The sequence below is a fragment of the Streptococcus porcinus genome, from assembly GCF_901542335.1.
GTDB lineage: Bacteria > Bacillota > Bacilli > Lactobacillales > Streptococcaceae > Streptococcus > Streptococcus porcinus_A.
In genome coordinates, this window is sequence record NZ_LR594036.1 from 230,687 (window position 1) to 461,372 (window position 230,686).

A 230,686-nucleotide genomic window follows, 5' to 3' on the forward strand; every position below is an offset into this window, starting at 1 on the left:
TAATCATCCACGAATGAAACAGTTTGGAGGTGTTACTAATGCCTTTATCCATCCAATGCCTTAGTTTTTGCTTTTTGCTGGTAACCTGTTGTCCTTTAATTCCTATGCAAGCTATTTTTGGAAAAGGAATGGGGAAATATCATTTTAATTTAGTCCCATTTCTAAGAGCAACGCTTATTTACTATATTTTCGCTTTAGGAGGTATCTTCCTTCTTTCACCTCAACTAAAGTTACCTTTGGAAGATATTAAGGGGAAGACTCTTCTTATAGGGTTGATTTTAAGTATGTTAGTATTGCTGATTGAAGTGGCTTTCTTGCATGGGTTACATTGTTGGCAAAAACGGCAGTGGATTCCTCTGAATCTATCATTTGTGGGAACAACCCAAAAGTGGTCAGAAATTTTTTATCCACTACTTATAGCTTTTTGTGAAGAAATGACCTATCGATTTTTATGGTTTCAGATCCTGTTGTTCCAATGGCACATGCCTATACTGGTAGTTTTGTTGATATCAAGTTTTTGCTACGCTTTAAATCATTTATTAATGGGTAAGTCCATCTTTTATGCGAAATTACTAACAGGTCTCATTTATGGTAGTATTTACTATATCACTGGACAGTTATGGCTTGTCGTAATGGCACATGTTGGAGGTAATCTCTTAGTTGAATGCCTTAGCCGTCTTCAAACAAAAGTTAAGAAGGTGGTAGAATGATTATAAACATAGCTTTGCTGTTATTTTTAAGTCTCGTCACTCTTTGGCTAACCAGTTATCGAAGACGCTCTTTGCGTAGATGGCATCTTCAGTGGTTAGGTAATATACCTTATCAGAATTTATTAGATATCTTTTTGAGTCTGATTCAGTTAGGTATGATATTAGTTCTACCGCTGTGTTGCCCTACAGTTCCTAGTCCGGCAAAGATACTAACCTTTTTAGGACAAGCTGATTGGCAATGGCAAATTGCTTGTTATTTACTGTTATACCTTATGGTAGTGATAGAAATGACACTCATAATCTTAATTCTTGTTGTTGACTTGGGTTTTCAAAGGGATAGTCGTTTACTCTTTAAAAAAATGACTTGGTTACCCTTTCGGAAAGATAGACCAATGGCAAGCATGTTCTTACTAGGTTTCGTTACTTTGGCTGACAGTCTCTTTTACTTAGGCTTACTTCTCTTGTTAGGAAAAAATGAAATGCTAAGTTTAGCGGTGCTTATTTTAGGTTATGGAGCGGTCAAAGCTTGTCGTTATTCAGATGGCTTAAATCAACTAGTGGCCTTCGGTCTCTTTACAGTGATTGGATTATGGGCGGTGACTGCAACCTTATTATACGGTTGGTTGGTAGGTCTTTTGTTAATGACTTTGACTTATCTAATGATTAGTTTTAAAGAGCAAGAGTAATGGAGGAGAAGGAGTAAGATATGAGTTTTATTGAGTTAACAGATGTTGTCAAAGTCTATAAAGGTGGTAAAAAAGCTGTTGATAATGTTTCACTGACTATTGAAGAAGGACGTATTTACGGTTTGCTAGGTCCAAATGGTGCTGGTAAGTCGACTTTAATTAACTTGATTTTGGGATTAATTCCTTTAAATACTGGTGAAATTACTATTTTACAACAATCTCAAAAAGCAATTCGAAAAATTAGTTCACAGATTGGATATGTTCCTCAAGATATTGCTGTTTATCCTGATTTGACTGCCTACGAAAATGTGGAACTTTTCGGTGCTCTGTACGGCTTGAAAGGAGAGCAGTTAAAGGAACGAGTTCTAAAGAGCTTGGACTTTGTAGGGTTACAAGCACAAGCTAAGCAATTCCCTAGTCAATTCTCAGGAGGAATGAAAAGACGTTTGAATATTGCTTGTGCCTTGGTGCATTCACCTAAATTAATTATTTTTGATGAACCTACCGTAGGTATTGATCCTCAATCGCGTAACCATATTTTAGAATCGATACGTTTGCTAAATGAAGAAGGTGCCACTGTTATCTATACGACTCATTATATGGAAGAAGTAGAAGCTCTTTGTGATTATATTTTTATCATGGATCATGGTCAAATCATTGAAGCAGGCAATAAAGTTGAGCTAGAAAAACGCTATGCTGCTGATCTTACAAATCAAATTATGGTAACTTTGATAGATTCTAAACAATTGGATTTGTTGGATTGGGAACAAAAACCTGGTTGGTCCTTGCTAACTAATGACGACCAATCAATCTTAATGATTGAAAACGGAGATATCGCAACTGTTGTTCAGCAATTAAGGGAGTCTAATATCAGTTTTAGTGAGATTAAACATAACCACTTGAATTTAGAAGAAATCTTCTTACATTTAACAGGTAAGAAGCTAAGAGATTAGAGGTCATTATGGTTTTATTTCATTTAATCAAAAAAGAAAGTCTACAGATTTTTCGAAATCGAACAGCCTTTTTAATGATGGTAATCTTTCCAATTCTGATGATTATGATTTTAAGTTTTGCCTTTAAATCAAGCTTTAATACGACAACAACAGTTCCTAAGTTAACCGTTCGTTATCAATTAGAGGGGAAGAAAACAGCCTATCAGGAAAATTTTCTTGCCTTTTTAAAGACTTTAAATCAAGAATTGAGGTTGGAAGCTAAACCGAGCAAAGATATCGCGGCAGATAAAAAGAAGGTTAGCGAGGGTGCCTTGACAGCTACTTTGGAAGTGAAGGATAACCAAACAATTAAGGTGACAACCAATAATATTAACCAGCAGAATGCTGACTTGATCAATATGTTGGTAACAAACTATGTTGACAATGCCAAAACTTTTGATTCTATAAGTGAACTCTATCCTCAAGGGCTAGCTCAAATTAAGAAACGAAAAGTGGATTTTGTCCAAGTCAGTTCTGTTCAGACCGGTAAAGGAATGACGTCAGCTGATTATTACGCCATCTCCATGTTTACCATGATTACCTTTTATAGCATTATGTCCGCAATGAACCTTGTCTTGTCCGATCGCCAACAAGGGATAACCAGTCGCCTCCACTTAACAGGAGTTTCTTCTGGTCTCTTGGTTTTTGGTAAACTAATTGGAGCCATGTTGGCAACCACCGTTCAATTGGGGATTCTTTATGTTTTCACAAGATTTGTTTTACGAGTTAGTTGGGGAAGCAATGATTGGCAAATTATTGGAGTCACGGCTTCAATGATTTACCTCTCTGTGGCAATCGGGATTGGAATGGCCATTAGCATTAAAAATGAAGCTTTCTTGACAGTTGCTTCTAATGTTGTTATCCCTATTTTTGCCTTTTTGGGAGGGAGCTATATTCCTTTGTCAACACTAAATAGTCCTTTTATTAACCAGCTATCCAATATTTCACCAATCAAATGGGTTAATGATAGTTTGTTTTACCTCATTTTTGGTGGTCAACACAATCCAATTCCTGTGGCTTTGATGGTTAATATTGGGATCGGGACAGCCTTTATAATCCTAGCTTTGATAGGAATGAGAAAGCAGGTGACCACATGATTTATTTTATAAAAACTTTATTTGTCAAAATACGACGAAAAAAGACTAGCTATGTGACCTTCCTTTTATTGCCTATCTTAACGACCCTCCTAGCCCTATCTTTAAGTTTTTCTGGGAATAGCCAAGCTAAAATTGGTATTTTAGATAAGGACCATAGCCAGATTTCTAAACAATTTATTGCGCAACTGAAACAAAATAAAAAGTATGACATCTTTACCAAAATAGAAGAAAATCACATAGATGACTACTTTCAATCCAAAACCCTAGAGGCTGTGCTTACCATTGATAAAGGTTTTTCAGAGAAGGTATTAAAAGGAGAAGCTCAACAACTGAAACTCCGTTCGATTGCTAATAGTGAGATTACAGAATGGTTTAAAGCACAAGTTAATTACCTTTTGGAAAATTATAATATCATGGGAGATGTAGCTGCTGGTCATCAAAAAACCTTTGATAAGATTTTGCAGAAAAATAAAGAGTTAGATTATCACGTCAAACAGGTGACTCTAGCAGACCGCTCACGTAGCAAGTCGGTATCATCAACCACAACAGGTTTTTTGCTTATCTTGATGCTGGGGAGTACAAGTGTCATTTATGGAGGCATTTTGACTGATAAGTCGAGTCAGATTTATAATCGCTTAATCCTATCAAAACTGTCTCGTTTCCAATATATGTTTAGCTATGTTTGTGTAGGGCTTGTCGCCTTTGCTATCCAAATTGTGATTATGCTTAGTCTACTAAGGGTGTTTAATATTAGTTTTTATATCCCGACGCCAATGCTTTTGCTTATTTTCTTCCTCTTTAGTCTACTGGCGATAGGATTTGGTTTGTTAATTGGAGCTGTAACACAGAATTCTCAGCAAAGTAGTCAGTTAGCTAATCTCATTGTTATGCCAACTTCAATGTTAGCAGGCTGTTTGTGGCCTTTGTCAATTACACCTTCTTATATGCAGGCCATCGGGAAATTATTGCCACAAAACTGGGTCTTGTCAGCTGTAGCCACGTTTCAAAGTGGCGGAGGTTTATCACAAGCCTGGCCATATCTGTTAACCTTATTCGTAACAGCAACAGCTTTCATTACCCTTTCAAGTTTATTACTAAAACCTTCTCACTTATAGTTGAGGGAAGCTAGTAAAGAAAAATATTAAAAAGTCCAAAGTCTTATATGTACTGACCCCCAAATGTTAGATTTTTTGTCTAACTTTTGGGGTGCAGTACAATATTACTCTGAGACTTTTTTTATTCACAGTTTTTTAGTACTATGCTAGTTTTTTACGGGAACCTTAACCTTTAGGTATAAAATTAAGGCATGACTTTATAGCTCTCCGTAAACAGGTGTGGGCGATTGATAGTTTAAGATGAACTTTTCAATTTTTGAAATATCCTGGGAGAAAAGGATGTTATCGCGGTCGCTTTGACTTAAAAAGCCCTCGGTAACCATGTGGTCAAACATCTTTTTTAGTTGGTTAAAATAACCATTGATATTAAAGAGAATACAGGGCTTATCATTTTGTCCTATTCGTGACCAAGAAATAACTTCGGAGATTTCTTCTAAAGTTCCAGGCCCACCTGGTAAAGCAATAAATGCTTCACCCAGAGCCATCATTTTAGCTTTACGCTTTGGCATATCATCAACAACAATGAATTCTGATAAGTTAGCATGAGCGATTTCTTTATTCTTTAGAAAAGTCGGCATAACACCAATTGCATGTCCCTTATTTTCAATAATGGTATTTGCCATTATCCCCATTAGGCCAATTTTTCCACCGCCGTAGACTAGACCGTGATTATTTTGAGCCATCCATAAAGCTAGTTCTCTTGTCTTTTCGCTATAAATGGGATTAGAGCCAGTACTTGCACCACAAAAAATTGTTATTTTCACTTTATTAATCTCCTTTTTAGTTTATTGTTATGCGTAAGGAAACTATCTTTTAAGGCAATGTTATCGTCCTTACAATGAAAAATAGCGTTCTATTGCTGATGAGGAGGTTACCTATCTAAGTCATCAACATGACTTCTTTAAAAATTGTAACAAATAATCAGAGGAAATAGCAATATTAAGTGATATCATTTTTAGCTTGGAGATAAAAGTAGGATAGGGCCTATCTGGAAGTGCACCACTGAAATTATTCTAAAAGATATCGAAAATTCTAATTAACCAGTTAAGTAATTGATATCCAATTTGTTTATTGTTATAATGAAATCGAGTCGTTAAATTTATGATATATCAATTATCAATTAGAAATAAGGAGATTTGACAGTGTCAAAACATCTGAAATACTTATCTATTATCACTCTGTTTTTAGCTAGTCTCTTTTTAGTAGCGTGTCAAAATCAAAAATCGCAGACAAAGGAACGTAACCGAAAGCAGCGTCCAAAAGATGAATTAGTTGTGTCTATGGGAGCAAAGCTTCCTCATGAATTTGATCCTAAGGATCGTTATGGTATTCATAATGAAGCTAATATTACTCATAGTACATTACTAAAGCGGATGCCTAACTTAGACATTAAGGGTGAACTTGCTAAAAAATATACCATTGCAAAAGATGGTCTGACTTGGTCTTTTGACTTAAACGATGATTTTAAATTCTCTAATGGTAAGCCTGTTACTGCTGAGGATGTCAAATTTACTTATGACATGTTGAAAGAGGATGGTAAAGCTTGGGATTTATCTTTCTTGAAGGATATAGAGGTTGAAGGCAAAGACAAAGTCAGCTTCCACCTTACCAAGGCTCATTCAACTTTTACAGCCCAGTTAACGGAAATTCCGATTGTCCCTAAAAATGATTATAAAGAAAATTATAAGTCTAATCCTATAGGATCTGGTCCGTACATGGTAAAAGAATATAAGCCTGGTGAGCAAGCCATCTTTGTTCGTAACCCATATTGGCATGGAAAAAAGCCTTATTTCAAAAAATGGACATGGGTCTTACTAGATGAAAATACGGCCTTAGCAGCTTTAGAATCTGGTGATGTTGATATGATTTATGCGACACCAGAACTTGCTGATAAAAAAGTCAAAGGAACGCGTCTTCTGGATATTCCCTCAAATGACGTCCGAGGTTTATCTTTACCTTACGTGAAAAAAGGGGTGGTCAAAGACTCACCAGATGGATATCCTGTTGGGAATGATGTGACGAGTGACCCAGCTATCCGAAAAGCCTTAACTATTGGTTTAAATCGAAAAAAAGTTCTCGAAACTGTTTTAAACGGTTATGGTAAGCCTGCTTATTCGATTATTGACCAGACACCATTTTGGGAGGCGAAAACGGTAATTAAGGATAATAAGGTAGCAAAAGCCAAAGAGATTTTAAGCAAAGCCGGCTGGAAAGAACAAGCAGATGGCAGTCGCAAAAAGGATAATCTTAACGCAGAGTTTGATCTTTATTATCCTACTAATGATCAATTGCGAGCTAATCTAGCTGTTGAAATAGCAGATCAAGCAAAAGCCTTAGGAATTACTATCAAACTGAAGGCCAGCAACTGGGACGAAATGGCAACTAAATCACATGATTCAGCATTGCTTTATGCTGGTGGACGCCACCATGCTCAACAGTTCTATGAATCACATCATCCAAGCCTAGCAGGCAAAGGTTGGACTAATATTACTTTCTACAATAATCCGACCGTAACACAGTACCTTGACAAAGCCATGGCCTCTTCTGATCTCGAAAAAGCTAACCACTACTGGAAATTAGCACAATGGGATGGAAAAACTGGCGCTTCAACACTTGGAGATTTGCCAAATGTTTGGTTGGTAAGCCTCAATCATACCTATATTGGTGATAAGCGCATCAATGTGGGGGAACAAGGGATTCATAGCCATGGACATGACTGGTCATTATTGACCAATATTGCCGAGTGGACCTGGGATGAATCACCTAAGTAACTATTCTAGTTAATACAGCGACTTTAAGTTTGGAGTCAGAGAAAACAGGACACACAGGATTGTGCTGATTGTTTCCTCGGCTCCTTTTCTTATCGATTAAGGAGATTTCTCTGTGAAACATATTACTACTGTTGTCATCTGGAAAAATATCAGATACTTCACACTAATTTTGGGGGTATCTGTTTTTACTTTTATTTTGTTAAAACAATCTCCAGTTGACCCTGTCATGGCAAGTGTTAATTATGACACGTCATTGACCCCTCTTCAATACAAAGCGATTGCTCACCATTATGGCTTAGACAAGCCAGCTCCGGTTCAGTATTTGCTCTGGCTAAAAAACTTTTTGCAAGGTCATTTAGGTCACTCACTTGTTTATCGTCAACCAGTCATTGATATTATCAAATCACGCGCAGGAGCTTCTTTTGTACTTATGGGACTATCTTGGCTTCTATCAGGACTTATTGGTTTTACTTTAGGAGCTTTATCAGCTTTTCGCCAAGGCAGGTTACTTGACCGAATCATTAGAGGGTTTTCCTACCTTCAGATTTCTGTGCCAACTTTTTGGATTGGACTCCTTTTCTTATTAATCTTCTCTGTACAATTAGGTTGGTTTCCAATAGGCATTTCGTCGCCAATTGGGACTTTAAGCCAAGATATTACAGTGATTGATCGCATTAGGCATCTCATTTTGCCTGTTTTCACACTTAGTATTTTAGGAATAGCCAATGTTACTCTTCATACTAGGGGGAAGATGCTAGCTGTGCTTTCCAGTGAGTATGTTTTATTTGCGAAAGCGCGTGGAGAAACTGATTGGCAAATTTTTAAATACCATTGCTTAAGGAACGCTATTGTACCAGCAATTACCCTTCATTTTTCATATTTTGGAGAGCTATTTGGTGGCTCTGTACTTGCTGAGCAAGTTTTTTCATACCCTGGCTTGGGAACAACCCTTACTGAAGCAGGACTTAAGAGTGATACGCCACTTCTTCTTGCTATTGTAATGGTAGGGACAATTTTTGTTTTTACGGGTAATCTCATTGCTGATATTTTAACCAGTTTAATCAATCCACAGTTGAGGAGAAAAGTATGACAATAGAACGTCGGACTCTTGTTTTATGGCAGCTATGTCTAGCCATTTCCCTTATTCTTAGTATCTTGGCCTTAAATCTTTATTTTTCTCGGACCCCCTTACAAACTAATGCAACGTTACGAAATCTTGCTCCTTCTTTAGATTACCTTTTCGGGACAGACGGCTTAGGACGAGACATGTTTGTTAGAACAATAAAAGGACTCTATTTTTCTTTGCAAGTTGGTTTGTTAGGTGCTTTAATGGGGGTTTTTCTAGCAACGGTTTTTGGCATACTTGCTGGTCTAGGAAGTAAGTTAGTTGATAAAGGTATTGCCTGGCTAATTGACTTATTTATCGGGATGCCTCATTTAATTTTTATGATTCTCATTTCTTTTGTTGTTGGGAAAGGCGCACAAGGTGTTGTCATTGCAACGGCTGTTACCCATTGGCCTTCACTAGCAAGGCTTATTCGAAATGAAGTATATCACTTTAAGAATAAGGAATTTGTGCAACTCTCTAAAGGAATGGGAAAAACACCTTATTATATTGTTTGGAACCATATCTTACCCTTAATTGCTTCCCAAATATTTATTGGTTTTATCCTTTTGTTTCCCCATGTAATCCTTCATGAAGCATCAATGACTTTCTTAGGGTTTGGTCTTTCTGCGGAACAACCTTCGGTAGGTATTATTCTTTCAGAAGCAGCTAAACACATTTCGTTGGGAAACTGGTGGCTAGTTATTTTTCCGGGACTGTATTTGATTCTCCTTGTCAATGCTTTTGATACTATTGGAGAGTCATTGAAGAAGCTCTTTTACCCTCAAACGGATTACTTTTAGGAGAAAAGGATATGACAGATATATTACTACGTATTAAGAACTTATCCATCACTTTTACTCAGTATGGAGCCTATTTAAAGCCATTTCGCTCAACACCGATAGAATCCTTAAATTTGGATATCAAAAAGGGAGAACTTTTAGCTATTATTGGAGCTAGTGGTTCAGGAAAAAGTTTATTGGCACACGCTATCATGGATATTCTTCCTAAAAATGCAGAAGTTACAGGCGACATTATCTACCGTGACCAACCATTGACTGCTCGACGTATCAGGCAGTTACGTGGAAAAGATATTACCTTGATTCCGCAGTCGGTGAATTATTTAGATCCATCAATGAAAGTCAAGCACCAGGTGCGATTGGGTATTTCAGAAAGATCTAAGGAAAAGCAAATCGAATTATTTCAACAATTTGGCTTGAAAAAAAGCGATGGTGACCTATATCCTTTCCAACTCTCTGGTGGTATGTTGCGACGTGTTTTGTTTACAACATGTGTGAGTGACTCAGTTTCTTTGATTATAGCAGATGAGCCAACGCCCGGCCTTCATCCAGATGCTCTACAAATGGTTTTAAAACAATTACGCGCTTTTGCAGACCAAGGTATTAGTGTCATATTTATTACTCATGATATTGTAGCGGCTACACAAATTGCTGATCGTGTCACTGTTTTTAAAGAGGGGAAGGCTATTGAAACAGCTCCAGCTAATTTTTTTAGTGGCAATGGGGACCAGCTCCAAACAGAATTTGCCAGAAGTCTGTGGCGATCACTTCCTCAGCAAGATTTTTTGAAAGGAGTATAGCATGAGCTTAGAAGCTAGAGACCTTGGCTTTTATCATGACAATGAGCCGTGGCTTTTTAAGGACATCGATTTGATAGTAGAGCCTGGTCAAATATTAGGGATTTTTGGCCAAAGTGGTTGTGGTAAAACAAGTTTATCAAGGGTGTTAGCAGGTTTTTTGCAATCTAAAGCAGGTTATATTTTAGTTGATGGCCAACCTTTACCGCAAAAAGGATTTAGGCCAGTTCAACTTATTCAACAACATCCAGAAAAAACGCTAAATCCATTATGGACAATGAAAAAGAGTTTAGAGGAAGCATATAAGCCTCAACGACCCTTACTAGAGGCTTTTGGAATCCAAGAGCAATGGCTTAATCGTCGACCTAGTGAACTTTCAGGAGGAGAACTTCAGCGTTTTTCTATTGTGCGTTCCCTACATCCCGATACAAAATACCTGATTGCCGATGAAATGACTACTATGCTAGATAGTATTACACAAGCTAGCGTATGGAAAAACTTGCTAGACATTGTTAAAGAGCGAAACATGGGGCTCATCATTATTAGTCATGATTTTGCCATGCTAGAAAAGCTTTGTGATCAGTGCTATTTGATTGAAGAAGATCGGTTTATATACGATATGGCCAATCAAGACGTAGCGCAAAGATAAATAATAAAGGCTAGACAGAGTTCGTCTAGCTTTTATTTAGAATTTATTTTTTACTTTAAAATATAACCTCGACTCAAAATAAAATCCACAAAACTTATTATCTGAATATGTTATACTAAACTAAATAGCTAATATTTGGTGGGTACTAACCTCACTACTCGTTACATTCATGTATATAACAAATGGGGAAAAAGATGACATTTAAGATTTGTATCGTTGAAGATGACCTAGATTTAGCCAATTTAATAAAAGAACATTTACTAAAATATAACTTTGAAGTTGTAACCTGTAAAGACTTTAAAGATATCGAAAAATTTATCGAGGAAAATTGTCCGTCACTCATCCTATTAGATATCAATATACCTTATTATGATGGATTTTACTGGTGTAATGAGATTAGAAAAAGTACGTTATCACCGATTATCTTTATGTCAGCAAGGATAGAAGATTATGATCAGATCAGAGCCATAGTGAGTGGCGGTGATGATTATTTAACGAAACCCTTCTCTTTCGATTTATTAGTGGCCAAGATAAATTCACAATTAAGACGAGCTTATGGAGAATATTCAAATAACGAGAAAGTATTTCAGTGTGGAGATTGTCATTTTAATAAATTAAGATTTACACTGACTAGTAAAGGGAAACAAATAGAACTTTCAAAGAATGAATCTATTTTAATAGGAATACTATTTGAGAATTTTCCTAACATCGTTAACCGTGAGTTGATTTTATCAGAAATTTGGGATAATGATCTTTTTGTAGAAGAAAATACTTTAAATGTTACTGTCAGTAGAGTGAGAAAGAAGTTAAAAGATTTGGACTCAAAGCTAAGAGTTGTAACTGTCAGAGGTACAGGGTATAAGGTGGCGTATGAAGAATAAAGAAGCTTTAACATTATATATTTGGGATAATATAACCTTATTTATCACAGTTATTTCAACACAATTATTTTTCTTTGGAGTTCTTTTTTATATCAAGGGAATCCAGTTTAAAGAAACCTTATATTTTTCGTGCTTGGTGTTTATAACTCTAATTGTGTATTTAACCATCAGGTATTATAAAATGGGACGACTATATCATAAGTTATTGCTTAGAGGTCAAATCCTTAACGATTATTTTATAGAAGAACCAAGAAGTCGGGTTGAAGAGCAATATAATTCTATGATAGAGAGTCTTATAGCCCAACAGAATAAGACACAATTAAACTATAATAGGGATAAAAAGTTACAAAAAATGCTGGTATATAGATTTATCCATCAGATGAAAACTCCTGTCTCCGTTTTAAATCTGATTTGTGAAAATCATAGAAGTAATCAAGATTTTGAAAAAATTAGTAGAAATCTGATGTCGATTCAGTATAACTTGAATCAGATGCTAGATGCTTATAAGATAGAAGAATTTAAAAATGATTTTGTTACGGAAAAGGTTCTACTAAATGACATTTGTAAAGAAAGCATTAATAACTTAAAAGATTATTTTATTAATTTTGGTGTCTACCCTAAATTATCTATCAAGGAAGGAACATATGTCTATTCAGATTCTAAATGGATAAAATTAGTTCTCAATCAATTACTAACAAATGCAATTAAATATAGTCATAGAGGGCAAACGGTTTTAATAGAAGTTACAAGGGTAGATGGAAATATTCAACTATCTATAAAAGATAGGGGAATAGGGATTAAAAGTGCAGAACTTAAGAAGATATTTGACCTTTTCTACGTAGGAGAAAATGGAAGAAACAATGCGGATTCAAGTGGTATCGGGCTCTATATAGTAAAAAAAGTTATCAACTATCTAGGACATGATTTGCAGGTTGAGTCAAAACTTAATGAAGGGTCATCTTTCACAATTAAATTCTAGTGATAAAATCTGAGAAGGTTACAAAACTGTAAGTTTGCGTAATATTCTTAGATTTTTCTTGTATCTAGCTTTTGCTAAACTGTTAATAATGGTAAGAAGAGGAGTGTTTTAATAAAAGGCATTCTTCTATGAACAAAGTTCTCTAAAAGGTTACTTGTTTACTTGTAGTTGCTACAATAAGGCAAATTCTGAAGGTAATGTTGTTCTAAAAGTCGATTTTATAAAAAAGGAAGTGTATAGAAATGCTATTAAAAGTTTCACATTTAGAAAAAACATATAAAGGAAAGGTTCCATTTAAAGCACTTGATGATATCACTATGGAAGTGGAAAAAGGAGAATTTGTATCCATTATGGGGCCAAGCGGTAGTGGGAAAAGCACATTTTTAAATGTTATTTCGACTATTGATAAGCCTACAGCAGGAAGAGTATTCATCTCTGGCATAAACCCTCATGAAATGAAGGATGATGAATTATCAAAATTTAGAAGGCAGCAGCTCGGATTTGTTTTTCAACAGTTTAATTTAATAAACACACTAACGGTTAAAGAAAATATTATTTTACCACTTACGCTTGATAATGTTGCTGTTGATGAAATGAACGTCAGCTTAGCTAAGGTAACAGGATTACTGGGGATAGATCAATTATTAGATAAAAGAATATACGAAATCTCTGGAGGACAAGCGCAAAGAGTAGCAATAGCAAGAGCAGTTATTAACAATCCCTCTGTGTTGCTAGCTGATGAGCCGACTGGCAATTTAGATTCAAAGGCGGCAAAAGATGTGATGAAGTTATTTAAAAAATTAAATGATACTCTGAAGGTCACAATTATAATGGTAACACACGATCCTAATATAGCCTCATATTCTGATAAAACATATATCATAAAAGATGGGAATATTTACCAAGAAATCATAAATAAAGATAATAAAGAAGAGTATCGAAAAAGAATATTAAATACGATGACTTTGCTTGGAGGTGAGGACGTTGACTTTATTTGATTTTGCATATAAAAACATAAGCAGAGATTTTAAAACTTACATTTATCATTTTTTAAGTTGCTCATTTTCAGTTTTTGTATTTTTTATATTCACAAATTTAGCTTTTCATCCAGCCTTAAAAACTGTAGATGAAAATAGTAGTTTAGGTCTGGTTTTATCCTTGGGACTTACTGTATCAATTATATTTTCTTTTGTTTTCATATTATATTCAATAAGTAATTTTTTAAAGCAGAGAAGTAAGCAATTTGCAATATTGAATATTATTGGTGCCAGTAATAAGCAGTTTAAGAGAATTGTTTTTTATGAAAATGTCATAATTTCTGTATTAGCGTTGTTAGCAGGGAGCTTTCTAGGTCTAGTTTTTTCAAAGTTCTTCTTGATGATTGCAGAAAGCGTTATTGGAGATTTAAACTTATATTTTTATATTCCAATAAAATCATTTATGGTAACACTCGTTTTAATGGGGGGACTGTTCACCCTTGTTTCTTTAGTTGCACCAATAATTTTAAGAAAGAAGAAGATTATAGAGCTTTTAAACAAGGAAGATGAGGCAGAAAAAAGCTATATCCTAATAGTTTCAATGGTATTAGTGATAGTATTGCCTATCACAGTATATCTTCATATAAAATTAGATAGTTATGTTTACCCTATGTATCTTGTTACAGCAATATTGCTCATTTACTTTCTGTTTAATACTATTTTTGTCCTTTATAGTTTCATTATGAATGTAACAAACAAAAGATTCAGAGGTAATGGACTAGTAAAGGTTACAAATTTTAAATACAATATTCATACCAATTTAAAGACAATGACAATAAATATGATCTTATTTAGTATTGTATTGTCATCTTTAGTCATAATTGTTGGAGCTCCTAATAATGTTAGCGAAGTTACCGAGAAGATTATGCCTTATTCTTATATGTATACCGCTTGGGATAAAAAGGTAGAGGAAAGTAAACAAGTACAAGCTATTAGTGGCGTCTTAAAAACTAAGAAGGACTATCAGAGTTTAAAAATAGAATTCAGTAATTTAAATGCTATTACTAGGGATGTTATCTTATCTCATTCGACTTACAATGAAATTGCCAAATTTTTGGGAAGAAAGAGTGTTAAATTAAACAATAACCAATATTTTTTAGTAGGTGTAGACGGAAAACATACCCCAAAATTGGGTAAATTACTCAGAAAAGAGTTACGAAAAGAAGGACTAGTCAAAAATAAAGGAACAGATAAAAGAGTAATAGCTTTATCAGGTTATTTTACGAGTGTCACTGTTGTATCCGATGTCACCTATAAAAAGATGTCTCAGAACTTAAAAAAAGAAACCATTTATGCTTTTAATATAGATGACTGGAAAAATGCTAAAAAAGAAGAAAAAGAATTAAAAAAACTGGTCAAACTTGATGGAAAAACTGAATCACTTAGTTCAGCATATGCTTATTATCAAACAGAAAAACTTCAGAGGAGTATTCTTTCCTATGTGGGCAGTATATTGTGCATTTCTTTCTTGATAGGGGTTGCCAGTATAACCTATTCAAGGCTATATTTATCATCTGATATTGATATAAAAAAATATAAAATGATGTCTAAGTTAGGAATCGAGACAAAATTTATTAAAAAATCACTTTCAGCTACATTAATATGGGTATTTGTTTTACCATTTGTCTTATCTTTGTTCGTCGCATGGTATTTTATTTATTCATTAGATCAGTTTACTTTAGTTTCCTACATTGGTGTATTGAAAAAGTGTAGCATAATCTATTGTATCGTAGAACTTTTGCTTTACTTTTTAATTAATAGAAAATATCAAAAGATGATCTTGGATGGGGTTTTTGAATAGCTCTATATGAAATCTTAAATAGTGATTAGTATTGGTAGAATCAACAATTTAATTTATTGAAACTATCGGTGTCCTATTATGTGAGTGGAAAGTATAACGTATAATATCAGAATCGCATACTTTTAAATGGTGTGAGTAATTAAAGAAAACTTTAAAATAGGAGAGATTATGAAGAAAATGACAGCTCTGCACATAAAAATAGTAGCCCTTATTTTTATGTTAATTGATCATATTAATACATTCTTTGGGCATCAATTGGGATTTCCACAATGGTTTCATTGGTTAGGAAGGTTTGTAGCTCCAGTATTTTTATATTTACTGATGGAAGGATTTAAGTATACCAAAAGTAGAAAACAATATTTAAAGAGGTTATTTATAGCTTCCATGATTATGCATATGATAAATATTGTTAGAAGTGTCTTAACTAAAGGTTATATTAATTCTTATACCAAGGAATTTGATGCCTTTGGGCTCATAGCTGGAAACAATATATTTTGGACCCTTTTTTTAATGCTAAGTCTATTTATCCTGTTGGATAAGGTAAAAAATGGAGAAGGTCTAAGAGGAAAAAAATGGATAGTGGCAATAATATTAATGCTACCGTTAATCTTATTTGCAGAAGGTGGTTTTTATTTGCTACCAATAGCATTTGCTTGTTTTTTCTTTAACAATAACGCAAAAAAAGTAAGTGTATCAGTATTTATATGGTCGATGATATTACTTAGCAAAACCCTCTTTAACTATGTAGATGGAGGAAATCAAGTCATGTCATTATATCAACAATTAACTTATTCAAGTGAATTTTTGATGATGACATCAATTCCATTTATCCTAGCTTATAACGGGAAAAGGGGAGGAAGTGGGAAAAAATGGGAAAAGAATCTATTTTATGTATTTTATCCTCTTCATCTAGTAATAATCTATTCACTATCCATTATTTTTAACCTTTTTTAAAAAAATAGTATACTCATGTTATATGCTTTATAGGAGGAACTCTATGCAGATATATGATAATGACGGAAATGAAGCAAATTATAAAAGGATATTGGTTTTCGATTTAGACGGAACAATTGTCTATGATGGAACAACTATTGAACCAATGATATTAGAATTTTTATTAAGTATTCAAGATAGCTATGAGATCATCTTTGCTTCAGCAAGGCCTATCCGAGATATGCTTCCTCTATTAATTGATTTTCAAAAGAATCAATTAATTGGTGGAAATGGAAGTATGATACGTAAGGATAATAAGATAAGTCTAGTTGCTAGAATACCAGAAGAAGCCATGATAACTATTCTAACTTTAATCCATAAGTTAGACCTTGATTACATTGTGGATTATAGTTGGGATTATTCTGCTAGAATAAGAGATATTAATAATACGATTTTAGAAAAATTGGATAGTGGTAGGTTAGCAGAGAATGTCAATTTGACACCATCAAATGTTAGCAAAGTTATCTTGTTTAATATTTCAAGAGACATGGCAGCGAATTTTGAAGAAATGGATGGTATTAACGCTTTATATCATGAAGATGTTCATGAACTCGTAATAATAAGTAAAGGTATAGATAAGTACTCAGCGTTAACTTTGCTAATTAACAACAAGCCATATTATGCTTTTGGAAATGATAAAAATGATATTGCGCTATTGAATAACTCTGAGAAAGGATACGCTATTGAATACTCTTTTAGCCATTTAGGAAATGTTCAAGATATAACAAAGAATCAGATGATAGACTCTCTCTCTAAACTTGACATATTTAAATAACTGTAGACACTATTACTGACATCAAAAAGTATCAACTTTTTGATATTGCTAGTGTCAAATCAATTCCTATCCTATGCTTAGAAAAAGAATCTTATATCTATGACTATAGATTTAACTAACTGTAAAGTTAATAAGTTTACATGTATATCATCAGCGTTTAAATATGAGTTAGTTTGAATTTTTTAGAAATTTTTATGCTATACTAGTTGTATTAGTGAAACGATACTAATTCTAGGAGTGTTAAGGTTTATAAAGAAAGACTTAATCTTTACCGAGTTATTAGTGTTTATTTGAGTTGTGGTATTTTTATAGTTCAGATGTAAAAATGGCAGTGGCATGATAAGTTATGGAGTTGAAGGCAATGATTTGTTTTGTAATAGATGATGTCTCGTAGGCAGATCAAAGAAAAATACAAAAAGTTATGACAATAATTTATGGAGATAGGGAGAAAATAAATTGAGGGCCATAATTAATAAATCGGATTTTAGTTGGGCTTTAATAGGTTTTATGGCGTTATTTTTAGGAGCGTTTTTTTGGGGAATAGTCATAGGTCTAATTTTTAGAACTTCAGAGGCGATTACCCTATCTGTAATGATTGGCGGAGGTTTGACTAGTTTTTTAACTCTATGGTATGGGTATTGCTATAAAAACAAATGGACTTTAGCAGATCTAGGCTTTCACAAAGGTGAGCATTCTTTATGGAACTTGATTTGGTGGGTTCCGATAACTTTTATTTTTTCAATTAGTGGCTCAGTCTTATTGTCATTTCTTTTAGGCGTTTCTCATGACACTGTCGAAGGTGGGGTAAATAGCGGAACAATGCATCTAGGGTGGGGAGCAGTTGTGGCGATGGAGCTAACTGTAGGAATTTTAATCCCCTTTGTTGAAGAAATCATTTTTAGACGATTTTTATTTGATTGGTTCAAATTATATTTTCCCACATGGCTTGCTGCTAGTGCCGTAGTTATACTATTTGCAGGGATGCATGTTATTTCGGCAGTAGTAATTTACGTTTTGTTTTTAGGGATTTCACTAATGCTTTCTCGTATTTGGTTTCAAAATCTGACTGCGCCGTGGATTATTCACATGATAAATAATTCAATAGTAGTTTTATTCGCAACGCTTAGATAAACGAATTATATTTTAATTACAATCAAAGCTTTTTATAAAATAGATTCGGAATAAAATGTATTGCGGTGACTCCCTTTCTTTATAAGTTACCAAGTGAATAAAACTTAAAAGAAGTCAAAAAAGAAAGATTGAAGCTTTAAGGAGTATCTTATGAAAATTTTGAAGGAAGACAATTGTTATTGGGAAATATGGGAGAGTGCTATCAGCAATAATAAATTATTATCAATACTATTTTGAATCTGGTTTTGAGAAAAAAGAGGTGTATGAATGTCAATTAAACTAAAAGAAGTGAACCTTAAATCTAGTCAATATTGTATTAATCAGGCTTGTGAACTTATTAAAAAATTTTGGAAAGAGCATAGTGATAGTGTTCAAACGGATGAAGAATCTATGGATGACTTCAAAGAATGGCAAAGTAAAGGAAACTTTTTTAACTTAGTTCAATTTCAAAATCAGTACATTGGTTTTGCGAGATTAGGAAATAGAGGTGCTAAAATTGATTGGCTAGAAGATTTGTTTATAGATGAAAAATTTCAAAATAGAGGCCTAGGTACACAAGTCATCACTATATTAGAAAATAAGGTAAAACAATACTCGGAATCTTTGTATCTAGAAGTGGCTTCAAGAAATTTGAAAGCAATGAAATTATATAGAGAGTTAGGCTTTGATTGTCTAAACTCGATTACTATTCGTAAAGATTTTCAAAAAGAAAATTTTGAAGTAATTGAACGTCAGAAAATTTCAGATTTTCAATTTGACATCAAAAAGTATAACAAGTAATTCAAAGACAAATTTTCTATAGATAAGCAAAAAAGCCTTTGATCAAAGGCTTTTCTATGTATAGTATGATGCCCCCTACAACGATTTCCTACAAATTTTTGTGATAAAAATAGTCAAGAATACTGATTTTAAAGGCTTTTTATTTTGCTAGATTCTTGAAAAATTATTGTTTGAAAAATAATGTGGGACAAAAAGGGGACAAGACTATAGTGGCGATTAATATTAGAATTCTTAATTATGCAAATGGATTACCATATTTTTGAAGATAGTTATAAAAACCGTTTCTTTGTAGAAAAATTGTTTTTTCTATATCAGTTGTATCTGCATAGTTGATGCTTTCAAGAATTAACTGTTCGAATTCAATTGGTGCAGTACCATTTGCAGTGATAAGGTTCTTGTCTTTTACTGCTTGTTCAAATTTAAAGTCATTTTTATTTGAATATAATTCAAAATTATTCCATAAATTCAAATCATTTCCTGTATGTTTAAAATTAGTTAAAAAACCATTTCTAGCCATAAAATCAACAGCACCACAAATTGCACCGATGATTGTATTATGCTTCAATGCAAAATTAAGTAATTTTATAATATCAGGGTAATCATTATCCCAAGAGTTACCACCAATTAATATTAATAGATCACTTTGGGAAGGTATTTCGTCTAATAGATAATCTATTCTTGTAGTCATCCCTCCTAAGGATTTAACTTCTTTCTGAGTTGAAATTGTTTTAATAGTCCATTCTTCACTCATGTTAATTGTAGAAGAAATGTATGCAGCTTCCCAGTCAGCATAATTGTCGAGTAATAATATATGAGCAGTTTTCATTTTCTTTACCTCTTTCTAAAAAGATTATATAATTAAAATACGTCATAATATGTCAGTATTTAGGAGAGAAATGGGAAAATCATCAAGATTGATTGATATTTGGTTATATATCAATAATCATAAAAAATTTACAACTACTGAGCTTGCGACAAAGTTTAATGTCTCAACTAGAACTATTCAACGAGATATAGATGAATTAAGTCTTTTGGGTGTTCCTTTTTATTCCGAGGTAGGAAGAAATGGTGGGTATACTATGTTACATCAAGAAGTATTACCTCCAATTTCATTCTCTGAAGATGAAATAATATCAATAATAATCACTTACAAAAGTATGATACAATATAAGGATTTTCCGTATCAATTTGAAATTGAAAGTGTGATTGCAAAGTTACTTTCAAATTCTTCAACTTCTTCAACTTCTTTACTAGAAAGACTAAGTCAAGTTGAAAAATGTTTCTATTTGAAAATTCCTGTAAGAAATGAAAAAACACCATATTTAAAAGAGGTATTCAATGCTTCAATAAAGAATAAGTGTGTCGAAGTAATGTATGATTCTTTAGAAAATAAAAATAAAAAGCTATTATTTCCTATAGGAATTTATTCTGATAATGGCTATTGGTATTTCTGTGCCATAGATAATCATTTAAAAGAAGTCAGAACATATCGAGTAGACAGAATTAAATCTTTGGTGACGAATGATACTATTCAATGTGATAAGAATCGGTTAACTATTGAAGATGCTTTCGCTAATCAAGTTCAAAGTAATGAAGGAAATAAACAGTTGGTTAGGATGAGAATTAATAAAAAAGCACTAAGGATTTTAAATACACCAATATTAGATTTTGCAAAAGTCAAATGGGATAAGGATGATTTCTGGGGTGTATATGAAGATTTCTTTAGTTTAGATGAAATGGAATATCTATCATCATTACTAACTATCTATGGAGATAATATTAAAGTAACTGAACCTAAAAGTATGATTGAGAAAATACAAAGACATTTAGCAAAAATAACTAATTTATATGAATGATACTTCAATAATACTTCAGCAGAAAATATAATATTGGATCGATAGTTGCATAAAAAGTGAGAAGACTTTGAAACTAGAGTAGTTTTTATTTATCCAATTTAAATTAATGTTTACGTGTAAAAAACTTTATCTTTTGTAGATGGAATTTTATCATTATAAATTTTATTGAATTTTTCATAAATTATAATAACACTAACTAAATTGTGATATACTAAAATCAAAAATAGAACTTGGAAATCTGAGGCTGAATATGATTAAGAACTTGATTTTATATCACTTTACTAAAAATAATGTTGGAGAAAATGATTCATTGGTTGAAAAAGGTAGTGTATATTCTGGATCGTTATCAAATGCTCCTACACAAAATTTCAATGAAATTGAACTATTTTTTTTATAGTCATGCCAAATCAATAATTATTGATTCTAAAGTAAAAAATTTCATTTAGTTATCTGATAATCTATAAAAAAACACATTTAACAAGTAATAAAGTAATAAAAAATATTTTATACAATATGTATTTAAATATAATACTTATTTAAGGATTATATTGTGCCAAGAGCCTTTACACAAAGGCTTTTTTGTATAGTATGGGTGTTCTCTACAAGTTGAAACCAAAGTTCTTCAAAGTATGGAAAATTATGATTTTAGTCTTTTAAAAAATTTTTGAATCGTAATCTGATGTTCAGAAATATAAAAATTTGATTCTTTGGTGGGCATAAAGGTATTTCCATGCTAATTTAAGTTTGTGACTACATACTTGTAGAAAAATACAAGGGTAGTATAAAGATATTAGAAAAAATATGGTAATATAAAGTGAAGTAGGAGGTAGTCATTATGAGAGATGAGCAAGAAATATATAATTTGGTTTTAAACATAGCAAATCGAGATAAGAGAATCGAAGCTGTACTATTGAATGGATCTCGGGCTAACCCAAATGTACCGAAAGATGATTTTCAAGATTATGATATTGTATTTGTCACTAGTTTTATAGAAGACATTGTTTCTGACACTGATTATCATAAAAAATTCGGTGATATTCTTATAATGCAAAAACCAGATGAGGTTAGAAATAAGACGGAATACAATTGTTTTGCGTACTTAATGCAGTTTCAAGATATGACGAGGATTGATTTAAGGCTTATTAAACCAGAATTTTTGGAGGATCATTTAGATGATGCTTTTTCAAAAGTACTTTTAGATAAAAAGAATAAATATCTTGATTATAATTTTGAAAGAAGTTCACTATACGAAACAAAGCAATTGTCAGAAGATGAAATCAACAAAATTCTTAATGAAATATATTGGGTTAGTACTTATGTAGTCAAGGGGATAGCAAGAAATGATATTATTTATTCAGAGTTTATGATATCTAATCCTATTAAAAATGCTTTTATCAAACTTCTAAAACAAAAAATATTAATAGAAAAAGAACTAGATTCATTATCTTTTGGAAAGCTCGACACGGATATCTTGCAATATATTACAGATAAAGATCAACTATTGAAAATTTTTTCAAATAAATCTTTAAAAGACATTGAGGCTAACTTGCGATTTTTGTTAGATGAAACAAATCAAATGGCGAAATATATTTCTATTAATAGAAAACTTAATCTGAATCGAGGAGAATACCAATCAGCAATGAAATTCATGAATAACATTTTGTCAAGTTCTTATCAAGATTTCAACTAATATTATTGTGTAAAGGAATAATATGAAAACTACACTTTATTTTATACGTCACGCTGAACCTAATTACAATAATCATGATGATGTTTTAAGGGAATTAACTGAAAAAGGGATAGATTCAAGCAAAAAATTAGTTAATTCGTTTTCATCCATAGCTATAGACAAGTTTTATTCCAGTCCTTACAAACGTTCGATAGACACTATCAAACCGTTAGCAGATAGCAAGAATAAACATATCACAATTATTGATGAATTAAGAGAGCGAAAACTTTCTGAAGGATGGATTGATAATTTTAATGAAGTGGCACGAAAACAATGGGAAGACTTTAATTATAAGTTGCCAAATGGTGAAAGTCTAAAAGAAGTTCAAGAAAGAAATATTGAAGCATTAAATTCTATTTTAGCAACTTCAAGAAATGAAACAGTTGTAATAGGAACACATGGAACAGCTTTATCAACAATAATTAATTATTATCAAGAAGACTTTAAGTATGAAATGTTTGATAAATACAAACATGAATTTCCGTGGATCGTTAAAATTGAGTTTAATGAAAGTGGAAAGAAAAATATAGAAATCATCATATAAGACAGAGAGGTGCTCACATGTCACTTGAACTAATTGAAGTAAATCTTCAATCTAATCAAGGTTTTATTGATCATGCCTGTGAACTGATAAAAAGTTTTTGGAAGATTCATAGTAACTATATTCAAACGGACGAAGAGAGTAAGGAAGACTTCAAGGATTGGCAAAGTGAAGGAAATCTTTTCTATCTAGTTAAATTTCAAAATCAGTACATTGGTTTTGCGAGATTAGGAAATAGAGGTGCTAAGATTGATTGGCTAGAAGATTTGTTTATAGATGAGCAGTTTCAAAATAGAGGACTAGGAACACAAGTCATTAGTATATTAGAAAATAAAGTAAAACAATACTCAGAATCTTTGTATCTAGAAGTGGCTTCAAGAAATTTGAAAGCAATGAAATTATATAGAGAGTTAGGCTTTGATTGTCTAAACTCGATTACTATTCGTAAAGATTTTCAAAAAGAAAATTTTGAAGTAATAGAAAGTCAAAAAATTTCAGATTTTCAATTTGACATCAAAAAGTATAACAAGTAATTCAAAGACAAATTTTCTATAGACAAGCAAAAAAAGCCTTTGATCAAAGGCTTTTCTATGTATAGTATGATGCCCCCTACAGGGCTCGAACCTGTGACCCATAGATTAAGAGTCTACTGCTCTACCAACTGAGCTAAGGAGGCTGAAAAAGAATGCTGTATTGGCACCGGTGGTTCACGTTTTGTATTGAACCCGCGCAATTAAGCAGGTGGGTAACCTATTTTCCCTTTGCAGTTGCTTCCGCGTGAAACGGCTTGCATACTAGAGAAAAACTTGGTTTCCCGATAATACAAAGAAATAGTCGGTCAACACATAGATGTGAACTCGTATGCCACAGCAATTCAATCTTTTTCTATGTCATTATAATACCACTTTTTTAAAAAAATTCAAGCTAAAAAGCAATTTTTTTGTAAACGGTTGCCTGCTTACAGATTTTTTCATAGTGATTAGAGCTTGTCAATCCGCTCTTTGTTGGCTGCCAGGGCACGCTCATACTTTCCAGTTTCATTGGCTATAAAATAGTTCTTATGGATTAGTTTGTCTGGTAAGTATTGTTGTTTGACCCATTTTTCAGGGTAGGCATGGGGATAGAGATAATCTTGGGCATTGCCCAGTTCTTTGCTTCCAGAATAGTGACCGTCGCGAAGATGCCTAGGAATAGGGAGATTGCCTGACTTTTTCAGGTCATTTATAGCAGCATCCATAGCAAGGTAAGCTGAGTTTGATTTGGGTGATAAGGCAAGATCGATAACGACGTTGGCGATTAGAATCCTAGCTTCCGGGAAACCAATTTTTTGGGCAGCTTCTAGTGCTGTAACGGTATGAATCTGTGCGTCTGGATTGGCAAGGCCGATATCTTCATAAGCAATGACAGTTAAACGTCGGGCTAGGCTGGGTAAGTCACCAGCTTCAATTAATCTAGCGGCGTAGTGTAAACTAGCATTGACATCTGATCCCCGAATGGATTTTTGTAAGGCTGACAACACATCATAGTGTCCATCCCCATTTTTATCCATAGTGATATAACTCCGTTGTAAACTATTTTCTACTGTTTCCAGAGAGATATGACGTTTACCATTGGCATCTTCCTTGGTTGACATGACGGCTAACTCTAGTGAATTATAGGCAGACCTTAAATCACCATTGGTTGCCGTTGCTATAAAGTCAAGAGCATCTTCATCTAGCGCAATATCAAAGGAGAAGCCCCGCTCTTTGTCGGAGATAGCTATCGCGATCGCTTGTTTAATAGCTTCGTTACTTAAAGATTCTAACTCAAAGATTTGAACGCGACTGCGAATAGCGGGTGTAACAGAAAAGAACGGATTTTCGGTGGTTGCACCAATCATGATGATATTGCCGTTTTCGAGCAGGGGAAGCAGAAAGTCTTGCTTGGTCTTATCAAGGCGATGAATTTCATCAAGAAGGAGAACTAAGCCTCCTGAAAACTTAGCTTCGTCGGCGATTTCTTGGAGTCTTTTTTTGGTGTCGGTTGTGGCATTGAAGGTCCGAAAAGCATACTTGGTTGTACCTGCAATCGCACTAGCAATGGAGGTTTTACCAATTCCGGGAGGACCGTAGAGAATCATAGATGATAGCATATTGGCTTCAACCATACGACGGATGATTTTACCCTCACCGACAAGGTGTTCTTGTCCGATGACCTCTGAAATAGTTTTGGGACGCATGCGTAGCGCCAAATTATCACGCATAGATTGTTCTCCTTTCCTTGTGATGATTGATTAATGACGAATGCTTGCAATGAAGTTAGCAATCATGGTCATCCCATCAGGGGTTCCGATACTTTCAGGGTGGAACTGTAGTCCAAAAAGAGGTAGACTGCAATGTTCAAAAGCCATAATTTCCTGATCCTCGCAATCTCTAGCAGTAATGATAAAGTCTTGGGGTAATGTCTCCACGACGATAGAATGATAACGCATGACAGTTAGCTCCTGTGGAAGAGAGTGAAATAGCTTATTAGAGTCTTGAATATGAATCTTGCTTTGTCTCCCATGCATGACTTGTCTGGCTAAGCGTAGCTTACCTCCGAGTGTTTCGGCGATAGCCTGGTGTCCTAGACAAATACCTAAAATGGGTTTTATTTGGTAAAACTCTTTGATAAGTTTTGGCATTTGGTTAGCTTCTTTGGGCCAGCCAGGACCAGGGGAGAAGACTAAAGCATCTGATTTTTTTGCCATTTCATATAAATTTGGGTCTTGATTGTACAAAACAATAGTCTCATCGAATTCACTTAAATATTGGGCAAGATTGTAGGTGAATGAATCGTAATTATCAATTAAGAGTATCATAGCTTCCTTAATAACTGAATGGTTGGAGTGGGGTTAGTCTTTACTGGTAGTTAGTTGATATGGTATTAGATAAAAGATTGAGGTCTAGACGATACAGGCCGCGAACAGCATTGCCTCCGAAAACAGCAGTTGCATTTTGTAAGTCAGCTAGCGTCAGCCATTTTTCTTGAACCTGGCCAGTAACTAGTAACTCTTGGCGGAAAAGACCTGGTAAAATACCAGCCGCTACTGGCGGTGTGTAGAGGTTTTGACCCAACTGAACAAAGAGATTTCCAATAGAGGTTTCCAACAATTGCCCCTCTTTATTGTAGAAAACCTGTTCGTAAGGTTTTTGATTAATATGGGGACGATAGCTCGTTTTAAAGTAAGTAAAGACCGAATTACTTACGTCTTTATCTTGTAAGGTGAGCTTTGCCTTTAGAAAACTTGAAGGTAAAGGTTTTAGGTGTTGGTCAGACAGCTCGACTTTACCATTTTTAGATAGGCTAATTGTTAAGCGGTAGCTGGTATCATCTTTTTTTTCTAAGTAGATTTTTAGTGCTTTTAGCAAAGTCGGTTCATCATAAGGATAGGCAAAATAAGTAGCTGCTTCTTTGAGACGATTGAGATGGTGCTCAAGAAAGACAATTTCTTTTTGCTCAACCTTTGCTGTTGTCTTTAGGGTGAAGTGTTGTTTTTTCCGGTAGAGAACAGCTGTTTTTTGATGAACTTCTTCATATTCTTCTTCCCACTTGCTTTGCCAAGTGATACCGCCACCAACACCATAAGTGGCATAATTGTCAGTAAGTTGGAGAGTTCTAATGGGGACATTAAAAATACGGCATCCGTCGGGTAGGCAAATACCGATGGTTCCACAGTAAACCCCTCTTGGTTTTGGTTCTAAGTCTTTAATAATGGCCATGGTGGAGACTTTAGGAGCGCCTGTAATCGAACCACAAGGGAAGAGTGCTGTAAGAATAGTCAAAAGATCACAAGTTGGTCTGAGTTTACCTAGGACGGTTGAGGTCATTTGCCAGACTGTGGAATATTGCTCCAGCTCACAAAGCTTAGCAACATGGACACTGCCTGTTTGGCAGATTTTCCCCATGTCATTGCGGAGTAAATCAACAATCATCATATTTTCAGAACGATTTTTAGCATCAGCCTGAAGCCAATCATGTTCTTTTTTGTCGCACCAGCTGTTAACGCCACGTTTGGTGGTCCCTTTCATAGGCTTGGTGGTTAAGGTATTACCCTCTTGTTTAAAAAATAATTCAGGACTAGCTGAGATGACTGCAAAATCATCATGGGCAATGTAAGCATTGTAGCCAGCAGCTTGTTCGACAACGAGTTTGTTGTAAATTGCTAAGCTCTTGGTTAAATCAAGTTCTTGAGTCAATTGGATAGTATAGTTTACTTGGTACGTGTTGCCTTGTCGCATGTTGGAATGAATAATTTCAATAGCTTTTTGATAAGCTTTCTTCTGAGTAGCGCTGGTCCAGCGATTAGGAAGGTCAAGGTTATCGTAATCAAGTAGGAACTCTTCCTTTTGGCATTTTTTGTGCACTGTAAAATAGGCAAAATACTCCTTGCCTAACTTAACATTATGGGTTTGTAAGGCTTTGTCAAAGAAGCTAGCAGCTTCATAACTGAGATAGCCCACCACATAATAACCCAGTTGTTGGTAATACTGAACTTGTTCAATAACTGAGCCTACCTGGTCTAATTCTTTGGCTACCAACTCTAGTAGTGGGTTTTTAAAAATATAGCGTTGACCAAGCTCTTTGAAATCAATAATTGTTTTTCTATGCATACTCAAATTATATCATAAAAGCGTTTGCTCAGCTTAATGTGATCAAATAGTAAAAGACCTTTAAATAAGCAAAAGGACTGAAGATTTCCCAGAGGAGGTTCAGCCCTAATTATTCTAAATAAAATACTAAGTATATGGGATCATTCCCTAAGAGTGAAGATTATAGTTTATATGGAATCAAATGGAAGGAATATTAGTGTGTCTCTTTTTGTTTTGATCTGCTACCTGCTAAGAAAAGTGTCCCAAGAAAGAGGCTGACATAAGCAGCTACTGTGAGCCCTTCTGAATTGTGTCCATTGGTTTGAGGAAGGTTTCTAGGGTTGGCTTGGAGTGAAGCATGATTTGTAAAAGTCGTGGTTTGGTAGGTCACTGGGATAGCTTCTTGCTGCGTCTGAGTTTTTTTAGTTTCAGTTCGTGTCTCTTCGGCTAGATTTGTTGGGAGCCCTTTTTGAGCAGCAGTTAAGAGGTGGAAACGATTAGCCTTCTCAAATAGTTCACCTATTTGCAAAAGCAGTCCATCGTTGTGGGCGCTACTATTCACCAAAAGGCCAAGAGGTAGTCCACTTTTAGTCACATAAGTTGGTAAAGACAAGGAAGGAGTTCCAGTCAAGTTAGCAAGCTGTGTGAAAGGTGTTAGAGTCCAGGCAGGAAGCCATTGGCGGTAGATTAAATCTAGTTTTTCTTGTTTACTTAACTGAGACATGTCACTGAGCTGTGCTACTAATTCTTGAGGAATATGGTGGTAGTCAGCAGGAGGTGCTGGATAAGCTGTGGTAGGAGTTAGGAAAATAGGGTATTTTTGGTAGAACTGGTCTAATTGTTTAGTTAGCCCAGCAATACCTGCCCAGGCTTTATCAATATCTTCTTTACTCAAATCTTTCCCAGTTTGATAAAGTGCCCAGGAAAGGAGTTCTACATCATCTTTTTGAAGTGGGCGTTTCAAGGTTTGTTGTGCCATGAAATTGATCGATGATGCAGCAGAAGCGGCAATCGTGTAATAATATTGCATCATGGTTTTGCCATCGACAGGATAAGGCACCTCAACTGTTTGATAGCCTTGTTCTTTTAAGAAGGCTACAGCATCTTTGACAGCCTCAATGGCCTCTTGGCTAATAGGAGTCCCAGCTGGAGTTTTTGTAGTGTAGGCGATAGGGATACTTGGATCTAAGTGTTGAGAATTTTGTTGTGCTTTGGCTTTATCTTTTAAGAGAAATTGGAAGAGTTTTTTGGTGTCTTCCATACCCTTGGTTAGAGCGAAATGGCTAACATTACTACGTTCAGAAGTGGGGTTTCCTTCTAGAATGTCCCGTGTTGGGTGCAAACCGATTAAGCCACTCCAAGCAGCTGGGATACGAGTAGAGCCACCGCCATCAGAAGCACTGGCCAAACTCACTTGCCCTGATGCGACAGCAGCTGCGGAACCACCAGAAGAGCCTCCAGGGTTTTTGTCTAATTGCCAAGGATTGTGTGTATCTCCATAGAGGTTAGAGTTGGTAACATTTATCCATCCCATTTCTGGAAAAGATGATTGCCCTATAACAATAAAGCCTGCTTTTTGAAGTTGTTTGACAAAAGCACTGGTGGATGAACTTGTTTTGTCCTTTAAAAAGGCTAAGCCGTTAGTGTTACTACTACCAGCAATGGTATGCCCCAAGCCTTTCACGAGAATCGGGACTTTGTAAAAGGGTTGGCCTTGATCCACCATTTGGTCACTTTCTTGGCGTGCTAAAGATTCACGTAAGGAAATCACGTTGTTAAGCTCGGGGTTGGTGGTTTTGATAGTCTCTAAGGCAAAGTCTAACAATTGTTGCCCTGTGACACGTTTTTGTCGTGTCCATTCGGCTAATTGACTGGCGCTGGCTGTTTTATAGTCGTCTAGAGTAATAGGAGGTTGTGGGGCTGGGGCTGGACTTGTAATTTCTGTTGCTAAGGGAGGTGACTGAGTGGTAGTCTCTTTAGCTGGGGCTAGAGGGGCTGTAGGGCTGTGTTCGGCCTTTGAAATGACTGATTCTGACGGCGTCTGTTTACTAACTTCGACTTGGCTCGCTGGGGGCTGAGTATCAATTTTGCTAGCATTAGCATGGCTGATCATTACACCTGCTTGGAGGCTGGTAGTCATTAACAACAAGGCTAAGAGGGTCTGCCTTGTTTTAGAGGGGTAGTGCTTAGAATGTCTCATTCTTTTTCTCCTAACATTATAATCACTTATTAGTTTAACATAATGAGAGGAAAATAAACTTTAAAGCGCTTGCTAAAATCCTAGAAGTTTATCTCTCTGGTATTAGTCAGTGAAAGTTAGCTAAATTTATGCTACAATGGGAGTAATTAACTGTTAGGAAAAAGGACAATTATATGGCTAAATTTGGTTTTTTATCAATTATTGAAGAAGAAATGGATAAGCATTTTAACTATGATTATGCCATAGATTGGGATAAGAAAAACCATGCAGTGGAGGTAACTTTTGTTTTGGAAGCGCAAAATAAAGCTGCGGTGGAAACTATTGATGATACGGGAGAAGTCTCGCAAGAGGATATTGTTTTTGAGGATTATGTGCTTTTTTATAATCCTGAGAAAAGTAAGTTTGATAAGGAAGACTACTTGGTAACCATTCCTTATGAGCCTAAGAAGGGCTTGTCTCGTGAATTCTTACAGTACTTTGTACAATTTCTTAACGATGTTGCGACTGAAGGGCAAAGCGATCTCATGGATTTCTTGGACGATGATACTAAGGTTGATTTCGGATTAAGTTGGGATGCACAAGCTTTTGTTCAAGGTCAAGAAGGACTTGAAGAAACTGAATTCTTTGCTTATCCAAGATATTAAAGGGAGATTTTTATGAACACATGGCAAGAATTAACAGTCACGATTCATCGCGATGCTGAGGAGGCCGTTTCTAATATTTTGATAGAGGCTGGTAGCCAAGGGGTAGCCATTAGTGATAGTGCGGATTATTTAGGTCAGATAGGTCGGTATGGCGAAATTTTTCCAGAGGTAGAACAGTCTGACCGTGTGGCTGTTACGGGTTATTTCCCAGATAGTATGGATTTAGTAGTCTTGCGAAACCAGCTTGAGAGTGATTTAGAAGAGTTACGGACCTCTGGGTTGGAAACTGGCGAAATTTTGCTTTCTGCTCAGGAATTAGCAGAGGAAGACTGGGCTGATAATTGGAAAAAATACTATGAGCCAGCTCGCATTACGCATGATCTGACCATCGTTCCTTCCTGGACTGATTATAAGGCAGAGCCTGAGGAAAAAGTCATTCGTCTAGATCCTGGGATGGCTTTTGGAACAGGCACTCATCCGACCACCAAGATGAGTCTTTTTGCTCTGGAACAAGTCCTCCGTGGCGGTGAGACGGTCATCGATGTGGGAACTGGGTCTGGTGTCCTATCTATTGCGAGTTCTTTATTAGGAGCTAAGGAAATTTTTGCTTTTGACTTGGATGATATAGCGGTGCGTGTGGCCGAAGAAAACATTGCTTTAAATCAGGAGACATCCAATATCCAAGTGGCTACAGGGGACCTTCTAAAAGGTGTTGAGCAGAAAGCACAGGTAATTGTTGCTAATATCTTAGCAGATATTTTAATTCACTTAACAGAAGATGCCTATCGTTTGCTTGATGATGAGGGGTACTTGATTATGTCAGGTATTATTTCAGAAAAATGGGAGCTGGTTCGCAAGTCAGCTTCTGATGCCGGTTTCTTCTTGGAAACTCATATGATCCAAGGAGAATGGAATGCATGCGTCTTCAGGAAAACAGATAATAAATCAGGAGTGATTGGTGGCTGATGCAACAATATTTTATTAAGGGGCCTTATCAAAATCCAGTTCTTATTGAGGATAAGGAAACTGTTAAACACATGTTTCAGGTTATGCGCTTGACTGATGGAGATCAGGTTTGTCTGGTTTTTGACGATGGAATCAAGCGCTTAGCTGCTGTTTCTGATAGCGCAGCACATACATTTACTATTTTGCAAGATTTGGATCAATCTGTCGAACTACCCGTAGCTGTCACTATTGCCTCTGGCTTTCCAAAAGGGGATAAGTTAGAATGGGTGACGCAAAAAGTGACAGAATTAGGTGCTTCTGCTATTTGGGCTTTTCCGGCGGATTGGTCAGTGGCTAAATGGGATGGTAAAAAATTAGCTAAGAAGCGAGAAAAATTGCTAAAGATAGCACAGGGTGCAGCTGAACAGAGTAAACGAAACATTATCCCAGAAGTGGAATTGTTTGAACAAAAGGTAGCTTTTTTGAGACAATTGTCCGGATTTGATTATGTGTTTGTCGCTTATGAGGAATCAGCAAAAATGGGTGAACAAGCTGCTTTTGCGACTGGCTTAAAAGCTTGTCAACCGGGTGATAGCTTACTCTTTATTTTCGGTCCAGAAGGTGGTTTATCACCACAGGAGATTCAAGCCTTTGAGGCAATTGGTGCACAGATGATAGGCCTAGGTCCCCGGATTATGCGCACTGAAACAGCACCTTTGTATGTTCTGAGTGCGGTAAGCTACGCTTTGGAGTTAGATGTGAAATAGCAAGTTGCTTTTAAAAGCACTGATAAATGCTTACAAAGCATTGATTACGGTACAAGCAATCAACAACTACTAGTCTAGTTAATCTTCTCATGTTTGAGAAGATTTTTTATTTTTTCTCGACAGCCTCTTTACAAAGAGATAAATGAAGCATATAATAAAGAGGTAACGCAAGCGATTGCGTAAAACGTTTGCAATCAGACCTGTTTATAAGTCTAACGCATCTTTAGGATTATGCTTTGCGGGTCAAAGAAAAAGGAGAAAATAATGAAATCATCTATCAAACGCATTTTCAGCTTTGAGTTTTGGCAAAAGTTTGGAAAATGTTTAATGGTTGTTATTGCTGTAATGCCAGCTGCTGGTTTGATGATTAGTATTGGAAATTCTATTCCGATGATTAATCATGATTCAGCTTTCTTAAGTTCGTTAGGAAATATTATTGCTCAAATTGGTTGGGCTGTGATTGTAAACCTTCACTTACTTTTTGCTTTAGCTATCGGTGGAAGCTGGGCTAAAGAGCGTGCTGGTGGGGCTTTTGCTGCAGGACTTGCATTTATATTAATCAATCGTATCACGGGAGCTTTTTATGGGGTTAATGCAGCCATGTTAGCTGAGCCAGCTGCTAAAGTCTCAAGCCTTTTTGGCACACAAATGATTGTTAAAGACTATTTTACCAGTGTTTTGGAATCGCCTGCCTTGAATACTGGTGTCTTTCTTGGTATTATTGCCGGTTTTGTTGGGGCTACAGCGTATAATAAATACTATAACTATCGTCGATTGCCAGAGGTACTGACCTTTTTTAATGGGAAACGTTTTGTTCCCTTTGTGGTTATCTTACGTTCAGTCTTAGTAGCACTTGTTTTAGTAGTTGTTTGGCCTTTAATTCAAACTGGAATTAATGGTTTTGGCAAGTGGATTGCTTCGTCACAAGACACAGCACCGTTTTTAGCACCCTTTTTATATGGTACTTTAGAGCGTCTGCTCCTTCCGTTTGGTTTACACCACATGTTGACGATTCCAATGAATTATACTGCGCTTGGTGGAACTTATGAGGTGCTGACAGGTGCTAGCCAAGGTTCAAAAGTATTTGGTCAAGATCCGCTTTGGTTAGCTTGGGTAACAGACCTGGTTAATTTGAAGGGCTCAAATGCTTCAGCTTATCATGATTTGCTAACTAGTGTGACACCTGCTCGCTTTAAGGTTGGTCAAATGATTGGTGCAACGGGAACCCTTATGGGTGTTGCTTTAGCGATGTATCGGAATGTTGATAAAGATAAAAAATCTAAATATAAAATGATGTTTATCTCAGCCGCAGCAGCCGTTTTTCTAACGGGTGTGACAGAGCCACTTGAATATATGTTCATGTTTGCGGCTATGCCACTTTATATTGTTTACGCTGTGGTTCAGGGAGCTTCATTTGCAATGGCTGACCTTGTTAACCTTCGGGTACACTCATTTGGAAATATCGAATTATTAACTCGGACCCCCATGGCTATTAAAGCTGGACTTGCTATGGACTTGATTAACTTCGTTTGGGTTTCTGTATTATTTGGTCTTATCATGTACTTTATTGCTGACTTTATGATTAAAAAGTTGCATCTAGCAACAGCAGGTCGACTTGGCAACTATGATGCTGATATGTTAGAAAATAATAACGATAAGGCTAGTTCAGTTCAATTAACAAATGCTAGTCCACAGGTGCTACAAATAATCCAGTTATTAGGCGGTGCTGATAATATTTCTGATGTTGATGCTTGTATGACACGATTACGAGTAACTGTTAAAAATTCTGACCGAGTTGGGACTCCAGAAGCTTGGAAAAAAGCTGGAGCAATGGGACTGATTATGAAGGGCACAGGTGTTCAAGCAGTTTATGGACCGAAGGCAGATATTTTAAAATCAGATATTCAAGATTTATTAGATTCAGGTGGTGAAATTCCCCAGACTGCCTTTCCTGAGTCTTCAACAGAACCTATCATTACAACAAATTCCAAAGGAATTTCAGAAGCTATTTATTCAGTTGCACAAGGAACGGTTCTGCCCATTACGGAAGTGAAGGATCAGGTTTTTGCTAGTAAGATGATGGGCGATGGCTTTGCGCTAGAGCCAACCTCAGGAGAGATTTATGCTCCAGTTTCGGGAACAATTACTAGTGTTTTTCCAAGTAAACACGCTCTTGGTTTAATAACAGACTCTGGTTTAGAGGTTTTAATTCATGTTGGTTTAGACACAGTGGATTTGAATGGGGAACCCTTTGATATTCAAGTCAGTCAAGGCCAAAAAGTGAAAGCTGGTGACCTTCTCATCAAGGCAGATTTAGAAGTGATAGTAGCTGCAGGAAAAGAAAAAACGATTGTTCTTGTCTTCACCAATCAAACAGAAGTCATTGAGGTGAGCCTTCTTAAAACAGGAGAAGTGGCCGCTAAAACAGACGTTGCTAGCGTTAAGTTATAAGTAATAGGAGACAGCTGTTCTTTATTCTTTGGAGAAAGGAAATATATGGCAAAGTGGTTAACCTTAAATACTCATTCTTGGATGGAAGTAAATGCCTTAAAAAAACTGTTTGATTTGGCAGAACATATACTTGCTGAGAAGTATGATGTCATTTGCTTACAGGAAGTCAATCAATTAATTGAGAGTGATTTAGCTACCGAGGATTCTTTTTACCAAAAAATTTCAGGCACGCCGCCCTTGCATAAGGATAATTTTACCCTCTTGCTCACTAATTATTTAGCAAAGCGGGGGCAACCTTACTATTGGTCATGGGCTTATAATCATATTGGTTACGATATTTATAAGGAAGGCGTAGCTATTCTTTCAAAAAAACCAATGTGGGTTAAGGGTATTCTAGTGACAGCAATTGATGATGAGTATGACTATCACACGAGACGTGTACTATTGGCTAAAACAGAAGTTGATGGAAGAGAAGTGGCCCTCGCATCTGTTCACTTGTCTTGGTTTGGAAAGGGTTTTGAAGAAGAATGGTCTATGCTGGAGCAGAGCTTGCAGAATTTGGCTTTACCCTTAGTTGTTATGGGTGACTTTAATAATCCGACAGACAGTAAAGGGTATGATATGATTCTGAGCAGTTCCTTGGGGCTACGGGATAGTCACAAGGAAGCAAAAGTCGTTTTTGGAGATCATAGTATTGTATCTGATATAGATGGCTGGGAAGGTAATAGAGACTCCTTTAAGGTGGATCATGCATTTATGAGCCAAGAGTTTAATATTAGTCGCTCAGAAATAACTTTTGAAGGAGGAGATGCCCCAGTCGTCAGTGATCATTATGGTCTATCAGTAGAAGCGAGCTGGATCAATTCGGATTAATCTGGATAGAAAAAAAGTCAGGATGGAGTGTCCTGACTTTCTTCTATATCTTTTAAAATATGGCTGAGAGCTTGTTCTATAGAGACTTCTGTACTGAAAAGGTGTTCAGGAATAACCTTAATGTAATCTTTGTCATTCCACCATTTCTCTAGAGATTCTTTTCCAAAATCCTTTGCTTTAGCTCTTTGGGAGTGCCGCTTGACGGTTTCTTCAAATGTAAGATCATAGTAATAAGCCAAGGTTTTGATATGTGATTTCTCAATGATGTAGTGCCAGATGGGTTGATACCAGTCCGCTTTTAGAATACCTTCTAAAATAATGTAGTCACAGTTATTAAAGCCGTAGTGTAATAAGGTTTTTAACAGTGGGATAGTTGGCGTATTAAAGCCATCACGTGCTAAGAGCATCTCCCGTCGCAACTCATCTTGTGAAAGTCGCAAGGTGTTTTCTCCTAACTGTTTTTGAAGTGCTTTAGCTAGGCTACTTTTACCACTTGCGGCATTTCCTCTGATAATAATTAAATTAGGCATATGAAATGAGCTCCCGTAGTTATGTCAAAGTCTTTTGATGATTACGTTAGATTTTATGGAAGATTGCTAGTCCAAAAGTAGCTATCCTAGTGCTTTTAGTCTAGTGGTAACAAGAAATCTAGGAGAACACTTAATCAATCATTTGACTTCTAAGGTAGGCATCTACTAGCTTTTCTGTAGCTTCAACTGAGTCTCGGTGCGTTCTTTCGTATGAATGGCTTGATTCTATTCCTGCCCCGAGGAGAGCATGTTTAACTTCGGCACCAGATCTCAGGGCAGCTGAAGCATCTGAGCCATAGTAAGGATAAATATCTAATTGATACGGAATGTCATTTTGGAGGCATAGGGCAACCATATGTTGACGAAGATCGTAGTGGTAGGGGCCAGAGGCATCTTTAACGCAGATAGAAACAGTGTATTCATCTGTTGCTTGGTCATCTCCCATTGCTCCCATATCAACTGCTAGGTATTCAACGGTTTCTTTTGGTAAGCTTGAGTTGGCACCGTGACCAACTTCTTCAAAGGCGGAGAAGTAAAAATGAGTTGTGTAAGGCAAAGTAATATTGTGGATATGATATTCTTTTAACAATTCCATCAGAATAGCTGCGGAAACCTTGTCGTCCAAATGTCGAGATTTAATAAAGCCAGAATCTGTGAGTACGACTCTAGGATCAAAGGAAATAAAATCACCAACTTCGATCCCAAGCGCACGGGTTTCATCAGCGGTGCGGACTTTTTCATCAAGTCTAACTTCCATATTAGCTTGGCTGCGCTCGGCAGTGCCAGCATCTTTATAAACATGGACGGACGTTTGGTGAATGAGAATAGTTCCTGAAATTTCCTTCCCATTTTTAGCAAGGTGAACAGTACAGTTTTCACCTTCAATAGCGTTGTAAACAAAGCCCCCAACTAAGTCCATTTTTAGCCGGCCGTCAGGTTTAATGGCACGGACCATTGCTCCTAAAGTATCTAAATGGGCAGTTACAAGACGGTGCTTGCTATCATCTTGACCTTTAACAGAGACCATAAGACCGCCCTTGTTAGTTTTTATGGGTTGATAACCAAAGTTACTTAGTTCATCAGCAACATATTCCATAATTTTCTTGGTAAAGCCTGTTGGTGAGGGGATTTGAGTGAGCTTTGTAATATAATCAACAGTTGTTTTCATGTCAACTTCCTTTATCCTTTTTTCAATATTTCTATTATAGCATGCTAAAGGTATTTATATAAGAAAAACCCAGAAAAGACTGGGGTTTCTATGGATGTTCTTGAAAAAGTTTTTTCTTTTCGATAATTATTTCAGCTAAGCGTTCAATGTCAGCACTAGTTCCCCGTAATTCAAAATCACCGAGCATAGGAAAGCCAAAACGTTTTTCATACTGTTTCGCTGTCAAACAATATTGGTTATTAAAATTACGGTTGCCAGAACCAATAATTCCAAAGCAACGTCTAAAATTATCGTGAGCCTCTAGAAAATCACCTAAAGGATTGGTGAGGATTTCCACGTCTCCGGAGTCTAGGCCGTTTCCTCCTTCTAAATAGGTAGGTAAAATAGTGACAAAATCATCATCAACAGGAAAAGTGTTATGTTTTAATTCTTTAATGTTAATTGGCTTGGTGTGGATATTATATTTTTCTTCTAAATAGAGGCTCAAGCGTTTGACGAAGCTAAGTGTGTTTCCACTTAAGCTAATAAAGACAATGGTTAAATCAGACATCTATGTCTCCTTGTACTATATCTTGTAATATAACTAACAGTTTAGCACAAGATATAGTATTGCACAAGCTTAAAAGAAGCTACCTGAAACTTAAGGTTCTGATAGCTTCTTGTAGATTTCTTTAATAGGTTTGAGTTAGTATGACATGTACATGGCCATCTCTTCATTACCTTTTTTTCTGATTATTTTTCCTAAAGAGTCCAGCAAACCCCAGGAAACTTAGTCCTAGCAAGAAACTATTTTGGGATTCTTTGACACCTGTGTGCGGTAGTTCTTTGTTAGCAATAGTTTCACTTTTGCGAGTTTGTGCTCTGTTTGTTTGCAGATAGAGGTTAGTTGCTAGTTGGTAGATGTACTGGCGTTGTGAATCGGTAAGTTTATAATCTGTCTGACGAGGATTGGTTGGATTAGTAGTATCAGCTGTTCCTACTGGATTTGTCGGAGCCTCAGGCATGACATAGGTAAAGATAAAATCGCCAAAACCTTCAATAGATGAAGGTGCATGATAGCTAATATCTTTGACGTCATTAAGTAGTTTTTTCGCTCCGTCAGCGGTCAGAAAATGTAAATTCAGGCCTTCGATAGTATTAGCGAAGTACCAGTTGTTGTCAGCGCTTGGATTAATGGTTTTTTCAGAAACAATATAGTTAATAATGGCTTGGCGATTTTCCAAGTTTAAGAGACGATTGAGGCTTGCGTTTTTCACGCCGGGAAAAGTTCCGCTCGAACGATAGTTGTTGGTTACAACCATGAATTCTTGATTAGGATCAATATCTTTTCCTTGGTATTTCAAGTTGCGAACTCGACTAGAATTAGGATTTACTAAGTTGCCTTTTGCATCGTACTTATTAGCTTGGGTAATATCAAATTCATAAGTCACACCATCGATGACATCAAAATTATAGGTACGGTAATCAGTGTTAATGAGGTTTTGAGGGGCAGTATTAGTTGGATCAATTGTATTGAATTGCCCAGCAGCCATTTCTAACCATTCTTTGAGATCTGCACCTGTTACTTTAACGATGGCGGTAACGTTATCATAAAGATAGAGGTCTGCAACATTTTTGATTGCAATTGGACCGGCAGGGATATCAGTATAAGCTGTTGGGTCATTTCGTGTACCAGCTTTAAATGGTGCAGCTGCAGAAAGGAGCGGAAGGTTGGCTTCAGGAGTACCTGCTAATTGTTGTTTAGCATACCATAACTGAGCTTTGTTCACAATCTGAACAGAAGGGTCATCTTTTACTAAGGCAAAATAGCTATTGATTGGTGCCGTTGTCTCTCCAACGGTTTGACGAACATAATCAATTGTTCCTTGATGAGCTTTAGCGGCTATTTCAAGAATTTTAGGATCAGCTTCAGTTGATTTAGTGTTGATTTTCCGTATTTCGGCATGGTTTTTATCCTTATTAACAAGCCATTTACCACCAGTATAAGTAAGATCTAAATCAATTACTCCGATATGGTCGCCATATTTTCCAGCCATGGTAACGGGGGTACCATTGATGAGACCTGAAACACCATCAACACCTGCGTAGGTTTCGTAAGTTCCAGTGCCTGTTCCAGAAGGAAATTCAGCGTGTGAATGTCCTGTCACAACAGCATCAACGCACGCTAAACTGGCAATTTGATAGCCGACATTTTCCTCGCCAGCTTCGTAAACGTTGTCACCAATACCAGTGTGTGCAAGAACTAAGATGATATCAGCGCCAGCCTTTTTAATGGTAGGGATAATTTCTGTCACCGCTTGAACAGCATCTTTGACCCTAACTTTACCTTCGAGGTTTGCCTTATCCCAGGCCATAATTTGGGGAGGCACAATTCCTGTAATTCCAACTTTGAGGTTGACTGCCTGGCCATTAGCATCTATAAAGGTTTTGGTAATAATATCGTAAGGCTTAAAAACGAATTGGTCATTATTTGCATCTAAAACGTTAGCGTTGACAATTGGAAGTCCTGCTGAGGCGATGACCTGTTTTAGAAAAGGAAGTCCATAGTTGAATTCGTGGTTACCAAGAGTTGAGGCGTCATAACCAAGAGCATTTAGTGCCGCATACATCGGATGGACCTCTTCTGTTGCTACTGGCTTAATCAAGGCAGTGTAAGTGCCAAGGGGAGTGCCTTGTAGAATGTCGCCGTTGTCTACGAGGATAGTGTTAGGATTTTCAGCGCGTGCTTGGTCGATAAGAATGGCAGTTTTTGCTAAGCCGATGGTTTGTGAATCCTTATCTTGATAGTAGTCATAATTAACAAGATTAGAATGAAGGTCTGTTGTCGAAACAATACGCACGTCAATATTTTGACCTTCAACAGGAGCTGAGGCTTGTTGCTTAGCTACGGGGGCTAACTGGGTATTGGTCTTGGGGTCGAGATTAGTAGCTACGCTTGGTGTTTCTTGATTACTAGTATTGTTGCTAACAGTTGTCGAATCAGTTATTGTTGGGGCTGTTGGGGTGCTGCTAGTGGTTGTTGTGGCTAAAGCCTCACTACTTGGAACCCTAGTATTGCTACTTATTGGGGTAGTTGTGTCAGGGCTACTTTCCGCTTTTACTATCTGAGTTGCTCCTGCAGAAAGCAACATAGCAAGCCAAATAGCACTTTTTGAAACATAGTATTTTCTCATTCCTAAAATCTCCTAATAATTTTATAAAAAATGAACTTAGACTACTATTATAACCTGAAAAAGGGTTTTCATCAACATAATTCACGAACATTTTGATAGCTTTCAAGGGATATAATACAATAAATGAGGTGGTTTTTCTCAGTTTTAAAATAAAGCTGAACCTCTTGCTTTGGAATAGATGGCTGAAAGGATAGATCCTTTTGCTTTTTCAGTGAAAGTGTTAAAATAGGTAAAAGAAATTGACTGAGGAAAAGAATGGCAAAAGAAATAAATTTATCTGGAGAAGAGGTCGTTGCTCTAGCAGCGGCTTATATGAATAAAAAAGATGTCGCCTTTGTAAAAAAAGCACTCGATTATGCAACAGCTGCTCATTACCATCAAGCTCGTAAATCTGGTGAACCTTATATTATCCATCCTATTCAAGTGGCAGGGATTTTGGCGGACCTACAATTAGATGCTGTGACGGTTGCTTGTGGTTTTCTACACGATGTCGTTGAAGATACCGATATTACCTTAGATAATATTGAATTGGACTTTGGGATAGATGTTCGCGATATTGTTGATGGTGTAACGAAATTGGGAAAAGTAGAATATAAATCCCATGAAGAGCAATTAGCTGAAAATCACCGGAAAATGTTGATGGCCATGTCGAAAGACATCCGTGTTATCTTAGTTAAGCTTGCTGACCGACTTCATAACATGCGAACCCTAAAGCATCTGCGCAAGGATAAGCAAGAACGTATCTCCCGTGAAACGATGGAAATTTATGCCCCACTTGCTCATCGTTTAGGGATTAGCCGTATTAAATGGGAACTAGAAGACTTGGCTTTTCGTTATCTTAATGAGTCGGAATTTTATAAAATTTCCCATATGATGCGTGAAAAACGCAGAGAGCGTGAAGCACTAGTAGATGAGATTGTTGATAAAATTATCACCTATACCAGAGAGCAAGGCTTATATGGTGACGTCTATGGTCGACCTAAGCATATTTATTCTATCTACCGTAAAATGCGTGATAAAAAGAAACGTTTTGATCAGATTTTTGATTTGATTGCTATTCGTTGTGTCATGGAAACTCAAAGTGATGTTTATGCTATGGTTGGCTACATTCACGAATTATGGCGGCCAATGCCTGGTCGCTTTAAGGATTATATTGCTGCACCTAAGGCTAATGGTTACCAATCCATTCACACAACTGTTTATGGGCCAAAAGGACCGATTGAAATTCAGATTAGAACCAAAGATATGCACCAAGTTGCTGAGTATGGTGTGGCTGCACATTGGGCCTACAAAAAAGGTGTCAAAGGAAAAGTTAGTCAGTCTGATCAGAAAGTTGGTATGAACTGGATTAACGAGTTGGTGGAATTACAGGATGCATCTAACGGCGATGCCAAAGATTTTGTTGATTCCGTCAAAGAAGATATATTTTCTGAACGCATTTATGTTTTTACCCCAAATGGTGCTGTCCAAGAACTACCAAAAGAGTCTGGGCCGATTGATTTTGCTTATGCTATCCACACCCAAGTTGGTGAAAAGGCAACAGGTGCTAGGGTTAACGGTAAAATGGTTCCCCTTACGGCCAAGTTGAAAACTGGAGATGTTGTTGAAATTGTGACTAATCCGAATTCATTTGGGCCAAGCCGAGACTGGATTAAGATTGTTAAAACCAATAAAGCGCGGAATAAAATTCGCCAATTCTTTAAAAACCAAGATAAGGAATTATCGGTTAATAAAGGACGTGAACTTTTGGTCAACTATTTCCAAGAACAAGGTTATGTTGCAAATAAGTATTTGGAAAAGCGACGGATGGAAGAAATTCTTCCTCGTCTCAGTGTAAAAAGCGTAGAATCTCTCTATGCTGCAGTCGGCTTTGGTGATTTAAGTCCAGTCTCTATTTTTAACAAGTTGACAGAAAAAGAACGACGTGAAGAAGAAAGAGCCAAAGCAAAAGCTGAAGCAGAAGAGTTGGTCAAGGGCGGGGAGGTCAAACACGAAAATAAAGAGGTTCTTAAGGTTCGCAGTGAGAATGGCGTCATCATTCAAGGAGCAAGTGGACTCTTGATGAGAATTGCTAAATGTTGTAATCCAGTTCCTGGTGACCCTATTGAAGGGTACATTACCAAAGGTCGAGGTATTGCTATTCACAGAGCTGATTGCAATAATATTAAGAGCCAAGAAGGTTATGAGCAACGCTTGATTGAAGTTGAGTGGGATATGGAGAATTTCAGTAAAGATTACCAAGCTGAAATTGATATCTATGGCTTAAATCGTAGTGGTCTATTAAATGATGTCTTGCAAATATTGTCGAATTCAACCAAAAGTATTTCGGCTGTCAATGCACAACCAACTAAAGATATGAAATTTGCCAATATTCATGTTAGTTTTGGTATTCCAAATCTCACCCAATTAACGACAGTAGTTGAAAAAATTAAGACTGTTCCTGATATATATAATGTTAAACGAACAAATGGTTAGAGGAGTATTGCGATGCGTGTTATTATTCAACGAGTGACCCAAGCTTCAGTCTCTATTGATGGGGAAGTAGCTGGCGCTATTAAGAAAGGATTACTGTTGTTAGTAGGTTTTGGCCCAGATGATACCCAAGATGATTTAGACTACGCTGTGCGTAAAATTACACAAATGCGTATTTTCTCAGATAGAGAAGATAAAATGAACTTATCACTCCGTGATGTTAAGGGATCTATTCTATCTATCTCACAGTTTACCTTGTTTGCCAATACCAAAAAGGGAAATCGACCTGCATTTACCGACGCTGCTAATCCTGATTTAGCTAAAAATTTATATAAGCGCTTCAATCAGATGCTGGCGGATTATTGTCCAGTGGAAAAAGGGGTTTTCGGTGCAGATATGCAAGTGTCCTTGAACAACGATGGACCTGTGACCATTATCTTGGATACCAAACAGAGATAAAAGGAAAACGAGAAGGAAACAATGGAATTAAAAGAGTATTTCCCAAAGAGTCAAGTAAATCATTTGCCCTTTATGGGTGAAGACTGGGTAACAATTGCTGAAGACGACCACTATATCCATTTACCCAAAGAAACCTTAACAGCTAGGGAATTGTTTTTGTTGGGAAAGTTTGACCTCCTTGACTACGTAGCTAAGTCTTCCGCATCGCCATGGCAAGATTATTTGCTTCTCAAAAAAGGGCCATTACCAGAGCCTTTGAGTCATTTTCAGTTTATCTTCCTAGAACATAAAGTAGCCTTGGCGGAGGATTTACTGGATCTCTTTAAGTCACTCATTCCTTCTTTAGTAGCTATAGTACATATCAATAAATCAAGGACGACTTTATTGGTTGACCAGTCTCAAGAGAGTGACTTTTTAAGCCTGTTTGCTGATATATTACCGACTATTGAAAGTGACTTTGGCATTGCCTTATCAGTATTTATAGGGAATAATTGGTTAGATAATAAGGGTCAAGGGTTGAGTGGTTATTTTGACGAAGAAAATCTTTTATTAACAGCTTACCAAACACAAAAAGGCGAGAAGCAACTCTTTTCATTTTCTGAATTACTTCTGTGGGGAATGCTGACACAATTAGACCTTCCAATGCTGGAAAAGCATTTTCACCATCATTTAGTTCAAAATAAAGAGGTCTCAGATTTAGTGCTTAGCCTTTGGCAATGCCAAGGAAATCTTGTGCAGACAGCTCAAAAACTTTATATTCATCGGAATTCACTCCAATATAAACTGGAAAAAACCAAACGGCAAACAGGGCTCAATCTCAAAAACCTTGATGATTTGACCTTTGCTTATCTTTTCATCCAGAAACAATAGTATTGTGCAAAGTGCCCAAAGAAATTTGGGTGCTTTGTCTCTTTTGTGAAAGCCTTTTCTTTGTTAGAATAGAAACATCAAAAAGACAGTGCTTCCCTATTTTTAAAAAGAAAGCTAAGTCTAAACAAGGAGTAAGATATGGTAGAATTAAACTTAAATCACATTTACAAGAAGTACCCTAATACAACACATTACGCAGTTGAAGATTTTGACTTAGATATCAAGGATAAAGAATTTATCGTTTTTGTAGGCCCATCAGGTTGTGGAAAATCAACAACTCTTCGCATGATTGCAGGACTTGAAGATATTTCTGAAGGGGAATTGAAAATTGATGGGGAAGTGGTTAATGACAAGTCACCAAAAGATCGTGATATCGCTATGGTTTTCCAAAACTATGCCCTTTACCCACACATGACTGTTTATGATAATATGGCTTTTGGCCTAAAGTTGCGTAAATATAAGAAAGCTGACATCGACCAACGTGTTAAAGAAGCTGCACAAATCCTAGGATTAACAGAATTCTTAGATCGTAAACCTGCTGATTTGTCTGGTGGACAACGTCAACGTGTCGCTATGGGGCGTGCTATTGTCCGTGATGCCAAGGTTTTTCTTATGGATGAGCCTTTATCAAACTTAGATGCTAAATTACGTGTATCAATGCGTGCTGAAATTGCTAAAATTCATCGCCGTATCGGCTCTACAACAATTTATGTTACTCATGATCAGACAGAAGCTATGACCTTGGCCGATCGGATTGTCATTATGAGTGCAACGAAAAACCCTGAAGGTAATGGAACAATTGGTAAAATTGAACAGGTAGGTTCACCGCAAGAACTCTATAACTTACCAGCAAATAAATTTGTTGCTGGCTTTATCGGTAGCCCAGCCATGAATTTCTTTGATGTAACCTTTGATGGAGAGCGCATCATCAGCTTAGATGGTCTTAATATCGCTATTGCTGAAGGACAAGCAAAAATGCTCAAAGAAGCAGGCTATGAAGGTAAACAAGTTACATTTGGTATCCGCCCAGAAGATATCTCAGCTAACTTACTTGTCGAAGAAACATTCCCAAATGCTAATGTTGAAGCAGAGGTTTTAGTCTCTGAGTTATTGGGCTCTGAAACGATGCTTTACGTCAAACTTGGAAATACAGAATTTGCATCTCGTGTTGATGCACGTGATTTCCATAACCCAGGTGAAAAAGCAAGCTTAACATTTAATGTTTCTAAAGGACATTTCTTTGACATCGATACTGAAAAAGCTATTCGTTAATTTGGTACCTCCTAGAATATGACAAAGTCCTCGAAATCTCTATTTTGAGGACTTTGTGTCACTAAGTTAAAATATAGAAAAGAGAGAAAAATGGAAAAACACTGGTGGCATAAGGCTACAATCTATCAAATTTACCCCAAATCCTTTATGGACGCTAACGGCGATGGGATAGGGGATCTTGAAGGCATTATTCAAAAATTAGATTATCTGGAAAATCTTGGTATTACAGCTATCTGGCTTTCTCCAGTCTATCAATCTCCAATGGATGATAATGGCTATGATATTTCGGATTATGAAGCTATAGCTGACATTTTTGGTGATATGGCCCAGATGGATCTCCTCTTAGAAGAAGCAAAGAAACGCGGCATTAGAATCATCATGGATCTAGTTGTCAATCATACATCGGATGAACACGCCTGGTTTGTTGAAGCAAGAGAAAACCCAGAAAGTCCAGAAAGAGACTTTTATATCTGGCGTGACCAGCCTAACGGGCTCATGTCAACTTTTTCTGGCTCTGCTTGGCAATTGGATGAAAAATCAGGTCAATATTACCTCCATCTTTTTAGTAAGAAACAACCAGATCTGAATTGGGAAAATGCAGATCTCCGTCAAAAAATTTATGATATGATGAATTTTTGGATTGCTAAAGGAATTGGTGGCTTCCGAATGGATGTTATTGATTTGATTGGTAAAATTCCAGATGCGGAGATTACTGGTAATGGTCCTAAGCTCCATGATTATTTAAAAGAAATGAATCAAGCGACATTTGGGAAACATGATTTATTGACCGTTGGTGAGACTTGGGGAGCAACTCCGGAAATTGCCAAACAGTATTCCCGTCCAGAAAATAAAGAATTGTCCATGGTTTTCCAATTTGAACATGTTGGCTTGCAACATAAACCTAATCGACCCAAATGGGATTTTGCTGAAGAATTGGATGTGCCAGCACTAAAAGCTATTTTTGCGAAGTGGCAAACGGAACTAAAGCTGGGTGAAGGCTGGAATTCCTTGTTCTGGAATAACCATGACCTACCCCGGGTTCTTTCAATTTGGGGAAATGACCAAGAATACCGTCAGAAATCTGGGAAAGCTTTAGCTATTTTACTTCATTTGATGCGCGGAACACCATATATTTACCAAGGCGAAGAAATCGGGATGACTAATTACCCCTTTGAGAGTTTGGAGCAGGTAGATGATATCGAATCAGTCAATTATGCTAAAGAAGCAGTAATTAATGGTGTTGCGATAGAAGAGGTCCTGGCAAGTATTCGGCAGGTCGGACGTGATAATGCAAGAACGCCAATGCAGTGGGATACCTCAAAAAATGCAGGTTTTTCTAAAGCCGATAAGACTTGGTTGGCGCTTAATCCTAATTATGAAACAATTAATGTTCAAGCTGCTTTGGCTGATAAAAATTCCCTCTTTTATACTTATCAGGCCCTTGTTGCTTTGCGCAAAAGTGAAGCCTGGTTAGTAGAGGCAGATTTCCGGTTATTAGAGTCGGCTGATAAAGTATTTGCTTATGAAAGATGCCTAGGCGCAGATACTTATCTAATTGTGGTTAATCTGTCAGATCAAAACCAAACTTTCAGCTTGTCATGTAAAACTTATCAAACCATCATTGCTAATACAGACCCACAAAAAGTTATTGACCAAGGTCACTTAGAAGCTTGGGATGCTTTTTGTATTAAAAAATAAGTAGTTAAAAAGTCCTCTGTGCACTGCACCCCAAAAGTTAGATAAAAAAAGTCTAACGATTGGGGTGTTTTTGTATGAAATTAAATTATGAAGATAAATTAGAAATTTAAAAACTAGTCAGTAAGTACCTTGTCATATGTGTTTGCCTTATTCAGAATTAGAGCCTGAAAAAAACAAACGATTGCGCTGTTTTTTTAACTACTAACATAACTTTTTGATAACATAAATAATAAATATAAGAAAACGATTGCATAAATAAAATTTCCTCGGTATACTAGTTATGAAAAGGATAAAAAGGAGAACTAGATGTTGCAGTCGATGATTAAACACAATAAGTCAATCAACCTTGAAAAACGACAAAAATTTGGCATTCGTTGTTTAAAAGTAGGGGTTGCTTCGACAACAATTGCTACTGCCCTATTTTTTACAGGTGTAAATATTGTTCAAGCTCAGGGTATTGATACTACAACAAGTGAATTGCTTGAAACAGCTACTTCTGATTCTAGTCAAAGTACCAGCATAGTGACTAGCTTAGCAGAAACAGATCAGACTTTAACAACCGAGACTGAAAGTCATCAAGACAAGTCTTTACCAAGGATTGCTGAACAGCCAAATTATCCTTCGTCTGAGCAAAAGGACTTAATTAGTGGAGGTTCTGCAAGTATCTCGGACGCCAGCATAGGTCTTTCCAAAACGGTATCTGATTTGGAAATAACAACTCCAAGTGAAACTGTCGCATCGCCAGTAGCAGAGGTACCTATTGCTGCTACTGATATTAGGATGCATTTCAAAACCCTTCCGTCTAAGGATCTGGCTAGTTTGGGGCTTTGGACTTGGGAAGACGTAGCTAAACCTTCTGAGCAAAATGGTGCTTGGCCGACAGGAGCCATTAGTTTCTCAACAGCGAAGCAAGATGACTATGGCTACTATATTGATATAAAGATGTCCGAAGGCCCTCGGGATTTAATAAAGTGGCTCATTAATGATACCAGTGGACAGAATATTACTGGTGATCAGGGCTTTGACGTCTTGAGTCAAAACATGAATGAAGTTTGGTTTGATGATAAGTATAAAGTTAGCTATTACGCGCCTCAAGCCGCAGGAACTCTCCGCATTAATTACTTGCGGACAGATGGTAACTATAAGGATAAATCACTTTGGTTATGGGGAAGTGTCTATCCCGCTCAATTAAGTCAACAAGGAGCTTGGCCAGATGGTATTAATTTTACACATTTTGGTAAATATGGCGCTTATATTGATATTAAGTTGTCAGAATTACCAAGCGATATAGGTTTCTTACTCCTTGATGAAAGTAAATCAGGCGAGTCTGTCAAAATTAATCCGTCTGACTATAAATTTACCGATTTTAAAAATAATACCCAAATTTTTGTGAAAGATGAGGATCCAACCATTTATACAAACCCTTACTATGTCAATAATGTCCGCATTCTAGGTGCCCAACAAACGAGTCCTACAACAATTGAAGTGAGTATGACTAGTTTAGAAGGTACAGATCAATCTACGATACTTAAAAACCTTACGGTGACCAACGCAGCTAACGAGGGTATGGCTATCGCAGGTCTTGTTTTAAACACAACTCAAAAATCAGTTCTCATTAAGGGAGACTTTCCTGCAAATAATGGACCTTATACTGTGACCTATGCCTCTGATCATTTTTTAGCGAGAGGTAACTGGCAATATAAAGATGCTCTCTACGCCTATGATGGTTTTCTTGGCTCCCAAGTAACGAAAAATGGTCAGTCTGTTGATATGGCTATTTGGTCACCGAGTGCTGACCAGGTTTCAGTTGTCCTTTATGATAAAGAGGATCAAAACCTTGTTATAGGTAAGGTTGATATGGTAAGGGGCGACAAAGGCCAGTGGACAGTTAAGTTAGATAAGACTACGGGTCTTGGAATTAGCGATTACAGAGGTTATTATTACCATTATGAAATTAAACGTGCTGATAAATCAGTTCTAGTTTTAGACCCCTATGCGAAATCTCTGGCAGAATGGAATTCTGACTTAGCTACCAAAGGTCCAGTCTATGCAGTTGCTAAAGCGGCCCTCGTTGATCCAGGTCAATATGGTCCGAAAGAATTGACATATGCTAACATTCCTGGCTTCAATAAGCGTGAAGATGCAATTATCTATGAGGCACATGTGCGTGATTTTACATCTGATAAAGCTATCTCAGCTGACTTACAACACCAAATTGGCACTTTTGCAGCCTTTGCTGAACGCTTGCAATACTTAAAAGAGCTAGGAGTAACCCATATTCAGCTACTACCAGTCATGTCTTATTATTTCATTAATGAAATGAATAAGGAAAGAATGGATAACTATGCCTCAAGTGCTACCAATTATAATTGGGGCTATGACCCTCAGAGCTATTTTGCACTGACTGGTAATTATTCTTCAGATCCGAAAGATCCTACTAAGCGTATTGAAGAATTTAAAAATCTTGTTAATGAAATTCATAAATTGGGAATGGGTGTGCTGTTGGATGTGGTATATAATCATACAGCTAAAACCGCTATTTTGGAGGATTTGGAACCTCATTACTACCACTTTATGGATGTTGATGGAACACCACGAACTGCTTTTGGTGGCGGCAGGGTCGGAACAACTCATTATATGACGCGTCGATTACTACTTGATTCTATTAAGTACATGGTATCAGAGTATAAAGTCGATGGCTTTAGATTTGACATGATGGGAGAACATGACGCAGAAACAATTCAAGCTGCTTATGACGCTGCAAAAGCTCTTAATCCAAAGATTTTGATGTTAGGAGAAGGTTGGATTACCTATGCAGGCGATGAGAATAAACCTGTTCAGCCTGCAGATCAAACTTGGATGAATCAAACCGATTCAGTTGCTTCCTTCTCAGATGATATCCGTAATCTTTTGAAATCGGGCTACCCAAATGAAGGACAACCCGCATTCTTGACAAATGGTAGTCGAAGCATTCATGGCATCTTTAGCAATATTAAGGGACAACCAACTAATTTCAAAGCTGATGATCCAGGTGATGTGATTCAATACATTGAAGCACATGACAATCTTACTCTTTTTGATATTATTGCTCAGTCTATCAAAAAAGATCCAAGCATTGCTAAAAATAATAGTGAGATTCATCGTCGGCTACGTTTAGGAAATCTTATCGTTATGACGTCTCAAGGAACTGCCTTTATCCATGCTGGACAAGAATATGGACGCACAAAGCAGTTCCGAGATGAGGCTTACAAATATCCAGTTTCGAGTGACTTAGTGCCTAATAAATCCCATTTATTGGTTAATGAGGACGGAAGTCCATTTGCCTATCCTTATTTTATCCATGATTCATACGACTCGACGGATGCTATTAACCATTTTGATTGGACTAAAGCTACAAATAGTAGTCTATATCCAGAAAATACTAAGAGTCATGATTATATGCAAGGGTTGATTGCTATTAGGAAGTCAACAGACGCTTTCAGACTAGGTGACAAAGCTTTGATTGACCAAATGGTATCTTTAATTACTATTCCAGGTCAAGATGGGGTTTCTGAATCAGACCTTATCATTGGTTATATGGTCACAGCAACTAATGGAGATCGCTATGCAGTCTTAGTGAATGCTGACAGTAAGACACGTCACTTCACTCTTCCTGTAGAATGGCAGAGCGCTAGCGTACTTGTAGATGCTGATCGTGCGGGCTTGGCCAATATAAGTCATCCAAAAGGGTTGCACTTTGACCAGAATGGTCTTTCTCTAGATGCTTTGACAGCAACTATCTTGAAATTAGCAAAGGCGGTAGAAGGTGAGTCTAGTTCTGAAATGAATGAAGAATCTGACAATTTCCAGACTCTAATGACACCGCAGCCAACTAGTAGGAAGGGTACTTCAGCAACCACTACATCAGAAGTTCTGCCAGAATCCTTGGTTACGGCTGCCTCTTCATCTCAGTTAGTAAGAGATAGTAATACAGATAACCTTGAAAAAGGGTCAGAAGAGACAGCGAATCCTAGCACAAATAAGAAAGATCGGGTAAGAACTGAGACTTCAGGTACTACCGATAAAATCGTAGACAAAGCTGCTGTTAAAATAAAAAATAACCAAGGACAAAAGACTATTTTTACATTGGTTGCTAGTGTTTTCGTCATAACTTGTGCCTATTTCATTAAAAAGTACAAAGGTCGTCCATAAATAGTTTGTTAGCATGAGTGAAAATGACTTTAAGAGTCTAGGAAAATTTTTCTAGACTTTTACTTATCTTCTTTTAAGCTTTTAACAACTCTAGCTGGGCTACCTAAAGCTAGGCTGTTAGCAGGGATATCTTTTGTGACTAAACTATTAGCACCAATAACAGAATTATCGCCGATACTGATACCTGGTAAAACGGTTGTATTTGCACCAATCCAACAATTTTTCCCAATCTGAACGGGTAGATTGTATTGAAGTCCTTGTTCCCGTAATGATGGTTGGAGAGGGTGAGTTCCCGAAATTATGGTGACATTTGGTGCTATCATAGTGTTGTCACCAATTGTGATAAAGGTATCATCTACTAGAGTCAAATTAAAATTGATATAGACATTTTTTCCAATGGTAGTAAAGTGTCCTCCCCAATTAGCTCTAAGTGGTGGCTCGATAAAGACGTCTGAACCAACTGACTTAAACATTTCTTTCATTAATTGATTTCGCTTCTCAATTTCTGAAGGTATTGTTTGATTAAAGCAATAGAGGAGTTCTTGACAAGCTAATTGTTTTTTGATGAGTTGAGGGTCGTTAGGAAAATAGAGTTGTCCAGAGTGCATTGATGTCATCGTTGTCATATTTAACTCCTTTTCATAAGGTAGATTCTCGGATAGTTAACTGAGTGGCAATTTTGGTCAAAGTGAGGCCACGCGACGGTTGGACTAATTGTTTATTGAGGATATCTACAGCAATAGTTCCCATTTCTTCTGTATAGACGGTGATGCTAGAAAGGGCGGGGAAAACTTGTCTTGTAATAGGGGTGTCATTGAATGAGATTAAACTAACACGATTTGGAACTGGGATATTAGCTTCTTGTAAGGCTTTAAGGGCTCCAACTGCAAGCGTGTCATTAGCGATAAAGAAAGCCTTTGGTAAGTTTTCCTTTAAAGAACTGATGGCTTCTTTCATCAACAAATAGCCTGATTGTGTGGAAAAATCTCCGACAAACATGTATTCTGGATGGTAAATCCCGAGTTCACTAGTGTAGTTTTTAAAAGTTCTAAAACGTTGATCGATTAGTAGTTGGCTATGATCACTAGTGCTTTCTTCCCCAGCGATCATTCCAATATGTTGAAAACCTTTATCAATAAAATAATCCACTGCCATCATGACAGAGTGCTCAAAATCAGTCGTTATGCAATGATGCCCAGTTGTTAACGTGTCAGAATCAACAAAAACTAGAGGAAGCTGATGCTTTTCGAGGTCTGTAATTTGTTGGTTGCTAAATTTACCAATAGCGATGATACCGACAGCATTTTCATCTAGAATAATTTTATCTGTGTTAAAAAAGCGTACAAGGTCATACCCTAGCAAACGTGCTCTATTTTCGATGCCAATCCTAATTGAGTAGTAATACAAATCATTAAGTTCTTCTTGTTGGCTGTACCACTGGTAAACTGCTATTTTTTGTTTTAGTTTAGGGAGATTTGTTTTAGATTTGTGCTTGGAATAACCAAGCTGATCTGTAATTGTGAGGATACGATGCCTTGTCTCCTCGCCCACAGATAAGCTGGGATCTTCATTTAAAACTCGGGATACGGTAGCTTGTGAAACGTGAGCAAGAGTAGCTATGTCTTTTAAAGTTGCCATCTTTTCTCCTTAGGTCTTTAATATCTGTATTAATTAGTATAGCGAAAGTATCATAAATTTTCTATATTTTAGTAAAATTTTAGTAAACTAATTGACGCCGCTACAGAGATTTTCTAAAATAAGAGAAAAAGTACAAATAAGGAGAATAATAATGACTAAAGCGGACTTAAAAGAGCATTTTCAACACATTTTTGGATTAGAAGCAGAGGCGGTATTTTTCTCGCCAGGTCGGATCAATTTGATTGGAGAACATACGGATTATAATGGAGGTCATGTTTTTCCGGCAGCGATTACTCTAGGTACCTACGGAGTAGCAAGAAAGCGGACAGATCAGACTTGCCGATTTTACTCTGAAAATTTTGCTGAATTAGGCGTGATTGCAGTTAATTTAAATAATTTAGCCTTTGAGAAAGAGGATAATTGGACAAATTATGCCAAAGGTGTTATAAAATACCTAAAAGCAGCTGGTCATCGTATAGACACAGGCTTTGATCTCTATGTTAAGGGAACAATACCTAATGGATCTGGTTTATCATCTTCGGCTTCTTTAGAGTTGCTTGTTGGTATTGTATGTGAAAAGCTCTATGATTTAGATTTAGAGAGAATCGATTTAGTAAAAATTGGTAAAAAAACTGAAAATGATTTTATCGGTGTCAATTCTGGTATAATGGATCAATTTGCTATTGGTATGGGGGCTGATCAAAAAGCAATCTATCTGGACACCAATACTTTGGATTATGAGTTGGTTCCTCTTGAATTAGGCGATTACCAAATTGTTATTATGAATACGAATAAGCGACGTGAGTTAGCTGATTCCAAATATAACCAAAGACGTTCAGAATGCGAGAAAGCCTTGGAGGAATTACAAGAAGCTTTGTCAATCACTTCACTTGGAGACTTAGACGATACTCTCTTTGATCAATATGCTTACTTAATTAAAGATGGTATGAGAATAAAACGCGCAAGACACGCTGTTTCAGAGAATCAAAGAACACTTAGGGCCTTAGAAGCATTGCAAGCTGGGGAGCTTGAAGTTTTTGGACGTCTGATGAATGCATCTCATGTTTCCTTAGAGCATGATTATGATGTAACTGGTATTGAACTCGACACTTTAGTGCATACAGCTTGGGAGCAAGAGGGCGTTTTAGGGGCAAGAATGACGGGTGCTGGTTTTGGTGGCTGTGCTATTGCAATTGTTGACAAAAATCAAGTTGAATCCTTTAAAAAGGTAGTTGAAGATAGATATCAGGATGTCATTGGCTACAAACCGGAGTTTTATATTGCTGAAGTAGCTCAAGGTGCTCATACATTATAAGGTGAGACTATTATGAAACTTATTGACCAATTTGTTAAAACAATCATTGCACAATCAGATTTTACGGAGGAAGATAGCTATTATCTGAGAAATAGAATTCTTGCACTTGTTGGTGAAGAAAATATTGAGACAGAAACCAAAGAGAAGAATATTGTCTTTTTGAAAGAAGAGCTTTTGGATTTAGCACAAAAAAACGGGAAAATTGGAGGATTTGTTGAAGAGAGAGATTGCCTTGGGGCTGAATTGATGAATTTCATAACTCCGAGACCGAGTCATCTAAATCAAATGTTTTGGACTACCTATCATAGTTCTCCAGAAAAAGCTATTTCTGATTTCTATCAACTAAGCCAGTTGAACGATTATATTAAAGTGTCAGCTATCGCTAAGAATATTGCATTTAAAACACCATCACCCTATGGGGATTTGGAAATTACTATTAACTTGTCAAAACCAGAAAAAGATTCCAAGGCAATAGCTGCCGCAAAATTGGTGAAATCATCAAGCTATCCTTTATGCCAGTTATGCATGGAAAATGAAGGTTATCAGGGCCGACTTGATTATCCTGCACGAGCAAACCACCGTATTATTAGAGTGAAACTTGGAAAGGATCCTTGGGGCTTCCAGTATTCGCCATATGCTTATTTTAATGAACATTGTATTTTTTTAGATCAAAAGCATGTGCCAATGATTATTTCACAAAAGACATTTGAGCAGCTATTAGAAATTGTTGATATTTTTCCTGGCTATTTTGCAGGTTCTAACTCTGATTTACCAATTGTAGGCGGGTCTATTTTAAGTCATAATCATTATCAGGGTGGGCGTCATGATTTTCCCATGGCTCTAGCGAATGCGGAGGTGCGTTTTCGTTTTAAAGATTTTTTGGAAATAGAAGCAGAGCTTTTGAAGTGGCCAATGTCTGTCATTCGGTTGAGGGGGGAAAACCGAGAAAAAATGAGTCAACTGGCAGAATTAATTCGGAAAAGTTGGAGAAATTATAGTGATGAATCTGTTGATATTGTTGCTTATACCGGAGAGATACCACATCATACGGTAACACCTATAGCAAGAAAGTGTCATGGAAAATTTGAACTGGATATTGTTTTGAGAGACAACCACACAACGTCTGAGTTTCCAGATGGAGTTTATCATCCTCATAAAGAGTTACATCATATCAAAAAGGAAAACATTGGTCTAATAGAGGTCATGGGATTAGCTATCCTTCCACCGAGATTAAAAAAGGAGCTTTTAGAAGTTGAAAAATATCTTTTGGGTGAGTATAATAGCATAGCAGACTCTCATAAGGTTTGGGCAGATCAGATTAAAAGACATCACGTTATTAAAAGGAATACTGTCCATCGAATTGTCCAAGAAGAAGTTGGTAAGGTATTTGTTCGTGTTCTTGAAGATGCGGGAGTTTACAAACAAAATCGTGAGGGGAAATTGGCTTTTAAACGGTTTGTTGAAAGTATTGGAATAGAAGGAGATTTATAATGGCAATTCTTGTGCTCGGAGGGGCTGGCTATATTGGTTCTCACATGGTTGACTGGCTGGTTGAATATAGTGAAGAAAAAGTTGTTGTTGTTGATAATTTGGCAACTGGTCACCGCCAAGCTGTTCATCCTAAAGCCTCCTTTTATCAAGGGGATTTAGCAGATCAAACCTTTATGCGTCAGGTTTTTCAAGAAAATACAGATATTGATGCAGTTATCCATTTTGCAGCCTTTTCTTTAGTGGGAGAGTCTATGACCGACCCTTTGAAATATTTTGACAACAATACAGTTGGTATGGTCAAGCTTTTAGAAGTAATGGGTGAATGTGGTGTTAAGAAAATTGTTTTCTCATCTACGGCTGCAACTTATGGCATTCCAGAAGAAATCCCAATTAAAGAAACTAGCCTTCAAAACCCCATTAACCCTTATGGCGAAAGTAAATTGATGATGGAAAAAATTATGGGCTGGTGTGACAAAGCTTATGGGATTCGTTTTGTAGCTTTACGTTACTTTAATGTTGCTGGAGATAAACCAGATGGTTCTATAGGTGAGGATCATTATCCAGAAACGCATTTAATTCCACTTGTTTTACAGGTTGCTAATGGAAAACGTGAAAAAATGATGATTTTCGGCGATGATTATGCAACAGAAGATGGGACAAATATTCGGGATTATGTCCACCCTTTGGATTTAGTTCAGGCTCACGGTTTAGCAGTTGATTATTTACGGGCTGGTAACCCATCTACAGCATTTAATCTAGGATCATCAACAGGTTTTTCAAACTTACAGATCTTAGAAGTAGCTCGAAAAGTAACAGGCAAAGATATTCCTGCTGAAATCGGAGCACGTCGACAAGGTGATCCAGATGTGTTAGTTGCAGATTCAGCAAGAGCACGTGAAATTCTCGGTTGGAAACCAGCCTATGATGATATTGAAAAAATTATTGAAACCGCATGGGCATGGCATTCTAGTCATCCAAATGGTTATGAAGATAAGTAAGGAGACTGACTGTTGAGACAGTCTCTTTAATAATTAGAAATAAAAAGTATATATGAGGAGAGTGAATGAATTATCAAGAAGCTGTCAGGCACTTTACCGAGGTCACTATTGATCAAGTCACTGATAGAATTAATCAAAAAGAAAAAATAATTCTCTACATTGGACGAGAGACTTGTCCCTACTGTCGTCTTTTTGTGCCTAAATTAGCACAGGTTAGTCAAGATGGTGGATACGAGGTATCTTACTTGCCTAGTGATAACCTAGTTGACTTTGCTGCTATTCAAGATTTTCGTGCCAGAAACCACATTACTACTGTCCCTGCGCTCCTAGTAGCTAGCGCTGAAAGAATTGAAGTAGTGTGTGATTCTAGCTTATCACTAGATGCTATTCAGTCTTTTATTGAAAAAGGTAGTAGTAAATAATAGTTCATTCCTTGCTATATAGGCCTATTTTTGATATAGTTAATCATGACTTTATATATAAAGAAGGAGTAACTATGGGATTTTCAACGATAATCATGTTTGTAGTCTTTATTGGTTTGATTTTTTTCATGCAACGCCAACAAAAGAAACAAGCCCAGGAACGCCAAAATCAAATGAATGCCTTACAAAAAGGGGATGAAGTGGTTACAATTGGAGGCATGTATGCCGTAGTTGACGAGGTCGACCAAGCAGCCAATAAAATCACTTTAGACGTAGACGGTGTTTATCTACCATTTGAGTTGACAGCAGTTAAACGTGTTGTCACAAAAGCGGATGCAGAAGTGGAAACAGCTATCACTACTGAAGAAGTTGTCACACCAGAAGTGCCAGAAACTGACTTACCAGTTACTGAAGAGACAACTATCCAAAAGCAAGATGAGCCGACTATTAAAGAGTAAGATAAAATCACACGTTTTATCGTGAAGTCGCTAATTTTTGTTTTACTTATTGTAAAAGAGCATCTAAACTTAGCTAATTTTTAGCTGTTAGAGCTCTTTTTTTGTGGAATTAGTCGTTAAATGCTAAGTCAATTACGTTTATTTATGGTAGAATAAAGTAAGTACGCTTAAATAAGGAAATGACATGTTACGCTTAAAATTAAAATCAAAAGAAGTTAAACTCGAAAAAATTCCTAAGCATATTGGGATTATCATGGATGGCAATGGTCGCTGGGCAAAAAAACGCTTAAAGCCACGTGTGTTTGGTCATAAGGCTGGTATGGATGCTCTGCAAGAAGTAACTCTTACAGCATCAAATTATGGCGTGAAAGTCCTAACAGTTTATGCATTTTCGACTGAGAATTGGACACGCCCGCAAGACGAAGTCAAATTTATTATGAATTTACCCGTTGAATTCTTTGACAAATATGTACCAGAACTCAATAAAAACAATGTGCGTATCCAAATGATTGGGGAAACACATCGTTTGCCAGCAGAGACTTTAAATGCTCTTAAGAGAGCTATCGAGACAACTCGAAAGAACTCAGGTTTGGTTCTTAATTTTGCCTTGAATTATGGAGGTCGTGCAGAAATTACAAGTGCTGTTCGAATGATTGCTCAAGATGTCCTCGATGCCAACTTAAACCCAGGTGATATCACTGAAGAATTGATAGCCAACTACCTTATGACAGATCACCTTCCTTACCTATACAGAAACCCTGATTTGATTATTAGAACAAGTGGTGAGTTGAGATTAAGTAATTTTTTACCTTGGCAATCTGCTTATAGTGAGTTTTATTTTACACCTGTTTTGTGGCCTGATTTTAAGAGCGCTGAGTTTATCAAAGCTTTAGAAGAGTACAATCGCCGTCACCGCCGTTTTGGTGGGGTTTAGAGGAGAAGGAATTTATGAAACAACGTATTATCTGGGGCGGGATTGCTGCAGTCGTTTTTTTACCATTTTTAATTGTTGGAAGGCTACCTTTTCAGCTGTTTGTTGCTACTTTAGCAATGATTGCAGTATCAGAAATGCTTCGTATGAAACAATTGGAAATTTTTTCATTTGAAGGAATTTTAGCGATGTTAGCGGCGTTTGTTTTGACTGTTCCAATGGATCATTATTTAACCTTTTTACCAATTGATGCTAGTTTTGCTTGTTTTGGGTTAATTGTTTTCTTCTTTTTAGCAGGAACGGTTATCAATAGCAACCACTATTCATTTGAAGATGCAGCTTTTCCCATTGCAACTAGTTTGTATATTGGAATAGGCTTTCAAAATTTAGTGAATGCAAGGATATCGGGTATTGATAAGGTGCTACTTGCCCTGTTTATTGTCTGGGCAACAGACATGGGTGCTTACTTTATCGGTCGTAAATTTGGTCGTCGCAAATTATTAGCTAAAGTATCACCAAATAAAACAATTGAAGGAAGTCTAGGTGGGATTGTCTCAGCTCTTGCCGTTTCTTTTATCTTTATGCTAATTGATCGTGCTGTCTATTCACCATTTCATTTCTTAACGATGTTAGTTTTTGTCATTTTCTTTTCTATTTTTGCGCAATTTGGCGACCTTGTCGAAAGCTCGATTAAAAGACATTTTGGTGTCAAAGATTCTGGAAAATTAATCCCAGGTCATGGTGGTATTTTGGATCGTTTTGATTCAATAATCTTTGTCTTCCCAATCATGCACCTTTTTGGCCTCTTTTAAAAAAGCAAAACTTTTAAAGTGAAAGGAAAACTATGCTAGGCTTATTAACCTTCGTTATCATTTTTGGCATAATTGTAGTTGTCCATGAATTTGGGCATTTCTATTTTGCAAAGAAATCTGGTATTCTCGTGAGAGAATTCGCTATAGGGATGGGACCAAAAGTTTTTTATCATACAGATAAAGAAGGTACCCTATATACCGTTAGATTATTACCTCTAGGAGGCTATGTTCGTATGGCTGGTTGGGGTGATGATAAGACTGAGATCAAAACGGGGACACCCGCAAGTTTGACATTAGATTCATCTGGTCAGGTTATCCGTATTAATTTATCGCAGGTTAAACTGGATCCCACTAGTTTACCGATGAATGTAACTGGCTATGATTTAGAAAAAGAATTAACAATTACAGGTTTAGTAATTGATGAAACGAAAACCTATTCTGTCCACCATGATGCAACAATTGTTGAAGAAGACGGTACAGAAATTAGAATTGCTCCGCTTGACGTTCAATATCAAAACGCAAGTGTTTGGGGGCGATTGATTACTAATTTTGCTGGTCCTATGAATAACTTTATCTTAGGAACGCTGGTTTTTATCCTTCTAACATTTGTTCAGGGGGGAGCTTATGATTACAGCAGCAACCATATTAGGGTGGCTAAGGATGGCCCAGCAGCGCAAGCAGGTATTAAAAACAATGATCAAATCCTGAAAGTTGGCTCTTACCAGATATCAAATTGGCAAGATTTGACAACTGCTATTCATAAAACGACTGAGAACATGAAAAAAGGTCAGTCAATACCGGTGACAGTTAAATCAAAAGGTGCTGAAAAAGTCATTAATATTAAACCTAAAAAGATAAAGAACACCTATGTTATTGGAACTCAAGTGGGTTTGAAAACGAGTTTGAAAGATAAAATAGTGGGCGGTTTTCAGATGGCTCTAAGAGGGGCAACGATTATTATTATTGCTCTAAAAAATCTTATTTTGAGTTTTAGTTTAGATAAACTTGGTGGCCCAGTTGCTATGTACCAAATGTCTAATGAAGCAGCTCAGAATGGATTGGAATCAGTACTGTCCTTAATGGGTATGCTATCTATAAACTTGGGAATTTTTAATCTTATTCCGATTCCAGCATTAGATGGTGGTAAAATTCTCATGAATATCATTGAAGCTATTCGTCGTAAACCACTGAAACAAGAAACAGAGACCTATATTACAATTGCAGGAGTGGCTGTTATGCTGGTATTAATGATAGCTGTAACCTGGAATGATATTATGCGCGCTTTTTTCTAAGTTAAGAGGAGAAAAAAAAGAACAATGAAACAATCTAAAATGTTAATTCCAACCTTGCGTGAAATGCCAAGCGATGCTCAGGTCATTAGTCATGCCTTGATGTTACGTGCTGGATATGTTCGTCAAGTATCTGCTGGAATATATGCTTACTTACCCCTTGCTAACCGAACGATTGAGAAATTAAAAGGGATTATGCGTCAAGAGTTTGATAAGATTGGTGCCGTAGAAATGTTAGCGCCAGCCTTGTTGACAGCAGATCTATGGCGTGAATCAGGTCGATATGAGACCTACGGCGAGGACCTCTATAAGTTAAAAAATCGAGAGTCATCCGATTTTATTCTAGGGCCAACTCACGAAGAAACATTCACAACCTTGATTCGTGATGCCGTTAAATCTTACAAGCAACTTCCTCTTAATCTCTATCAAATTCAAGCCAAATACCGTGATGAAAAACGTCCTCGCAATGGCTTGTTAAGAACCCGTGAATTCATCATGAAAGATGGCTATAGTTTCCATCAAAATGATGAAGATTTGGATATTACTTACGAAGATTACCGCAAAGCCTATGAAGCAATTTTCACGAGGTCTGGTCTTGAATTTAAGGGTATTATTGGTGATGGTGGTGCTATGGGTGGCAAAGATTCCCAAGAATTTATGGCCATCACACCTGATAGAACTGATTTAAATCGTTGGTTGGTTCTTGATAAATCCATTCCTAACTTAGAGTCTATTCCTGAAAATGTGCTAGAAGAAATAAAGGCAGAACTAAGCGCTTGGATGGTCTCTGGAGAAGACACAATAGCTTACTCTAGTGAATCAAGCTATGCGGCTAATTTAGAAATGGCTAGCAATGCTTATAATCCTAGCAAAAAAGTTGAAGCACAAGATGCTCTAGAAGAAATAGCTACCCCAGATTGTAAAACAATTGATCAAGTTGCAGCCTTTTTAAATCGCGGACCGGAATCGACAATCAAAACCTTGCTCTTTATGGCAGATGGTAAACCATTGGTTGCTTTATTAGTTGGTAATGACCAAGTTAATGATGTTAAATTGAAAAATTACCTAGGCGTTGACTTTTTAGAAGTGGCTACTGAAGAAGAAGCGCAATCGGTCTTTGGTGCTTCTTTTGGGTCACTGGGGCCTGTTAACTTAGCAAGTGACATTCGTATAGTTGCTGATCGTAAGGTTCAAGATTTAGCTAATGCAGTAGTAGGAGCTAATAAGGATGGCTATCATTTAATAGGTGTTAACCCTGAACGTGACTTCCATGCTGAGTATGTTGATATTCGAGAAGTTAAAGAAGGAGAAATATCACCAGACGGTCATGGGGTACTCCGCTTTGCCCGTGGTATTGAGATTGGCCATATCTTTAAACTTGGAACTCGTTATTCTAAGAGTCTAGGTGCTACAATTCTTGATGAGAATGGCCGAGCGGTTCCAATTGTTATGGGCTGTTATGGTATCGGAGTTAGTCGAATCTTATCAGCAGTTATTGAACAACATGCAAGATTATTTGTGAACAAGACTCCAAAAGGGGACTATCGTTTTGCATGGGGAGTTAATTTCCCAGAAGAATTAGCACCTTTTGATGTTCATCTTATTACTGTTAATACTAAAGACCAAGAGGCTCAAGACCTAACAAGCAAGGTTGAACATGACTTAATGGCTAAAGGTTATGAGGTTCTGACAGATGATCGTAATGAGCGGGTCGGCTCAAAATTCTCTGACAGTGATCTGATTGGCTTGCCAATTCGTATTACGGTTGGTAAAAAGGCTTCTGAAGGAATTGTTGAAATTAAAATCAAAGCAAGTGGAGATAGCATTGAAGTACATGCTGATAATATTATTGAAACACTTGATATTTTAACTAAAAAATAAAACCAAAAAAGGATAATCACTATAAGATTATCCTTTTTTAGTGGATTAATTGGAGGTCACCCAATACTTAGGAATGTGAATTTCCTTTAGGTTCTAGCATCCTTTGCAGTGCACCGAGGATAATATCAGAAAAAATCGCCATGAGGGCTGTCGGTAGAGAACCAGCAAGAATGATTGCCCCACCATTTGTTGCATTTGTACCTCGGACGATGATATCACCTAATCCACCTCCACCAACAAAAGCTCCAATGGCTGTAATACCAATAGCAACGACCAGGGCATTTCGGATTCCTGCCATGATGACAGAAAGTGATAATGGTAGCTCTACCATGAAAAGGCGCTGACTTTTAGTCATACCCATTCCTTTTGCAACATCTACTAGGTCATTGCTGACATTCTTGATACCAGTATATGTGTTGCTAATAATGGGCAAAAGTGAGTAAAGAAAAACGGTAGCAATAACGGTCTTGGTGCCTAAGCCTAAACCAAGCATTAATATTGAAATCATAGCTAGTGAAGGAATGGTTTGTAAGACATTGGCAATGCCCATGACAAATTGCCGTAAGTGCGTTTTACGAGCGATAATAATTCCGAGAGGAACACCTAGTAAAGCAGCTAAGAAGACACCGTAGGCAGAAATCAAAAAATGTCTGAGAAATTGTGTCAGAATGTAGGAGCCATTATGATTAAAATAATAGACAAGTTGATCCCAAGTATTCATGTCACTCATTCTTATTACCTCCTTTGAAATAATGATGGCTTCTTAGAAAATCTTTTGCGACAACTGCGGGTTCTAGAAGTCGGTCATCAACTTTATAGTTCAGGGTTTGCATAGTTTCCAAGCTAATTTGTCCGTCAAGTCGATGGAGCACTTTCTTTAATTTAGGATATTTTTTTAAGAGAGAATTGCTGACTACCATTGAACATTCATAAGGAGGGAAAAATTGTTTATCATCCTTAAGAATTTTCAAACCATAACTTTGAATCCGACCATCAGTTGAATAACCTAAAACTGCCTGCATTTTATCGCTTGAAACAGCGTCGTATACTAGTCCAATTTGCATAGGGTACAAGTTATCGAAAGTAAAACCATAAGTTTTTGAAAAGTCGGGATAACCATCACCTTTACGGTTCATCCAAGTACTATCGATACCTACTTTGGCACTTGCTTTGATGGCTTTCATGTCAGAAATGGTTTCGAGATGATTTTGTTTGGCGTAATCATCGGTGACCATAAAGGCGTAGGTATCTGAAAAGCCATAGGATGGGAACCAAGTTTGATTAAAGCGTTTTGTGAATTCTTTTTTGACAATTTTAGCAGCCTTTTGAGGATCTTTGACTGCAGCCATCCTTAACGAACCTGTAATATCTGTTCCGGTATAGCGAGTTGCAGATATATCAGCATCACCACGTAATTGTGCTTGGTGGGTGACGTTTGAAGAGCCTAAATTGGGGACAATTACTGTTTGGTAGCCTAGTTCATGATTGACTAATTCAGCGATGATATTGGCCATGATGCTAGATTCAGTTGTACTCTGTGCAGCGATTCTAATAGTTTCGCCCTGCTTTTTAAAGAAATGATGATAAGCAAAAAAACAAGCAATAAATGTAAGAAAAATAGAAAGGCTAATGTAGAGTTTCTTTTTCATGCTTTTACCTCTCTTCTTTGTTTGGGGATTAATTTCCTTTCAAGGAGACCTAGGAGAAAATCTGCTAATAAAGATAAAAGGATAACTGGAATGGTCCCACCGATTATTAATTCTGGCTGAAAGAGATTTAAACCACTGAAAATCAGGTCTCCAAGGCCACCTGCCCCAATATAAGAAGCTAAGGTCGCCCAAGCAATTACATAAATAGCAGATAGCCTTACACCCGCCATTATAACAGGCATGGCTAGAGGCAACTCAACCAAGAAAATGGATTGAATTGGGAACATCCCCATTCCTTCAGCACTATCTTTTAAGTTAGGGTCGACATTGTTTAAACCGACGTAGGTATTTCTGAGAATCGGTAAGAGTGAGTAAATGAAGAGTGCGATGATGGCAGGAGTTTTTCCGACACCAAAAAGCGGAATCATCATAGCTAAGAGGGCCAAACTGGGGATTGTTTGGAGCATGCTGGTTAGGGCAATAATGATCTTAGCCAACCTTGGAAAGCGCGTAAGTGCAGTTCCTAGAGGGACTGCTAAAAGGATGCCAAAGAGTAGAGCAAGGGCAGAAATATAGGTTTGTTCCCAAGTCTTAAACAGTAAGCGTCCACCGTACTGTGTCAAAAAATCAACCATTTGCTTCCTCCTCTTCCTCTGAACCCCAAATAAAGTTATAGAGGATATCGACTAAGGAGGAGCGAGTAATAACTCCTTTTAGTTTGTTGTCTTTATCAACAACTGGCGCGTACTTAAGCCCACGTTTAAAAATACGTTGAGCGGTGTCTCTAAGGAGTGCATCTTCTTGGACGGAAAAAGTAATTGGTGTCATTAAATCGGAGACCAGGAGGTATTTTTGGTACCGATTGCTGAGAGATTCTAAGTCAATAACCCCAATCAGGCTTTCATTTTCTGTCACTAGGAGCGAGTCAACCCTTTTCTGACGCATTAAAGAAATTGCTTCAGATAGGTTTTTTTCTGCCGTGATAGAAACAGGATTAGGCAACATAATAGATTTAACTGGTGTAATATTGGACTGAGCACGCATCAACCGTTCTTCACCAATCATTTTTTCAACAAATTCAGTAGCTGGTTTTTGAAGTAGTGCGGTTGGCGAGGCTTCTTGAACCATTTTGCCATTATCCATAACAATGATTTTTGTTGCTAATTTGAGGGCTTCGTCCATATCATGAGTGACAAGGATAATGGTTTTCCCCATTTTCTCTTGCAGAGATTTGACTAGGTCTTGAATGCCTTCTCGTGTAATTGGGTCTAGAGCTCCAAAAGGTTCATCCATTAAAATAATATCTTGATCAGCAGCTAAAGCACGGATTACCCCAATCCGTTGTTGTTGCCCACCAGATAATTCAGAAGGATAGCGATCTAAAAAGTCTTCTGGAAGCTCAACAATTTTAAGTAACTCTTTGGCCTTAGCTATTTTGTCTTCCTCTGACCATTTGAGAAGTTTTGGTACAAGAGTGATATTTTCGTAAATAGTCATATGTGGCATAAGTCCGATACTTTGGATAACATAGCCAATTTTCCGTCGTAACTGGACTGGGTTGAATTCTGAGATATCTTTCCCTTTGAAAAGAATTTTACCATTACTAGGTTTTAACATGCGATTGATCATTCGCATTAGAGTTGTTTTACCAGAACCACTAGTTCCGATAAAGCAGATAAAATCTCCTGGCATAATTTTTAAATTAATCTTATCAACAGCTATTTTATCGCCATATATCTTATTAACATTTTGGTATTCAATGATTGGTGTTTCCATTCTTATCTCCATCTTTATATTATAAATTTATGAAATAGCATGAACAATTATATTATACTATTATTTTTAGATAAAATCAGAGTTTAAGCAATGAGGGAGGTTACTATCCATTAATTATTAAAGGAATTTCCATTTTATTTTTTATGTAAATAGAGAAAATAAATCAACAAACTAATTCTGCAAGGAAACAAATTCAAACTTTTTGACAGCCAATTGGGAGTCGAAATTTTCTCTGATTTGTGTTAGAATAGAGCCTAGGAAATTCAGGAGAAAACTATGTCAGATTTATTCGTTAAATTAATGGAACAAATAGAAATGCCACTTGAAATGCGTAGTTCAAGTGTTTTTTCGACTGCTGACATTATTGAAGTTAATGTTCATTCAGTTTCTAGACTTTGGGAGTTTCACTTTGCATTTGAAACCATTTTGCCCATTGACATTTATCGAGAATTGGACTATCGCTTAACCAACACCTTCAAAAAAGCTGATATTAAAGTTAGGTTTGATATTCAGGTAAAGCAGATTGATTATTCAGAGCAAGTCTTGCAAGCTTACTATCAGGAGGCTTTTGAGCATGCACCCTGTAATGGAGCCTCCTTCAAATCTAGCTTTGCAAAACTGCAAGTCTCCTATCAGGAGGATAAGTTAGTTATTCACGCTCCCCGCTTTGTTAATAATGATCATTTTAGACAAAATCATATCCCAAATCTGGCTAAACAGCTAGCTGCCTTTGGCTTTGGCCAATTGACTATTGAAATGGCCACTAACCAAGAGATGACCCAAGAGATGACACATTCTTTTGTGTCCAATCGCCAAGCATTGCTAGAAAAAGCTGTCCAGGAAAATCTAGAAGCGCAAAAATCATTAGAAGCTATGCAGCCACCTGCTGATGAAGTTAATAGTAGTAAACCAAGTTTTGACTACAAAGAAAGAGTGGCTCAAAGACAAGCAGGCTTTGAAAAAGCTGAGATCACACCAATGATTGAAATTGAAACAGAAGAAAATCGTATTGTCTTTGAAGGTATGGTTTTTGATGTGGATCGCAAAACAACCCGTACTGGACGTCACATCATCAATTTTAAAATGACGGACTATACTTCTAGTTTTGCTATGCAAAAATGGGCTAAAGATGATGATGAGCTTCGTAAATTTGATATGATTGCTAAGGGTGCTTGGTTACGAGTTCAGGGAAATATTGAAAATAATCAATTTACCAAAAGCCTGACTATGAACGTACAACAAATTAAAGAAATTGTGCATCATAGCCGGAAGGATCTGATGCCAGATGATCAAAAACGTGTGGAATTACATGCTCACACTAACATGTCTACAATGGATGCCCTACCCACTGTTGAAAGTCTCATCGATACGGCTGCTAAATGGGGTCACAAAGCCGTTGCCATCACAGATCATGCCAATGTGCAGTCTTTTCCTCATGGTTACCATCGTGCTCGGAAAGCGGGCATCAAGGCAATTTTTGGACTAGAAGCCAATATTGTTGAAGATAAAGTTCCTATTTCTTATGATCCTGTTGATATGGATTTGCACGAAGCAACCTATGTTGTTTTTGACGTTGAGACGACAGGCCTATCGGCAATAAATAATGACTTGATTCAGATTGCGGCTTCAAAAATGTATAAAGGTAATATTATTGAACAATTTGATGAGTTCATTAATCCTGGTCATCCTTTATCTAGTTTTACAACGGAGTTAACAGGAATTACAGACAATCATCTGATTGGAGCAAAGCCTCTCCTACAAGTCCTAGAAGCTTTTCAAGCTTTTTGCCAGGATACCATTTTGGTTGCTCATAATGCTAGTTTCGATGTCGGTTTTATGAATGCTAATTATGAACGTCATCATCTTCCCTTAATTAAGCAACCTGTGATTGACACTTTAGAATTTGCTCGTAATTTATATCCTGAATATAAACGACATGGTTTGGGGCCGCTGACCAAGAGATTCCAAGTTTCCTTGGATCATCACCATATGGCTAATTATGATGCGGAAGCCACTGGACGTTTGTTGTTTATTTTCTTAAAAGAAGCTCGCGAAAAACATGGGCTCACCAACTTATTGGATCTCAATACTAAGCTTGTAGCTGAAGATTCTTATAAAAAAGCTCGGGTCAAACATGCGACCATCTATGTTCAAAATCAAACCGGTTTGAAAAATATTTTCAAATTAGTTAGCCTATCAAATGTTAAATACTTTGAAGGAGTTCCGAGAATTCCTCGGACTGTTTTAGATCAGCATCGAGAAGGTCTCCTCCTAGGTACAGCTTGTTCTGAAGGGGAAGTTTTTGATGCGGTCCTCACCAAAGGTGTGGAAGCCGCTACCGAGTTAGCAAACTATTATGACTTCATCGAAATTATGCCCCCAGCTCTCTACCAACCTTTAATTGCGCGTGAATTAATTAATGATCAAGAGGGTGTTCAGAAGGCAATATTAGATTTAATTGAAGTCGGAAAAAGGCTAAACAAGCCAGTCCTTGCAACAGGGAATGTTCATTACATTGAACCGGAAGAAGCTATTTATCGGGAAATCATTGTTCGCTCACTTGGCCAAGGTGCTATGATTAACAGACCAATTGGTCGTGGAGAAGGAGCGCAACCCGCACCACTGCCTGAGGCTCATTTTAGGACAACCAATGAAATGCTCGATGACTTTGCCTTTCTAGGAAAAGAACTAGCTTATCAGGTTGTTGTTCAAAATACTCAAGATTTTGCTGATCGTATTGAAGAAGTTGAAGTTGTTAAAGGAGACCTTTACACGCCTTTTATTGATAAAGCCGAAGAAACAGTTGCTGAGTTGACTTATCAAAAAGCTTTTGAAATTTATGGTAATCCTTTACCGGATATTATTGATTTACGAATTGAAAAAGAGTTGACTTCCATACTAGGTAATGGTTTTGCAGTGATATATTTGGCCTCACAAATGCTGGTAAACCGTTCTAATGAACGAGGATATTTAGTAGGTTCACGTGGCTCTGTCGGGTCAAGTTTTGTTGCTACTATGATTGGGATAACAGAAGTTAATCCAATGCCTCCTCATTATGTTTGTCCTAGTTGCCAACATTCAGAGTTTATTACAGATGGCTCTGTGGGATCTGGTTATGATTTACCTAATAAGAATTGTCCAAAATGTGGAGCAAGTTATCAAAAAGACGGACAAGATATTCCCTTTGAAACTTTCCTTGGCTTCGATGGGGACAAAGTACCAGATATTGACTTGAATTTTTCTGGAGATGATCAACCCAATGCCCATCTAGATGTTCGTGATATTTTTGGAGCTGAGTATGCTTTTAGGGCGGGAACCGTTGGTACCGTTGCAGAGAAAACAGCATATGGTTTTGTTAAAGGCTATGAACGGGATTTTGGAAAAATATATAGAGATGCTGAAGTTGATCGTCTTGCAGCCGGTGCAGCTGGTGTGAAACGAACAACTGGGCAACACCCAGGCGGTATTGTTGTTATTCCTAACTACATGGATGTCTATGATTTTACTCCGGTTCAATTTCCAGCAGAAGATGTCACTGCTTCATGGCAGACTACCCACTTTAACTTCCATGATATCGATGAAAATGTTTTAAAACTTGATATTTTAGGGCATGATGATCCAACAATGATTCGGAAGTTACAAGATTTGTCAGGGATTGATCCTAAGTCAATTCCGGCTGACGACCCTGGCGTTATGGCCCTCTTCTCAGGTACAGAAATTTTAGGAGTAACACCTGAACAAATTGGTACTCCTACGGGAATGCTTGGTATACCTGAATTTGGAACCAATTTTGTTCGGGGAATGGTCAATGAAACTCACCCAACTACTTTTGCTGAACTTTTACAACTATCTGGTCTATCACATGGAACAGACGTTTGGCTAGGTAATGCGCAAGATCTCATTAAAGAAGGTATTGCAACCCTAAAAACAGTTATCGGATGTCGAGATGATATCATGGTTTACCTCATGCATGCTGGTTTGGAGCCTAAAATGGCCTTTACCATTATGGAACGGGTTCGAAAAGGGCTTTGGTTAAAAATCTCAGAAGATGAGCGTAATTCATATATTGAAGCTATGCGTAAGAATCATGTTCCGGATTGGTATATTGAATCTTGTGGAAAGATTAAATATATGTTCCCTAAAGCGCATGCTGCCGCCTATGTTTTGATGGCTTTAAGGGTTGCTTATTTTAAGGTACATCACCCAATCATGTATTATTGTGCTTATTTCTCCATTCGTGCAAAAGCTTTTGAATTAAAAACGATGAGTGGTGGTTTAGAGGCTGTTAAAGCAAGGATGGAAGATATAGCCCTTAAAAAGAAAAATAACGAAGCTTCCAATGTTGAGAATGATTTATATACAACACTTGAGATTGTTAATGAGATGTTAGAGCGTGGTTTTAAATTTGGGAAATTAGACCTCTACAAGAGTGATGCGATAGAGTTTCAAATTGAAGGTGATACTTTAATACCTCCTTTTGTAGCCTTAGAAGGCCTAGGTGAGAATGTTGCTAGACAAATAGTTCGTGCCAGAAAAGAAGGTGAATTTCTTTCAAAAATGGAGCTTAGAAAACGTGGCGGAGCGTCACAAACTTTGGTTGAAAAAATGGACGACATGGGAATATTAGGAAATCTTCCTGAAGATAACCAATTAAGTCTCTTTGATGATTTTTTCTAAAGCTAGAGCTACTAGCTAGTTGAACAATCTAAAACGACTTGATTGCTTTTATTACTAACTAGTTATAAAATAAAACTAATAAGGAAAGGAGGCAAAATGGGAACATTTAAAAATTCAGCAGTTAAATCAATGGTAGTTATGCGTAAGGCTTTTCGAACGATTGATGCTAAGGTATCTGAAAGCTATAAAGATCATGAATTGACCCCAACTCAATTTGCTGTTCTTGATGTTTTGTATGCTAAAGGTGACTTGAAAATTGGGGAACTAATCAACAGTATGTTAGCAACTTCCGGTAATATGACTGTTGTTATTAATAATATGGAAAAAAAAGGCTGGGTTCAACGAATCATGTGTCCTCATGATAAACGGTCTTTCATTGTTAGTTTAACGGATGACGGCAAAGCAGTAATTGAAAAAGCACTACCAGAGCATATTGGTAAAGTTGAAGATATTTTTTCTGTTTTGACAGAGGCAGAGCAAAAAGAATTAATTAAGCTTCTGAAAAAATTTAAAAATGCATAGTAACTATTATTGAATGAAAGTTGTTCTAGAGAAATCATTGAAAAGCAGTGATTTCTTTTTTAAAATTTTTGAGTTAAGTCTCTTGACTTTACTAATTAGTAATAATATAATTACTACATAGTATCAATAAATCACTATTTAGTGAAAACAAGGAGACGATATGTCTGTTATTGCTAAACTTAAAAGTATATTCAAAGGAGAAAAGGAAATGAAAAATATTCTATTTATCGACGGCTCACTACGCAAAGGTTCATTTAATCATCAGTTAGCTCTTGAAGCAGAAAAAACTTTAGCTGGAAAAGCTAATGTTTCTTATTTGGATTGGGCTCAAGTTCCCGTTTTTAGTCAAGATCTTGAAGCTAATGCTCCAGAAGCAGTGGTTAAAGTTCGTGAAGCTATTCAAGCAGCAGATGCTCTTTGGATTTTCTCTCCAGTTTATAATTTCTCAATTCCAGGATCAGTGAAAAATTTACTAGACTGGGCATCACGTGCACTTGACTTGTCAGATCCAACTGGCCCATCAGCAATTGGTGGTAAAGTTATTACCGTCTCATCAGTAGCTAACGGTGGACATGATCAATTATTTGCTATCTACAATGATTTGATTCCTTTTATTCGTACAACAGTAGCAGGTGAATTCACTAAAACAACTGTAAATCCAGAAGCTTGGGGAACTGGAGTCCTTGAGATTTCAGAGGAAACAAAAGCTAGTCTTGCAAGTCAAGCAGAAGCTTTGTTAGCAGCAGTCTCTAACGATTAACCTGCAACATTATTAAATAAAAAAGAAATCACAGCTTTATACTGTGATTTCTTTTTTATTTAATAATTAGCATACCCTCATTGACAGCGAAGGGATCAGCCTGATTGATACGGTCATAGAACATGATACCGTTAATATGATCAATTTCATGTTGAACAACGATAGCATTATAACCTTTCAATTTGATACGTTGTTTTTCACCATCTTTGTTATAGTAATCAACAGTAACACGGGAATGGCGAACAACATAGCCCTCAATTGGACGATCAACGGATAGGCAACCTTCACCTTCTGCTAGAGCAGCATCTTGAACTGAATGTGCTACAACCTTAGGATTATACATCACTTCTTGAAGACTGTAGGATTCTTTTGGAGGATTACCTTCGCTATCTTCCATGTTAGGAACTAGAACAGCGATGATTCGTTTTGAAATATCTAACTGTGGTGCGGCTAAGCCAACGCCACCACGTAAATCTAATTTTTCCGCCATCACAGGATCTTGAGAATGTTTTAAAAATTGCATCATTTTCTCGCCTAAAATGATATCTTCATCACTTAAGGGGAGAGCAACCTCTTGAGCCTTTTGCCTTAGGGTTGGGTTACCTTCACGGATGATATCGTCCATGGTAATCATGTGACTAGCTTTTATTATTTTATCTTGTGCAGACATTATTACTCCTTTAATTATTCATGGAATAACTATATCACAAAATAAGTTATTTATAAAGCTGAGCTGATGACTCCTTCTGTGAAAGGGAAGTTTGTTCGTAATTGCTATCAATTTCGTTGGCATCATTGCTAAAAGCAAAAGTTTTAGTCAAAAAATAGGAGGTCATGGCCAAGCTTAGTGAGGCGAGGATATCGGTTGGATAGTGATCTCTGAGGTAAATGCGAGAAAGCAATAGCAAGAGAGTCCAGATGGTGGCTATATATTTGACCAAGGTTGAGAAGCTATCTTTGCGATGAGTTAGAAAACTAAATAGAATTAAAAGTAGAAGAATCATACAAATACTATGACCACTAGGAAAGCTCAGGCCTGTATCAGAAAAGAGTTGAAAGCTTGGCCGCTGTCGGTGGATAATAAACTTTAGTAAGAGTGCTAAGCCACTTGTGGCAAAGTAAAAAAAGAATAGAATAAGTGTCTTTTTACCTTGATGTCGATTTAAAATAAAAAGAACCATAGCAAGAATGGTAACAATCAGTGGACTACCGATGCTAGTAATGTAGATCATGACAGTTGTTAGCCAGGGACTATATGTTAATGCCACAAGATTAAAGAGAGCATTATCTAAATAATGAATAACTGAGGCATTGGTCATAACTCCAATAGCTAGTAGTAAAAAGCTTGTCAAAAATAGGTTGGTAGCAAAAAATGAGCGTTTTTTGAACATACAAGTCTCCTTTAATAAGGCTAAGCATACGCTAGAAAACTTAAATAATTCAAAAACATATTAATACGAGTACTAATATGTGTGTAAAGAGAGATTATTAGGGATAAGTGCAATTCTTCAGTTGTTGACAAGGCTTTCAAAGAAGGTTATAATGTGCTTGTTATTTTGAGACCCTATCAAGATTGAGTATCTTTCTATAGAAAGTGTGAATCGTATGAAAACTATTTTAATAATATTATTCTGGTCTTGTTTGGCCTATGCTCTTTACTCTGCTATTGATGCCAAGCTGTGGGTTACAAAGACACTTGGCTATAACTACCTTATTAGGTTTGTTGGTACAAGTAAGGGAATTGATTTAGAAGAAAGTCCTAAAGTCATGAAAAAAATTAGTATTGTCAGTGTTTCAAAGAATCAGATGACTTATTCTGTGCAATCTAGAATTAATGATCACGCTTTGAAGGAACTGATTATGGCCGAATTTAATTTAAGAAAAGATCAAGTCATTATCCAATCTGAGCAACTTTCAGGTGTATTAGGAGTAGCTTAGGACCCGCTTAGATACTTGTCTGCTTTTTAACAAACAAGTTAATGAAACAATCAGACTAATCTTTGTTTTTTACAAAAAGGTATTGTTTCTAGAAAAGAGATTAGCTATAATAAACTAACTCCAAACAATATCATCCTTGACTGAGAGAGAGGATAATAAGACAACGTAAAAGAGCCCCATTGTGAGCTCTTTTTTGCGTTGTCAATAATATATTTTGAGTTGATTAGTGAAAAGGTCTAAGATCTATTCCAAATGCTTAATCCAAATCTGCTAGATCCTCTAAGGTTTCTTTGGAAAGGATATGATAGTATTTAAAGGAAACTTTTTCTATAATTTTGACCTCTAAAAGCTGAGCAATGACACGATGTAGGTGACGATAGCTAGTGCCAAAAGAATCAGCTAATAGGGTCAAGTCAAGCTGGAAGTAGCCATTTTCCTCGTTTTCTAAAATATGTTTGGCAAGCCTTTCTTTTACGGTATAGCTTAGGTTTTGAGTACTCTTAATATTTTGCTTGTAAAAGTTTTTAGCTAGTTCCTGACTGATTTGATATAAGAATTCAGGATTGGCTAATAACTTTTTTTTGTTAATATGCTTTAGTTGAATCAGGTAGGTTTCTTCCAGAGCGATGACAGAAGTAACAGCATTTTGGTTGGTCAATAATTCTATGTCACCTATTAAACAGGGTTTAGCATGGGTTTCTAGGATATGCTCTTTACCATTAGATAGACGTCTAACAATCTTAATGTTGCCAGCCAAAGCATAGCCAATGAAAGTTAAAGCCTGATCTTGTTGACAGATCATATCATTTTTATGAAAAAGGACTAATTGTAGTTCAGGCCAAAAAACCTTAGGAAAAAACTTTTCTAAGTGATATTTTTTAAGTAGTTCTTTTAATAATTTTTCGTTTGTAATCGTCTTCATTTCGGATTTGTGACCTAGGTCCTATTTTTATTTCTTGCTATTGATTATACTGAAGATAAGATAAATTAACAAGAAAAAGGACGGTTTTCCTATTTGAAATCTTTTTTAGAAAAAATGAGTTTATTAAGTCTCTCTTTAATGATGATCTCGCCATTTTCTGTTGCACTAGCCTTGCCCCAAATGCTCTCATTCTATGAAAGGCAAGGCTATACAGAATCAAATGTGAGTATCCTATTTTCGCTTTCTTCGTTTTCGGTTTTGGCTGTCTTGTTAGCTAATCCACTTTTGAGGAAAGTGTTAAATGAAAGACAGACAGTTATTTTAGGACTTTTGCTGATTGCTTTAGGTGGAGGAAGTCCAATGTTGACACAATCATATGCTATTGTTTTTCTCTCACGTCTGTTGCTTGGTCTTGGGATAGGCTTAATCAATGCTAAGGCTATTAATATTATTAGTGAACGTTATACAGGTAAAGAGAAAATTAAACTATTGGGCTTTAGAAGCTCGGTAGAAGTTTTAGGAGCAGCTCTATTTACCTTTTTAGCTGGTTTTTTAATCAGTTTTGGCTGGTCTAAGGCTTTTGCTATTTACTTTTTTGCCCTCATTACCTTGGGTTTATATCTCTTGTTTGTCCCTAAAATTCCAGAGGTTAGCAAGGTAGAAAAACATACAGATAATCAAAGATTAAGTTCTAAACAATTATTGATGATTATAGGGATGGCTATCTATGCTGGCTTTGTTATTGTTGTTAATACTTCTATAACCCTACGGATACCACTTGTCATTGCCCAAAATAACCTGGGTTCGGCAGGCTTAGCTAGTTTAATACTTAGTTTGATGATGCTCATGGGTATCTTTTCAGGTCTTAGTTTCAGTGGTCTACTTGCTCGATTCAAGGAATCTTTGATGGTAATTGTAGCCATCGCATTAGGTGTTGGAATGTTGATTCTGTGGATAGCTAATAGTATATTCTTAGTTGCCCTTGGAGCTTTACTGACTGGCTTTGTTTATAGTGTCGGTGTGACCTACGTTTTCCATCATATTTCAGAAAAGATGCCTTCACATCAGCTTACAAATGCGACTACCTTGGTATTATTGGGCTGTAATGTAGGTGGCGGTGGCGCAGCTATAGTATTACAAGTATTTTCTTACTTATCCAGCTCACTTGTTTTTCCTTATTTAGTGTATGCTTTGTTGAGTTTAACATTAGGTCTTTTGTTACTTTTAAAAGGTAAAAGAAAAGCAGGCAACCTTGACCTAAAAAAGTGAATCTGTTAGAATAGAGAGGTCGAAAGACGAAACCAACTTTTTCTTGGTTTTAGGAGTGCCAATCCTAAGACTCGGATTAAGCAAAAAAAGGAGAAAATATTATGGCAATCTCAAAAGAGAAAAAAAATGAAATCATCGCTCAATATGCACGTCATGAGGGTGACACTGGTTCAGTTGAAGTTCAAGTAGCAGTTCTTACTTGGGAAATCAACCACCTTAACGGACACATCAAAGAACACAAAAAAGACCATGCTACATACCGTGGTTTGATGAAAAAAATTGGACACCGTCGTAACTTATTAGCTTATTTACGTCGTACAGACGTTAACCGTTACCGCGAGCTTGTCCAATCTCTTGGACTTCGTCGTTAATTCAAGTTTAAAATCTCTCCAGATGACCTTAGTTGGTCTAAAGATGATTTTACTTGTGAAAAAACATCTCAGAAATGGGATGTTTTTTTATATTCTTGCTAACTTTTTAATTTTTTTGTTTCTAGTGTAGCTTTGATACGATTCAAAATTAAGCTGGTGGATTTAATTGTAAAGTGCCCTCGTTTCTTATTCTTCTTGATACTTTAAAGAGGGAAGTTGGTCAGTCAAAGGGTTTTTAGAGAGACTAATTTTGTTATTATAATTTTAATACCCCTTTGATAAGATAATAAATAATAGAAGATGGCATTTGCTTTTATTTTAATCTCGGTGGAGAGGATTGGTCATTTTTTAGGCCTATTAAACCCTTTGGTAAGTTATATAGAGTTGAGTACAATTGCTATCCGATTTTGTTTACTGATTTTGGACTCAATTATGCTTGAATATGAAAGCGCTTTAAAATATAATTCAAAATAGGAGGAGATGACATGTTATCTCAGGAGCTCGTCAGAAAATTTCAAATCTTTTTGAAATATCCCAACCGTAGTCTAGAGGATTTTGAATCTCTTTTAGGAATGCAGAAAAGAAATATTCTTACTGATATAGACAAAATTAATGATAGTCTCGTCCTTAATAACTTTCCTCCGATCACTTTTAAAGAGGGTAAGTTGAGTCCTTTGACAACAAGTGAAGATGAACTTTTGCAAGCTTCCTTGCCTCGCTTAGAAGATTATTATTTTCAAGATGAGCGACCAGATCTTATTATACTTTATATCCTGTTGTCTTCTGATTATGTTTCAATCAGTCATTTAGAGAGTTTTCTTCATATTAGTAGGAATTCAGTTTTAAGTGATTTAAAGGAAGTTCGTACAAAACTCCTTCCCTTTAGTGTTGAGTTGCTCTATACGCGGCAAAACGGTTATTTTTTAGTTGGGGAGACCTTGGCACTAAAGCGGTTGTTAGAAAGAACGATTAATCAGACATTAGCCTTTTCGTCTGGAAAATGGCTTTTAACCTATGTTTTGAAAGAGTTGACATTTGATGATGCGAGCCAGAAAATCACAAATATCCTTCATACTTTAGCGAGTCAATATCGTTTATCATTTATTTCGGAAAAAAGTCGTGAACTAACCTATTTGTTAACATTTTTAAATGCCAAACCCTTCTCGCCCGCCGGAACAATCCAGCAGATCTATCACGAATTGGGTGATTATTATCCTTTCACTAGCTTATTAGAGGAATTCTATTGCTATTATCCCAACCTAGAAAGGGAAAATGATTTTATTATAACACGACTTATTGGATGTATCCAAGGTGACCTGCACCATTTTTATCAAGAAGAAGTATATCTCATTATGGAAGAAATTATCAATTCTGTCTTGGTTAATACAGGTTTGACGCTAAAGGATAGCCTAGATTTACGTAAAAATTTATACAGTCATCTTCTGCCTGCCTATTATCGTATACGCTATGATGTGGAAATGGTAAACCCGTTGAAAGAACAGATTAAAGAAGATTATGCATCACTATTTTATTTGGTTAAACGAAGTCTTCTCCCTCTGGAACGAAGACTGAAAAAAGCAATTAGTGATGATGAGGTTGCTTATTTTACTATTCATTTTGGAAGTAAGTTAGAACGGCCGGCTAAGTCAGAAAAAAACCAATTGGTAGCTTTGTCGGTTTGTCCCAATGGTGTGAGTTCCTCTTTGATCTTACAATCTGAATTAAACGGCTTATTTCCACAGATTCAATTTATTGAAATTCATCAATTGGGAGATTTAGCTTTTCTTGATACTTCAACTTATGATCTGGTTTTTTCAACGGTAGATTTTCAAAGCGAAAAACCTGTTTATATCACACAACCATTAATGGGTGCTGTGGAAAAGATGTTATTGAAAAAGACCGTTTGTGAGGACTTTAATCTTCCCATTTCAAATCCAGTTACAGTTAATGAACTGTTAGATATTATTAGTAAACATACCACAATTACAGATAAAGAAGGTTTGACGCGTGATCTATCACAATATATTATTGGTAATCATCTCAAAAAAGAATTAGGAGGAAAAGGATTATTGGACTTATTAAAAAAAGAATTTATTCAACAATGTCAAGAAGTAGCTAACTGGCAAGAAGCCATTCGCTTAGCAGCTCAGCCATTGTTAAAAGAAAACATTATTGAAGAAAGATATATTGATGGGATGATTGCTTCGGTTAATGAATTAGGAGCCTATATTGTGTTAGCTCCTAAAGTCGCTGTCCCGCATGCTTCTCCTGATAAAGGCGCTAATGCGTTGGGGATTTCTCTTTTGAAATTAGAAAAACCAGTTAGTTTTGATATTAAGGAAGAAGGAGATGAAGAAAAGGATGTACAACTCATTTTTGCCTTAGCTGCGATTGACTCTAGTTCCCACTTAAAAGCCTTGCAAGAATTGTCCTTGATTCTTGACGATGATCAGAACATTGAGGCTATTATTGCAGCCAAAGATAAAAAAGAAATTTTAAACATTATGGCAAATATTATTGAAGAAGGAGATTTATAAGATGTTGAAAATTGTAACAGTATGTGGAAATGGAATTGGCTCAAGTCTATTGCTTCGTATGAAAGTGGAAGCTATTGCCAAAGATTTAGGAATTGCTGTTGATGCTGAATCATGCGACTCTAATGCAGCTGTTGGTAAGGGGGCAGATCTCTTTGTAACAGTAAAAGAGTTTAAAGATATTTTTCCTGAAGGAACAAAGCTCTGTATCGTTAAAAGCTATACAAATCGGAAAAAAATTGAAGAAGATTTGGTACCAGTTCTAAAAGAAATGTCTGGTCAAGATTAAGAAAAGGGGAAGTTTAATGGAAGCAATATTATCATTTTTTAGGGACATTTTAAAAGAACCTGCTTTTTTAATGGGACTCATTGCCTGTGTTGGCTTACTAGCTTTAAAAACTCCATGGCATAAGGTTTTAACAGGAACTATGGGGCCTATTCTTGGTTATTTGATGTTAGCAGCAGGTGCTGGAGTTATTGTGTCAAATTTGGATCCCCTGTCCCAATTGATTGAACATGGTTTTAACATTACAGGTGTTGTCCCAAACAATGAGGCGGTCACATCAGTAGCTCAAAAAATTCTCGGAGTAGAAACCATGTCTATCTTGGTAGTCGGACTCTTATTGAACTTAGCCTTTGCGCGCTTCACGCGCTTCAAATATATTTTCTTGACAGGACATCATAGTTTCTTTATGGCTTGTCTATTATCGGCAGTACTGGGAGCAGTAGGTTTCAAAGGAGCTGCACTCATTCTTTTAGGTGGTTTTTTACTTGGAGCTTGGTCTGCCATCTCACCGGCTATTGGTCAAAAATACACCCTCAAAGTTACTGATGGTGATGAAATAGCTATGGGGCATTTTGGTAGTCTAGGTTATTACTTATCTGCTTGGGTAGGTAGCAAAGTTGGAAAGGGTAGCCAAGATACCGAAGAACTTGAAATTTCTGAAAAATGGAGTTTTTTACGAAATACAACTATCTCCACTGGTCTAATAATGGTTATTTTCTATTTAATTGCAACAGTGGCTTCTATTCTGAGAGATCCGGCTGTCGCTAACAAATTAGCTGCGGGGCAAAATCATTTCATTTTTGCTATCAAGAGTGGGTTGACCTTCGCGGTAGGTGTTGCCATCGTATATGCTGGTGTTCGAATGATTTTAGCAGACTTAATCCCAGCCTTTCAAGGTATTGCTGATAAGTTGATTCCAAATGCTATTCCAGCTGTAGACTGCGCCGTTTTCTTTCCTTATGCACCAACTGCCGTTATCCTAGGTTTTGCCTCTAGTTTTATCGGCGGACTTATTGGTATGCTTATTTTAGGCGCAGCCGGCGGTGTGCTCATCATCCCAGGGATGGTTCCACACTTCTTCTGCGGTGCAACTGCGGGTATCTATGGGAACTCAACTGGTGGGCGTCGAGGTGCCATCGTTGGGGCTTTTGTCAATGGTTTATTCCTAGCTTTCTTACCTGCTATGCTATTACCAGTATTAGGAAAATTAGGATTCTCAAATACAACATTTGGTGATTTTGATTTTGGTGTTCTTGGTATTCTCCTTGGACGACTTGGTACTTCAATAGGTCAAGTTGGTATTTATATAGTGATTGCAGTAATGGCCTTAGTGTTGATTATTCCAAGTTTTATGTCGAAATCAAACCAAGCTATTAATAATATTACTGAAGAAAAATAAAGGAGGTTTTCATGGAAAAACAACTAAAGGTTAAGATCTTTTCAGACGGTGCTGTGCTAGAAAACATGATAACAGATTTAAACTCTGGTCTAGTCACAGGTTTTACAACCAATCCAAGTTTAATGAAAAAAGCTGGTATTACTTCTTATATTGGATTTGCTAAAGAGGTTTTAGGCAAAATCACAGAATACCCCGTATCATTTGAAGTCTTTGGGGATGATATTGCGACAATGCGTAAGGAAGCAGAACGGATTGCTAAACTTGGTGACAATGTTTATGTTAAAATTCCGGTGACGACTTCAAAAGGGGAGTCAACAGCTGAATTAATAAAGGAACTTTCTGAGAAAGGAATTAAGTTAAATGTAACGGCTATTTTTACTGTTGAGCAAACCCGTTTAGTTGTTGATCATTTGACATCGGGGGTTCCCGCAATTGTTTCGGTCTTTGCCGGCCGCATCGCTGATACAGGTCTAGATCCCGTACCAATTATGAAAGAAGCTTTGACAATTTGTCGTGAGAAAGAAGGTGTAGAGCTCCTTTGGGCCAGCCCTCGTGAAACTTTTAATATTTATCAAGCAGATGCACTTGGAGTTGATATTATTACTTGTACCAGTGATTTGATTGCTAAATTACCACTTGCAGGCAAAGATTTAAATCACTATTCACTTGAAACGGTACAAATGTTCTTGGAAGATAGTACAAGTTTAGGATTTAAAATTTTAGAGGACTAGTCTTGAAACATTGATTAGCTATCCTAAGAAGCTCAGAAATTGAGCTTCTTTTTTGTTTTTTTTATAAGTGGTAAAGGCGGAGAAACAGTGCTATTTTCAAGAATTTGTGGTAAAATTGTGTAGATACGACCATTTGATACAAAGAGGAGGTTGACAAGTTAGACTTGTCTGGTTGCTCTTTGTAGCAAAATCAGGAACGTATCCAAAAGATATTTTGAAAGGAAGAATTCTTGCTTGCCAGAGCAGTCAATGAATGGCACTTAGTAAGAATTCTGGTAGACATTTTATGGTTAAACAAACATTTACAAGGACTTTTGCAGGCAAACCACTCGTGGTTGAAGTTGGCCAAGTGGCGAAACAAGCAAATGGTGCAACTGTCGTACGCTATGGTGAATCAACAGTTCTAACGGCAGCAGTCATGTCTAAGAAAATGACTACAGGTGATTTTTTCCCACTTCAAGTTAATTACGAAGAAAAGATGTATGCAGCAGGAAAATTTCCCGGTGGCTTTATGAAGCGTGAAGGGCGTCCGTCTACTGACGCGACATTAACTGCTCGTCTCATAGACCGTCCGATTCGTCCTATGTTCGCAGAAGGATTTCGTAACGAGATTCAAGTCATTAACACAGTTCTTTCATATGATGAGAATGCTAGTGCTCCAATGGCAGCTATGTTCGGCTCATCACTTGCTTTATCAATCTCTGATATTCCCTTTAACGGGCCAATCGCAGGGGTACAAGTGGGGTACATTGATGGTCAATTTATCATCAACCCCGACAAAGCACAAATGGAGGCTTCGCTATTAGAATTAACAGTAGCTGGTTCCAAGGATGCTATTAATATGGTTGAATCTGGCGCGAAAGAATTGTCAGAGGACATTATGCTGGAGGCTCTATTAAAAGGTCACCAAGCTATTCAGGAATTAATTGCTTTCCAAGAAGAAATTGTTGCTGCGGTTGGTAAAGAGAAAACAGAAGTTGAATTGCTTCAAGTTGATACTGACCTACAAGCTGAAATTGTGACAAAATATAATGCTCAATTGCAAACAGCTGTGCAAGTTGAAGAGAAAAAAGCTCGTGAAGCTGCAACTGAAGAAGTTAAAGAAACTGTTAAAGCTGAGTATATGGAACGCTTTGCTGAAGATGAAAATCTAGCAACAATTATGCGTGATGTAGCAGAAATTCTAGAACAAATGGAGCATGCTGAAGTTCGTCGTTTAATTACAGAAGATAAGGTTCGTCCCGATGGTCGTAAGATTGATGAGATTAGACCACTAGATGCTCAAATTGATTTCTTGCCAAAAGTTCATGGTTCAGGACTCTTCACGCGTGGTCAAACACAAGCACTTTCAGTCTTAACTTTGGCACCTATGGGCGAAACCCAAATCATTGATGGTTTAGATGAAGAATACAAAAAACGTTTTATGCATCATTATAATTTCCCACAATATTCAGTCGGGGAAACAGGACGTTATGGAGCAGCTGGACGCCGTGAAATAGGTCATGGTGCTTTAGGAGAACGTGCCTTAGCTCAAGTTTTACCAAGTTTGGAAGAATTCCCATATGCTATTCGTTTGGTTGCTGAAGTTTTAGAATCAAATGGTTCTTCTTCTCAAGCCTCCATTTGTGCGGGAACTTTGGCTTTAATGGCAGGCGGAGTACCTATTAAGGCTCCAGTTGCTGGTATCGCAATGGGTCTTATCTCGGATGGAACAAACTACACGGTGCTTACAGATATCCAAGGCCTTGAAGATCATTTTGGCGATATGGACTTTAAAGTTGCTGGTACACGAGAAGGTATTACAGCACTTCAAATGGACATTAAAATTGAGGGCATTACCCCGCAAATTCTTGAAGAAGCACTAGCTCAAGCTAAAAAAGCTCGCTTTGAAATTTTAGACGTGATTGAAGCTACTATTGCAACACCGCGTCTCGAATTGGCACCAACAGCTCCAAAAATTGATACCATTAAAATTGATGTGGACAAAATCAAAGTGGTTATCGGTAAAGGTGGAGAAACCATTGATAAAATTATCGCGGAAACTGGTGTTAAAATTGATATTGACGATGAAGGAATGGTTCAAATTTTCTCTAGTGACCAAGAAGCAATCAACAGAACCAAAAAAATTATTGCTGGTTTAGTGCGTGAAGCTAGGGTTGGTGAAGTTTACCATGCTAAAGTAGTTCGTATTGAAAAATTTGGTGCTTTTGTTAACCTCTTTGACAAGACAGATGCCTTAGTTCATATTTCAGAAATTGCATGGACACGAACAGCCAATGTTTCGGACGTACTTGAAATAGGTGAAGAAGTTGATGTTAAAGTTATCAAGGTAGATGAAAAAGGACGCGTTGATGCGTCAATGAAAGCTTTGATCCCACGTCCTCCAAAAGCTGAGAAAAAAGAAGCAGATATTGCTAAAGATAAGGTAGCTAAGGAATCAGTGGTTTCATCAAAACAAGCTGAAACAAATGTAGAAAAATAGGATTAACGGGATATGAATGAAATAGATGCACGCTTGCGGGCTTTTATCAATGCACCGGATAACTTTTTAGATAGTGTGGGATTAGTTAATGCTTTTCATACTATTCCAGTTTGGGCAGCTAAAGAACCCTATGCTATTGAAATTGATGGTATTCAGGTGACACCGGTATTTACTGATAAGGAAGATATGGCTCTTTTTAAAGAAGAGCAAAAAAGTGCACAGAGCCACTACTGGCTTGAACGCTCTGCTATCGCTGTTTTAGAAGAGGTTATAAAATCAGGTGTAGCTGGGTTAGTCTTCAATTTGAAGAAAAAAGGTGATTTTGGTAATTCCACTATCTTTAAAAGCAGTGACATGATTCAATTCATTAATAATTACACGACTATTTTGAATGCCGTAATGAGTGATAGTAATCAAGAAGCTGATGTTATGGAAAAAATCTATTTAGTACCGGCTTTTGTGAATATTAAGAGTGAAAACACTTATGATCGATTTTTTCCAACAATGTCAACACCAGAAGGGAAATCCTATATTCCAGCTTTTACAAACTTAGAAAGTTTTGCGAAGTGGTATAATCAAGAGGAATTTGGCGGAGCTTTTAGAAAAGCTCAAGGCGTTATTTTGACATGGAAGATTGCAGATATTTATCAACCTAGGAATGGCGAAAATGAAATTGAAGAAAGTGTCGGAGTGGCCATTAATCCTTTTGATGACCAGCAAATCTTAATGGATTGGACTGATATTGATATTTAAGAGGAGGCAGAATGGGCTGGTGGAAAAAAAGTATTGATATTGTGAAAGAGTTAGACCCAGCCGCACGTAGCTCACTAGAAGTTATTTTAACTTACCCCGGATTAAAAGCTTTAGCGGCACACCGTGTTTCACATTTCTTGTGGACGAATGGCTTTAAATTATTGGCCCGGATGCACAGTCAGTTTTGGCGTTTTCTAACACATATTGAAATTCATCCAGGAGCTACTATAGCAGCAGGTGTTTTTATTGACCATGGTGCTGGCTTAGTTATTGGTGAAACAGCGGAGATTGAAGAGGGCGTTATGCTTTATCATGGCGTTACTCTAGGAGGTACAGGAAAAGATTGGGGTAAACGTCATCCAACTGTCCGTAAAGGAGCCTTGATTTCTGCTCATGCTCAGATTATAGGCCCTATTGAAATCGGAGCGGGTGCTAAAGTAGGAGCAGCAGCTGTGGTTCTATCTGATGTTCCAGAAGATGTGACAGTGGTTGGAGTGCCGGCTAAAGTGGTTCGTGTTCATGGCCAAAAAGATGTGCTTAAAATTCAGTCAATTGAGCATCAACGTGAGGAATCTTATTACTCTTCAAAATTATAAAAAGAAATAAGCAAAGGAAAGAATGCATGATCAAAATATATGATACAATGACCCGCAGTTTACGTGATTTTGTTCCCTTAAAGGAAAATCAAATCAGTATGTATGTCTGTGGACCAACTGTTTATAATTACATTCATATTGGGAATGCACGATCTGCTGTGGCCTTTGATACTATTCGTCGCTATTTTGAATATAGTGGCTATAATGTTAATTATATTTCCAACTTTACAGATGTAGATGATAAAATTATTAAAGCCGCTGCTGAAGCGGGAATATCTCCGAAAGCCTTAGCTGATAAATTTATTGAAGCTTTTATGGCTGACACAAAACAATTAGGCATCAAACCTGCCAGTCAAAACCCAAGGGTTATGGATTATATGGGAGAAATTATAACCTTTGTGCAAGAGCTTATTCAAAAAGGCTTTGCCTATGAATCAGCTGGAGATGTTTACTTTCGCGTCACCAAATCGGAGAATTATGCTCGGCTTGCCAACAAAACGCTAGCAGACCTTGAAGTAGGAGCTAGTGGCCGGACTGATGCTGAAATGGCTTTAAAGGAAAATCCACTTGATTTTGCTCTTTGGAAATCGGCTAAGCCGGAGGAAATTTCTTGGGACAGTCCTTGGAGTAAAGGACGTCCAGGTTGGCATATTGAGTGTTCGGTCATGGCAACAGAAATTTTAGGGGATACCATTGATATTCACGGTGGCGGTGCGGATTTAGAGTTTCCACACCATACTAACGAAATTGCCCAGTCAGAAGCTAAAACAGGCCAAAGATTTGCCAACTATTGGATGCACAATGGTTTTGTCAATGTGGATAATGAAAAGATGTCCAAGTCGCTTGGCAATTTTGTAACCGTGCATGATATGCTAGAATCAGTAGATGGTCAAGTGCTCCGCTTTTTCTTAGCAACACAACAATATCGAAAACCTATCAATTTTACTGAAAAAGCCATTCATGATGCTGAAGTCAACCTTAAGTACTTAAAGAATACTTACCTACTTCCTCTTCAAACGATGTCTGATACTAATCGCTTGTTTGATTTCAAAAAGTCTTTCAAAGAGGCTATGGACGATGATTTCAATGCTGCTAATGGTATAACGGTAATTTTTGATTTTGCTAAATGGATTAATTCTGGTCATTATGATCAAACCATCAAAACTGCTTTTGGAGAAATGTTAGAGGTTTTTGGTATTGTTTTTCAAGAAGAAGTTTTAGACAGCGAAGTTGAAGCTTTGATTGCGGAACGACAAACAGCGCGTGCGGCACGTGATTTTGCTAAAGCTGATAGCATTCGTGATCAACTTGCTACACAAGGGATAAAACTCTTGGATACAAAAGATGGTGTGAGGTGGACACGTGACTGATATTGATGTCAATCTCATTAACGGTATTGCATTAGCCTTTGAGGGGGATGCCGTTTACTCTTATTATATCCGTAAGCACTTGATTTTTACAGGTCAAACCAAACCTAATCAGTTACACCACTTAGCAACGCGTTATGTATCTGCAAAGGCACAGGCAAGTCTTGCTCAGAAAATGTTAGAAGCTCAGCTATTAACAGAAAAAGAAGAGGACATTTACCGACGTGGTCGCAATACCAATAGCCATACCAAGGCTAAAAATGCTGATGTGGTCACTTACCGCATGTCAACAGGGTTTGAAGCTCTCATGGGATATTTGGATATGACTGATCAAAAGGAACGTTTGGAAGCCCTGATTACTTGGTGTATTGACGAGGTCGAAAAGACGACGGAAAAAGAGAGTTAATGCCTCTCTTTTTTTCGTGCTCTGTGTAGAGGTAAGTGACCACATCGAAAAACTATCATCGAGTTTTTTCTTGTAAAATGCTCCTTTTTTATATACAATGACAGTAGTAGGAGAATCAGGAGGACAAATGATGAAAAAAATGAGAGATTTAAAAGTTATTTGCTGTTTTGCCGCATTTATTTTGGGGCTCGCTACATTTATAACAGTGCCACAAGTGTCTGCTGAAGAACATATTGCACCGGTAAAAACAGAAACCGCTTCAGAACAAACTAGTGGGCTAATGGTTAATGCTCAACTGCGTGAACGACAACCTATTATCGATTGTAAATTAGCTATTAGCCCAGAATTGGCAAAAGGAGGAGAAGCTATTATTCAGTTATTGGATAGCCAAGGCAATGTTTTAGCGACTATTCCTTACCAGATGCAAGCTGGTTGGCAAAGTATGATAGCTTGGTTTGATATGACGGGCTATAAAGCTGGTGATTACAGTATTAAAACGAGTTACAATGGCCAAAGTGCGCAGACTGACCTAATACACTATCACCTAAAATAAGCTCTTTTCAGACAGCACTCCTGCCAGTAACTGGTAGGAGTTTTAAATTGAGCGAAAAAAGATTCAGGTAGGTCTCTCTTTGTCTGCTTTCGTGTTATAATAGGACTTATGAAAGAAAATGATATGATTGAAACTAATGACGTGGTCTATGGGGTACATGCAGTAACCGAGAGCCTAAATGCTAATACTGGAAATAAACTTTACATTCAAGAAGATTTACGAGGGAAAAATGTAGATACCATTAAGAATCTAGCAAGAGACAAAAAAGTTTCCATCTCTTGGGCTCCTAAAAAAACCTTATCTGATATGACAGAAGGAGCTGTGCACCAAGGGTTTGTACTTCGTGTCTCTGCCTTTGCTTACAGTGAGTTGGAAGCTCTTATTGCAAAAGCAGAGAAGGAAGAAAATCCATTAATATTAGTTCTAGATGGCTTAACAGACCCTCATAACTTTGGTTCTATTTTGAGAACAGCAGATGCTACAAAAGTGTGTGGTGTAGTTATTCCAAAGCACCGTGCTGTCGGAGTAACGCCAGTTGTAGCAAAAACATCAACAGGTGCAGTAGAACATGTTCCTATCGCTAGGGTCACTAATCTTAGCCAAACCTTGGACAAACTGAAGGAAGCCGGTTTTTGGATTTTTGGGACCGATATGGATGGGACACCAGTTCAGGAATGGAATACATCAGGAAAGCTAGTTCTTATCATAGGTAGTGAGGGAAAAGGCATTTCAACTAATATCAAAAAACAAGTAGATGAAATGATTACGATTCCCATGGGTGGTCATGTGCAGAGCTTGAATGCAGGTGTCGCAGCGGCTGTGCTGATGTATGAAGTTTTCCGCCATAAACTCTAGGATAATTATGAAGAAAAAAATACTCTTAGTTGACGGCTATAACATGATTGCTTTTTGGGAAGAAACGCGTCAACTCTTTAAAACCAATCAGTTAGATCAGGCTAGAACAATTCTTTTAAATAAGCTCAACAACTACGCGCATTTTGAAAAAATTGATATTATCTGCGTTTTTGATGCACAATTCGTACCAGGGGTACGTCAACGTTATGATCAATATATGATTTCTGTCATTTTTACTGAAGAAGAAACAGCCGATTCTTATATTGAGCGGACAGCAGCAGAGCTCAATACTGTTCTTAACCTCGTTGAAGTAGCCACCAGTGATCTTAATGAACAGTGGACAATATTTTCAAAGGGGGCTCTACGAGTTCCAGCACGAGAGCTGGAAAGACGGGTCAATACCGTCAAATCAGATTTGGATCAAATGTCTAAAACGATTGAAATGAAAAGGCCAAAGCTTCGTCCTTTTGAACAAGGGAAGATGCAAGAGCTCAAAGACCTAATGGATGATTTAGATTCGGGGAGTTTCGAAAAATAGTAGACCTCTGGATATCAGAAAGGCTCTCTTTTGCAAAGAAGGGCCTTTTTGAGATTGATAATTGATAAAAATTAGGTGCTAGTACTGATAAAACCTTAAAAAGCTTGCGTCTTAGCTTAGTTTCTGCTAGAATAACAAAATAATACTTTGACAATCGAATAAAAAACATTATCAATAAGGAGCTGCCATGTCATTTTTTTTATTAACAGATTCAACAGCTGATTTGGATCCTCAATGGGCTGAAGAGCATCAAGTTGAGGTTGTGGGACTAAGCATTGAATGTGAAGGGAAGATTTATTCAACTGTAGGATCTGAGGCTTTAACGAGCCAAGATCTGTTAGCTATGATGAAAGCCGGTAGCAAACCAACAACGAGTCAGATCAACGTCGGTACTTTTGAAGAAATTTTTCGTCGTCATGCTAAAAACCAAGATGACCTTCTCTATATTGCTTTTTCATCGGTACTTTCAGGAACTTATCAAAGTGCTCTTATAGCTCGTGAGATGGTCTTGGAAGAATATCCTGATGCGGTAATTGAGATTGTGGATACCCTAGCGGCAGCTGGCGGGGAAGGGTATCTGTCAATTCTTGCAGCGGAAGCCAGAGACAAGGGGCGGAGTCTACAAGAAACCAAGGCTATGATTGAGGATATTCTACCTCGGCTTCGGACCTACTTTTTAGTGGATGACCTTTACCACCTCATGCGTGGTGGTCGTTTGTCAAAAAGCTCTGCTATTATAGGAAGTTTAGCAAGTATTAAACCAATTCTTTGGATTAATCGAGCAGGGAGCTTGGTGCCCATTGCAAAAGTCCGAGGACGTAAAAAGGCTATTAATGAAATCATGAAACAAGTAGTTGGAGATATTGCTCATTCAACTGTTATCATTGGTTATTCTGATGATTTGGAATCTGCTCAGAAATTGCGGGATGCTTTGCTAGAGAATCCTCAAATTAGCGATGTCTTAATTATGCCAATAGGCCCTGTTATTGCAGCTCACGTGGGCCCTAATACGCTAGCAGCATTTGCAATTGGTAAAGAAGTTCGATAAGTTATTAATAAGTCAAAATGAGTGCATAACAGTCTTTTTGTCAGATAAAATCAAAAAAATAAAAATGATAAAGTACTTGCTAGTGGCAAGTATTTTTGATATTATAGTAGGCGGTATTGTTTACCCCATTTGAAAGGCCCCGGAACCTTCCAAATACCTTTGCGTGGGACGGAACACCCACCAACACTTGTAAACAAATATTACGAATTCGTATAGGAGAAATCATGAACAAAACAACTTTCATGGCTAAAACTGGCCAAGTTGAACGCAAATGGTACGTTGTTGACGCAACAGATGTACCTCTTGGACGTCTTTCTGCAGTAGTTGCTAGCATACTTCGCGGAAAAAACAAACCAACATTTACCCCACATACTGATACAGGTGATTTTGTAATTGTTATCAATGCTGAAAAAGTTAAATTAACTGGTAAAAAAGCAACTGATAAAATTTACTACACTCACTCAATGTACCCAGGTGGATTAAAATCAATCTCAGCAGGTGAACTTCGTTCCAAAAATGCTGTGCGTTTGATTGAAAAATCTGTAAAAGGCATGCTTCCACATAACACTCTTGGACGTGCACAAGGTATGAAATTGAAAGTCTTCGTTGGCGGTGAACACACTCACGCAGCACAACAACCAGAAGTACTTGACATCTCAGGACTTATCTAAGAGGAAAGGAGCATTATATAATGGCACAAGCACAATATGCAGGAACTGGTCGTCGTAAAAACGCTGTTGCACGCGTTCGTTTACTTCCAGGAACTGGTAAAATCACAGTTAACAACAAAGATGTTGAAGAATACATCCCACATGCTGACTTACGTTTAGTTATCAACCAACCTTTCGCAGTAACATCTACTGAAGGTTCATATGATGTATTTGTAAACGTAAACGGTGGTGGTTACGGTGGACAATCAGGAGCTATCCGTCATGGTATCGCTCGTGCATTGCTACAAGTAGACCCAGACTTCCGCGACGCATTAAAACGCGCTGGACTTCTTACACGTGACGCACGTATGGTAGAACGTAAAAAACCAGGTCTTAAGAAAGCCCGTAAGGCATCACAATTCTCAAAACGTTAATATACACTTATATATCAACATTTGGAAACACTTCATGGTTCACACCATGGGGTGTCTTTTGATGATACCGCTTTATTAGTATATAGCAAGTAGGTGATTTCCCTCAACATTCAAAGGTGGAGTATTTTAAGTATTAGTCTGTTCTAGGTATATGATGATATTTTGTGTTAGGCATCCTTTGTATTTCCTTATGAAGTTACTTAATGTGATTATTTAAGAAATATTGTGAGATAACTCTCTTCATGGGATTTCTATTAAATTAGGAGAAATTAAGTCGTTAAAATGATGTCTAGAAATTAGTTTTGATTAAGAAAAATGTGTTATTATATCATAAAGATGACCACCTGTTGGCAGGCGGTGCAGACACGAGACTTGTAAAAGAAAGGAAGAGATAGATTAGAATGAGAACTAGAAATAATGTAGAATTAGTTGACAAGAGCTTCAAAATCATGTTGTTTTTCAAGCTAGCTTTTGCTGCTGGTGAATCAATTGCGGGGATACTGCTTTATTTTTTTAAAAATGAAACAATACATATGTTTATTGCTTTTTTAACTTCAGGAGAAATAGCTAAGAATCCAAACGCTTTTATTGCAAGTCATCTTGTACAACTGGGACAATTAATAACAGTTTCTGGTCAAAGGTTAGCAGCTATTTATCTCTTATTACATGGTGTATTGAAGCTTTTGACCTTATTTCTCTTGCTTCGGAGAAAGCTTTGGGCTTATCCTTTATCTATTTTAGTTTTCGTTGGTTTTATTATTTATCAATTAAGAGAATTTATGGTAACTCATCACTATAGTATGATTGCATTAACTCTTTTTGACCTTATTTTGATTTTATTAACTTACTTAGAATATAAAAATTTAAAAGGTGATTAAACGTTTTGCGAGACATCTCTTAATATGTTTTGTTAGTTAAGACAAAGAGAGGAATAAAAATGGAGTATGTTATTAATAAGTTATTGCCATCACATGAAGCACTACAGGAACTTTACTTAAGTGTTGGTTGGGATATTTATGTTGCAAGAAATAAGAATATGCAACTACTTTTAAAAAATGCTTATACATATGTCGCAGCCTGGCATGGCGAAAAATTGGTCGGTTTATGTCGAGTGATTAGTGATGGCTTGACTATTGCGTATATTCAAGATATTTTAATAAGCCCTGAATTTCAGAACAAAGGGTTAGGCTCTCATCTCATGGAGGATATATATCAACAACTAGAAGGTATACGACAAATTGTATTAATAACAGATGCAACTTCCAAAACGATCGCGTTTTACAAAGCAAATCAATTGAAAATGCTTGATGAATACGACTGTGTGGGCTTTATGAGATTAAATGATAATATTTAAATAGTGTAGAATTAACTGTTTAGAAAGTGAAATTAATAATGTACTATAAAACACAAACGGGGAATGAGCTTTATTACGAAATTCATGGGCATGGCTATCCCATTATTTTCTTTCATGGCAATGGTCAATCTTTGGCTTACTTTGAGCCACAGCTGCATTTAGCAAGTTGCTATCAGTTGATTATGATTGATACTCATGGGCATGGCAAGTCGGGAGCGCTCACCCAGAAAATGAGTTTTGCTCAAATAGCAGAGGAAATTCATGACTTATTGAATTTTCTGAAGTTGGAGAGCTATATTTTAGTAGGTCACAGTGATGGAGCTAACTTAGCTATTGCATATGAAAATCTCTTTCCCGATCGAGTAACGGGCCTGCTTCTAAATGCAGGTAATATTAGATTTACAGGCTTACATTGTCATTATATTTTTAGCATTAGTTTCAGAGTTCTGAAACTAGCTCTAGAGAGCATCGTTGACCCTGAAAAAAAGAATGCTTACTTTGTTGCTCGACTCATGATGGCAAATCAGATCATTCAGACGAGCCTTATGTCTAACACAATCCCTGTTTTTGTTCTTGTTGGTCAAAATGATATGATTCGCTCAAGTCATTCGATGACCATCGCTGAGAGCTATGATAATAGTAGGATGATTACCATACCAAAGTTAGGTCATAATATTAATAGAAAACCTACTATTCTTGATACGATATTGACAGAGTTGGTGAGAGAAGCAGTGCCGGAGCTAGGAACTTCAAGATAAACAAAAAGAACTTTTTTTAAAGTTCTCAGATTGAAGAAAAAGTCCATTTTGGACAAGTTTCTTCAATCTTTTTTCATTATCATGAAAAACAAAAACTCTCATAAATATTGGAATATCAACATTTCTAAGAGTTTAATATTTTGTCATTTTACGCAAGTCTATTCAAATTTTTTATTTTTAGGAGTTTGTCTATGTTCTCAGAATTTTTTTAAAAGTTCTTTTTATTTATCTTTGGGTTGAACTTATGAATAGTCTAGGTTTTCAAGTTAAAAACGATTAATATTATTAAATTAAAAAGATAATATATTTTATTAAGAAACAGTTTACATTTAGATGTCTGTATGGTAACATAAAAATATAATTTGTAACAAAAAAGAAATATTAGTAACAAAAAAGTAATTTAATGATGGAGAATTTATGGCAAATCGTTATGTGATTAAAATAGGTATCAGTGCGGAAGAACATGACACCTTCGTCAAAGCAAGCAAACAAATCAACTTATTACAAAGTAGTTATTGGGCTGAGGTTAAACATCATTGGCAGCATGAACGAATCGGAGTTTATCATGATAGTCAGTTAATAGCTTCCATGTCATTATTGATTAAGTCCTTACCATTAGGATTATCCATGATTTATATCCCCCGTGGACCTGTCATGGACTACAATAACCGGGACCTAGTCGTTTTTGTTGTTAACATGCTTAAGGATTATGCGAAACAAAAAAACGCCCTCGTGATTAAGTGTGATCCAGCGCTTATTTTTAAACAATATAAATTGAGTGACTCTATCCGGGCTGTTCGTAAATCTGGCCAGGATGCTATAGATGCTATGATTGATGCTGGAGCCAAATGGTCCGGTTTAACAGTGCAAATGTCTGAAACAATTCAGCCACGTTTTCAAGCAAATTGTTACCTTGACAAAGATTTAGTAGAAACGTTTCCTAAGCACACCAAACGTTTGATGACAGATGCTAGGAAAAGAGGAGTTGAAGTATATCGAGCCGCTCCCAGTGATTTAACAGCTTTTGCACAAGTGGTCTCCTTAACAGAAGATAGAAAACATATTAGTTTACGAGATTTAGATTATTTTAAACAATTAATGACGATCTACGGTGATGACGCTTATCTGCACTTGGCTAAGATTAATATTCCTACTCAGCTAAACTATCTGCAAACAGAATTATTAGAAGTGGAGCATAACTTACGTTTTGTAGAAAGTCATCAAAGAAAGAAGCTTCGCAAATTGAACAATCAGAAAGAGGCTCTGCTAAAAAATATTTCCGAATGTGAAAGGTTTTCTGAAAAGTACCCTCAAGAAGTGGTGATTGCGGGGATTCTCTCAATTGCTTATGGCCAGTCAATGGAGATGTTATATGCAGGTATGAATGATGATTTTAAAAAATATTATCCTCAATATTTACTTTATCCTAAAGTTTTTGAAGACGCCTACCATCATGGTATTAGCTGGGCTAATATGGGAGGAATTGAAGGAGATCTGAGCGATGGCTTAACGAAGTTCAAAGCAAATTTCGATCCATGTATCGAGGAATATATTGGAGAGTTTAATATTCCCGTCAGTCCTCTCTATCATCCTTTCAATTTATTTTACAAATGCCACAAACGTTTTCGTTTTTTTAGACATCATTTCCCCCGTAAATAAGTCTAATCCTATAAATTATTAAATCAGGTTAATTTTTTTATTAGTGTGATTACAACTTTATAATACCAAGCCTATGGTGATTATGCTAAAATAAGCCTATTATTTCAAATAGGGGGCAGTGATAGTGAAAAAACCGATTGTCGGAATAACTGGGAATGTCAGTAAAGAAAAAAGCAAGGATACTTGGGAGAATGGAATCACTCGAACTTATAGTTCAACTGTTTTTTTAGATATCGTCCTGAAAACGGGTGGTTTGCCTATCATTTTACCGATCGGTTCAGAGCAGACGGTCAAAGATTATGTGACAATGGTTGATAAATTGATTCTAACTGGAGGTCAACATGTCTCCCCTCACTTTTATGGTGAAAAGCGAAGCATTAAAAGTGATGATTACAATGAAGATAGAGATGTTTTTGAGAGTCAATTAATTATGGAGGCACTCAAACAAAATAAGCCCATACTAGCGATTTGTCGTGGTGCCCAACTAGTCAATGTCGTCTTAGGTGGAACTTTAAATCAGTCTATATCTAACCATTGGCAAGAGCAAGCGCCAAATCAGGCTCACCAATCTATCCATGTTTCTGAAGGTAGTATTTTGTTTCCTATCTATGGAAATAGTAGTCAGGTTAATTCACTACATATACAGTCTATAAAGACATTAGCCCCTGAATTGAAAGCAATCGCTTGGGATAATAAAGATCAGACTATTGAGGCTGTATATAGTTGTAAACATCGTCTATTAGGTTTACAATGGCATCCAGAATTACTCTTATCAACAAAACCGGAGAATCAGGCAATTTTTGATTTTTTTGTCAATCAATTGTAAGTTGAATAGAAGGTTTGTAACTTTTTAACGATAATAGAAATTTAATCCGATAATTATCATCTACGACCTCTGTACGTACCAAGTCAAATGGAGAAAGTTTCAAAAGGAGCCTTGGTGTAATAAAAAAGCAACTAGCTATCAATCAGCTAGTTGCTTTTTATTCGAAGGTGTAGTTAATCCGCCAATATAGATGCTATCCATGGTTTAGTTTTTTACGAAAAGGGATTATAAAATCGTCCACGATTACTAAAAAATAAAAGGATGGTAATTAAGACGATAAATAGCGCAAGTCCAATAGCTAAATAATCTGCTTTAGTAAAAGGCTTGGCACTGTACCAAGTTCGTTTCTTTTCTTTACCGAAACGCCGCAGTTCCATAGCTGTAGAGACGGTGTCAATTCGTTCTAAAGAACTGAAAATAAGTGGAATAATGATTTGCAGGTTACCTTTAATCCGGTCAATTAATTTAGCTTTTTGGGATAATTCAAGACCACGAGCTTCCTGTGATGTTCGAATGGTGTGAAATTCTTCTTGCACATCTGGGATATAGCGTAAAGTCAAGCTAAGAGCGTAGGCAACTTTGTATGGTAAGCCAATTTGATTTAAACTAGAGGCGAATTGGCTAGGGTGAGTGGTAGTTAGAAATAATATAGCTAGCGGAACTGTCGAGAAATATTTTAAACCGAGATTGAGCAAATAAAATAGTTCTTGGCTGGTCAGATTATAACTTCCCCAGCCTTTTATCAAGACTGTTTGTGACTGATAAATCTCTTGTCCGTAGGTCGGTGCAAAAAGGTAAACCATAAGGATATTCATGATAGCAAAGAAAGTCACGAATGAAATGACAAATGATATGTTTTTCCAAGGGATTTTAGCCGTTCTTAATAAGTAAAGAGATAGTAGCCCAATAAAAAGAATGAGACGGGTATCGTAAGTTGTCATACAGGCAACAGAGACTAATATAAAAAAGATCAGTTTGCTGGCGCCAGATAACTGATGAATAAATGTTCCAGTGTTATGGTAACCGATCAATCTCTGAGGCATGTCGTCCCCTTTCTTTTGCAATATAGTATCTTGTCATATCAATTGGATTGCAAGCTGTTTTTTCTGCTAAGTGGAATAAACTAGTCTTTTTTAAATAGGCTTTATTAAGAATATCTTCATCTGAAAGTATGTTCTCAGGCTTATCATCTGCGATGATGTGACCATGACTAAGGACAATAGCCCGATCGGCATATTCCATCATCAATTGCATATCATGCGTAATCATAACAATGGTATGCCCTTTTTGGTGAAGTTGGTTCAGAAAATTCATTATTTCAGTGTAGTTTTTCTTATCTTGTCCGGCTGTTGGTTCGTCTAAAATAATAATTTCTGCTCCTAGAACAAGAATAGAAGCAATCGTTACCCTTTTTTTCTGTCCAAAAGAAAGGGCAGAGATAGGCCAATTGCGATAGGGATATAAGCCACAGGTTTGCAATGTTTCATTGACTTTGTGTGTTATTTCGTCTTCTGTAAAGCCACGTAAGCGTAACCCTTCAGCTACTTCGTCAAATATGGCAGATTTGCTAATCATCTGATTGGGGTTTTGTAGGACATAGCCTATTCTATCCGCACGTTCCTTAATGGAATCCCTAGAGATATCTTTTCCACCGTAGGTCATAGTGAAGTCACCTTCAAGGAATTGACACATGATTTTTGCTAAAGTTGATTTTCCGGCACCATTTTGTCCAACAATAGCCACTCTTTCTGCTTTGTTTAGAGTTAAGTTTATGTTATCAAGTATAGGGGTGTTTTTATCATAGCTAAAGGTTAAGTTTTGGATACTTAGGAGAGGTTCTTTTGGGATGTCGACTTCTTGTCGTTTTGGACCGCTTAGTGTTGTGATAGGAGGTAAGTCTAAATTATCAAGTTGGTCAAGCTGGCCTAGGGTTCTAATATCAAAGCCGAAATCGCGTAAACAAGTTAGGTATAGTGGTTCTCTGATGCCATTTTGCTCGAGGATATTGCTAGCGAGCAACTGATCTGAGCTTCCATCAAAGAGAATAATACCATCATTAATTAGGATAATTTTATCAACGTGGCGATAAAGAACATCTTCCAAACGATGCTCAATGATGATGGTGGTTGCTTGGGTACTCTTATGGATACGATCAATTAAATCAATGGTATCCAGTCCGGACCTTGGGTCTAAATTAGCTAATGGCTCATCAAATAAGAGGATGGGGCTTTCATCGATCAGAACGCCTGCCAAACTAACCCTCTGCTTTTGTCCTCCAGAAAGGTCTTGAGGCCGTTTAGCTAGATGATTGCTTATATCAAGTGTTTTGCTCCAATAATTGATGTGGTTATTCATCTCTGACTGTGGGATACAATCATTTTCTAAAGCAAAGGCGATATCTTCAGCTACCGAAAGTCCAATAAATTGGCCATCGGGATCTTGGAGAACGGTTGATACTAATTTTGATTTTTCATAAATAGATAAATCAAAAGCTTCTTTATCGTTGATAAGCAAGGAGCCACTGTGCTCACCTTTAAAATGGTTGGGGATAATCCCATTTAAACAGTTACCAATTGTTGACTTACCGCTGCCAGAGGGCCCGATAATTAGCACTTTTTGCCCCTTCTCTATAGCTAGATTAAGATTTGAAAGTGTCGGTAGGGATTGAGCGTCATATTTAAAACTGAAATTTTTGAATTGGATAGCATTAGTCATTAGTTTTTGAATTTTAATCCTTTGTCAGGCTACCTGATTTGGTACGAGTATTGGTGTAAGCAACTAAGAGTAAGGTTCCACCAATACCGATTGTAACAATATTTGCTAGGCCTGCAAAAAGCCCCTGGGTAAAAACTTTATTAGCTGGCTCATGATAAATAAGCACATCACCTAGCGGTGCAACAAGAGCCCAAGAAATAATATTTACAACAATTTGAGTAATATTAAATAGAAAAATGTCCTTTTTGGTAAAAATGCCTTGTGTCAATTTTAATTTTTTTTGTAAGAAACCAATACCTAACCCAACAAGTGCACTAGGGATAACCCAGGACCACCAAACTGATCCATAAGAAATCATATCTTTAAGCATATGACCAAAGAAACCAATGAAAAAACCGGCTATCGGACCGAAAACAACAGCAAATAAAGCTTGTACGGCATACTGTAAAGAGATTGTTGTATTGGTAAAAACGGTAATAGGTACAAAAATACCAATGATAATAAACAAAGCAGCACCGATGCCAATAGCAACAACGGTTTTAATGGATAAGTTATTCATAATATAATCCTTTTTCTTCTATAAAAAAGTAGCAACAATTGGTTTAGTTAATGAAATTTTCTTAATATTAGCTCATTTTCTTGATATCAAGATGCCAGTTTTGTCCGACACCAATGTTATAAGCTTTTGCAAAAGAACCTTGATTGATAGCTAAGCCGACACGGTAAAGTGAATTAATGTAAAGAATTGGTTGACCAATGCGAACATCAGCAAATGACTTTCCATAGGTTACTTGATTTTGATAAACTAGCATATCATTATTAAATATAGTAACTTCGAAACGATCACCAAATTCAGGACGGAGGTGTTGGAATTCTGCTCTGGTTATTGATGTCCATAAAGAGCCAAATCGAACATCTAAGATGTCGATGACACCACTCACGATCCCCTCATTGATTACAGTGTTGACAACAGGAACCTCGACAATAGCATCAACCGATAACTCCGGGCCAACTTCTTCAAAAGAAATATGTCCAGAGGCAAGTTTTGCTCCCGTATAAGCATAAACATCTCTACCGTGGAAAGTATAGGAAAATTCAGTATTTTCACGTCTGTTTTTCACTTCCGAAATTTCTCTAATTGCTTCAATACCAATATGTTTTTTTATGTAAGAAAGAGTACCATTATCAGGTGTAACAATGTATTGATTGTTTTTAGTTAAGGCAACAACGCTTTTACGTTTTGAACCTACTCCAGGGTCAACTACGGAAACAAAAGTAGTACCTTCGGGCCAGTAATTAATAGTTTGGAAGAGCCGATAAGAGGCTTCAAAAATGTTATATGGTGAGATATCATGGGTTAGATGATGAACTTGAATAGCTTGGTCTTCTTGTAAGGCTACACCAACCATGGCAGAAACTGCTCCATCGACTAAGCCAAAGTCAGATTGTAAAACCAGTAAATTATTAGACATGGTTAATCACTCCTCCGTTATCATAATACCTTTATTTTATCATAAAGACTCACTTAAAAGAATAGGAAATTATGCTGAGGTTCCTATAGTCAAGAACTATAGGAACAAAACTGCAAAAGCTAAGGAATGAAACCAATATAGAAGTAGCAATAATATATATGGATATTGTAAAATCTTTAATATAGGAAAAACAGAAAAAAACTTTTCAAATTAGAAATAATTATCTTGACAAAGTGTAAAAAGGTGGGTATACTAATAAAGTTGCTAAAAGAGCAACCCAGTCATCATCAAAGCCAAATAAATTGAAAAAAGATATTGACAAAGAAGATGATAGCTGATAGAATAAAATAGTTGTCTCGTAAGAGATTCAAGACCTTTGAGAACTGAATAAGACAAGAAAAAACCAAACGTGAGGGTGATATGCAAGACATATTACCCGTCAATCAAAAAAGTAATAAATCTGTCAGCGACAGAAAAAGAACGAGTAAGTTCAAACTAAAATGAGAGTTTGATCCTGGCTCAGGACGAACGCTGGCGGCGTGCCTAATACATGCAAGTAGAACGCAGAGGACAGGTGCTTGCACCAGTCTAATGAGTTGCGAACGGGTGAGTAACGCGTAGGTAACCTACCTTATAGCGGGGGATAACTATTGGAAACGATAGCTAATACCGCATGAAAGTAGAAGACACATGTCATCTACTTAAAAGGGGCAAATGCTCCACTATGAGATGGACCTGCGTTGTATTAGCTAGTTGGTGAGGTAAAGGCTCACCAAGGCGACGATACATAGCCGACCTGAGAGGGTGATCGGCCACACTGGGACTGAGACACGGCCCAGACTCCTACGGGAGGCAGCAGTAGGGAATCTTCGGCAATGGGGGGAACCCTGACCGAGCAACGCCGCGTGAGTGAAGAAGGTTTTCGGATCGTAAAGCTCTGTTGTTAGAGAAGAACGGTAATGGGAGTGGAAAATCCATTACGTGACGGTAACTAACCAGAAAGGGACGGCTAACTACGTGCCAGCAGCCGCGGTAATACGTAGGTCCCGAGCGTTGTCCGGATTTATTGGGCGTAAAGCGAGCGCAGGCGGTTTGATAAGTCTGAAGTTAAAGGCTGTGGCTTAACCATAGTTCGCTTTGGAAACTGTCAAACTTGAGTGCAGAAGGGGAGAGTGGAATTCCATGTGTAGCGGTGAAATGCGTAGATATATGGAGGAACACCGGTGGCGAAAGCGGCTCTCTGGTCTGTAACTGACGCTGAGGCTCGAAAGCGTGGGGAGCAAACAGGATTAGATACCCTGGTAGTCCACGCCGTAAACGATGAGTGCTAGGTGTTAGGCCCTTTCCGGGGCTTAGTGCCGGAGCTAACGCATTAAGCACTCCGCCTGGGGAGTACGACCGCAAGGTTGAAACTCAAAGGAATTGACGGGGGCCCGCACAAGCGGTGGAGCATGTGGTTTAATTCGAAGCAACGCGAAGAACCTTACCAGGTCTTGACATCTTTCTGACCGTCCTAGAGATAGGATTTCCCTTCGGGGCAGGAGAGACAGGTGGTGCATGGTTGTCGTCAGCTCGTGTCGTGAGATGTTGGGTTAAGTCCCGCAACGAGCGCAACCCCTATTGTTAGTTGCCATCATTAAGTTGGGCACTCTAGCGAGACTGCCGGTAATAAACCGGAGGAAGGTGGGGATGACGTCAAATCATCATGCCCCTTATGACCTGGGCTACACACGTGCTACAATGGTTGGTACAACGAGTCGCAAGCCGGTGACGGCAAGCTAATCTCTTAAAGCCAATCTCAGTTCGGATTGTAGGCTGCAACTCGCCTACATGAAGTCGGAATCGCTAGTAATCGCGGATCAGCACGCCGCGGTGAATACGTTCCCGGGCCTTGTACACACCGCCCGTCACACCACGAGAGTTTGTAACACCCGAAGTCGGTGAGGTAACCATTTAGGAGCCAGCCGCCTAAGGTGGGATAGATGATTGGGGTGAAGTCGTAACAAGGTAGCCGTATCGGAAGGTGCGGCTGGATCACCTCCTTTCTAAGGAAATGGAAGACGTTTGGTCATGTCTTATTTAGTTTTGAGAGGTCTTATTTAAGTCATGAGAACGTTAAGAAATCTGTATGAAAATAGGAAATTGACGCTGTGTGCTTGCACAGAAGGAAATTTATCTTTTTCACTAAGATTTTAGTTCGAATACAATTAAGCTTCACGTAATAGAATAGTACCACCACTAATAATGTAACAACCAGTTTATTAGTCGGGGCCTTAGCTCAGCTGGGAGAGCGCCTGCTTTGCACGCAGGAGGTCAGCGGTTCGATCCCGCTAGGCTCCATTATCTAGGATACAAAGAGATGTTCGGCTTGCCGAAATTTCTGTAGAAAATTAGGAATCTGACACAGTGTGCTTGCACACAAGGAAGGTTATCTATTTTCCTAAGAAATTAATCTCGTGTTCAACTAGATAAATGATATTTGAATACGAACCTAAACTTACTAGAAATAAGTCAAAACCATCTCGTGTCTGAAGACACATCACTGGTTTGTTCCTTATTTTACGCAAGTTTTACGACAAGTCGTAACGGTTCTTAATATCATAATAGTCCATTGAAAATTGAATAACTATATCAAATTCCACGATCATACAAATGATTGTAGAAAAGTAACAAGAAATAAACCGAAAAAAAGATAAACGCGAACATATTAAAAAATAAGAAGGTCGAAAGACTGGAATAAGGTTAAGTTAATAAGGGCGCACGGTGGATGCCTTGGCACTAGAAGCCGAAGAAGGACGTGACTAACGACGAAATGCTTTGGGGAGCTGTAAGTAAGCGCTGATCCAGAGATGTCCGAATGGGGGAACCCACTAACTAATGGTTAGTATCCATGACTATAAAGGTCATGAGAAGGAAGACGCAGTGAACTGAAACATCTAAGTAGCTGCAGGAAGAGAAAGCAAACGCGATTGCCTTAGTAGCGGCGAGCGAAACGGCAGGAGGGCAAACCGAGGAGTTTACTCCTCGGGGTTGTAGGACTGCGACGTGGGACTTTAATTTAATAGAAGAATTACCTGGGAAGGTAAGCCAAAGAGAGTAACAGCCTCGTATTTAAAATTGAATTGAGCCCTAGCAGAATCCTGAGTACGGCGAGACACGCGAAATCTCGTCGGAATCTGGGAGGACCATCTCCCAACCCTAAATACTCTCTAGTGACCGATAGTGAACCAGTACCGTGAGGGAAAGGTGAAAAGCACCCCGTGAGGGGAGTGAAATAGAACCTGAAACCGTGTGCCTACAACAAGTTCGAGCCCGTTAATGGGTGAGAGCGTGCCTTTTGTAGAATGAACCGGCGAGTTACGTTATGATGCGAGGTTAAGTTGAAGAGACGGAGCCGTAGGGAAACCGAGTCTTAAAAGGGCGACTTAGTATCATGATGTAGACCCGAAACCATGTGACCTACCCATGAGCAGGTTGAAGGTGCGGTAAAACGCACTGGAGGACCGAACCAGGGCACGTTGAAAAGTGCTTGGATGACTTGTGGGTAGCGGAGAAATTCCAAACGAACTTGGAGATAGCTGGTTCTCTCCGAAATAGCTTTAGGGCTAGCGTCGATGTTAAGTCTCTTGGAGGTAGAGCACTGTTTGGGTGAGGGGTCCATCCCGGATTACCAATCTCAGATAAACTCCGAATGCCAAGTAGATATAATCGGCAGTCAGACTGCGAGTGCTAAGATCCGTAGTCGAAAGGGAAACAGCCCAGACCACCAGCTAAGGTCCCAAAATAATTGTTAAGTGGAAAAGGATGTGGGGTTGCACAGACAACTAGGATGTTAGCTTAGAAGCAGCTATTCATTCAAAGAGTGCGTAATAGCTCACTAGTCGAGTGACCCTGCGCCGAAAATGTACCGGGGCTAAAACAATTTACCGAAGCTGTGGATTACTAGTAATAGTAATGGTAGGAGAGCGTTCTATGTGTGAAGAAGGTATACCGTGAGGAGTGCTGGAACGCATAGAAGTGAGAATGCCGGTATGAGTAGCGCAAGACAGGTGAGAATCCTGTCCACCGTAAGACTAAGGTTTCCAGGGGAAGGCTCGTCCGCCCTGGGTTAGTCGGGACCTAAGGAGAGACCGAAAGGTGTATTCGATGGGCAACAGGTTGATATTCCTGTACTAGTATGTATAGTGATGGAGGGACGCAGAAGGCTAACTAAAGCGTGCGAATGGAAGAGCACGTCTAAGCAGTGAGGTGTGGTATGAGTCAAATGCTTATACCTGATACATTGAGCTGTGATGGGGAGCGAAGTTTAGTAGCGAAGTTAGTGATGTCACACTGCCAAGAAAAGCTTCTAGCGTTTAACTACATACTACCCGTACCGCAAACCGACACAGGTAGTCGAGGCGAGTAGCCTCAGGTGATCGAGAGAACTCTCGTTAAGGAACTCGGCAAAATGACCCCGTAACTTCGGGAGAAGGGGTGCTGTCAGCGATGACAGCCGCAGTGAATAGGCCCAAGCAACTGTTTATCAAAAACACAGCTCTCTGCTAAATCGTAAGATGATGTATAGGGGGTGACGCCTGCCCGGTGCTGGAAGGTTAAGAGGAGGGTTTAGCGCAAGCGAAGATCTGAATTGAAGCCCCAGTAAACGGCGGCCGTAACTATAACGGTCCTAAGGTAGCGAAATTCCTTGTCGGGTAAGTTCCGACCCGCACGAAAGGCGTAATGATTTGGGCACTGTCTCAACGAGAGACTCGGTGAAATTTTAGTACCTGTGAAGATGCAGGTTACCCGCGACAGGACGGAAAGACCCCATGGAGCTTTACTGCAGTTTGATATTGAGTATCTGTACCGCATGTACAGGATAGGTAGGAGCCATTGAGAACGGGACGCCAGTTTCGTTAGAGGCGATGTTGGGATACTACCCTTGTGTTATGGCTACTCTAACCCAGATAGGCAATCCCTATCGGAGACAGTGTCTGACGGGCAGTTTGACTGGGGCGGTCGCCTCCTAAAAGGTAACGGAGGCGCCCAAAGGTTCCCTCAGATTGGTTGGAAATCAATCGCAGAGTGTAAAGGTATAAGGGAGCTTGACTGCGAGAGCAACAACTCGAGCAGGGACGAAAGTCGGGCTTAGTGATCCGGTGGTTCCGCATGGAAGGGCCATCGCTCAACGGATAAAAGCTACCCTGGGGATAACAGGCTTATCTCCCCCAAGAGTTCACATCGACGGGGAGGTTTGGCACCTCGATGTCGGCTCGTCGCATCCTGGGGCTGTAGTCGGTCCCAAGGGTTGGGCTGTTCGCCCATTAAAGCGGCACGCGAGCTGGGTTCAGAACGTCGTGAGACAGTTCGGTCCCTATCCGTCGCGGGCGTAGGAAATTTGAGAGGATCTGCTCCTAGTACGAGAGGACCAGAGTGGACTTACCGCTGGTGTACCAGTTGTCTTGCCAAAGGCATCGCTGGGTAGCTATGTAGGGAAGGGATAAGCGCTGAAAGCATCTAAGTGCGAAGCCCCCCTCAAGATGAGATTTCCCATGATTTAATATCAGTAAGAGCCCTGAGAGATGATCAGGTAGATAGGTTAGAAGTGGAAGTGTAGTGATACATGTAGCGGACTAATACTAATAGCTCGAGGACTTATCCAAAGATAAGAAATAGTTGTCACACGTTTATTGACAAAGAGGTAGAGTTCTTGATAAGATATAGTTATTCAATTTTGAGTGGACTAATCTTAAGTAGTGAGAACGTTAAAAAATCTGTATGAAAATAGGGAATTGAGGCTGTGTGGTTGCACACAAGGAAGTTTAACTTTTTCAGTAAGATTTAAGTTCGAATACAGTTCAATCATAAGTTAAGTGACGATAGCCTAGGAGATACACCTGTACCCATGCCGAACACAGTAGTTAAGCCCTAGAACGCCTGAAGTAGTTGGGGGTTGCCCCCTGTTAGATACGGAAGTCGCTTAGCTTAGACCACTCGATGGGAGTTTAGCTCAGCTGGGAGAGCATCTGCCTTACAAGCAGAGGGTCAGCGGTTCGAACCCGTTAACTCCCATAGTATTAATAAAGATACGAGGTCCCGTAGTGTAGCGGTTATCACGTCGCCCTGTCACGGCGAAGATCGCGGGTTCGATTCCCGTCGGGACCGTTTTAAAAGTCAGGTTGACTTTTAAAAGTTGCGGATAGAATAAGCGAAGCTTATGTCATTCGTTAATTGATTAAAAAGATGAAGATGAGACTCGTTAGCTCAGTTGGTAGAGCAATTGACTTTTAATCAATGGGTCACTGGTTCGAGCCCAGTACGGGTCATCAAGCGGGTTTGGCGGAATTGGCAGACGCACCAGATTTAGGATCTGGCGCTTAACGGCGTGGGGGTTCAAGTCCCTTAACCCGCATAACCTTAGGCCGGCTTAGCTCAGTTGGTAGAGCATCTGATTTGTAATCAGAGGGTCGCGTGTTCAAATCATGTAGCCGGCATTTACAACAATTGCGAACGTAGTTCAGTGGTAGAACACCACCTTGCCAAGGTGGGGGTCGCGGGTTCGAATCCCGTCGTTCGCTTTTGAGTGGCCGGGGTGGCGGAACTGGCAGACGCACAGGACTTAAAATCCTGCGATGGTTTACATCGTACCGGTTCGATTCCGGTCCTCGGCATTAATTTAATAAAAAGCACCCTTAGCTCAACTGGATAGAGTACCTGACTACGAATCAGGCGGTTAGAGGTTCGACTCCTCTAGGGTGCATAAATTCGGGAAGTAGCTCAGCTTGGTAGAGTACTTGGTTTGGGACCAAGGTGTCGCAGGTTCGAATCCTGTCTTCCCGATGTGATGGCGGTGTAGCTCAGCTGGCTAGAGCGTCCGGTTCATACCCGGAAGGTCGGGGGTTCGAGTCCACTCGTGCCCATTAAAGCATATGGTCCGTTGGTCAAGGGGTTAAGACACCGCCTTTTCACGGCGGTAACACGGGTTCGAATCCCGTACGGACTATAAGTTATACTCTTCTATATGAAGAGTTTTTTTGTTAGTTATATCACTATATAAAAAATGAGTAGTCTATGTCACTACTCATTTTGACTTCTAGTAGTTCTCTTAAATTCTAAGATAGTACTAGCGTTTTATGTTGTTATGTTTATATCTCAGTAGAGATACTTTGTTGGAGTGAGCTCAACTGATTTCATGTTTTAAGAGGATTGTTTCAAGTCCATCATTATCAATAGCATAGACATACTTTGGTAGAAAAGGATCATAAGGATAGTCATAGTCAAAAACGATTAGTAAGCTTCTCTTTTTATCATGGTATTCAATAGAAAGGTTGTTTTTGCTATTTTTCACTAATACGAAAAGCAAGATGCGCTCTAAAGGGAAGACACCTTTTAAATTCTCATCAATAATTTGCCAGAATGTGTCAATAATTTCTGGTGGTATTGAGGTTGCTACACCAAAGCTTGCATATCGTTCTCGAGTATTTTGAAAAGCCATAGCTATTTCCTTTCTAAATGATAAGCAAAGCACTCCGATGGGAGTGCCTGACTTTTATTAACGATTCTTCAGTTCAAGATAACGTTTGTACCAAATTTTGATATATGCTTTTGAGAAAGGTCCTTTTTCATGGTTAATCCAATCGACTAGGACTTTTACATTTTCTTTCAAAATGAAGTCAATATCAGGAGAATACTGCATTTTCTCTTTGTGTATTTCATATTCATCCACATCTAGTAATCTCTTCTCACCATCTGCAAATACTTTAACATCTAAATCGTAGTCAATATATTTTAATGCTTCACCGTCTAAAATAAAAGGACTAGCCAAGTTGCAATAATAAGAAATTCCATTATCTCTAATCATTGCAATGATGTTAAACCAGTATTTCTTATGGAAGTAAATAATGGCTGGTTCTCTAGTGACCCAGCGCCTACCATCACTTTCTGTGACTAGCGTGTGATCATTTACCCCAATCAAAGCATTTTCAGTTGTCTTTAGTACCATAGTGTCCCGCCAAGTGCGGTGTAAACTACCATCATGCTTATAACTCTGAATTGTAATAAAGTCGCCTTCCTTAGGTAATTTCATGCCTTACCAACTTTCTACAATTAAACTTATCTGATATATTCTATCACAAAAAAAGAATAAAATCACTCATTTTGAGTGACTTACAGGTATTCTCTTAAAGCTTGATTAATCGCGTCAGAATCAAATCCTTTACGATAGAGTGCTTGAAAAAGTCTTTGTCGAAGTTCATAGCCGTCCCACTTTTTACTGAATTTGCGATGCTGCTTTGTCAATTCTTTTGTTAATAGATGATTACTTAGCTCCTGATCTTGTTCCAACTCGAGGTGTCCTAAAGCGGACTTCGCCAAATCATAGGAGAATCCCTTAGTAATAATGGACTGGGTAATTTTATCTTTTAATGCTTTTTCGGGTAGTTTTCCCTGATATTTAGAAAGCAATTTTTTGACTAATTTTTCTACAAGAGGAGAATAATCATAATTAGTGAGGTGTTGATCAATTAGTGATGGAGAGATGCCTTTTTGTAAAAGTTTTTGCTTCAGAACGTGGGGGCCTCTATCTCCAGATAATATATTTTGTCTGAGATAAGCCTCAATATACTTAGTATCATTAATCCAGTTATTTTCTTCTAAATCATTGATAATTTGATCAATTGTGATTTTATCGATCTCATTTTTGTAAAGATAATCAATCACTTGTTTTTTGGTTCTAACTTGGAATGAAATGTAATAAAGGGCGAGGTTCTTGCCATGTGAAAATTGAGCGAACACTTTTATCTCATTTAGTTGCTCGCGGCTTATCTCCATATCCTTAGATAGCATAAATTTAACAATAGTGTCTTCAGTAACATATAGTTTTTCACTATGATCCAATTCAAGCAGATAGAGCCGTTTTTTCTTTTCAATTTTGCTTATTTTCATATTAATTATTATAACAAATAAATGGTAAAATAGTAGAAAAGGATTTTCACTAGTGTTTTGAGAATTGCTAAGCAGATGGGAAAAGGGTTTATATGCAAGTTATCAGAGAAAAACAAAAAATTAAACTAAAGGTAAAGCGAATGGGGATTAACGGTGAAGGTATCGGTTTTTATAAAAAGACCTTAGTTTTTATACCAGGTGCCTTAAAGGGAGAAGAAGTTCTTTGCCAAGTCACCTCAGTCAATCAGCGTTTCCTCTATGCTAGGCTAATAACAATTCTTAAAGCCTCCAAGGATCGAGTACAACCTCGTTGCCCTATTTATGAAGACTGCGGAGGTTGTCAAATTATGCACTTAGCTTATCCTAAGCAGTTGGACTTTAAAGATGATGTTATTCGTCAGAGCCTTAAAAAATTTCAGCCACAGGGCTTTGAAAATTTTACCATCAAGCATACTATTGGTATGGTAGAACCATGGCATTATCGGGCTAAATTGCAGTTTCAGACGAGATCATTTGGTGGGAAGGTGCATGCCGGTTTATTTGCTGAAGGCAGTCACCGTTTGATTAGTATTGAAAATTGTTTAGTACAAGATAGCACTACTCAGGCAATTATTAACGATATTGTCTGCTTGTTAGAACGGCATCGGATTCCTATTTATAACGAACGTCATATTGCTGGCTTACGTACTGTCATGATTCGAAAAGGCCAATCAAGTGGGCAAGTTCAACTCATTTTTGTAACAAGTAAAGAATTGCATCTTGCTCCCTTGGTCAAAGCGTTAGTGGCTAACTTTGAGGAGATAAAGACAGTAGCTATTAATTATAATGGATCAAAAACAAGTGGTCTCTATGGGGAACGAACCGAAATTATTTGGGGTAAAGAGACAATCAATGAAGATGTCTTAGACTATAGCTTTGCTTTATCACCAAGAGCATTTTATCAATTAAATCCTCAACAAACAGAGACCCTATATTCAGAAGTTGTAAAAGCTTTGGAAGTTTCTGAAAACGATCAAATAATAGATGCCTATTGTGGTGTTGGTACAATTGGTTTTGCTTTTGCCAAACATGTGAAAAGCATACGAGGGATGGATATTATTCCAGAAGCAATTGCTGATGCAAAACAGAATGCCAAAGCAATGGGCTTTACTAATACCTATTACGAAGCTGGTAAAGCAGAAGACCTGATTCCCACGTGGTACAATGAAGGCTATCGGGCCGATGCTATTATTGTTGATCCGCCAAGAACAGGTTTGGATGAAAAATTACTAGAGACAATCGTAAAGTATCAGCCTGAGAAAATGGTTTATGTCTCGTGTAATACCTCAACCTTAGCACGTGACTTAGTTACTTTAGCCAAGTTTTACCATGTAGAATATATCCAATCAGTAGATATGTTCCCTCACACGGCAAGAACTGAAGCGGTGGTTAAGTTACGAAAGAAATAAGCAAGTTAGTCTAAGGGCACAATTGTGCTCTTTTTTGATTTTTTTAAGAATAAATATTCTTGAATAGGAATAATCTTTCGAAAAAATGTCATTGTATGTATAGTAAAATAATTATAAACTAGCGCAAAAATAAATATTTATTAATAATATAGCTAAATAAACAAATAAATATACAAAAGTAATAAAAATTATTATAAATACTAGTATAGATTCAGCTTTTACATCATTAACATAAAATGATAATAGTATCATTCTTTAGAATAGTTAAAAGATATGGAAGCGCTTGCAAAAAGTTACTCAAAATGATAAAATGATGGCAAAATAAGAAAAATGAGTAATTATTCTAATTTAGGAGGCCTATATGACTAAAATCAATTCTAGTCATTCAACTTATGCTGATAGAGTTATCAAAGGTTTGTCAGCATCATGCTTAATACTTTGTAGTCTTGCCTTAGCTCAACAAGCCAAAGCAGATGTTGTTTCTTTGAAGGCCCCCCTTGTCCCAACAAGTAGTCAAACTGCTCCTGCAAGCACTGCCACAGATGCGTCTTTGACGGAAAATACGACAGTAGGAACAGAGGTAGCAGTCCCGACGCCCTCGGCAGCTATAGGGGGGGAGGCTTCGGTAAATCCTGAGGTCAACACAGAACTAGTAGCAACAGAAGCTAGTATCAACGAGATAACTGCTCTTTCAGTTAGTGCCCAAGCTACTCCGAGCGCAACAACACAAGTTGAAAAGCCTCAAACTATCTATATGGATAAGTCTAATCAGGTTGATGTAACTGTGGCAACGGAGAGTCCTGTGACTTGGACAATTCCAAACTTGCCTGCTAATACCTATGATATCAAAACAGGTCAGTTTTCTGGGAAACCAACAGTGACGGTACAAAGTATAGTAACAACAGGTGGTACCACCTACCAAATTAAAATTGACCCACTTTTTGGATCAGATCTAAGTCTGCGTTGGCCTAATAATATTCGTCGGACTTATCGTGACTATATGGGAACTTATAGTCTTCAAGGTATTAGTCAAGATGGCTTAACAGTTATTACAAAAGAGCTGACCTTACGACCTTATGAAAGTTACCAAACTCATGAAGAGTTACTTAATACCTTAAAAGATGTTCAAGTAAATCATGCAACGGATCGCCTTGTAGAAGTAGAAACTATTGGTAAAAGTGCTCTTGGTAATGATATCAAAATGGGTATTGTGGCAAAAGATCAAGCTACTCTTGATAGATATCTTAACCACACAACACCAATGATGCTAATGCAACCTGACCAAGCCTTAAAGCTATTAGCTCAAGGAAAATTTGATTACCAATTGCCTATTCTTATCAATAATACTCATGCGGATGAGCAACCAGGTATTGATATTGTCAGAGGCCTTTTTGAAGCTTTTGCAAGACAAACAAGTATCGATTATCAAACCGTTGATGCTGATAAAAATCCCATATCGGTTAAAATTGATATTCCGGCTCTCTTAGAAAAAGTTATCTTATTATTTGATTTTACGGAAAATCCAGATGGGGACATTGCTAATACCCGTGCTCTCAATAATGGTTTAGATCCTAACCGAGATACCGGTTATCAGACAAATCCTGAAACACGTGCCATTGTTGAACAAATCAATAAATGGAATCCTATTGCAATTTTCGATGTGCATGGCTTTGTTAAGGAGTTTTTAATAGAACCATGCACACCACCACATGATCCAAACTTTGAATATGATTTATTTGATCATAGCTTAGTTGAGGGAGCGCGTGCTATGGGAAATGCGGGTATTACAAACTCGAATTATGATAGTTACATTATTCCAAAATTTGATTACGCTTCCGGCTGGGATGACTCCTTCTCAGGCTATACAGCAGTATATGGTCTCTATCATGGTATTTTAGGCCATACTATAGAAATTCCTGAAACTAATGAGGAGTCTTATAAGGCAGGATACTATGCTGTTTTGGCAGGTATTAATTATGATTTGCAAAATAGTGACCAGCTGATGAAGAATCGTTTAGCATTTTACTCACGTGGTATTCATAAAGCAGAGGTGGCTGCTGCTAACGATGAACTGGTTACAGTTGATGGGACCGTTAAGGGAAGAATTAAAGATGGTCATACTAACTTTTTCCCAGATTACTATATTATCCCAATGGAGCTTTCAACAGAAAGTGATACTGATCAAGCATTTAAAATGATTGACTACTTCCGTCGTAATGGCGTCGTCTTGAGTCAATTGACGCAAGATGTAGCTGGTTACCATAAGGGTGATTTAGTGATTGATATGGCGCAAGCCAAGAGAGGCTATGCTAATCATGTTATGTATAAAGGCGCAAACGAGTCCGAATGGCCAGCAATGTATGCTGAACTTGTTATGAATTTCCCAGCAATGCGTGGTTTTAAAGCGGATGCTATTTACCAATCAGGGTTATTTGCTGGTAAAATTGGTCATGTTACTTTAACAAGTGCTCCTAGGACAGCTCCAACTGATAAAGAGTATTACATTGTTTCTAATAATTCATTAGCAGCTGTCCAGGCCGTTAATGCAGCTTTAAAAGCTGGTAACAAGGTTTATCTAACTAATGACGGTTACGTCATGGATAAATTAACTTATGAAAGTGTTGTAGCAACCTACCCGTTATATGCTCAACCAACCTGTTTGAAACCAATTGGTCAAAGTCTAAAAGCATTAAGCGTCTATGCACCTGGTAATCCAAACGCTTCCTTAGGTTTCACATCACCTTCAGAAGTCAGCTTGGCTTTAAGACAGATGGGCTTCAATGTTGTTAATTCGGCAGACCAAGCAGATGTTATTATTCTAGATAATGATCAATTTGATGCTAGTGTTCTCGGGAAGAAACCAATCATCGTCCTTGGTGGAGTGGCAATGGCTAAATTGGAAAGTTTGGGAGTCTTACCTGGATTTGATGCAGCTATGACTAATGAAAAGGATGGAGGAAGCTATGAAGGTTTAATGAAAATTAACCTTGATGCAAGTAGTCCTTATACAAGTGGTTATGGGGCACAGTCACTTTATTATGCTAATTCTGGTTCTTGGATTCAAGGAGTTCCTGCTGGCTTTATAAGCCTAGCTAAGATTTCACCAAGTGATTTCTACGTTTCAGGTTGGTGGCCACAACACGAAGGTTTAGCAAATAAAACGGTAGCTGTGAGTGGTATATTCCAAGGGCAACCAATGTTTATCTTTGCTGGTAATCCTGTTAATAAGACTCATACAATCAATTTTTATCGTTGGGTAAGTAATGCCATTTTTGGGACAAACCTAACAGCATTTGTTGAAGGTGAATGTCATAGACCAGCTACAGATAATAATACGGTAGTACCAGTTTACCATCAAGATTCCCGATTCCTTGTTTACCAAGGGCAACAGGTGACTTCAGAAGTAGACGCTATGGCAGCGAAATCTACTACAAGAACATTACCAAGCTTAGCTGATGGAACTAGTAGTAAGAAAGAAAGTCAGCTCTTTTGGATTACTGGTTTGCTAGTAGCCAGCGGGGGGCTGTTTGCAGCAGTTAAACGTCGCAAAGACGAATAATAATGTCGTATTTAACGTAGAAAAGAAAGATAATAAGTAACCAATGAAACAAAGCCTATCTAAAACTGATAGGCTTTGTTTTTTATATGACTCTAAAATATATCTAAGTCTCAGCTAACTGAATCTGCTGTTTCAAAAAATTAGAAAATTGCTCTGCTTTTAAGTTAGCAATGGTATCTTGTAATTGTCTGGTATTGGCTTCAAGATTATTATGTGAAAAGTCCAGAATTGGAATTCCAGAAATGATTTCTTGTTCAATAAAAGGAATAAGCTGATGGCTGGTCACAATTAAATGAGGGTTAATATCAGCAATTTGATAAATATCATCCGTTAAAAGATAATAAGAGTGGAAACAAACATAATCTGAGGAAAAACGGTTGGCGATAAAATCAGTGAGGGTCATAGAACTAGTAAAATCAGTAGATAAAAAAACGAGTTGTAGAGGAGATTGGTAACTCTTCAAAAAAAGTTCCAAATGATTACAAAAGAGATTTAGGTGACGTGTGTTCACTTGCACTGCTTGTTTAATATCTTTTTTCCATTTTTTGACGATCTTAAAAATAGCTTCTTTAAGTAAACTATTTTCCGAGCAATAATTTGAAAGAAAATAATTTTTTTCAGGAATAAATGGTTCTAATTGATAGATGTGATCTTTAGCGAAGGCTAATACAATTCTTAAAAATTCTTTCTCTTTAGTTTTGGGAACATTAAATAGTTTTTTTAAAGGATTCAGCAGTAACTGGAAATTATCATTCTGTTCAAAAATGGAAATATAAAAATCAACTTCTTCCTTAGTCCATTCTTGACTGGCAAAAGAATTGTTAGCAAGGATATAGATCAGGAAAAGGTAATCAACATCAGAAGTGCTAAAAGAAAGGTGAATCTCTTTTTCAATAGTGGCAGTAACAGTTTCCGATATCTTTTGATAAATAAAGATTTGTTTTAGCTCAGTAAAAATATCTGATTGGGGAAGATATACTTGATAATCAAATCGTTTCCAAGATAAGGCTAGTAAAGTATTGTAAAATTGAAAGGAATGTTCAAGTAAGTTTGAAAATTTTAAGCTAGAAGCACTGTTAGTAATGAATTGGTTGATAAGGTAAAAATCTTCTTGTGTAAATTTATAAATGATGATGCCAAATTTAGATTGTAGAAGAGCAATCAGGAAACGAATCCGATATTCATCACCTCCAATGAGGTTTTTGTTTAAGGTTAAACCTATTTCCTTTAAAAAGGGCCGTATGGCTTCTCGCATACGATAAGCAGAGGCATTTGAAATGAAAGAGCGTTCAGCAAAATAAGTTAAGGGTTTTTGATTGTCTTTATTCAAAAGTAAAAAACGTAAGAGCTGCAAGATGTTAGATTGAGCGTAGAGGTCAAAAAGATAGTGATCTTTTAATTCTTCATTATAAGTAGTGGTAACAGCTTGGGGAGTAACCTCAATCTTAAGATTTTGGGGGAATTGGTCATTTAACTCTTGACAATACTGTTTGATGAGATTGTAAGATAATTTAGTTTTAGTCAGAAGGTCTGGTACTAAAAATTCCTTCTTATCTAAAAACATAGTTAGGAGTGTTTTTTTATCTATAATCGGTTTTTCTAAATAATGTTCTAGCAAATGATTCCCTCACATATGTCAACAGCAAAAAGTACGTAGGTTTTTAAATAAGGCCATTATAAATCATTCACTGTGAGAAATCAACTATTCGCTATAGGAAAGGGAGTAAGCGTTTTTTTCTCATTTAACCAATTAGGAATACTTTTTTTTGAGAAAAAAATAAGGAAAAGTTACTAGAAAAAAGAAGAAAGACTTGTTATGATTATAGACATTGTCAGCTATAAATCACTAACTATTAAGAAATACTAAATGATATATTTTTGGGGAAAAATATAGTCTTCTTTTACTTGTAAAAGCTCCTTAGTTTTCTAATAAAGTAGTAACACCTAAGACAATGTAATGAGAGAGAGAAAACTATGTGCTTTTTAAAAAATAATTATCGCTACGCTTTACGGAAAACATCATTTGGACTTTTATCAGTTGCCTGGCTAAGTTTTTTCCTAGTAACAAATCAAGTATCTGCTGATGAAATATCTTCAAATGTAGCTAATGATACTTCTAGCCAAGTACTTGCCAATGATTCGACTAAAGACTTAGAAGTAGCGCTTAACCGTTCAAATGACGTTAAGAGTTTAGAAGAAAAATATCAAGCAGAAGGCTTCCAAGTAAGTCTTACTGAAGATGAGATATCTTATCCTGGTGCTCATGCGGCTGAAAAGATAGCAACTGAGATTAATCAGACCTATGATCAGCAGCAAAAACAAATAGAAGCAGAAGTAGCTAGTTATAAGGCGAAAGTAGCTGAGGAAGAAGCTAAGCAAAAGCAGTATCAAGAAGACCTTGCTCTTTACCGAGAACAGGTAAAGGAAAAAGAGCGAATTGAAGCGGCTAATCGCGAAAAAAAGACTAATTACGAAATTGCGCAAAAAAAATATGAAGAAGCTGAAAAAACTCTTGGTCAGGAATACCAATTTACAGATGAAGATAAAAAAACAGTTAGTAATGGTAATAGTGACCCCTTAAAACTGTATGGGGAATTAGACCAAACAAAGAAGAATAGCATTGATTACTATAAGGGCTTAAAAGTTAAAGCTGATTTAGATGCCTTAGATGCTCACTCTTTACAAGAATCAATTACTTGGAATAAAAATACCACTTTTGAAAAAGTAAGTGGCAATTTCAAGGTCAGTGAAGGTATGGAGCTAAAAGACGAAACAAGCCGTATTAGTCATACTGTTAAATTAACGGGCTATAAGGTTAATGATTCCTTTGTCTTAAAAAACGTTGGGAAGATTGAAACAGGTGATAGTCTTGATTTAAAGGTCACTATTACTCAACTTGGAGAAGGTTATGGTCAGAAAAAAGCTGATGGTAGCTATACCGTTGAACAAGCTCTCTATATAGGTAAGGAGTTTGAGAAACTTTCTCAAGAGTCAGGATCAATTGAATTTGTCTATCGTAATCACCGAGATATGGGCTTTAAATTTGAATTTTTGGTAAATAATAAACCAACGAAAATTCTCATCACTCAAGTTATTGGTGATATTGATCTAGGTCAAAAAATTCAATTTGATTTTGGTCAAGATGGTAAGAAACTTTTTTCAGTACCTCAGGGCTCAAAAATTACAAATAATAATGAAACATTTACATCAGCTGCTGACTTTAATGTTCAAAACTTTGATAAAACTCCAGAGGGAACCATGTTAGCCGTAGGTGTAGGGACTGAGATGAACTATCATCACATTACTGAAGATAGTTACTATCAATACACCGATAGTAATTATAAAGTATTATCACAGTTAACAGAAGCGCAATTTGACAAGGAAAAGCTTGCTCTAATGGCTGGAACAAGTACAGCAGCTCCGGGACAAAAGCGGGTTGGAGGAATCCTTTTTTCTTTATTTGGTAATTCAGTTAAGTTAAATGAAGTTGTTAAACCAGAACCCCCTACTTATGAACAAGTCTTGGAGCCGCAAGCACCAACACCACTAGAAAAAATAACGATAGAAAAACCTAAGCTTAGCCTGAAAAGTTTTAGACTAGTTCCTATGTTAGAAGCAGAGATTGCTTTTGATATTGAAACTGGAGAGTGGCCTAAAGAAAACTTAAGTGATCCAAGCTTACCAGAGGATCCTATCATAAATGACAGTCTTCTGCCAACAGAAGGCGAGGGCCAAAGCGATACCAGTGAGATTGAACTTATCTTTGGGAATAGTGATTTTATCGATGTTTTTGAAGACACAGCAACAGAAGTGATAGGCGGTTCGAATTCTGGAGCTCTCTCTATTCAAGAAAATAGTGATCCTATTTATGAAGAAACATATGATTCCGAGCCAAGTCTTGAGTTAGGACAAAGCTTCTTAATTGAAGAATCAGAAGACACACAATTTGATATGAATGGTTTCTCAGGCGATGAGGTCATTGAAGAAGACAGTCAAATTCCAGTTTACCAATTTGGTACGCAGACAGAAGTCATAGAGTTCGTCGAAGATAGTCACCCTATTCTGACAGGCTTCTCAGGAAATGAGGTCATTGAAGAAGACAGTGAAAGACCGATTCATCAATTTGGTATGCACTTAGAATCAATTGAATTCAGTGAAGATAGTCACCCCGTTTTGACAGGATTCTCAGACGATGAAGAAGCCATTGAGGCAGATAGCATTATTCAAGAAGAAAACCTTGTGACAAAACAGAGTCAAGGTGAAGATAAAAATCATTTTTATAAAGTAACTAACCAAGCGTCGCAAATTGTAAAAGCAGAAAAAACTGCTTTGCCAACGACTGGAGAAAAAGCGGAATCTAAGTTGCTAGCATTGCTTGTTATAGTCATGAGTTTAGGTGGTCTTCTTAGCCAAACTTTTAAAAATCGTCAATCTTAAAACCTGTTTTAGAACTGTTGGAGTTGACCTTTTCAAGCATAGTAGCTTTGTTGATTTCAATCAGGGCCTTAAATAGGCGTAAATTTGGGTATAGATATTAAAAAGGGAGTTGTAGTTATTAAGACAACTTCCTTTTTTGGTAAACAATCATGGGTGATAAGAGTTGTATTAAATTTACTCATAAATTTTGGTATAATGGAATACATAGAGTTCAAAGATAAGAAAATGGGGAAGCGATGATAATGTCTCTCTTTTATCACAAAATTTTAAAGTAAAATGGTAGTGATAAGAAATTGACTATTGAGAGAGCAGAAGAACCTGTTTTGTAGAAAGGGTTGATAACACTTATAAGTGTTGTCCCTTGATTCTAGGAAACTTGATGTTAAGGGTTATCTATTGAATCTGGGCTATCGATTCCTTCAACTTGGAAATTATTTTTTCTTTGAGAGAAATATCTACTCCGCTAATAATTACAAGAACAAGCTCAATGATATATTTTTTAGATTGATAAGGAGAGACATTATGACCAATCCAGAGAAACAAGCACCTATCATGCGCCTCTTTGAGTTAGAGCCAATTCCATCTACTAGGAAAACTTTCCAGAAAGTTGGGAAAGACAATCTCTTACAAGCTATCAATAAAGAAGAAGGAACTTTGGTCATGGTCACTTGTTATCATGAAAATTCAAATCAGCAAGTGGTTTTTGAGATTTATCAGGATGAATCTGCCTATCGGCAACATATCCAAACAGACCATTTCCAGACCTTCTTAGATTATGCTGCGGATGGGTTAAAGAGTCCTAAAGTTGTTATACTACAAGCAGAGTTGCTTTGTGAGAAAGCTGAGAAGAAAATCTTTGAAAATGCTTCTACATTACATATTCGCTTAACTAAAATAAGTTTAGCTCCAGAAAATGCTGCTATCTTCAAGGATATCTTAAATCAAGAAATGCCCACCTCAATTGCTAAAGAAAGTGGTGTTTTAGCCCTTTTTTGTGGCCGGAATTTAGAAGACTTGAGTCAATGGTATTTTTTCGAAGTTTATCAAAATCATGAGGTTTATCAGAAGCATATTGAGAGCGAGCATTTTAAAAAATATCTCAGAGACTCAGCTGAAATCATTCTAGCTAAAGAACTTGAGATTTTGGATGGAGATATCTTGGTTAGCCAAGGCAAGGCCCAGTATTTATCATAAGAAAAGTAGTTAGCTATTGTTAGTTTCTAGATGGCTAATTTAGCTAGGAGTACCCTATTCAGAATAAAATAAGGGGAATAAATAATCCATTTACATTTAATGTATTTCTAGAAAAAACTTGTCGCTAAGAAATGAAGTTAGTCATGAATAAGTAGACATACTTTTCAGAATTAGATGAGGAAGCTTAACAAGTCTAACTATAGAAAATGAGCCTTTCAATTAAGATTGGCTCATTTGTTCGATATGATAATGTTTAGAAACATAGTTGATAAAGTCTTGTATGGCTGGAGCATGCGTTGTACTATTGAGGTAAGCCATGTAATAATAACGGGAGTTTTTTAGGGCCTCTACTTCAATAATATCGACATCTAATGTCTTTAAAAATTCTAATTTTGGCAGAATAGCAATACCGAAATTTTGAGCGACTAGACCTGCAATGGTTTCATCCTCTTCAATTTCAAAGGTAATATTAATCTGGTTTTTATAATTTTTGTACAGTTCTTCAATTACTGGTCGAACACCACTTTTCTTTGAAAACCAAATTTGTGAATAGGGGAGTGTATCTTCTAGAGTTACCTCTTCTAACTTTGTTAGCTCATGGTTTTTAGGAACGACAATAACCATATCTTGAATAGCAATAGGAATAAAAGTAATTTGGGGATTGCTCTCAATTTTAGAACAAAAGGCTAAATCATATTTACCATCTGTTAGCCCTTTAAGTAAATCAGTAGTCATTCCGCTATCATTGTAAAAAATAAAATTAGCTGGGGATTGGGGATATTGGGTAAGAAACTGTCGCGTTAGATTTGGGACAATACGGTGACTTAAAATACGCAGTAAGGCAATATTAATATCAAGTTTGTCTTGGCTGATTGCTTGGAGATGTGAGACACTTTGATCAATAATTTTTAACGCTTTTTGAATATCTTTCGCGAATCTTCTACCATTAGATGTAAGTACAATATTACGTCCTTGCTTTTCAAAAAGCCGTAGGCCCAGCTCATTTTCAATTATTGTAATAGCATGACTTAAGGTTGGCTGTGTAATATGTAATTGTTCAGCAGCTTTAGTATAATGCTCTACACTGGCAAGCGTAATAAAGTATCTTAGATGTTGTAAATTCATAGTCAACTCTCCGTAATGTTTTCCTTATTCTATCATGAACCATAAATTTTTTCTATGGAAAGCCTTTCAAAATTCAATTGGATTTTGTGATTTCTTTAACTTATAATGAGTTTGTAACTGAATGTTAAAAAATTAACAAACTTTTGGGAGGATGTAGAATGTCACAAGAATCACCAATTACTATTAGCTCCTGGACCTTAGGAGATACTTGTCGCTTTGAAGATCGGGTTAAGGCAGCCAAAAATGCAGGATATCAAGGCATTGGACTTCGCTCAGAAACCTATGTTGATGCTTTGAATGAAGGTTTAACAGATCATGATATGTTAACTATTTTAGATAAATATGATATTAAAGTAACTGAAGTTGAATATATTGTTCAGTGGGCAGAAGAAAACCGTTCCTATGAGCAAAAATATAAAGAACAGATATGTTTCCACATGTGTCGACTTTTCAATGTTGCTCATATCAACTGTGGTCTGATGGAAAATTATTCTATTGACTACACAGCTCAAAAATTAAAAGAACTTTGCGAGCGCGCTGGTGACCTAATTATAGGTGTTGAACCAATGCCATATAGTGGACTTCCTGATTTTGATAAGGCGTATGCTGTTGTTGAAGCCTCTGGCTGTGATAATGCCATGTTGATTCTTGATACTTGGCACTGGGTTCGGGCAGATCAACCTTATCGTCAGCTTACAGCTAAGCAAGCGGCAAAAGTTGTTTCTATTCAAATCAATGATGCCTATGAACGACCATATGCGTCAGCAATTCTCCGAGATGAGTCAATGCATGATCGTTTAGCTCCGGGAACGGGAGTTAAGGATACTGTTGGTTTTGTTAATATGATTAAGGAAGCAGGTATCAGGCCTAGAGTTATTGGTGTTGAAGTGATTTCAGATGCTATTTTGGCTCAAGGTTTAGATTATGCTTCTCGATATACATATGAAAATACGGTTAAAGTTCTTGAAGAAGCTTGGCCAGAGCAACTATGTTAATAAATTTGTTAAGATTTTAACAAAAAGATAAGTGAAGCAACTCATTTACGATATAATAGAAAGATAGGTGGAAAATGGCGGAAGAATGGTTAGGGCTAAATGGAAAGATAGCAGTCGTTACAGGAGCAGTTGGAGGTATGGGGAAAACAATTGTTCAAGAATTTGCTAAACAAGGTGTAAATATTGTCCTCCTCGATATTAAAGAGAATGACTTAAATGTTTATGCTGAAGAAATAAGGACGACTTATGGTGTTGATACTTTAGCCATTGTGACTGATTCTACATCAGAAGAAGCAGTTGAAAATGCAGTGAGGAAGACAGTTGAAAAATTCGGTTGTGTTGATATTTTAGTTAATACAGCCGCTATGCTACGAGCATGTCCACTTGAAGACTTACCTTTGGAAGAATGGCGGCAAACGGTAGATATTAACTTAACAGGTTACTTCCTAGTATCGCAACGATTTGGTCGTCAAATGATTAAACAGGGAAAAGGGAATATGGTTCATGTATCAACGATTGCTTCTGTGTTTCCTGAGACCTACTCTGCAGCTTATAGTTCAACAAAAGCGGGTGTAAATATGATGTCTCGTCAGATGGCAGCAGAGTGGGGTCAATTTGGGGTGCGCAGTAACTGTATTCAGCCATGTTTTGTTAAAACGCCGTTATCTGAAGCTTTCTATGCTGATCCAGATGTAGAAAAAGGTCGTAAGGCTTTAACTGCAAACAAACGGATTGGCAATACTATGGATATTGCTAATGCAGTACTTTATCTTGCAAGTGATCGTTCTGACTATACAAATGGACATGAATTACGTGTTGAAGGTGGTTTTGGTATTATGATGGGTGATCAAACTCCAAAGCCAGGAGGTCGCCGTCATTATGCAGAAAAAGAACATAAAGCTTATCTTGAAAGAGTCAAGGGAAATAGCTAATAAAAGCTAGAGGATTATTAGGATTATCTTTAAAAAGGGGAACTTATGTTTAAAAACAATAAATACAATTTTACTGCGATTTTGCTCTGGATGACCTATTTCTGTCATGGCATTCAAGCTATTATCATTTCACAAAATGCTAACTTCTTTGCAAATAAATGGGAAGTAGAAGCAGCAGCAGTTTTCGCAGTTATTGCTTGGACTGGTTTAGGAAAAATCTCTTTCTTAACTTTTTCTGGACCACTTTCGGATAAAATTGGTCGTAAACCATTGATTGCCTTAGGTTTATTTGGTTATGTTATTATGTTTGGTTCATTTTTAGTAGCAACAAACCTTTGGATGGCTAATATTCTCGCTTTTATTGGTGGAGCAATGACCTCACTTTACGATGGTGCTATTAATCCGGCTTTATTTGAAATGTATCCTGAAAATAAGTCAACAGCATCAATTTTTAGTAAGGCCTTCATTTCTGTTTCTTCAATGCTTTACCCATTATTTGTAGCTTACTTAGTAAGCCATAAAATGGCAGTTGAGATTGGTATTATTGTTCCCTTTGTTCTTAGTATCCTAGTTTTAATCGGTGTTCTTATTTCGAGGTTCCCTGATAATGATATCCGTAAAGAGCAAAATGTTTCTGCCAGCGAAGCAATCAAAATATTAGAAGCTAGACAAAGTACTGATCACGTTGCTACAAGTTCTAAAGTATCTTCAAATAAAAAGAGTGCAAATTTTGCTATAGATGGTGTTGTTCTCTCGACTTTTGCTTTTACTATTTACTCAACTTTTTACTTGTTTCAACAAGCCTCTAAATTGTATGCTCAGAATGTTATCCACATGTCAGAAACAAGCGCAGCAGCTGTGACTTCTTATTATCAACTTGGTGGTTTGATTGCGACGATTGTCTTTGCTTTTTTGATGGCTCGCGGCATTCGTGATATTGCTTTACTGGTTATTAGCCCAATTTTTGCAGGGTTAGCAGGTCTTCTGGTTTACTTTATTCCAACTGCTGCTACACTAACTTTTGCTGGCATCATTATTGGCTTCTTTGCAGCTGGTGGACTCTTACAAATGGGGAATGCAGTTTTAAACCAATTCTTTGATAAAAACAAAGGTCGTAATACAAGTATCTATTATTTTGTAATGGCTCTAGGTTCTTATATTGTTCCAATGCTAGCTTCCAAATTAATTGCGGCAAATCGTGCAGATTTGATTATGTTATTTGTATCACTTTGTGGATTTGCCTCAGCGGCCCTAATGATGTTTGCTGGAAAACGTTATGGCCATATTTTTGGAGTATCAGTCTTTTCTAACGCAACAAAGACTGAAAGGAACTAGAGAAAAGAGAGGACAATGATTTTCTCTTTAACTGATAAAAAATACATAAGGAGTATCATTCAATGAAAAATAAGTATGTACCGACTATTGGTGCACTTTATATTAACTATATTTTTCAAGGAATCGCTGCAATTATTATTTCACAGAATATGGCTATACTGGAAGGAAGATGGCAGGCTTCCATTAGTCAGATTACTTTAGTAATCAGTGCCATTGGTTTTGGTCGTATTCTAAGTGTTAATATTGCTGGTTTGATTTCAGATGCTCTCGGTCGGCGAAAAGCAGTACTCCTAGGAGCTTTAGCCTATATTATTTTTTATCTAGGTTTAGTTTTTACTAGTAATTATATGATTGCATTTATATTTGCCATCTTTGCTGGTATTGGTAATTCTTTTTTAGACACAGCTACTTATCCTGTCGTTGTGGAAGCTTTTGAGGAGCATAATAGTAATAGTGCCCTAAGTGTACTGAATAAGGCTTTTATTTCTATCGGCCAATTTTTACTGCCCATTATCACTAGCTTTTTATTACGTCATCATTTTTATTTTGGATGGACCTTCATTGCTTCTAGTTTGTTTTTAGTAGTCAACGCTTTCTTTATTTTTAAATTACCATTTCCTAAATATCAAAAAAATAAGGCGACTGAAGCTGTTGTGGACGCTGAATTTTCAACTGAAATTAAACCTTTATGGAATCAGTCTAACTTTGCGATTGAAGGGCTTTGTCTATTAATCTTTTCACTAGTTTCTGTTTCCCTATTCAACATTTTTATTATTTGGGTTCCTAGTTTTGCAGAAAGTGCTATCGGAATAGCAAGAACCACAAGTCTCATGTTTGTCAGTCTATATAGTATTTTTTCCTTTGTTTCAGTTTTTATTACATCTGCCATTGTTAAGCGTGGCGTAAATGTGTTATCATTTATGATTTTTTGTACTAGTATGTCAGCACTCGCGATTATTGGCATGTTGGTAATGCCAAACATTTATAGCTTAGTATTTGCAACATTTTGTATTGGCTTCTTCGCAGCTGGTGGCATATGGCAATTAGGATTAGCAACGTTGCTCGATTTTTTCCCGCAAAGAAGGGGACTTGTAACTAGTTACTATTCCCTAGCTACATCGGTATCTGTAATGGGCTCTCCTTATATAACAGGTATTCTTGCAGAGAAGAGAGTTGCCTTAGTATTTTATTTAGTAGCAGCATTAGCAGTGTTAGGAAGTATTGTATTATCAATTGTTGCTTACCGTTATAAAAAAGTTTTCTTATCAGAAACAAACATTATTAGTATTCATTAAAAAAAGAGAGGTATTATTATGTCAGAACGTTTATCAGGTCATACATTACTTATTTCCTTAATTGCAACACCCATACGCCATAGTCTGTCACCTAAAATGCATAATGAGGCTTTTGCTAAATTGGGGTTGGATTATGCTTACCTTGCTTTTGAAGTAGGTAATGAGGAACTAGCAGATGCGGTCCAAGGAATCCGTGCTTTGGGAATTCGTGGTTCAAATGTGTCCATGCCAAATAAACAAGCAATTATTCCTTATCTTGATGAGATTTCACCTGCTGCAGAACTTGTAGGAGCAGTAAATACGGTAGTCAACAAAGATGGTAAAGGTCACTTGGTAGGGCATATTACAGATGGAACAGGGGCAGTTCGTGCTTTAGCAGAAGAGGGTGTTAATATTAAAGGTCAAATTATTACTTTAGCAGGAGCGGGTGGCGCAGGTACTGCAATTGCTGTCCAACTTGGCCTAGATGGTGCTAAAGAGGTCCGTATCTTTAATCCTAAAGATGCTGCCTATACTAATGCGGAAAAGACTGTGGAAAAACTTAATAGTAAAACACATACTAAAGCTACAGTGACTGATTTAGCAGATGATGAAGCTTTCAAAAAGTCAATTGCTGAATCTTCTATCTACATTGATGCAACCGGTGTTGGTATGAAACCGCTTGAGAATCTTAGTTTAATAAATGATCCAGAAGTTATTCGTCCAGATTTAGTTGTTTTTGATGTGGTTTATAGCCCAGCTGAAACAAAATTATTGAAGTTTGCAAAAGAACATGGCGCTAAAAAGGCTATTAATGGTTTAGGCATGATGCTTTATCAAGGAGCCGAAGCCTTTAAATTATTCACAGGTGAAGAAATGCCAGTAGAATACATTAAGGATCTTCTTTTTAATGAAGAAAAATAAAGATTTTCAAAAGAACAGTGAGCTTTGTCTTACTGTTCTTTTGCTATTTAAAAAGGTTTGTTCTATGGATAATCTATAAAATTTATCTATTGATTCACAAAAAAAGATGCATTAGATTTAGGAAAATTCTCATGCTATACTTATAGTGAAAAACATCACATTTTCTCTGCTTAATTGTATTGAAATATGTTAGAAAATTAAAAATAAAAGTAAAGTTTGAGAAAGGTAAACGTATTAAATGGTAAAAACAGTTTCAGTTGGGGATATAACAATTGGCCAAGGTCTACCTAAAATTATCGTGCCCATCGTCGCTAAAAGTGCAGAGGCTATTATCCAAGCTGCCAAAGAAATCAAAGGTATTGATTGTGATTTTGTAGAGTGGCGGATAGATCATTTTGAAGAAGTCATGGACTTTGTAGCCATTGCAGACTTATCCAAACTAGTGAGAGACCTTCTAGGGAAGCCTCTCTTGGTGACCTTTAGAACGTACAAAGAAGGGGGAGCTAGACCTTTTACCGATGAAAGTTATTTCGAACTGTATGAAACATTAATTGAAAGAGGGCAACTGGATTTATTAGATGTCGAATTGTTTATGCCTGAAGAAGGTGTTCAAAATATAATCAAAAAGGCACATAACAAAGATATTAAAATTGTTATGTGCAATCATGATTTTGATATGACACCTAGTCAAGAAATTATTGTCGAACGTCTAAGAATGATGGAAGAAAAAGGTGCTGATATTTGTAAAATTGCCGTAATGCCCCAAAGCAGTCAGGATGTGTTAACACTTATGAAAGCTACCATTCAAGCACGAGAAGAATTACACCAACCTTTAATTACGATGTCAATGGGATCATTAGGTATGGTAACGCGTATTGCTGGTGAAATGCTTGGCTCTGCAGCTACTTTTGGAGCCGCACAGGAAATATCAGCTCCAGGACAAATTCCAGTAACCTTACTACGAGAGATTTTAAGGACATTTAGAGGAAATTAAGAAAAGGATAGGACATGACGAGAGAATTACTTAATCATTTGACATTACCCAATGGTTTAACCTTAAAAAATCGGATTGTGATGGCTCCAATGACGACACAATCAGCCTATTTTGATGGTAGTGTGACTGAAGAACTTATCAAGTATTACGCAGAACGATCAGGAACAGTAGGAACAATTATTGTGGAAAGCGCCTTTATCGAAGGTAAGGGACGTGGGTTCTTTGGAGCACTTGGTATTGATCATGATGATAAAATTGAAGGATTGAGTCGTATTGCTAAAGCAATTAAGAATAAAGGTTCAAAGGCACTCATTCAAATTTACCATGCTGGACGTATGGCATGGCCAGAGATGAATGGAGGGGCAAAACCTATTTCTGCATCAGCAGTTGCTGCCCTTCGTCCTAATGCACCTGTTCCTAGCGAAATGACACATCAAGCTGTTCTAGAAATGATTGAGCAGTTTGCGGAGGCAGTTCGTCGCGCTATCAAGGCAGGCTTTGATGGTGTTGAACTACATGGTGCAAATACTTATCTTTTGCAGCAGTTTTTCTCTCCACACTCAAATCGTCGTCAAGACACTTGGGGTGGCAGCCGAGAAAAACGAGCTAAATTCCCCTTAGAAGTTTTAAAAGCTGTTCATGCGGTTCGTGAAGAAGAAAAGACAAAGGATTTTATCATAGGCTATCGTTTCTCCCCTGAAGAATTAGAAGAACCAGGAATTCGTTTTGAGGACAGTATGTACCTTCTTAACTCTTTAGCCGAAGTAGGTCTAGATTATGTTCATTTCTCAATGAGTGATTACCTAAGAACATCTATCGTCGACACTAATGATATAGAACCACTTATTAGCAAGTATCATGCTCTGAAATCAGAAAGCTTAGCTACTGTGCCAGTAGTAGGTGTCGGAAGTATCTTACAAAAAGCTGACGCGGAAGAAGCATTAGAAGTTGGTTATGATCTAGTCGCAGTAGCAAAAGGTTTCTTAGTGCAAAATGACTGGGCACAGGCAGTCATGGAGGATCACCTTATCCCAGCATTTGCAGATATTAACGATCGCGAAAAATTGGTGATTCCAACCCCTTTATGGAAATTTATGGATGATACTTTCTTTTTAGTAAAAGATACACTTGCGGAAGCCAAGAAGGCAGAGCGACTAAAAGGGCTGATGACGAAACCTTTAGAGTATAAAGCTGGGCAATATCGAGTGATGGCACATGGGCACAATAGTGAACTTCCAATGAAGGTAAGCTTTAGCGATACAGCAATCACCGCAATTGAAATTGATAGTGCTGGAGAATCAGCTGGGCTGTCGGATTTAGTATTTGAAAAAATGCCAAAACAAATTATTGATTTCCAGACCTTAAATGTTGATGCTGTCTCAGGTGCATCTTCAACTAGCCAAGGTGTTATCGATGGAGTCTCAGCAGCAGTTTTAGAAGCTAGTGGCCAGGATGCAGTAGATGTCTTGAAAGCTCGTCCAAAACCTACTGTGGTTCGCTCAACAGAAGTAATTGAAGAAGAGACAGATGTTGTTGTTGTGGGTGGTGGTGCGCCCGGAATTGCTGCTGCCTTGCGGGCAGATGAACTTGGCTTAAACGTAACCCTAATTGAAAAACTAAGTTTTATTGGTGGAGCTATATCTGTCTCTGGGGGAAACCAAGTTGTTATGGGATCACGGCTTCAAAAAGAAGAAGGTGTGATAGATGATACTCCTGAACTCATGTATGAAGATTTCATGGAAAACGGAAATCATAAAAATATTCCAGAGCTCTTAGCCCTATTGGCGGAAAATGTTGGTCAAGCTACAGACTGGGTTCACGATTATATTGGTGTTCAATACGATAAGGGCTTGCATATCTTAGCTGAGTATCGTAAAGATAGAGAATTAGCTTATTCTCACGGAGGTCATGGCTTCGCTGACACTGTTCGCACTAAAATGGCGGCATCAGGGGTCACCTTACTATTACAAACAAAAGCAGAGAAACTCTTACATGACAATCAAGGAAATGTAACAGGTCTTGTTGCGGTAGAAGAAACTGGAAAAACTCACCGTATTAGAGCAAAAGGCGTCATTCTGACTACAGGTGGCTATGGTAATAACAAAGCTCTTTTAACTGATGAGCTTAAAGATGTTCTTTTCTATGGGACGAGCTCTTCAATGGGTGAAGGTCTTCTTATGGCACAAGTGCCAGAAATTGATGCGGCAAGCCGATTAATGGCCTATGGTAAAATTTATCCCAATGGAGTGGAAGTGGCACCAGGTTATGCTAAATCTACCATTGGTGGTAACTTAGTTGTTCTTAAGGAAAATGGTTTATTAGTCAATACTGATGGTCGGCGCGTGGTTAACGAACGTGCTAGTAACCACGATATCTTAGAAGTTTTAATGGAACAACAAGCCAAATTACTTTACTTATTGTTAGACCAAAATCATTTTGATATTTTCCGTAAGGAAATTGCTGAAGGAGGAATTTCAGAAGCAGAAATAGCATCATGGCTTGAAGCAAATGGCAAAACAAGACCATATCTCTTCCATGCTGATACTTTAGAAGAATTGGCTGAATTAGCTGGTATGGACTCTAATAGGTTAGCTGAAACAGTTACTCGTTATAATACTTTTGTTGATAATGGAGAGGACTTAGACTTTCATAGGGAAGAACGCTTTCTAAAAGAAAAAGTTGGGCAAGGTCCTTATTATATGATTGAACAACGTCCACGTTTTGCAACAACCATGGGTGGCTTAGTGGTTAATGATAAACTTGAAGTTGAAAATAGTAAAGGCAATGTGATTCAAGGACTTTATGCAGCAGGAGAAGTCGTTGGTGGTGTTATGGGAACAGACTCACCATCAGGAGCTAATAATGCTTGGGCATTGACATCTGGTAAACTTGCAGCTGAAAATTTAGTAGCAAATAATTAATGCGTTTCCTCTAATTAAAAAGTTCAGGTGACTCTGTCACTTGGGCTTTTTGATTCTCACTTTTCAAGTGCAGATATTATGGCAGAACTCTATTTAAACTTAAAAGGAATGCAATGGTGTGTTTAGTGATATATTTCCACAGCTACTATTAGCTCACTAGCAATTGTTGCTAATTTTTCTCTCATCACCGTTTTCTTACCGATGAGAGTTAATTCTGTCAGCAAAGCTTAAGAAAAGCTTAATTCATGTTATTTTTAGAAATCTTTTCTGGTAATAGATTGTTTTTTTGCTATGCTATGACTTAGAGAAAAATTTTATATCTAAAAAGGGAAGCTATGTTTACTGATTTTATTAATACCATTTTGACCAACTATGGGCTTTACGCTTTTGCTATTATTTTTGTCATTATTTTTATAGAGACAGGTTTAGTCTTTTTCCCTTTTTTACCTGGGGACTCCCTCTTATTTATGACAGGAGCTTCTATTGCTAAAAGTGGTTATAATCCGATTCCTTTTATTATTTTGCTGGCTAGTGCGGCAATAATAGGTGATTATGTTAACTATAGCCTTGGGAAAAAATATGGTTTGTCCTTACGGAAAGTACCATTTTTAGGGAAGTTTATTAAGGATAGTCACATTGCAGAGACAGAACAGTTTTTTGTTAAGTATGGTAATCTTGCAATCTCATTAGGTCGTTTTGTGCCTATTGTGCGTACTTTTATACCTTTTATCTCAGGTATTGGGCGTATGAATCAAAAGCAATTTTTGATTTATAACTGCATTGGTGGGCTTTCTTGGGTGCTTATTGGAATTTTAGCAGGCTTCTTCTTTGGTAGCATTCCATTTGTTCAAACCCATTTTGAAATGATAATGTTAGCTATTATTTTCATATCTGTTCTACCTATTGTTTTTGTGGCTATAAAACGTCATCTTAATAATAAATAAAAGAAAGGCTAGTAATAGCTTCAGATTGAAGAAAAAGTCCATTTTGGATAAATTTCTTCAATCTTTTTCTTTATTATGAAAATCAAAAACTCTCAGAAATATTGGAACATCAACATTTCTAAGAGTTTAATATTTTGCCATTTTACGCAAGTCTATTCAAATATTTTTATTTTTAAGAGTTTGTCTACGTTCTAAGGCTACTACTAGCCTTTCTTTCTATTCTCTTGTTTATCAACAATGAAAACCTTTTCTAAAAGGCTTGACCTAGACTTCTATTTTATTTACAATACCAGTAAAAACAGGAAAGTTGAGAAGTCTATGGGTGCTTATGAAAAATTAGCAACTTATCTAGAAAAAGAAGGGATTGCTTACGATGTTGTCGAACATCCAGCTGCTTTTACGACGGAGGAGGCAGACCGTTATATTGAAGGATATGAAGGAGTAAGAACCAAGTCTATGTTTTTAACCAATAAGAAGAAAACAAGTTACTATTTAGTAATTATGGATGATGCTAAGTCATTAGATATGGACTCTTTTAAAGACATAGTCCATACTAATCGTATTAGAATGGCTTCAGAACAGAGCTTACAGCAAAAAATGGACCTAGCCCCTGGCTTAGTTTCCCCATTTGGCCTTTTAAATAATAAAGAAAAGGATATTCAAGTGTACTTTGATCAGGAGATTCTAGATAAGCCAGTTCAGACATTCCATCCAAATGATAACACGAAGACACTCTTTGTTAAAACGGAAGATATTATTCGTTTTATTGAGCGCTTGGGATTTGAGGTGCATAAAGTCATATTGTAAGTTCTGAATTGAAGAGAAAAGGTTAAGTGTCGATTGTGGAAGGAGTGATTTGGAATAGTCAAATGAGAACTCGGCTAAAAGTGAAAAGGAATCTTTACTTAATAAAGCTATTTTTATAAGGACTACCATTAGTAGGAATATAATATTTTTGGAGATAATATTATATTATAGTTTGAAAAATTTTAAAATGATTAGTATAATATAATAAAAGACAATAATTTATCATGTCAGAAATAGCAAGGTTTGAGACTCTGGTAAATATTTTGGCATGATAATAGAACTAAAATTCCAAATTGATAGGTTTAATATTGGAAACTAGAAAGTGAGGGAATAAGAATGAAAACGAGGAAAAAGCCAATTTATCTTTCGTTAGTGGCACTATTAGTGACAGGTGCTGTATTGACTGCATGTACAGAGATTTCTAAAAATAAAGGAACGAGTACAAAAACGGAACATCAAGTAGCTAAAAAAACAAATTTTAGCACATATGTGGATAAAGTTAGTGAGTTAGTTAAGTTGAATTGGCCGTTTATGGATAAGGTGTGGCCGACTTATAACTACAATAAGCATAATTTCTTAATCTTTTATCTTAATGAAGAAGGTGATGTGAAAGAAGCTAGATTGTTAAATGTCAAAGAGAATAGAAAACTCAAAAAAGAGGAGTATAAACAAATTCCTGCTCCAACTCCAGAAGGCTATATTAGTGTAAAGTTTCAGGGTAAGCAGTCTATTGCTATGAGTGTGGATGATAGTGTCATGGAGGCTAAAGACTCCGTTCAAGAATTATATAAAACAGCCACACATGAAATGGTTCATTTCTATTATCAAGGGGAAATAAAAGCATCAGGCAATGCAGATAGAAATCAGATATACCCTATTGAAAGTGGACCAAGGATTGCCAGAAGAATGCTTTATAGCCGCTTAATACAGGCCTTTGAAAATCCTGAAAAACAAAAAGAGTACTTAGCAAAAGCTAAATATTGGTTAGAAAAGTATCATACTGAGTTTAAAAAGGAAGCTGATAGTATAAGAGTGACAGATATTGCTGAAGGTACTGCACGATATACAGAAAGTCTAGGTAGCTTTATTGGTAAAAATTTATCTAAAACAGATGCTCGAAAAGAAGCAGAAAAACTTATTAAAAAAGACAAGATTTTTATAGCTGCAGATAAGGAAAGCTATGAAATTGGATATGTTGCTGCTCTTATTCTAGATGAAAAAGATCCAAATTGGAAAAATAGTTTCTATTCAAAAAATAAGGGGATAGAAGAAGTGCTGTTGGAAGGTATTACTGCCGTGCCTGACAAAACTGATGATAAAATTGAGACAAAGATCATAAAAAAAATCACAAAGACTAACAAAGATATCAAAGTTAAATTGAAGGATATTGTTGCAGCAAGCAAAGATACAGCTATTCCGTTCCTTCATTTAGATGTTTCTAAAGGATCTAAAAGTTTTACTGCTGAGCAGATGTTTAGCTATCAAAATATGCCTATTATGTCAGGATATAGCAATCGTTTTAATGTGAATAATAAAACCATAGAGATTAAAAACATAGCTATTCATAGTGGCTATAATCAGGTAAAACAATACATTAGGATACCTTTAACCGGAAAATATGAAGTCAAAAATGGTAAACTAACTGTCAAATCAGATTCTCTTAACGTTCCTGGTATTCCTGTTAAGGTTTCTAAAGAAAATGGCCGAACTATTTACAGTGCAGAAGTACAAGATTAATTAAGGCTATTTGGATCTTAATTGGTTAGTGACAGTAGTTTACAAAGAACTGAAGTTTTAATTTTGTTTATGCTTATACTTATACCACTAGATTTCTAAGGAAGTCAAAGGCTAACCTAGCCTCAGGACTTTACTTGAATAAACGAAAGGTATAGTATAGGTTTAGGCTACGCTTATTTCATAGAAAATCAATTCCGTGGACAGAACGTAAAAAGAGATTATACGTAATAATCTAAGAAAGTCTAGATAACGTGCCAATAAAGGAAAGTCTCCAGAGTCAGATAAGACTTTGGAGACTTTCCATATCTCTCGTAATTAAGCATCTACAAATTGCCATATGAGAGTTAACAGAGGGATGTTGTCATGAAGTTATATGGATTGCTTTTTCTATCTAGCCTAATGATAGAGTGAGTTTTTCTTTAAACTTACTTTATAAAAGTATTAAAAGAATGATATACTATTATACATAAAAATATAAAATTCTGAACAGGTGAGAACTTATGACATTTAAGAAAGAAGCTTTTTCATTTTATTTTAGATTCTTTTGGTCGTTAATGAAATTTCAAATAACAACAAAAGGTATATTGTTTTTGGCAATTTTTCCAATATCTAAAGAGATTTTGCAATTACTACTTAAATCAAGTGGAAAATCAAGTCTCTCAAGTGGAGATTTTGTATCAACTTTTTTAAGTTTACAGGGAGCAGGAATTTTTATTTTAGCTCTGATACTTTTAGTTATTTTAGTTGCCTTTGATATTAACGCCTTTATTATTATTAGTTCCTTGGCACGGAAGGGAAGCTCCGACATTTCCCTACTACAAATGCTTGCCATTAGTTTTAAATCAATAAAAAATTTTTTAAGACCACAAGGGCTGTTAATTTTAATTTATGTAGCTGTTATTATCCCGCTAATAGGTATAGGAATTACCATTTCTCCTATGAGCAATTTTACAATTCCTAATTTTATTACAGAGGTTATTTATAATACTCCGATCTATTTAGCAGTATATTGTGGATTTCTTTTGATATTTACTTTTATTACTTTAAAATATTTTTTCTTTTTTCATTATTGTCTATTAGAGGGAGAATCTATTAAAGATTCTCTGCTAAAAGCGTCACGTTTAATGAAAGGACATTGGAAATCCTTTATAAAAGACTTTTTTTTAAAAATTGGACTTAGATATGCAGTTTTTTCCTTTCTTTATTGTTTAATCGTTCTAAGCATTATTTTAACTTTGGACAAATTAAAAATTGGACCGGGATTGGCTATGTTTGTCTTATTGAACATTGCTGAGCTTTTTTCAATTTTAGGATTATTGGCAGTACCGATTATTATCTATTCAGTTACTGACCTTTTTTACAGATATAACGAAAGGGATGGTTATTCTTTAAAGAATAAGATTTATAAAACAGAAGAATATGTAAGAGAAGCTCAAAAAACAAAAAAGAAGAAAGGGACAAAAGTAAGACTATTCCTGGTTCTTGCAGGACTATTTCTTATAAATTCTTCAATAAGTACTGTCTATGGACTTTTTTTCAATAAATTTGCAAAGTTAGAAAATAAAATAGCCCTTGTTGCTCACAGGGGTGGGGGAAATTTAGGTGCTGAAAATACAATAGCTGGTATGGAAAAGGCTATAAAAGCGGGTGCCTCTTGGACTGAAATAGATGTCCAAAGAACCAAAGATGGCTATTATGTTATTAATCACGACTCAACATTTAAGAGGCTTACAGGAATAGATAAGAGTTCAGATGAAATGACTTTAAAAGAGATAAAATCGCTTAGGGTAAAAGACCTTTTTAATGAAGAAAGGCCAGCTCAGCCGGTAGCTACCCTTGAGGAATTCATTAAAGCAGGGCAAGGGAAGATAGGCTTTTATATTGAATTAAAAGGGGCTACTGCAGATAAAAAAATGGCAGATGACATAGTAAGGCTTATTAAGGATAAAAAGTTAGAAAAAAGCACAGCTTTATTATCTCTAGATTTAAATCTTATAAAATATATAGAAAGTAAGTACCCTGAGATGACTACTGGCTACCTCTACTATTTTTCTCTAGGTGAAATTAGTGATATGCCAGCTGATATTCTCATTATGGAAGAGGGAGAAGCAACCACACTTAATATTCTAAAAGCTCATGAAGCAGGAAAAAAAGTGGTGGTATGGACAATAAATAGCTCTGATTCAATAAATAAATTTGTGAAAAGTGATGTCGATGCTATTATTACCGACTTTGTTCTAGATGTAAAGGCTGGAATAAAGGAAAGGGACGCCAGAAGTGATCTCCAAATTGTAGTAGACGACATTTTAAACTGAGGCTTCAAATTAGGTAGATGGGGTGAGAGCTAAATTTTAGATGGAAGGTATTTAATATATACTAATTCTCTTTGTATAGGTTTCATTGTAATAAAAGTTATTTTTAAAGAGTGAGCCAAGAATATATGGTATTTAACAATTTTAAACATCAATGTAAATAAGAGTTGTTAACTGTTCAAACATGTATTGGGCAGCAAGTAGAGAAATCCTTTTCAAGATTTCTCTCAGATTGAAGAAAAAGTCCATTTTGGACAATTTTCTTCAATCTTTTTTCATTATCATGAAAAACAAAAACTCTCATAAACGCAGACAGGATTTAGAGTTGGTGAAACAATGGCTATTACATGGGAAGATATTGATTTTGGGGTGAATGCTATCTATAAGATATAGGAGATTTTCTTCAATGAAAAAAAGAATCTAAAAACTGATTACGAGAACTTCAATAAGAAACGTTATGATGAGTAATCATTTAAAAAATTGCTATTAAGGTTGCAGTGCTAGCCAGAAAAAACGTTAAGCAATTAAACATAAAAAATCAAGACAATTTCATCTTTTGATTATAGTTTTGGTATGATATTTAACAATGCTATTAATAAGTAGTTGTCAAATAACCTTGATAAACTAGAAACTGAATTTAAGCTGACCACACCAGGAGCAAGACATATCTATGATAGTTATCTCTTGGCAAGTGGAGTTAAAAAAAGAAAATCAATAGTAATTAAAAATATTGAGTGGTAAAAATAATTAATAAAAATATGTCTAAAAGAATAGAATCAGAACAAAAAATAAGAAACCTTAATTTAATAAGGTTTCGTTAACATAATTTATGCCACCACCGAGAATCGAACTCGGAACGAAGCATTACCATTGCTTTATTATACCATTTAACTATAGCGGCTACTCTATCTATGATACTATAAAATGAGTTTTGGTGCAAGACTATTCTTTTGAGAAAATAGCTTAATTTGGAATTGAATTTCATTATTTAGGCGTCAGGGATTTATTTTTGAAATGTGGAAACAAAGGATTGTGATTTTTATTGTCCTCATCTATTAACTGTGATAAAGTAAATAAAAACGTTCTTTGACTTTGGGTTACTATCAAGAAGGGTACGAAGCAGATAATGTCAGGATATAAAATTTAAAAACTACTCATGACTAAGTATCGTTTCCCTTTAACTTTTATGAATATCTATCTTTCTAGCGCCGTGTTTCGGAAATTAAGCCAAGACTCATTAAGGAGTATTTTATGTCTGTTATTTTTAGTCCTACTGGGCAAGCTATGCCTGAAAAAACGATACCCCTCCCTCTTTCAGCTTTTGATAAAATTGAAGGGACAAGAGTTTATTGGTTAGGGAATGCGTCGATTATGATTAATAGTCGCGGTACAATCCTGATGATTGATCCAGTCTTAGATAGTTTTGATATGCCCTTGCTAATCGATATGCCTATTGACTCAAAAATTATTCCCAAAATTGATGGTCTTTTAATTTCTCATATCGATAATGATCACCTCAGTTTTGAAACTTTGGAGAATTGCAAAGCTGTTACCAAATCTTATCATGCTCCAGTACATGTGGCAGATATGATGATATCGCAAGGCTTTGCAACGAATGAATATGCCGTCGGCGATCGTTTTACGATAAATGATGTTACAATTACCACGACCCCAACGAGACACAACTGGCAAAATAGCATCTCAAAGTATCACTACCGTGAATGGAAAGAAGAAGAATCTCTCGGTTTTTGGTTTGATACCGTTGATGGGAGTATTTGGCTACCTAGTGATAGTAAACTGATGTCGGAACATCTAGAGATGTCTCCAGCGGATTTGATTCTTTTTGATTTTAGTGATAACGAGTGGCATATCACTTATGATGGAGCCATTAAAGAAGCTAATGCCTATCCAAAAGCTGACTTACTGACAATTCATTGGGGATCTGTTGATGCTCCCACATGGAATACTTTTAATGGAAATCCTGAGCAGCTTCGCAAAGACATAGTTAATCCTAATCGTGTCCATGCTTTGAACATAGGCGAGGGTATAGATCTAATTAGAAAATAAAAAAGCAAATCCTCAATGTGATTTGCTAGACTTATGCTCTTTCACTCCTAAGCTCCTGAGGCATTCGTTGAAATTCTCTTTTAAGGAAGTAGAAGGCTGAGAGGAAAGCAATTAAATCAGAGATTGGACCAGCATACATGACACCTTCGACCCCCATATAATGGGGAAGAATAATAAGAAGTGGTAATAGGAAAATAACTTGTTTCATTAGTGATAGAAAGGCACCTATTCTTGCTTTTCCTATAGCTTGGAAGAAAGTTGTAGAGGCAATCTGGATGCCGTTTATAAAAACAAAGAAAAGAAAAACACGAACATATTTTATTCCAAATTGGAAATAAAGCTTGGAACCTGTTCCGAAGATTTCAAGGAAAGGTTTAGTGAAGATTTCAAAACTTAAAAAAGCAATAATAGAAATTATGGTAGCAGTTTTAAGAAGTAATTTAGTTGTCTCTTTTACTCGGTTTAAGTTTTTAGCTCCGTAATTATAACCGATGATGGGTTGTGCCCCTTGAACGAGTCCGATAATGATCGCAATAAATAAGGAGTTGATTTTCATGACGATTCCTGCTACAGCAATAGCGACATCACTACCATAAATAGAATCAGCTCCAAACCTACGAAGCATATTATTGGTAACAATCTGGATAAGTAAAGTAGAGAATTGAAAAATAAATGAGGAAGAACCAACAGATAAAATAGCTTTGACAATCTCACTATTAATTTTAAAATCATTTGTTACAAGTTTAACTGACTTAAATCTACGAAAATAGAGTGCCATATAGATGGCTGATAAGATTTGACTGATTAAAGTAGCTATAGCAGCACCTTTTATCCCCCAACCAAAATAAAAGATAAAGATAGGAACTAAAATAGTATTTAAGACTGCTCCAAAAATAATAGCCATCATAGAATAATTAGGACTACCATCTGCTCTAACTAAGGGATTGACGCTCATAGTAAATAATAAGAAGGGAATGCCAAAGGCCGAGATGGAGGTATAGTCTTGAGCATAGGCCATTGTGGCCTCCGTAGCACCAAAAATCAGCAGTAAGGGTTTAAGAAAAAGAATGATAAAAATACCAATCAATAGTCCCATAAGGAGCGACAAGGAAATAGCATTGCCGACAACTTTACTGGCTTGATCAACTTTTCCCCGACCTAAAGAGAGATTAAAATTTGAGGCACCACCAAGCCCAAAGGTTAAGCCAAAGGCTAAGCAGATGATTGTTAATGGGAAAGCCACACTTGTCGCAGCATTACCAAGATAACCAACGCTGTGCCCAATGAAAATTTGGTCAACAATATTGTAAAGGGAATTGACTAAATTAGCTAAAATAGCCGGCATTGCCATGGTGAAAAGAAGTTTAGGAATAGGTTTTGATTGAAAATGACTGGCTTGCATGAATTCCTCCTTTTATTTCAGAATATCGTCACTGTTAAGTAATTTTAAGAGTAGTTGGCGTAAGGTGTTTTTTTCATTATCTGTGAGTTTTTTGGTAAAACTGGCTTCAATTTGGTCACTCGTTTTTAGAATAAAGTCTCTTGCATTTTTTGTTTTCTCAGTTAGTCTAATAATTTTAGAACGCTTATCATCGGGGTGAGCTTGGCGATAAATCAATTCTTTTTTCTCTAGATTCTGTAGAATTCCTGTTACAGTCGGATTTGACATACAGAAATAAGCCTCAATATCTATTTGTCGCACACTAGCTTCTGGTTTTAATGTAACATACTTTAGTATTTTGAATTGACTAGGAGTTAAACCATGCGGGGCTAAGATATGTCCGGCAGCTTTATCAAAGGTTTGACTACTTTTTTTGATTAAAATACCAATGTGATCGTTTTCCATAATGATCCTTTCATAGCTTCCTATGTAATATATATCATTATAACATAGCTTCCTATCTTTTTTTGTCAAAAGACTCTAAAAAGTTTTAGAGTCTTATTTTGGGTAATGAAGACGAGTCTTTTTAAAATGTTAAGCTTAGATATGGGAGAATGGTACTCACTCCCTACTTATGATATAATGGGCTTATCACTTTAGGAAGTAGTAAGGTTATATGTCTTTCGAAAAAGAATTTATCAAAGATTTTGAAGCGTGGGTTCAAACACAAATTCAGGTTAATCAAGTAGCAATGACTACCAGCCAGCAAGTTGCCCAAGAAGATGGTGATGAACGTGCTAGAGATGCCTTTATTAGGTATGAAAGTAAATTAGATGCTTATGAGTTTCTCTTAGGAAAATTTGCCAACTATCATAATGGCAAAGGTTTTCATGAGATGCCAGATGATTTATTTGGCAAACGAAGCTACTAATACTTTAATAGCTTTACCGATTGAAAATGAGTATCTAGGATTGCCTTATAGAAGCTAATCTGTTAGAATAATTGTAATCAGAGTCCAGATGAGTTTATCTGTTACAGAAAGCGGTGTTGTTGAGAAATCCGTACAGATGTCAAATGGTGTTGCTGAGGCTAAACCTTATGAATAACAAAGTTGCAAATGTCTCAGGATGTTTGAATTTGGGTGGTACCGCGGATATATCAATTCGTCCCTGTCTAGTATTGCTAGATGGGGTTTTTGTATAGGAGGGAAATGATGCTTAAACCTCGTTATACTAGTTTTACAGTTTCTGTTTTTTGGCTGACTCCAATGTCACTATCCTACCATCGACCAAAGTCATCAAAGAATATACCTAGAAAGTTAGAGGTTGCTAATGATAAAAATACTAGGAGAGCTTGAAAACAATCAACTACCGGCCATAGAGACGGAGAGGTTAATTCTCCGGGGCCGTCGCTTGTCAGATGCGGAAGACATCTTTGCTTTTGCAAAGCTGGCAGAGGTCTCCTGTCCTGCTGGTTTTCCTCCCGTCGCAACTATTGAAGACGAAATCCACTATCTGGACACCATTTACCCAGAAAATCTAAAAAAAGAAAAACTGCCCTCAGGGTATGGTATCACTCTCAAAGGTCAAGATAAGGTCATTGGGTCTGTTGATTTTAATCACCGTCATGAGGACGATGTTTTTGAAATCGGCTACCTCTTACACCCAGACTATTGGGGACAAGGAATCGTACCTGAAGCGGCCAAAGCACTTCTAGAATATGGTTTCACAAAATTACATTTGCACAAAATTGAATTGGCCTGCTACAGCTATAACAAGCAAAGTCAGGTTGTAGCTGACAAACTAGGTTTTACCCTAGAAGCAAGAATACGCGATCGAAAAGACGCTCAGAATCACCGTTGCGATGATTTGCGCTATGGCCTTTTAAAAAGTGAGTGGGAGGCGAAATACCTATGAATCTAGTCTTAATAGGAGCGCAAGCTTCTGGCAAAATGACCATCGGCCAAGAAGTCGCTAAACTGACTGAGCTGACCTTGTTTCATAATCATGAAACCATCGACTTTGTCCTTAAGTTTATGCCTTGGTCTACGGATGCTACGGACTTGATTACTAAGATTCATCTTGACTTTTTTGAGACTTTTGCCAAAATAGGGCGGCCAATGATTTTTACCATCGTCATTGATTTTGGAGACTCAACTGAAGTGGCCTTTTTAGAGACCCTTCAAAATATTTTTGAAGCAGAAAATCAGGAAGTTCTCTTTGTAGAATTAGAAACTTCCTTGGAAGAACGGCTTGTCCGTAATAAAACGGAAAATCGCCTCAGGCATAAACCCTTTAAAAGAGATATTGCCTGGTCAGAAAATGATATCCTCAGTACTATGGATTATGTCACTTTTAACAGTAAAGAAGCACCAGAAAAGCTTCACTATTACTACAAAATCAATAATACTCACAAAAGTGCCCAAGAAGTTGCGGCAGAAATAGTGGAAGTTATGAAGAAAATAGAATACTAAGAAAGATTTTCTTATTTCTATAATAGCTCATCAGAAAATATCAAATATCTCTTATGAATTAAGAAAGGACAATTATGTCAAAAGAACTATCACCAAAATATAACCCTACCGAAGTTGAAGCAGGTCGCTACGACAAGTGGTTGGAAGAAGATGTTTTCAAGCCATCAGGCGATAAGACGGCTAAACCTTATTCCATTGTTATTCCACCACCAAACGTTACTGGTAAACTTCACCTTGGTCATGCTTGGGACACAACCCTTCAAGATATTATTATCCGTCAAAAACGGATGCAAGGCTTTGATACCCTGTGGTTGCCTGGTATGGACCATGCGGGGATTGCGACGCAAGCAAAAGTTGAAGAGCGTCTGCGTGAACAAGGGATTACCCGTTATGACCTTGGTCGTGAAAAATTCCTAGACAAGGTTTGGGAATGGAAAGACGAATATGCGGCTACTATTAAAGAACAATGGGGCAAAATGGGAATCTCCGTGGATTATTCACGTGAACGTTTTACCCTTGACGAAGGCCTCTCTAAAGCGGTACGCAAAGTATTCGTTGACCTTTACAAAAAAGGCTGGATTTACCGTGGTGAGTTCATCATCAACTGGGATCCGGCTGCCCGCACAGCTTTGTCTGACATCGAAGTTATCCATAAAGACGTAGAAGGTGCCTTTTACCATATGACTTATATGCTGGAAGATGGCTCGCGCGGTTTACAAGTTGCGACTACTCGACCAGAAACCATGTTCGGAGACGTCGCTGTTGCCGTTAACCCGGAAGATCCTCGTTATAAAGATTTGATTGGTCAAAATGTTGTTTTACCAATCGTGAATAAACTGATTCCAATCGTGGCCGACGAACATGCCGACCCTGAATTTGGAACAGGGGTTGTTAAAATCACGCCTGCCCACGACCCGAACGACTTCTTAGTTGGTCAACGCCATAACTTACCACAAGTAAATGTTATGAATGACGACGGAACAATGAATGAACTAGCTGGCGAATTTGCTGGTATGGATCGTTTTGAAGCTCGTAAAGCAACCGTTGCTAAATTAGAAGAACTTGGTGCCCTTGTTAACATTGAAAAACGTGTTCATTCTGTTGGTCACTCAGAACGTTCTGGCGCAGTGGTTGAGCCACGCTTATCAACTCAATGGTTTGTTAAAATGGATGAGCTTGCTAAACAAGCTATGGATAACCAAGGTACTGAAAACCGTGTTGATTTCTACCCACCACGCTTCAATGATACCTTCATGAGCTGGATGGAAAATGTCCATGACTGGGTTATCTCACGCCAATTATGGTGGGGACACCAAATCCCAGCTTGGTACAACGCAGAGGGCGATATTTATGTCGGTGAAGAAGCCCCAGAGGGTGATGGTTGGAAACAGGACGAAGATGTCCTTGACACTTGGTTTTCATCTGCCCTATGGCCATTTTCAACCATGGGTTGGCCTGACACAGATGCTGAAGACTTCAAACGTTACTTCCCAACATCTACACTGGTAACTGGTTACGATATCATCTTCTTCTGGGTATCACGGATGATTTTCCAATCCCTTGAATTCACCAATGAACGTCCTTTTCAAAATGTCCTTATTCACGGTCTCATCCGTGATGAAGAAGGACGTAAAATGTCTAAATCATTGGGTAACGGTATCGATCCGATGGATGTTGTTGAAAAATACGGTGCAGATAGCTTACGTTGGTTCCTATCAAACGGCTCTGCCCCAGGACAGGATGTTCGTTTCTCATACGAAAAAATGGATGCCTCTTGGAACTTCATTAACAAGATCTGGAACATTTCCCGTTACATCCTCATGAACAATGAAGGCTTGACCCTTGAAGAAGCAGAAAGCAATGTGGCTAAAGTTGCTACTTCAGAAGTTGGAAATGTGACTGATCAATGGATTCTTCACAACCTTAATGAGACGATTGTCAAAGTTACTGAAAACTTTGACAAGTTCGAGTTCGGTGTTGCCGGCCACATTTTGTACAACTTCATTTGGGAAGAGTTTGCCAACTGGTATGTTGAGCTCACTAAAGAAGTGCTTTATTCTGACAATGAAGACGAAAAAGTCATGACCCGCTCAGTCCTCCTCTACACCTTGGACAAAATTTTACGACTCCTTCACCCAATTATGCCTTTTGTGACTGAAGAAATCTACGTTCAATATGCCCAAGGCTCAATCGTTACAGCAGCTTACCCAGTCGCTAACGATGCTTTTGAGAATGCGGTAGCCCACCGCGGTGTTGAGAGCTTGAAAGACCTGATCCGTGCTGTCCGCAATGCGCGTGCAGAGGTGAACGTTGCACCAAGCAAGGCCATCACCATCTTGATTAAAACATCAGACAAAGAGTTAGAAGACTTTTTCAAAGCCAACGAAAATTACATCCGACGTTTTACAAACCCTGAAAAATTAGAAATCTCAGCTGACCTCCAAGCCCCAGACATGGCCATGACTAGCATCATCACAGGCGCAGAAATCTATCTCCCGTTAGCAGACCTGCTCAACGTGGACGAAGAACTCGCTCGCCTCGATAAAGAACTGGCCAAATGGCAAAAAGAACTAGACATGGTCGGCAAAAAACTCAGCAACGAGCGCTTCGTTGCCAATGCCAAACCAGAAGTCGTCGAAAAAGAGCGAGAGAAGCAAGCAGACTACCAAGCTAAATTTGATGCGACGAAGGAGCGTATTGCCGAAATGAAGAAGTTGGTTAGATAGTTAAAATTATTCACTACTTCCGCAGAGTCCTGCCGCTAGACCATCAGTCTAAGCGACAGGACTCTTTGTTATATTCGAGAAATTTAAACAGATTTAACTAGAATATCTTTGTGTTGGACTATCTAGTCTCAAAGTGATTTTTAGGTAGTTGATGTAAGATAAGTAAAAGTAAATATTGCTACTTTTCTTCGAAGTATCGATTTAAATAAAATCATTAACTTTTTAGAGACTCTGTGCAATCACCATATGATGTTGGCAATTCGAATCTTCTACATTTAAAATATTTTGGAGACCATTTACAATTAGTATTTCCTTTTGTTTGTAGCAGAGTTATGGTTAATCGTTAACTTGAACTTGGAATATTGTGTAGTATTATTATTTTTAAGATTATTATCATTTTTTGAAATCTTTTGCTTTTTATAGTTTTAATAAATAATAAAAATAAATTATAGATAATAAGATTTAAAGTCAATGAATTAAAAATTAATTAATGATTATAATAACTTTATATAAACAGAGGTTGAGGTAATTAGGCTTTATTACTTGTATAACGAGTAATACTTTCAAGCAATAATACTATAGATATTAGGAGGTAGATATTATGAACAAGAAAGCAATAGAACATTTTGATGTAATTGATGATAGAACACTTGAAAATATACTAGGAGGCGGTTTTGGTTGGGGTGCTGCTCTTGCAGGTCTATTTGGTGGACTTGCAGCCTCTCCAACTTTAGAGGATTTAAATGGTAAAAAATTACCTAAACCCTCATCATGTTCTCTCTATGGAATTGGTGGAACACCAAATGCATGTAATTTTTAGTGTATTATGAAAGCTATTTATAAAGGAAATATTGCAGAAGTTTGGCAAATAACGAAAGATGGAAAATATCCAGCCTGGGTACAAGAAGCATTCAAAAAAATTATCTTTATTGGCTAGATAATCATGTGCGAGTGCTAATGTCAGGCTTGAATCCTTCCCTTAAGAAAAATTTTGAAATTGGAGCTGTCGGGACAGCAGGAGGAGGATTTGCAGGTTATGGAATGTATCAACTTGGTTATATAGGTGATTACATTGATATTACTAATCGAAGAATAGTATCCGAAAGGACATTTAAAAAACAATATAATATACTTGATTCAAGTGAGTAATGAAAACTCTTCCTTCACAATAGTAAAATTTCTGTTATTTTTCTCGCGATATTTAAATGTATAGATAATCTTGTTTTACCTCGTCCTCTGTGTATGTAAAGTTATTTTATTCTTAGAAAATTGTAAGTGGTTTTTATTATATGATATTCAATAAACGAGTTGTGATTTTTCTAAAAAAAGATTATAGATCTCAGCTTGACACACGTGATTGTGGTATTGCTTGTCTGGCCATGATATTAAGCTACTACGGTTCACATTATTCTTTAGCGAGTTTAAGAGAACGTGCTAAAACCACTCAATAGAGTACCACAGCATTTGGATTGATCAAGGTTGCTCAAGAAGAAAAATTTGAAACTAGAGCAATACAAGCGGATATGACACTTTTTGATGAAGATATCACATATCCTTTCATCGCTCATGTTATTAAAGATAATAAATTTATGCACTATTACGTGATAATTGGGTGTGTAATGATAAAAACATTTACGTAGCAGATCCAGATCCAAATATACGGGTAACTAAAATCTCTTATAATCAATTTGAAAAAGAATGGACGGAAATCTCATTATTTATTGCTCCTAGTTTTGATTATGAAATTCATAAAGAGGAAAATAGAAGTTTTTTAAGCTTTATAATTTTTTTCTAGAAGAACAGAAGACTTTAATACTAAAAATAACTATTGCAACAATATTTATTATATTATTTAATATTTTAGGAGCACATTATCTCCAGAGAATAATTGATATTTACATTCCTAGAATGGATAGACATACTTTGAGCCTAATGTCGTGTGGTCTTATAAGTATTTATATTTTTCAGCTTCCAATGTCTTTTTTTACTACACGTAGAACAGGAGACATTGTCTCTCGCTTTAACGACATAGTATCAATTATAGATGCATTAGTTAGCACTATTTTTAATACTTTTATTGCTACCTTAACTGTGATTATAGTATATATTTTTCTATTTTATCAAAACAAGGTTCTTTTCTTTATTAGCGTATTAGCATTACCACTTTATTGTGCAATAATTTGGTCTTTTGTCAAATTCTTTGATAAGTTAAACTATGAAATCATGGAATCTAATGCTACCTTATCGTCTTCTATTATTGAAACTATCAATGGCATTGAGACTGTGAAAGCATTGACAAGTGAAAATAAATGTTACCAAAAAATTGATAGAGAATTCTCTATTTATATAGAAAAACGTTTGCATAAGGCAAAGTGGAGAATATTCAGAAAGTTTTAAAAATTTAAGCCGAACTATTACTAAATGTTGCAATATTATGGGTTGGCGGATTCTTGGTTATGGACAATAAAATGTCAATCGGGCAATTCTTTACCTATAACTTATTATTAGTTTACTTTACAACTTCTCTGGAGAATATTATTCATTTGCAACCAAAATTACAAAGAGCAAAAGTAGCTAATGACCGTTTGAATGAAGTATATGTGATGAAACCTGAATTATCTGAACAAAAAGATATAATAACTTTAGAAAATATTAAAGGAGAATTTACGTTTAGAAACGTTAATTACCAATATGTATATGGACGAGATATTTTAACAGATATCAATTTGGTTATTCCTTATGGAAGTAAAATATCATTTGTAGGTTCATCTGGCTCAGAAAAAACTACACTTGCTAAAATGATGCTTAATTTTTTTAAACCTTTGAAAGGAGTGATTACTCTTGATGATATTGATTTGGAAAAGATTAATAAAGGATTACTTCGACAATCTGTTACATATTTACCACAGCAACCTTATATTTTTAATGGAACAATTTTAGAAAATCTCTTGCTAGGAGTGAATAGAAACGTTACTCAGAAGGAAATTGTTAAAGCTGTTGAAATAGCAGAAATTCGTTCTGAAATTGAGTCTATGAGATTTAGTTATCAGACGATTTTAAGTTCTTCTGACAGTTCAGGACTCTCTGGGGGACAAAAACAAAGAATAGCTCTAGCAAGAGCCCTACTAACAGATGCCTCTGTTCTGCTTTTAGATGAAGCAACCAGTAATTTAGATATTTTAACAGAGAAAAAATTATTGATAATCTTATGAAAATAGAGAAAACAATAGTATTTATCGTTCATCGGTTAGGTATCGCAAAACGAACAGATAAAATTGTCGTATTAGATAATGGACGAATAATTGAATATGGATCTCACGATGAGCTTGTCAGGAATAATGGATTTTATGCACATTTAATAAATGATTGAATTGAGACTAGGATAAAACTTCCAAACTATAAAAATCAAACAATATAAATTTTTTAAGTATAAACCTGCTAGAAGAAATAAGCTTAATTTGAAAGAAGATGTACTATAATAAATGTAAAAAATATGAGTAGTATAGCTGTAAGTATAGTTATATTTTCAGCTATTGAAACAGTCTTAAAGTGCTACTGTTAAGTTTTGGGGCGATCTGTTAAAATACTACAAATATTCACAGTAGTAAGTATAATTTAGTAGGAGGGAATAGGTTATAATTGACTAAGAAAATACTTAATTATCAAAATTATAGTCTTTTCAGGAATTCGACCATTAATGGAGTAATATTTCAATTACAAGACGACAACTTATTAATAAAAAACTATTAGATGGGCTTGTCAAGAAAAAGCAGACACACAGTTAAGATAATTAGTGACTATTTGTCAAACTCAACTTGTGATTGATAACCTAAATCAGAATGGAGAGGTTTAGAATTGTAATAGGTTTCCATAAATTAAAAAATGTCAAGCTGGGCTTGTTCAATAGTTGCGAAATTGGCAATATTGACAAGCTTTTTTATGTTTTATAAAGGGAGTCAAGTCTTTCATTGTCATTTAGAAGAGTTAACTCCTCTAGCAATGCTTTACTCTGTTCTTTAATCTCGAACTGGGCATGAGGTTGAAGGGCTTATCAAATACTTTTTTGATATAATCATTTCCTTGTTTTTACTTAAGGTTGTGTCTACTTTAGGATAGTGAGTCCAGTTTAGTTGTGGGTTTGATGCTAGATAAATCATACCACAATATGCATGACAACTTTTAAAAATAAAAATTTTCCTAGAAATATTATAAAAACGTTTTCAATAAATTAGAATAGTAGTATAATTAAAGTAAAAGATATGGTTTCATAATCTGGGAACTTCACTATACATTTCTTTAAGAATTAAGAAAAATATCAGAAACCAAAGGAAGCCACAATGGGTAAAGAATATGTTTTAGCACATTATCAAAAGGAAGAAGAAAGTGGATCTGAAAAAATACAATCTTTAGATGAGCATTTATTTAATGTAGCTTTTAGAAGTCGACAGGAAGCATCTATAATTGGTCAAGGAGATGTGCTTTTTTTAATTGGTCTATACCACGATCTGGGCAAAGCTGATCGAGCTTTTCAAGATAAATTATTAAATAATCCAAATCGGCATGTTGATCACTCTTATGCAGGGGCAAAATACTTATGTTCTATTATTGGATCTCATCTAAAAAACCGAGGGGTTGATAAAAATGAGAGAATGACATTCAACGAAATGGTGGGGTATGTCATTTCTGCTCATCATGGGATGTATGATGTTTGCTACTATTCTGACAATGCTGAATATTATGGCTTTAATAAGTTTAAAAATCGTATCAATAGAGACTTAGGTGATTATCACTATCATGAGGATATTAAAGGGTACGCTATAAAATTAGAGGAAAAATTGTGTGATTATGGCTACAAAGATCTAAGGGAGCTTGTTGATAAAGCTTTTGATAATTACCAGCAAGCTATGTCTTCCTTAAACTGGCAAGATAAGAGTGAGTGGGATTATTATCAGTCTTGTATGGTGAGACTTTACTTGTCACTCTTAAAAAACGCTGATATTTTGGACACAGTAAATGCATATGGGCTTAAGATAAGCCCTATGGATAAAACAGAGCGATCCATTTTAAAACACTCTTATTTAGCTGCCATTGAACAAAAATATGCTAGCTTTGGAAGGTCAAACAATAAGTTGAATGCTATCCGGACAGAAATTGCAGAGCGTGTTAAAGAAAGAGGTAAACGGGATTCTAAGGGGATTTATCGCTTAGATTTACCGACAGGAGCTGGCAAGACTAATCTTAGTATGCGCTATGCGTTTCACCAATTAGTTCATCAAGACAAATCAAGGTTTTTTTACATAACGCCCTTTCTTTCGGTTCTTGAGCAAAATGCTTCCGAAATCAGAAAAGTTACAGGTGACCTTGGTGTTTTAGAACACCATTCCAATGTGGTTAAACAGGCTAATGAAGATGACGACGACAAGAATAGTTTACTATCAGCTTATCTTAGTGATAGCTGGGATAGTCAAGTAGTCTTGACTTCTATGGTTCAATTTTTCCAAACACTTTTCAAAACAAAATCAGCTAATCTGAGACGTTTTTCAAGTTTGATTAATAGTGTTGTGATTCTAGATGAAGTTCAGTCACTGCCTATTGAAGTAACAACTTTATTTAATTTAACGATAAATTTTTTAAATAAAGTCATGAACACAACTATTGTTCTTTGTACAGCAACACAACCTGCTTATGATTCTTCAGAGATTGAGCATCGTATCTGTTATGGAGGAAACTTAGGAGAATTAGCTGAAATAGTTGAGTTAACGATTGAAGAAAAACAAGTGTTTTCAAGGACAGAGCTTAGAAAATTTGATGATAGTGATCAGAAAACTCATTTGACTGATGTTATTAACCTTATTCTAGGTGAGGAAAACTCAGTTCTTGCTATTTTTAACACGAAAAAAACGGTTCATAACTGCTACACTATGCTCAAAGACATGACAGATAGACCAGTCTATCAGCTTTCGACAAATATGTGTGCGCAGCATAGGCTTGACTTGATTGCTAACATCAAAACGGAGTTACAAAATAATATCCCTATTATTTGTATTAGCACACAATTAATTGAAGCAGGTGTAGATGTTGATTTTCATCGCGTCATTCGTTCCTATTCAGGAATTGATTCTATTGTTCAGGCTGCTGGACGATGTAATCGAGAAGGCAAACGAGATAAAGGTCAAGTTACTCTTGTCAATCTGACCTATGAAGAGGAAAATATTTCTAGGCTGACAGAAATAAAAGCTAAAAAACAAGCCACAGAATCTATTCTTCATAAGATTGGGTCTCCAATTGATATCTCAACTTTAAACCGTGACTTTTTGAGTATTATTATGCCAATAATCAAGGACTGATGGATTATCCTTTGGAAGACAACATATCAATCTACGACTATTTAAGCCTTAATACTTATCAGACGGCAAATAAAAAGTTCAAAGGTAAGTTAAAACAAGCTTTTAAAACAGCAGGAGCCAAAATGAACCTCATCAATAATGACATGGTAGGAGTTCTCGTATCTTATGGTGATGCTAAGAAAAAGTTAGCTTACTTAGAAGAATTAGGTGCGTCTCAATTTTTATCAGCAGAAGATTATCAAACGATAAAATCATTACTAAAAGAGTTACAACCTTTCACGGTTAATGTCCGTGAGAACGATCCTCTTCTTGAAGCAACAAAATCTTATCTAAATGGTCAGATTCTGATTTTGATGTCGGAGTATTATGACACAGAAAGAGGAGTTAAATACGACTCAGATAATTTTCGCTTGTAAATCAAAATGAAAGCAGGTCAACAAAAGGTCGGTAGGGGACCTCGTTAACCTGCCAATCATCGTTAATAATTATTATCAATTTAGACCATTTAATAAGGTAAGTTTTCAAAAACAGAAGGAGGAAAATATCTTGTACAGATCTAGAGACTTCTACGTGAGAGTAAGTGGCCAGCGAGCCCTTTTTACCAATCCTGCCACAAAGGGGGGATCGGAACGGTCATCCTACCCCATTCCGACTAGGCAAGCATTGAATGGCATCGTTGATGCCATCTATTATAAGCCGACCTTTACTAATATCGTCACAGAGGTTAAGATTATTAACCAAATTCAAACCGAATTACAGGGTGTCAGGGCTCTGTTGCATGATTATAGTGCAGATTTAAGTTATGTATCGTATTTGAGTGATGTTGTTTATCTGATCAAGTTTCATTTTGTTTGGAATGAAGATAGAAAAGATTTAAACTCAGATAGACTTCCAGCTAAACATGAAGCCATTATGGAGCGTTCTATTCGTAAAGGTGGACGTCGTGATGTGTTTTTGGGTACAAGAGAGAGTGTAGGTCTTGTAGATGATATCAGCCAAGAAGAGTATGAGGCTGCTGTATCGTATTATAATGGTGTCAATATCGACTTGGGAATCATGTTCCATTCCTTTGCCTATCCGAAAGACAAAAAGACACCATTGAAATCATACTTTACAAAGACTGTGATGAAAAATGGAGTCATTACGTTTAAACCACAGTCTGAATGCGATATTGTTAACACACTTTCTAGTTATGCTTTTAAAGCACCAGAGGAGATAAAATCGGTTAACGATGAATACATGGAGTATGATGACATGGAGAAAGGAGAAAACTGATGGATTTTTTTACTTCTCTCTTGAAGACCTATGAGAAAGCAGAGCTAGCAGACTTGGTTGATCACCAAAAAAGAGATAATGAGCCGGTTTTATTGCCGATTTATCATACGAGTTTAAAGTCAAATGGCAAAAATATCATTTCAGTGAAACTTGACAAAGATGGCCAGTTTCACAAGGCAGAATTTATGGCAGATAAGCAAATGATTATTTTTCCTGTAACGGCTGATTCTGTTGCTAGGTCAGGTAGTAATCCTGCACCGCATCCCCTAGTCGATAAATTTGCTTATTATAGTGCTGAAGTAGACCAGTCCCAGTATGATTCTTTTCATAAGCAACTTAATAACTGGATTGATTATTGTGAGGAGGGTGAGGTCAAGAGGTTTTTAACCATTGTTCAGCAATTTATTTTGAAACCAGAATTTCTAATATTGATTCTTGATTCTTTAATTGGTCCTGATTATCAAAATAATCAATTAAAAATTAGTTTTTGTGATGTTACTGGAAAAGAAAAACTAATTGATTTATCAGCTTGTTTTTTAGAATTTTCAATTGACCAATTTCAGGGCTTTAAAAATGAATCGGTTTCGACATTTAAAGCCTTACACCAATCCTATATTTCTTTTGTTGAAGCAAATCGTGAAAATCTTGGTATTTGTAATATTAGTGGACGAGAAGAGCAGCTTACCGATAAGCATAGAGGACTGATGGGGAATGCTAAAATCATCTCAGTTAGTAATAAAAGAGAAGCTTATAAAGGACGTTTTAGAGAACGTGAAGACGTCTTTAGTGTTGGCTATGAAACTTCCGAAAAGATTCATTTAATGATCAAGTATCTTTTAGAAAATAAAAATACCAGTACTTGGTTAGGGTCCTCTCAATATTTAATCAACTGGTTCAGCGATGATTTAACAAATGATAGTCGGTTGGATATTGTATCACCAATCTTTGATGATGGACTTGAAGAAGAAGATGATGACGATACGCCTCCTGTTATAACATTAGCAACTGAAGACAATAAAAGAATTGGTAAATCATTTATCAAGGGACAAAAATTATTTGCTAATGATGCCACTTATTACGTTGCTATTTTGAATAAAACCAGCAATGGACGGATTGCTTTAAAATATTTTCGTCAGCTTCAAGCGTCTCAATTACTCACCAATCTTGATAAGTGGCAGGAAAAATACAGTTGGGAGTCGCGATTTAAGTTTGGGAAAAGTCGCTTAAGAACCCCTACTTTTCATGACATCCTTAATGTGTCCTACGGAGTTGATAGGGAACGTTTCCTTGAATTAGATAATGATAACTTCAAAAGTGATCAAGTTCAAAAGTTAGTGACAAGTTTGATTGATGGTAAACCGATGCCACAGTCCATTGTCAAAAAGTTAGGTAACAATGTTAAAGAACGACATCGTTACCGTAAGCACTGGTATCAAGTTGAGCAGGTCTGCTTAGCAATTTTACACAAACAAAATGGGGAGGAATTTTCACCGATGCTAGATCATACCAATCAAAATCGTTCCTATCTTTTCGGGCGATTATTAGCAATTTTTGAATTAATCGAGACGTTGCGTTATGGCTTGGATGGAACCGACAGCGATCGTATTACCAATGCTGAACGTTATTGGACGGCCTATACTGGACAGCCAACAAAATTGATGATGTTATTGGAGAATAAAATTAAGCCTTACGAAGAACCATTGAAATTAAATCGTCGTGGCAGTTGGAAGAAATTAGAAAAAGAAAAAGAAGAGATTTTAGAACTGTTAAATCCTCTGTTAGAAACAGAAACAATGGAGAAACCGTTAGATTACCGCTTTATTTTTGGGTATTATGCTGAGAAAAACTATTATTATACAAAACAAAACACTGAAGTAACGGAAAGTGAGGAGTAAAAAGATGTTGGAACACAAAATTGATTTTATGGTAACCCTTGAAGTGAAAGAAGCAAATGCAAATGGTGATCCCTTAAATGGAAACATGCCTCGTACAGATGCCAAAGGATATGGTGTGATGAGTGATGTCTCCATTAAACGTAAGATTCGTAATCGTCTACAAGATATGGGAAAACCTATTTTTGTGCAAGCTAATGAACGTATTGAAGATGACTTTCGTTCACTAGAAAGTCGCTTTTCACAACATTTTACAGCTAAGACACCTGACAAAGAAATTGAAGAAAAAGCAAATGCATTATGGTTTGATGTTCGTGCTTTTGGACAAGTTTTTACTTATCTGAAAAAATCAATTGGGGTGCGTGGACCAGTCTCCATCAGTATGGCTAAGTCCTTGGAGCCGATTGTCATTTCCAGCCTTCAAATTACGCGTAGTACCAATGGTATGGAAGCTAAGAATAATAGTGGGCGTTCTTCTGATACGATGGGGACAAAACATTTTGTAGATTATGGTGTGTATGTACTTAAAGGTTCTATCAATGCTTATTTTGCTGAAAAGACTGGATTTTCTCAGGAAGATGCCGAGGCCATTAAAGAGGTTTTGGTTAGCTTGTTTGAAAATGATGCGTCGTCTGCACGTCCGGAAGGTTCTATGCGAGTTCGTGAAGTCTTTTGGTTTACGCATTCAAGCAAACTGGGAAATGTTTCAAGTGCGCGTGTCTTTGATTTGTTAGAGTATCATCAATCAATAGAAGAAAAAAGTACTTATGACGCTTATCAGATTCATCTAAATCAAGAAAAATTGGCTAAATATGAAGCGAAAGGTTTAACGCTTGAAATCCTAGAAGGACTCTAGTATGGTCTATGCCGAAGATGATTATTTAATGCTATCAGGTATTCAGCATTTTCAATTTTGTAAACGTCAATGGGCGTTGATCCATATTGAGCAACAATGGCTTGATAATGAAGCGACAGCGCATGGACAAATTCTACATACTAAAGCAGATAATCCTTACATTAAAGAAAAACGAAAAGATCTTTTGGTCTCACGTGCTATGCCCATTTCTTCTGCAGAACTTGGACTTTCAGGAATTATGGATGTGGTGGAATTTTATAAAGATGATCAAGGTGTGTCTTTGAGGGGAAAACGTGGGAAATGGTTGCCAAAAGTTGTGGAATACAAGCGCGGGAAACCTAAAAAAGATACCAGAGATATTGTCCAGTTGGTGGCTCAGACCATGTGTTTAGAAGAAACGCTAGGCTGTCACATTAACGAAGGTTGTCTTTATTACCATAGTGTCAATCAAAGAGTGATTGTTCCTATGACATCAGATTTGCGTCAAGAGGTGAGGGAATTAGCCGAAGAGATGCATGAGGTTTATCAGAGTCAAATGCTACCTAAAGCAGCTTATTTTAAAAATTGTCAGCTTTGTTCTTTAGTCGATATTTGTAAGCCCAGATTGAGTAAGAAAACAAGGAGTGTGGCACGTTACATCAATGAGGCTATGACCAGTGAGGAGATGAACCCATGAAAAAGTTGCTAAATACCTTGTATTTGACGCAAGAAGATTTTTATGTCACTAAAGAGGGCGATAATATTGTTATCAAGCAAGGAGGTAAGGTTCTCAAACGGATCCCCTTTCGGATTATTGACGGTATTGTCTGTTTTTCCTATTTAGGTGTATCACCTGCTTTGGTGAAGTTATGTACGGAAAATCAGATTAACTTATCGTTTCATACACCACAAGGCCGTTTTTGTGGTCGCTATATTGGTTCAACCAATGGGAATATGTTATTGCGTAGAGAACATTACCGCTTATCTGATCGTGAAGAATCTTTGGAATATGCAAAGCGGTTTATTTTGGCTAAAATTTCTAACTCAAGGAAATACTTGTTACGCTTTAAACGAGATCATCGTCAACAGATTGATACCACGCTTTTTAATGCTGTTAATGACGAATTGATATGGGCTTTAGAGATGGTTCAGGCTGCAAATAATAAAGACACTTTGCGAGGGATTGAAGGCCAAGCTGCTAATCAGTATTTTCGCATCTTTAATGATCTTGTGCTGACGGATAAAAAAACATTTTACTTCCAAGGTCGGAGTAAGCGACCGCCCTTAGACTGTGTTAATGCCCTCTTGTCTTTTGGTTACAGTTTACTGACCTTTGAATGTCAATCTGCCTTGGAAGCTGTCGGCTTAGACAGTTACGTTGGTTTCTTTCACACGGATCGTCCTGGGCGTGCCAGTTTAGCGCTTGATTTAGTTGAAGAGTTCCGCTCATATATTGTTGATCGTTTTGTCTTTTCATTAATTAATAAAGGACAACTTCAGAAAAAACACTTTGAGGTTAAAGAAAATGGTAGCATTTTATTGACGGAAAATGGTAGAGCTATTTTTATTGATTTGTGGCAGAAGCGTAAGCATACTGAGGTAGAGCATCCTTTTACAAAAGAAAAAGTAAAATTTATGTTATTACCCTATGTGCAAGCGCAACTTTTAGCTAAGGCCATACGAGGAGATTTAGAAAGCTATCCACCTTTTATGGTTTAGGAGATGTTATATGATGGTTTTAGTCACTTATGATGTAAATACTGAAACATCGGCGGGCAGAAAAAGATTGCGTCATGTTGCTAAACTCTGTGTGGACTATGGGCAACGTGTTCAAAATTCTGTTTTTGAATGTTCTGTGACACCTGCGGAATTTGTGGATATAAAGCACCGCTTAACACAGATCATTGATGAGGAAACTGATAGTATTCGCTTTTATTTATTGGGTAAAAATTGGCAGAGGCGTGTAGAAACACTTGGTCGTTCAGACAGCTATGACCCAGATAAAGGTGTCTTATTATTGTGAAAACGTTTAGTGCGACTCGAGGTTTCACAGAAAAACCTTGCTTGCTCGCGCAAAAATAACTTAAAAAAGAAGTTAAATGGAGATAAAAAGGCTTAAAAACACCTCTATGTCTTCCATCCGTTTCTCTATAAACTGTGTCATTTGGCGCAGTCTCACCCTTCACGGGTGAGTGGATTGAAATATATCGATAACGGGGTATTTACTAAAACACTTCGTCTCACCCTTCACGGGTGAGTGGATTGAAATTAATTCAGCATGACCGTCATCTTCAAAAATAAAAGTCTCACCCTTCACGGGTGAGTGGATTGAAATACCAAAAACTTCAATTTCAACCCCTTTTTCGATGGCGTCTCACCCTTCACGGGTGAGTGGATTGAAATTTGTTTGATTTCCATAACTCAGCTGTCAGAACTGATGTCTCACCCTTCACGGGTGAGTGGATTGAAATTCTATATCCGTTTATCACTTCTTCAAAACGTGTGTCTCACCCTTCACGGGTGAGTGGATTGAAATAATTGCTTTAATGTTTGCTTTGGGTGCTTTTTGTGTCTCACCCTTCACGGGTGAGTGGATTGAAATTAAGTTTGAATTAGACGCGATTATGGAGGGGCTTGTCTCACCCTTCATGGGTGAGTGGATTGAAATAAGAAATTTCAATTATTTTTATGAGAAATTCCCAAAATTCTTTGGGCCAAATATAGGGATCTTTATTGATGGTTCTAAAGGAAAACTCGCACTAGATAAAGAGAAAAGAATCTTTACTTTAAGATTTTTGCCGTCTGGAGATGAAATCGAAGCATACATTAATCAAGATAATGGAAAAGCTATTCAATCAATTAAAAATCAGGCTATTTTAGGAGAGTGGATTGTTAATCAAGTATTCCAGTTAAAACGGAGAGAACCACTTACCTATCAAAAATTAGTAGACTTACAAATAAATGCATTAAGGCTGATAAAATATAAGAAGTCGCAAGTGATTGGTATTGAATTCACTTGGATTGATATCGAAAATCCACCGGCAGATGCTATTGGCTGGGTGACAAAAAATAAAATCCCTCAACAAACTTGATAGAAATGAAATCTGCTTGATAAATAAACGATTTTGTCACCGTTTACATTCCCCTCTCATCTTGCTATAATCAGGTCATAATTAAGAAGCATGCTACCGTGCTTTTTTTGTGAGGTTTTGGGATGGGTATTGATAAGAAAGTGGCTGAGCTTACTTTTAAGGAGAAGTTGCGGCTTGAGATTTTAGCTGGTTTTAAAAAGACGGCTTTGGTTATTGGTTTGAGTTATGTGATAGTACTGAGTTTGTTTATTGTTTCGGTGCAGTATAGTCAGCTGGTTGGTGGGACGAATGTTATTATCTCTTATTTTAGGACAACACACAGTAAGAGTGATAGTCTTTTTGCAAAGCTTGAACAGAAGGGGCTAAGCCAATTCTTATCAGGCCACTTGAGTGAACGCGAGATGTTCAGGAAAGTCTACCAAGAGTCGAATCATTTGCCCTTTCGCTCGGCGATTTCCATTTACAATCCTAAGGGACAGTTGCTTTTGAGCACGCGCCTTCCTAATCGGGGTGGTCTTCGTGATGATGCTTTTGTTAAAATTGCCTTGCCTCATGTTAAAAATAGATCTGAGTACCGATTGATGAAAGACTATCAGGGGAACCCTTTTCTCTTAAAAATGAAAGCTATCTGGTCAAAAGGAGTTAAGATAGGTTATTTGGTGCTTTATATTGATGGGAACGATTTTGAGTCTGGTTTAAAGGTTGATGCGACTCAGTATGTGATTGCGGATCATTTTAATCATCTTTTTACTTCAAATAGTTTACAAGATACAACTCTTTCTTGGCAAAAAATTGATAGTAATCAGTTTAAAAAAAGGATGAGTATAAGCGATGGAAATTTGATCTTACACCAGTGGAAACCTTTGGGGCAAGAGCTTTTTTTGTATACTTCGATCTTAGTGCTTCCCTTGTCTTATCTGTTACTTTTTACTTGTTTCTTTGTTTTTGTTATTATGCTTCTTTTGATTGTCTTAGCAAGACGACTTTCTGAACGTATTTCCAGTCATAGTAGTGACAGTGTTGCTCTTCTCGTTAAGGATTTGGATTTAATTGTTGGTGGTTATCAATATAAAGTTGGTGTTAGATCAAAAGATGAGTTTGGTTATTTGGCTGAAAAAATAAATAGTTTGATTGATACTTTAGACCGTTTATTTCGCCAGATGTTAACCTTGGAACAAGAAAAATCAACTGTTGAACGTAAACTTTTGGAAGCTCAGTTTCACCCACATTTTCTCTATAATTCTTTGGAATCCATTAAAGTTTTAATTCATTTTAACCCTCATAAAGCACAAGCAATGATTTTAGCTCTTAATCGAGTTCTGCGTTATAGTATTACCTCTCAGGCAGAATATGCCGTTTTAGCTTCTGATTTTGATATCTTAGAGGACTTTTTAGAGGTTAATCAAGTGCGTTTTGAAGATTTTCGCTTTAGTCTATTTTATCCTGATGATTTGCAGCGGCTGCGAATTCCCAAGCTCTTTTTATTACCTTTGGTTGAAAATGCCATTAAATATGGCATGAAATCTCGGCATGATTTAACCATTAGAATAGAACTTAAAATGACAGACAAACACATCCAGTTTTATGTGTTAGATAATGGTCCAGGTTTTAGTCAATTCTTTAAAGATAATTTTGCTCGTTATTTAAAAGCTGGACATACGGAACATGGATTAGTGAATTCTTACAGTCGTTTAGTCATGCTTTATCCAAGCACGACTATCGAGCTCTGCCAAGTTGATATGTTGAACGGTGTTTTACTACAATTTGAAAGGAAGCAAGCATGTTACGAATGATTATTGTCGAAGATGAACATCTAATTAGGAAGTGGTTGAGTCAAGTGATTGATTATAAACAAATGGGGATTGATTTGCTTGCTTGTGCCCGTGATGGTCAAGAGGGCATTGAGGCTATTATAAGGTTTGAACCGGATATTGTTTTGACTGATATTATGATGCCACGAAAAACAGCTTTTGATATGTTTGAAGCGACGAGAAAATATAACTATCAGAAAATTATTTTGTCCTCATTTAGCGATTTTCAAAATGCTAAGAGAGCTATGCAATATGGTGTTATTAATTTTTTAGAGAAGCCTCTAGACACAGATGAATTACGTGATTGTCTTTGGCAGATTTGTTTAGACCTTAAATCGGAGGATATTCTCTTAGTTAACGAAGAGGAGTTGATTAAGCAATTTCCAACGATTGCTTTACCAGCTAGCGATGATAATTCTTTATCAGCTCAGGTTATTTCTTATTTGCATCATCATTACAATCAGACTATATCAACGGAGGCTATTGCTCATCAATTTGGGTATAGTGAGAGTTACCTTTATAAAAAAGTCAAAGATGAACTGGGCATTACCTTAAAGGACTATTTAAACAGGTACCGAGTGCGTCGAGCTATTCAATGTATTTTAGAAGATCCCAGCCTTATGGTTTATCAAGTTTCATCTTCCGTAGGCTTTTCCGACTATAACTATTTTGGTAAGGTTTTTCGTCGTTATACTGGCCTAACATTCACGGAATTTAAAGAGAATTTTACTCATTAAGAATAGAATTGTCCTATAATTAAAGCGCTTTCTTTTGTAGAATTGAGGTATCAAAACATTAAAAGGAGTATGATTATGCGCAAAAAAAGCTTAACGGTCTTAATGGCCTTAGTTGCACTTTTAGGGCTATCTGCTTGTGGTTCAAAAGCTGAAAACAAGAAGGAAGCTAAAGGAAGTGATAAATTAGTTGTCTATTCTCCAAATTCTGAAGGCTTAATTAACGCTACGGTTCCGGCTTTTGAAGAAAAATATGGGGTCAAGGTAGAATTGATTCAAGCAGGAACAGGTGAACTCTTCAAAAAAGTTGAAAGTGAGGCAAATAAACCTGTTGCCGATGTTGTTTTTGGTGGTTCCTATACACAGTATGCCCAACATCCTGAACTTTTTGAAAAATACACAGCAAAAGATAATGATAAAGTTATTAAGGATTATCAAAACACAACGGGTTACTCAACACCTTATACTCTGGACGGTTCGGTTCTGATTGTCAATCCGGACCTTACCAAAGGGATGAAAATTAAAGGTTACAAAGATCTGCTCAATCCTGAACTTAAGGGGAAAATTGCTACAGCAGATCCAGCTAATTCTTCTAGCGCCTTTGCCCAGTTAACCAATATGCTGAAAGCCACTGGTGGCTATGACAAAAACACATCTTGGAATTATGTCAAAGATCTCTTCACATTAGTGGACGGTAAAATCAACTCTAGCTCATCAAATGTCTACAAATCTGTTGCTGATGGTGAAATGGCTGTTGGTCTTTCTTATGAAGATCCAAGCGTGAAATTACTAAATGATGGTGCTAATGTCAAGGTTATCTATCCGGAAGAAGGATCTGTTTTCCTACCAGCTAGCGCTGCTATTATTAAAAATGCACCAAATAAGTCAAATGCTAAAAAATTTATTGACTTTATCGTATCTAAAGATGCCCAAGATGCCCTTGGTACTGAAACAACGAACCGCCCTGTTCGTAATGATGCTAAGGTTAGTAAAAACATGAAGTCACTAAAAGATATTAAGACAATCAACGAAGATTATGATTATGTTATCAAACATAAAGCTGAGATTGTCAAACGTTACAACGACATTTTTGTTGATATTCAGTCTAAGTAGGAGCAACCTATGAGTCAGATTACCATTAAAAATGCTAAGAAAATTTATCATGATACACCAGTCATTGAAAACCTCAATGTTGTGATTCCAGATGGTTCTCTCTTTACTTTGCTTGGGCCCTCAGGTTGTGGAAAAACAACATTGTTACGAATGATTGCTGGTTTTAATTCTATTGAGGGTGGAGACTTCTATTTTGGAGAAGAACGTATCAATCAAAAGGAACCGAGTCGTCGCAATATTGGTATGGTTTTTCAAAACTATGCTATCTTTCCTCATCTTTCTGTAAAAGATAATGTAGCATTTGGATTAAAGCAACGACAATTATCAAAAACGGAAATTGAATGTAGAGTTGATAAATACCTGAAACTGATGCAAATTGATCAATTTAAAGACAGGAAACCAGAAAATTTGAGTGGCGGACAACAGCAAAGGGTTGCTTTGGCGCGTGCTTTAGCTATTAGTCCTGATGTTTTGCTGATGGATGAGCCCCTTAGTAACCTGGATGCTAAGTTACGGATTGACATGCGTCAAGCAATCAAAGAAATTCAAAAAGAAGTTGGTATTACAACAGTCTATGTTACTCATGATCAGGAAGAAGCTATGGCGATTTCCGACTATATTGCAGTTATGTATTTGGGTGAAATCCAGCAGATTGGTAAGCCTAAGGAGCTTTATCATCGACCAAGTAATGAATTTGTCGCTACTTTTATTGGACGCACTAATATGCTAGATGCTGACTTAATCCATCAAGATACTCAAGCTTATTTACAGTTTAAAGATGGTTACACAATCTCCTTTCCATCTTTAAATCATCTGCAGGATCAAGCTGTCCGGGTAAGTGTTCGTCCAGAAGAGTTTATTAGGCAAAGTGATGGGCCTATTGAGGCTGTCATTAAAGATAGTACCTACTTAGGCTTAAATACGGAATATATCGTTGAACCCCCCTTTGCTAGTCGTTTACAGGTGATAGAAGAATCAACCTTGGAGGAAGATTTTGGTCCCGGTGATACAATCCGTTTGGCAATTAATGCTCAGAAAATCAATGTCTTTTCCGCTGATGGTAAGGTGAATTTACTGGGGGTGAAGTAGATGATAAAACACCTTCAAAAAATGAATATTTGGATTATATCTTCGATTATCATTTTTATTTCCTACTTGCTCTTTTTGATTTATCCTATTGTTACTATCCTTAAACAAGCTTTATTTGTTGATGGTCACCTTTCTATCCAGAATTTTATGACCTTCTTCGCTAAAGACTATTATTTTGAAACGTTATTAAATAGTTTTAAAGTCTCTATCATGGCAACCCTATTGTCATTGATTGTCGGGACCTTGCTTGCCTATTGTTTTGCTATGTTCCGCTTTAAAGGAAAAAAATATTTACAAATTTTGGTTATTATCGCCTCAATGTCGGCACCATTTGTCGGAGCTTATTCATGGATTCTCCTATTAGGACGTAATGGTGTCATCACCAAATGGTTGCAAATGACTTTTGGCATACCCAAAATTGATATTTATGGCTTTTCGGGAATTGTTCTAGTTTTTACTTTACAACTCTTTCCACTAGTATTCTTATATGTTAGTGGAGCCCTTAAGAGTATGGATAATTCCTTACTTGAGGCAGCAGAAAGTATGGGTGTTAAAGGAAGAAAACGTTTGACAAAAATTGTTCTACCTCTTTTAGTGCCAACACTCTTAGCTGCGGCTTTACTGGTCTTTATGCGTGCTTTTTCTGATTTTGGTACCCCGATGCTAATTGGAGAAGGCTACCGCACTTTTCCAGTTCTTGTTTATTCTCAATTTATTAGTGAGGTTGGAGGGAACTCCGCTTTTGCATCAGCTTTAGCCATAATTGCGATTACTATTGCACTCCTTATTTTCTTAGTGCAAAAATACTTGTCACAAAAGCACAGCTTTAGCATGAGTTCCTTACATCCAATAGAAGCAAAGCCACTTAATGGGTGGCAAAAAATAGTGGTCTATCTTTGGGTTTATGGGATTATCGGTCTTTCAGTATTACCACAGAGCTACTTGATTTACACATCTTTCCTCAAAACATCCGGAATGATTTTCGTACCAGGTTATTCACTAAATAGTTATGTACAGGCTTTTAATAGAATGGGGACAAGTATTCTGAATACCTTACGTATCCCTCTTATGGCCTTGTGCCTTGTTCTCATTTTTGCAACTTTTATTTCTTATCTCAGTGTTCGTAAACGTAATGCTTTTACCTCTTTAATTGATAGTATGAGTATGGTACCTTACATCGTCCCAGGGACTGTAATGGGGATAGCCTTTATTACAGCTTTTAATACCGGTATTGGTGGAAGTGGTTTTCTAGCCATTATAGGGACATCGCTGGTTATGGTTATCTCTTTAGCTGTCAGAAGATTACCTTATACCATTCGCTCTTCAGTCGCTTCGCTACACCAAATATCTCCAAGTATTGAAGAAGCTGCTTCTAGTTTAGGAAGTTCACGCTTAAATACCTTTGTTAAGATAACAATTCCAATGATGTTATCGGGCATTGTATCAGGTGCTATCTTATCTTGGATTACCATGATTTCAGAATTATCAACCTCTATTCTTTTGTATAATATCAATACGAAAACGATGACAGTTGCTATCTATACTGAAGTTCTTCGAGGTAATTACGGGATTGCAGCAGCCTTATCAACAATTCTGACAACCGTCACAGTCTTGTCGCTTTTACTTTTTATGAAAGTTTCTAAGAGTGATAGCATCACGATGTAGAACTTAACCCTAGTCTTTGTAAAGAAGACTAGGGATTTTTGTAAATAAAAGTAGTGTGCTTATAGCTCTTGGCGTTATTTTGAAGGTTGTTTGACAACAAGATCTATTTTTTGATATCTTGATCGTTTTTTTAATATCATTTTCGAATATCTAGATGAAGAATAATGGGAAAATAGCCAGTTTTGGGAAAGAATCACGTCATTATAATATCGTCATAATAAAGGAGTTTTGTATGTCAGAATTAACCTCAATCTGTCTGTCAGATGACTTAAACCAACAATTGAACTTTTGGATAAGCGCATATCATATCAATAAGGCAGAATTTATTAATCAAATAATTAGCGAAAAACTAGATTCACTCTATGCGATTCAAGAAGCTAATTTAGCTATGCGGGACTGGATTAAAGAACATCAAAATTCGTATTTTAGCCCTATAAAATGAAATATGCTGACAAGTCTGGAAGGTTGGCAACAATGGTTTTCTACCGTAGAAGCCTTATGTGCTCCAAAAAGGGAGTGTTAAAAGGAAGAACTTAAAAGAAGCTGCAAAGTTATTTATATATTGGAATAGATTGGAAGGTTAGTTTCATTTCTGCCAATTTTTCTCCTTCGTGTTATAATAGTTTTATAATATAGGAATGGGGATTTGAAATGGCGATAGTGAGGTATGGTGTGGTGTCTACGGCTCAAGTAGCACCAAGATTTATTGAAGGTGTCCGGTTGGCTGGGAATGGTGAAATAGGTGCTGTTTCTAGTCGTTCTCTTGAAAAAGCAAGGACTTTTGCGGCACAGTATCATATTCCTAAAGCTTACGGTAGTCTTTCTGGAATGCTTGCAGATCCAGACATTGATATCATTTATGTCCCTACAATTAATAAAGATCACTATAATTGTGCAAAAAAAGCCCTACAAGCTGGGAAACATGTCTTAGTAGAAAAGCCCTTTACCCTTACATATGCAGAAGCTCGGGAGCTTTTTAATTTGGCATATCGTAAGAAGCTTTTCTTAATGGAGGCTCAAAAATCAGTTTTTATTCCTCTCACGGATATAATCAAAAAGACCATTCAATCTGGGGAACTGGGAGAGATTCTTTCCGTTAGCTCAACCACTGCTTATCCCAATATAGACCATATTACTTGGTTTACGGATTTAGAAGCAGGTGGAGGCACGGCTCATTTCATGGCGCCATATGCATTTTCATACCTTCAGTATCTTTTTGACTGTCCTATTGAAAAGGCTGGTGGTATAGCTAACTTTCCAGAGGGGATGAGTGATAGTCAGTCTAAGATTCTCTTGCAAATGGGAAATGGTGTCCTAGTTGATATTTTTCTAACGACAAAGCTTAAGTTGAAACATAAAATGACTATCCGAGGAACCAAAGGAACATTAGAGATTCCTAGTTTTTGGAAATCAACAATGGCGACGCTGACCTATGAAGATGGCAGCCGCAGATTATTAGAAGCTCCCATGGACAGTGATTTTGCTTCTGAAGCTTATCACGTTAGTCAAATGGTTCAAGAAGGTGCGACAACGAGTCCGATTATGAAACCACAGATTACTCTTCTCACCATTAAAATTATCGAGGAACTTTATAAATCTTGGGGAAAATAAAAGGTACAAGTAGTGCCTTTTTTGGTTAGTAATAGTAATATAGTAAGGCAGAAAAGAGTCTGGAAGGAGTAGAGTTATGTCCGGTGAAATAAAGACGCAGGAGTTGCTTAGAGTTATCAATGTGGATCATTTATCTCCAGACGATAAACGGTTATTAATGACTTTAGGTAATCTGGGTCATGATGTTTTAGATTACGCTCAAGATAGCAATGAGACAGCGTTCGTCAAAGAACAAGATGGATGGTTGGTTGCAGTATATCAGTTATTGGAAGACAAGATTGTATCCCTAAAGGATGGTAACGTTCCTCGGATTCTGCCCATGACCTTTCTAATCAGTAATCAGACATTACTGATTTTCGAAACAGATGAAACGGCGCAACTATTGGCTAAGGTTATAGACCGAGTCAATCAGAGACAAGAACCTAAAAAAATCATGCTCCAGTTGCTGACCTTATTTACAAAGTCCTACTTTACAGAAGTAGAGGTTATGGGAAAAGAGCGTGATTATCTGATGAATCAGTTGCGACAACGTCCGACTAAGAAAAATTTAACAGAATTAGCTAATTTGCAGAGTAGCTCTGTTTATGTCGTGATGGGAACTCAACAAAATGGAGAAATGTTAGCAGATTTTCAGGAACTGCCTAGCTATAACAGCTTTAGTGATCAAGTCAAAGCCGAGTTGCGTGATACAGTGATTGAGGTTAAGCAATTGTCCAATATGTGTTCTCTACATACGCGAATTTTGGAACAATTGGCAAGCTCTTATAATAATGTTTTAAGCAATCGACTCAATGATAATGTGACTTCTTTAACTATTTTTACAATCGGCCTAACTGTTATTACAACGGTAACTAGTTTTTATGGTATGAATGTCAAGTTGCCTTTTGCTAAGGTAGATATTGTGTGGTTGCTTATTTTGATTATTACGACAATTATCGCTTTGATTCTCATGCGCTTCTTGCGACGGTTTGTGAATGATGGCCATCGCCATCTTTAGAAAGTGAATTTATGACGATAGAAGAAAATGTCTTTCGAAAAAGGCAAATACAACTGGATAGATTAGTGCCTTTTGGTTTTGTGTCCCAACAGGATGGCTCGTTTGTCTATCTAGCAGACATTCTGGATGGCGCTTTTACTGTTCAGGTAATAGTTAATGCAGAAGGTCAGCTATCTAGTCGAGTTATTGACAATGATATGGAGGAAGATTATTTAGCAATTTATTTGGAGAAGATGGTTCCTAGCTATGTAAGACAAGTTCAAGCTGCCTATCAAGGAATTCTAGAAGAAATTTCGGAAGCTTGCTGTCTTTATCTCCCTTTTCATTCAAAGCAGATGAATCGGCTTAATCAGCGTCTAATGGATACGTTTTGTGACCCTTTAGACCAACCTTTTGATAGTCATTCTGACACCTATTCTTATAGGGTTGGAGGTAAGTGGTATGCTTTAATTTTTTCTCTTCCCCTGAAGAAACTGGAAGGGATCGCTGAGGGATATAAAAATAAAACTGCGGAGGTGCTTAATCTTAAAGTGAGCCTCTATGAACTGGGTGTGCTACTTTCTCAAGAAGGTATTTATCCTGCTTATCATATGTCTAAAAAGTCTTGGATTTCAATTATTTTGGACGATAGTCTCCCTGATCAGACTATCTGGGAGCTTATTCTTACGAGCAGAGCTTTAGTAGAACCGACACTTTTAAAGAACTCTAAGGAACCGGACTTTTGGGTTATTCCCGCTAATCTTAATTATTATGATATTGATAATGAATTTGCGGTTAGTACAGATATTTTATGGACGCAGAAAGCTTCAATAAAAGTTGGGGATTATGTTTTTATTTATATAACTGCTCCAACTAAAGCTATTCGCTATGCTTGTCGTGTTTTAGAGGCCAATATTCCTAATGAGGGTTTTCGTTCTCGCAAGGATATTAAGAACCTAATGCGCTTGCAACTATTAGAAAGCTTTACAGATGACCAGTTGCCTCTAACACTTTTACAAGAATATAATGTGAAGTCGGTCCGTGGGCCGCGTCGCTTAACTTCAAAATTTATTGCGTTTTTACAGGAAAAAGGGTATCTTAAAGGCTAATATATTTATGCTATTGAAAGGAGCTAGTCTATGTCACGTTTTATAGTTGACCAGAGTTATTTCCAGAAGCACAATTAGGAGTTATTCTCTTACGCGATTATCGGTCTTCAGAGGAGTCGTCTGAGGTGATAAAAGAGATTTTAAGAGAAAGTCAGTCTCTTGCCAAGGAATACCTGACAGAAAATAATTTTGCAGATAATGAGGTCATTCAGACCTACCGCAATGCCTACCAACAGTTTAAAACGAAAAAAGGAGCTCGTTCCAGCATTGAAGCTCTGTTGAAGCGCGTGTCAAAGGGAAATCAAATTCCCTCCATTAGCCCCTTGGTTGATATTTACAATGCTGCTAGTTTATGTTTTGGTTTACCAGTGGGTGCTGAAGATTTAGATAGTTTTGTTGGTGATTTGCGCTTAACCATTACAGATGGTAATGATTCTTTCTATTTAATTGGTGAGGAAAATAGCTCACCAACTTTGCCAAATGACCTTTGTTATAAAGATGATCTTGGTGCAGTTTGTCGTTGCTTAATTGGCGTGATGGTGAAAGAACGATGAATACTGCTAATACTAAAAATGCCTTTTTAGTCATTGAACTGTTAGATAGAAGTAGGAGTGATCAATTGATAGAAGCGTTAGATTTTATTGAAGGCCATGCCAGGTTACAACTTGGAGCGGAAACAGAAAGGTATGTTTTAAGGAAAGAAAACTATTATATTGATCTGGGGAAAAATTCAATAAAAGGTTAGAACTTTTTGAGCGCTATCTCAAACCATGTTGTATTTATTCAGATATTGATAAAGGCTCTTCTTTTTAGCACCTTTAATTGATAAAGACAGAAACGTTTTTCAGAGGATTAATCTAACAGTATAGAAGATTTTTAAAAGAAAATAAAATAAAGACAAGTAGGACTTGTCTTCAAGGTATGCTTTTTAGAAAAGTTAGGGTTTACTTATTGCTAAAGAAAAATGGTGGGGTATAATTGCTTAAGGTTTCAAAGCAAGCTTTTGCTCCGTCGTTGTCTTCGCAGATGATCAAACAGGTATCATCTCCGCAGACAGTCGCTACAATTTCTGAAATCTGCATAGCATCTAAGATAGAACCGAATGACTGGGCTAGTCCAGGAAGGGTTTTAAGAACGATTTGATTCTGAACAATTTTTAACATGACTAAGGCGTCTTCCATATAGAAGCGCAAGCGATGCTCCCATCGACTTTGGGAAATGGATAAGGTTTCGTAGTGTGTAGACTCGCCATTTGAAACTTTAACTAAATTTAACTCTTTCATATCGCGAGAAAGGGTAGCCTGAGTAATGTGAATTCCGTTTTTTTCCAAGCGACTCTGTAGTTCTTGTTGGGTGTGAATAGTTGTTTCTGAAATTAATGAACGAATGAGTTGATGTCGAATTTCTTTTTTATTCATATTCGTCTCTTCCTTTAATTTTCTGCAATCAACCCGAGTATATCAAAAAGCTAATCTTCTGTAAAGAATTTTATAGAAACGCTTACAATAGGCTAATCTTTGTGGTAGAATTAGAATAACATAGGGAAGTTGGAGGTTGCATTTGATTAGACGTGAAGATTATCAATATTTAAGAAAATTAAATGATTTTAAATTTTTCTCCATTGAAGAATTTGACAAAATTGTTGGTCAGATGGAGCGTCGCAAAGTACAAAAGGGCCATATTTTGTTTTTTGAAGGAGATAAGCGTGATAAATTGTTTTTAGTAACATCAGGCTATTTCAAAGTTGAACAAACCGACCAATCTGGCTCCTTTATATATACGGATTTTATAAGGCATGGAACGATTTTTCCCTATGGTGGAATGTTTACAGATGACGCTTATCATTTTTCAGTTGTAGCAATAACAGATGTCACTTACTATTATTTACCCACAGATTTGTTTGAAAAATTTTCAGCAGATAATCCCAAACAAATGGTTCATCTCTATAGTAAACTGTCTCGGCTATTAGAGTTGCATGAGTTACGAGTTCGTAATTTAATCACTTCTAGTGCTAGCGAGCGTGTTATCCAGTCTTTAGCTATTCTTTTAATCGAGATGGGGGATGAGGAAAATAAATTACCATTTCAGTTGACTTCAACAGATATTGCCAACATGAGTGGTACGACTCGTGAAACAGTTAGTCATGTTCTAAGTAAACTTAAACGGGAAAAATTATTAGTGAGAAAAAATAAATATTTAACGTTTTTAGATAGAGATTTTTTCTTAAAACATACCTAAGGATAAAGATACAACTTAATTTTTACTTTTTTTAAAATTTATAACTATAAATATTTTCGCAAAAATGTAAAAAACATACAAGAAACCGGATACATTTTAATAAAATTTCATTTTTTGAATAAAATCAGTAAGCGATTTCACAATAAAAGAGTGAAATTTACCCCATATATTCCTTTGTTAAAATGTAAACTATGTATGTAAGCAAGATTGAACAAATCTTGAAAGGTGAATTCACACAACTTATCATTTAGAAAGAGGTTAAAAAGTTATGACTGCTAAATCACCGATTCATGTTTATTCTGAAATTGGCAAACTAAAAAAAGTTATGCTCCACAGGCCTGGTAAAGAAATTGAAAATTTAATGCCAGATTATCTAGAAAGATTATTGTTTGATGATATTCCTTTTCTAGAAAACGCTCAAAAAGAGCATGATGCTTTTGCACAAGCTCTTAGAGAAGAAGGTATTGAAGTTCTTTACCTTGAAAAATTAGCAGCTGAATCATTAATTAACGATGATGTTCGTAAAGCTTTTATTGACGAATATATTGAGGAAGCTAACATCAGAGGCCGCTCTACTAAAGAAGCAATTCGCGAGTTGCTTTTGTCAATTAAAGATAACCAAGAGTTGATTGATAAAACAATGGCTGGAGTTCAAAAATCTGAGCTTCCAGAAATCTCTGACGATGAAAAAGGTTTAACAGACCTTGTAGAATCTGACTATCCGTTTGCGATTGATCCTATGCCAAACTTATACTTCACTCGTGATCCGTTCGCAACTATTGGTGAGGGTATTTCGCTAAATCACATGTTCTCTGAAACTCGTAACCGTGAAACACTTTATGGTAAATACATTTTCACTCACCATCCGGAATATGGTGGTAAAGTGCCAATGGTTTACGATCGCAGTGAAAATACTCGTATTGAAGGAGGAGATGAGCTCGTTCTTTCTAAGGATGTTTTAGCAGTAGGTATTTCACAGCGTACGGATGCAGCATCTATTGAAAAACTTTTGATCAATATCTTTAAAGAAAATCTAGGCTTCAAAAAAGTATTGGCCTTTGAATTTGCTAACAACCGTAAATTTATGCATTTGGATACTGTTTTCACTATGGTTGACTATGATAAATTCACAATTCATCCAGAGATTGAAGGTGACTTGCGCGTTTATTCCGTAACTTATGAAAATGATAAACTTAAAATTGTTGAAGAAAATGGTGATTTAGCAGAACTTCTTGCTAATAATCTAGGTGTTGACAAAGTTGAGTTGATTCGTTGTGGTGGTGATAATATTGTTGCTGCTGGACGTGAACAATGGAACGATGGTTCTAATACTTTAACAATTGCACCAGGTGTTGTAGTTGTCTATAATCGTAACACTATTACAAACGCTATCTTAGAATCTAAAGGTTTAAGACTTATTAAGATTGAAGGAAGTGAACTTGTTCGTGGTCGTGGTGGACCTCGTTGCATGTCAATGCCATTTGAACGTGAAGACCTATAATATCGCCTTTCAATAGGATGAAACGAGTCAGAGGCTCGGGTTAATTCATACTCTACTGACGATAGTTAGTATCTTTCATAAATAAAGTAGTAGTGGATTAACTAAAGACTATTGTCCCCTTACTATATAGTAAAAACACATAGTGTATGTGGAAATCAGGTCTAACCATTAGGGCGCTTCTTTATCCGTTAGAACTTGATTTCCCATAACGCTATATGTCTAAAACAGCGAGATAGTAAAATCTCAAAAAAAACAAAAATTTTATATTTTGAAGGAGAAAGAAAATGACTCAAGTATTCCAAGGACGTAGCTTCTTAGCTGAAAAAGATTTTACACGTGAAGAATTTGAATACCTTATTGATTTAGCAGCTCACTTAAAAGATCTAAAAAAACGTGGTATTCCACATCACTATTTAGAAGGAAAAAACATTGCCCTTTTATTTGAAAAAACTTCTACACGTACTCGTGCAGCCTTTACAACTGCAGCAATCGATCTAGGAGCACACCCTGAATACCTCGGTGCAAATGATATCCAACTTGGTAAAAAAGAATCAACAGAAGACACAGCAAAAGTTCTTGGACGTATGTTCGACGGTATTGAATTCCGTGGATTCAGCCAAAGAATGGTTGAAGAGTTAGCTGAGTTCGCAGGAGTTCCAGTATGGAATGGTCTTACTGACGAATGGCATCCAACTCAAATGCTTGCTGATTACCTCACTATCAAAGAAAACTTTGGTAAACTTGAAGGAATCACGCTTGTGTACTGTGGTGACGGACGTAACAATGTTGCTAACTCACTTTTAGTTGCAGGTACTATGATGGGAGTTAACGTACACATCTTCTCACCAAAAGAATTATTCCCTGATGAAGAAATTGTTAAGTTAGCTGAAGGCTATGCTGAAAAATCAGGAGCACATATTTTAGTTACCGATAACGCAGATGAAGCTGTCAAAGGTGCAGATGTCTTCTACACTGACGTTTGGGTTTCTATGGGTGAAGAAGATAAATTTAAAGAACGTGTTGAATTACTTCAACCTTATCAAGTTAATATGGAGCTTGTTAAAAAAGCTAACAACGACAAACTTATCTTCTTACACTGCTTACCAGCATTCCATGACACAAAAACTGTCTATGGTAAAGATGTCGAAGAAAAATATGGCGTATCTGAAATGGAAGTTACTGATGAAGTATTCCGTAGCGATTTTGCAAAACATTTTGATCAAGCTGAAAATCGTATGCATACTATTAAGGCAGTTATGGCAGCAACTCTTGGAAATCTTTTCATTCCAAAAGTATAATAGCAATCTGATACTCCCCTAATTAATTAATACTTAACTTTACTAATTTAACTGTTTAACAAAATATATTAGGTAACTCCTTATACCTACAGTAATGAAAGACTTTATTAACTCCTTATAATTAAAGTAACACATAAAATGTAATTATTAATTACAGTCGTTCTGGTTCTGGCGGCCTTGACCGGAACTGGGACGACTGATTTTTATTGAAAAAGAGGTAAATTCTTATGGAAGAAAAAAAACGGGGGTTTAAAATTCCTTCTTCTTACACTGTCCTTTTCCTTATTATTGCCATTATGGCAGTGCTAACTTGGTTTATTCCAGCTGGTGCCTATGATACTGCAAAAGATGGCAGTGTTATTTCTGGCACATATCATGCTGTTAAATCTAATCCTCAAGGAATTTATGATGTTTTTATGGCTCCTGTTCGTGGGATGTTAGGAACTAATAAAACAGAAGGTGCTATCCAAGTTTCCTTCTTTATCTTAATGGTAGGTGGTTTCCTTGGTGTAGTTAACAAGACTGGTGCTCTTGACCAAGGGATAGCATCCATTGTTAAAAACAATAAAGGTAGAGAAAAAATGCTGATTGCTATTTTGATTCCTATCTTTGCACTTGGTGGCACTACTTATGGTATGGGTGAAGAAACAATGGCTTTTTATCCCTTACTTATTCCAGTAATGATTGCCGTTGGTTTTGATACACTTGTGGCTGTAGCTATTATTTTAATAGGCTCACAAATTGGTTGTTTGGCCTCAACGATTAATCCTTTTGCAACTGGTGTCGCTGCTGACGCCGCTCATGTAAGTATTGCTGATGGTATGGTTTGGCGATTTATTCAATGGGTTGTTTTAGTTGCGATTTCAATCTGGTTTGTCTATGGATATGCAAGCAAAATCGAAAAAGATCCAAGTAAGTCATTAGTTGCTGACAAAATGGCAGAACATAAAGAATTATTCAAGCTTGAAAATACTGATATGGACATGTCTAAAAAACAAAAACATGTTATTTGGGTTTTTATTTCTGCCTTTATCATTATGATATTGAGTCTAATTCCATGGGAAAAATTTGGTGTTAAACTTTTTGCAGATATTAATGCTTGGCTTACAGGGCTACCTGGCTTTGGTACAGTCTTTGGTAAAAGCGTTGCTCCACTAGGAACTTGGTATTTCCCAGAAATTACTATGCTCTTTGTTATGATGGGAATTTTGGTAGCAATGGTTTATAAAATGTCTGAAGAAGATTTCATCTCTTCATTTATAGCAGGGGCTGCAGATCTTCTCGGCGTAGCCATTATCTGTGCTGTGGCTCGTGGTATTCAAGTTATTATGAATGATGGTATGATTACATCTACTATCCTTTCATGGGGTGAAAAAGGGCTTTCTGGCCTTTCATCTCAAGTCTTTGTCTTATTAACTTATCTTTTCTATCTTCCAATGTCATTCTTAATACCATCTACTTCAGGTCTTGCTGGAGCAACAATGGGGATTATGGCACCTTTAGGCCACTTCTCAAATGTACCAGCTCACCTTGTTATCACAGCTTTCCAATCTGCTTCTGGTGTTCTTAATATGATTTCACCAACATCAGCTATCTGTATGGGAGCTCTTGCTATTGGGAAAATCGACCTCACAACATGGTGGAAATTTGTTGCTAAATATATGGCGATTGTTATCGTTACAAGCGTGATAATCCTAATGGTAGCATCGTTTTTTAGCTAATAGAAGTTAAGCTATATGGAGGTATAGAAATGGAAACGTATATTACAAAAAGTCACCAAGAGGCTTGTGTTAAAGCTATCAAAGACATCGTTTCCTTCCCTTCTGTTCGTCAGGAAGGGGAGAACGGAACCCCCTTTGGACAGGCAATTTTAGATGTTCTTAAGCATACCCTTGCCCTATGTGAAAAGCTTGGTTTTAAGACAGTTATTGATTCTGAGGGTTACTATGGTTATGCAGAATTAGGCAATCAAAAAGAAATGCTTGCTATCCTCTGCCATCTTGATGTTGTTCCTGAAGGAGACCGTTCCTTGTGGCATACAGACCCCTTTGAGTGCATTGAAAAAGACGGCCATCTCTATGGTCGTGGTACTCAAGATGATAAAGGTCCTACAATGATGGCTTTGTTTGCTGTCAAAGCCCTAATGGATGCGGGTGTTACTTTTAATAAGCGGATTCGCTTTATCTTTGGAACTGACGAGGAAACTTTATGGCGTTGTATGGATCGTTATAATGAACGTGAAGAACAAGCAACCTTTGGCTTTGCTCCTGATTCAAAATTTCCTTTGATTTACGCAGAAAAAGGCTTGCTACAGGCAAAATTAACAGGTTCTGGAAGCGAAGCGCTAACTCTCGAGATTGGCAATGCTTATAATGTTGTCCCTGCTAGGGCTAGCTATAGTGGGAACCTATTTCAAGAAGTAACATCAGAATTAGATAAATTAGGGTTTGAGTATGTTACAAATGATGATCAATTAACAGTTTATGGACTAGCTCAACATGCTAAAGATGCTCCACATGGCATCAATGCCTTGGTGCGTCTGGCTAAAGCTCTTTTACCATATACAGATAATCAAACCATTGCTTTTTTAGCTAATGTCATTGATGAAGACGGCAGAGGTTTGAATATATTTGGAAATATTGAAGATGAACCATCAGGAAGTTTATCGTTTAATGCTGCTGGCTTGACTATAGATAAAGAAAAAACAGAGATTAGGCTTGATATTCGAATTCCTGTTTTAGCTGACAAGGATCAGCTTGTAGCATGCTTAAGTGAAAAGGCGCAAGCCTATGGCTTAGCTTATGAAGAATTTGATTATCTTGCGCCACTCTACGTTCCAGTTGATAGTGAATTGGTAACCACTTTAATGTCTGTCTATCAGGAAAAGACGGGCGATACTAGCCCAGCTATTTCTTCAGGAGGAGCTACCTTTGCACGAACTATGCCAAATTGTGTGGCCTTTGGAGCAATGTTCCCAGATTCAATTCAAACTGAACATCAAGAAAATGAAAATATCGTATTAGCAGATGCTTATCGGGCAATGGAAATCTATGCCGAAGCTATCTACCGACTAACAAGATAATAAGGAGAAATTTCGTATGACTAAACAAAAAATTGTTGTTGCTTTAGGTGGAAATGCCATTCTTTCAACTGATGCTTCAGCTAAAGCTCAACAAGAAGCTTTGGTTTCAACATCAAAATCACTTGTTAAACTAATTCAGGACGGTAATGAAGTTATTGTAACTCATGGCAATGGCCCACAAGTTGGGAATTTGCTTTTGCAACAAGCGGCGGCTGATTCTGAAAAGAACCCTGCTATGCCTTTGGATACTTGCGTCGCCATGACTGAAGGAAGCATTGGTTTTTGGCTTGTTAATGCACTTGATAATGAGTTAAAAGCACAAGGTATTGAGAAAGAAGTAGCAGCAGTTGTGACGCAGGTTATTGTCGATAAAAATGATACAGCTTTTACCAATCCAACTAAGCCAATTGGACCATTCCTTTCAGAAGAAGATGCTAAAAAACAAATTGAAGAAACTGGTGCAAGCTTTAAAGAAGATGCTGGGCGTGGTTGGCGTAAAGTTGTTCCTTCTCCAAAACCAGTTGGCATTAAAGAAGCTAACGTAATCCGTAGTTTAGTTGATTCAGGCGTTGTAGTTGTCAGCGCTGGTGGCGGTGGTGTCCCAGTGGTAGAAGATCCAACAACTAAGGTTCTTACAGGTGTTGAAGCTGTTATTGATAAAGATTTTGCTTCTCAAACTCTTTCTGAGCTTGTGGATGCTGATCTCTTCATCGTTTTGACAGGTGTGGATAATGTGTATGTAAACTTTAATAAACCTGATCAAGAAAAATTAGAAGAAGTGACTGTTTCACAAATGAAAGAATACATTGGTCAAGATCAATTTGCACCAGGAAGTATGTTACCAAAAGTTGAAGCAGCCATTGCTTTTGTTGAAAATAAACCAGAAGCTAAAGCAATCATTACTTCACTTGATAATATTGATAAAGTACTTTCTGAAAATGCTGGTACACATATTATTGTAGGTTAAATTGGTAAAAAAGAAGAATTGTTAAAATTTTCAATAAAGGCTAAATTTTCTAAATTTAGTCTTTTCTTTTAAGTTTTTTCAGTGTATAATTAGCTTTATATTTTTCAGCTTAGGAATTTGATTACGCTAAGAATGAAGAATCCTGACAAAGTCAGAAAGAATAATATAAGGAGGAGCTATGAAAAAAAGCTTTATTCATCAACAAGAGGAAATTTCCTTTGTTAAAAATACTTTCACGCAATACTTAATTGCTAAGCTTGATGTTGTTGAAGTGCAAGGACCTATCTTAAGTCGGGTCGGGGACGGTATGCAAGATAATCTCAGCGGTATTGAAAATCCCGTTTCTGTCAATGTGCTTAATATTCCAGAAGCTCAATTTGAAGTTGTCCATTCTTTAGCTAAATGGAAACGACATACTTTAGCGCGATTTGGGTTCAACGAAGGAGAAGGCCTTGTTGTTAATATGAAAGCTCTCCGACCTGATGAGGATTCTTTAGATGCCACTCACTCTGTCTATGTTGACCAATGGGATTGGGAAAAAGTTATTCCTGATGGGAAACGCAATTTAGCTTATTTAAAAGAGACAGTGGAGACAATTTATAAGGTGATTCGCTTAACAGAATTGGCTGTTGAAGCGCGTTATGATATTGAGGCAGTCTTACCTAAAAAAATAACATTTATTCACACTGAAGAGTTGGTTAAAAAGTATCCTAACCTCACGCCAAAGGAACGTGAAAATGCTATTACTAAAGAGTTTGGTGCTGTTTTTTTAATCGGTATCGGTGGTGTTTTGCCTGATGGTAAACCTCACGATGGCCGGGCTCCAGACTATGATGATTGGACTACTGAATCTGAAAATGGTTATCGTGGATTGAATGGTGATATTCTAGTTTGGAATGATCAGCTACAATCGGCGTTTGAACTGTCTTCCATGGGGATTCGTGTTGATCAGGATGCTTTAAAGCGACAGGTAGCTATTACTGGTGATATGGATCGACTAGCATTTGATTGGCATAAAGCTTTATTAAATGGTCTCTTTCCCTTATCTATTGGAGGAGGAATTGGTCAATCACGAATGGCTATGTTTCTTTTACGAAAAAAGCATATTGGTGAAGTACAGACTTCTGTATGGCCAGAGACAGTACGTGAAACTTACGAGAATATTCTATAAAAAAGCAGTTTTTAACTGCTTCAGATTGAAGAAAAAGTCCATTTTGGACAATTTTCTTCAATCTTTTTCTTTATTATGAAAAGCAAAAACTCTCAGAAACATTGGAACATCAACATTTTTAAGAGTTTAATATCTTGTCATTTTACGCAAGTCTATTCACATTTTTTTATTGTTAGGAGTTTATCTACGTTCTAAAGCAGTTTTTAACTGCTTTCAGATTGAAGACAAAGTCCTTAGAAATTGATTTTTCTAGGGCTTTTCTTTTTGCTAAGAGTTATAATAAAGATAAGAAGTTCTAGGAGGTCTCAGTATGTTCCACAAAGAAAATCCTAACTACAATCGCAATCAAGTTGGTTTCTATAGTTTAGATGACTTGGTTCCTAAAGACCATCTCTTGCGTCAAATTGATGAAGCGATAGATTTTTCATTTATTTATGACTTAGTGAAGGACAGTTATTGTGCGGATAACGGTCGTCCTAGTTTGGACCCTGTCATGTTAGTGAAAATTCCCATGATTCAATGTCTCTTTGGCATTCGTTCCATGCGTCAAACCATCAAGGAAATTGAGGTTAATGTGGCTTACCGCTGGTTTCTTGGGTTGACTTTAGAAGATAAGGTGCCTCATTTCACAACATACGGAAAGAACTACAGTCGTCGTTTCCAAGATAAACAAGTCATTGAAGCTATCTTTTCTCATATCTTAGGGCTCTGCCTGAATGCCGGGTTAATTGACCCTACTGAAATCTTTGTGGACGGTACCCATATTAAAGCAGCTGCTAACAATCACAAATATATCAATCAGGAAGTAGAGGCGCAAGCTAAATTCATGAGTGCCCAATTAGAGCGAGAAATTGCCAAAGATAGGGAAAAACACGGAAAAAAGTTGTTAGGGCTCGCCAGAGAAAAAGAGCCCACAAGTAAGAAAATTTCTACAACCGACTCTGATAGCGGTTGGTTTCATAAGGGAGAACACAAACAAGTTTTTGCTTATAATGCTCAAGTCGCTTGTGATAAATATGGTTGGGCACTAGGATATAGTATTCACGCTGGGAATGTTCATGATAGTCAGGCTTTCCCAGAACTGTTTGACCAAATTAAAGCATTACAACCAAGCTATCTTATCGCAGACTCTGGTTATAAAACACCCAGCATTGCCCACTATTTATTATCTCTAGGTATCACACCCGTTTTTCCATATACTAGACCACGTGGCAAAAAAGGAATGCTTAGTCCTAAAGAGTTTGTCTATGATGAGTATTATGATGTCTACCTCTGTCCAGAGAACCACCCCTTATGTTATTCAACCACTACTCGAGATGGCTATAGTGAGTACAAAAGTGATCCAGCTATCTGTCAGACCTGTCCGCTATTATCAGTCTGTACCCAATCGAAAACCCATCAAAAAGTTATCACTCGTCATCTATGGAAAGAAGATTTAGAAGTCTGTGAAGACATCCGACACCAAAAAGGGATGAAAGAATGTTATCAACAGCGCAAAGAAACGATAGAACGCTTATTTGGAACAGCTAAAGAATATCACAATTTGCGCTACACGAGATTAAAAGGAAAGTCCAAAATGGAGGCAACCGTTGGACTGACTTTAGCGTGCTTGAATATGAAAAAATATAGTAAGATAATGGCGAGAATATCCTTTTTAATTGGCTTGAAAATTGCCAAAGTTAGCCCAATAATCATAATGAAAGTAAAAGAAAAGACAAACTGGAGATTTAGGCCAGTTTGTCTTCAATCTGAAAGCAGTTTTTAACTGCTTTTTTATTGTTAACATCACCAGTCTTATTTTGTTGACGATAAAAACTTGGCTACTTCTAGATTTTTGATATAATAAGGGTTATGAGAATTGTATCTGGTGAATTTGGTGGACGACCACTTAAGACCCTCCCTGGAAAAACAACAAGACCCACTTCAGACAAAGTTCGAGGTGCTATGTTTAATATGATTGGTCCTTATTTTAAGGGGGGACGCGTTTTAGATTTATTTGCTGGCTCAGGAGGCCTGGCTATTGAAGCAGTTTCTCGGGGAATGTCTCAAGCTATGCTAGTTGAAAGAGATCGTGGAGCGCAAGCTATTATTCAAGAAAACATCAAAATGACAAAGTCGGAAAGTCAATTCCAGCTTTTGAAGATGGATGCTAGACAGGCACTTTTGCAATTAGATCAAGCCTTTGACCTGATTTTTTTAGATCCTCCTTATGCTAAGGAGGAAATTGTGGCTACGATAGAGTTTTTAGACCAAAAAAGTTTACTAGGCCCCGAGGTCATGATTGTTTGTGAGACAGACAAGTCTGTACAACTGCCTGAGGAAATAGGATCAGTCGGAATTTGGAAAGAAAAAATTTATGGAATTAGTAAGGTAACCGTTTATGTCAGATAAAATTGGGCTTTATTCAGGTTCATTTGATCCAGTGACTAATGGTCATATGGATATTATCGAACGTGCTAGTCATCTTTTTGACCATTTATATGTGGGTGTCTTTTTTAATCCGAATAAAGAAGGTTTCTTTTCGTTAGATATGCGGGTTCGTATGTTAAAAGAAGCCTTGACTCATTTTGACAATGTTTCTGTAGTGTCAGTACAAGATAGTTTAGCAGTTGACTTAGCAAAGCAACTAGATGTAACACATTTGGTTCGTGGTTTGCGAAATCTAACCGATTTTGAGTACGAATCTAATTTGGAGTACTTTAATCACCGCCTAGAACCAAGTATTGATACTGTTTATTTTATTTCACGGAATATCATGAGTCCTATCAGTTCAAGTCGTGTCAAAGAGTTAGTTCACTTTAAATCCTCGATTGAAGGCTTAGTCCCTCAACCTGTTATTGATCAATTGGAGCGTATGAATGAAGATAATTAAAAAAGTTAAATGGTGGTTAATTAGTATTATGGTAGTAGTTGCCATCTTATTTGCTCTCTTTTTCCCTTTGCCTTACTATATTGAGATGCCTGGTGGCGCTTACGATATTCGTTCAGTACTCAAGGTAAATGATAAGAGGGATAAGGAAAAAGGCTCTTACAATTTTGTAGCGGTTAGCTTGAGTCGAGCGACCTTTGCGCAAATCCTTTATGCTTGGGTGACGCCATTTACAGAGATTTCATCTGTAGAAAATACAACTGGTGGTTACAGTGCAGCAGATTATATGCGTATTAATCAATATTACATGGAGACCTCTCAAAATGGGGCTATTTACCAGGCTTTAAAATTAGCTGGAAAACCTGTTTCATTGGACTATTTAGGTGTTTATGTTTTGGATGTTAATAAAGATTCTACTTTTCGTGGTGTTTTAAACATTGCAGATACAGTTACAGGAGTCAATAAAAAGGAATTTAAAAGTTCAGCCGACCTTATTAAATACGTTTCAAGTTTGAAACGAGGTGAACAGGTAACTGTCCAATACACTACTGGTAATGAGAAAAAATCCAAAAGTGGTAAGGTTATTAAGCTAAAAAATGGTAAAAATGGTATTGGCATTGGCTTAACAGATCACACAAAAGTACATACAAATGAAAAAATTGAATTTTCAACAGAAGGTGTAGGTGGGCCAAGTGCTGGACTTATGTTTACACTGGATATTTACGATCAACTGAATCATGAAAATCTGCGTAAAGGTCGTCGTATTGCAGGTACTGGAACGATTGATCAAGATGGTAAAGTTGGTGATATTGGAGGTGCAGGTTTAAAAGTTGTTGCTGCAGCAAAGGAAGGTGCCGAGATTTTCTTCGTGCCTAATAACCCAGTTGATAAGCGTATCAAAAAATTGAAGCCAAATGCCAAGACCAATTACAAAGAAGCTTTAGAAGTAGCCAAAAAATTAAAAACCAAGATGAAAATCGTCCCAGTTAGAAATGTTAAAGAAGCTATTGCTTATTTACAAAGGACTGAATAATGCCTATATTAGTAAAATGCTCATATATTTAAACAAAAACTTCTAGATTATTCTGGAAGTTTTTTGACTTTAATAAAAAAATTAGTCCGCTATACTAGTATGTGTAAGCGATTACAACTAGGAGTTCATATGAATAACAGACAAATTAGCTTATTACGAGATTTGATTGCGCAAGATCAATTTGTGACAGCAGCTTACTATGCTCAAATGTTTAACGTTTCGACTAAGACAATTTATAAGGATATTAATTGCCTTAATCACGTATTAGTTCAACATCAGACTGTCATTGAAAGGAGACCGCATTTCGGTATTAAATTAGATATCAGTAAAAATGAAGCTCAGAGACTTCTAAGCTGTCTTCAGGAGTCTCGTTCACAGAGCCAAGAAGCTTTTAGAGGCAGTATGGATTTTCGGGAACTTGAACTTATTAAGGAGTTAGGTTTTGGTAATTGTCAGATTGATATTTTGGATTTCGCACTGGAGCACTTTATTAGCGAAGCGTCTGCTAAGCGGGACCTTGAGAAATTATTACCTTTGGCACATCACTATGGTATTAGTTTTCAAAAGAAGCAGGGCAGGATAAGCTTAGAGGGTAAGGAGTCTGAGATTAGGAAGTTTTTACGACATGCCCTTGTTGAACGTGTGAAGAAGAAAGATGAAGAGCTATCTTTTCAGAATTTAGTTAAAGTTTTTGATTACTATGATGTGCTCTTAATTGAAGAACAGTTAACTCTCTTTGCAAGGCGATATCATTTTGAAGTTAGTGATATTTATAAATGGTATTTTATATTGGATGCCTGTATAGCTAATCAAAGGTTTCGCAAAGGTAAGTTAATTAATCGGATTAATATCAATGATTTTACCTCTGTACAAGATTATGAAATGTATTTGTTAGCCACAGAATTTTTGTCAGCTATTTTTGGATTATCACATGACATTATCCCACAAAATGAAATATTGGTTACGATGACTAGCTTAATTGCCACCGGGTATATTTGTGATGGGCATTACCTTAATAAAACTTTTGATCAGGTGGTTTCCAACTTTGTAGGAGAAGTTAGTAGACTTATCAATCTTGATTTAAGTGAAGATAAGCATCTCAAAAGTATGTTATTAGTGCATATCCAGCCGATGATTTATCGTTTGAAAAATAAGGTTCTTATTTCCAATCAAATGACTGAGGTCATCAAGGCTCAGTATAGTGTCTTATATCATTTAGTCTGGTTAGCTTCCAAGGACATTTCAAAACAGTTTGATATTCATTTAAATGATGCTGAAATTTCGTTTCTAACCATCCATTTTGAGGTAGCTATTGAAAGAAAGTTAAAGCCTTTAAAAATATTTGTTATTTGTCCCCATCACTTAGCAACTTCAGAATTAATTATGGTTCAACTGCGTAAAATTATTTCACCTTTAGATATAATACAAGCTATTGAAATTAGTGATTTAAAAAAACTGAAGTTGTCAGAAACAGACTTGGTCATCAGTTCAGTTGATATTTCAGATTTAAAGATTCCTTTTGTTTTTGTTAGTAGTGTGATAACACCACAACAACTTCAGTTGATTCAAACTCAATATGCCAATTTCTCCCAAGGAAATTCACAGATGACAACTTATCTCCAAAATAATGACATGATTATTCAATCAATGATTCGTCATTTATTGGACGACGCTGTTTATCTCAGAAAATCTTTTAAATCAAAGACAGAATGTATTGACTATATGGTGTCATTTTCAGAACGTGACAATAAAGAAAATCCTAATTTTAAAAAATCAATAATAGAGCGTGAAATTCTTGGTAATACTAGTGTTTATACAGGCATAGCTTTACCACATGCAAATCCAGAAGAGGTTAAAAAGTCTCAATTAGTGATTTTAACATTAGATAAACCCATAAAATGGGGGATAAATTATATCAAAGTTGTGATGTTAATTGCCATTGAAAGTTCAGAAGTAGCTTTGTATCGTGATGCCTTAATCAGTATTTATGCCAAAATTGATAGTAAAGCCTATATTGATGATCTTTGGAGCTCTGAGAGTCAGGCAAGTCTAGTGAAGGCTTTATTTAAGGAAGTTACTTATTAAATAATGAAGGAGAATATATGAGTGATATTATTTCACAATTAGTGCGTGAAGATTTGATTAATCTTCATGTAAACGTTGATGATCAATCTCAACTGCTAGAGATTCTTTCAGATGATCTTTATCAAAAAGGATATGTATTAGATAGTTTCAGAGAGGCCATTATTAAACGCGAAAGAGAGTTTCCGACTGGCTTACAATTAGAAGAAATTGCGGTAGCGATTCCCCATACGTACGCTCAGCACATAAAAGTCCCATTTATATATATTAATCAACTTGAGTCCCCAATATCATTTATCCAAATGGGGACTGACGAAGAAGAAGTTCAAGTTTCTTATGTTGTTGTCCTTGGTATTTCGAAGCCTCAAGAACAGACAGGACTTTTAGCCGAATTGATGGAAATTTTTGGGAATACTGATTTTATCAATCGGATGCAGATGGTAAATTCAGAAAAAGACTTGTATAACTTATTTAAAACTCAAACGATTATAGGAGGTTATTGAAATGAAACGTATAATTGTAGCTTGTGGTTCTGGTGTTGCAACCTCACAAACGGTAGCTTCAAAGGTCGGTCGGTTATTAAAAGAAGCAGGAGTAGCTTGTGAAATTGAGGCAGTAGATATGAAATCATTAGACCAGTTTCTTAAAAATGCAGATGCATATATCTCAATAGTCAAACCTAAGAAAGATTATGGCATACCTGTTTTCAATGGCGTTGCTTTCCTAACGGGTATAGGGCAAAAGAAAGAGTTAGATAATATTATTGCTTTTATTAATCAATAGAGGAGAAAATGATGGATACCTTGAAAACTGTTATTCAGTATATTTTAGATTTAGGTGCGGCCGTATTTGTGCCATTTTTGATGCTAATTGTTGGTCTCTTAATGAAGATGAAGTTTAGAGATGCATTCACTTCTGCCTTAACCTTAGGGATTGCTTTTACAGGAATGGGAATACTTGTCAATTTTATTATGACAAGCATGGGCGCAGCTGCCAATGACCTCACTAAACATACTGGTCTGTCATTACCAGCAGTAGATATTGGTTGGCCGGGGGCGGCTTCAATTTCTTGGGCATGGCCTTATGCTTTCTTAATGTTTCCGCTACAATTGGGAATCAATTTTTTAATGTTAATGACTAATCAGACGAAAACTTTAAATGTTGATTTGTGGAATGTTTGGAATAAAATCTTTACAGCTGTTATCGTTACTTACTTTACAAATAATGTTTTCTTCGGTTTTCTAGCAGCCACTATTATTATCATATTAGAACTCAAATTAGGAGATGCCTTTGCGCCTGAAGTGGAGCGTCTAACAGGCATTCCTGGCGTAACAGTTCCGCATTTTATTACCTTAATAGCGGTGCTACTACACCCCGTTGATGAACTATTAAAGAAGATTCCACTTCTTAACAAGCAGTTTGACGCAGATACGCTAAAGGAAAAAATAGGGGTATTTGGAGAAAATTCCGTTATGGGTGCAATTATCGGTCTTGCCTTAGGGATTGCATCAGGAAATGGCTTGCAATATGCCTTAACATTGGCAGTTCAAGCAGCGGCAGCCTTAACCCTTTTCCCGATGGTATCAAAACTTTTTTCACAGGCTCTGTCTCCTATCTCTGAAGCAGTTTCTGAATTTATGCGTGACAAGTTCCAAGACCGAGAAGTCTATATTGGCTTAGATTGGCCAATTCTGGGCGGACGGAATGAACTTTGGGTTGCAGTTATTCTGACTATTCCATTTCTCTTGATTGGTTCTATCACTTTACCACACAATATTGTTTTACCATTTGCTGGTATCATTAATCTTTCATTTGTGGTGGGAGCATTATTGTTAACAAATGGAAATGTATTGCGGATGATTATCCATGGGTTGATTTCGACACCACTTTTTTTATACGGTGCGACTTATTTTACACCTTATATGACTCGCTTAGCTAGAGAAACAGGGACACTTGGAAAAGCCACTCATGGAATGGTCTCTTGGTCATCTTTTGAGGGGCCAGATATCCGTTATCTCCTAGCGACTATGCTCAAAGGAAACCTTCTTTCACTATTACTTTTTGGTTTATGGATTGCTTTATATATTTGGCTTTTGAAGGATCGTAAAACTTATAACGATAGTATAGAGGTTTAAGAGTAAAAAAGCATGGTTTTATCGTTTTATTCACCACAGCTTATTGATCTGATATTATGCTGCGCTAGCATTGAGTTTATCGGGTAACTTAGTAACAAGCTTATACTTAGTTATCAAAATAGAAGGCGAAGCTTTAGAATAAGAAACTCAAAAGAAAGGAAGTTTATATGAAGTATCCAGATTATATTGATGGTTTAATCACTTTAACTTATGACATGTGGAAAAAAGGTTGGGATGAGTATAATGGAGGAAATGTCAGTTATCGCTTAAAAGAATCAGAAGTAGCTAATTTGAGCGAAGATTTAGCACTTACAGATTATGTCATCTACCATGATGAGGTGGAAGTTGAGGTCATGGATATTCCCCAGAATATGCAAGATCAATACTTGCTAATCACCGCTTCTTGGAGTCACTTTCGTCATCTCAAAAATCAACCAGCAAATGATTCTGGAATTATCCGATTAACAAAAAAAGGTTATATCAAAATTGCAGGATTCAACGATGGAAAACGTCCAACCAGTGAAATTTTCATGCATATTCTAGCCCATTCAGCTCGCTTGGAGCAAGATGAGAAGCAAAGAGTTGTCGTTCATAATCACGCAACGAATCTAGTGCTTTATTCGCTATTAAACGACATTGATAGTCGCAGTCTAACCTTGGATTTATGGTCTGTTTTAACAGAATCAATTATTGTTTTTCCAGATGGTATTGCCGTATTACCGTGGGAAGTGCCAGGGACAAAAGAAATTGGCTTAGACACGGCAAGAGAATTAGTTAGTCAACGCCTTGTTGTGTGGGCTAAGCATGGTGTCCTATCAACAGGAAGAGATTATCAAGATTGTTTTGGCTTAATCGAAACAGCTGACAAAGCTGCTAAGTTAGCTCTGGATTTACAAAAAATTAACCAAAAGCCCCTATCAGAATGCAATACCTTAAGCATTGAAAATTTAAGAAAAATTAGCCAAGCTCTTGAAATAAAGACTGCTTATTTAGATGATTAATAAACTATATTAAGATTAAGAAACTTCTGGATAAATCTAGAAGTTTTTTCATTTATAGGAACTTAGTGAAATCAAGACAAGATTGACAGAAAATTAGGAAGTTTGCTCAGCTAAATTAATAAAAACAGTTGACACATGCAAAGAAAACGGTTACAATATTTTTTGTGAGAACGATTCCACAATTAAAAAGGAAGGAGTATTTGATGCCTACCATTAAAGAAGTTGCTGAAGAAGCTGGCGTTTCAAAATCAACAGTATCGCGCTATATTTCTAAAAATGGCTATGTTTCAGATGATGCTAGAGAAAAAATAAAAGAAGCAATTACCAAATTGCATTATAGTCCTAATGTCATCGCTCAATCCTTAAAAACCAACAGGAATCAGTTAGTTGGCTTGCTATTACCAGATATTTCAAATCCTTTTTTTCCACGTTTAGCACGAGGAGCTGAAGTTTATTTAAAAGAAAAAGGTTATCGTGTGATGTTAGGTAATATTTCGGACAGTAAAACATTAGAGGAGGAATATCTCAACGTTTTATTACAGAATAGAGCAGCTGGCATTATTACTACACATGATTTTACGAAAGATCATCCTGAAATTGATATTCCTGTTGTAGTAGTGGATCGTGTCGATAAAGATAGTCGCTATGGCGTTTTTTCAGATAGCCAGGCTGGGGGTTACCTAGCAGCTGAAGTTATTTGGAAGGCTGGTACGAATAAAGTTTTACTAATAAGAGGACCATTGGATTTAGCTGACAATATAAATGAACGTTTCAAAGCTAGTTTAACTTTTTTGACTAGTAAGAAAGTTGATGTTCATATTTGTGATAGTAAAAGCTTTGACTTTGATGATATTCAATCAGAAGCAAAACGTTATTTAGATCAGTTTGTAGGAATTGATAGTATTATCGCACCGTCTGATATCCATGCTATTGCATACATTCACGAATTACATTCACGTGGTAGACGCATTCCTGATGAAGTGCAAGTTATAGGATATGATGATATTTTAATGAGTCAGTTTATTTATCCCTCATTATCAACTATTCATCAAGCTTCTTATCGGATGGGTTACAATGCTGCAGAGCTAGTTTATAAAATTGCCAATCATTTGCCCATAGAAGAAGAACGCATTAAATTACCGGTTCATTATGTTGAACGAGAAACAGTTAGGAGGAAATATGAGTAAAATTGTCATAATTGGAAGTATCTCGATGGATTTAGTCATGATGACAAATCGCATCGCAAAAGAGGGTGAAACTGTCTTTGGAGAATCTTTCTCGATGGTTCCTGGTGGAAAAGGAGCTAATCAGGCGGTAGCTGTCGGCCGACTCTCATCACCAAGTGATCAAATTTCAGTGTTAGGAGCGGTGGGGAATGACTCATTTGGTCCCATTCTTTTAGAAAATCTCAAAGCTAATCATTTACGTGTAAACCATGTGGGAACGGTCTCATCTTCTTCTGGAATTGCCCAAATTACACTCTTTAATCATGATAATCGAATTATCTATTGCCCAGGTGCAAATGGACTAGTAGCCACTTCGAACTGGTCTGAGGAGTGGCAGCTGATAGCAGAAGCTGACCTTGTTATCTTACAAAATGAGATTCCACATCAGGCGAATATGACAATTGCTCGTTACTGCCATCAAAAGGGGGTAAAGGTTCTTTATAACCCCGCACCAGCTAGAGAAACTGATTCAGAAATGATACCTTTTGTTGATTTTCTAACTCCAAATCAACATGAATGCCAGGCCTTGTTTCCAGATCAAGAGCTATCAGAAGCTTTGCAAAACTGTCCTAACAAATTAATTGTTACCTTGGGTAAACAGGGAGCAACTTATTTTGATGGCCAAGAGATTCAGATGATTCCTGCTATAAAAACAGATGCTGTAGATACGACTGGAGCGGGTGACACCTTTAATGGTGCTTTTGGCTTAGCCATAACAAAACAACTTAGTATCACAGATGCTTTAAAATTTGCAACTTTAGCAGCACATCTTTCTGTTCAAAAATTTGGAGCGCAAGGTGGTATGCCAAGGATAGAAGAAATGAAAGGACATCCAGAATATGTTGAAAGATGGGATTTTGAATAGTGATTTGGCCAAATTGGCTGCAGATTTAGGACATACGGATCGTGTTTGTATTGGCGATTTAGGTTTACCCGTGCCAGAAGGTGTCGCTAAAATTGATTTAGCCCTTAAACCGGGTTATCCGAGTTTTCAGGAAGTGTTGGATATTTATTTGGACCATATTAAGGTTGAAAAAATTATTCTGGCAGAAGAAATCAAAAGGATTAATCCAGAACAGTTAGAGACTGTGGTAGCAAAGTTAGATAGTGGGATTGAAGTTGAATATGTCAGCCATGAGGAACTAAAGACCTTGAACAAAGGTGTCAAGGCAATTATTCGAACCGGAGAAAACACGCCTTATTCCAATATTATCTTACAGTCAGGTGTAACCATTTAGAAAGGAACTCTCTTCATGAAAGTTGAAATGAGGGATATTTCCAAATCATTTGGAAATAATAAGGTTTTAGAAAAGATTGATTTAGTGATTGAATCGGGCCAGATTCATGCATTAATGGGAGAAAATGGTGCTGGAAAATCAACTTTAATGAATATTTTGACTGGATTATTCCCTGCAACGTCAGGTCAAATTTTTATTGATCATCATGAAAAAACCTTTGCTAACCCACAAGAGGCAGAAAAATTTGGAATTTCGTTTATTCATCAAGAGATGAATACTTGGTCAGAAATGACGGTTCTGGAAAATCTTTTTCTTGGTCGAGAACTAAAAACAAAATTCGGTCTTTTAGACCAAAAAGCTATGCGAATCAAAGCAAATGAAGCTTTTGAGCGATTAGGTGTTAAGATTCCATTGAACAAAGCTATTGGTCAGTTATCTGTTGGTCAACAACAAATGATTGAAATTGCCAAATGTTTACTAACAAAAGTATCAATACTTATTATGGATGAACCGACAGCTGCTTTGACGGATCGTGAAACAGAAAATCTCTTCCGTGTTATTAGGAGTTTAAAACAAGAAGGTGTGGGCATTATTTATATTTCTCATCGCATGGAAGAAATTTTTAAAATAACTGACTTAGTGACTGTTATGCGTGATGGTATTGTAGTTGATACAGTAGAAACAGTCAAAACCACCCCCCATGAGCTCGTACGTAAGATGGTTGGACGTGAACTTAATGATTTTTATCCTCAGAAAAATGCTGAAATTGGAGATGTTGCCTTTGAGGTTAAAAATCTGAACAATCAAGCATTTAATAACGTTTCCTTTGCTGTTAGAAAAGGAGAGATTCTCGGGTTCTCAGGTCTGATGGGAGCAGGACGAACAGAAGTTATGCGTAGCATCTTTGGTCTGGATAAAAAAGAATCTGGTGCTATTTTGATCAATGGGCAAGAAGTAACAATTAATAATCCAGCACAAGCCATTGCAAAAGGAATTGGATTTCTGACAGAAGATCGCAAAGATGAAGGTTTAATCCTTGATTTTTCAATAAAAGATAATATGACTTTACCAAGTTCTAAGGAATTTGTTAAAAATGGGCTATTTGATGAAAAAACAAGTCGCACTTTTAGTCAGCAACTAATTGACCGTTTCCGGATTAAATCTGGTAGTCCACAATTACCAGTTGGGAACTTATCAGGCGGTAATCAGCAGAAGGTTGTCCTAGCCAAGTGGATTGGAATTGCTCCTAAAGTTCTGATTTTAGATGAGCCAACACGAGGTGTTGATGTAGGTGCTAAAAGGGAAATTTATCAACTCATGAATGAACTTGCTGAAAGAGGTGTTCCAATCATCATGGTGTCTTCTGATTTACCAGAAGTTCTGGGTGTCAGTGATCGCATTATTGTCATGCATGAGGGTCGTATTACTGGTCAACTGACTAAAGAAGAAGCAAGTCAAGAAAAAGTCATGCAACTAGCAACAGGAGGAGAATAAGGGTGAAAAAAGTAATGAATTATATATCAGAGTTGACGACTCTGGTAGCGCTGGTAGGATTGATGGTTGTTATTACGATGATTAATCCGAACTTTTTAACAACAAATAATTTGCTTAACTTATTGTTGCAAGTTACTGCCAATGGCTTTATTGCGTTTGGGATGACCTTTGTCATCTTAACAGGTGGTATCGATTTGTCAGTTGGGTCAATATTAGCCCTTTCAAGTGCTCTAACAGCGGGGATGATAGCGAAGGGGATTCCCGTAGGCATAGCAGTTCTTCTGGCTCTAGTACTGGGGGGGATTTTTGGTATGTTGAATGGCTTGTTCATCTCTTATGGAAAACTAGCCCCCTTTATCGTGACTTTAGCAACAATGACTATTTTTCGGGGAGCGACTCTTGTTTATACTAATGGGAATCCGATCACAGGAGGTCTATCAGATAGCTTTCTCTTCCAGTTTATTGGTCAAGGTTACCTATTTGGCATACCATTTCCAGTAGTATTGATGTTTCTTATTTTTCTTATCTTGTATGTTCTTTTACATAAAACTGCCTTTGGGAAATCCGTATACGCGCTGGGAGGGAATGAAAAAGCAGCGTATATCTCAGGTGTTAAGCTCAATAAAGTAAAAATTGTTATTTATACCATTTCTGGTATGATGGCTGCTATGTCAGGTTTGATTATTACGTCACGTTTAAGTTCTGCCCAACCCACGGCAGGAACCAGTTATGAGATGGATGCCATCGCAGCTGTTGTCTTAGGAGGAACGTCACTTTCAGGTGGTAAGGGTCGAATTATCGGAACCTTAATTGGGGCACTAATTATCGGCGTACTGAATAATGGTTTAAACATTATTGGTGTTTCAGCCTTTTGGCAACAGGTAGTAAAAGGTGTTGTTATTCTGATAGCAGTCTTACTTGACCGCTTCAAGGTAGCCAAAGCTTAGCTATTATAGAAAAGAACAAAAAATAAAAAGGAGTTTCATATGAAATTTGGAAAAAAACTTGGCTTTTTAGCCCTATTGCTATCAATGGTTCTCGTGTTAGGGGCTTGTGGGAAAACAGGCTTAGGTAATTCATCTGACTCAAATTCAAAAGGAGTCACTAAAAAAGCAGCTAAAGATTTAAAACTAGGTATTTCCATTTCTACAACTAACAATCCGTACTTTGTTGCTATGAAAGATGGTATCGATAAGTATGCGGGAAGTAAGAAAGTTAGTGTTAAAGTAGCAGATGCTCAAGATGATGCAGCACGCCAAGCAGATGATATTCAAAACTTCGTTAGCCAAAATGTTGATGCCATTCTAATTAACCCAGTTGATTCAAAAGCTGTTGTTACTTCAATAAAAGCTGCTAACTCTGCTAATATTCCTGTTATTTTAATTGACCGTGGCAGTGAAGGTGGTAAAGTTCTCACAACGGTTGCTTCCGACAACGTAGAGGCTGGGAAAATGGCTGCTGAATTCGTTGTTAAAGGGTTAGGTGAAAAAGCAAAAACTTTCGAACTTTCAGGCGTGCCAGGCGCTTCAGCAACTGTAGACCGTGGTAATGGTTTCAATAAAGTTGCGAAAGAAAAATTAGATATTTTATCTAGTCAATCAGCAAATTTTGACCGCGCTAAAGCCTTGAACACAGCACAAAATATGATTCAAGGTCATAAGGATGTTCAAGTTATCTTTGCACAAAATGATGAAATGGCTCTAGGTGCAGCACAAGCCGTTAAGTCCGCTGGCTTAAAAAATGTAGTAATTGTAGGAATTGATGGTCAGCCAGATGCCCATGAAGCTATTAAAAAAGGTGATTTGACTGCTACAATTGCCCAACAGCCTGCAAAAATGGGAGAAATCGCAATTCAAGCAGCTATTGATCACTATCAAGGAAAAAAAGTTGAAGCAAAAACAGTATCACCAATCTATTTAGTAACTAAAGATAATGTTGATAAATACAACTGGTAATTTTTGAGAAGGAACATTTCAATGTTCCTTTTTACTTTGCAATTTTAAAATGGCAAAGCTTGAAAGAAAATCAAAAGTCAGAAAACAAAGAAGAAACATGCTATACTATGATTAGTTTAAGACGATAGGTCTAAAAAACTGATTAGAGGAGACAGAAAGGTATTTCTATGGTAGAATCCATTCGAATCTTACATCTGAATGACTTGCATTCTCATTTTGAAGCGTACCCTAAAATAGAGCGTTTTTTCGCTGAAGCGTCAAAAACAAGTGCAGAAGTCATCAAGGTTGATATTGGTGACAATATTGATCTAAGTCATCCTTTGACAGAGGCCACAAAAGGAAAAGCAAATGTTCAGTTAATGAATCAATTGGGAATACAGTATGCTACTATTGGAAATAATGAAGGAATTGGCCTAAGTAAAGAGGCTCTTAATCAGGTTTATGATGATGCAAATTTCACAGTTATCCTTGGTAATATGACTGATGAGTATGGGAAACCTAGATGGTCCAAGCCCTATCATATTCATCAAACAAAGGCAGGTAGCAAAATTGCCTTGTTAGCTTATACTTTTCCTTATTATAAAACCTATCAGCCCAATGGCTGGCAGATTGAAAATCCTATTGAAAGTCTGAAAAGGGACTTAGAGCTTCCAGAAGTAGCATCAGCGGATATTCGTATTTTACTTAGTCATTTGGGGATTCGGACTGACGAGACGATTACCAAAGAAGTGACTGGTCTTGATTTAATTATAGGGGCTCATACGCATCATGTTTTTGAAGATGGAGCCTGTTTAAATGGAATATACATGGCAGCAGCTGGTAAATACGGACAATATGTGGGGGAAATTAATCTTAGTATTGATAATCGAAAGATTTCGGCCATTGAAATAATTGCCCATGAAACCAGTCATTTTGCTAGTCAGAAAAAAGATCAGGACTTTATTAAGGGACTTACCAAGGAAGGGGAAAGACTCCTGAAACAAAAACAAATTTGCAAAATAAGTCGTCGCTTGAATTTTGAAGAATCCCTTTCCTTGGTCATGTCAGCGATGAAAGATTATGCTAAAGCAGAAACTTGTATAATCAATTCAGGTCTTCTGTTGAAAGCATTTGATAGACTTCTGACAGCAGAGCAGTTACATGCTGCCTTGCCTCATCAAATGCGCTTAGTCAGGTTACAATTGAATGGTGAAACTTTCCAAAGAATTTGTCATGATATTTACAGCAAAGAAGCATTATTGAAAGATCAGGAAATAAGAGGTATGGGCTTTCGAGGGAAATGTTTTGGGCAACTATATAGTGATGGCTTTACTTACAAAAATGAAAAAATAGTGTACAATGGTAAAGTTATGGATAAGTCGGACAATATTAGTTTGGTCCTAGTAGATCAATATTATTTTGCCTCTTATTTTCCAAGTGTAAAGGAATCAGAAGCAGAATTATTGTTTCCAGATTTACTGAGAGAAGTTGTTGAAAAGTACCTCATAAAAAGAAATGAGAGATACACGAAAGGAGCCCGATGAAAAAAGAGATTTCCCCTGAAATGTACAATTACAATAAATTTCCAGGACCAGAATTCATTGCTTTTGACAAAATAGTCAAAAGTGATCAATTGGAATTTTCCCTCATAGAGAATGAGAAAGATGCCTTTAATGCCACAGCATTTAGTCAGCGTTTTACAGAGATTTTACTTAAATATGACTACATTGTTGGTGATTGGGGTAATGAACAGCTACGGTTAAAAGGCTTTTATAAAGATTCCCATGAGGTAAAAAAATCTAATCGGATTTCGCGACTAGAAGATTATATAAAAGAATTTTGTAATTTTGGTTGTGCTTATTTTGTTTTAGAAAACAGTCAACCTGTTGAGATTAAGTTTGAAGAGGAAAGAAGTCCTCGCCGTCGAAAGAATCATCGTTCAAACAATCGGAAAAGAACGACAGTTAAAGAAAATGTCAAAGCTAGACCTAAATCTAAAGAAAAAGTGATTGAGAAAGAAAAAACTTTTCAAAAAGTGTCAGGTCGAAAACGTAAAGATTCTGTTAAAACACATTCAAAGAAAAATGATTCTAAACAAACCAGAGCACGTGGGGCTTCTAATGACCATTTTATTATCAGAAAGAAGGATAAGTAATCCATGAAACCATCAATTTATAGCTTAACCCGTGATGAACTCATAGATTGGGCAATTGCAAATGGGCAAAAGAGATTTAGAGCGATTCAAATTTGGGATTGGCTTTATAAGAAACGTGTTCAATCTTTTGAAGAGATGACCAATATTTCTAAAGATTTTATGTCACTCTTAAATGAACAATTTTGCCTTAATCCTCTAAAACAACGGATTGTTCAAGAGTCAGCTGACGGGACTGTCAAATATCTCTTTGAGTTACCAGATGGTATGTTAATCGAAACTGTTCTCATGCGTCAACACTACGGACATTCAGTTTGTGTGACGACTCAAGTTGGCTGTAATATTGGGTGTACTTTCTGCGCTAGCGGGTTGATAAAGAAGCAAAGAGATCTGAATAGTGGTGAAATTACAGCACAAATTATGCTGGTCCAAAAATACTTTGATGAGCGTGGGCAAGATGAGCGCGTCAGCCATGTTGTTGTTATGGGCATCGGAGAGCCTTTTGACAACTATAAAAATGTCATGACCTTTCTAAGAACTATAAATGATGACAATGGTCTAGCAATTGGTGCGCGTCATATCACAGTATCGACTTCTGGACTGGCGCACAAGATTCGGGAATTCGCGAATGAAGGTGTCCAAGTTAACTTGGCGGTATCACTACATGCACCAAATAATGAGTTACGCTCAAGCATCATGCGCATCAATCGGTCATTTCCTTTGGAAAAACTTTTTGCTGCCATTGAATACTATATTGAAACCACTAACCGTCGAGTTACTTTCGAGTACATTATGTTAAACGAGGTAAATGATGGGGTGGAACAAGCAAAAGAACTAGCTGCTTTAACGAAGAATATCCGTAAGTTATCTTATGTCAATCTTATTCCATATAATCCAGTTTCAGAGCATGATCAGTATAGTCGAAGTCCTAAAGCACGCGTTGAAGCCTTCTATGATATCTTGAAAAAGAATGGTGTAAATTGTGTTGTCAGACAAGAACATGGGACTGATATTGATGCAGCTTGTGGACAGTTACGATCAAATACAATGAAAAAGGATCGCCAAAAAAGAATGGCGAAAGTAGGACAATAGATGTCTTGGATCGATAATCCTCTTCGCTTATCCAAGCAGTTACTCTATACTATCGAGATCCTCCTAGTAATCTACGTTTTGGCTGTTGGTGTGATGTGTTTCACTCCTAGCCCAGGGCTCTTTAATGGGATGGAAACACCAAACATCTTGTACCTTGGTCGTTTGCGCCTTCTCTTGGTACCCTTTAATTCTATTATTGGTTTAAATCAAGTAAACTCTCTTAAGCAACTCATCTGGATTTTTTGCCAAAATGCTTTAAACATTTTGTTACTTTACCCTTTGGTTCTTTTTATCCATCTTATTTCAAGTAAATGGCAGAGCTATGGGAAAAGTCTTCTATTGGGATTTAGTATAAGTTTGGTTATTGAAACCAGTCAACTGTTCTTAGACTTGGTCATTAATGCTAATCGTGTTTTTGAGATTGATGATTTATGGACGAATACATTAGGAGCCTTACTAGCTTATCTAACCTATCTTTTGATACGTAAACAAGTGATCAAAAGAGATTGAAATCTCTCCAGTTGGGAGAGACTTTTTTTAGCTAATCATTATGAAAATTGAGTGACAATTTAAATTTGAAAGGAGAGATATGTCAATTATCAAGCACCTATGGTGGTTCTTTAAACAAGAAAAGTTTCCCTATCTTATCGGGATACTTGCCCTAAGTGTAGTGGCATTTCTAAATTTGATTCCGCCTAAAATAATGGGATTCGTTATTGATGGAATTACAAGTGGACAATTGACCAAAAAACAATTGTTATGGCAACTCTGTTGGTTAATTCTATCAGCGCTAGCCATGTATTTCTTACGTTATATATGGCGTATCTGCATTTTTGGAACTTCTTATCGACTTGGACGCATTATGCGGTTTCGACTCTTTGAACACTTTACTCAAATGTCCCCATCTTTTTATCAAAAATACCGAACTGGTGATCTCATGGCTCACGCGACCAATGATATTAATTCCTTGACGCGCCTTGCAGGGGGAGGAGTTATGTCAGCTGTGGATGCATCAATTACAGCTGTTGTGACCTTAGTGACCATGTTTTTAAGTATTTCTTGGCAGATGACGTTGATTGCTGTACTACCATTGCCATTTATGGCTTATGCTACTAGTCGTTTAGGACGCAAGACTCATAAAGCTTTTGGAGAATCGCAAGCAGCTTTCTCCGATCTTAATAATAAAGTTCAAGAAAGTGTGTCAGGAATAAAAGTGACTAAGTCCTTCGGTTATCAGAGTCAGGAGCTAGCAGCTTTTCAAGACATTAATCAAAAGACTTTCCAAAAAAATATTAAAACTATGACTTATGATGTCATGTTTGATCCTCTGGTGCTGTTATTCATTGGAGCCTCCTATGTCCTTACTCTTTTAGTTGGGGCTTACATGATAAAAGAAAATCAAATTACCATAGGGAGTTTGGTCACATTTATTACATATTTAGATATGCTAGTTTGGCCACTGATGGCCGTTGGCTTTTTATTTAATATGATTCAAAGAGGGTCAGTTTCTTATGATAGAATTAACGTTTTGCTGGATCAAAAATCCGATGTTCAAGACCCTAAGAATCCAGTAAAGGAAGTTGCTAATGGAACTTTAATATACAATATTGCAGCCTTCCAGTATGAGAATGAGACAATCTTGAAAGACATTCACTTTGTCCTTGAAAAAGGTCAAACATTAGGGCTCGTTGGGCAAACGGGTTCAGGCAAAACGAGCTTAATCAAGTTATTGTTGAGAGAATATAATGTGACAGAGGGTTCAATTTCATTGAATGGCTATAACGTTGAAGCTTATCGTCTAGAAGATATCCGTCATTTAATAGGCTATGTCCCTCAAGATCAGTTCCTTTTTGCCACAACTATCTTAGAGAATGTTCGTTTTGGTAACACAGATTTACCACAAGAACAAGTAGTTGCAGCAACTAAGCTATCCCAAGTTTATGATGATATTATGGATATGCCAGAAGGCTTCAATACTCTCATTGGTGAAAAGGGCGTATCTCTTTCTGGGGGACAAAAGCAACGATTAGCTATGAGTCGAGCGATGGTTTTGAATCCAGAAATTCTAATTTTAGATGATTCTCTATCGGCAGTTGATGCTAAAACTGAGCATGCTATTATTGAAAACTTAAAAGAGACAAGACGTCATAAGACCACTATTATAACAGCTCACCGTTTGAGTGCGGTAGTTCATGCAGACCTAATTTTAGTCATGCAAAATGGCCGTATTATTGAGCGTGGCAGGCATGAGGATTTAATTCAAAAAAATGGCTGGTATGCTAAGACTTACGTTTCGCAACAAATGGAAATGGAGGGTCAAGGAAATGTCTAATGATAATCAATGGCATGTTTTTAAAAGATTATTATCTTATTTAAAACCTTATAAATGGATTACTGTGCTGGCTCTAGGACTCTTACTTTTAACAACAGTGATTAAAAGTCTTATCCCATTAGTGGCCTCTTATTTTATTGATCACTATCTAGAGGCGATTAATCAGTCAGCTTTTGTGATACTGATTGGTTACTATGGCCTTTACCTTCTTCAAAGCTTAATTCAATATTTTGGGAACCTCTTTTTTGCTAAAGTTTCTTATAGTATTGTTCGTGATATCCGCAGAGATGCTTTTGCAAATATGGAAAAGCTTGGGATGGCTTATTTTGATAAGACACCAGCAGGTTCAATTGTTTCCCGCATCACAAATGATACTGAGGCAGTAAGTGATATGTTTTCAGGTTTATTGTCTAGCTTTGTTTCAGCTATTTTTATTTTTACGGTTACTCTCTACACGATGTTGATGCTTGATGCTAAGTTAACAGCATTAGTTGCAATTTTTTTACCCTTTATCTTTATTCTTGTTAACTTATACCGTAAAAAATCGGTTGACGTGATTGCTAAAACTAGAAGTTTACTTTCAGACATTAATACGAAACTGGCAGAAAGTATTGAGGGTATTCGTATTATTCAAGCTTTTGGTCAGGAGGAGCGTCTGAAAGCAGAATTTGAGTTAATTAATAAAGAACATGTCGTCTATGCTAATAAGTCAGTTGCTCTAGACAGTATTTTCTTACGACCTGCTATGTCTTTGCTGAAATTATTGGCTTATGCTGTTCTAATGACTTATTTTGGTTTCAAAGGTTTGAATGGTGGCCTAACAGCTGGTATCATGTATGCTTTTATTCAGTATGTCAATAGACTTTTTGATCCTCTAATTGAGGTTACGCAAAATTTTTCTACTCTTCAAACTTCTATGATATCGGCATCAAGAGTTTTTAAACTTATTGACGAGGTAGCTTATGAGCCATCACAAGACGCGAGTCTTGAAAAAATTGAGCAAGGTAATATCGAATTTAAACGGGTTTCTTTTTCTTATGATGGTCAACATAAGGTTTTAAATAAGATTTCCTTTAAGGTTAATAAGGGAGAAACGATTGCTTTTGTTGGTGCAACAGGATCAGGCAAGTCCTCTATTATTAATATTTTTATGCGTTTTTATGAATTTTCTGAAGGGCAAATCCTAATTGATGGGCAGGATATTAGGAAATATAGTCCTGAGGCATTACGGAAAGCTGTAGGACTAGTTCTCCAAGATCCATTTCTTTATCATGGAACTATTGCATCAAATATTAGAATGTATCAAGACATTAGTGATCAAGTTGTTCAAGAAGCTGCTGAGTTTGTTGATGCTGATGATTTCATTAATAAATTGCCAGAAAAATATTATGCTCCCGTTACAGAACGCGGTTCTAGTTTTTCTACAGGCCAGCGTCAACTTCTAGCATTTGCGCGTACCGTCGCTAGTCAACCAAAAATATTGATTCTTGATGAAGCGACAGCTAATATTGATTCTGCTACGGAGCAAATTGTTCAGAATTCATTGGCAAAAATGCGTAAGGGTCGAACGACTATTGCAATTGCACACCGCTTATCAACTATTCAAGATGCTAATTGTATCTATGTGCTTGATAAAGGAACTATTATTGAAAATGGTAGTCACGAGGAACTTTTAAGCAAAAAAGGTGCTTATTACAGAATGTATCAATTACAAGCTGGGATGATGGCCAATAACTAAAAAATCTAGTCTAGGATTCAAATCCTAGGCTTTTATGTTATAAGTATGTAGATCAACAGAGCCAGAGTCAAAAAAGGAATAAAGGGAATAGATTTCTGAGCCAGGAAACGACAATATAGAATTCCAAGGAGACTCGCTCCCTGAATAATCCATAAAACAGTTGATAGAGGGTAAGCCAAGGCTAAAAGGGAGAGATAAAAGAAGTCTCCACTACCAATCTTCTGGGGGAAGAGGATCGCTAATAGAGCTAAAGTCAGAAAAATACAGGATAAAAGATTAAATCCCACAACCATTACTGCCAAGGTATAAGCTATCAACCAGAAGATCATTGGGTAGGATCTTGATTTGATATCAAAAAGTGAAAGAAGGATAGAAAAGGAAGTAAGGCTCAAATCTGTCAGGTTGAGGATACCTGTTAAGGCATAGAAGACAAATAGGAGCCCATATAAGACTTCTAGAATTATGTAAAGGGGATTTATAGATACTTTGCAAAAACGACAGTGGCAGTTGTTGGCTATAAACGATAAAACGGGTATCAAGTCTTTAACTCCTAGTCGATTCTGACAGTGTGGGCAATGACTTGGTGGCCAAAGAATAGACTTTGCGGGAAACCTATCAAACACTAGGCCAACAAAGGAGCCTAAGCTTGCTCCAAGGAAAAAATAAAGTAGTATGGTCATACCTATTTATTCGAAAAAGATAGTGAAAAATAGTAAAGAAAAAGAGGAAAGCGATTGCTTAATCACCTTGAAAAAAGTCTGATAATTTGCTAGAATCTACTTATATGAAAACCTTATATGATGTGCAACAATTATTGAAAAATTTTGGTATTTATATCTATATCGGCAAGCGGCTTTATGATATTGAAATGATGAAAATTGAACTGAAGCGAATTTATGATAATGGTTTAATGGACAAAAATGATTACTTAAATGCTGAACTGATTTTGCGACGTGAGCACAGACTAGAATTAGAAAAAGAAGGACAGAAAAAATGAGTCAAAAATTAATCGGTATTGATTTAGGTGGGACAACGATCAAGTTTGGTATTTTAACCTTAGAAGGTGAAGTTCAAGAAAAGTGGGCTATTGAGACAAATACTTTAGAAAATGGTAAGCATATTGTTCCTGATATCGTTGCTTCTTTAAAGCATCGTCTTGCTCTTTATGGTTTAAGTAAAGAGGATTTTGTTGGGATTGGAATGGGTTCTCCAGGAGCAGTTGATCGCGTTCGCAATACGGTTACTGGAGCTTTTAACCTTAACTGGAAAGAGACGCAAGAAGTAGGTTCTGTTATTGAAAAAGAGCTAGGGATTCCTTTTGCCATTGACAACGATGCAAACGTTGCAGCACTTGGTGAACGCTGGATAGGTGCAGGCGACAATAATCCTGATGTTGTTTTTATGACTTTGGGAACCGGTGTCGGAGGTGGAATCATTGCTGATGGCAATCTTATTCACGGCGTTGCTGGTGCAGGGGGCGAAATTGGTCACATGATTGTAGAACCTGAAAATGGTTTTGCTTGCACCTGTGGCTCACATGGCTGCTTAGAGACCGTAGCTTCGGCGACCGGTGTTGTTAAAGTAGCACGTCTACTTGCTGAATCTTATGAAGGTGATTCGGCGATTAAAGCAGCTATTGACAATGGTGAAGCGGTCACAAGTAAAGATATTTTTATGGCGGCAGAAGCTAGTGACTCGTTTGCGGATTCAGTTGTTGAAAAAGTAGGCTTTTATCTAGGGCTTGCGACTGCAAATATTTCTAATATTCTTAATCCCGATTCAGTTGTTATCGGTGGGGGAGTGTCGGCAGCAGGTGAGTTTTTACGCTCACGTATTGAGAAATATTTTTTGACTTTTGCTTTCCCACAAGTTAAAACGTCAACAAAAATTAAGATTGCTGAATTAGGAAATGACGCTGGTATTATTGGGGCAGCAAGCCTAGCTAACCAATTAGCTAGCAAATAGGAGGAGAAGATGTCGTTAGTTACAATTTTGGGTTGGACTATATTAGTTGGAACAGCTGTTTATTTTATTTGGAATTATTTTACCTTTAAGCGCATGGTTAAGCGGATTGATAATGACACTTTTAAAGAGATGATGTATTATAGTCAAATTATTGACTTGAGGGATCCAGTAACTTTTAGGAAACGCCATATTTTAGGGGCACGTAATTTTCCTAGACAACAATTTGATGCTTCTATTAAATCATTGCGACATGATAAACCAATTCTAATTTATGAAAATGTTACAAATCGTTTTGCTCCAAGTGCTATTCGTAAGCTAAAAAAAGCTGGGTATACCAACCTCTATCTTTTAAAAGATGGTTTTGATTACTGGGATGGAAAAACAAAATAAGAAATAAAGTGAGTAGATTTATCTACTTGCTTTTTTGGTATTTTGATGTCTGAATTTTTTCATGGAAAAATCAAAAGCTGAACTGAAAACATTTACAACAAGACAATTTCTGTTTTTTCAATTAATTTGTGTTATACTTGTTTAGTTAAAAAATATTATGCTACAAGAGGAAAAAATGACAGAACTAAGAAACGATATCCGTAACGTTGCCATCATCGCTCACGTTGACCACGGAAAAACAACACTTGTTGATGAATTGCTGAAACAATCACACACACTTGACGAACGTAAAGAACTTCAAGAGCGTGCAATGGATTCAAACGATATTGAAAAAGAGCGCGGTATCACCATTCTGGCTAAAAATACGGCTGTTGCTTACAATGATGTTCGTATCAACATCATGGACACACCTGGTCACGCGGACTTCGGTGGTGAAGTTGAACGGATCATGAAAATGGTTGATGGGGTCGTTCTTGTCGTGGATGCCTACGAAGGAACAATGCCACAAACACGTTTTGTTTTGAAAAAAGCCTTAGAACAAGATTTGGTTCCTATTGTAGTTGTTAATAAAATCGATAAACCTTCAGCTCGACCAGCTGAAGTTGTAGATGAAGTGTTGGAACTTTTCATTGAACTTGGTGCAGATGATGAACAATTGGAATTTCCAGTGGTTTATGCATCAGCAATTAATGGAACATCGTCACTTTCTGATGATCCAGCAGATCAAGAACATACTATGGCACCAATCTTTGATACAATCATTGATCATATTCCAGCACCAGTTGATAATTCTGACGAGCCTTTACAATTCCAAGTGTCGTTATTAGACTATAATGACTTTGTTGGACGTATTGGGATTGGTCGTGTTTTCCGTGGAACTATCAAAGTTGGCGATAATGTTACCCTTTCTAAATTAGATGGCTCTACTAAGAATTTCCGTGTTACAAAACTCTTTGGTTTCTTTGGCTTAGAGCGTCGTGAAATTGAAGAAGCAAAAGCTGGTGATTTGATTGCTGTTTCAGGTATGGAAGATATCTTTGTTGGAGAAACAATTACTCCAACGAATGCTATTGAACCATTACCAATTCTGCGTATTGACGAGCCAACTCTTCAAATGACTTTCTTGGTTAACAATTCACCTTTTGCTGGTCGCGAAGGTAAATGGGTAACTTCACGTAAGATTGAAGAACGTTTACAAGCAGAATTACAGACAGACGTATCACTCCGTATCGATCCTACTGATTCACCTGATAAATGGACTGTTTCTGGTCGTGGTGAGCTTCACTTGGCTATTCTTATTGAAACAATGCGTCGTGAAGGCTATGAGTTACAAGTATCTCGTCCTGAAGTTATCATCAAAGAAATTGATGGTGTTAAATGTGAGCCGTTTGAGCGCGTGCAAATTGATACGCCAGAAGAATATCAAGGGGCGATCATTCAATCACTCTCAGAACGTAAAGGCGATATGTTAGATATGCAAATGGTCGGAAACGGTCAAACACGCTTAATCTTCCTAATTCCTGCACGTGGTTTGATTGGTTATTCTACTGAATTTCTTTCAATGACTCGTGGTTACGGAATTATGAACCATACTTTTGATCAGTATTTACCAGTCGTGGGTGGTGAAATTGGAGGACGTCATCGTGGTGCTCTTGTTTCGATTGATCAAGGAAAAGCGACAACCTATTCAATTATGCGTGTAGAAGAGCGTGGAACAATTTTTGTTAATCCTGGAACGGAAGTTTATGAAGGAATGATTATCGGGGAGCATTCACGTGATAATGACCTAGGTGTCAATATTACCACAGCAAAACAGATGACGAATGTTCGTTCAGCTAATAAAGATCAAACTTCTGTTATTAAAACGCCTCGTATCCTAACTTTAGAGGAATCTTTAGAATTCCTTAATGATGATGAGTATATGGAAGTCACTCCAGAATCTATTCGTCTTCGTAAACAAATTCTTAATAAAGCAGCGCGTGATAAAGCAAGTAAAAAGAAAAAATCTGCTGAGTAAGCATGTCCATTAAAACGATTAAAGATTTTTAAAAAGCTTATCTTTTTAAAAGTCTTTTTGTATCCCAGATACCATCAGATATTAATAAGATATTTTTAGAAAAGAGGATAGCTTTGTTCTATTTAATTATTGCTATATTAATTGTTTCCTATTATATCTTTATGGCACCCAAAAGTATCAAAAACACCTTATCAATGATAGGCTTAGTCGCTTTAGTAGCACTTTTAATTGTATTAGCTGGAATGAGCTTGATTAAAATATTGGAATCTCCTCCTGAAGTATTTGTTGTAATAGCCATGATTGCAGTAAGTTTTTTTGCATTACGTGATATTTTACGGATGCCAACTAAAAATAAAAATGATTAAAGGCTAAACTCTCTGAGTTTAGCTTTTTTAGTAAATTAGCAATACATTAGCTACCTGGCTTTTACGCGCTACGGACGGGCTTTGCCTTGAAAAAGCCAGAAAATAAAGGTAAAATGATAAAGTGTTAGAATGGATGAAGTGTGAAAAGATGAAAAAAATTACAAATTTTGAAAATAAAAAAGTACTTGTTCTTGGATTAGCTAAATCAGGTGAAGCAGCGGCGCGTTTGTTGACGAACCTTGGTGCTTTAGTGACCGTTAATGACGGGAAAGTATTTGAAGAAAATCCCGCTGCTCAAGCCCTTTTAGAACTTGGGGTTAAGGTGGTTTGCGGTAGCCACCCGCTTGCCCTATTAGATGAAGACTTCGAGTTGATGATTAAGAATCCAGGAATACCATATTCAAATCCGATGGTTGAAAAAGCTCTTGCTAAGGGAATCCCCGTTTTAACTGAGGTTGAACTAGCCTATTTAGTGTCAGAAGCACCTATTATTGCTATTACAGGTTCTAATGGTAAAACTACGACCACCACAATGATTGCAGATGTTTTAAATCATGGTGGTCAATCAGCTCTCTTAGCCGGCAATATTGGTTATCCTGCTTCTGAAGTTGTTGTTAAGGCCGAGGCTAAAGATAGACTTGTGATGGAATTATCTTCTTTCCAATTGATGGGAGTTAAAGCCTTCCATCCGCATATAGCCTTGATTACTAATCTAATGCCAACACATCTTGACTACCATGGCAGCTTAGAAGACTATGTGGCGGCTAAATGGAATATTCAGCAGCGAATGACCGAAGAAGATTATGTGATTTTAAATGCTGATCAAGAATTAACCAGTACATTAGCGTCAAAAACCAAAGCGAAGGTCCTTTATTTTTCAACTAAAAAAGAAGTTGAAGGTGCATATCTGAAAGATGGCAAACTCTACTATAATGGTGACTTTGTCATGGAAGCTTCAAGTATTGGAGTACCAGGTCTACATAACGTAGAAAATGCTTTAGCTACGATTGTTGTTGCTAAGCTTTCTAATATTGTGAATTCTGTTATTGTAGAGACATTGAAGCATTTTGGTGGCGTTAAACATCGCCTTCAATATGCGGGACAATTGCAAGGGGTTACCTTTTATAATGACAGTAAATCAACGAATATATTAGCTTGTCAAAAGGCGCTTTCAGGTTTTAATAAGGAAAATCTTATCTTAATTGCAGGTGGACTTGATCGTGGGAATAGCTTTGACGAGCTAGTGCCAGATATCAAAGGTATTAAAAAGATGATTCTCATAGGTGAAACTGCTGATAAAATGAAACTAGCAGCAGACATGGCGGGAGTTTCTTATAGCAGTGCTAAAGATGTGGCTGACGCGACAAGAATTGCCTTTAAAGGAGCTAGTGCTGGTGATGTTATTTTACTTAGCCCTGCTAATGCAAGCTGGGATATGTACCCTAATTTTGAAGTTCGCGGAGATGAGTTTTTGAAGACCATTGAAGACTTAAAAGGAGAATTCTAATGGCTAAAAGAATTATTTTTACAGGTGGGGGGACAGTTGGTCATGTGACTTTAAATCTTATCTTAATGCCTTATTTTATTAAAGATGGTTGGGAAGTTCATTATATTGGAGATAAAAATGGAATTGAGTACAAAGAGGTGCAGGAGTCAGGTTTAGCAGTTACTTTTCATGCCATTAAGACTGGAAAATTGAGACGCTATTTTTCTTGGCAGAATCTTATTGATGTCTTTAAAGTTGGAATTGGGCTTTTCCAATCGCTTATCATCATCTCGAAAGTAAGACCCAAAGCTGTTTTTTCAAAGGGTGGCTTTGTCTCTGTGCCACCTGTTATCGCAGCTAAATTATTAGGGCTTCCTGTCTTTATACATGAGTCAGATATTTCGATGGGCCTAGCCAATAAAATTGCTTCACAATTTGCGACAACGATGTACACAACCTTTGAACCAGCAACTCATCTAAAAAATGCTAGACAGATTGGGGCGGTTACAAAAGTTAGTGGGCTTCTAACGTATGACTCTGATGAATATAAAAAAATAAAAGCGCATTTTGATCCGTCACTAAAAACGCTTTTATTTGTAGGTGGTTCTGCAGGAGCTAAGGTTTTTAATCAGATGATTACTCAGACACCAGCTTTGACCGAACATTTCAATGTTATCAATATTACTGGTGATACCTCTTTGAACACAATTGAAAAGAATCTTTATCGGATAGACTACGTAACAGATTTTTATCAACCACTAATGTCGTTAGCGGACGTTGTCATTACGCGGGGGGGGTCCAATACACTATTTGAACTCTTAGCGATGCGAAAGCTTCATGTGATTGTTCCTTTAGGAAAAGAAGCTAGCCGCGGAGATCAGATAGAGAACGCCAACTATTTTGTTAAAAAGGGATATTCTCGTCAGATTAAGGAAAGCGATCTAAGTTTCGAAAAATTAAGGCAGGAGATTGATTACCTCATACTGCATAGAGATTCTTTTGTGAAGGCCATGTCAACATCTCAAGAAATCACACCTCCTGATAGATTTTATGATATGTTAGTGACTGATCTCAGCTCAAAAATTAAGGAAGATTAAATGGTGAAAGAGAAAAAAACGAGTCCTGAAAAGGAACCTCTTGTTTTGACGGAATGGCAAAAGCGAAATATTGAATTCATAGAAAAAAAGAAGAGTCAAGCTGAGGAGGAACGTAAACTTAAAGAAAAGTTACTTAGTGAGAAAAAAGCTCAGTTACAATCAAAGAGTAATGAGGAAGAAATAGATACTGATGGCACATCAGATACTGATAGTGCTATGGATGAAGATGACATTAAGGAAAAAGTTATACCTAAAGTTAAAAAAGAAAAAACGAAAAGACAAAAGGCGTTGATTAAGGCTTTGCCTGTTCTTTTAACAAGTTTTTTGATTTTGACTACTTCAATCTTTTTCTTATCGCCTTATAGCAAATTAAAAACATTTGCTTCAAAAGGTAATGACCATACCAGCTTGGTAGAACTTGTAAATCAAAGTCAAATTAAATCGTCAGAATATTTCCTATCGGTATTTTTTTCATCAGCAAAGCATGTGAAGGCTGTTAAAGCCAGTAACCCTTGGGTTAAGGATGTTTCAATTCATTATCAGCTTCCTAACCATTTTGTATTTAATGTTAAAGAATATCGTATTATTGCTTATGCTCAAGCTGATAATGGTTTTCAGCCAATTCTTGAAAATGGTCGCCGCGTTACAATTGTCAATAAGAGCCAGTTACCTAAGAATTTTTTAATTATCAACCTAACTAAAGAAAAAGATATCCAGTATTTGGTTAAGACTTTGGCAAAATTACCAGAGGGATTAGTTAAAATGATTAAATCAATTTCCCTAGCTAACTCAAATTCAACAGCAGACTTATTAACTATTGAAATGCAGGATGGGAATACAGTCAGAGTTCCGCAATCACAATTACTGAAAAAAATGCCCTACTACCTTAAAATTCAGAAAAATTTAGAAGGTAAAACTATTGTTGATATGGAAGTAGGCATCTACTCGACAACTAGTGACATTGAGGCCAAAGAGGCAGAAGTTAAGGATGAGAAAAAGAATACTCCTGAGCAAAAAACAGAAACTTCTGACGGTGCAAATACTAACGGTCAAACAAGTTCGTCGATCGATCAAACGGTCAATTCTACAAATTCCCCACAACTTTCCGAGACTCAACCTGAGGCAACTCCTACTTCTGGGGCAGTTGCTCCTGTGCCAGCTCAGTGAAAATAAGGCTGTCCTTGTTCTTAGAAAGAACGTAAAAACCAAGTGTAAATTGCTATGAAAATAGTTGTGAAAATAGCTTTTCAATAATCTGATTAAATTGACAAAAAAGATTAAGTTTATATAACAAAATGCGTAAAATAATAACATTTTACGTTTTTTTATGGTATAATATCCACTGAATAATTCTGTTTTTAACAGATTTTAGAATGGTAAAAGTTTGGAAAGATAGCGAGGTCAAGTGAATGGCTAGAAATGGCTTTTTTACTGGTTTGGATATAGGAACTAGCTCGATTAAAGTACTTGTTGCAGAGTTTATTTCAAGTGAAATGAATGTTATCGGTGTTAGCAATGTCCCTAGTACAGGCGTAAAAGATGGAATAATTATTGATATTGAAGCTGCTGCAGTAGCCATTAAAACAGCAGTTGAGCAAGCAGAAGAAAAAGCAGGAGTGGCTATTGATAAGATTAATGTTGGTCTTCCAGCAAATCTTCTACAAATTGAACCGACACAAGGTATGATACCAGTACCAAGCGAATCAAAAGAAATAAAAGATGAAGATGTCGATAGTGTTGTTAAATCCGCTTTAACTAAGAGTATTACGCCTGAACGTGAAGTTATTTCTTTAGTTCCAGAGGAATTCATTGTAGATGGTTTCCAAGGGATTCGTGATCCACGTGGTATGATGGGTATCCGTTTGGAGATGCGCGGGTTGATTTATACTGGGCCAAGTACTATCTTGCACAACTTACGTAAAACAGTCGAACGTGCGGGGATTAAAGTCGAAAATATCATTATCACTCCTCTTGCAATGGCTCGGTCAGTTTTAAATGAAGGTGAACGTGAATTTGGTGCTACTGTTATTGATATGGGTGGCGGTCAAACTACGGTTGCCTCAATGCGCGCCCAAGAATTGCAATACACTAATATTTATTCTGAGGGTGGAGACTACATTACCAAGGATATTTCAAAAGTTTTAAAAACATCCATGTCTATAGCTGAAGCATTGAAATTCAACTTTGGTCAGGCAAATGTCAACGAAGCAAGCTTGACTGAAACAGTTAAGGTGGATGTTGTAGGTAGTGATGAACCTGTGGAGGTTACTGAACGTTACCTGTCTGAAATTATCTCAGCGCGTGTCCGTCATATTTTAGACCGTGTTAAACAAGATTTAGACCGTGGTCGTCTTTTAGAATTACCTGGCGGGATTGTTCTAATTGGTGGTGGAGCAATTGTTCCAGGAGTAGTTGATATTGCTCAGGAAATCTTTGGAACTAATGTTAAACTACACGTTCCTAATCAAGTTGGCATCCGTAACCCAATGTTTGCTAATGTCATTAGTTTAGTCGAATATGTTGGTAAAATGTCAGAAGTTGATGTTTTAGCACAAGGCGCAGTTACTGGCGAAGAATTGTTGCGTAGAAAACCAATTGATTTTAATGGCCAAGAACCTTATATACCACCCTATAATGAGTCTAGAAATGCACAGACAGCTAATTATAGCAGCTCGCAACAAGATGCACCTGTTGATTTTGAGAAACAAGCGTCAGCTGAGCCAAAACCTGGTTTAGGCGAACGGGTTCGTGGTATTTTTGGAAGTATGTTTGACTAGTTATTTTGTAAAATAACTGCGTTGAAAAGATAGTAATAAAGTGAGGATTAAAAATGGCATTTTCATTCGATACAGCATCAATTCAAGGTGCTATCATTAAAGTAATCGGTGTTGGAGGAGGCGGTGGTAACGCTATCAATCGTATGATTGATGAAGGCGTTGCTGGTGTGGAATTCATCGCAGCTAACACTGATATTCAAGCTCTAAGCTCGTCCAAGGCTGAAACTGTAATTCAATTAGGACCTAAGTTAACGCGCGGTCTTGGTGCGGGAGGACAACCTGAGGTAGGTCGTAAGGCTGCAGAAGAAAGTGAAGAAACATTAACAGAAGCACTGACTGGTGCAGATATGGTTTTCATCACAGCCGGTATGGGAGGCGGATCTGGTACGGGTGCTGCTCCAGTTATCGCTCGGATTGCTAAAAGTCTAGGTGCACTGACTGTGGCTGTTGTTACTCGTCCATTTGGTTTTGAAGGAAATAAACGTGGCAATTTTGCTATTGAAGGTATTCAAGAATTGCGTGAGCAAGTTGACACCCTACTCATTATTTCCAACAATAATTTACTTGAAATTGTTGATAAGAAGACTCCGCTATTAGAAGCACTTAGTGAAGCTGATAATGTTTTACGACAAGGGGTCCAAGGTATTACAGATCTGATTACTAGCCCAGGCTTAATCAATTTAGACTTTGCTGATGTTAAAACAGTGATGGCTAACAAAGGGAATGCCTTAATGGGAATTGGTATTGGAACTGGAGAAGAGCGCATTGTTGAAGCAGCTCGTAAAGCCATCTACTCACCATTATTGGAAACAACAATAGATGGTGCTGAGGATGTTATCGTTAATGTTACTGGAGGCCTTGATATGACCTTAACAGAAGCTGAGGAAGCTTCTGAGATTGTTGGACAAGCTGCTGGAAATGGTGTTAATATTTGGTTAGGAACATCAATTGATGATAGCATGAATGACGAAATTAGAGTGACAGTAGTTGCTACAGGCGTTCGTCAAGATAAAGCTGAACAAGTTTCTGGTTTCCGCTCTCAACCTCGCACTTTTAATCAAGGAAGTGCTCAAAAAGCTGGCGCTCAATATGCAAGTGAACAAACACATCAATCTGCTCAACCAAATTTTGAACGACAAACAAATTTTGACATGGCAGAAACGCGCGAGATGCCAAGAACACACTCTAATGGGCCAAAAGTGAATTCAAGTCAAAATCAAGGCTCAGCCTTTGGAAATTGGGACTTAAGACGTGACAATATTGAGCGACCTACTGAAAGTGAACTTGATAAACAGTTAAATATGTCAACATTCTCAGTTAATGAGTCCGATGATGATGAATTAGAAACACCACCATTCTTTAAAAATCGTTAAACTAATCAATGAATCTTGAACAAAATAAAAAAACTATTTTTGAACAAGTCCATAAAGCATGTATCGCAGCTAATCGTTTAGAGGAAAGTGTAAAGGTGGTAGCTGTTACCAAACATGTCGATGTTTCTACTGCAAGTGCTTTACTTGATACTGGAGTAAAGCATCTAGCAGAAAATCGTGTGGATAAATTTTTAGAAAAGTACGACGCTTTAAAGGATAGGGATGTCACTTGGCATCTCATCGGCAGTCTCCAAAGACGTAAAGTAAAAGACGTCATTAATCGTGTTGACTATTTTCACGCTTTGGACTCTCTAAACTTGGCTCAAGAAATTCAAAAGCGTGCTGATCACCCTATTAATTGCTTTTTGCAAGTTAATATTTCTGGTGAAGAAAGCAAGCATGGTTTCTCTCCTGATGAAGTGAATTTAGTCCTTTCGCAGATTGCTGAATTGGATAAGATTCGTTTAGTTGGATTGATGACCATGGCTCCACTAGATGCAGATTCAGAAATCATTCATGGCATTTTTGAACAGGCCAAACAATTAAGACAAGAATTGCAACAACAGGACAGAAAGAATATGCCCTTTACGGAGTTAAGCATGGGAATGAGTAATGATTATGAAATCGCTATTCAGCACGGTGCAACTTTCGTGCGTATTGGAACTTCTTTCTTTAAAGTAATGGAGAAAAAAGATGGCATTTAAGGATACAATTAATAAAGTGGTATCTTACTTTGATACTGATGACATCAGTGAAGTGGAAGAAGATGTTCCAGTTCAGCAAGTAGAGGAGCAACAGAGTCAAAGACCACATCAAACTGCTCGTCAGAGCTCTCAACAGCAAATTGTTAATAAAACAAACCAGCCTGCTAGTAGGCCAGCTCAACCTAGTCGTAATTATAAGGCAGAGCAACAACAACCTCTTCCTAACTATCAATCACAACCACGCTCAAATTCCTCAGATATATCAGAACGCAGACAAACTCCGTACGGGTCGGGTTCACACGTAAAAAAACAAGATATCTTGTCAGAGGGTTCAAGGGTTGAACAAACAAGGATTGCTTTGAAGTATCCTAAGAAGTATGAAGATGCTCAGGAGATTGTTGATTTACTTATTGAAAATGAATGTGTTTTGATAGATTTTCAGTATATGTTAGATGCTCAAGCGAGACGTTGCTTAGATTTTATTGATGGTGCTAGTAAAGTTTTATATGGTTCACTACAAAAAGTTGGTTCGTCAATGTATCTATTGACCCCTTCTAATGTATCTGTTAATATTGAAGATATGAATATTCCAAATACTAACCAAGACTTTGGTTATGATTTTGATATGAAGAGACGTTAATTATGATAGTCATTCTAGTTATCGTTCTCAATTTGATCAAGGTTTATTCATACCTTTTGCTTGGTTATGCCTTACTATCTTGGTTTCCAGGCGCTTATGATACTTGGTTAGGCCGTTTCATTTGTCAATTAGTTGAACCTGTTTTACAGCCTTTTAGAAAATTACCGCTACAATTTGCAGGTATCGATTTTACAGTTTTCGTGGTTATGATTGCGCTCAATTTTTTAAGTAATTTTTTGATAAGACTATTGGTAGGATGACGACGAAGGATTTTAAACAACATTTTCATCCAAGTGAACCCCCCTTTATTGAAAAAATACAAGATATTATTCGGCGAGTTGAGGATTCTTATTCTTTTTATCTGACTGAATTTTTGAATCCAAGGCAAGTGGAAATACTTAAAATATTAGTAGCAAGTTCTGAACTTCAATGCTTTTCGTCAAGTGATTTTTATCATACCGAATATGGACGTGTAATTATTGCACCCGATTATTATCATTTAAGTGAATGTGATTTTGAACTTGCAATTGTTGATATAAGCTATAATGCTAAATTTAACACAATAAAACATGCTCAAATATTGGGTACTTTTATTCATGAATTAGGCATACAAAGGAGTTTATTAGGTGATATTTTAGTAACACCTGGACATGCTCAAGTAATGACAACAAAATCAATGCTTTCTTATGCCATAACAAATATTTCGAAAATTGCTAGGGCTAGTGTGAATTTGAAAGAGGGTTCGTTAAAAGACCTTATTCAGGCTAATGTTGATGAGAAATACTTGGAATTGCTTCTTTCGAGTTTTAGACTGGATACCTTGATTGCTAATGTCCTTAAGTTATCGAGAAGTCAGGCCATCAAATTAGTCGAGTCTGAAAAAGTAAAAGTCAATTACCGGGTTGTAAGGAAAGCTTCTGACTTACTTGTAATTGGTGATTTGATTAGTGTTAGAGGCTTTGGAAGATTTCAACTTTTACAGGATAATGGTTTAACCAAAAATGGAAAGTACAAACTTACAATAAGCAAAACAATGCAAAAATAAGGAGATACAATGGCACTTACAGCACTTGAAATTAAAGATAAAACATTTAAAACAAAATTACGCGGTTATAGTGAAGAAGAAGTAAATGAGTTTTTAGATATCGTTGTTGATGATTATGAAGCTCTTATTAAGAAAAACCGTGAGCAAGAAGCGAAAATCAAAACTCTTGAAGAAAAATTAGCTTACTTTGATGAAATGAAAGAATCACTAAGTCAGTCCGTTATTCTTGCACAAGAAACTGCTGAAAAAGTAAAGGCATCTGCCAATGCTGAAGCAAGTAATTTGGTAAGTAAGGCCAACTATGATGCACAGCATCTCTTAGATGAGTCAAAAGCAAAAGCTAACCAAATGTTGCGTGATGCTACGGATGAGGCAAAACGAGTTGCAGTTGAAACTGAAGAATTGAAACGTCAAACACGTGTTTTCCACCAACGTCTAATTTCATCTATTGAGTCTCAACTAAGCTTATCAAATTCCCCAGAATGGGATGAGTTATTGCAACCCACAGCTATTTATCTTCAAAATTCTGATGCCGCTTTCAAAGAAGTTGTTAAAGAAGTTCTTGATGAAGATATTCCAGAAACAAATGATAGTGCATCCTTTGATGCAACTCGTCAATTTTCGCCAGAAGAAATGGCTGAGCTCCAACGGCGAGTTGATGAAAGTAATAAAGAGCTTGAATCTTCTGAGTTTGCCAAAAATGATCATTCCGATTATTCAGATTCAGTAATTAACCTTAACGAAACACAAACTTTTAAATTAAATATTGAAGATTAAGAAAAACACGATTATTTAATCAATAGTTACAGCAAGCAGATGATGATGAGAGATCTGTATTCCCTTGATTAATAATTATCATTTTCAATCATTCTAACTGAAATCTAGTAAGTTAGGAGGTGGGCTCACCTTACGAGCAAAGAGGGAATGATGCTTGGCATTATTCTAAACTAAGGTGGTACCACGAGCTTTCGTCCTTTGGATAGATGAAGGCTTTTTTATTTTTACAAATAAGCAGAAACAAAAGGAGACGCTTTATATGAAACTAAAAGAAACACTCAACCTTGGGAAAACAGGTTTTCCAATGCGAGCCGGCTTACCAAATAAAGAGCCACTGTGGCAAAAAACATGGGAAGAAGCTGATATTTACAAAAAACGTCAGGAACTTAATGAAGGTAAACCTTCCTTTCATTTGCATGATGGTCCCCCTTATGCTAATGGAAATATACACGTTGGGCATGCCTTAAATAAGATTTCTAAAGATATTATTGTAAGGGCTAAATCTATGTCTGGATATCAAGCCCCTTATGTGCCAGGTTGGGATACACATGGTCTACCAATTGAGCAAGTCTTGGCTAAAAAAGGTGTTAAACGCAAGGAAATGAATTTGGCTGAATACCTTGACATGTGCCGTGAATATGCTATGTCACAAGTTGAAAAGCAAAGAGAGGATTTCAAACGTCTAGGTGTTTCTGCTGATTGGGATAACCCCTATATCACCCTAATGCCAGAATATGAAGCAAATCAAATTCGTGTTTTTGGGGCAATGGCTGACAAAGGTTATATCTATCGCGGAGCAAAACCAGTTTACTGGTCTTGGTCATCTGAGTCTGCTTTGGCTGAAGCTGAAATTGAATATCATGATATAGATTCAATGTCTCTTTATTATGCCAATAAAGTTAAAAACGGTAAAGGTATACTAGATACAGATACTTATATTGTTGTTTGGACAACAACTCCCTTCACTGTAACAGCTTCGCGTGGTTTGACTGTCGGTCCGGATTTGGATTATGTTCTTGTTCGTCCTGCGGGAAAAGTTCAGAAATATTTAGTGGCAGAAGGTTTGCTAGATAGTCTGGCAGGCAAGTTCGGTTGGGTAGAATTTGAGACATTGGAACATTATAAAGGTAAAGATTTAGAATTTATCGAAACAGAACATCCTTGGGATGCAGAAGTTACAGAATATGTCATTCTAGGTGATCATGTAACGCTAGATTCAGGGACAGGAATTGTTCATACTGCTCCTGGTTTTGGTGAAGATGACTACAATGTCGGTGTTAAGTATAAACTAGAAGTAGCAGTAACAGTTGACGAACGTGGCATAATGATGGAAAATGCTGGACCTGATTTCCAAGGAAAATTCTATGATAAAGTCACACCAATTGTTCAAGAAAAATTAGGAGACCTTCTATTAGCAAGTGAGCTTATAAATCACTCATATCCATTTGACTGGCGTACTAAGAAACCTATTATTTGGCGTGCTGTTCCGCAATGGTTTGCCTCAGTCTCACGCTTTCGCGAGGAAATACTAGCAGAAATTGAAAAGACAGACTTCCACCCAGCATGGGGAAAAACACGTCTTTATAATATGATTCGTGATCGCGGTGATTGGGTTATTTCTCGTCAGAGAGCTTGGGGTGTTCCTTTACCTATTTTTTATGCAGAAGATGGTACAGCAATCATGTCTAAAGAAGTTACGGACCATGTGGCTAATCTCTTTGAAAAAGAAGGATCCATCATTTGGTGGAAAAAGGATGCTAAGGAGCTCTTACCGGAAGGCTTTTCACATCCAGGCTCTCCCAATGGAGAGTTTACAAAAGAAACAGATATCATGGACGTATGGTTTGATTCTGGTTCATCTTGGAATGGTGTCATGAATGCTCGCAATAACCTAATCTATCCTGCCGACCTCTATTTGGAAGGATCAGACCAGTACCGAGGATGGTTTAATTCATCATTAATTACCTCCGTTGCCGTGAATGGTCATGCTCCATATAAAGCCATCTTATCACAAGGGTTTGTTCTTGACGGAAAAGGCGAAAAAATGTCTAAATCTAAAGGGAATACCATTTTACCTAGTGATGTTACCAAACAGTATGGTGCGGAAATTCTTCGTCTTTGGGTAACTTCAGTGGATACCGATAACGATGTGCGTGTCTCTATGGATATCTTAGGACAGGTTTCTGAAACTTACCGTAAAATCAGAAATACTCTTCGTTTCTTAATTGCAAATACTTCTGATTTTAATCCTAACCATGATACGGTTCCTTTTGAAAACTTATCTGCAGCTGATAAGTATATGACAATCAAATTTAATAAACTGGTAGAAGTTTTCCATGACGCATATAACTCATATGATTTTATGGCTATTTATAAAGCCGTAGTAAACTTTGTTACAGTTGATTTATCAGCTTTCTACTTGGACTTTGCAAAAGATGTTGTTTACATTGAGGCTGCTAATAGTCATCAACGTCGTGCAATGCAAACAGTCTTTTATGATATCTTAGTTAAGATTACTAAACTATTAACACCAATTCTACCGCATACTGCTGAAGAGATTTGGTCTTATCTAGAGTTTGAAGAAGAAGAATTTGTACAACTAAGTGAGTTACCAGTTGCGGAATCATTCAATGGTCAAGATGACATTTTAGATGCTTGGGAAGCCTTTATGTTATTGCGAAACCAAGCTCAAAAAGCCTTAGAAGAAGCTCGTAATGCTAAAATTATTGGTAAGTCTCTTGAAGCGCATTTAACAATCTACGCTAGCGCAGAAATAAAAACGCTTTTAAATGCTTTGGATAGTGATGTAGCACTTCTATTAATTGTTTCACAATTAACAATTGCTAACTTAGAGGAAGCGCCAGCGAGCGCAGTAGCATTTGATGGAGTAGCTTTCACTGTTGAACGTGCTATTGGTGAAGTCTGCGAACGTTCTCGTCGTATTGATCCGACAACAAAAATGCGTTCATACAATGCCTTCGTTTGTGATGCAAGTGCCAAAATTATTGAAGAAAACTTCCCAGAAGCAGTTGCTGAAGGCTTTGAAGACTGATAAATAGTTTAAATCACTCACTAAGTTAATAAGCTTAGTCAATATTTAGGCAAATAAAGCACCTTTTATTGTGAAGGTGCTTTTTGCTTTCGATTGGATTAATGTTTCGGATAAATCCTTTGGATTACCTCTATCCTTTATGGATACTAAAAGTAAAAGAAGAGCTAAATAGAGCTCTCTACTTATCAATTTAATATCAGATATTAAGAATAATTTATCTAAAGAGGGTGCCCCCAAATTACAAAAATACCATTTGCTTTCCTTTTGAAGCTATGACTGGATTGATGGTGATAATCTGATAACGGTTAGTTAAAAGAAAAAGTTATTTACTGGCATTATAAAAGCCTCAAAAAGTTAGATAAACTAAGCTTTTTGAGGTCTTTATAAATATGAGAAATCTGCTTTATTCTTTAATTTGGAAAGATATTTCAATCAAATTGTTAGTGTGCAATGTTTTTGATTGATCAGGAATAACCAATTCAGGATTAATTTTTCGTTTAAGGAAGAAGTGACGAATAGTATTTAATTCCTCATCTTTGATGGCACGATATTTATTGGAAATTAAAAGTTCATAATGTGTGGGTGCTTTTGTAAAGACGACATCAGTATTTCCTGCTGAGTAGACCTCAACTAACTGTGCATCTGTATTTCGTAGTTGATTCTGAACAAGTTCAGGATGACTGCTTGTTGTATTGATTAATCTCATATTACCCTCCAAATTGATTTGATATATAACATCATTAGTACAAGAACTAATGGTGGTGTTTTTGCCATTCTAGAACGCCCCATTTGTGACTCCCTCTTTTTAAGAGGTCAATGGCTTCTTCAACTGGAAACCATGCTAGATTATTAAAGTCTTCTAAGGGATCACATACCCTGTGATAGTCCGTTACTTCATAGAGGTGGGCTGGATTATGATAGTAGGTATCGCGATGGCGAGAGTAGAAATACTCATCTGCTTGCCCATAATAGTAGCCTATTTCTGCTGAGAAACCAAGTTCCTCCAATAACTCCCTTTCAAGAGCTGTAGCATGATCTTCGCCATATTCTATTTCACCACCAGGTAAGAACCAAGAACCATTCGGGGCTTGTACTAAAATAATTCTGTCATCTTCTTGGTTGGGAATAATTGCATAAACACCATAACGTGTCTGATAGTTTTTTTGATCACTTTTTTCGCCGAAAACTGGGACTGTCATAAGCTCCCTCCTTTTTACTATTATACTAAAAATTAATTGATTTAACTTATTAAAATGTGTATTTTTGATCAAAAATTAATAAAAAGAGTGCTATTTTTAGCACTCTGATATATTAGTCCTTTTGCTGAGGAATAGGTTGTGTTCTAGTAAGTTTCTTGGCGCTTTTGATAACTATATTGCCATTACTAGTCAATATGGCTTTCAGCTCTTTCTCAGTAGGGTTTTCAAGATAGTAGTCAGTGATAGCGTCTTCAATATAATCTTGAATTGTTCTTCTAAGTGGACGAGCACCCATCTTAGCATCATAGCCGAGATCAACTAATTTTTCTTTTACCTTATCTGTAACATCAAGGTGAATATTATTATATGCTAAGCGTGTATTGACATCGGCTAACATTAAGTCAACGATATGTAATAAATTGTCTTTACTTAATGCTTGGAATTCAATGATGCCATCAAAACGGTTCATAAATTCTGGACTGAAGTAATTGCTTAACTCACCTAAAACAGAATTAGTACGTCCTTCGCGGGATGCACCAAAACCAACAGAGGCTTCAGCTTTGCTGGTACCTGCATTTGATGTCATGATGATAATAGTATCCTTAAAGCTGACTGTCCGCCCTTGTCCATCAGTAAGCCTACCGTCATCTAAAACTTGCAGAAACATATGCATAACATCAGGGTGAGCTTTTTCAACTTCGTCTAATAATATCAGTGAATAGGGATTTCGTCTGACTTTTTCTGTTAATTGACCAGCTTCTTCATACCCCACATATCCTGGAGGAGCCCCCACTAGCTTAGCAACAGCGTGTTTTTCCATATATTCAGACATGTCAAAGCGAATCATATTATCGGCTGAGCCAAAGAGTTCAATAGCTAATTGTTTAGATAATTCCGTTTTCCCTACCCCAGTCGGACCTACAAAGAGGAAAGATCCAATTGGTCGATTTGGACTACCTAAACCGACACGATTACGACGAATAGCTTTAGCAATTTTATCAACAGCAGCATCTTGACCAATTACATGAGCCTTCAAATCATCTGATAGATTAACTAATTGAGACTGTTCTTTCTCTTTGAGATCACCAACAGGAATATTGGTTTTTTGTTCAACAATTGCTTCAATAGTCTTTTCAGTAATGATAGGAGTATCTTGATCGTCTAACTTTTGGTTTTGGAGCTCCTTGTACTTAGCGATTTGGTCGCGAAAATAAGCTGCGCGTTCAAAATCTTCATCACGAGTGGCTTGCGCTTTTAAATTTTCGGCTTCCACTAAACGTTTATCAATTTCTTTAGGATCAACGAAATTAAGAGTTAAATTCATTTTTGAGCCAGCTTCATCAAGTAGGTCAATAGCTTTATCCGGTAAGAATCGGTCTTGGATATAACGATTCGATAAATTAGCGGCTGCTTCAATGGCATCTTGACTGTATTTGACATGATGGTAGTCTTCGTATTTGGCTTGAATACCTTTAAGGATGGTAATGGTTTCTTCCACAGAAGGCTCATCGACCTTAACAGGTTGCATCCGACGTTCTAAGGCTGCATCTTTTTCGATGATGCGGTATTCATTGAGTGTAGTGGCACCAACCAGCTGTAACTCACCACGAGCTAAGGCTGGTTTTAAGATATTGCCAGCATCCATATTGCCATCTCCTGCAGTACCAGCACCAACTATTTCATGAATCTCATCAATGAAGAGAATAACATCTTGACGGTTACGAATCTCTTCCATTAATTTTTGCATACGTTCTTCAAATTGTCCACGAATACCAGTTCCTTGAACTAGACTAACCACGTCTAAGCGAATAACCTCTTTATGTTGAAGTTTATGAGGAACACTGCCATCAACGATTTTCTGAGCTAAGCCTTCTACAACTGCAGTTTTACCAACGCCTGGCTCACCAATCAAGACAGGGTTATTCTTAGTTCGTCGATTTAAAATTTCAATGACGCGAAGAATCTCTTCATCGCGACCAATAACAGGATCAATATCACCATTTCTTGCGATATCGGTCACATTAATCCCAAACTCTTCAAGGAGACCGGGTTCTCTTTGAGTCTGTCTTGCGTTTTGGCCAGAAATTGCTCCTTGTCCATTGCGGTTGTTGCCTCCGCCAGCCCCGCCATTACCATTTTGTCGACCAGTTTGGGTTGGAGGCGTATTTGGTAAGTCACCAAAAGCTCTAAAGTTATTGAGATCACCAAAGAAATCATCAAATAAAGGATTTAAAGAATCTTTTTGATCTTGGGGTTTAGAACGCAACCCGCCCCAAATCGAGTTGTTTGCATCAGTTTTTATAATTTGATAACAGTTTTGACAAAGGTCGATTTGTCTTTGCTTCCCATTCACGTTAGCATATAGGTGAATAGAGGCTTCGTTTAATTTACAGTTTTGACAAAGCATAAAATACCTCCTGGGGCTTTTGTTCAAAAGAAAACCATTTAGTCAATAATGGTCAAACTTCATAGTCTTATTATAGCACCCTTAGGTTGGAAATCAAGCAAAAAGTTCAAAATTTGGCACTTGTATTTATAGAGTGATAGTTATGGGTTACAAAAGAGTAAATAGGTCAATTTTGGCCTAAAGTTTGTGAAAAAACTGATAAAATTAGTTCTTTTTGTGTTGGTTTATTTATTTTTATGATAGAATAAAGGGGATAACAAACGAATAGGAGAAAAGACATGGAATCACATTTAGTGAGAATCATTAATCGCCTTGAATTGATGGTCAATGATGGTGGCAATTTAAAAAGAAATTTTGAACGTGATGGTGTTGTAGTTGCTGAGGTATCTTTTGCAAATGATCCAGAAAGCGGTCCCGTTTTTACATTACGTGATGTGGAAGCGCGTGAATCATACTCATTTGATAGTATTGATTTAATTGCAATGGAAATTTACGATTTATTATATTGATTTTGCGGGAGCATGGATAGAAAGCTTATTTTTCAATAAGTTTTTTATTTTTACTTAAAATGTATTTTTATTTAAAAAGGTTATATTTATTCTTTTCATTTAGATATGACCATAGTTGTTTATTCCGTTAGAAGGTTTGCTATTAAAAACAAAGAACCTTTACTAATCTTTTTGGTATAATAAAGAGAAAATAGAAAAAGGAAGTAAGTAATGGTTACAATCATCGATGGTAAAGCATTGGGCCAAAAAATGCAAAATAAATTAGCCGAAAAAGTAAACGATTTAAAAAGGGAACATGGAATTGTTCCAGGCTTAGTTGTAATTCTTGTAGGTGATAATCCAGCAAGTCAAGTTTATGTCCGAAATAAAGAAAAATCAGCCATTGCGGCAGGTTTTAAGAGTGAGACAGTACGTTTGTCAGAATCAATTTGTCAAGAAGAGTTAATTGCTATTATTCATCAATTTAATCAAGACGATACGATCCATGGCATATTAGTTCAGCTTCCCTTACCAAGTCATATTAATGACAAAAAGATTATTCTCGAAATTGATCCTAAAAAAGATGTGGACGGTTTTCATCCTATGAATACCGGCCATCTTTGGTCTGGTCGACCTCTAATGGTTCCTTGCACCCCGGCTGGTATTATGGAGATGTTTAGCGATTACGGTATTGATTTAGAAGGAAAGCATGCAGTGATTATTGGGCGTTCAAATATCGTTGGTAAGCCGATGGCACAGTTATTACTTGACAAAAATGCCACAGTGACTTTAACTCATTCACGGACACGGCATTTAGCAGAAGTCGCAAGACAGGCTGATATCCTGATTGTAGCTATTGGACAAGGTCATTTTGTGACAGAAGAATTTATCAAAGAAGGAGCCGTAGTTATTGATGTCGGCATGAATCGTGATGATAATGGTAAACTAATAGGAGATGTAGTCTTTGAACAAGTGTCCCAAAAGGCAAGTTATATCACGCCGGTACCAGGAGGCGTAGGACCAATGACCATTACGATGTTGCTAGAGCAAACTTATCAGTCCGCTCTAAGAAGTGTTAGCAAATGAAATTATCGCAGGAATTTTTAAAGCAAGTGATTACCAAAAGGAAAAGAGCAAGCCATAAGGGAGATTATGGTCGATTACTCTTAGTTGGGGGGCTCTCTCCTTATGGTGGAGCGATCATCATGGCTGCAAAAGCGGCTGTTTATAGTGGTGCTGGCTTAGTAACTGTGGCTACTGAAAAAGATAACATTAGTCCACTTCACGCTCAATTACCAGAAGCGATGGCCTTTTCAGTCGATGACAAAGCCCTATTCTTACAACATATACGGACTGCGGATGTTATTCTTATCGGACCCGGACTTTCGGAGAATAGCAAAGCTGAGACCCTATTTGATTCCGTTATGGCGCAGGTGTCAGAGGAGCAGATTTTAATCCTAGATGGCTCTGCTCTAAACCTCATAGCAAAAAGAAAAGACCAAGTTAAAAAAGGTCAGAATCTTGTTTTAACCCCTCACGAAAAAGAATGGGAACGTTTATCAGGGTTAGCAATTGAAAAACAGAACTTGCAGACTACCCAAGAAGCTTTAAGTCGTTTTCCTGATAGCACTATACTAGTTGCAAAAAGTCACGCTACGAGTATTTTCTATCAAGATCAGATCTTTCAAATAGGTATTGGGGGCCCTTACCAAGCAACGGCAGGTATGGGCGATACGCTAGCAGGTATGATAGCTGGCTTTGCTGGTCAATTTCAAAATGTTAGTCTAGTTGAAAGATTAGCTGCGGCAACTTACTTGCATTCTTATATTGCAGACCAACTAGCTAGGGATAACTATGTGGTATTGCCAACTACTATTTGTGAGCAAATACCCTATTGGATGAAAAAATGGTGTCAGAATTAACCTTCTTTTGTGAGAACTAATGACTAGGAGCTACAGGCTCCTTTTTTCGTGCTTAGAGCAGACTTTTTAAGTGAAAAAATGGTATAATTGCTTTTGTAAAGTGGCGTTTTTGCCTTTAACAAAAAAGAAAGGAAACCTGATGTCTGATTATTTAAGTGTTAGTCAATTAACCAAATACCTTAAATTGAAGTTTGATCGTGATCCCTATTTAGAACGGGTTTATCTGACAGGTCAGGTTTCGAATTTTAGAAAAAGACCTAACCATCAATACTTTTCTTTGAAGGATGAAGGAGCAGTCATTCAAGCGACTATTTGGGGCGGCGTCTACAAGAAATTGGGTTTTGATTTAGAAGAAGGGATGAAAGTAAATATTGTTGGCCGTGTGCAACTTTACGAACCTTCAGGGAGCTATTCCATTATTATTGAAAAGGTAGACCCAGATGGTGTCGGAGCCCTAGCCCTTCAGTTTGAACAGTTAAAAGCTAAACTAAGTAAAGAAGGTTACTTTAATGACAACCACAAACAAGCTCTACCTCAATTTGCTAAAAAAATCGGAGTTGTAACGAGTCCAAGTGGGGCAGTTATCAGAGATATTATTACCACGGTATCTCGGCGCTTTTCTGGTGTCGATATCCTTTTGTTTCCGACTAAAGTTCAAGGAAGTGGGGCAGCAGAAGAAGTAGTGGCCAATATTGCCCTTGCAAACCAAAGAACAGATTTGGATTTGTTAATTGTTGGTCGTGGGGGAGGTTCTATTGAAGATCTTTGGGCCTTCAACGAAGAGATAGTAGTTCAAGCTATTTTTGAATCACGCCTGCCCATCATCTCAAGCGTTGGTCATGAGACAGATATTACCTTGGCCGATTTTGTAGCTGATCGGCGAGCAGCTACACCGACAGCAGCGGCTGAGCTAGCCACTCCTGTCACTAAAGCTGATATTATTTCTTGGATAAGTGAACAACAAAATAGAGCTTATCAAGCTAATCTACGCTTGTTGAAGCTAAAAGAAGATCGGTTAGCCAAGCTGTCACAATCTGTTATATTTAGGCAGCCTGAGCGTCTTTATGATAGTTTTTTACAAAAGATTGATCGTCTCCAATCTCAGATGAACTATCAGATTAAGCAAAAACTGTCTGAAACCCAACGTCTAGAGGTCTCCCTAAGGCATCGTCTTCAGGCCTTAGATATAGTTACTAAGTTGAGTCGTTATCAAGAAAAAGTTAATTACCTTAATCAGTGGTTACAAATCAATATGCAAAAACGCTATGATTATTCTTTGGCCCGATTTGAAAAAGCTCAGGATACTCTGTTAGCTCTAGACACTGAAAGAATCATTGCTAGAGGCTATGGGATTTTACGAAAAGATGAAGAGGTTATATCGTCAGTTGCAAATATTGCAATAGGCGATGCTTTAGACCTTGAACTACAAGATGGACAAATAGAAGTAGAGGTAAAAAATGTCAAGCAAAAAACAAACATTTGAAGAAGGTTTACAAGAACTAGAAGCTATTGTTACAAAACTTGAAAACGGAGATGTTCCCCTAGAGGAGGCTTTAACAGAATTTCAAAAAGGAATGATTCTTTCAAAAGGTCTACAAAAAACGTTGCAAGATGCTGAGAAAACCTTGGTTAAAGTCATGCAAAACGATGGAACAGAAGTTGAGATTGACGCCTAATGAATAAAGTAGACAAAATTAATCTGGCAATCACCCGCTTTTATCAAGGGAAGCAAGCTGTGTCTGAACAACTTATAGCGGCGATTAGTTATTCTACGGAATCTGGTGGTAAAAGGATTAGGCCCCTCCTCCTATTAGAACTATTAGAGGCTCTTTCAGTGCCTTTAACTGACAGTCATTATGATATCGCAGCTGCTCTTGAAATGATTCATACTGGAAGTTTGATCCATGATGATCTCCCAGCTATGGATAATGATGACTATCGTCGTGGTTGCCTTACAAATCATAAAAAATTTGATGAAGCAACGGCTATACTAGCTGGTGATAGTCTCTTTTTGGATGCCTTTGCTTTAATTGCTGGGACAAATTTGTCAGCTAATATAAAGGTTGATTTAATAGAATCTCTTTCGAATTCATCAGGAACTTTTGGTATGGTTGGCGGTCAAATGCTTGATATGAAAGCGGAAGGGCAAGAGCTAACTTTAGCAGAGTTGCAAGAGATTCATAGCCATAAAACGGGCTGTTTGCTGGCCTATCCTTTTTGGGCAGCAGCTAAAATAGCAGAAGTGGATGAGCAGATTCTTCTGGAGATTTATCAGGCTGGTCAAAAGGTTGGTCATGCTTTTCAAGTTAGGGATGACATCTTAGATGTTACCGCTGATTTCACTGATTTGGGAAAAACACCCCAGAAAGATTTAGTGGCAGAAAAAATGACCTATCCGCGACTACTAGGTTTAGAAGAATCTTATCGTATCTTGAATGAAGATATTGATCAAAGTATTGCAACTTTAGAATCTTTACGAAATAAAGTTGTTTTTAAGCCTGAAAATATTATTCGCTTGATAGAAAGGTTACGCTTGCATGCCTAAAGAGAGAGTTGATGTCTTAGCCTATAAACAGGGCCTATTTGATACTAGAGAGCAGGCTAAACGAGGAGTTATGGCAGGACTAGTTGTGGCTGTATTAAATGGTCAACGCTATGATAAGCCAGGTGAGAAGATTGATGAAACAACTGAACTTAAGTTAAAAGGCGAAAAATTAAAATACGTCAGTCGTGGTGGGTTAAAACTTGAAAAAGCATTAGAGGTTTTTGCCATTTCTGTGGCTGATAAAATCACAATTGATATTGGTGCTTCCACTGGAGGCTTTACTGATGTCATGCTTCAAGCTGGAGCTCAATTGGTTTATGCTGTTGATGTAGGGACCAACCAATTGGTTTGGAAACTTAGACAGGACCCTCGTGTCAGAAGCATGGAGCAGTATAATTTTCGTTATGCACAACTTGCTGATTTTCAAGAGGGGCAACCTACTTTTGCAAGTATCGACGTTTCATTTATCTCCTTAAGTTTGATTTTACCAGCCCTTCATGACATTTTAGTTGATAATGGCCAGGTTGTTGCCCTAATTAAGCCACAATTTGAGGCAGGTCGGGATTTGGTTGGTAAAAATGGTATTGTCAAGGACAAAAATGTCCACCAAAAAGTCATTAAAGAAGTCGTCGCCTTTGCAACCAAATTCGGATTTATGATTAAAGGCTTAGATTTTTCACCAGTTCAAGGTGGCCATGGCAATATTGAATTTTTGATACATTTGCAAAAGGGCTCACAAGAGATTTTTGTTGACGAAACAGAGATTATGTCTCTTGTTGAAAAAGCACATAAGGAATTTGACAGACATGAAGAAAAGTGAACGTTTAGATTTAATTAAAAAGATTGTTTTATCGCATGATATTGAAACTCAACATGAGTTATTAGCTTTGCTTAAAGAACAAGGCTTAGAACTTACCCAAGCGACTATTTCCAGAGATATGAATGAGATTGGGATTGTGAAAATACCTTCTGGTTCAGGTCCATATATTTATGGTCTTTCTCAAGATCGTGGTAAAAAGATTACACAACGCCCTTTGTCCATTCGGAGTAGTATTTTATCCATTTCAGAAAAAAATCAGGACTTAAAGCAACATCTGTATCTTAAGGTGGTACCTGGAAATGCCATGGTAATGAAACGTTATCTCTATACTGATTTTGCAGAGCGCATCTTTGGTGTCATCGAAGATGATGACAGTATTCTTTTGTTAGCAAAAACAGAGGGTGATGCTGATTATATCAGAAATGAAGTGTCAAGATGGGTAACTAATAAATCATCGTAAAGAGAGGGCTAAGAATGCTTTTAGAAATTTCGATTAAAAATTTCGCCATTATTGAAGAAATTTCCCTAAGTTTTGACAATGGAATGACTGTTCTTACAGGTGAAACTGGAGCGGGTAAGTCTATCATCATTGATGCTATGAATATGATGTTAGGGGCGCGTGCTAGTATTGATGTGATTAGACATGGCGCTCCAAAGGCTGAGATTGAGGGCTTCTTTTCCATTGAACATAAGGCTGAGTTGATGGCGTTACTAGAAGCAAATGGTATTGATGTTCAGGATGAATTGATCATTCGCCGAGATATTTTTGCTAACGGACGTAGTGTCAGTCGTATTAACGGTCAGATGGTTAATCTCTCCACATTAAAAGAAGTAGGCCAATTTTTAGTTGATATCCATGGCCAACATGATCAAGAAGAATTGATGAGGTCTGCTCACCATTTAGCAATTTTAGATGCCTTTGGCGATCCAACATTTCAAAACCAAAAAGTAGCCTATCAAGAGATTTTTGACAATTACAAAAAGCTTCGCAAAAAGGTCATTGAAAAACAAAAGAATGCACGTGATCATAAGGAACGCATTGATATGTTGGCATTTCAAATGGCTGAAATTGAGGCAGTCGGTTTGCAAAAAGGTGAAGACGTTTCTATTCAATCGGAGAGGCAGTGGCTTTTGAATCATAAACAAATCGCTGATACTCTAGCAAATGCAGCAGTTCTTCTCGACAACGAGGAGCTGTCTAGTCTTTCCAATATCCGTTATGCTATGAATGATCTTTTAGCGATAGAAACATTTGATCCAGACTATAAATTAATGGCAAGCAATATTACGGAAGCTTACTATATTTTGGAAGATGTTAATAAAATGTTATCAGATACTGTAGATAATTTAGATTTTGATGCAGGTCGACTCCTAGAACTAGATAGTCGTTTGGATCAAATTAACAGCTTGACACGAAAATATGGTGGAAATGTCGATGATCTCTTAGATTACTACAGTAATATTGAAAAAGAATATCAGCTTTTGACAGGCAGTGAAAGTTCAGATGAAGAGCTAGAGATACAACTCAAAAAAGTAGAAAAAGATTTAATCGACCAAGCTCATATTTTAAGTCAGGAGCGACATAAACTGGCGCATCAATTAGAAACAGACATCAAACAGCAGCTAAAAGATTTATATATGGATAAAGCTAACTTTGAAGTGCGTTTAACTCCTTCAAAGTTTAACCGAAATGGTAATGAAATGGTTGAGTTTTATATTTCAACAAACCCCGGTGAAGGCTTTAAGCCCTTAGTTAAAGTGGCTTCAGGTGGTGAATTATCACGGTTGATGTTAGCCATCAAGGCAGCTATTTCAAGTAAGGAAGACAAAACGAGTATTGTCTTTGACGAGGTCGATACGGGAGTTTCTGGACGTGTTGCGCAGGCTATTGCTCAAAAAATTTATAAAATTGGAAAGAATAGTCAAGTACTTGCCATTTCACATTTACCGCAAGTTATTGCCATTGCAGATTATCAGTATTATATTTCTAAAGAAAGCAAGGCTGATATCACAGTGTCAAAAGCAAGCTTATTAGACGATGACCAACGTGTGGAGGAAATTGCTAAGATGATTGCGGGTAATGATATAACAGAAACAGCACGCCAACAAGCACGGGATTTATTACAGAAAAAGTGATGGTGAAATTGAATAAGAAAAAAGTACTAGCAATTATTTTCTTTTTGTAACCTATGCTTAAGCAGGAGTGCTTTGATTTATTTGTCAATCAATGCTAAAATATTAAGAAATAGACTAGTAATAGAATGGAAACAACTATGGGAAATATTAAGATTGTTACAGATTCATCAATCACAATAGAGCAAGACCTAATTGATAAATATGATATAACTGTCGTACCTCTTTCTGTGATGATTGATGGGAAGCTTTATTCTGATAATGATTTAAAAGAAGAAGGACAATTCCTCAAGTTAATGAAAGCTAGCAAACATTTGCCAAAAACCAGTCAACCGCCGGTAGGCCTGTTTGCGGACTACTATGAGAAATTGGTTGCACAGGGTGCTAGTGAGATTGTTGCTATTCATTTAAATCCAATCCTATCAGGAACGATTGAAGCGTCACGACAAGGAGCTGAGATTGCTGGTGCTCCAGTCCATGTTCTAGATTCATCTTTTACGGATCAAGCACTAAAATTCCAAGTCCTTGCTGCGGCTAAGTTGGCCCAAGATGGAGCTTCTTTATCTGAAATACTAGCTAAGGTTGAAGAAGTTAAAGAAAAAACGAGACTCTATATTGGCGTATCCACATTAGAAAATCTAGTAAAGGGTGGCAGAATTGGTCGTGTTACAGGAGCGATTAGTAGCTTATTGAATATTCGCCTTTTAATGAAGTTAATACCTGATCAATTGCAACCAATTGCAAAAGGACGAGGAAATA

The 230,686-nt window shown here is 36.9% G+C and carries 195 protein-coding genes, 14 tRNA genes, 3 rRNA genes, 1 other RNA gene, 4 pseudogenes and 1 CRISPR repeat array (2 of these 218 cut by a window edge); of the genes and pseudogenes, 179 read left to right on the plus strand and 38 right to left on the minus strand.

Going from position 1 to position 230,686, the window contains the following annotated elements; translation table 11 throughout:
• The 6 genes in view from FGK96_RS01230 to FGK96_RS01255 are tightly spaced (at most 20 nt apart) and all read left to right on the plus strand, a layout consistent with a single transcriptional unit that may run on beyond the window.
• Nucleotides 1-64, plus strand: the 3' end of a protein-coding gene (locus FGK96_RS01230; protein WP_138080635.1) for a YcaO-like family protein. It extends 1,295 nt beyond the left edge of the window; 64 of the gene's 1,359 nt are visible here — the last part of the coding sequence; its start codon lies beyond the left edge, outside the window; it ends in the stop codon at nucleotides 62-64.
• Nucleotides 39-710, plus strand: coding sequence for a CPBP family intramembrane glutamic endopeptidase (locus FGK96_RS01235; protein ID WP_138080637.1), 672 nt, complete (start codon nucleotides 39-41; stop codon nucleotides 708-710). The genes FGK96_RS01230 and FGK96_RS01235 overlap by 26 nt, the downstream gene beginning before the upstream one ends.
• Entirely contained in the window at nucleotides 707-1,396 is a 690-nt protein-coding gene (locus FGK96_RS01240) for a SagF family protein (protein ID WP_138080639.1), read from the plus strand. Before FGK96_RS01235 ends, FGK96_RS01240 begins: the two co-directional genes overlap by 4 nt.
• 20 nt (nucleotides 1,397-1,416) lie before the next feature.
• Complete coding sequence (locus FGK96_RS01245) at nucleotides 1,417-2,349, plus strand: ABC transporter ATP-binding protein (protein WP_138080641.1); 933 nt, start codon at nucleotides 1,417-1,419, stop codon at nucleotides 2,347-2,349.
• Nucleotides 2,350-2,357: 8 nt separating this feature from the next.
• On the plus strand, nucleotides 2,358-3,485 hold the full coding sequence (locus FGK96_RS01250) for a SagG family ABC transporter permease subunit (RefSeq protein ID WP_138080643.1): 1,128 nt from the start codon (nucleotides 2,358-2,360) through the stop codon (nucleotides 3,483-3,485).
• On the plus strand, nucleotides 3,482-4,600 hold the full coding sequence (locus FGK96_RS01255; protein WP_138080645.1) for an ABC transporter permease: 1,119 nt from the start codon (nucleotides 3,482-3,484) through the stop codon (nucleotides 4,598-4,600). The genes FGK96_RS01250 and FGK96_RS01255 overlap by 4 nt, the downstream gene beginning before the upstream one ends.
• Before the next feature lie 197 nt (nucleotides 4,601-4,797).
• On the opposite strand, the gene FGK96_RS01260 is transcribed toward FGK96_RS01255, so the two are convergent.
• The gene (locus tag FGK96_RS01260; RefSeq protein ID WP_138080647.1) at nucleotides 4,798-5,364 is read right to left on the minus strand and encodes a TIGR00730 family Rossman fold protein; all 567 of its coding nucleotides are present in this window, start codon (nucleotides 5,362-5,364) and stop codon (nucleotides 4,798-4,800) included.
• A gap of 378 nt (nucleotides 5,365-5,742) precedes the next feature.
• Here FGK96_RS01260 and FGK96_RS01265 point away from each other — a divergent pair, with 378 nt between their 5' ends.
• The 13 genes from FGK96_RS01265 (at nucleotide 5,743) to FGK96_RS01325 (ending at nucleotide 19,099) form a co-directional block, all read left to right on the plus strand.
• Entirely contained in the window at nucleotides 5,743-7,371 is a 1,629-nt protein-coding gene (locus FGK96_RS01265; RefSeq protein ID WP_138080649.1) for an ABC transporter substrate-binding protein, read from the plus strand.
• A gap of 112 nt (nucleotides 7,372-7,483) precedes the next feature.
• Nucleotides 7,484-8,461, plus strand: coding sequence for an ABC transporter permease (locus tag FGK96_RS01270; RefSeq protein ID WP_138080651.1), 978 nt, complete (start codon nucleotides 7,484-7,486; stop codon nucleotides 8,459-8,461).
• Complete coding sequence (locus FGK96_RS01275; RefSeq protein ID WP_138080653.1) at nucleotides 8,458-9,279, plus strand: ABC transporter permease; 822 nt, start codon at nucleotides 8,458-8,460, stop codon at nucleotides 9,277-9,279. The genes FGK96_RS01270 and FGK96_RS01275 overlap by 4 nt, the downstream gene beginning before the upstream one ends.
• 11 nt (nucleotides 9,280-9,290) lie before the next feature.
• Nucleotides 9,291-10,076: an ABC transporter ATP-binding protein gene (locus FGK96_RS01280; protein ID WP_138080655.1), complete on the plus strand. Its 786-nt coding sequence runs from the start codon at nucleotides 9,291-9,293 to the stop codon at nucleotides 10,074-10,076.
• Between the two features lies 1 nt (nucleotide 10,077).
• Complete coding sequence (locus FGK96_RS01285) at nucleotides 10,078-10,722, plus strand: ABC transporter ATP-binding protein (RefSeq protein WP_138080657.1); 645 nt, start codon at nucleotides 10,078-10,080, stop codon at nucleotides 10,720-10,722.
• Between the two features lie 194 nt (nucleotides 10,723-10,916).
• Nucleotides 10,917-11,603, plus strand: coding sequence for a response regulator transcription factor (locus tag FGK96_RS01290; protein ID WP_138080659.1), 687 nt, complete (start codon nucleotides 10,917-10,919; stop codon nucleotides 11,601-11,603).
• Entirely contained in the window at nucleotides 11,593-12,582 is a 990-nt protein-coding gene (locus FGK96_RS01295) for a sensor histidine kinase (RefSeq protein WP_138080661.1), read from the plus strand. Before FGK96_RS01290 ends, FGK96_RS01295 begins: the two co-directional genes overlap by 11 nt.
• Nucleotides 12,583-12,824: 242 nt before the next feature.
• Nucleotides 12,825-13,580 carry an ABC transporter ATP-binding protein gene (locus FGK96_RS01300; RefSeq protein ID WP_138080663.1) on the plus strand — a complete coding sequence of 252 codons (756 nt, stop codon included), beginning with the start codon at nucleotides 12,825-12,827 and terminating at the stop codon, nucleotides 13,578-13,580.
• Nucleotides 13,567-15,420, plus strand: coding sequence for an FtsX-like permease family protein (locus FGK96_RS01305; protein ID WP_138080664.1), 1,854 nt, complete (start codon nucleotides 13,567-13,569; stop codon nucleotides 15,418-15,420). The genes FGK96_RS01300 and FGK96_RS01305 overlap by 14 nt, the downstream gene beginning before the upstream one ends.
• A 168-nt stretch (nucleotides 15,421-15,588) precedes the next feature.
• Nucleotides 15,589-16,374, plus strand: a complete 786-nt coding sequence (locus tag FGK96_RS01310; protein ID WP_138080666.1) for a TraX family protein — start codon at nucleotides 15,589-15,591, stop codon at nucleotides 16,372-16,374.
• A gap of 43 nt (nucleotides 16,375-16,417) precedes the next feature.
• Nucleotides 16,418-17,188 carry an HAD hydrolase family protein gene (locus FGK96_RS01315; protein WP_138080668.1) on the plus strand — a complete coding sequence of 257 codons (771 nt, stop codon included), beginning with the start codon at nucleotides 16,418-16,420 and terminating at the stop codon, nucleotides 17,186-17,188.
• 456 nt (nucleotides 17,189-17,644) lie between these two features.
• Nucleotides 17,645-18,319, plus strand: a complete 675-nt coding sequence (locus FGK96_RS01320) for a CPBP family intramembrane glutamic endopeptidase (protein ID WP_138080670.1) — start codon at nucleotides 17,645-17,647, stop codon at nucleotides 18,317-18,319.
• 267 nt (nucleotides 18,320-18,586) lie between these two features.
• Nucleotides 18,587-19,099 carry a GNAT family N-acetyltransferase gene (locus FGK96_RS01325; RefSeq protein WP_138080672.1) on the plus strand — a complete coding sequence of 171 codons (513 nt, stop codon included), beginning with the start codon at nucleotides 18,587-18,589 and terminating at the stop codon, nucleotides 19,097-19,099.
• A gap of 235 nt (nucleotides 19,100-19,334) precedes the next feature.
• Here the strand turns inward: FGK96_RS01325 and FGK96_RS01330 are convergent, their stop codons facing one another.
• Nucleotides 19,335-19,925 (minus strand): type 1 glutamine amidotransferase family protein, encoded by a 591-nt coding sequence (locus FGK96_RS01330; RefSeq protein WP_138080674.1) that lies wholly within the window; start codon nucleotides 19,923-19,925, stop codon nucleotides 19,335-19,337.
• Between the two features lie 70 nt (nucleotides 19,926-19,995).
• On the opposite strand from FGK96_RS01330, the gene FGK96_RS01335 reads away from it, so the two are divergent.
• From FGK96_RS01335 to FGK96_RS01355, 4 genes are all read left to right on the plus strand, one after another.
• A complete protein-coding gene (locus tag FGK96_RS01335; RefSeq protein ID WP_138080676.1) occupies nucleotides 19,996-20,955 on the plus strand; it encodes a helix-turn-helix transcriptional regulator in 960 nt (319 codons plus the stop codon).
• Between the two features lie 835 nt (nucleotides 20,956-21,790).
• Nucleotides 21,791-22,645 (plus strand): aminoglycoside 6-adenylyltransferase, encoded by an 855-nt coding sequence (locus FGK96_RS01345; protein ID WP_138080678.1) that lies wholly within the window; start codon nucleotides 21,791-21,793, stop codon nucleotides 22,643-22,645.
• A 22-nt stretch (nucleotides 22,646-22,667) separates the two neighbouring features.
• On the plus strand, nucleotides 22,668-23,228 hold the full coding sequence (locus FGK96_RS01350) for a histidine phosphatase family protein (RefSeq protein WP_138080680.1): 561 nt from the start codon (nucleotides 22,668-22,670) through the stop codon (nucleotides 23,226-23,228).
• Nucleotides 23,229-23,245: 17 nt separating this feature from the next.
• The gene (locus tag FGK96_RS01355; RefSeq protein WP_138080682.1) at nucleotides 23,246-23,758 is read left to right on the plus strand and encodes a GNAT family N-acetyltransferase; all 513 of its coding nucleotides are present in this window, start codon (nucleotides 23,246-23,248) and stop codon (nucleotides 23,756-23,758) included.
• A 70-nt stretch (nucleotides 23,759-23,828) separates the two neighbouring features.
• On the opposite strand, the gene FGK96_RS01360 is transcribed toward FGK96_RS01355, so the two are convergent.
• From FGK96_RS01360 to FGK96_RS01385, 6 genes are all read right to left on the minus strand, one after another.
• Nucleotides 23,829-23,901, minus strand: a tRNA-Lys gene (locus tag FGK96_RS01360).
• A 5-nt stretch (nucleotides 23,902-23,906) separates the two neighbouring features.
• Nucleotides 23,907-24,101: non-coding RNA, 6S RNA (gene ssrS, locus FGK96_RS01365), on the minus strand.
• 103 nt (nucleotides 24,102-24,204) lie between these two features.
• Nucleotides 24,205-25,467 (minus strand): replication-associated recombination protein A, encoded by a 1,263-nt coding sequence (locus tag FGK96_RS01370; RefSeq protein WP_138080684.1) that lies wholly within the window; start codon nucleotides 25,465-25,467, stop codon nucleotides 24,205-24,207.
• A 30-nt stretch (nucleotides 25,468-25,497) separates the two neighbouring features.
• Nucleotides 25,498-26,064 carry an aminodeoxychorismate/anthranilate synthase component II gene (locus FGK96_RS01375; protein ID WP_138080686.1) on the minus strand — a complete coding sequence of 189 codons (567 nt, stop codon included), beginning with the start codon at nucleotides 26,062-26,064 and terminating at the stop codon, nucleotides 25,498-25,500.
• A gap of 40 nt (nucleotides 26,065-26,104) precedes the next feature.
• On the minus strand, nucleotides 26,105-27,856 hold the full coding sequence (gene pabB / locus FGK96_RS01380; RefSeq protein ID WP_138080688.1) for an aminodeoxychorismate synthase component I: 1,752 nt from the start codon (nucleotides 27,854-27,856) through the stop codon (nucleotides 26,105-26,107).
• Between the two features lie 193 nt (nucleotides 27,857-28,049).
• Complete coding sequence (locus FGK96_RS01385; protein ID WP_138080691.1) at nucleotides 28,050-30,035, minus strand: amidase family protein; 1,986 nt, start codon at nucleotides 30,033-30,035, stop codon at nucleotides 28,050-28,052.
• A gap of 173 nt (nucleotides 30,036-30,208) precedes the next feature.
• On the opposite strand from FGK96_RS01385, the gene FGK96_RS01390 reads away from it, so the two are divergent.
• From FGK96_RS01390 to FGK96_RS01410, 5 genes are all read left to right on the plus strand, one after another.
• Nucleotides 30,209-30,679 carry a DUF3013 family protein gene (locus tag FGK96_RS01390; RefSeq protein ID WP_138080693.1) on the plus strand — a complete coding sequence of 157 codons (471 nt, stop codon included), beginning with the start codon at nucleotides 30,209-30,211 and terminating at the stop codon, nucleotides 30,677-30,679.
• A 12-nt stretch (nucleotides 30,680-30,691) separates the two neighbouring features.
• On the plus strand, nucleotides 30,692-31,645 hold the full coding sequence (prmA, locus tag FGK96_RS01395; protein ID WP_138080695.1) for a 50S ribosomal protein L11 methyltransferase: 954 nt from the start codon (nucleotides 30,692-30,694) through the stop codon (nucleotides 31,643-31,645).
• Nucleotides 31,645-32,391, plus strand: coding sequence for a 16S rRNA (uracil(1498)-N(3))-methyltransferase (locus tag FGK96_RS01400; protein WP_138080697.1), 747 nt, complete (start codon nucleotides 31,645-31,647; stop codon nucleotides 32,389-32,391). Before prmA ends, FGK96_RS01400 begins: the two co-directional genes overlap by 1 nt.
• A 264-nt stretch (nucleotides 32,392-32,655) precedes the next feature.
• On the plus strand, nucleotides 32,656-34,842 hold the full coding sequence (locus FGK96_RS01405) for a PTS transporter subunit IIBC (RefSeq protein ID WP_138080699.1): 2,187 nt from the start codon (nucleotides 32,656-32,658) through the stop codon (nucleotides 34,840-34,842).
• Nucleotides 34,843-34,887: 45 nt separating this feature from the next.
• Nucleotides 34,888-35,715 carry an endonuclease/exonuclease/phosphatase family protein gene (locus tag FGK96_RS01410; RefSeq protein ID WP_138080701.1) on the plus strand — a complete coding sequence of 276 codons (828 nt, stop codon included), beginning with the start codon at nucleotides 34,888-34,890 and terminating at the stop codon, nucleotides 35,713-35,715.
• A gap of 17 nt (nucleotides 35,716-35,732) precedes the next feature.
• Here the strand turns inward: FGK96_RS01410 and FGK96_RS01415 are convergent, their stop codons facing one another.
• The 4 genes from FGK96_RS01415 to FGK96_RS01430 all read right to left on the minus strand — a co-directional run bounded on the left by FGK96_RS01415 (nucleotide 35,733) and on the right by FGK96_RS01430 (nucleotide 40,586).
• Nucleotides 35,733-36,245, minus strand: a complete 513-nt coding sequence (locus FGK96_RS01415) for a kinase (protein WP_138080703.1) — start codon at nucleotides 36,243-36,245, stop codon at nucleotides 35,733-35,735.
• 130 nt (nucleotides 36,246-36,375) lie between these two features.
• Entirely contained in the window at nucleotides 36,376-37,413 is a 1,038-nt protein-coding gene (locus tag FGK96_RS01420) for a M42 family metallopeptidase (protein WP_138080705.1), read from the minus strand.
• 88 nt (nucleotides 37,414-37,501) lie between these two features.
• On the minus strand, nucleotides 37,502-37,963 hold the full coding sequence (nrdI, locus tag FGK96_RS01425; RefSeq protein WP_138080707.1) for a class Ib ribonucleoside-diphosphate reductase assembly flavoprotein NrdI: 462 nt from the start codon (nucleotides 37,961-37,963) through the stop codon (nucleotides 37,502-37,504).
• Nucleotides 37,964-38,129: 166 nt separating this feature from the next.
• Nucleotides 38,130-40,586, minus strand: coding sequence for a bifunctional 2',3'-cyclic-nucleotide 2'-phosphodiesterase/3'-nucleotidase (locus FGK96_RS01430; RefSeq protein WP_138080709.1), 2,457 nt, complete (start codon nucleotides 40,584-40,586; stop codon nucleotides 38,130-38,132).
• A gap of 255 nt (nucleotides 40,587-40,841) precedes the next feature.
• Here FGK96_RS01430 and FGK96_RS01435 point away from each other — a divergent pair, with 255 nt between their 5' ends.
• The 6 genes from FGK96_RS01435 (at nucleotide 40,842) to FGK96_RS01460 (ending at nucleotide 51,548) form a co-directional block, all read left to right on the plus strand.
• Nucleotides 40,842-43,061: a RelA/SpoT family protein gene (locus FGK96_RS01435; protein ID WP_138080711.1), complete on the plus strand. Its 2,220-nt coding sequence runs from the start codon at nucleotides 40,842-40,844 to the stop codon at nucleotides 43,059-43,061.
• 12 nt (nucleotides 43,062-43,073) lie between these two features.
• The gene (dtd, locus tag FGK96_RS01440) at nucleotides 43,074-43,517 is read left to right on the plus strand and encodes a D-aminoacyl-tRNA deacylase (protein WP_138080713.1); all 444 of its coding nucleotides are present in this window, start codon (nucleotides 43,074-43,076) and stop codon (nucleotides 43,515-43,517) included.
• 21 nt (nucleotides 43,518-43,538) lie between these two features.
• Entirely contained in the window at nucleotides 43,539-44,387 is an 849-nt protein-coding gene (locus tag FGK96_RS01445; RefSeq protein WP_138080715.1) for a helix-turn-helix domain-containing protein, read from the plus strand.
• Nucleotides 44,388-44,525: 138 nt separating this feature from the next.
• Nucleotides 44,526-45,659 carry an ABC transporter ATP-binding protein gene (locus tag FGK96_RS01450; protein WP_138080717.1) on the plus strand — a complete coding sequence of 378 codons (1,134 nt, stop codon included), beginning with the start codon at nucleotides 44,526-44,528 and terminating at the stop codon, nucleotides 45,657-45,659.
• A gap of 90 nt (nucleotides 45,660-45,749) precedes the next feature.
• A complete protein-coding gene (locus tag FGK96_RS01455) occupies nucleotides 45,750-47,357 on the plus strand; it encodes a glycoside hydrolase family 13 protein (protein ID WP_138080719.1) in 1,608 nt (535 codons plus the stop codon).
• 306 nt (nucleotides 47,358-47,663) lie between these two features.
• The gene (locus FGK96_RS01460; RefSeq protein WP_138080721.1) at nucleotides 47,664-51,548 is read left to right on the plus strand and encodes a pullulanase; all 3,885 of its coding nucleotides are present in this window, start codon (nucleotides 47,664-47,666) and stop codon (nucleotides 51,546-51,548) included.
• 59 nt (nucleotides 51,549-51,607) lie between these two features.
• On the opposite strand, the gene FGK96_RS01465 is transcribed toward FGK96_RS01460, so the two are convergent.
• Complete coding sequence (locus FGK96_RS01465) at nucleotides 51,608-52,174, minus strand: sugar O-acetyltransferase (RefSeq protein WP_138080723.1); 567 nt, start codon at nucleotides 52,172-52,174, stop codon at nucleotides 51,608-51,610.
• Between the two features lie 13 nt (nucleotides 52,175-52,187).
• Entirely contained in the window at nucleotides 52,188-53,186 is a 999-nt protein-coding gene (locus FGK96_RS01470) for a LacI family DNA-binding transcriptional regulator (RefSeq protein WP_138080725.1), read from the minus strand.
• A 151-nt stretch (nucleotides 53,187-53,337) separates the two neighbouring features.
• Here FGK96_RS01470 and FGK96_RS01475 point away from each other — a divergent pair, with 151 nt between their 5' ends.
• The 9 genes from FGK96_RS01475 (at nucleotide 53,338) to FGK96_RS01515 (ending at nucleotide 62,783) form a co-directional block, all read left to right on the plus strand.
• A complete protein-coding gene (locus FGK96_RS01475) occupies nucleotides 53,338-54,501 on the plus strand; it encodes a galactokinase (protein ID WP_138080727.1) in 1,164 nt (387 codons plus the stop codon).
• A gap of 12 nt (nucleotides 54,502-54,513) precedes the next feature.
• Nucleotides 54,514-55,992, plus strand: coding sequence for a UDP-glucose--hexose-1-phosphate uridylyltransferase (gene galT / locus FGK96_RS01480; RefSeq protein WP_138080729.1), 1,479 nt, complete (start codon nucleotides 54,514-54,516; stop codon nucleotides 55,990-55,992).
• Nucleotides 55,992-56,990 (plus strand): UDP-glucose 4-epimerase GalE, encoded by a 999-nt coding sequence (gene galE, locus FGK96_RS01485; RefSeq protein ID WP_138080731.1) that lies wholly within the window; start codon nucleotides 55,992-55,994, stop codon nucleotides 56,988-56,990. Before galT ends, galE begins: the two co-directional genes overlap by 1 nt.
• Nucleotides 56,991-57,055: 65 nt before the next feature.
• The gene (gene traF / locus FGK96_RS01490; protein ID WP_138080733.1) at nucleotides 57,056-57,412 is read left to right on the plus strand and encodes a conjugal transfer protein TraF; all 357 of its coding nucleotides are present in this window, start codon (nucleotides 57,056-57,058) and stop codon (nucleotides 57,410-57,412) included.
• A gap of 74 nt (nucleotides 57,413-57,486) precedes the next feature.
• Entirely contained in the window at nucleotides 57,487-57,870 is a 384-nt protein-coding gene (gene yajC, locus FGK96_RS01495; RefSeq protein WP_138080735.1) for a preprotein translocase subunit YajC, read from the plus strand.
• Between the two features lie 184 nt (nucleotides 57,871-58,054).
• The gene (locus FGK96_RS01500) at nucleotides 58,055-58,804 is read left to right on the plus strand and encodes an isoprenyl transferase (protein WP_138080737.1); all 750 of its coding nucleotides are present in this window, start codon (nucleotides 58,055-58,057) and stop codon (nucleotides 58,802-58,804) included.
• 14 nt (nucleotides 58,805-58,818) lie between these two features.
• Nucleotides 58,819-59,613, plus strand: a complete 795-nt coding sequence (locus tag FGK96_RS01505; RefSeq protein WP_138080739.1) for a phosphatidate cytidylyltransferase — start codon at nucleotides 58,819-58,821, stop codon at nucleotides 59,611-59,613.
• Nucleotides 59,614-59,645: 32 nt separating this feature from the next.
• Nucleotides 59,646-60,905, plus strand: coding sequence for an RIP metalloprotease RseP (rseP, locus tag FGK96_RS01510; protein ID WP_138080741.1), 1,260 nt, complete (start codon nucleotides 59,646-59,648; stop codon nucleotides 60,903-60,905).
• Nucleotides 60,906-60,929: 24 nt separating this feature from the next.
• Nucleotides 60,930-62,783: a proline--tRNA ligase gene (locus FGK96_RS01515; RefSeq protein WP_138080743.1), complete on the plus strand. Its 1,854-nt coding sequence runs from the start codon at nucleotides 60,930-60,932 to the stop codon at nucleotides 62,781-62,783.
• A gap of 67 nt (nucleotides 62,784-62,850) precedes the next feature.
• Here the strand turns inward: FGK96_RS01515 and FGK96_RS01520 are convergent, their stop codons facing one another.
• The 4 genes from FGK96_RS01520 to FGK96_RS01535 are packed head-to-tail and all read right to left on the minus strand — an operon-like array spanning nucleotide 62,851 to nucleotide 66,208.
• Nucleotides 62,851-63,513 (minus strand): ABC transporter permease, encoded by a 663-nt coding sequence (locus FGK96_RS01520; RefSeq protein ID WP_172601574.1) that lies wholly within the window; start codon nucleotides 63,511-63,513, stop codon nucleotides 62,851-62,853.
• The gene (locus FGK96_RS01525; RefSeq protein WP_138080745.1) at nucleotides 63,506-64,432 is read right to left on the minus strand and encodes an osmoprotectant ABC transporter substrate-binding protein; all 927 of its coding nucleotides are present in this window, start codon (nucleotides 64,430-64,432) and stop codon (nucleotides 63,506-63,508) included. Before FGK96_RS01525 ends, FGK96_RS01520 begins: the two co-directional genes overlap by 8 nt.
• Nucleotides 64,429-65,067, minus strand: a complete 639-nt coding sequence (locus tag FGK96_RS01530; protein WP_138080747.1) for an ABC transporter permease — start codon at nucleotides 65,065-65,067, stop codon at nucleotides 64,429-64,431. The genes FGK96_RS01525 and FGK96_RS01530 overlap by 4 nt, the downstream gene beginning before the upstream one ends.
• Nucleotides 65,060-66,208, minus strand: a complete 1,149-nt coding sequence (locus FGK96_RS01535; protein ID WP_138080749.1) for a betaine/proline/choline family ABC transporter ATP-binding protein — start codon at nucleotides 66,206-66,208, stop codon at nucleotides 65,060-65,062. The genes FGK96_RS01530 and FGK96_RS01535 overlap by 8 nt, the downstream gene beginning before the upstream one ends.
• Nucleotides 66,209-66,484: 276 nt before the next feature.
• On the opposite strand from FGK96_RS01535, the gene FGK96_RS01540 reads away from it, so the two are divergent.
• The 3 genes from FGK96_RS01540 (at nucleotide 66,485) to FGK96_RS01550 (ending at nucleotide 72,167) form a co-directional block, all read left to right on the plus strand.
• Nucleotides 66,485-70,885, plus strand: a complete 4,401-nt coding sequence (locus FGK96_RS01540; RefSeq protein WP_138080751.1) for a PolC-type DNA polymerase III — start codon at nucleotides 66,485-66,487, stop codon at nucleotides 70,883-70,885.
• Between the two features lie 96 nt (nucleotides 70,886-70,981).
• Nucleotides 70,982-71,407, plus strand: a complete 426-nt coding sequence (locus tag FGK96_RS01545) for a MarR family winged helix-turn-helix transcriptional regulator (protein WP_003085527.1) — start codon at nucleotides 70,982-70,984, stop codon at nucleotides 71,405-71,407.
• A 208-nt stretch (nucleotides 71,408-71,615) separates the two neighbouring features.
• Nucleotides 71,616-72,167, plus strand: coding sequence for an NADPH-dependent FMN reductase (locus FGK96_RS01550; protein ID WP_172601575.1), 552 nt, complete (start codon nucleotides 71,616-71,618; stop codon nucleotides 72,165-72,167).
• 55 nt (nucleotides 72,168-72,222) lie between these two features.
• Here FGK96_RS01550 and def read toward each other — a convergent pair whose 3' ends face one another.
• Entirely contained in the window at nucleotides 72,223-72,837 is a 615-nt protein-coding gene (def, locus tag FGK96_RS01555; RefSeq protein ID WP_138080755.1) for a peptide deformylase, read from the minus strand.
• A 46-nt stretch (nucleotides 72,838-72,883) separates the two neighbouring features.
• The gene (locus tag FGK96_RS01560) at nucleotides 72,884-73,558 is read right to left on the minus strand and encodes a phosphatase PAP2 family protein (RefSeq protein ID WP_138080757.1); all 675 of its coding nucleotides are present in this window, start codon (nucleotides 73,556-73,558) and stop codon (nucleotides 72,884-72,886) included.
• Between the two features lie 214 nt (nucleotides 73,559-73,772).
• Between FGK96_RS01560 and FGK96_RS01565 the strand changes: the two genes are divergently transcribed.
• The gene (locus FGK96_RS01565; RefSeq protein ID WP_138080759.1) at nucleotides 73,773-74,105 is read left to right on the plus strand and encodes a hypothetical protein; all 333 of its coding nucleotides are present in this window, start codon (nucleotides 73,773-73,775) and stop codon (nucleotides 74,103-74,105) included.
• A gap of 256 nt (nucleotides 74,106-74,361) precedes the next feature.
• Here FGK96_RS01565 and FGK96_RS01570 read toward each other — a convergent pair whose 3' ends face one another.
• A complete protein-coding gene (locus FGK96_RS01570) occupies nucleotides 74,362-75,027 on the minus strand; it encodes a cyclic nucleotide-binding domain-containing protein (RefSeq protein ID WP_138080761.1) in 666 nt (221 codons plus the stop codon).
• A 93-nt stretch (nucleotides 75,028-75,120) separates the two neighbouring features.
• Here FGK96_RS01570 and FGK96_RS01575 point away from each other — a divergent pair, with 93 nt between their 5' ends.
• From FGK96_RS01575 to FGK96_RS01685, 22 genes are all read left to right on the plus strand, one after another.
• The gene (locus FGK96_RS01575) at nucleotides 75,121-76,296 is read left to right on the plus strand and encodes an MFS transporter (protein ID WP_138080763.1); all 1,176 of its coding nucleotides are present in this window, start codon (nucleotides 75,121-75,123) and stop codon (nucleotides 76,294-76,296) included.
• Between the two features lie 101 nt (nucleotides 76,297-76,397).
• Nucleotides 76,398-76,667, plus strand: coding sequence for a 30S ribosomal protein S15 (gene rpsO / locus FGK96_RS01580; RefSeq protein ID WP_138080765.1), 270 nt, complete (start codon nucleotides 76,398-76,400; stop codon nucleotides 76,665-76,667).
• A gap of 485 nt (nucleotides 76,668-77,152) precedes the next feature.
• Entirely contained in the window at nucleotides 77,153-79,204 is a 2,052-nt protein-coding gene (locus FGK96_RS01585) for a BglG family transcription antiterminator (protein ID WP_138080767.1), read from the plus strand.
• Nucleotide 79,205: 1 nt separating this feature from the next.
• Nucleotides 79,206-79,490 (plus strand): PTS sugar transporter subunit IIB, encoded by a 285-nt coding sequence (locus tag FGK96_RS01590; RefSeq protein ID WP_003082836.1) that lies wholly within the window; start codon nucleotides 79,206-79,208, stop codon nucleotides 79,488-79,490.
• A gap of 16 nt (nucleotides 79,491-79,506) precedes the next feature.
• Entirely contained in the window at nucleotides 79,507-80,886 is a 1,380-nt protein-coding gene (locus tag FGK96_RS01595; protein ID WP_138080769.1) for a PTS ascorbate transporter subunit IIC, read from the plus strand.
• Between the two features lie 11 nt (nucleotides 80,887-80,897).
• Nucleotides 80,898-81,617: a transaldolase gene (locus FGK96_RS01600; RefSeq protein ID WP_138080771.1), complete on the plus strand. Its 720-nt coding sequence runs from the start codon at nucleotides 80,898-80,900 to the stop codon at nucleotides 81,615-81,617.
• A gap of 286 nt (nucleotides 81,618-81,903) precedes the next feature.
• The gene (gene pnp / locus FGK96_RS01605) at nucleotides 81,904-84,099 is read left to right on the plus strand and encodes a polyribonucleotide nucleotidyltransferase (protein ID WP_138080773.1); all 2,196 of its coding nucleotides are present in this window, start codon (nucleotides 81,904-81,906) and stop codon (nucleotides 84,097-84,099) included.
• A 12-nt stretch (nucleotides 84,100-84,111) separates the two neighbouring features.
• Complete coding sequence (locus tag FGK96_RS01610; RefSeq protein ID WP_138080775.1) at nucleotides 84,112-84,852, plus strand: SseB family protein; 741 nt, start codon at nucleotides 84,112-84,114, stop codon at nucleotides 84,850-84,852.
• 11 nt (nucleotides 84,853-84,863) lie between these two features.
• Entirely contained in the window at nucleotides 84,864-85,448 is a 585-nt protein-coding gene (gene cysE, locus FGK96_RS01615) for a serine O-acetyltransferase (protein ID WP_138080777.1), read from the plus strand.
• A 26-nt stretch (nucleotides 85,449-85,474) separates the two neighbouring features.
• Nucleotides 85,475-86,818: a cysteine--tRNA ligase gene (cysS, locus tag FGK96_RS01620; RefSeq protein ID WP_138080779.1), complete on the plus strand. Its 1,344-nt coding sequence runs from the start codon at nucleotides 85,475-85,477 to the stop codon at nucleotides 86,816-86,818.
• On the plus strand, nucleotides 86,811-87,221 hold the full coding sequence (locus tag FGK96_RS01625) for a Mini-ribonuclease 3 (RefSeq protein WP_003083758.1): 411 nt from the start codon (nucleotides 86,811-86,813) through the stop codon (nucleotides 87,219-87,221). Before cysS ends, FGK96_RS01625 begins: the two co-directional genes overlap by 8 nt.
• A gap of 127 nt (nucleotides 87,222-87,348) precedes the next feature.
• Nucleotides 87,349-87,774, plus strand: a complete 426-nt coding sequence (locus FGK96_RS01630) for a hypothetical protein (RefSeq protein WP_138080781.1) — start codon at nucleotides 87,349-87,351, stop codon at nucleotides 87,772-87,774.
• Nucleotides 87,775-87,882: 108 nt separating this feature from the next.
• A complete protein-coding gene (gene rlmB, locus FGK96_RS01635) occupies nucleotides 87,883-88,629 on the plus strand; it encodes a 23S rRNA (guanosine(2251)-2'-O)-methyltransferase RlmB (RefSeq protein WP_138080783.1) in 747 nt (248 codons plus the stop codon).
• A 7-nt stretch (nucleotides 88,630-88,636) separates the two neighbouring features.
• Complete coding sequence (locus FGK96_RS01640) at nucleotides 88,637-89,167, plus strand: NYN domain-containing protein (protein ID WP_138080785.1); 531 nt, start codon at nucleotides 88,637-88,639, stop codon at nucleotides 89,165-89,167.
• A 187-nt stretch (nucleotides 89,168-89,354) separates the two neighbouring features.
• Nucleotides 89,355-90,215: a DegV family protein gene (locus FGK96_RS01645; RefSeq protein ID WP_138080787.1), complete on the plus strand. Its 861-nt coding sequence runs from the start codon at nucleotides 89,355-89,357 to the stop codon at nucleotides 90,213-90,215.
• Nucleotides 90,216-90,439: 224 nt separating this feature from the next.
• Nucleotides 90,440-90,886 (plus strand): 50S ribosomal protein L13, encoded by a 447-nt coding sequence (gene rplM / locus FGK96_RS01650; RefSeq protein ID WP_003083327.1) that lies wholly within the window; start codon nucleotides 90,440-90,442, stop codon nucleotides 90,884-90,886.
• 20 nt (nucleotides 90,887-90,906) lie between these two features.
• Nucleotides 90,907-91,299, plus strand: a complete 393-nt coding sequence (rpsI, locus tag FGK96_RS01655; protein ID WP_138080789.1) for a 30S ribosomal protein S9 — start codon at nucleotides 90,907-90,909, stop codon at nucleotides 91,297-91,299.
• Between the two features lie 401 nt (nucleotides 91,300-91,700).
• A complete protein-coding gene (locus tag FGK96_RS01660) occupies nucleotides 91,701-92,177 on the plus strand; it encodes a DUF2127 domain-containing protein (protein WP_003083580.1) in 477 nt (158 codons plus the stop codon).
• A gap of 59 nt (nucleotides 92,178-92,236) precedes the next feature.
• Nucleotides 92,237-92,653 (plus strand): GNAT family N-acetyltransferase, encoded by a 417-nt coding sequence (locus tag FGK96_RS01665; protein WP_138080791.1) that lies wholly within the window; start codon nucleotides 92,237-92,239, stop codon nucleotides 92,651-92,653.
• Nucleotides 92,654-92,691: 38 nt separating this feature from the next.
• Nucleotides 92,692-93,411, plus strand: a complete 720-nt coding sequence (locus FGK96_RS01670) for an alpha/beta fold hydrolase (RefSeq protein ID WP_138080793.1) — start codon at nucleotides 92,692-92,694, stop codon at nucleotides 93,409-93,411.
• Nucleotides 93,412-93,828: 417 nt separating this feature from the next.
• Nucleotides 93,829-95,070: an aminoacyltransferase gene (locus tag FGK96_RS01680; RefSeq protein ID WP_138080797.1), complete on the plus strand. Its 1,242-nt coding sequence runs from the start codon at nucleotides 93,829-93,831 to the stop codon at nucleotides 95,068-95,070.
• 124 nt (nucleotides 95,071-95,194) lie between these two features.
• Nucleotides 95,195-95,896 (plus strand): gamma-glutamyl-gamma-aminobutyrate hydrolase family protein, encoded by a 702-nt coding sequence (locus FGK96_RS01685; protein WP_138080799.1) that lies wholly within the window; start codon nucleotides 95,195-95,197, stop codon nucleotides 95,894-95,896.
• Nucleotides 95,897-96,108: 212 nt separating this feature from the next.
• Here the strand turns inward: FGK96_RS01685 and FGK96_RS01690 are convergent, their stop codons facing one another.
• The 4 genes from FGK96_RS01690 to FGK96_RS01705 all read right to left on the minus strand — a co-directional run bounded on the left by FGK96_RS01690 (nucleotide 96,109) and on the right by FGK96_RS01705 (nucleotide 100,083).
• Nucleotides 96,109-96,939, minus strand: coding sequence for an energy-coupling factor transporter transmembrane component T family protein (locus FGK96_RS01690; protein WP_138080801.1), 831 nt, complete (start codon nucleotides 96,937-96,939; stop codon nucleotides 96,109-96,111).
• Nucleotides 96,911-98,611, minus strand: coding sequence for an ABC transporter ATP-binding protein (locus FGK96_RS01695; protein WP_138080803.1), 1,701 nt, complete (start codon nucleotides 98,609-98,611; stop codon nucleotides 96,911-96,913). The genes FGK96_RS01690 and FGK96_RS01695 overlap by 29 nt, the downstream gene beginning before the upstream one ends.
• A 13-nt stretch (nucleotides 98,612-98,624) precedes the next feature.
• Entirely contained in the window at nucleotides 98,625-99,170 is a 546-nt protein-coding gene (locus FGK96_RS01700) for an ECF-type riboflavin transporter substrate-binding protein (RefSeq protein WP_003085788.1), read from the minus strand.
• Nucleotides 99,171-99,237: 67 nt separating this feature from the next.
• Nucleotides 99,238-100,083 (minus strand): SAM hydrolase/SAM-dependent halogenase family protein, encoded by an 846-nt coding sequence (locus FGK96_RS01705; protein ID WP_138080805.1) that lies wholly within the window; start codon nucleotides 100,081-100,083, stop codon nucleotides 99,238-99,240.
• A 496-nt stretch (nucleotides 100,084-100,579) separates the two neighbouring features.
• Here FGK96_RS01705 and FGK96_RS01710 point away from each other — a divergent pair.
• The 15 genes from FGK96_RS01710 (at nucleotide 100,580) to FGK96_RS01780 (ending at nucleotide 107,068) form a co-directional block, all read left to right on the plus strand.
• Nucleotides 100,580-102,128, plus strand: a 16S ribosomal RNA gene (locus FGK96_RS01710).
• Nucleotides 102,129-102,350: 222 nt separating this feature from the next.
• Nucleotides 102,351-102,423, plus strand: a tRNA-Ala gene (locus FGK96_RS01715).
• A gap of 400 nt (nucleotides 102,424-102,823) precedes the next feature.
• Nucleotides 102,824-105,728, plus strand: a 23S ribosomal RNA gene (locus tag FGK96_RS01720).
• Nucleotides 105,729-105,934: 206 nt separating this feature from the next.
• A 5S ribosomal RNA gene (gene rrf / locus FGK96_RS01725) occupies nucleotides 105,935-106,050 on the plus strand.
• Together the 16S, 23S and 5S rRNA genes with 12 tRNA genes alongside form the textbook arrangement of a ribosomal RNA operon.
• Nucleotides 106,051-106,064: 14 nt before the next feature.
• Nucleotides 106,065-106,137: transfer RNA gene (locus tag FGK96_RS01730), tRNA-Val, on the plus strand.
• 20 nt (nucleotides 106,138-106,157) lie between these two features.
• Nucleotides 106,158-106,230: transfer RNA gene (locus tag FGK96_RS01735), tRNA-Asp, on the plus strand.
• 88 nt (nucleotides 106,231-106,318) lie between these two features.
• Nucleotides 106,319-106,391, plus strand: a tRNA-Lys gene (locus tag FGK96_RS01740).
• A 4-nt stretch (nucleotides 106,392-106,395) separates the two neighbouring features.
• Nucleotides 106,396-106,477: transfer RNA gene (locus FGK96_RS01745), tRNA-Leu, on the plus strand.
• Between the two features lie 9 nt (nucleotides 106,478-106,486).
• Nucleotides 106,487-106,559 (plus strand) — tRNA-Thr (locus FGK96_RS01750).
• 12 nt (nucleotides 106,560-106,571) lie between these two features.
• Nucleotides 106,572-106,643: transfer RNA gene (locus FGK96_RS01755), tRNA-Gly, on the plus strand.
• An 8-nt stretch (nucleotides 106,644-106,651) separates the two neighbouring features.
• A tRNA-Leu gene (locus tag FGK96_RS01760) sits at nucleotides 106,652-106,736 on the plus strand.
• 15 nt (nucleotides 106,737-106,751) lie between these two features.
• Nucleotides 106,752-106,825: transfer RNA gene (locus FGK96_RS01765), tRNA-Arg, on the plus strand.
• 6 nt (nucleotides 106,826-106,831) lie between these two features.
• Nucleotides 106,832-106,905: transfer RNA gene (locus FGK96_RS01770), tRNA-Pro, on the plus strand.
• 11 nt (nucleotides 106,906-106,916) lie between these two features.
• Nucleotides 106,917-106,985: transfer RNA gene (locus FGK96_RS01775), tRNA-Met, on the plus strand.
• Nucleotides 106,986-106,996: 11 nt separating this feature from the next.
• A tRNA-Glu gene (locus FGK96_RS01780) sits at nucleotides 106,997-107,068 on the plus strand.
• A gap of 177 nt (nucleotides 107,069-107,245) precedes the next feature.
• On the opposite strand, the gene FGK96_RS01785 is transcribed toward FGK96_RS01780, so the two are convergent.
• From FGK96_RS01785 to recX, 3 genes are all read right to left on the minus strand, one after another.
• The gene (locus FGK96_RS01785) at nucleotides 107,246-107,560 is read right to left on the minus strand and encodes a DUF960 domain-containing protein (RefSeq protein WP_138080807.1); all 315 of its coding nucleotides are present in this window, start codon (nucleotides 107,558-107,560) and stop codon (nucleotides 107,246-107,248) included.
• A gap of 57 nt (nucleotides 107,561-107,617) precedes the next feature.
• The gene (locus FGK96_RS01790) at nucleotides 107,618-108,151 is read right to left on the minus strand and encodes a DUF402 domain-containing protein (protein WP_138080809.1); all 534 of its coding nucleotides are present in this window, start codon (nucleotides 108,149-108,151) and stop codon (nucleotides 107,618-107,620) included.
• 80 nt (nucleotides 108,152-108,231) lie between these two features.
• Complete coding sequence (gene recX, locus FGK96_RS01795) at nucleotides 108,232-109,008, minus strand: recombination regulator RecX (protein WP_172601576.1); 777 nt, start codon at nucleotides 109,006-109,008, stop codon at nucleotides 108,232-108,234.
• A gap of 92 nt (nucleotides 109,009-109,100) precedes the next feature.
• Here recX and rlmD point away from each other — a divergent pair, with 92 nt between their 5' ends.
• Both rlmD and FGK96_RS01805 read left to right on the plus strand, forming a co-directional pair.
• Nucleotides 109,101-110,456, plus strand: a complete 1,356-nt coding sequence (rlmD, locus tag FGK96_RS01800; RefSeq protein ID WP_138080813.1) for a 23S rRNA (uracil(1939)-C(5))-methyltransferase RlmD — start codon at nucleotides 109,101-109,103, stop codon at nucleotides 110,454-110,456.
• A gap of 361 nt (nucleotides 110,457-110,817) precedes the next feature.
• Nucleotides 110,818-114,015 carry a zinc carboxypeptidase gene (locus tag FGK96_RS01805; protein WP_138080815.1) on the plus strand — a complete coding sequence of 1,066 codons (3,198 nt, stop codon included), beginning with the start codon at nucleotides 110,818-110,820 and terminating at the stop codon, nucleotides 114,013-114,015.
• Nucleotides 114,016-114,118: 103 nt separating this feature from the next.
• On the opposite strand, the gene FGK96_RS01810 is transcribed toward FGK96_RS01805, so the two are convergent.
• Nucleotides 114,119-115,633: a helix-turn-helix domain-containing protein gene (locus FGK96_RS01810; RefSeq protein ID WP_093958939.1), complete on the minus strand. Its 1,515-nt coding sequence runs from the start codon at nucleotides 115,631-115,633 to the stop codon at nucleotides 114,119-114,121.
• A gap of 356 nt (nucleotides 115,634-115,989) precedes the next feature.
• Between FGK96_RS01810 and FGK96_RS01815 the strand changes: the two genes are divergently transcribed.
• Nucleotides 115,990-118,452 carry a fibronectin binding protein gene (locus FGK96_RS01815; RefSeq protein WP_138080817.1) on the plus strand — a complete coding sequence of 821 codons (2,463 nt, stop codon included), beginning with the start codon at nucleotides 115,990-115,992 and terminating at the stop codon, nucleotides 118,450-118,452.
• A 522-nt stretch (nucleotides 118,453-118,974) separates the two neighbouring features.
• A complete protein-coding gene (locus tag FGK96_RS01820; RefSeq protein ID WP_138080819.1) occupies nucleotides 118,975-119,646 on the plus strand; it encodes a putative quinol monooxygenase in 672 nt (223 codons plus the stop codon).
• Nucleotides 119,647-119,865: 219 nt separating this feature from the next.
• Here FGK96_RS01820 and FGK96_RS01825 read toward each other — a convergent pair whose 3' ends face one another.
• Nucleotides 119,866-120,771 carry a LysR family transcriptional regulator gene (locus tag FGK96_RS01825; RefSeq protein ID WP_138080821.1) on the minus strand — a complete coding sequence of 302 codons (906 nt, stop codon included), beginning with the start codon at nucleotides 120,769-120,771 and terminating at the stop codon, nucleotides 119,866-119,868.
• Between the two features lie 158 nt (nucleotides 120,772-120,929).
• On the opposite strand from FGK96_RS01825, the gene FGK96_RS01830 reads away from it, so the two are divergent.
• From FGK96_RS01830 to FGK96_RS01880, 11 genes are all read left to right on the plus strand, one after another.
• Nucleotides 120,930-121,766 (plus strand): sugar phosphate isomerase/epimerase family protein, encoded by an 837-nt coding sequence (locus FGK96_RS01830; RefSeq protein WP_093958936.1) that lies wholly within the window; start codon nucleotides 120,930-120,932, stop codon nucleotides 121,764-121,766.
• A 74-nt stretch (nucleotides 121,767-121,840) separates the two neighbouring features.
• Entirely contained in the window at nucleotides 121,841-122,698 is an 858-nt protein-coding gene (locus tag FGK96_RS01835; protein ID WP_138080823.1) for an SDR family NAD(P)-dependent oxidoreductase, read from the plus strand.
• A gap of 45 nt (nucleotides 122,699-122,743) precedes the next feature.
• Nucleotides 122,744-124,033, plus strand: coding sequence for an MFS transporter (locus FGK96_RS01840; protein ID WP_138080825.1), 1,290 nt, complete (start codon nucleotides 122,744-122,746; stop codon nucleotides 124,031-124,033).
• Between the two features lie 62 nt (nucleotides 124,034-124,095).
• Complete coding sequence (locus FGK96_RS01845) at nucleotides 124,096-125,328, plus strand: MFS transporter (protein WP_138080827.1); 1,233 nt, start codon at nucleotides 124,096-124,098, stop codon at nucleotides 125,326-125,328.
• 18 nt (nucleotides 125,329-125,346) lie between these two features.
• The gene (locus FGK96_RS01850; RefSeq protein WP_138080829.1) at nucleotides 125,347-126,231 is read left to right on the plus strand and encodes a shikimate dehydrogenase; all 885 of its coding nucleotides are present in this window, start codon (nucleotides 125,347-125,349) and stop codon (nucleotides 126,229-126,231) included.
• Nucleotides 126,232-126,469: 238 nt separating this feature from the next.
• Complete coding sequence (gene aroD, locus FGK96_RS01855; protein ID WP_138080831.1) at nucleotides 126,470-127,225, plus strand: type I 3-dehydroquinate dehydratase; 756 nt, start codon at nucleotides 126,470-126,472, stop codon at nucleotides 127,223-127,225.
• Between the two features lie 14 nt (nucleotides 127,226-127,239).
• Nucleotides 127,240-130,146, plus strand: a complete 2,907-nt coding sequence (locus FGK96_RS01860; RefSeq protein ID WP_138080833.1) for an NADH-dependent flavin oxidoreductase — start codon at nucleotides 127,240-127,242, stop codon at nucleotides 130,144-130,146.
• A 335-nt stretch (nucleotides 130,147-130,481) separates the two neighbouring features.
• Nucleotides 130,482-131,090: a VTT domain-containing protein gene (locus FGK96_RS01865; RefSeq protein ID WP_138080835.1), complete on the plus strand. Its 609-nt coding sequence runs from the start codon at nucleotides 130,482-130,484 to the stop codon at nucleotides 131,088-131,090.
• A 318-nt stretch (nucleotides 131,091-131,408) separates the two neighbouring features.
• The gene (locus FGK96_RS01870; protein WP_093958928.1) at nucleotides 131,409-131,897 is read left to right on the plus strand and encodes a prolyl-tRNA synthetase associated domain-containing protein; all 489 of its coding nucleotides are present in this window, start codon (nucleotides 131,409-131,411) and stop codon (nucleotides 131,895-131,897) included.
• 336 nt (nucleotides 131,898-132,233) lie between these two features.
• Nucleotides 132,234-133,634 carry a hypothetical protein gene (locus tag FGK96_RS01875; protein ID WP_138080837.1) on the plus strand — a complete coding sequence of 467 codons (1,401 nt, stop codon included), beginning with the start codon at nucleotides 132,234-132,236 and terminating at the stop codon, nucleotides 133,632-133,634.
• Between the two features lie 500 nt (nucleotides 133,635-134,134).
• Nucleotides 134,135-135,949, plus strand: coding sequence for a glycerophosphodiester phosphodiesterase family protein (locus FGK96_RS01880; RefSeq protein WP_138080839.1), 1,815 nt, complete (start codon nucleotides 134,135-134,137; stop codon nucleotides 135,947-135,949).
• A gap of 827 nt (nucleotides 135,950-136,776) precedes the next feature.
• Here FGK96_RS01880 and FGK96_RS01885 read toward each other — a convergent pair.
• Nucleotides 136,777-136,847, minus strand: a tRNA-Thr gene (locus tag FGK96_RS01885).
• 350 nt (nucleotides 136,848-137,197) lie between these two features.
• Between FGK96_RS01885 and FGK96_RS01890 the strand changes: the two genes are divergently transcribed.
• Nucleotides 137,198-138,013 (plus strand): MBL fold metallo-hydrolase, encoded by an 816-nt coding sequence (locus tag FGK96_RS01890; RefSeq protein ID WP_138080841.1) that lies wholly within the window; start codon nucleotides 137,198-137,200, stop codon nucleotides 138,011-138,013.
• A 31-nt stretch (nucleotides 138,014-138,044) separates the two neighbouring features.
• Here FGK96_RS01890 and FGK96_RS01895 read toward each other — a convergent pair whose 3' ends face one another.
• Together FGK96_RS01895 and FGK96_RS01900 are read right to left on the minus strand one after the other, a co-directional pair.
• Nucleotides 138,045-139,415, minus strand: coding sequence for an MATE family efflux transporter (locus tag FGK96_RS01895; protein ID WP_138080843.1), 1,371 nt, complete (start codon nucleotides 139,413-139,415; stop codon nucleotides 138,045-138,047).
• A gap of 12 nt (nucleotides 139,416-139,427) precedes the next feature.
• Complete coding sequence (locus FGK96_RS01900; RefSeq protein WP_172601577.1) at nucleotides 139,428-139,859, minus strand: MarR family winged helix-turn-helix transcriptional regulator; 432 nt, start codon at nucleotides 139,857-139,859, stop codon at nucleotides 139,428-139,430.
• A 211-nt stretch (nucleotides 139,860-140,070) separates the two neighbouring features.
• Between FGK96_RS01900 and FGK96_RS01905 the strand changes: the two genes are divergently transcribed.
• The 25 genes and pseudogenes from FGK96_RS01905 to FGK96_RS02025 all read left to right on the plus strand — a co-directional run.
• The gene (locus tag FGK96_RS01905; protein WP_138080845.1) at nucleotides 140,071-140,325 is read left to right on the plus strand and encodes a DUF1912 family protein; all 255 of its coding nucleotides are present in this window, start codon (nucleotides 140,071-140,073) and stop codon (nucleotides 140,323-140,325) included.
• A gap of 400 nt (nucleotides 140,326-140,725) precedes the next feature.
• Complete coding sequence (locus FGK96_RS01910; protein WP_138080847.1) at nucleotides 140,726-141,310, plus strand: GNAT family N-acetyltransferase; 585 nt, start codon at nucleotides 140,726-140,728, stop codon at nucleotides 141,308-141,310.
• Complete coding sequence (locus FGK96_RS01915; protein ID WP_138080849.1) at nucleotides 141,307-141,867, plus strand: shikimate kinase; 561 nt, start codon at nucleotides 141,307-141,309, stop codon at nucleotides 141,865-141,867. The genes FGK96_RS01910 and FGK96_RS01915 overlap by 4 nt, the downstream gene beginning before the upstream one ends.
• Nucleotides 141,868-141,941: 74 nt before the next feature.
• On the plus strand, nucleotides 141,942-144,593 hold the full coding sequence (locus FGK96_RS01920) for a valine--tRNA ligase (protein WP_138080851.1): 2,652 nt from the start codon (nucleotides 141,942-141,944) through the stop codon (nucleotides 144,591-144,593).
• Between the two features lie 601 nt (nucleotides 144,594-145,194).
• Nucleotides 145,195-145,413, plus strand: a complete 219-nt coding sequence (locus tag FGK96_RS01925; RefSeq protein ID WP_138080853.1) for a ComC/BlpC family peptide pheromone/bacteriocin — start codon at nucleotides 145,195-145,197, stop codon at nucleotides 145,411-145,413.
• Nucleotides 145,414-145,419: 6 nt separating this feature from the next.
• Nucleotides 145,420-145,742 (plus strand): annotated as a pseudogene (locus FGK96_RS01930) (hypothetical protein).
• Between the two features lie 161 nt (nucleotides 145,743-145,903).
• A pseudogene (locus FGK96_RS01935) lies at nucleotides 145,904-147,963 on the plus strand (peptide cleavage/export ABC transporter).
• A 967-nt stretch (nucleotides 147,964-148,930) separates the two neighbouring features.
• Nucleotides 148,931-151,356 (plus strand): annotated as a pseudogene (gene cas3, locus FGK96_RS01940) (CRISPR-associated helicase Cas3').
• A gap of 130 nt (nucleotides 151,357-151,486) precedes the next feature.
• Complete coding sequence (gene cas5c, locus FGK96_RS01945) at nucleotides 151,487-152,215, plus strand: type I-C CRISPR-associated protein Cas5c (RefSeq protein ID WP_138080855.1); 729 nt, start codon at nucleotides 151,487-151,489, stop codon at nucleotides 152,213-152,215.
• Nucleotides 152,215-154,110 carry a type I-C CRISPR-associated protein Cas8c/Csd1 gene (gene cas8c / locus FGK96_RS01950; protein ID WP_138080857.1) on the plus strand — a complete coding sequence of 632 codons (1,896 nt, stop codon included), beginning with the start codon at nucleotides 152,215-152,217 and terminating at the stop codon, nucleotides 154,108-154,110. Before cas5c ends, cas8c begins: the two co-directional genes overlap by 1 nt.
• Nucleotides 154,111-154,114: 4 nt before the next feature.
• Entirely contained in the window at nucleotides 154,115-154,963 is an 849-nt protein-coding gene (gene cas7c, locus FGK96_RS01955; RefSeq protein WP_138080859.1) for a type I-C CRISPR-associated protein Cas7/Csd2, read from the plus strand.
• 1 nt (nucleotide 154,964) lies between these two features.
• Entirely contained in the window at nucleotides 154,965-155,639 is a 675-nt protein-coding gene (gene cas4 / locus FGK96_RS01960; RefSeq protein WP_138080861.1) for a CRISPR-associated protein Cas4, read from the plus strand.
• On the plus strand, nucleotides 155,636-156,661 hold the full coding sequence (gene cas1c / locus FGK96_RS01965) for a type I-C CRISPR-associated endonuclease Cas1c (protein WP_138080863.1): 1,026 nt from the start codon (nucleotides 155,636-155,638) through the stop codon (nucleotides 156,659-156,661). The genes cas4 and cas1c overlap by 4 nt, the downstream gene beginning before the upstream one ends.
• Before the next feature lie 10 nt (nucleotides 156,662-156,671).
• The gene (gene cas2, locus FGK96_RS01970; RefSeq protein WP_138080865.1) at nucleotides 156,672-156,965 is read left to right on the plus strand and encodes a CRISPR-associated endonuclease Cas2; all 294 of its coding nucleotides are present in this window, start codon (nucleotides 156,672-156,674) and stop codon (nucleotides 156,963-156,965) included.
• Nucleotides 156,966-157,114: 149 nt separating this feature from the next.
• Nucleotides 157,115-157,610: a CRISPR direct-repeat array (repeat unit 32 nt; unit sequence GTCTCACCCTTCACGGGTGAGTGGATTGAAAT).
• Between the two features lie 127 nt (nucleotides 157,611-157,737).
• The gene (locus FGK96_RS01975; RefSeq protein WP_232045789.1) at nucleotides 157,738-158,034 is read left to right on the plus strand and encodes a hypothetical protein; all 297 of its coding nucleotides are present in this window, start codon (nucleotides 157,738-157,740) and stop codon (nucleotides 158,032-158,034) included.
• Between the two features lie 122 nt (nucleotides 158,035-158,156).
• On the plus strand, nucleotides 158,157-159,827 hold the full coding sequence (locus FGK96_RS01980; RefSeq protein WP_138080867.1) for a sensor histidine kinase: 1,671 nt from the start codon (nucleotides 158,157-158,159) through the stop codon (nucleotides 159,825-159,827).
• On the plus strand, nucleotides 159,815-160,582 hold the full coding sequence (locus tag FGK96_RS01985) for a helix-turn-helix domain-containing protein (RefSeq protein WP_138080869.1): 768 nt from the start codon (nucleotides 159,815-159,817) through the stop codon (nucleotides 160,580-160,582). The genes FGK96_RS01980 and FGK96_RS01985 overlap by 13 nt, the downstream gene beginning before the upstream one ends.
• Nucleotides 160,583-160,657: 75 nt before the next feature.
• Complete coding sequence (locus FGK96_RS01990; RefSeq protein ID WP_138080871.1) at nucleotides 160,658-161,692, plus strand: ABC transporter substrate-binding protein; 1,035 nt, start codon at nucleotides 160,658-160,660, stop codon at nucleotides 161,690-161,692.
• Between the two features lie 9 nt (nucleotides 161,693-161,701).
• The gene (locus FGK96_RS01995) at nucleotides 161,702-162,781 is read left to right on the plus strand and encodes an ABC transporter ATP-binding protein (RefSeq protein WP_138080873.1); all 1,080 of its coding nucleotides are present in this window, start codon (nucleotides 161,702-161,704) and stop codon (nucleotides 162,779-162,781) included.
• A complete protein-coding gene (locus FGK96_RS02000; protein ID WP_138080875.1) occupies nucleotides 162,782-164,446 on the plus strand; it encodes an ABC transporter permease in 1,665 nt (554 codons plus the stop codon).
• Nucleotides 164,447-164,678: 232 nt separating this feature from the next.
• A complete protein-coding gene (locus FGK96_RS02005) occupies nucleotides 164,679-164,888 on the plus strand; it encodes a hypothetical protein (protein ID WP_138080877.1) in 210 nt (69 codons plus the stop codon).
• Nucleotides 164,889-165,097: 209 nt separating this feature from the next.
• On the plus strand, nucleotides 165,098-166,057 hold the full coding sequence (locus FGK96_RS02010; RefSeq protein ID WP_138080879.1) for a Gfo/Idh/MocA family protein: 960 nt from the start codon (nucleotides 165,098-165,100) through the stop codon (nucleotides 166,055-166,057).
• Between the two features lie 76 nt (nucleotides 166,058-166,133).
• Nucleotides 166,134-167,054 carry a magnesium transporter CorA family protein gene (locus tag FGK96_RS02015; RefSeq protein WP_138080881.1) on the plus strand — a complete coding sequence of 307 codons (921 nt, stop codon included), beginning with the start codon at nucleotides 166,134-166,136 and terminating at the stop codon, nucleotides 167,052-167,054.
• An 11-nt stretch (nucleotides 167,055-167,065) separates the two neighbouring features.
• The gene (locus FGK96_RS02020; protein ID WP_138080884.1) at nucleotides 167,066-168,142 is read left to right on the plus strand and encodes an MmcQ/YjbR family DNA-binding protein; all 1,077 of its coding nucleotides are present in this window, start codon (nucleotides 167,066-167,068) and stop codon (nucleotides 168,140-168,142) included.
• Nucleotides 168,143-168,195: 53 nt separating this feature from the next.
• Nucleotides 168,196-168,887 (plus strand): annotated as a pseudogene (locus tag FGK96_RS02025) (B3/4 domain-containing protein); the annotation flags it as partial.
• 199 nt (nucleotides 168,888-169,086) lie between these two features.
• Here the strand turns inward: FGK96_RS02025 and FGK96_RS02030 are convergent.
• Nucleotides 169,087-169,560 (minus strand): arginine repressor, encoded by a 474-nt coding sequence (locus FGK96_RS02030; RefSeq protein WP_003082727.1) that lies wholly within the window; start codon nucleotides 169,558-169,560, stop codon nucleotides 169,087-169,089.
• A 142-nt stretch (nucleotides 169,561-169,702) separates the two neighbouring features.
• Here FGK96_RS02030 and FGK96_RS02035 point away from each other — a divergent pair, with 142 nt between their 5' ends.
• The 28 genes from FGK96_RS02035 to FGK96_RS02170 all read left to right on the plus strand — a co-directional run bounded on the left by FGK96_RS02035 (nucleotide 169,703) and on the right by FGK96_RS02170 (nucleotide 200,725).
• Nucleotides 169,703-170,380 carry a Crp/Fnr family transcriptional regulator gene (locus tag FGK96_RS02035; RefSeq protein ID WP_138080886.1) on the plus strand — a complete coding sequence of 226 codons (678 nt, stop codon included), beginning with the start codon at nucleotides 169,703-169,705 and terminating at the stop codon, nucleotides 170,378-170,380.
• A 268-nt stretch (nucleotides 170,381-170,648) separates the two neighbouring features.
• Nucleotides 170,649-171,881, plus strand: a complete 1,233-nt coding sequence (gene arcA / locus FGK96_RS02040; protein ID WP_138080888.1) for an arginine deiminase — start codon at nucleotides 170,649-170,651, stop codon at nucleotides 171,879-171,881.
• A 284-nt stretch (nucleotides 171,882-172,165) separates the two neighbouring features.
• Nucleotides 172,166-173,179 (plus strand): ornithine carbamoyltransferase, encoded by a 1,014-nt coding sequence (gene argF, locus FGK96_RS02045; RefSeq protein WP_003083426.1) that lies wholly within the window; start codon nucleotides 172,166-172,168, stop codon nucleotides 173,177-173,179.
• 227 nt (nucleotides 173,180-173,406) lie between these two features.
• Nucleotides 173,407-174,900, plus strand: coding sequence for a YfcC family protein (locus FGK96_RS02050; protein WP_138080890.1), 1,494 nt, complete (start codon nucleotides 173,407-173,409; stop codon nucleotides 174,898-174,900).
• 29 nt (nucleotides 174,901-174,929) lie between these two features.
• Nucleotides 174,930-176,261: a dipeptidase gene (locus tag FGK96_RS02055; protein ID WP_138080892.1), complete on the plus strand. Its 1,332-nt coding sequence runs from the start codon at nucleotides 174,930-174,932 to the stop codon at nucleotides 176,259-176,261.
• A 16-nt stretch (nucleotides 176,262-176,277) separates the two neighbouring features.
• Nucleotides 176,278-177,228 (plus strand): carbamate kinase, encoded by a 951-nt coding sequence (gene arcC / locus FGK96_RS02060; RefSeq protein WP_138080894.1) that lies wholly within the window; start codon nucleotides 176,278-176,280, stop codon nucleotides 177,226-177,228.
• A 178-nt stretch (nucleotides 177,229-177,406) separates the two neighbouring features.
• Entirely contained in the window at nucleotides 177,407-178,399 is a 993-nt protein-coding gene (gene asnA, locus FGK96_RS02065) for an aspartate--ammonia ligase (protein WP_138080896.1), read from the plus strand.
• A gap of 310 nt (nucleotides 178,400-178,709) precedes the next feature.
• Complete coding sequence (locus FGK96_RS02070; RefSeq protein WP_138080898.1) at nucleotides 178,710-180,164, plus strand: IS1182 family transposase; 1,455 nt, start codon at nucleotides 178,710-178,712, stop codon at nucleotides 180,162-180,164.
• Between the two features lie 86 nt (nucleotides 180,165-180,250).
• Complete coding sequence (gene rsmD, locus FGK96_RS02075) at nucleotides 180,251-180,790, plus strand: 16S rRNA (guanine(966)-N(2))-methyltransferase RsmD (RefSeq protein WP_138080900.1); 540 nt, start codon at nucleotides 180,251-180,253, stop codon at nucleotides 180,788-180,790.
• Nucleotides 180,780-181,271: a pantetheine-phosphate adenylyltransferase gene (coaD, locus tag FGK96_RS02080; protein WP_138080902.1), complete on the plus strand. Its 492-nt coding sequence runs from the start codon at nucleotides 180,780-180,782 to the stop codon at nucleotides 181,269-181,271. Before rsmD ends, coaD begins: the two co-directional genes overlap by 11 nt.
• Nucleotides 181,258-182,301, plus strand: a complete 1,044-nt coding sequence (locus FGK96_RS02085) for a SepM family pheromone-processing serine protease (protein ID WP_138080904.1) — start codon at nucleotides 181,258-181,260, stop codon at nucleotides 182,299-182,301. The genes coaD and FGK96_RS02085 overlap by 14 nt, the downstream gene beginning before the upstream one ends.
• 129 nt (nucleotides 182,302-182,430) lie before the next feature.
• A complete protein-coding gene (locus tag FGK96_RS02090; RefSeq protein ID WP_138080906.1) occupies nucleotides 182,431-184,386 on the plus strand; it encodes a BglG family transcription antiterminator in 1,956 nt (651 codons plus the stop codon).
• A 26-nt stretch (nucleotides 184,387-184,412) separates the two neighbouring features.
• Nucleotides 184,413-184,886, plus strand: coding sequence for a PTS sugar transporter subunit IIA (locus FGK96_RS02095; RefSeq protein ID WP_172601630.1), 474 nt, complete (start codon nucleotides 184,413-184,415; stop codon nucleotides 184,884-184,886).
• Between the two features lies 1 nt (nucleotide 184,887).
• Nucleotides 184,888-185,166 (plus strand): PTS sugar transporter subunit IIB, encoded by a 279-nt coding sequence (locus tag FGK96_RS02100; protein WP_003083266.1) that lies wholly within the window; start codon nucleotides 184,888-184,890, stop codon nucleotides 185,164-185,166.
• Nucleotides 185,167-185,177: 11 nt separating this feature from the next.
• The gene (locus FGK96_RS02105; protein WP_138083479.1) at nucleotides 185,178-186,518 is read left to right on the plus strand and encodes a PTS galactitol transporter subunit IIC; all 1,341 of its coding nucleotides are present in this window, start codon (nucleotides 185,178-185,180) and stop codon (nucleotides 186,516-186,518) included.
• Nucleotides 186,519-186,685: 167 nt separating this feature from the next.
• Entirely contained in the window at nucleotides 186,686-187,519 is an 834-nt protein-coding gene (rhaD, locus tag FGK96_RS02110; protein WP_138080910.1) for a rhamnulose-1-phosphate aldolase, read from the plus strand.
• A 203-nt stretch (nucleotides 187,520-187,722) separates the two neighbouring features.
• Nucleotides 187,723-188,706 (plus strand): LacI family DNA-binding transcriptional regulator, encoded by a 984-nt coding sequence (locus FGK96_RS02115; protein WP_138080912.1) that lies wholly within the window; start codon nucleotides 187,723-187,725, stop codon nucleotides 188,704-188,706.
• Nucleotides 188,699-189,610, plus strand: a complete 912-nt coding sequence (rbsK, locus tag FGK96_RS02120) for a ribokinase (protein WP_138080914.1) — start codon at nucleotides 188,699-188,701, stop codon at nucleotides 189,608-189,610. The genes FGK96_RS02115 and rbsK overlap by 8 nt, the downstream gene beginning before the upstream one ends.
• Entirely contained in the window at nucleotides 189,585-189,983 is a 399-nt protein-coding gene (gene rbsD / locus FGK96_RS02125; RefSeq protein WP_138080916.1) for a D-ribose pyranase, read from the plus strand. Before rbsK ends, rbsD begins: the two co-directional genes overlap by 26 nt.
• A 15-nt stretch (nucleotides 189,984-189,998) precedes the next feature.
• Nucleotides 189,999-191,477, plus strand: coding sequence for a sugar ABC transporter ATP-binding protein (locus tag FGK96_RS02130; protein WP_138080918.1), 1,479 nt, complete (start codon nucleotides 189,999-190,001; stop codon nucleotides 191,475-191,477).
• Between the two features lie 2 nt (nucleotides 191,478-191,479).
• On the plus strand, nucleotides 191,480-192,424 hold the full coding sequence (locus FGK96_RS02135; RefSeq protein ID WP_172601578.1) for an ABC transporter permease subunit: 945 nt from the start codon (nucleotides 191,480-191,482) through the stop codon (nucleotides 192,422-192,424).
• 39 nt (nucleotides 192,425-192,463) lie between these two features.
• A complete protein-coding gene (locus tag FGK96_RS02140) occupies nucleotides 192,464-193,432 on the plus strand; it encodes a substrate-binding domain-containing protein (RefSeq protein ID WP_138080920.1) in 969 nt (322 codons plus the stop codon).
• 167 nt (nucleotides 193,433-193,599) lie between these two features.
• Complete coding sequence (locus FGK96_RS02145; protein ID WP_138080922.1) at nucleotides 193,600-194,955, plus strand: bifunctional metallophosphatase/5'-nucleotidase; 1,356 nt, start codon at nucleotides 193,600-193,602, stop codon at nucleotides 194,953-194,955.
• Nucleotides 194,952-195,566 (plus strand): YutD family protein, encoded by a 615-nt coding sequence (locus FGK96_RS02150; RefSeq protein ID WP_138080924.1) that lies wholly within the window; start codon nucleotides 194,952-194,954, stop codon nucleotides 195,564-195,566. The genes FGK96_RS02145 and FGK96_RS02150 overlap by 4 nt, the downstream gene beginning before the upstream one ends.
• Nucleotides 195,567-195,569: 3 nt before the next feature.
• Entirely contained in the window at nucleotides 195,570-196,655 is a 1,086-nt protein-coding gene (gene rlmN / locus FGK96_RS02155) for a 23S rRNA (adenine(2503)-C(2))-methyltransferase RlmN (RefSeq protein ID WP_138080926.1), read from the plus strand.
• Nucleotides 196,656-197,165, plus strand: coding sequence for a VanZ family protein (locus FGK96_RS02160; protein ID WP_172601579.1), 510 nt, complete (start codon nucleotides 196,656-196,658; stop codon nucleotides 197,163-197,165). It begins immediately after the preceding gene.
• 79 nt (nucleotides 197,166-197,244) lie between these two features.
• Nucleotides 197,245-198,987: an ABC transporter ATP-binding protein gene (locus FGK96_RS02165; protein ID WP_138080928.1), complete on the plus strand. Its 1,743-nt coding sequence runs from the start codon at nucleotides 197,245-197,247 to the stop codon at nucleotides 198,985-198,987.
• On the plus strand, nucleotides 198,980-200,725 hold the full coding sequence (locus FGK96_RS02170) for an ABC transporter ATP-binding protein (protein ID WP_138080930.1): 1,746 nt from the start codon (nucleotides 198,980-198,982) through the stop codon (nucleotides 200,723-200,725). Before FGK96_RS02165 ends, FGK96_RS02170 begins: the two co-directional genes overlap by 8 nt.
• 32 nt (nucleotides 200,726-200,757) lie before the next feature.
• Here the strand turns inward: FGK96_RS02170 and FGK96_RS02175 are convergent, their stop codons facing one another.
• A complete protein-coding gene (locus tag FGK96_RS02175) occupies nucleotides 200,758-201,405 on the minus strand; it encodes a prepilin peptidase (protein ID WP_138080932.1) in 648 nt (215 codons plus the stop codon).
• 104 nt (nucleotides 201,406-201,509) lie between these two features.
• Between FGK96_RS02175 and FGK96_RS02180 the strand changes: the two genes are divergently transcribed.
• The 16 genes from FGK96_RS02180 (at nucleotide 201,510) to ileS (ending at nucleotide 218,413) form a co-directional block, all read left to right on the plus strand.
• Nucleotides 201,510-201,722 carry a YqgQ family protein gene (locus FGK96_RS02180; protein WP_138080934.1) on the plus strand — a complete coding sequence of 71 codons (213 nt, stop codon included), beginning with the start codon at nucleotides 201,510-201,512 and terminating at the stop codon, nucleotides 201,720-201,722.
• Nucleotides 201,719-202,690: an ROK family glucokinase gene (locus tag FGK96_RS02185; RefSeq protein ID WP_138080936.1), complete on the plus strand. Its 972-nt coding sequence runs from the start codon at nucleotides 201,719-201,721 to the stop codon at nucleotides 202,688-202,690. The genes FGK96_RS02180 and FGK96_RS02185 overlap by 4 nt, the downstream gene beginning before the upstream one ends.
• 9 nt (nucleotides 202,691-202,699) lie before the next feature.
• Nucleotides 202,700-203,080 carry a rhodanese-like domain-containing protein gene (locus FGK96_RS02190; protein ID WP_138080938.1) on the plus strand — a complete coding sequence of 127 codons (381 nt, stop codon included), beginning with the start codon at nucleotides 202,700-202,702 and terminating at the stop codon, nucleotides 203,078-203,080.
• Nucleotides 203,081-203,255: 175 nt separating this feature from the next.
• A complete protein-coding gene (gene typA, locus FGK96_RS02195; RefSeq protein ID WP_138080940.1) occupies nucleotides 203,256-205,097 on the plus strand; it encodes a translational GTPase TypA in 1,842 nt (613 codons plus the stop codon).
• A gap of 113 nt (nucleotides 205,098-205,210) precedes the next feature.
• Nucleotides 205,211-205,462 carry a DUF3165 family protein gene (locus tag FGK96_RS02200; RefSeq protein ID WP_003083315.1) on the plus strand — a complete coding sequence of 84 codons (252 nt, stop codon included), beginning with the start codon at nucleotides 205,211-205,213 and terminating at the stop codon, nucleotides 205,460-205,462.
• Between the two features lie 148 nt (nucleotides 205,463-205,610).
• Nucleotides 205,611-206,969, plus strand: coding sequence for a UDP-N-acetylmuramoyl-L-alanine--D-glutamate ligase (murD, locus tag FGK96_RS02205; protein ID WP_138080942.1), 1,359 nt, complete (start codon nucleotides 205,611-205,613; stop codon nucleotides 206,967-206,969).
• Nucleotides 206,969-208,045 (plus strand): UDP-N-acetylglucosamine--N-acetylmuramyl-(pentapeptide) pyrophosphoryl-undecaprenol N-acetylglucosamine transferase, encoded by a 1,077-nt coding sequence (locus FGK96_RS02210; protein ID WP_138080944.1) that lies wholly within the window; start codon nucleotides 206,969-206,971, stop codon nucleotides 208,043-208,045. Before murD ends, FGK96_RS02210 begins: the two co-directional genes overlap by 1 nt.
• Nucleotides 208,046-209,212: a cell division protein FtsQ/DivIB gene (locus FGK96_RS02215; RefSeq protein ID WP_138080946.1), complete on the plus strand. Its 1,167-nt coding sequence runs from the start codon at nucleotides 208,046-208,048 to the stop codon at nucleotides 209,210-209,212.
• A gap of 242 nt (nucleotides 209,213-209,454) precedes the next feature.
• Nucleotides 209,455-210,822 carry a cell division protein FtsA gene (gene ftsA, locus FGK96_RS02220; RefSeq protein WP_138080948.1) on the plus strand — a complete coding sequence of 456 codons (1,368 nt, stop codon included), beginning with the start codon at nucleotides 209,455-209,457 and terminating at the stop codon, nucleotides 210,820-210,822.
• Between the two features lie 53 nt (nucleotides 210,823-210,875).
• The gene (gene ftsZ / locus FGK96_RS02225) at nucleotides 210,876-212,195 is read left to right on the plus strand and encodes a cell division protein FtsZ (RefSeq protein ID WP_138080950.1); all 1,320 of its coding nucleotides are present in this window, start codon (nucleotides 210,876-210,878) and stop codon (nucleotides 212,193-212,195) included.
• Between the two features lie 8 nt (nucleotides 212,196-212,203).
• The gene (locus tag FGK96_RS02230; protein ID WP_138080952.1) at nucleotides 212,204-212,899 is read left to right on the plus strand and encodes a YggS family pyridoxal phosphate-dependent enzyme; all 696 of its coding nucleotides are present in this window, start codon (nucleotides 212,204-212,206) and stop codon (nucleotides 212,897-212,899) included.
• Nucleotides 212,889-213,539: a cell division protein SepF gene (locus FGK96_RS02235; RefSeq protein WP_138080954.1), complete on the plus strand. Its 651-nt coding sequence runs from the start codon at nucleotides 212,889-212,891 to the stop codon at nucleotides 213,537-213,539. Before FGK96_RS02230 ends, FGK96_RS02235 begins: the two co-directional genes overlap by 11 nt.
• A 2-nt stretch (nucleotides 213,540-213,541) precedes the next feature.
• Complete coding sequence (locus FGK96_RS02240) at nucleotides 213,542-213,799, plus strand: YggT family protein (protein ID WP_003085114.1); 258 nt, start codon at nucleotides 213,542-213,544, stop codon at nucleotides 213,797-213,799.
• On the plus strand, nucleotides 213,796-214,584 hold the full coding sequence (locus tag FGK96_RS02245) for an RNA-binding protein (protein WP_138080956.1): 789 nt from the start codon (nucleotides 213,796-213,798) through the stop codon (nucleotides 214,582-214,584). Before FGK96_RS02240 ends, FGK96_RS02245 begins: the two co-directional genes overlap by 4 nt.
• A gap of 9 nt (nucleotides 214,585-214,593) precedes the next feature.
• Complete coding sequence (locus tag FGK96_RS02250; RefSeq protein ID WP_138080958.1) at nucleotides 214,594-215,361, plus strand: DivIVA domain-containing protein; 768 nt, start codon at nucleotides 214,594-214,596, stop codon at nucleotides 215,359-215,361.
• A gap of 259 nt (nucleotides 215,362-215,620) precedes the next feature.
• Nucleotides 215,621-218,413 carry an isoleucine--tRNA ligase gene (ileS, locus tag FGK96_RS02255; protein ID WP_138080960.1) on the plus strand — a complete coding sequence of 931 codons (2,793 nt, stop codon included), beginning with the start codon at nucleotides 215,621-215,623 and terminating at the stop codon, nucleotides 218,411-218,413.
• A 403-nt stretch (nucleotides 218,414-218,816) separates the two neighbouring features.
• Here ileS and FGK96_RS02260 read toward each other — a convergent pair whose 3' ends face one another.
• From FGK96_RS02260 to FGK96_RS02270, 3 genes are all read right to left on the minus strand, one after another.
• Nucleotides 218,817-219,119 carry a DUF1827 family protein gene (locus tag FGK96_RS02260; RefSeq protein WP_138080962.1) on the minus strand — a complete coding sequence of 101 codons (303 nt, stop codon included), beginning with the start codon at nucleotides 219,117-219,119 and terminating at the stop codon, nucleotides 218,817-218,819.
• Nucleotides 219,120-219,165: 46 nt separating this feature from the next.
• On the minus strand, nucleotides 219,166-219,612 hold the full coding sequence (locus tag FGK96_RS02265; protein WP_138080964.1) for an NUDIX domain-containing protein: 447 nt from the start codon (nucleotides 219,610-219,612) through the stop codon (nucleotides 219,166-219,168).
• 112 nt (nucleotides 219,613-219,724) lie between these two features.
• Nucleotides 219,725-222,019, minus strand: coding sequence for an ATP-dependent Clp protease ATP-binding subunit (locus tag FGK96_RS02270; RefSeq protein WP_138080966.1), 2,295 nt, complete (start codon nucleotides 222,017-222,019; stop codon nucleotides 219,725-219,727).
• A 278-nt stretch (nucleotides 222,020-222,297) separates the two neighbouring features.
• Here FGK96_RS02270 and FGK96_RS02275 point away from each other — a divergent pair, with 278 nt between their 5' ends.
• From FGK96_RS02275 to FGK96_RS02320, 10 genes are all read left to right on the plus strand, one after another.
• The gene (locus FGK96_RS02275; protein ID WP_003085121.1) at nucleotides 222,298-222,528 is read left to right on the plus strand and encodes a DUF1797 family protein; all 231 of its coding nucleotides are present in this window, start codon (nucleotides 222,298-222,300) and stop codon (nucleotides 222,526-222,528) included.
• A gap of 210 nt (nucleotides 222,529-222,738) precedes the next feature.
• On the plus strand, nucleotides 222,739-223,593 hold the full coding sequence (locus FGK96_RS02280) for a bifunctional methylenetetrahydrofolate dehydrogenase/methenyltetrahydrofolate cyclohydrolase (RefSeq protein ID WP_138080968.1): 855 nt from the start codon (nucleotides 222,739-222,741) through the stop codon (nucleotides 223,591-223,593).
• Nucleotides 223,590-224,429: an NAD(P)H-hydrate dehydratase gene (locus tag FGK96_RS02285; RefSeq protein ID WP_138080970.1), complete on the plus strand. Its 840-nt coding sequence runs from the start codon at nucleotides 223,590-223,592 to the stop codon at nucleotides 224,427-224,429. Before FGK96_RS02280 ends, FGK96_RS02285 begins: the two co-directional genes overlap by 4 nt.
• Before the next feature lie 139 nt (nucleotides 224,430-224,568).
• The gene (xseA, locus tag FGK96_RS02290; RefSeq protein ID WP_138080972.1) at nucleotides 224,569-225,912 is read left to right on the plus strand and encodes an exodeoxyribonuclease VII large subunit; all 1,344 of its coding nucleotides are present in this window, start codon (nucleotides 224,569-224,571) and stop codon (nucleotides 225,910-225,912) included.
• A complete protein-coding gene (locus tag FGK96_RS02295; protein ID WP_138080974.1) occupies nucleotides 225,887-226,105 on the plus strand; it encodes an exodeoxyribonuclease VII small subunit in 219 nt (72 codons plus the stop codon). Before xseA ends, FGK96_RS02295 begins: the two co-directional genes overlap by 26 nt.
• Nucleotides 226,105-226,974, plus strand: a complete 870-nt coding sequence (locus FGK96_RS02300) for a polyprenyl synthetase family protein (protein WP_138080976.1) — start codon at nucleotides 226,105-226,107, stop codon at nucleotides 226,972-226,974. Before FGK96_RS02295 ends, FGK96_RS02300 begins: the two co-directional genes overlap by 1 nt.
• Nucleotides 226,967-227,794 (plus strand): TlyA family RNA methyltransferase, encoded by an 828-nt coding sequence (locus tag FGK96_RS02305; protein ID WP_138080978.1) that lies wholly within the window; start codon nucleotides 226,967-226,969, stop codon nucleotides 227,792-227,794. The genes FGK96_RS02300 and FGK96_RS02305 overlap by 8 nt, the downstream gene beginning before the upstream one ends.
• Entirely contained in the window at nucleotides 227,781-228,254 is a 474-nt protein-coding gene (locus FGK96_RS02310; RefSeq protein WP_138080981.1) for an arginine repressor, read from the plus strand. Before FGK96_RS02305 ends, FGK96_RS02310 begins: the two co-directional genes overlap by 14 nt.
• 14 nt (nucleotides 228,255-228,268) lie before the next feature.
• Nucleotides 228,269-229,930, plus strand: a complete 1,662-nt coding sequence (gene recN, locus FGK96_RS02315; protein WP_138080983.1) for a DNA repair protein RecN — start codon at nucleotides 228,269-228,271, stop codon at nucleotides 229,928-229,930.
• A 137-nt stretch (nucleotides 229,931-230,067) separates the two neighbouring features.
• Nucleotides 230,068-230,686, plus strand: partial view of a DegV family protein gene (locus FGK96_RS02320; protein ID WP_138080985.1) — the 5' portion only. Its footprint extends 221 nt past the window's final position; only the first 619 of its 840 coding nucleotides appear in the window; the start codon lies at nucleotides 230,068-230,070; its stop codon lies beyond the right edge, outside the window.

Coding starts and splice junctions, on each gene's coding strand:
- FGK96_RS01235 (WP_138080637.1), top strand. CDS start 39: ATGCCTTTATCCATCCAATGCCTTAGTTTTTGCTTTTTGCTGGTAACC.
- FGK96_RS01240 (WP_138080639.1), top strand. CDS start 707: ATGATTATAAACATAGCTTTGCTGTTATTTTTAAGTCTCGTCACTCTT.
- FGK96_RS01245 (WP_138080641.1), top strand. CDS start 1,417: ATGAGTTTTATTGAGTTAACAGATGTTGTCAAAGTCTATAAAGGTGGT.
- FGK96_RS01250 (WP_138080643.1), top strand. CDS start 2,358: ATGGTTTTATTTCATTTAATCAAAAAAGAAAGTCTACAGATTTTTCGA.
- FGK96_RS01255 (WP_138080645.1), top strand. CDS start 3,482: ATGATTTATTTTATAAAAACTTTATTTGTCAAAATACGACGAAAAAAG.
- FGK96_RS01275 (WP_138080653.1), top strand. CDS start 8,458: ATGACAATAGAACGTCGGACTCTTGTTTTATGGCAGCTATGTCTAGCC.
- FGK96_RS01280 (WP_138080655.1), top strand. CDS start 9,291: ATGACAGATATATTACTACGTATTAAGAACTTATCCATCACTTTTACT.
- FGK96_RS01285 (WP_138080657.1), top strand. CDS start 10,078: ATGAGCTTAGAAGCTAGAGACCTTGGCTTTTATCATGACAATGAGCCG.
- FGK96_RS01290 (WP_138080659.1), top strand. CDS start 10,917: ATGACATTTAAGATTTGTATCGTTGAAGATGACCTAGATTTAGCCAAT.
- FGK96_RS01295 (WP_138080661.1), top strand. CDS start 11,593: ATGAAGAATAAAGAAGCTTTAACATTATATATTTGGGATAATATAACC.
- FGK96_RS01300 (WP_138080663.1), top strand. CDS start 12,825: ATGCTATTAAAAGTTTCACATTTAGAAAAAACATATAAAGGAAAGGTT.
- FGK96_RS01310 (WP_138080666.1), top strand. CDS start 15,589: ATGAAGAAAATGACAGCTCTGCACATAAAAATAGTAGCCCTTATTTTT.
- FGK96_RS01315 (WP_138080668.1), top strand. CDS start 16,418: ATGCAGATATATGATAATGACGGAAATGAAGCAAATTATAAAAGGATA.
- FGK96_RS01325 (WP_138080672.1), top strand. CDS start 18,587: ATGTCAATTAAACTAAAAGAAGTGAACCTTAAATCTAGTCAATATTGT.
- FGK96_RS01330 (WP_138080674.1), bottom strand. CDS start 19,925: ATGAAAACTGCTCATATATTATTACTCGACAATTATGCTGACTGGGAA.
- FGK96_RS01335 (WP_138080676.1), top strand. CDS start 19,996: ATGGGAAAATCATCAAGATTGATTGATATTTGGTTATATATCAATAAT.
- FGK96_RS01345 (WP_138080678.1), top strand. CDS start 21,791: ATGAGAGATGAGCAAGAAATATATAATTTGGTTTTAAACATAGCAAAT.
- FGK96_RS01350 (WP_138080680.1), top strand. CDS start 22,668: ATGAAAACTACACTTTATTTTATACGTCACGCTGAACCTAATTACAAT.
- FGK96_RS01355 (WP_138080682.1), top strand. CDS start 23,246: ATGTCACTTGAACTAATTGAAGTAAATCTTCAATCTAATCAAGGTTTT.
- FGK96_RS01370 (WP_138080684.1), bottom strand. CDS start 25,467: ATGCGTGATAATTTGGCGCTACGCATGCGTCCCAAAACTATTTCAGAG.
- FGK96_RS01375 (WP_138080686.1), bottom strand. CDS start 26,064: ATGATACTCTTAATTGATAATTACGATTCATTCACCTACAATCTTGCC.
- pabB (WP_138080688.1), bottom strand. CDS start 27,856: ATGCATAGAAAAACAATTATTGATTTCAAAGAGCTTGGTCAACGCTAT.
- FGK96_RS01385 (WP_138080691.1), bottom strand. CDS start 30,035: ATGAGACATTCTAAGCACTACCCCTCTAAAACAAGGCAGACCCTCTTA.
- FGK96_RS01390 (WP_138080693.1), top strand. CDS start 30,209: ATGGCTAAATTTGGTTTTTTATCAATTATTGAAGAAGAAATGGATAAG.
- prmA (WP_138080695.1), top strand. CDS start 30,692: ATGAACACATGGCAAGAATTAACAGTCACGATTCATCGCGATGCTGAG.
- FGK96_RS01400 (WP_138080697.1), top strand. CDS start 31,645: ATGCAACAATATTTTATTAAGGGGCCTTATCAAAATCCAGTTCTTATT.
- FGK96_RS01405 (WP_138080699.1), top strand. CDS start 32,656: ATGAAATCATCTATCAAACGCATTTTCAGCTTTGAGTTTTGGCAAAAG.
- FGK96_RS01410 (WP_138080701.1), top strand. CDS start 34,888: ATGGCAAAGTGGTTAACCTTAAATACTCATTCTTGGATGGAAGTAAAT.
- FGK96_RS01415 (WP_138080703.1), bottom strand. CDS start 36,245: ATGCCTAATTTAATTATTATCAGAGGAAATGCCGCAAGTGGTAAAAGT.
- FGK96_RS01420 (WP_138080705.1), bottom strand. CDS start 37,413: ATGAAAACAACTGTTGATTATATTACAAAGCTCACTCAAATCCCCTCA.
- nrdI (WP_138080707.1), bottom strand. CDS start 37,963: ATGTCTGATTTAACCATTGTCTTTATTAGCTTAAGTGGAAACACACTT.
- FGK96_RS01430 (WP_138080709.1), bottom strand. CDS start 40,586: ATGAGAAAATACTATGTTTCAAAAAGTGCTATTTGGCTTGCTATGTTG.
- FGK96_RS01435 (WP_138080711.1), top strand. CDS start 40,842: ATGGCAAAAGAAATAAATTTATCTGGAGAAGAGGTCGTTGCTCTAGCA.
- dtd (WP_138080713.1), top strand. CDS start 43,074: ATGCGTGTTATTATTCAACGAGTGACCCAAGCTTCAGTCTCTATTGAT.
- FGK96_RS01445 (WP_138080715.1), top strand. CDS start 43,539: ATGGAATTAAAAGAGTATTTCCCAAAGAGTCAAGTAAATCATTTGCCC.
- FGK96_RS01450 (WP_138080717.1), top strand. CDS start 44,526: ATGGTAGAATTAAACTTAAATCACATTTACAAGAAGTACCCTAATACA.
- FGK96_RS01455 (WP_138080719.1), top strand. CDS start 45,750: ATGGAAAAACACTGGTGGCATAAGGCTACAATCTATCAAATTTACCCC.
- FGK96_RS01460 (WP_138080721.1), top strand. CDS start 47,664: ATGTTGCAGTCGATGATTAAACACAATAAGTCAATCAACCTTGAAAAA.
- FGK96_RS01465 (WP_138080723.1), bottom strand. CDS start 52,174: ATGACAACGATGACATCAATGCACTCTGGACAACTCTATTTTCCTAAC.
- FGK96_RS01470 (WP_138080725.1), bottom strand. CDS start 53,186: ATGGCAACTTTAAAAGACATAGCTACTCTTGCTCACGTTTCACAAGCT.
- FGK96_RS01475 (WP_138080727.1), top strand. CDS start 53,338: ATGACTAAAGCGGACTTAAAAGAGCATTTTCAACACATTTTTGGATTA.
- galT (WP_138080729.1), top strand. CDS start 54,514: ATGAAACTTATTGACCAATTTGTTAAAACAATCATTGCACAATCAGAT.
- galE (WP_138080731.1), top strand. CDS start 55,992: ATGGCAATTCTTGTGCTCGGAGGGGCTGGCTATATTGGTTCTCACATG.
- traF (WP_138080733.1), top strand. CDS start 57,056: ATGAATTATCAAGAAGCTGTCAGGCACTTTACCGAGGTCACTATTGAT.
- yajC (WP_138080735.1), top strand. CDS start 57,487: ATGGGATTTTCAACGATAATCATGTTTGTAGTCTTTATTGGTTTGATT.
- FGK96_RS01500 (WP_138080737.1), top strand. CDS start 58,055: ATGTTACGCTTAAAATTAAAATCAAAAGAAGTTAAACTCGAAAAAATT.
- FGK96_RS01505 (WP_138080739.1), top strand. CDS start 58,819: ATGAAACAACGTATTATCTGGGGCGGGATTGCTGCAGTCGTTTTTTTA.
- rseP (WP_138080741.1), top strand. CDS start 59,646: ATGCTAGGCTTATTAACCTTCGTTATCATTTTTGGCATAATTGTAGTT.
- FGK96_RS01515 (WP_138080743.1), top strand. CDS start 60,930: ATGAAACAATCTAAAATGTTAATTCCAACCTTGCGTGAAATGCCAAGC.
- FGK96_RS01520 (WP_172601574.1), bottom strand. CDS start 63,513: ATGAGTGACATGAATACTTGGGATCAACTTGTCTATTATTTTAATCAT.
- FGK96_RS01525 (WP_138080745.1), bottom strand. CDS start 64,432: ATGAAAAAGAAACTCTACATTAGCCTTTCTATTTTTCTTACATTTATT.
- FGK96_RS01530 (WP_138080747.1), bottom strand. CDS start 65,067: ATGGTTGATTTTTTGACACAGTACGGTGGACGCTTACTGTTTAAGACT.
- FGK96_RS01535 (WP_138080749.1), bottom strand. CDS start 66,208: ATGGAAACACCAATCATTGAATACCAAAATGTTAATAAGATATATGGC.
- FGK96_RS01540 (WP_138080751.1), top strand. CDS start 66,485: ATGTCAGATTTATTCGTTAAATTAATGGAACAAATAGAAATGCCACTT.
- FGK96_RS01545 (WP_003085527.1), top strand. CDS start 70,982: ATGGGAACATTTAAAAATTCAGCAGTTAAATCAATGGTAGTTATGCGT.
- FGK96_RS01550 (WP_172601575.1), top strand. CDS start 71,616: ATGAAAAATATTCTATTTATCGACGGCTCACTACGCAAAGGTTCATTT.
- def (WP_138080755.1), bottom strand. CDS start 72,837: ATGTCTGCACAAGATAAAATAATAAAAGCTAGTCACATGATTACCATG.
- FGK96_RS01560 (WP_138080757.1), bottom strand. CDS start 73,558: ATGTTCAAAAAACGCTCATTTTTTGCTACCAACCTATTTTTGACAAGC.
- FGK96_RS01565 (WP_138080759.1), top strand. CDS start 73,773: ATGAAAACTATTTTAATAATATTATTCTGGTCTTGTTTGGCCTATGCT.
- FGK96_RS01570 (WP_138080761.1), bottom strand. CDS start 75,027: ATGAAGACGATTACAAACGAAAAATTATTAAAAGAACTACTTAAAAAA.
- rpsO (WP_138080765.1), top strand. CDS start 76,398: ATGGCAATCTCAAAAGAGAAAAAAAATGAAATCATCGCTCAATATGCA.
- FGK96_RS01585 (WP_138080767.1), top strand. CDS start 77,153: ATGTTATCTCAGGAGCTCGTCAGAAAATTTCAAATCTTTTTGAAATAT.
- FGK96_RS01590 (WP_003082836.1), top strand. CDS start 79,206: ATGTTGAAAATTGTAACAGTATGTGGAAATGGAATTGGCTCAAGTCTA.
- FGK96_RS01595 (WP_138080769.1), top strand. CDS start 79,507: ATGGAAGCAATATTATCATTTTTTAGGGACATTTTAAAAGAACCTGCT.
- FGK96_RS01600 (WP_138080771.1), top strand. CDS start 80,898: ATGGAAAAACAACTAAAGGTTAAGATCTTTTCAGACGGTGCTGTGCTA.
- pnp (WP_138080773.1), top strand. CDS start 81,904: ATGGTTAAACAAACATTTACAAGGACTTTTGCAGGCAAACCACTCGTG.
- FGK96_RS01610 (WP_138080775.1), top strand. CDS start 84,112: ATGAATGAAATAGATGCACGCTTGCGGGCTTTTATCAATGCACCGGAT.
- cysE (WP_138080777.1), top strand. CDS start 84,864: ATGGGCTGGTGGAAAAAAAGTATTGATATTGTGAAAGAGTTAGACCCA.
- cysS (WP_138080779.1), top strand. CDS start 85,475: ATGATCAAAATATATGATACAATGACCCGCAGTTTACGTGATTTTGTT.
- FGK96_RS01630 (WP_138080781.1), top strand. CDS start 87,349: ATGATGAAAAAAATGAGAGATTTAAAAGTTATTTGCTGTTTTGCCGCA.
- rlmB (WP_138080783.1), top strand. CDS start 87,883: ATGAAAGAAAATGATATGATTGAAACTAATGACGTGGTCTATGGGGTA.
- FGK96_RS01640 (WP_138080785.1), top strand. CDS start 88,637: ATGAAGAAAAAAATACTCTTAGTTGACGGCTATAACATGATTGCTTTT.
- FGK96_RS01645 (WP_138080787.1), top strand. CDS start 89,355: ATGTCATTTTTTTTATTAACAGATTCAACAGCTGATTTGGATCCTCAA.
- rplM (WP_003083327.1), top strand. CDS start 90,440: ATGAACAAAACAACTTTCATGGCTAAAACTGGCCAAGTTGAACGCAAA.
- rpsI (WP_138080789.1), top strand. CDS start 90,907: ATGGCACAAGCACAATATGCAGGAACTGGTCGTCGTAAAAACGCTGTT.
- FGK96_RS01660 (WP_003083580.1), top strand. CDS start 91,701: ATGAGAACTAGAAATAATGTAGAATTAGTTGACAAGAGCTTCAAAATC.
- FGK96_RS01665 (WP_138080791.1), top strand. CDS start 92,237: ATGGAGTATGTTATTAATAAGTTATTGCCATCACATGAAGCACTACAG.
- FGK96_RS01670 (WP_138080793.1), top strand. CDS start 92,692: ATGTACTATAAAACACAAACGGGGAATGAGCTTTATTACGAAATTCAT.
- FGK96_RS01680 (WP_138080797.1), top strand. CDS start 93,829: ATGGCAAATCGTTATGTGATTAAAATAGGTATCAGTGCGGAAGAACAT.
- FGK96_RS01690 (WP_138080801.1), bottom strand. CDS start 96,939: ATGCCTCAGAGATTGATCGGTTACCATAACACTGGAACATTTATTCAT.
- FGK96_RS01695 (WP_138080803.1), bottom strand. CDS start 98,611: ATGACTAATGCTATCCAATTCAAAAATTTCAGTTTTAAATATGACGCT.
- FGK96_RS01700 (WP_003085788.1), bottom strand. CDS start 99,170: ATGAATAACTTATCCATTAAAACCGTTGTTGCTATTGGCATCGGTGCT.
- FGK96_RS01705 (WP_138080805.1), bottom strand. CDS start 100,083: ATGTCTAATAATTTACTGGTTTTACAATCTGACTTTGGCTTAGTCGAT.
- FGK96_RS01785 (WP_138080807.1), bottom strand. CDS start 107,560: ATGGCTTTTCAAAATACTCGAGAACGATATGCAAGCTTTGGTGTAGCA.
- FGK96_RS01790 (WP_138080809.1), bottom strand. CDS start 108,151: ATGAAATTACCTAAGGAAGGCGACTTTATTACAATTCAGAGTTATAAG.
- recX (WP_172601576.1), bottom strand. CDS start 109,008: ATGAAAATAAGCAAAATTGAAAAGAAAAAACGGCTCTATCTGCTTGAA.
- rlmD (WP_138080813.1), top strand. CDS start 109,101: ATGCAAGTTATCAGAGAAAAACAAAAAATTAAACTAAAGGTAAAGCGA.
- FGK96_RS01805 (WP_138080815.1), top strand. CDS start 110,818: ATGACTAAAATCAATTCTAGTCATTCAACTTATGCTGATAGAGTTATC.
- FGK96_RS01815 (WP_138080817.1), top strand. CDS start 115,990: ATGTGCTTTTTAAAAAATAATTATCGCTACGCTTTACGGAAAACATCA.
- FGK96_RS01820 (WP_138080819.1), top strand. CDS start 118,975: ATGACCAATCCAGAGAAACAAGCACCTATCATGCGCCTCTTTGAGTTA.
- FGK96_RS01825 (WP_138080821.1), bottom strand. CDS start 120,771: ATGAATTTACAACATCTAAGATACTTTATTACGCTTGCCAGTGTAGAG.
- FGK96_RS01830 (WP_093958936.1), top strand. CDS start 120,930: ATGTCACAAGAATCACCAATTACTATTAGCTCCTGGACCTTAGGAGAT.
- FGK96_RS01835 (WP_138080823.1), top strand. CDS start 121,841: ATGGCGGAAGAATGGTTAGGGCTAAATGGAAAGATAGCAGTCGTTACA.
- FGK96_RS01840 (WP_138080825.1), top strand. CDS start 122,744: ATGTTTAAAAACAATAAATACAATTTTACTGCGATTTTGCTCTGGATG.
- FGK96_RS01845 (WP_138080827.1), top strand. CDS start 124,096: ATGAAAAATAAGTATGTACCGACTATTGGTGCACTTTATATTAACTAT.
- FGK96_RS01850 (WP_138080829.1), top strand. CDS start 125,347: ATGTCAGAACGTTTATCAGGTCATACATTACTTATTTCCTTAATTGCA.
- aroD (WP_138080831.1), top strand. CDS start 126,470: ATGGTAAAAACAGTTTCAGTTGGGGATATAACAATTGGCCAAGGTCTA.
- FGK96_RS01860 (WP_138080833.1), top strand. CDS start 127,240: ATGACGAGAGAATTACTTAATCATTTGACATTACCCAATGGTTTAACC.
- FGK96_RS01865 (WP_138080835.1), top strand. CDS start 130,482: ATGTTTACTGATTTTATTAATACCATTTTGACCAACTATGGGCTTTAC.
- FGK96_RS01870 (WP_093958928.1), top strand. CDS start 131,409: ATGGGTGCTTATGAAAAATTAGCAACTTATCTAGAAAAAGAAGGGATT.
- FGK96_RS01875 (WP_138080837.1), top strand. CDS start 132,234: ATGAAAACGAGGAAAAAGCCAATTTATCTTTCGTTAGTGGCACTATTA.
- FGK96_RS01880 (WP_138080839.1), top strand. CDS start 134,135: ATGACATTTAAGAAAGAAGCTTTTTCATTTTATTTTAGATTCTTTTGG.
- FGK96_RS01890 (WP_138080841.1), top strand. CDS start 137,198: ATGTCTGTTATTTTTAGTCCTACTGGGCAAGCTATGCCTGAAAAAACG.
- FGK96_RS01895 (WP_138080843.1), bottom strand. CDS start 139,415: ATGCAAGCCAGTCATTTTCAATCAAAACCTATTCCTAAACTTCTTTTC.
- FGK96_RS01900 (WP_172601577.1), bottom strand. CDS start 139,859: ATGGAAAACGATCACATTGGTATTTTAATCAAAAAAAGTAGTCAAACC.
- FGK96_RS01905 (WP_138080845.1), top strand. CDS start 140,071: ATGTCTTTCGAAAAAGAATTTATCAAAGATTTTGAAGCGTGGGTTCAA.
- FGK96_RS01910 (WP_138080847.1), top strand. CDS start 140,726: ATGATAAAAATACTAGGAGAGCTTGAAAACAATCAACTACCGGCCATA.
- FGK96_RS01915 (WP_138080849.1), top strand. CDS start 141,307: ATGAATCTAGTCTTAATAGGAGCGCAAGCTTCTGGCAAAATGACCATC.
- FGK96_RS01920 (WP_138080851.1), top strand. CDS start 141,942: ATGTCAAAAGAACTATCACCAAAATATAACCCTACCGAAGTTGAAGCA.
- FGK96_RS01925 (WP_138080853.1), top strand. CDS start 145,195: ATGAACAAGAAAGCAATAGAACATTTTGATGTAATTGATGATAGAACA.
- cas8c (WP_138080857.1), top strand. CDS start 152,215: ATGGATTTTTTTACTTCTCTCTTGAAGACCTATGAGAAAGCAGAGCTA.
- cas7c (WP_138080859.1), top strand. CDS start 154,115: ATGTTGGAACACAAAATTGATTTTATGGTAACCCTTGAAGTGAAAGAA.
- cas4 (WP_138080861.1), top strand. CDS start 154,965: ATGGTCTATGCCGAAGATGATTATTTAATGCTATCAGGTATTCAGCAT.
- cas1c (WP_138080863.1), top strand. CDS start 155,636: ATGAAAAAGTTGCTAAATACCTTGTATTTGACGCAAGAAGATTTTTAT.
- cas2 (WP_138080865.1), top strand. CDS start 156,672: ATGATGGTTTTAGTCACTTATGATGTAAATACTGAAACATCGGCGGGC.
- FGK96_RS01980 (WP_138080867.1), top strand. CDS start 158,157: ATGGGTATTGATAAGAAAGTGGCTGAGCTTACTTTTAAGGAGAAGTTG.
- FGK96_RS01985 (WP_138080869.1), top strand. CDS start 159,815: ATGTTACGAATGATTATTGTCGAAGATGAACATCTAATTAGGAAGTGG.
- FGK96_RS01990 (WP_138080871.1), top strand. CDS start 160,658: ATGCGCAAAAAAAGCTTAACGGTCTTAATGGCCTTAGTTGCACTTTTA.
- FGK96_RS01995 (WP_138080873.1), top strand. CDS start 161,702: ATGAGTCAGATTACCATTAAAAATGCTAAGAAAATTTATCATGATACA.
- FGK96_RS02000 (WP_138080875.1), top strand. CDS start 162,782: ATGATAAAACACCTTCAAAAAATGAATATTTGGATTATATCTTCGATT.
- FGK96_RS02005 (WP_138080877.1), top strand. CDS start 164,679: ATGTCAGAATTAACCTCAATCTGTCTGTCAGATGACTTAAACCAACAA.
- FGK96_RS02010 (WP_138080879.1), top strand. CDS start 165,098: ATGGCGATAGTGAGGTATGGTGTGGTGTCTACGGCTCAAGTAGCACCA.
- FGK96_RS02015 (WP_138080881.1), top strand. CDS start 166,134: ATGTCCGGTGAAATAAAGACGCAGGAGTTGCTTAGAGTTATCAATGTG.
- FGK96_RS02020 (WP_138080884.1), top strand. CDS start 167,066: ATGACGATAGAAGAAAATGTCTTTCGAAAAAGGCAAATACAACTGGAT.
- FGK96_RS02030 (WP_003082727.1), bottom strand. CDS start 169,560: ATGAATAAAAAAGAAATTCGACATCAACTCATTCGTTCATTAATTTCA.
- arcA (WP_138080888.1), top strand. CDS start 170,649: ATGACTGCTAAATCACCGATTCATGTTTATTCTGAAATTGGCAAACTA.
- argF (WP_003083426.1), top strand. CDS start 172,166: ATGACTCAAGTATTCCAAGGACGTAGCTTCTTAGCTGAAAAAGATTTT.
- FGK96_RS02050 (WP_138080890.1), top strand. CDS start 173,407: ATGGAAGAAAAAAAACGGGGGTTTAAAATTCCTTCTTCTTACACTGTC.
- FGK96_RS02055 (WP_138080892.1), top strand. CDS start 174,930: ATGGAAACGTATATTACAAAAAGTCACCAAGAGGCTTGTGTTAAAGCT.
- arcC (WP_138080894.1), top strand. CDS start 176,278: ATGACTAAACAAAAAATTGTTGTTGCTTTAGGTGGAAATGCCATTCTT.
- asnA (WP_138080896.1), top strand. CDS start 177,407: ATGAAAAAAAGCTTTATTCATCAACAAGAGGAAATTTCCTTTGTTAAA.
- FGK96_RS02070 (WP_138080898.1), top strand. CDS start 178,710: ATGTTCCACAAAGAAAATCCTAACTACAATCGCAATCAAGTTGGTTTC.
- rsmD (WP_138080900.1), top strand. CDS start 180,251: ATGAGAATTGTATCTGGTGAATTTGGTGGACGACCACTTAAGACCCTC.
- coaD (WP_138080902.1), top strand. CDS start 180,780: ATGTCAGATAAAATTGGGCTTTATTCAGGTTCATTTGATCCAGTGACT.
- FGK96_RS02085 (WP_138080904.1), top strand. CDS start 181,258: ATGAAGATAATTAAAAAAGTTAAATGGTGGTTAATTAGTATTATGGTA.
- FGK96_RS02090 (WP_138080906.1), top strand. CDS start 182,431: ATGAATAACAGACAAATTAGCTTATTACGAGATTTGATTGCGCAAGAT.
- FGK96_RS02100 (WP_003083266.1), top strand. CDS start 184,888: ATGAAACGTATAATTGTAGCTTGTGGTTCTGGTGTTGCAACCTCACAA.
- FGK96_RS02105 (WP_138083479.1), top strand. CDS start 185,178: ATGGATACCTTGAAAACTGTTATTCAGTATATTTTAGATTTAGGTGCG.
- rhaD (WP_138080910.1), top strand. CDS start 186,686: ATGAAGTATCCAGATTATATTGATGGTTTAATCACTTTAACTTATGAC.
- FGK96_RS02115 (WP_138080912.1), top strand. CDS start 187,723: ATGCCTACCATTAAAGAAGTTGCTGAAGAAGCTGGCGTTTCAAAATCA.
- rbsK (WP_138080914.1), top strand. CDS start 188,699: ATGAGTAAAATTGTCATAATTGGAAGTATCTCGATGGATTTAGTCATG.
- rbsD (WP_138080916.1), top strand. CDS start 189,585: ATGTTGAAAGATGGGATTTTGAATAGTGATTTGGCCAAATTGGCTGCA.
- FGK96_RS02130 (WP_138080918.1), top strand. CDS start 189,999: ATGAAAGTTGAAATGAGGGATATTTCCAAATCATTTGGAAATAATAAG.
- FGK96_RS02140 (WP_138080920.1), top strand. CDS start 192,464: ATGAAATTTGGAAAAAAACTTGGCTTTTTAGCCCTATTGCTATCAATG.
- FGK96_RS02145 (WP_138080922.1), top strand. CDS start 193,600: ATGGTAGAATCCATTCGAATCTTACATCTGAATGACTTGCATTCTCAT.
- FGK96_RS02150 (WP_138080924.1), top strand. CDS start 194,952: ATGAAAAAAGAGATTTCCCCTGAAATGTACAATTACAATAAATTTCCA.
- rlmN (WP_138080926.1), top strand. CDS start 195,570: ATGAAACCATCAATTTATAGCTTAACCCGTGATGAACTCATAGATTGG.
- FGK96_RS02160 (WP_172601579.1), top strand. CDS start 196,656: ATGTCTTGGATCGATAATCCTCTTCGCTTATCCAAGCAGTTACTCTAT.
- FGK96_RS02165 (WP_138080928.1), top strand. CDS start 197,245: ATGTCAATTATCAAGCACCTATGGTGGTTCTTTAAACAAGAAAAGTTT.
- FGK96_RS02170 (WP_138080930.1), top strand. CDS start 198,980: ATGTCTAATGATAATCAATGGCATGTTTTTAAAAGATTATTATCTTAT.
- FGK96_RS02175 (WP_138080932.1), bottom strand. CDS start 201,405: ATGACCATACTACTTTATTTTTTCCTTGGAGCAAGCTTAGGCTCCTTT.
- FGK96_RS02180 (WP_138080934.1), top strand. CDS start 201,510: ATGAAAACCTTATATGATGTGCAACAATTATTGAAAAATTTTGGTATT.
- FGK96_RS02185 (WP_138080936.1), top strand. CDS start 201,719: ATGAGTCAAAAATTAATCGGTATTGATTTAGGTGGGACAACGATCAAG.
- FGK96_RS02190 (WP_138080938.1), top strand. CDS start 202,700: ATGTCGTTAGTTACAATTTTGGGTTGGACTATATTAGTTGGAACAGCT.
- typA (WP_138080940.1), top strand. CDS start 203,256: ATGACAGAACTAAGAAACGATATCCGTAACGTTGCCATCATCGCTCAC.
- murD (WP_138080942.1), top strand. CDS start 205,611: ATGAAAAAAATTACAAATTTTGAAAATAAAAAAGTACTTGTTCTTGGA.
- FGK96_RS02210 (WP_138080944.1), top strand. CDS start 206,969: ATGGCTAAAAGAATTATTTTTACAGGTGGGGGGACAGTTGGTCATGTG.
- FGK96_RS02215 (WP_138080946.1), top strand. CDS start 208,046: ATGGTGAAAGAGAAAAAAACGAGTCCTGAAAAGGAACCTCTTGTTTTG.
- ftsA (WP_138080948.1), top strand. CDS start 209,455: ATGGCTAGAAATGGCTTTTTTACTGGTTTGGATATAGGAACTAGCTCG.
- ftsZ (WP_138080950.1), top strand. CDS start 210,876: ATGGCATTTTCATTCGATACAGCATCAATTCAAGGTGCTATCATTAAA.
- FGK96_RS02230 (WP_138080952.1), top strand. CDS start 212,204: ATGAATCTTGAACAAAATAAAAAAACTATTTTTGAACAAGTCCATAAA.
- FGK96_RS02235 (WP_138080954.1), top strand. CDS start 212,889: ATGGCATTTAAGGATACAATTAATAAAGTGGTATCTTACTTTGATACT.
- FGK96_RS02240 (WP_003085114.1), top strand. CDS start 213,542: ATGATAGTCATTCTAGTTATCGTTCTCAATTTGATCAAGGTTTATTCA.
- FGK96_RS02245 (WP_138080956.1), top strand. CDS start 213,796: ATGACGACGAAGGATTTTAAACAACATTTTCATCCAAGTGAACCCCCC.
- FGK96_RS02250 (WP_138080958.1), top strand. CDS start 214,594: ATGGCACTTACAGCACTTGAAATTAAAGATAAAACATTTAAAACAAAA.
- ileS (WP_138080960.1), top strand. CDS start 215,621: ATGAAACTAAAAGAAACACTCAACCTTGGGAAAACAGGTTTTCCAATG.
- FGK96_RS02260 (WP_138080962.1), bottom strand. CDS start 219,119: ATGAGATTAATCAATACAACAAGCAGTCATCCTGAACTTGTTCAGAAT.
- FGK96_RS02265 (WP_138080964.1), bottom strand. CDS start 219,612: ATGACAGTCCCAGTTTTCGGCGAAAAAAGTGATCAAAAAAACTATCAG.
- FGK96_RS02270 (WP_138080966.1), bottom strand. CDS start 222,019: ATGCTTTGTCAAAACTGTAAATTAAACGAAGCCTCTATTCACCTATAT.
- FGK96_RS02275 (WP_003085121.1), top strand. CDS start 222,298: ATGGAATCACATTTAGTGAGAATCATTAATCGCCTTGAATTGATGGTC.
- FGK96_RS02280 (WP_138080968.1), top strand. CDS start 222,739: ATGGTTACAATCATCGATGGTAAAGCATTGGGCCAAAAAATGCAAAAT.
- FGK96_RS02285 (WP_138080970.1), top strand. CDS start 223,590: ATGAAATTATCGCAGGAATTTTTAAAGCAAGTGATTACCAAAAGGAAA.
- xseA (WP_138080972.1), top strand. CDS start 224,569: ATGTCTGATTATTTAAGTGTTAGTCAATTAACCAAATACCTTAAATTG.
- FGK96_RS02295 (WP_138080974.1), top strand. CDS start 225,887: ATGTCAAGCAAAAAACAAACATTTGAAGAAGGTTTACAAGAACTAGAA.
- FGK96_RS02300 (WP_138080976.1), top strand. CDS start 226,105: ATGAATAAAGTAGACAAAATTAATCTGGCAATCACCCGCTTTTATCAA.
- FGK96_RS02305 (WP_138080978.1), top strand. CDS start 226,967: ATGCCTAAAGAGAGAGTTGATGTCTTAGCCTATAAACAGGGCCTATTT.
- FGK96_RS02310 (WP_138080981.1), top strand. CDS start 227,781: ATGAAGAAAAGTGAACGTTTAGATTTAATTAAAAAGATTGTTTTATCG.
- recN (WP_138080983.1), top strand. CDS start 228,269: ATGCTTTTAGAAATTTCGATTAAAAATTTCGCCATTATTGAAGAAATT.